Source organism: Streptomyces sp. NPDC048521 (assembly GCF_043199855.1).
Lineage (GTDB): Bacteria > Actinomycetota > Actinomycetes > Streptomycetales > Streptomycetaceae > Streptomyces.
In genome coordinates this window covers 450,021-680,706 of the sequence record NZ_JBICWR010000002.1, presented here as the reverse complement: position 1 = coordinate 680,706, position 230,686 = coordinate 450,021, and the positions used below count along the sequence as shown (strand labels likewise).

184 protein-coding genes and 7 pseudogenes (1 of these 191 running past the window's edge) are annotated in these 230,686 nt (G+C 72.4%); 106 read left to right on the top strand and 85 right to left on the bottom strand.

The genetic code is table 11. The features are described from left to right. From ACGFRF_RS07415 to ACGFRF_RS07405, 3 genes are all read left to right on the top strand, one after another. Positions 1–1,860 carry the 3' portion of a polynucleotide kinase-phosphatase gene (locus ACGFRF_RS07415; protein ID WP_393737635.1) on the top strand. 681 nt of this gene lie to the left of the window's left edge, so only the last 1,860 of its 2,541 coding nucleotides appear in the window; its start codon lies off the left edge, out of view; it ends in the stop codon at positions 1,858–1,860. A gap of 205 nt (positions 1,861–2,065) precedes the next feature. Further along, positions 2,066–3,913, top strand: coding sequence for a RiPP maturation radical SAM C-methyltransferase (locus ACGFRF_RS07410; protein WP_393737634.1), 1,848 nt, complete (start codon positions 2,066–2,068; stop codon positions 3,911–3,913). Next, complete coding sequence (locus ACGFRF_RS07405; RefSeq protein WP_393737633.1) at positions 3,910–4,449, top strand: DUF5825 family protein; 540 nt, start codon at positions 3,910–3,912, stop codon at positions 4,447–4,449. Before ACGFRF_RS07410 ends, ACGFRF_RS07405 begins: the two co-directional genes overlap by 4 nt. Positions 4,450–4,454: 5 nt before the next feature. On the opposite strand, the gene ACGFRF_RS07400 is transcribed toward ACGFRF_RS07405, so the two are convergent. Beyond that, positions 4,455–5,342, bottom strand: a complete 888-nt coding sequence (locus tag ACGFRF_RS07400; RefSeq protein ID WP_393737632.1) for a hypothetical protein — start codon at positions 5,340–5,342, stop codon at positions 4,455–4,457. Continuing rightward, on the bottom strand, positions 5,339–6,502 hold the full coding sequence (locus ACGFRF_RS07395) for an SPFH domain-containing protein (protein ID WP_393737631.1): 1,164 nt from the start codon (positions 6,500–6,502) through the stop codon (positions 5,339–5,341). Before ACGFRF_RS07395 ends, ACGFRF_RS07400 begins: the two co-directional genes overlap by 4 nt. 131 nt (positions 6,503–6,633) lie before the next feature. On the opposite strand from ACGFRF_RS07395, the gene ACGFRF_RS07390 reads away from it, so the two are divergent. The 3 genes from ACGFRF_RS07390 (at position 6,634) to ACGFRF_RS07380 (ending at position 10,488) form a co-directional block, all read left to right on the top strand. Beyond that, on the top strand, positions 6,634–7,857 hold the full coding sequence (locus ACGFRF_RS07390) for an arginine deiminase (protein WP_393737630.1): 1,224 nt from the start codon (positions 6,634–6,636) through the stop codon (positions 7,855–7,857). Between the two features lie 76 nt (positions 7,858–7,933). Next, positions 7,934–8,941 (top strand): ornithine carbamoyltransferase, encoded by a 1,008-nt coding sequence (gene argF / locus ACGFRF_RS07385; RefSeq protein ID WP_393737629.1) that lies wholly within the window; start codon positions 7,934–7,936, stop codon positions 8,939–8,941. Positions 8,942–9,042: 101 nt separating this feature from the next. Continuing rightward, entirely contained in the window at positions 9,043–10,488 is a 1,446-nt protein-coding gene (locus ACGFRF_RS07380; protein ID WP_393737628.1) for an amino acid permease, read from the top strand. Here ACGFRF_RS07380 and ACGFRF_RS07375 read toward each other — a convergent pair. Continuing rightward, positions 10,448–10,900 carry an ATP-binding protein gene (locus ACGFRF_RS07375; protein WP_393737627.1) on the bottom strand — a complete coding sequence of 151 codons (453 nt, stop codon included), beginning with the start codon at positions 10,898–10,900 and terminating at the stop codon, positions 10,448–10,450. The two genes, ACGFRF_RS07380 and ACGFRF_RS07375, sit on opposite strands and share 41 nt — an antisense overlap. Positions 10,901–11,216: 316 nt before the next feature. On the opposite strand from ACGFRF_RS07375, the gene ACGFRF_RS07370 reads away from it, so the two are divergent. Together ACGFRF_RS07370 and ACGFRF_RS07365 are read left to right on the top strand one after the other, a co-directional pair. Then, a complete protein-coding gene (locus ACGFRF_RS07370) occupies positions 11,217–12,044 on the top strand; it encodes an enoyl-CoA hydratase family protein (RefSeq protein ID WP_393737626.1) in 828 nt (275 codons plus the stop codon). Between the two features lie 2 nt (positions 12,045–12,046). After that, positions 12,047–14,494 (top strand): bifunctional salicylyl-CoA 5-hydroxylase/oxidoreductase, encoded by a 2,448-nt coding sequence (locus tag ACGFRF_RS07365; protein WP_393737625.1) that lies wholly within the window; start codon positions 12,047–12,049, stop codon positions 14,492–14,494. 108 nt (positions 14,495–14,602) lie between these two features. Here the strand turns inward: ACGFRF_RS07365 and ACGFRF_RS07360 are convergent, their stop codons facing one another. Together ACGFRF_RS07360 and ACGFRF_RS07355 are read right to left on the bottom strand one after the other, a co-directional pair. Beyond that, a complete protein-coding gene (locus ACGFRF_RS07360) occupies positions 14,603–15,415 on the bottom strand; it encodes a PaaX family transcriptional regulator C-terminal domain-containing protein (RefSeq protein ID WP_393737624.1) in 813 nt (270 codons plus the stop codon). A gap of 15 nt (positions 15,416–15,430) precedes the next feature. Then, on the bottom strand, positions 15,431–17,023 hold the full coding sequence (locus tag ACGFRF_RS07355) for an AMP-binding protein (protein WP_393737623.1): 1,593 nt from the start codon (positions 17,021–17,023) through the stop codon (positions 15,431–15,433). A 317-nt stretch (positions 17,024–17,340) separates the two neighbouring features. On the opposite strand from ACGFRF_RS07355, the gene ACGFRF_RS07350 reads away from it, so the two are divergent. The 3 genes and pseudogenes from ACGFRF_RS07350 to ACGFRF_RS07340 form a co-directional block, all read left to right on the top strand. Continuing rightward, positions 17,341–18,474: an acyl-CoA dehydrogenase family protein gene (locus tag ACGFRF_RS07350; protein ID WP_393737622.1), complete on the top strand. Its 1,134-nt coding sequence runs from the start codon at positions 17,341–17,343 to the stop codon at positions 18,472–18,474. Then, a complete protein-coding gene (locus tag ACGFRF_RS07345; RefSeq protein WP_393737621.1) occupies positions 18,471–18,869 on the top strand; it encodes a RidA family protein in 399 nt (132 codons plus the stop codon). The genes ACGFRF_RS07350 and ACGFRF_RS07345 overlap by 4 nt, the downstream gene beginning before the upstream one ends. Before the next feature lie 133 nt (positions 18,870–19,002). Then, positions 19,003–19,422 (top strand): annotated as a pseudogene (locus ACGFRF_RS07340) (DUF6299 family protein); the annotation flags it as partial. Between the two features lie 224 nt (positions 19,423–19,646). Here ACGFRF_RS07340 and ACGFRF_RS07335 read toward each other — a convergent pair. Beyond that, entirely contained in the window at positions 19,647–20,477 is an 831-nt protein-coding gene (locus ACGFRF_RS07335; protein ID WP_393737620.1) for a GntR family transcriptional regulator, read from the bottom strand. Positions 20,478–20,786: 309 nt separating this feature from the next. On the opposite strand from ACGFRF_RS07335, the gene ACGFRF_RS07330 reads away from it, so the two are divergent. The 9 genes from ACGFRF_RS07330 to ACGFRF_RS07290 all read left to right on the top strand — a co-directional run bounded on the left by ACGFRF_RS07330 (position 20,787) and on the right by ACGFRF_RS07290 (position 31,045). Next, positions 20,787–22,067: an extracellular solute-binding protein gene (locus ACGFRF_RS07330; RefSeq protein ID WP_393737619.1), complete on the top strand. Its 1,281-nt coding sequence runs from the start codon at positions 20,787–20,789 to the stop codon at positions 22,065–22,067. A gap of 142 nt (positions 22,068–22,209) precedes the next feature. Further along, complete coding sequence (locus tag ACGFRF_RS07325; RefSeq protein WP_393737618.1) at positions 22,210–23,205, top strand: carbohydrate ABC transporter permease; 996 nt, start codon at positions 22,210–22,212, stop codon at positions 23,203–23,205. Then, a complete protein-coding gene (locus ACGFRF_RS07320; RefSeq protein WP_393737617.1) occupies positions 23,202–24,032 on the top strand; it encodes a carbohydrate ABC transporter permease in 831 nt (276 codons plus the stop codon). The genes ACGFRF_RS07325 and ACGFRF_RS07320 overlap by 4 nt, the downstream gene beginning before the upstream one ends. An 8-nt stretch (positions 24,033–24,040) precedes the next feature. Further along, a complete protein-coding gene (locus ACGFRF_RS07315) occupies positions 24,041–25,528 on the top strand; it encodes a glycoside hydrolase family 3 protein (RefSeq protein WP_393737616.1) in 1,488 nt (495 codons plus the stop codon). A 160-nt stretch (positions 25,529–25,688) separates the two neighbouring features. Continuing rightward, the gene (locus tag ACGFRF_RS07310) at positions 25,689–26,720 is read left to right on the top strand and encodes a phytanoyl-CoA dioxygenase family protein (RefSeq protein WP_393737615.1); all 1,032 of its coding nucleotides are present in this window, start codon (positions 25,689–25,691) and stop codon (positions 26,718–26,720) included. After that, positions 26,717–28,006, top strand: a complete 1,290-nt coding sequence (locus tag ACGFRF_RS07305; RefSeq protein WP_393737614.1) for a DUF6271 family protein — start codon at positions 26,717–26,719, stop codon at positions 28,004–28,006. Before ACGFRF_RS07310 ends, ACGFRF_RS07305 begins: the two co-directional genes overlap by 4 nt. After that, positions 28,003–29,319 carry a type III PLP-dependent enzyme gene (locus ACGFRF_RS07300; protein WP_393737613.1) on the top strand — a complete coding sequence of 439 codons (1,317 nt, stop codon included), beginning with the start codon at positions 28,003–28,005 and terminating at the stop codon, positions 29,317–29,319. The genes ACGFRF_RS07305 and ACGFRF_RS07300 overlap by 4 nt, the downstream gene beginning before the upstream one ends. Next, the gene (locus tag ACGFRF_RS07295; protein WP_393737612.1) at positions 29,319–29,837 is read left to right on the top strand and encodes a GNAT family N-acetyltransferase; all 519 of its coding nucleotides are present in this window, start codon (positions 29,319–29,321) and stop codon (positions 29,835–29,837) included. Before ACGFRF_RS07300 ends, ACGFRF_RS07295 begins: the two co-directional genes overlap by 1 nt. Further along, positions 29,837–31,045: an MFS transporter gene (locus ACGFRF_RS07290; RefSeq protein ID WP_393737611.1), complete on the top strand. Its 1,209-nt coding sequence runs from the start codon at positions 29,837–29,839 to the stop codon at positions 31,043–31,045. The genes ACGFRF_RS07295 and ACGFRF_RS07290 overlap by 1 nt, the downstream gene beginning before the upstream one ends. A gap of 135 nt (positions 31,046–31,180) precedes the next feature. On the opposite strand, the gene ACGFRF_RS07285 is transcribed toward ACGFRF_RS07290, so the two are convergent. Next, positions 31,181–31,765 (bottom strand): helix-turn-helix domain-containing protein, encoded by a 585-nt coding sequence (locus ACGFRF_RS07285; protein ID WP_393737610.1) that lies wholly within the window; start codon positions 31,763–31,765, stop codon positions 31,181–31,183. Positions 31,766–31,882: 117 nt separating this feature from the next. Between ACGFRF_RS07285 and ACGFRF_RS07280 the strand changes: the two are divergent. The 3 genes and pseudogenes from ACGFRF_RS07280 (at position 31,883) to ACGFRF_RS07270 (ending at position 34,133) form a co-directional block, all read left to right on the top strand. After that, positions 31,883–32,717, top strand: a pseudogene (locus ACGFRF_RS07280) (EamA family transporter). A 30-nt stretch (positions 32,718–32,747) separates the two neighbouring features. Continuing rightward, entirely contained in the window at positions 32,748–33,395 is a 648-nt protein-coding gene (locus ACGFRF_RS07275) for an FMN-binding negative transcriptional regulator (RefSeq protein ID WP_393737609.1), read from the top strand. 30 nt (positions 33,396–33,425) lie between these two features. Further along, positions 33,426–34,133 (top strand): B3/4 domain-containing protein, encoded by a 708-nt coding sequence (locus ACGFRF_RS07270; RefSeq protein ID WP_393737608.1) that lies wholly within the window; start codon positions 33,426–33,428, stop codon positions 34,131–34,133. 68 nt (positions 34,134–34,201) lie between these two features. Here the strand turns inward: ACGFRF_RS07270 and ACGFRF_RS07265 are convergent, their stop codons facing one another. Further along, positions 34,202–34,384, bottom strand: a complete 183-nt coding sequence (locus ACGFRF_RS07265; protein WP_393737607.1) for a hypothetical protein — start codon at positions 34,382–34,384, stop codon at positions 34,202–34,204. Here ACGFRF_RS07265 and ACGFRF_RS07260 point away from each other — a divergent pair. Further along, on the top strand, positions 34,383–35,165 hold the full coding sequence (locus ACGFRF_RS07260; RefSeq protein ID WP_393737606.1) for an SDR family NAD(P)-dependent oxidoreductase: 783 nt from the start codon (positions 34,383–34,385) through the stop codon (positions 35,163–35,165). The genes ACGFRF_RS07265 and ACGFRF_RS07260 overlap by 2 nt on opposite strands. Positions 35,166–36,007: 842 nt before the next feature. On the opposite strand, the gene ACGFRF_RS07255 is transcribed toward ACGFRF_RS07260, so the two are convergent. The 4 genes from ACGFRF_RS07255 to ACGFRF_RS07240 form a co-directional block, all read right to left on the bottom strand. Continuing rightward, positions 36,008–36,148, bottom strand: a complete 141-nt coding sequence (locus ACGFRF_RS07255) for a hypothetical protein (protein ID WP_393737605.1) — start codon at positions 36,146–36,148, stop codon at positions 36,008–36,010. A 277-nt stretch (positions 36,149–36,425) separates the two neighbouring features. Beyond that, the gene (locus tag ACGFRF_RS07250; protein ID WP_393737604.1) at positions 36,426–37,955 is read right to left on the bottom strand and encodes a helix-turn-helix domain-containing protein; all 1,530 of its coding nucleotides are present in this window, start codon (positions 37,953–37,955) and stop codon (positions 36,426–36,428) included. Positions 37,956–38,019: 64 nt separating this feature from the next. Then, positions 38,020–38,217 (bottom strand): DUF4236 domain-containing protein, encoded by a 198-nt coding sequence (locus ACGFRF_RS07245; RefSeq protein ID WP_393737603.1) that lies wholly within the window; start codon positions 38,215–38,217, stop codon positions 38,020–38,022. A gap of 37 nt (positions 38,218–38,254) precedes the next feature. Further along, entirely contained in the window at positions 38,255–38,584 is a 330-nt protein-coding gene (locus ACGFRF_RS07240; protein ID WP_393737602.1) for a hypothetical protein, read from the bottom strand. A gap of 243 nt (positions 38,585–38,827) precedes the next feature. Here ACGFRF_RS07240 and ACGFRF_RS07235 point away from each other — a divergent pair, with 243 nt between their 5' ends. Next, positions 38,828–41,623 carry an aconitate hydratase gene (locus ACGFRF_RS07235; protein WP_393737601.1) on the top strand — a complete coding sequence of 932 codons (2,796 nt, stop codon included), beginning with the start codon at positions 38,828–38,830 and terminating at the stop codon, positions 41,621–41,623. Positions 41,624–41,928: 305 nt separating this feature from the next. Then, positions 41,929–42,660: a hypothetical protein gene (locus ACGFRF_RS07230; RefSeq protein ID WP_393737600.1), complete on the top strand. Its 732-nt coding sequence runs from the start codon at positions 41,929–41,931 to the stop codon at positions 42,658–42,660. Here the strand turns inward: ACGFRF_RS07230 and ACGFRF_RS07225 are convergent. After that, positions 42,638–45,298: a SpoIIE family protein phosphatase gene (locus ACGFRF_RS07225; RefSeq protein ID WP_393737599.1), complete on the bottom strand. Its 2,661-nt coding sequence runs from the start codon at positions 45,296–45,298 to the stop codon at positions 42,638–42,640. The two genes, ACGFRF_RS07230 and ACGFRF_RS07225, sit on opposite strands and share 23 nt — an antisense overlap. A 511-nt stretch (positions 45,299–45,809) precedes the next feature. Here ACGFRF_RS07225 and ACGFRF_RS07220 point away from each other — a divergent pair. After that, on the top strand, positions 45,810–49,079 hold the full coding sequence (locus tag ACGFRF_RS07220) for a GH92 family glycosyl hydrolase (protein ID WP_393737598.1): 3,270 nt from the start codon (positions 45,810–45,812) through the stop codon (positions 49,077–49,079). Between the two features lie 65 nt (positions 49,080–49,144). Here the strand turns inward: ACGFRF_RS07220 and ACGFRF_RS07215 are convergent, their stop codons facing one another. Beyond that, on the bottom strand, positions 49,145–52,948 hold the full coding sequence (locus ACGFRF_RS07215) for a GH92 family glycosyl hydrolase (RefSeq protein ID WP_393737597.1): 3,804 nt from the start codon (positions 52,946–52,948) through the stop codon (positions 49,145–49,147). A 341-nt stretch (positions 52,949–53,289) separates the two neighbouring features. Here ACGFRF_RS07215 and ngcE point away from each other — a divergent pair, with 341 nt between their 5' ends. The 10 genes from ngcE (at position 53,290) to ACGFRF_RS07165 (ending at position 66,861) form a co-directional block, all read left to right on the top strand. After that, positions 53,290–54,735 (top strand): N-acetylglucosamine/diacetylchitobiose ABC transporter substrate-binding protein, encoded by a 1,446-nt coding sequence (ngcE, locus tag ACGFRF_RS07210; protein WP_393737596.1) that lies wholly within the window; start codon positions 53,290–53,292, stop codon positions 54,733–54,735. A 29-nt stretch (positions 54,736–54,764) separates the two neighbouring features. Continuing rightward, positions 54,765–55,691 (top strand): carbohydrate ABC transporter permease, encoded by a 927-nt coding sequence (locus tag ACGFRF_RS07205; RefSeq protein WP_393737595.1) that lies wholly within the window; start codon positions 54,765–54,767, stop codon positions 55,689–55,691. A gap of 4 nt (positions 55,692–55,695) precedes the next feature. Then, positions 55,696–56,622 carry a carbohydrate ABC transporter permease gene (locus ACGFRF_RS07200; RefSeq protein WP_393737594.1) on the top strand — a complete coding sequence of 309 codons (927 nt, stop codon included), beginning with the start codon at positions 55,696–55,698 and terminating at the stop codon, positions 56,620–56,622. Positions 56,623–56,826: 204 nt separating this feature from the next. Beyond that, positions 56,827–58,026, top strand: a complete 1,200-nt coding sequence (locus tag ACGFRF_RS07195; protein ID WP_393737593.1) for an ROK family protein — start codon at positions 56,827–56,829, stop codon at positions 58,024–58,026. A 133-nt stretch (positions 58,027–58,159) separates the two neighbouring features. Beyond that, positions 58,160–59,266 (top strand): sugar ABC transporter substrate-binding protein, encoded by a 1,107-nt coding sequence (locus ACGFRF_RS07190; protein ID WP_393737691.1) that lies wholly within the window; start codon positions 58,160–58,162, stop codon positions 59,264–59,266. Between the two features lie 185 nt (positions 59,267–59,451). Next, positions 59,452–60,243 (top strand): ATP-binding cassette domain-containing protein, encoded by a 792-nt coding sequence (locus ACGFRF_RS07185; protein ID WP_393737592.1) that lies wholly within the window; start codon positions 59,452–59,454, stop codon positions 60,241–60,243. Further along, positions 60,240–61,535, top strand: coding sequence for a sugar ABC transporter permease (locus ACGFRF_RS07180; RefSeq protein ID WP_393737591.1), 1,296 nt, complete (start codon positions 60,240–60,242; stop codon positions 61,533–61,535). The genes ACGFRF_RS07185 and ACGFRF_RS07180 overlap by 4 nt, the downstream gene beginning before the upstream one ends. Positions 61,536–61,738: 203 nt before the next feature. Then, positions 61,739–63,667, top strand: a complete 1,929-nt coding sequence (gene dxs, locus ACGFRF_RS07175) for a 1-deoxy-D-xylulose-5-phosphate synthase (protein ID WP_393737690.1) — start codon at positions 61,739–61,741, stop codon at positions 63,665–63,667. Positions 63,668–63,818: 151 nt separating this feature from the next. Further along, a complete protein-coding gene (locus ACGFRF_RS07170) occupies positions 63,819–65,339 on the top strand; it encodes an amino acid permease (protein WP_393737590.1) in 1,521 nt (506 codons plus the stop codon). A gap of 73 nt (positions 65,340–65,412) precedes the next feature. Continuing rightward, positions 65,413–66,861 carry an ArnT family glycosyltransferase gene (locus ACGFRF_RS07165; RefSeq protein WP_393737589.1) on the top strand — a complete coding sequence of 483 codons (1,449 nt, stop codon included), beginning with the start codon at positions 65,413–65,415 and terminating at the stop codon, positions 66,859–66,861. Between the two features lie 346 nt (positions 66,862–67,207). On the opposite strand, the gene ACGFRF_RS07160 is transcribed toward ACGFRF_RS07165, so the two are convergent. Then, positions 67,208–67,600 carry an NTP pyrophosphohydrolase gene (locus tag ACGFRF_RS07160; RefSeq protein ID WP_393737588.1) on the bottom strand — a complete coding sequence of 131 codons (393 nt, stop codon included), beginning with the start codon at positions 67,598–67,600 and terminating at the stop codon, positions 67,208–67,210. A gap of 71 nt (positions 67,601–67,671) precedes the next feature. Here ACGFRF_RS07160 and ACGFRF_RS07155 point away from each other — a divergent pair, with 71 nt between their 5' ends. Then, positions 67,672–68,688, top strand: coding sequence for a hypothetical protein (locus ACGFRF_RS07155; RefSeq protein ID WP_393737587.1), 1,017 nt, complete (start codon positions 67,672–67,674; stop codon positions 68,686–68,688). A gap of 190 nt (positions 68,689–68,878) precedes the next feature. After that, positions 68,879–70,003, top strand: coding sequence for a hypothetical protein (locus ACGFRF_RS07150; protein ID WP_393737586.1), 1,125 nt, complete (start codon positions 68,879–68,881; stop codon positions 70,001–70,003). 714 nt (positions 70,004–70,717) lie between these two features. On the opposite strand, the gene ACGFRF_RS07145 is transcribed toward ACGFRF_RS07150, so the two are convergent. After that, positions 70,718–71,815 carry an LCP family protein gene (locus ACGFRF_RS07145; RefSeq protein WP_393737585.1) on the bottom strand — a complete coding sequence of 366 codons (1,098 nt, stop codon included), beginning with the start codon at positions 71,813–71,815 and terminating at the stop codon, positions 70,718–70,720. Between the two features lie 344 nt (positions 71,816–72,159). Between ACGFRF_RS07145 and ACGFRF_RS07140 the strand changes: the two genes are divergently transcribed. The 5 genes from ACGFRF_RS07140 to ACGFRF_RS07120 are packed head-to-tail and all read left to right on the top strand — an operon-like array spanning position 72,160 to position 81,299. Further along, entirely contained in the window at positions 72,160–73,788 is a 1,629-nt protein-coding gene (locus ACGFRF_RS07140; RefSeq protein ID WP_393737584.1) for a stealth family protein, read from the top strand. Between the two features lie 15 nt (positions 73,789–73,803). Further along, a complete protein-coding gene (locus ACGFRF_RS07135; protein WP_393737583.1) occupies positions 73,804–75,429 on the top strand; it encodes a sugar phosphotransferase in 1,626 nt (541 codons plus the stop codon). After that, a complete protein-coding gene (locus tag ACGFRF_RS07130) occupies positions 75,426–77,189 on the top strand; it encodes a stealth family protein (RefSeq protein ID WP_393737582.1) in 1,764 nt (587 codons plus the stop codon). Before ACGFRF_RS07135 ends, ACGFRF_RS07130 begins: the two co-directional genes overlap by 4 nt. Next, a complete protein-coding gene (locus tag ACGFRF_RS07125; protein WP_393737581.1) occupies positions 77,186–79,282 on the top strand; it encodes a glycosyltransferase family 4 protein in 2,097 nt (698 codons plus the stop codon). The genes ACGFRF_RS07130 and ACGFRF_RS07125 overlap by 4 nt, the downstream gene beginning before the upstream one ends. Before the next feature lie 49 nt (positions 79,283–79,331). Continuing rightward, positions 79,332–81,299, top strand: coding sequence for a hypothetical protein (locus ACGFRF_RS07120; RefSeq protein WP_393737580.1), 1,968 nt, complete (start codon positions 79,332–79,334; stop codon positions 81,297–81,299). Positions 81,300–81,370: 71 nt separating this feature from the next. Here the strand turns inward: ACGFRF_RS07120 and ACGFRF_RS07115 are convergent, their stop codons facing one another. The 5 genes from ACGFRF_RS07115 to ACGFRF_RS07095 all read right to left on the bottom strand — a co-directional run bounded on the left by ACGFRF_RS07115 (position 81,371) and on the right by ACGFRF_RS07095 (position 88,027). Next, positions 81,371–83,500: a 3-hydroxyacyl-CoA dehydrogenase NAD-binding domain-containing protein gene (locus ACGFRF_RS07115; protein WP_393737579.1), complete on the bottom strand. Its 2,130-nt coding sequence runs from the start codon at positions 83,498–83,500 to the stop codon at positions 81,371–81,373. After that, positions 83,497–84,717: a thiolase family protein gene (locus ACGFRF_RS07110; protein ID WP_393737578.1), complete on the bottom strand. Its 1,221-nt coding sequence runs from the start codon at positions 84,715–84,717 to the stop codon at positions 83,497–83,499. Before ACGFRF_RS07110 ends, ACGFRF_RS07115 begins: the two co-directional genes overlap by 4 nt. Positions 84,718–84,981: 264 nt before the next feature. Beyond that, complete coding sequence (locus ACGFRF_RS07105) at positions 84,982–86,268, bottom strand: ribonuclease D (RefSeq protein WP_393737577.1); 1,287 nt, start codon at positions 86,266–86,268, stop codon at positions 84,982–84,984. A gap of 147 nt (positions 86,269–86,415) precedes the next feature. Further along, complete coding sequence (locus ACGFRF_RS07100) at positions 86,416–87,075, bottom strand: response regulator transcription factor (RefSeq protein WP_014675646.1); 660 nt, start codon at positions 87,073–87,075, stop codon at positions 86,416–86,418. A gap of 280 nt (positions 87,076–87,355) precedes the next feature. Then, positions 87,356–88,027, bottom strand: coding sequence for a DUF3000 domain-containing protein (locus ACGFRF_RS07095; RefSeq protein WP_393737576.1), 672 nt, complete (start codon positions 88,025–88,027; stop codon positions 87,356–87,358). 98 nt (positions 88,028–88,125) lie between these two features. Between ACGFRF_RS07095 and hemE the strand changes: the two genes are divergently transcribed. Then, positions 88,126–89,193, top strand: a complete 1,068-nt coding sequence (gene hemE / locus ACGFRF_RS07090) for a uroporphyrinogen decarboxylase (protein ID WP_393737575.1) — start codon at positions 88,126–88,128, stop codon at positions 89,191–89,193. Positions 89,194–89,206: 13 nt separating this feature from the next. Here the strand turns inward: hemE and ACGFRF_RS07085 are convergent, their stop codons facing one another. Next, positions 89,207–90,031: a rhomboid family intramembrane serine protease gene (locus ACGFRF_RS07085; RefSeq protein WP_393737574.1), complete on the bottom strand. Its 825-nt coding sequence runs from the start codon at positions 90,029–90,031 to the stop codon at positions 89,207–89,209. Between the two features lie 92 nt (positions 90,032–90,123). Here ACGFRF_RS07085 and ACGFRF_RS07080 point away from each other — a divergent pair, with 92 nt between their 5' ends. Next, positions 90,124–90,411 carry a hypothetical protein gene (locus ACGFRF_RS07080; RefSeq protein ID WP_393737573.1) on the top strand — a complete coding sequence of 96 codons (288 nt, stop codon included), beginning with the start codon at positions 90,124–90,126 and terminating at the stop codon, positions 90,409–90,411. Positions 90,412–90,498: 87 nt separating this feature from the next. Here the strand turns inward: ACGFRF_RS07080 and ACGFRF_RS07075 are convergent, their stop codons facing one another. Both ACGFRF_RS07075 and ACGFRF_RS07070 read right to left on the bottom strand, forming a co-directional pair. Continuing rightward, the gene (locus ACGFRF_RS07075) at positions 90,499–91,899 is read right to left on the bottom strand and encodes an FAD-dependent oxidoreductase (RefSeq protein ID WP_393737572.1); all 1,401 of its coding nucleotides are present in this window, start codon (positions 91,897–91,899) and stop codon (positions 90,499–90,501) included. 27 nt (positions 91,900–91,926) lie between these two features. After that, positions 91,927–92,895 carry a DUF4349 domain-containing protein gene (locus ACGFRF_RS07070; RefSeq protein ID WP_393737571.1) on the bottom strand — a complete coding sequence of 323 codons (969 nt, stop codon included), beginning with the start codon at positions 92,893–92,895 and terminating at the stop codon, positions 91,927–91,929. 180 nt (positions 92,896–93,075) lie between these two features. Between ACGFRF_RS07070 and hemG the strand changes: the two genes are divergently transcribed. Beyond that, entirely contained in the window at positions 93,076–94,608 is a 1,533-nt protein-coding gene (hemG, locus tag ACGFRF_RS07065; RefSeq protein WP_393737570.1) for a protoporphyrinogen oxidase, read from the top strand. Between the two features lie 5 nt (positions 94,609–94,613). Then, entirely contained in the window at positions 94,614–95,345 is a 732-nt protein-coding gene (gene hemQ / locus ACGFRF_RS07060) for a hydrogen peroxide-dependent heme synthase (protein ID WP_393737569.1), read from the top strand. A 29-nt stretch (positions 95,346–95,374) separates the two neighbouring features. Here the strand turns inward: hemQ and ACGFRF_RS07055 are convergent, their stop codons facing one another. The 5 genes from ACGFRF_RS07055 to ACGFRF_RS07035 all read right to left on the bottom strand — a co-directional run bounded on the left by ACGFRF_RS07055 (position 95,375) and on the right by ACGFRF_RS07035 (position 101,684). Then, on the bottom strand, positions 95,375–97,033 hold the full coding sequence (locus tag ACGFRF_RS07055) for an alpha/beta hydrolase (protein ID WP_393737568.1): 1,659 nt from the start codon (positions 97,031–97,033) through the stop codon (positions 95,375–95,377). 149 nt (positions 97,034–97,182) lie between these two features. Next, a complete protein-coding gene (locus ACGFRF_RS07050; protein ID WP_393737567.1) occupies positions 97,183–97,974 on the bottom strand; it encodes a TIGR04222 domain-containing membrane protein in 792 nt (263 codons plus the stop codon). A gap of 97 nt (positions 97,975–98,071) precedes the next feature. Continuing rightward, a complete protein-coding gene (locus ACGFRF_RS07045; RefSeq protein ID WP_393737566.1) occupies positions 98,072–98,842 on the bottom strand; it encodes a DUF4142 domain-containing protein in 771 nt (256 codons plus the stop codon). Between the two features lie 503 nt (positions 98,843–99,345). Continuing rightward, positions 99,346–100,743: a DUF692 domain-containing protein gene (locus ACGFRF_RS07040; RefSeq protein WP_393737565.1), complete on the bottom strand. Its 1,398-nt coding sequence runs from the start codon at positions 100,741–100,743 to the stop codon at positions 99,346–99,348. Positions 100,744–100,970: 227 nt separating this feature from the next. Then, on the bottom strand, positions 100,971–101,684 hold the full coding sequence (locus ACGFRF_RS07035) for a peptidyl-tRNA hydrolase (RefSeq protein ID WP_393737564.1): 714 nt from the start codon (positions 101,682–101,684) through the stop codon (positions 100,971–100,973). 96 nt (positions 101,685–101,780) lie between these two features. On the opposite strand from ACGFRF_RS07035, the gene ACGFRF_RS07030 reads away from it, so the two are divergent. Further along, positions 101,781–101,957, top strand: a complete 177-nt coding sequence (locus ACGFRF_RS07030) for a hypothetical protein (RefSeq protein WP_393737563.1) — start codon at positions 101,781–101,783, stop codon at positions 101,955–101,957. Here ACGFRF_RS07030 and ACGFRF_RS07025 read toward each other — a convergent pair. The 9 genes from ACGFRF_RS07025 to zapE form a co-directional block, all read right to left on the bottom strand. Continuing rightward, positions 101,949–102,131 (bottom strand): hypothetical protein, encoded by a 183-nt coding sequence (locus ACGFRF_RS07025; RefSeq protein ID WP_393737562.1) that lies wholly within the window; start codon positions 102,129–102,131, stop codon positions 101,949–101,951. The two genes, ACGFRF_RS07030 and ACGFRF_RS07025, sit on opposite strands and share 9 nt — an antisense overlap. Before the next feature lie 17 nt (positions 102,132–102,148). After that, positions 102,149–102,997, bottom strand: coding sequence for a polysaccharide deacetylase family protein (locus ACGFRF_RS07020; RefSeq protein ID WP_393737561.1), 849 nt, complete (start codon positions 102,995–102,997; stop codon positions 102,149–102,151). 93 nt (positions 102,998–103,090) lie between these two features. Then, complete coding sequence (locus ACGFRF_RS07015; RefSeq protein ID WP_393737560.1) at positions 103,091–104,614, bottom strand: FAD-dependent oxidoreductase; 1,524 nt, start codon at positions 104,612–104,614, stop codon at positions 103,091–103,093. A 28-nt stretch (positions 104,615–104,642) separates the two neighbouring features. Next, positions 104,643–105,500 carry a PPK2 family polyphosphate kinase gene (locus ACGFRF_RS07010; RefSeq protein WP_393737559.1) on the bottom strand — a complete coding sequence of 286 codons (858 nt, stop codon included), beginning with the start codon at positions 105,498–105,500 and terminating at the stop codon, positions 104,643–104,645. A gap of 167 nt (positions 105,501–105,667) precedes the next feature. Further along, positions 105,668–106,534, bottom strand: coding sequence for a slipin family protein (locus ACGFRF_RS07005; protein WP_393737558.1), 867 nt, complete (start codon positions 106,532–106,534; stop codon positions 105,668–105,670). Between the two features lie 154 nt (positions 106,535–106,688). Further along, positions 106,689–108,203, bottom strand: coding sequence for a SulP family inorganic anion transporter (locus ACGFRF_RS07000; RefSeq protein ID WP_393737557.1), 1,515 nt, complete (start codon positions 108,201–108,203; stop codon positions 106,689–106,691). Positions 108,204–108,211: 8 nt separating this feature from the next. Beyond that, entirely contained in the window at positions 108,212–108,790 is a 579-nt protein-coding gene (locus tag ACGFRF_RS06995) for a carbonic anhydrase (RefSeq protein WP_393737556.1), read from the bottom strand. Positions 108,791–108,872: 82 nt separating this feature from the next. Further along, complete coding sequence (locus tag ACGFRF_RS06990) at positions 108,873–109,268, bottom strand: hypothetical protein (protein WP_393737555.1); 396 nt, start codon at positions 109,266–109,268, stop codon at positions 108,873–108,875. A gap of 198 nt (positions 109,269–109,466) precedes the next feature. Then, the gene (gene zapE, locus ACGFRF_RS06985; RefSeq protein ID WP_393737554.1) at positions 109,467–110,570 is read right to left on the bottom strand and encodes a cell division protein ZapE; all 1,104 of its coding nucleotides are present in this window, start codon (positions 110,568–110,570) and stop codon (positions 109,467–109,469) included. Positions 110,571–110,811: 241 nt separating this feature from the next. On the opposite strand from zapE, the gene ACGFRF_RS06980 reads away from it, so the two are divergent. The 7 genes from ACGFRF_RS06980 (at position 110,812) to ACGFRF_RS06950 (ending at position 117,312) form a co-directional block, all read left to right on the top strand. Next, entirely contained in the window at positions 110,812–111,615 is an 804-nt protein-coding gene (locus ACGFRF_RS06980) for a pyrimidine reductase family protein (protein WP_393737553.1), read from the top strand. Positions 111,616–111,744: 129 nt separating this feature from the next. Further along, complete coding sequence (locus tag ACGFRF_RS06975; protein WP_393737552.1) at positions 111,745–112,218, top strand: indole-3-glycerol phosphate synthase; 474 nt, start codon at positions 111,745–111,747, stop codon at positions 112,216–112,218. Between the two features lie 188 nt (positions 112,219–112,406). Next, on the top strand, positions 112,407–113,798 hold the full coding sequence (gene murC, locus ACGFRF_RS06970) for a UDP-N-acetylmuramate--L-alanine ligase (protein WP_393737551.1): 1,392 nt from the start codon (positions 112,407–112,409) through the stop codon (positions 113,796–113,798). A gap of 17 nt (positions 113,799–113,815) precedes the next feature. After that, positions 113,816–114,223, top strand: a complete 408-nt coding sequence (gene msrB, locus ACGFRF_RS06965) for a peptide-methionine (R)-S-oxide reductase MsrB (RefSeq protein WP_393737550.1) — start codon at positions 113,816–113,818, stop codon at positions 114,221–114,223. A 643-nt stretch (positions 114,224–114,866) separates the two neighbouring features. Then, the gene (locus ACGFRF_RS06960) at positions 114,867–115,997 is read left to right on the top strand and encodes an ABC transporter ATP-binding protein (RefSeq protein WP_393737549.1); all 1,131 of its coding nucleotides are present in this window, start codon (positions 114,867–114,869) and stop codon (positions 115,995–115,997) included. After that, a complete protein-coding gene (locus ACGFRF_RS06955; RefSeq protein WP_393737548.1) occupies positions 115,994–116,647 on the top strand; it encodes an ABC transporter permease in 654 nt (217 codons plus the stop codon). The genes ACGFRF_RS06960 and ACGFRF_RS06955 overlap by 4 nt, the downstream gene beginning before the upstream one ends. After that, positions 116,644–117,312, top strand: a complete 669-nt coding sequence (locus tag ACGFRF_RS06950) for an ABC transporter permease (protein ID WP_393737547.1) — start codon at positions 116,644–116,646, stop codon at positions 117,310–117,312. Before ACGFRF_RS06955 ends, ACGFRF_RS06950 begins: the two co-directional genes overlap by 4 nt. A 3-nt stretch (positions 117,313–117,315) precedes the next feature. Here ACGFRF_RS06950 and ACGFRF_RS06945 read toward each other — a convergent pair whose 3' ends face one another. From ACGFRF_RS06945 to ACGFRF_RS06930, 4 genes are read right to left on the bottom strand one after another with little or no spacing between them, the layout of a single operon-like run. Beyond that, positions 117,316–117,915: an ATP/GTP-binding protein gene (locus tag ACGFRF_RS06945; RefSeq protein WP_393737546.1), complete on the bottom strand. Its 600-nt coding sequence runs from the start codon at positions 117,913–117,915 to the stop codon at positions 117,316–117,318. After that, a complete protein-coding gene (locus ACGFRF_RS06940) occupies positions 117,902–118,336 on the bottom strand; it encodes a DUF742 domain-containing protein (protein WP_393737545.1) in 435 nt (144 codons plus the stop codon). The genes ACGFRF_RS06945 and ACGFRF_RS06940 overlap by 14 nt, the downstream gene beginning before the upstream one ends. A gap of 17 nt (positions 118,337–118,353) precedes the next feature. Beyond that, entirely contained in the window at positions 118,354–118,830 is a 477-nt protein-coding gene (locus tag ACGFRF_RS06935; RefSeq protein WP_393737544.1) for a roadblock/LC7 domain-containing protein, read from the bottom strand. Then, positions 118,827–121,679 carry an ATP-binding protein gene (locus ACGFRF_RS06930; RefSeq protein WP_393737543.1) on the bottom strand — a complete coding sequence of 951 codons (2,853 nt, stop codon included), beginning with the start codon at positions 121,677–121,679 and terminating at the stop codon, positions 118,827–118,829. Before ACGFRF_RS06930 ends, ACGFRF_RS06935 begins: the two co-directional genes overlap by 4 nt. A gap of 290 nt (positions 121,680–121,969) precedes the next feature. Between ACGFRF_RS06930 and ACGFRF_RS06925 the strand changes: the two genes are divergently transcribed. The 3 genes from ACGFRF_RS06925 to ACGFRF_RS06915 all read left to right on the top strand — a co-directional run bounded on the left by ACGFRF_RS06925 (position 121,970) and on the right by ACGFRF_RS06915 (position 125,250). After that, positions 121,970–122,932 (top strand): ABC transporter substrate-binding protein, encoded by a 963-nt coding sequence (locus tag ACGFRF_RS06925; RefSeq protein WP_393737542.1) that lies wholly within the window; start codon positions 121,970–121,972, stop codon positions 122,930–122,932. 21 nt (positions 122,933–122,953) lie between these two features. Continuing rightward, on the top strand, positions 122,954–124,612 hold the full coding sequence (locus ACGFRF_RS06920) for an aromatic amino acid ammonia-lyase (protein ID WP_393737541.1): 1,659 nt from the start codon (positions 122,954–122,956) through the stop codon (positions 124,610–124,612). A 269-nt stretch (positions 124,613–124,881) separates the two neighbouring features. Next, positions 124,882–125,250 (top strand): ArsR/SmtB family transcription factor, encoded by a 369-nt coding sequence (locus tag ACGFRF_RS06915; protein ID WP_393737540.1) that lies wholly within the window; start codon positions 124,882–124,884, stop codon positions 125,248–125,250. Between the two features lie 220 nt (positions 125,251–125,470). On the opposite strand, the gene ACGFRF_RS06910 is transcribed toward ACGFRF_RS06915, so the two are convergent. Beyond that, positions 125,471–125,932, bottom strand: a complete 462-nt coding sequence (locus ACGFRF_RS06910) for a DUF6114 domain-containing protein (protein ID WP_393737539.1) — start codon at positions 125,930–125,932, stop codon at positions 125,471–125,473. A gap of 5 nt (positions 125,933–125,937) precedes the next feature. After that, positions 125,938–126,636 (bottom strand): DUF6230 family protein, encoded by a 699-nt coding sequence (locus ACGFRF_RS06905; RefSeq protein ID WP_393737689.1) that lies wholly within the window; start codon positions 126,634–126,636, stop codon positions 125,938–125,940. 564 nt (positions 126,637–127,200) lie between these two features. On the opposite strand from ACGFRF_RS06905, the gene ACGFRF_RS06900 reads away from it, so the two are divergent. Continuing rightward, on the top strand, positions 127,201–127,854 hold the full coding sequence (locus tag ACGFRF_RS06900; RefSeq protein ID WP_393737538.1) for a Tat pathway signal sequence domain protein: 654 nt from the start codon (positions 127,201–127,203) through the stop codon (positions 127,852–127,854). 18 nt (positions 127,855–127,872) lie between these two features. On the opposite strand, the gene ACGFRF_RS06895 is transcribed toward ACGFRF_RS06900, so the two are convergent. After that, positions 127,873–128,817: a lytic polysaccharide monooxygenase gene (locus ACGFRF_RS06895; RefSeq protein WP_393737537.1), complete on the bottom strand. Its 945-nt coding sequence runs from the start codon at positions 128,815–128,817 to the stop codon at positions 127,873–127,875. A gap of 334 nt (positions 128,818–129,151) precedes the next feature. On the opposite strand from ACGFRF_RS06895, the gene ACGFRF_RS06890 reads away from it, so the two are divergent. After that, positions 129,152–129,799 carry a ScbR family autoregulator-binding transcription factor gene (locus tag ACGFRF_RS06890; protein WP_393737536.1) on the top strand — a complete coding sequence of 216 codons (648 nt, stop codon included), beginning with the start codon at positions 129,152–129,154 and terminating at the stop codon, positions 129,797–129,799. Positions 129,800–129,819: 20 nt separating this feature from the next. Then, complete coding sequence (locus ACGFRF_RS06885; protein WP_393737535.1) at positions 129,820–131,019, top strand: damage-control phosphatase ARMT1 family protein; 1,200 nt, start codon at positions 129,820–129,822, stop codon at positions 131,017–131,019. On the opposite strand, the gene ACGFRF_RS06880 is transcribed toward ACGFRF_RS06885, so the two are convergent. Next, positions 130,996–132,258, bottom strand: coding sequence for a cytochrome P450 (locus ACGFRF_RS06880; RefSeq protein WP_393737534.1), 1,263 nt, complete (start codon positions 132,256–132,258; stop codon positions 130,996–130,998). The genes ACGFRF_RS06885 and ACGFRF_RS06880 overlap by 24 nt on opposite strands. Continuing rightward, on the bottom strand, positions 132,255–133,073 hold the full coding sequence (locus ACGFRF_RS06875; protein WP_393737533.1) for an alpha/beta fold hydrolase: 819 nt from the start codon (positions 133,071–133,073) through the stop codon (positions 132,255–132,257). The genes ACGFRF_RS06880 and ACGFRF_RS06875 overlap by 4 nt, the downstream gene beginning before the upstream one ends. Before the next feature lie 261 nt (positions 133,074–133,334). Here ACGFRF_RS06875 and cyc2 point away from each other — a divergent pair, with 261 nt between their 5' ends. From cyc2 to ACGFRF_RS06850, 5 genes and pseudogenes are all read left to right on the top strand, one after another. Next, complete coding sequence (gene cyc2, locus ACGFRF_RS06870) at positions 133,335–135,497, top strand: germacradienol/geosmin synthase Cyc2 (protein WP_393737532.1); 2,163 nt, start codon at positions 133,335–133,337, stop codon at positions 135,495–135,497. 291 nt (positions 135,498–135,788) lie between these two features. Beyond that, positions 135,789–136,388 (top strand): annotated as a pseudogene (locus ACGFRF_RS06865) (LysR substrate-binding domain-containing protein); the annotation flags it as partial. A gap of 157 nt (positions 136,389–136,545) precedes the next feature. After that, the gene (locus tag ACGFRF_RS06860) at positions 136,546–137,109 is read left to right on the top strand and encodes a PDZ domain-containing protein (RefSeq protein WP_393737531.1); all 564 of its coding nucleotides are present in this window, start codon (positions 136,546–136,548) and stop codon (positions 137,107–137,109) included. Between the two features lie 395 nt (positions 137,110–137,504). Beyond that, entirely contained in the window at positions 137,505–138,632 is a 1,128-nt protein-coding gene (locus ACGFRF_RS06855) for an aminopeptidase P family protein (protein WP_393737530.1), read from the top strand. A 53-nt stretch (positions 138,633–138,685) separates the two neighbouring features. Beyond that, positions 138,686–139,621: a phosphotransferase gene (locus ACGFRF_RS06850; RefSeq protein WP_393737529.1), complete on the top strand. Its 936-nt coding sequence runs from the start codon at positions 138,686–138,688 to the stop codon at positions 139,619–139,621. Between the two features lie 126 nt (positions 139,622–139,747). Here ACGFRF_RS06850 and treZ read toward each other — a convergent pair whose 3' ends face one another. After that, positions 139,748–141,493: a malto-oligosyltrehalose trehalohydrolase gene (treZ, locus tag ACGFRF_RS06845; protein ID WP_393737528.1), complete on the bottom strand. Its 1,746-nt coding sequence runs from the start codon at positions 141,491–141,493 to the stop codon at positions 139,748–139,750. A gap of 176 nt (positions 141,494–141,669) precedes the next feature. Here treZ and ACGFRF_RS06840 point away from each other — a divergent pair, with 176 nt between their 5' ends. Both ACGFRF_RS06840 and ACGFRF_RS06835 read left to right on the top strand, forming a co-directional pair. Next, the gene (locus tag ACGFRF_RS06840; protein ID WP_393737527.1) at positions 141,670–142,221 is read left to right on the top strand and encodes an FHA domain-containing protein; all 552 of its coding nucleotides are present in this window, start codon (positions 141,670–141,672) and stop codon (positions 142,219–142,221) included. A 219-nt stretch (positions 142,222–142,440) separates the two neighbouring features. After that, complete coding sequence (locus tag ACGFRF_RS06835; RefSeq protein WP_393737526.1) at positions 142,441–142,854, top strand: SSI family serine proteinase inhibitor; 414 nt, start codon at positions 142,441–142,443, stop codon at positions 142,852–142,854. A 27-nt stretch (positions 142,855–142,881) separates the two neighbouring features. On the opposite strand, the gene ACGFRF_RS06830 is transcribed toward ACGFRF_RS06835, so the two are convergent. Both ACGFRF_RS06830 and lpdA read right to left on the bottom strand, forming a co-directional pair. Then, positions 142,882–144,132 carry a M14 family zinc carboxypeptidase gene (locus tag ACGFRF_RS06830; RefSeq protein ID WP_393737525.1) on the bottom strand — a complete coding sequence of 417 codons (1,251 nt, stop codon included), beginning with the start codon at positions 144,130–144,132 and terminating at the stop codon, positions 142,882–142,884. Positions 144,133–144,270: 138 nt separating this feature from the next. Beyond that, complete coding sequence (gene lpdA / locus ACGFRF_RS06825) at positions 144,271–145,821, bottom strand: dihydrolipoyl dehydrogenase (RefSeq protein WP_393737524.1); 1,551 nt, start codon at positions 145,819–145,821, stop codon at positions 144,271–144,273. 88 nt (positions 145,822–145,909) lie between these two features. On the opposite strand from lpdA, the gene ACGFRF_RS06820 reads away from it, so the two are divergent. Further along, a complete protein-coding gene (locus ACGFRF_RS06820) occupies positions 145,910–146,845 on the top strand; it encodes a LysR substrate-binding domain-containing protein (RefSeq protein WP_393737523.1) in 936 nt (311 codons plus the stop codon). 371 nt (positions 146,846–147,216) lie between these two features. Here ACGFRF_RS06820 and treY read toward each other — a convergent pair whose 3' ends face one another. The 3 genes from treY to glgX form a co-directional block, all read right to left on the bottom strand. Then, positions 147,217–149,586 (bottom strand): malto-oligosyltrehalose synthase, encoded by a 2,370-nt coding sequence (treY, locus tag ACGFRF_RS06815; protein ID WP_393737522.1) that lies wholly within the window; start codon positions 149,584–149,586, stop codon positions 147,217–147,219. Positions 149,587–149,874: 288 nt separating this feature from the next. Then, a complete protein-coding gene (locus tag ACGFRF_RS06810; RefSeq protein ID WP_393737521.1) occupies positions 149,875–150,174 on the bottom strand; it encodes a hypothetical protein in 300 nt (99 codons plus the stop codon). A 39-nt stretch (positions 150,175–150,213) separates the two neighbouring features. Then, a complete protein-coding gene (glgX, locus tag ACGFRF_RS06805) occupies positions 150,214–152,322 on the bottom strand; it encodes a glycogen debranching protein GlgX (RefSeq protein WP_393737520.1) in 2,109 nt (702 codons plus the stop codon). A 195-nt stretch (positions 152,323–152,517) separates the two neighbouring features. Here glgX and ACGFRF_RS06800 point away from each other — a divergent pair, with 195 nt between their 5' ends. From ACGFRF_RS06800 to ACGFRF_RS06785, 4 genes are all read left to right on the top strand, one after another. Then, entirely contained in the window at positions 152,518–153,333 is an 816-nt protein-coding gene (locus ACGFRF_RS06800; RefSeq protein ID WP_393737519.1) for a Tat pathway signal sequence domain protein, read from the top strand. Between the two features lie 54 nt (positions 153,334–153,387). Then, on the top strand, positions 153,388–154,707 hold the full coding sequence (locus tag ACGFRF_RS06795) for a copper amine oxidase (protein WP_393737518.1): 1,320 nt from the start codon (positions 153,388–153,390) through the stop codon (positions 154,705–154,707). A gap of 116 nt (positions 154,708–154,823) precedes the next feature. Further along, positions 154,824–156,062 (top strand): SAV2148 family HEPN domain-containing protein, encoded by a 1,239-nt coding sequence (locus ACGFRF_RS06790; protein ID WP_393737688.1) that lies wholly within the window; start codon positions 154,824–154,826, stop codon positions 156,060–156,062. A gap of 101 nt (positions 156,063–156,163) precedes the next feature. After that, positions 156,164–156,883, top strand: a complete 720-nt coding sequence (locus tag ACGFRF_RS06785; RefSeq protein WP_393737517.1) for a 3'-5' exonuclease — start codon at positions 156,164–156,166, stop codon at positions 156,881–156,883. Positions 156,884–156,899: 16 nt separating this feature from the next. Here ACGFRF_RS06785 and ACGFRF_RS06780 read toward each other — a convergent pair whose 3' ends face one another. Then, complete coding sequence (locus ACGFRF_RS06780; protein ID WP_393737516.1) at positions 156,900–157,763, bottom strand: phosphotransferase enzyme family protein; 864 nt, start codon at positions 157,761–157,763, stop codon at positions 156,900–156,902. Between the two features lie 165 nt (positions 157,764–157,928). Here ACGFRF_RS06780 and ACGFRF_RS06775 point away from each other — a divergent pair, with 165 nt between their 5' ends. The 4 genes and pseudogenes from ACGFRF_RS06775 (at position 157,929) to mgt (ending at position 162,210) form a co-directional block, all read left to right on the top strand. Next, positions 157,929–158,843 carry a carbohydrate ABC transporter permease gene (locus ACGFRF_RS06775; protein ID WP_393737515.1) on the top strand — a complete coding sequence of 305 codons (915 nt, stop codon included), beginning with the start codon at positions 157,929–157,931 and terminating at the stop codon, positions 158,841–158,843. Further along, a complete protein-coding gene (locus tag ACGFRF_RS06770; RefSeq protein ID WP_393737514.1) occupies positions 158,840–159,673 on the top strand; it encodes a carbohydrate ABC transporter permease in 834 nt (277 codons plus the stop codon). The genes ACGFRF_RS06775 and ACGFRF_RS06770 overlap by 4 nt, the downstream gene beginning before the upstream one ends. After that, positions 159,673–160,953, top strand: a complete 1,281-nt coding sequence (locus tag ACGFRF_RS06765) for an ABC transporter substrate-binding protein (protein WP_393737513.1) — start codon at positions 159,673–159,675, stop codon at positions 160,951–160,953. Before ACGFRF_RS06770 ends, ACGFRF_RS06765 begins: the two co-directional genes overlap by 1 nt. A gap of 2 nt (positions 160,954–160,955) precedes the next feature. After that, positions 160,956–162,210 (top strand): annotated as a pseudogene (mgt, locus tag ACGFRF_RS06760) (macrolide-inactivating glycosyltransferase). A 13-nt stretch (positions 162,211–162,223) separates the two neighbouring features. Here the strand turns inward: mgt and ACGFRF_RS06755 are convergent. Beyond that, complete coding sequence (locus ACGFRF_RS06755) at positions 162,224–163,180, bottom strand: hypothetical protein (RefSeq protein WP_393737512.1); 957 nt, start codon at positions 163,178–163,180, stop codon at positions 162,224–162,226. 110 nt (positions 163,181–163,290) lie between these two features. Beyond that, positions 163,291–165,531: an MMPL family transporter gene (locus tag ACGFRF_RS06750; RefSeq protein ID WP_393737511.1), complete on the bottom strand. Its 2,241-nt coding sequence runs from the start codon at positions 165,529–165,531 to the stop codon at positions 163,291–163,293. 383 nt (positions 165,532–165,914) lie between these two features. Between ACGFRF_RS06750 and ACGFRF_RS06745 the strand changes: the two genes are divergently transcribed. Beyond that, positions 165,915–166,466 (top strand): DUF1697 domain-containing protein, encoded by a 552-nt coding sequence (locus ACGFRF_RS06745; protein WP_393737510.1) that lies wholly within the window; start codon positions 165,915–165,917, stop codon positions 166,464–166,466. Here the strand turns inward: ACGFRF_RS06745 and ACGFRF_RS06740 are convergent. Next, positions 166,432–167,307 carry a transglutaminase-like domain-containing protein gene (locus ACGFRF_RS06740; RefSeq protein ID WP_393737509.1) on the bottom strand — a complete coding sequence of 292 codons (876 nt, stop codon included), beginning with the start codon at positions 167,305–167,307 and terminating at the stop codon, positions 166,432–166,434. The genes ACGFRF_RS06745 and ACGFRF_RS06740 overlap by 35 nt on opposite strands. Before the next feature lie 77 nt (positions 167,308–167,384). On the opposite strand from ACGFRF_RS06740, the gene ACGFRF_RS06735 reads away from it, so the two are divergent. The 4 genes from ACGFRF_RS06735 (at position 167,385) to ACGFRF_RS06720 (ending at position 171,089) form a co-directional block, all read left to right on the top strand. Continuing rightward, a complete protein-coding gene (locus ACGFRF_RS06735) occupies positions 167,385–168,401 on the top strand; it encodes a ketopantoate reductase family protein (RefSeq protein ID WP_393737508.1) in 1,017 nt (338 codons plus the stop codon). An 88-nt stretch (positions 168,402–168,489) separates the two neighbouring features. Next, complete coding sequence (locus ACGFRF_RS06730) at positions 168,490–169,440, top strand: sigma-70 family RNA polymerase sigma factor (RefSeq protein WP_393737507.1); 951 nt, start codon at positions 168,490–168,492, stop codon at positions 169,438–169,440. Between the two features lie 85 nt (positions 169,441–169,525). Further along, the gene (locus tag ACGFRF_RS06725) at positions 169,526–170,179 is read left to right on the top strand and encodes a DsbA family protein (protein ID WP_393737506.1); all 654 of its coding nucleotides are present in this window, start codon (positions 169,526–169,528) and stop codon (positions 170,177–170,179) included. Positions 170,180–170,765: 586 nt separating this feature from the next. After that, a complete protein-coding gene (locus tag ACGFRF_RS06720) occupies positions 170,766–171,089 on the top strand; it encodes a hypothetical protein (RefSeq protein WP_393737505.1) in 324 nt (107 codons plus the stop codon). Between the two features lie 34 nt (positions 171,090–171,123). On the opposite strand, the gene ACGFRF_RS06715 is transcribed toward ACGFRF_RS06720, so the two are convergent. The 15 genes from ACGFRF_RS06715 to ACGFRF_RS06645 form a co-directional block, all read right to left on the bottom strand. Then, positions 171,124–171,885, bottom strand: a complete 762-nt coding sequence (locus ACGFRF_RS06715) for a sirohydrochlorin chelatase (protein WP_393737504.1) — start codon at positions 171,883–171,885, stop codon at positions 171,124–171,126. 5 nt (positions 171,886–171,890) lie between these two features. Beyond that, on the bottom strand, positions 171,891–172,769 hold the full coding sequence (locus ACGFRF_RS06710; RefSeq protein ID WP_393737503.1) for an ABC transporter permease: 879 nt from the start codon (positions 172,767–172,769) through the stop codon (positions 171,891–171,893). Then, entirely contained in the window at positions 172,756–173,559 is an 804-nt protein-coding gene (locus ACGFRF_RS06705; RefSeq protein ID WP_393737502.1) for an ABC transporter ATP-binding protein, read from the bottom strand. Before ACGFRF_RS06705 ends, ACGFRF_RS06710 begins: the two co-directional genes overlap by 14 nt. A gap of 11 nt (positions 173,560–173,570) precedes the next feature. Beyond that, positions 173,571–174,683: an aliphatic sulfonate ABC transporter substrate-binding protein gene (locus ACGFRF_RS06700; protein ID WP_393737501.1), complete on the bottom strand. Its 1,113-nt coding sequence runs from the start codon at positions 174,681–174,683 to the stop codon at positions 173,571–173,573. A 235-nt stretch (positions 174,684–174,918) separates the two neighbouring features. After that, entirely contained in the window at positions 174,919–176,253 is a 1,335-nt protein-coding gene (locus tag ACGFRF_RS06695) for a sulfate adenylyltransferase subunit 1 (RefSeq protein WP_393737500.1), read from the bottom strand. Between the two features lie 2 nt (positions 176,254–176,255). Further along, positions 176,256–177,191, bottom strand: coding sequence for a sulfate adenylyltransferase subunit CysD (gene cysD, locus ACGFRF_RS06690; RefSeq protein ID WP_393737499.1), 936 nt, complete (start codon positions 177,189–177,191; stop codon positions 176,256–176,258). A gap of 91 nt (positions 177,192–177,282) precedes the next feature. Beyond that, positions 177,283–177,849: an adenylyl-sulfate kinase gene (gene cysC, locus ACGFRF_RS06685; protein ID WP_393737498.1), complete on the bottom strand. Its 567-nt coding sequence runs from the start codon at positions 177,847–177,849 to the stop codon at positions 177,283–177,285. Continuing rightward, positions 177,846–178,556 (bottom strand): phosphoadenylyl-sulfate reductase, encoded by a 711-nt coding sequence (locus ACGFRF_RS06680; protein ID WP_393737497.1) that lies wholly within the window; start codon positions 178,554–178,556, stop codon positions 177,846–177,848. Before ACGFRF_RS06680 ends, cysC begins: the two co-directional genes overlap by 4 nt. Continuing rightward, on the bottom strand, positions 178,553–178,735 hold the full coding sequence (locus ACGFRF_RS06675) for a hypothetical protein (RefSeq protein WP_393737496.1): 183 nt from the start codon (positions 178,733–178,735) through the stop codon (positions 178,553–178,555). Before ACGFRF_RS06675 ends, ACGFRF_RS06680 begins: the two co-directional genes overlap by 4 nt. Then, entirely contained in the window at positions 178,732–180,429 is a 1,698-nt protein-coding gene (locus ACGFRF_RS06670; protein ID WP_393737495.1) for a nitrite/sulfite reductase, read from the bottom strand. Before ACGFRF_RS06670 ends, ACGFRF_RS06675 begins: the two co-directional genes overlap by 4 nt. A 125-nt stretch (positions 180,430–180,554) precedes the next feature. Then, entirely contained in the window at positions 180,555–180,638 is an 84-nt protein-coding gene (locus tag ACGFRF_RS06665; RefSeq protein ID WP_309486338.1) for a putative leader peptide, read from the bottom strand. 127 nt (positions 180,639–180,765) lie between these two features. Continuing rightward, the gene (locus ACGFRF_RS06660) at positions 180,766–181,338 is read right to left on the bottom strand and encodes a GNAT family N-acetyltransferase (protein ID WP_393737494.1); all 573 of its coding nucleotides are present in this window, start codon (positions 181,336–181,338) and stop codon (positions 180,766–180,768) included. 57 nt (positions 181,339–181,395) lie between these two features. After that, positions 181,396–182,730, bottom strand: a complete 1,335-nt coding sequence (locus tag ACGFRF_RS06655; RefSeq protein ID WP_393737493.1) for a hypothetical protein — start codon at positions 182,728–182,730, stop codon at positions 181,396–181,398. Between the two features lie 158 nt (positions 182,731–182,888). Then, entirely contained in the window at positions 182,889–184,178 is a 1,290-nt protein-coding gene (locus tag ACGFRF_RS06650) for a GAF domain-containing protein (RefSeq protein ID WP_393737492.1), read from the bottom strand. A gap of 557 nt (positions 184,179–184,735) precedes the next feature. Further along, entirely contained in the window at positions 184,736–186,373 is a 1,638-nt protein-coding gene (locus ACGFRF_RS06645; RefSeq protein ID WP_393737491.1) for an acyl-CoA dehydrogenase family protein, read from the bottom strand. A gap of 132 nt (positions 186,374–186,505) precedes the next feature. Between ACGFRF_RS06645 and ACGFRF_RS06640 the strand changes: the two genes are divergently transcribed. From ACGFRF_RS06640 to ACGFRF_RS06620, 5 genes and pseudogenes are all read left to right on the top strand, one after another. Beyond that, entirely contained in the window at positions 186,506–187,672 is a 1,167-nt protein-coding gene (locus ACGFRF_RS06640) for a YihY/virulence factor BrkB family protein (RefSeq protein WP_393737490.1), read from the top strand. Between the two features lie 230 nt (positions 187,673–187,902). Continuing rightward, positions 187,903–188,853 carry a cupin domain-containing protein gene (locus ACGFRF_RS06635; RefSeq protein WP_393737489.1) on the top strand — a complete coding sequence of 317 codons (951 nt, stop codon included), beginning with the start codon at positions 187,903–187,905 and terminating at the stop codon, positions 188,851–188,853. A gap of 347 nt (positions 188,854–189,200) precedes the next feature. After that, positions 189,201–189,626 (top strand): annotated as a pseudogene (locus ACGFRF_RS06630) (VC0807 family protein); the annotation flags it as partial. Between the two features lie 202 nt (positions 189,627–189,828). After that, positions 189,829–190,011, top strand: coding sequence for a hypothetical protein (locus ACGFRF_RS06625; protein ID WP_393737693.1), 183 nt, complete (start codon positions 189,829–189,831; stop codon positions 190,009–190,011). A gap of 38 nt (positions 190,012–190,049) precedes the next feature. After that, positions 190,050–190,739 carry a helix-turn-helix domain-containing protein gene (locus tag ACGFRF_RS06620; protein ID WP_393737687.1) on the top strand — a complete coding sequence of 230 codons (690 nt, stop codon included), beginning with the start codon at positions 190,050–190,052 and terminating at the stop codon, positions 190,737–190,739. Here the strand turns inward: ACGFRF_RS06620 and ACGFRF_RS06615 are convergent. Both ACGFRF_RS06615 and ACGFRF_RS06610 read right to left on the bottom strand, forming a co-directional pair. Then, positions 190,719–191,123, bottom strand: a complete 405-nt coding sequence (locus ACGFRF_RS06615; protein WP_393737488.1) for a VOC family protein — start codon at positions 191,121–191,123, stop codon at positions 190,719–190,721. The genes ACGFRF_RS06620 and ACGFRF_RS06615 overlap by 21 nt on opposite strands. A gap of 24 nt (positions 191,124–191,147) precedes the next feature. Next, the gene (locus ACGFRF_RS06610; RefSeq protein ID WP_393737487.1) at positions 191,148–192,071 is read right to left on the bottom strand and encodes a DUF817 domain-containing protein; all 924 of its coding nucleotides are present in this window, start codon (positions 192,069–192,071) and stop codon (positions 191,148–191,150) included. Positions 192,072–192,544: 473 nt separating this feature from the next. Here ACGFRF_RS06610 and ACGFRF_RS06605 point away from each other — a divergent pair, with 473 nt between their 5' ends. From ACGFRF_RS06605 to ACGFRF_RS06595, 3 genes are all read left to right on the top strand, one after another. Beyond that, entirely contained in the window at positions 192,545–193,201 is a 657-nt protein-coding gene (locus ACGFRF_RS06605; protein ID WP_393737486.1) for a ThuA domain-containing protein, read from the top strand. A gap of 158 nt (positions 193,202–193,359) precedes the next feature. Beyond that, positions 193,360–194,223: an oxaloacetate decarboxylase gene (locus tag ACGFRF_RS06600; protein ID WP_393737485.1), complete on the top strand. Its 864-nt coding sequence runs from the start codon at positions 193,360–193,362 to the stop codon at positions 194,221–194,223. Then, positions 194,220–194,498 (top strand): hypothetical protein, encoded by a 279-nt coding sequence (locus tag ACGFRF_RS06595; RefSeq protein WP_393737484.1) that lies wholly within the window; start codon positions 194,220–194,222, stop codon positions 194,496–194,498. Before ACGFRF_RS06600 ends, ACGFRF_RS06595 begins: the two co-directional genes overlap by 4 nt. 255 nt (positions 194,499–194,753) lie before the next feature. Here the strand turns inward: ACGFRF_RS06595 and ACGFRF_RS06590 are convergent, their stop codons facing one another. Further along, the gene (locus ACGFRF_RS06590) at positions 194,754–195,812 is read right to left on the bottom strand and encodes a LacI family DNA-binding transcriptional regulator (protein WP_393737483.1); all 1,059 of its coding nucleotides are present in this window, start codon (positions 195,810–195,812) and stop codon (positions 194,754–194,756) included. Positions 195,813–196,317: 505 nt separating this feature from the next. Between ACGFRF_RS06590 and ACGFRF_RS06585 the strand changes: the two genes are divergently transcribed. Continuing rightward, the gene (locus tag ACGFRF_RS06585; protein ID WP_393737686.1) at positions 196,318–197,889 is read left to right on the top strand and encodes a carboxylesterase/lipase family protein; all 1,572 of its coding nucleotides are present in this window, start codon (positions 196,318–196,320) and stop codon (positions 197,887–197,889) included. Positions 197,890–198,173: 284 nt separating this feature from the next. Here ACGFRF_RS06585 and mmuM read toward each other — a convergent pair whose 3' ends face one another. After that, positions 198,174–199,097 (bottom strand): homocysteine S-methyltransferase, encoded by a 924-nt coding sequence (gene mmuM / locus ACGFRF_RS06580; protein ID WP_393737482.1) that lies wholly within the window; start codon positions 199,095–199,097, stop codon positions 198,174–198,176. A gap of 258 nt (positions 199,098–199,355) precedes the next feature. Between mmuM and ACGFRF_RS06575 the strand changes: the two are divergent. From ACGFRF_RS06575 to ACGFRF_RS06565, 3 genes and pseudogenes are all read left to right on the top strand, one after another. Next, positions 199,356–199,646, top strand: a pseudogene (locus ACGFRF_RS06575) (carbohydrate esterase); the annotation flags it as partial. Positions 199,647–199,714: 68 nt separating this feature from the next. Continuing rightward, positions 199,715–201,427: a DUF2264 domain-containing protein gene (locus ACGFRF_RS06570; protein WP_393737685.1), complete on the top strand. Its 1,713-nt coding sequence runs from the start codon at positions 199,715–199,717 to the stop codon at positions 201,425–201,427. 175 nt (positions 201,428–201,602) lie between these two features. Further along, positions 201,603–202,412, top strand: a complete 810-nt coding sequence (locus tag ACGFRF_RS06565) for an isocitrate lyase/phosphoenolpyruvate mutase family protein (protein ID WP_393737481.1) — start codon at positions 201,603–201,605, stop codon at positions 202,410–202,412. Here the strand turns inward: ACGFRF_RS06565 and ACGFRF_RS06560 are convergent. The 6 genes and pseudogenes from ACGFRF_RS06560 to ACGFRF_RS06535 form a co-directional block, all read right to left on the bottom strand. Further along, complete coding sequence (locus ACGFRF_RS06560; protein ID WP_393737480.1) at positions 202,346–203,068, bottom strand: alpha/beta fold hydrolase; 723 nt, start codon at positions 203,066–203,068, stop codon at positions 202,346–202,348. The genes ACGFRF_RS06565 and ACGFRF_RS06560 overlap by 67 nt on opposite strands. Beyond that, entirely contained in the window at positions 203,061–203,675 is a 615-nt protein-coding gene (locus ACGFRF_RS06555; RefSeq protein ID WP_393737479.1) for a TetR/AcrR family transcriptional regulator, read from the bottom strand. The genes ACGFRF_RS06560 and ACGFRF_RS06555 overlap by 8 nt, the downstream gene beginning before the upstream one ends. 168 nt (positions 203,676–203,843) lie before the next feature. Next, a pseudogene (locus ACGFRF_RS06550) lies at positions 203,844–206,721 on the bottom strand (glycoside hydrolase family 2 TIM barrel-domain containing protein). 181 nt (positions 206,722–206,902) lie between these two features. Next, positions 206,903–208,744, bottom strand: a complete 1,842-nt coding sequence (locus ACGFRF_RS06545) for a glycoside hydrolase (protein ID WP_393737478.1) — start codon at positions 208,742–208,744, stop codon at positions 206,903–206,905. 11 nt (positions 208,745–208,755) lie between these two features. Continuing rightward, on the bottom strand, positions 208,756–210,006 hold the full coding sequence (locus tag ACGFRF_RS06540; RefSeq protein WP_393737477.1) for an ROK family transcriptional regulator: 1,251 nt from the start codon (positions 210,004–210,006) through the stop codon (positions 208,756–208,758). 129 nt (positions 210,007–210,135) lie between these two features. Further along, positions 210,136–211,380 carry an FAD-binding protein gene (locus ACGFRF_RS06535; protein WP_393737476.1) on the bottom strand — a complete coding sequence of 415 codons (1,245 nt, stop codon included), beginning with the start codon at positions 211,378–211,380 and terminating at the stop codon, positions 210,136–210,138. A 107-nt stretch (positions 211,381–211,487) separates the two neighbouring features. On the opposite strand from ACGFRF_RS06535, the gene ACGFRF_RS06530 reads away from it, so the two are divergent. The 7 genes from ACGFRF_RS06530 (at position 211,488) to ACGFRF_RS06500 (ending at position 220,937) form a co-directional block, all read left to right on the top strand. Continuing rightward, positions 211,488–212,495, top strand: coding sequence for a hydroxyacid dehydrogenase (locus ACGFRF_RS06530; protein WP_393737475.1), 1,008 nt, complete (start codon positions 211,488–211,490; stop codon positions 212,493–212,495). Between the two features lie 368 nt (positions 212,496–212,863). Further along, a complete protein-coding gene (locus tag ACGFRF_RS06525) occupies positions 212,864–214,207 on the top strand; it encodes a radical SAM protein (protein WP_393737474.1) in 1,344 nt (447 codons plus the stop codon). A 236-nt stretch (positions 214,208–214,443) separates the two neighbouring features. Beyond that, positions 214,444–215,934 carry a cellulose binding domain-containing protein gene (locus tag ACGFRF_RS06520; RefSeq protein ID WP_393737473.1) on the top strand — a complete coding sequence of 497 codons (1,491 nt, stop codon included), beginning with the start codon at positions 214,444–214,446 and terminating at the stop codon, positions 215,932–215,934. Positions 215,935–216,185: 251 nt separating this feature from the next. Beyond that, entirely contained in the window at positions 216,186–217,280 is a 1,095-nt protein-coding gene (gene rsgA / locus ACGFRF_RS06515) for a ribosome small subunit-dependent GTPase A (RefSeq protein ID WP_393737472.1), read from the top strand. A gap of 168 nt (positions 217,281–217,448) precedes the next feature. After that, positions 217,449–218,843, top strand: a complete 1,395-nt coding sequence (locus ACGFRF_RS06510) for a DNA-3-methyladenine glycosylase 2 family protein (protein WP_393737684.1) — start codon at positions 217,449–217,451, stop codon at positions 218,841–218,843. Then, the gene (locus ACGFRF_RS06505) at positions 218,840–219,328 is read left to right on the top strand and encodes a methylated-DNA--[protein]-cysteine S-methyltransferase (RefSeq protein WP_393737471.1); all 489 of its coding nucleotides are present in this window, start codon (positions 218,840–218,842) and stop codon (positions 219,326–219,328) included. The genes ACGFRF_RS06510 and ACGFRF_RS06505 overlap by 4 nt, the downstream gene beginning before the upstream one ends. Positions 219,329–219,617: 289 nt before the next feature. Then, positions 219,618–220,937 carry an SGNH/GDSL hydrolase family protein gene (locus ACGFRF_RS06500; protein WP_393737470.1) on the top strand — a complete coding sequence of 440 codons (1,320 nt, stop codon included), beginning with the start codon at positions 219,618–219,620 and terminating at the stop codon, positions 220,935–220,937. Positions 220,938–221,050: 113 nt separating this feature from the next. On the opposite strand, the gene ACGFRF_RS06495 is transcribed toward ACGFRF_RS06500, so the two are convergent. Next, complete coding sequence (locus ACGFRF_RS06495) at positions 221,051–222,040, bottom strand: helix-turn-helix domain-containing protein (RefSeq protein WP_393737469.1); 990 nt, start codon at positions 222,038–222,040, stop codon at positions 221,051–221,053. A gap of 460 nt (positions 222,041–222,500) precedes the next feature. On the opposite strand from ACGFRF_RS06495, the gene ACGFRF_RS06490 reads away from it, so the two are divergent. The 3 genes from ACGFRF_RS06490 (at position 222,501) to ACGFRF_RS06480 (ending at position 226,844) form a co-directional block, all read left to right on the top strand. Then, positions 222,501–224,228 (top strand): protein phosphatase 2C domain-containing protein, encoded by a 1,728-nt coding sequence (locus ACGFRF_RS06490; RefSeq protein ID WP_393737468.1) that lies wholly within the window; start codon positions 222,501–222,503, stop codon positions 224,226–224,228. A 91-nt stretch (positions 224,229–224,319) separates the two neighbouring features. Continuing rightward, entirely contained in the window at positions 224,320–226,062 is a 1,743-nt protein-coding gene (locus ACGFRF_RS06485) for a pyruvate dehydrogenase (RefSeq protein ID WP_393737467.1), read from the top strand. 311 nt (positions 226,063–226,373) lie between these two features. Then, a complete protein-coding gene (locus ACGFRF_RS06480; protein WP_393737466.1) occupies positions 226,374–226,844 on the top strand; it encodes an ATP-binding protein in 471 nt (156 codons plus the stop codon). 151 nt (positions 226,845–226,995) lie between these two features. On the opposite strand, the gene ACGFRF_RS06475 is transcribed toward ACGFRF_RS06480, so the two are convergent. Both ACGFRF_RS06475 and ACGFRF_RS06470 read right to left on the bottom strand, forming a co-directional pair. After that, positions 226,996–228,036: a DUF2637 domain-containing protein gene (locus tag ACGFRF_RS06475; RefSeq protein ID WP_393737465.1), complete on the bottom strand. Its 1,041-nt coding sequence runs from the start codon at positions 228,034–228,036 to the stop codon at positions 226,996–226,998. Positions 228,037–228,350: 314 nt separating this feature from the next. After that, entirely contained in the window at positions 228,351–229,193 is an 843-nt protein-coding gene (locus tag ACGFRF_RS06470) for a (2Fe-2S)-binding protein (protein ID WP_393737464.1), read from the bottom strand. Between the two features lie 167 nt (positions 229,194–229,360). On the opposite strand from ACGFRF_RS06470, the gene ACGFRF_RS06465 reads away from it, so the two are divergent. Next, positions 229,361–230,173, top strand: a complete 813-nt coding sequence (locus ACGFRF_RS06465) for a GntR family transcriptional regulator (protein WP_393737463.1) — start codon at positions 229,361–229,363, stop codon at positions 230,171–230,173. Positions 230,174–230,686 lie beyond the last annotated feature (513 nt).

Here is a 230,686-nt window from a genome sequence, read left to right as displayed (position 1 = left end):
GACCTGGTCGACCGGGGCCCGGACACCCCGGGCGTGCTGCGCCGCGTGATCTCGATGGTCGAGGCGGGCAACGCCCTGTGCGTGCCCGGCAACCACGAGAACAAGTACGGCCGTCACCTCAAGGGCCGCAAGGTCCAGCACCCCCACGGGCTCGCCGAGACCGTCGCGCAGATGGAGGGCGAGAGCGAGGAGTTCAAGGACCGGGTCCGGCGGTTCCTGGACGGACTGGTCAGCCACTACGTCCTGGACGGCGGCCGGCTCGTGGTCTGCCACGCCGGTCTGCCCGAGAAGTACCACGGCCGCACCTCCGGCCGGGTCCGCTCGCACGCCCTGTACGGCGACACCACCGGCGAGACGGACGAGTTCGGGCTGCCGGTGCGCTACCCGTGGGCGGAGGACTACCGGGGCCGGGCGGCCGTGGTCTACGGCCACACGCCCGTTCCGGAGGCCACCTGGCTCAACAACACCATCTGCGTGGACACCGGCGCCGTCTTCGGCGGCAAGCTGACCGCGCTGCGCTGGCCGGAGCGCGAGCTCGTGGACGTACCGGCCGAGCGGGTCTGGTACGAGCCGGCGAAGCCGCTGCGCTCCGAGGCGCCCGGCGGGCAGGACGGACGGCCGCTGGCCCTGGCCGACGTGCACGGCCGCCGGGCCGTGGAGACCCGGCACGCGGGCCGGGTGGCCATCCGCGAGGAGAACGCGGCGGCGGCGCTGGAGGTCATGAGCCGCTTCGCGATCGACCCGCGTCTGCTGCCGTACCTGCCGCCGACCATGGCACCCACGGCGACGTCCCAGGTGGACGGCTACCTGGAGCACCCCGAGGAGGCCTTCGCGCAGTACGCGCGGGACGGGGTCGCGCGGGTCGTGTGCGAGGAGAAGCACATGGGCTCGCGGGCCGTGGCCCTGGTCTGCCGGGACGCGGACGCGGCGCGCGAGCGGTTCGGCGCACAGGGCCCGACGGGGTCGCTGTACACCCGCACCGGGCGGCCGTTCCTCGACGACGAGAAGGTGACCGAGGAGATTCTCGGGCGCCTGCGCTCGGCGATCGACGCGGCCGGCCTGTGGGACGAACTCGACACCGACTGGCTGCTGCTGGACGCCGAGCTGATGCCGTGGTCGCTGAAGGCGTCCGGGCTGCTGCGGTCGCAGTACGCGGCGGTGGGTGCCGCTTCCGGGGCGGTGTTCCCGGGTGCGCTGGCCGCGCTGGAGGGCGCGGCGGCCCGTGGGGTCGAGGTGACCGGCCTGCTGGCCCGCCAGCGTGACCGGGCGTCCGACGCGGCCGCGTTCACGGAGGCGTACCGCCGCTACTGCTGGACCACCGACGGCCTGGAAGGGGTCCGCCTGGCCCCCTTCCAGGTCCTGGCCGCCCGCGGCCGCAACCTCGCCGCGGTGCCGCACGACGAGCAACTGGACCTGATCGACCGGCTGGTGGAGCACGACGGCACCGGACTGCTGCAGACCACCCGGCGGCTGTACGTCGACACCGGCGACCCGGACTCGGTGCGCGCGGGTGTCGAGTGGTGGCTGGAGATGACCGGCCGGGGCGGCGAGGGCATGGTCGTCAAGCCGGTCGGCGCGCTGGTCCGGGGCCCGGACGGGCGGCTGGTGCAGCCCGGCATCAAGTGCCGGGGCCGCGAGTACCTGCGGATCATCTACGGTCCCGAGTACACCCGGCCGGACAACCTCGCCCGGCTGCGGCAGCGGTTCCTGAACCACAAGCGGTCCCTCGCCCTGCGCGAGTACGCCCTCGGCCTGGAGGCCCTGGACCGGCTCGCGGACGGGGAGCCGCTGTGGCGGGTGCACGAGGCGGTGTTCGGTGTGCTGGCCCTGGAGTCGGAGCCGGTCGACCCACGCCTGTAGGCCCACGCCGGTAGGCCCCCGTCACACAGCCCCCTTGTGTCGCACACACACCTGTCCATATGGTGGACAGCCGTGCGGTGCAAGGGGGTTCGCACGCTACGAGGGGAGCGGTGGACGTGGAGATCAAGAAGGTCGTGGTCCGCGAGGACCAGCAGAGCACGAGCCGCCGGCCGGCGATCCTGGAGAAGCGGCCGACCCGCTGACCATGCGCGTCCACCTGGTCACGATGCCGTGGCACCCGATCGACCTGCCCTCGCTCCAGCTGGGCCTGCTGAACCGCATCGTGCGCCAGGCCCGCCCTGGCGACCGTGTGACCGAGTTCCACGCCTCCCTGCGCTGGGCGGAGTTCCTGCTGGAGCGTTCCGGCGGCCGGCTGCGGCCGGGCGACTACGTGTCCGTCGGCAGCGACGCGATCTTCCACGGCCTGGGCGACTGGGTCTTCTCCGGCGCCCTCTACGACGACCCAGGCTGGGGCCTGGCCCGGCTGCGGGACTACGCGGCCGCCCGGGACGTCTTCATCGACACCGCCGTCGCCATGCGCCCGTACGCCGCCGCCTTCATCGCCGAGTGCGCCAGCGAGGTGCTGGCGGCCGAACCGGACGTGGTCGGGTTCACCAGCACGTTCATGCAGAACGTGCCCTCCCTCGCCCTCGCCCGCGAACTCAAGCGCAGGCGACCGCGGTTGACGATCGTCTTCGGCGGCAGCAACTGCGACGGCCCGATGGGCCACGCCCTGCACCGCAATCATCCCTTTGTCGACCACGTGGTGCGCGGCGAGGCCGAGTACGCCTTACCGGCCCTGTTACGCCACCTGGACGCGGGTACCGCGCCCGTGGACGTGCCGGGTCTGTGCTGGTGGGACGGCACCCTGTCCCGGGCCAACACCGAGACGCGGCGGATCGTGGCGCCCGCCGACATCCCCTCACCCGACTACGACCAGTGGCAGACCGCCCTGGACGCCTCGCCCATCCAGAGGTACGTCCACCCGAAGCTGGTCGTGGAGGGGGCCCGGGGCTGCTGGTGGGGCGAGAAGCACCACTGCACCTTCTGCGGGCTGAACGGCTCCGCCATGGCCTTCCGTGCCAAGCCGGGGGAGCGGCTGTGGGCGGAGATCGACCGGCTGGTGCGCCGCCACCGCATCCTCGACGTGGTCACGGTCGACAACATCATCGACATGGCCTACTTCCAGGACTTCCTGCCCCGGGTCGCCGACAGCGGCTGGGACCTGCGGCTGCACTACGAGGTCAAGTCCAACCTCACCCCGGCCCAGCTGAAGCTCCTCGGGGCCTCCGGCACGGTGCACATCCAGCCCGGTATCGAGGGCCTGGGCAGCCGCGTCCTGGACCTGATGGACAAGGGCGTCACCGGGGCACGCAACGTCCGCACCCTGCGCGAGTGCGAGAACCACGCGCTGACCTGCTCCTGGAACCTCCTGTACGGCTTCCCCGGCGAGACCGCCGACGACTACACGCCGGTCGTCGACCAGCTCCCCGCCCTGGTCCACCTCCAGCCGCCGAGCGGCGCCCACCGGATCCAGCTGGAGCGCTTCAGCCCGCACTTCACCGACCCGGCACGCGGCTTTGCCGAACGCCGGCCGGCCGAGATGTACCAGCACGTCTACGACCTGCCCGAGGACGAACTCGCCGACCTCGTCTACCTGTTCGACACCGAGGACGCGGGCATCGCGGGCCCGGTCGAGCAGCGGCTCAAGGACGCCGTCGCCGAGTGGCGGGCCGGGCACGCGCACTCCCGACTGCTGTTCGCGCAGGACGGCGAGGAACTGCTGGTGCACGACCGGCGGCACGGCCGGCCCCCGGCCACCCACCGCTTCACCGGCTGGCGGGCCGAGGCACTGCGCCGCCTGGAGGCCGGCCGGACGGTCACCGCCCTGCACCGGCTGCTGACCGCCGACGGCCACGACGTGACCCCGCAGACCCTGGCGGAGTGGATCCAGCAGGCCTGCTCCCTGGGCCTGTTGTTCCGTGACGGCCCCACCTGTGTGGCCCTGCCGACCTGGGGCGAGCCGGTCCGCCTGACCGAGGGGGCCGGATGAGCGGGCTGCCCTCCGCCGTACCGCACGGGCTCACCGGTCGCCGCGTCGAGGCGACCGAACCGCTGGACATCAGCGGGGACGGCCGGGAGACGGCGGAGGCGGTCCGGTTCCTGCGCGAGTGCCAGAGCCTCGGCCTGACGGTGAGCTGGCGGGCGACGGGCAGACCGTCGTACGACCTGGGCGTGCTGCGCCATCTGCCCCCGCCCACCCGAGCACCGGCGGACCGGGGCGGATGGGATGCCTGGCGGACCGGACACGCCCACGGCATCCTCTACCACCGGCGTGGCCCCGGCTTCGTGACGGTCCTGGACCGGAGGCAGCAGGGCACGGCCGTCCGGCTCACCCTGGACCACCCCGTCCTCCACGCGGCCTTCCTCCGGCTCCTGGAGCCCACGCCCCTCGAGGTGCTCGACGCCACCCAGCGGGAGGCCGCCGAACTGCTCACCGCCGAGCGGCTGGTCCTGGTCTGCGGCGGCTGGGCGGTGGCCCTGCCCCCGCGCATCCGGCAGTGGCCCGTGCCCTGCACCGCGATCTGATCGTCCTAGTCGACAAGCCGTAGCCGCTGCTCGCACACCCCGACCCGGACCGTCTGTCCCCAGGTCAGCTGGAGCGAGTCCGTCTCGATGCCGTCGCCGAAGGCGATGAGCCGGTCGGACTCCACGGTGACCGTCAGTGCCGCCACGGTCCCGAGTTCGCCCGCCACCAGGCTCGTACCGGTGGCCGGTGACGGCCAGGCCTCCCGGACGAACCACACCAGCCGGTCCTCGGTGGGGGAGGGCAGCGCGAGCCGGCCGCCCCGCTCCTGCCACACCGAGCGGAGCCAGCCGGTCGCGCCGGTGCCGGTCCCCACCAGCACCCCGGAGGAGGCCTGGGCCTCGGCGACACCCCCGTCGCCGTCGAGGCCCAGGCGGTACCGGGCGGTCTGGTGACCGGGCGTGCCCAGGTAGATCTCGTTGAGCGCCACCAGCCGCTGGGTGTCGTCGGCCACGGCCTCGACCATGGTGAGCTCGTCGCACCCCGTCCCCGCCGACAGCAGCTTCGCCGTGTCCCGCGGGCGGTGGCGTACCAGCACACCGGGGTTGCGGCCGGGGTCCGTGTCGATGCCGACGACCGGCTGCCCGGTCAGGTACTTGGCGACGTTCGCGACCAGCCCGTCCTGGCCGACCACCACGACCACGTCCTCGGGTGCGAACAGGAACCGGTCCAGGTCGCCCCGCTCGACCTGTGCCCGGCGCCAGGTCAGGGGAACAGCCGACGCCACCTCGGCCAGAGCGTGCCGGGCCCGGCGGTGGCGTTCGGCGACCTCCTCGATGTCCCGGCCTCGCGAGGCGAGGAAGAACGCGGCCTGACCGTGCGTGCCGTGCCGGGCCACCAGCTCCTCGTACTCGGTGGTCCGGTGGACCAGCACGGCACGCGGGGCGAGACTCACGCCCCCGCCCCCGTCCCCGCCTCGGCGGCGCCGCCGAGCTTGGCCAGCAGCCCGGTCAGCACGTCCGGGGACACGGTCACACTGTCGATGCGGGGCAGGTTCTCGGCCAGCCGGGTCGCGGTGAGCGCCCGGAGGGTCGTCGTCCCGTCGACGCCGGCCTCCGCGTGCACCCGCAGCCAGGCCGCCTGGGCCTGCGCGCGTGCCTCGCCGACTTCCCGCGCGCCCTCGGCCTCCGCGCGGGCGACCCGTACCGCACGGGCCGCGTCCGCCTCGGCGAGCTTGAGAGCGCGGGCCGCCTCCGCCTCGGTGAGGGCCGCCGTCCGTGCGGCCTCCGCCTCGGCGAGCTTCACCGACCGTGCGGCCTCCGCCTCGGCGAGCTTCACCGACCGCGCCGCCTCGGCCCCGGCGCGCACCGCGTCCGCGGCCGCCTGCTCCTCCGCCTCGCGGCGCGCGTTGGTGCCGCGCTGCTCGACCAACCGCTCCTCGCGGCGGGCGAGTTCGATCTTGCTGGCCAGTTCGTTCTCGGCGATGGCGCGCTCCCGCTCCACCGCCACGGCCCGTCGCTCGTAGGTGGCGCGGTCGGCGTCCTGCTGGATCTGCTCCCGGGCCGGGGTGCGCAGCGCCCGCTCCACCTCCGGCTCCGGCCGCAATGCCATCACACGCACCGCGACCACCTCGATGCCCGTGGCCGGCAGCCGCGGTTCGGCGCCCAGGCCCGCCGCGACCCGCTCGCGCACCGCGGCCACTCCGTCGACCAGCGCCGCCGAGAGCGGCGTACGGGCGAGGACGTCCAGCGCGTGCTGCTGCGCCGTCTCGGTGAGCAGGGTGCCCAGTTGCTCCAGCGGGGTGCCGCGCCACACCCCGGTGTCCGGGTCGATCGAGAAGTCGAGGCGGGTGGCGGCGAGCGTCGGGTCGCCGATGCGGTAGGTCACCGTCGCCTGCACCGTCACGTCCTGGAAGTCGGCCGTCCGGGCATGGAAGGTCATGGCCAGCTCGCGGTCGTCCACCGGGATCTCGGAGAGCGCGGCGGTCAGCGAGCGGAACCAGAAGCTGAGCCCGGGGCCGTCGTGGACCAGTCGGCCGGAACGGTGGTGGCGGATGTGCGCGGTCGGCGCGCCGCGCAGGTGGCGCCGGCCGAGGCGCCGGGTGATGTCGGCCATGTGCCCCCCTCTTTTTTCGTCATGGCGACGATAACCGTCGGGCGTGATTCTCGTCAAGAGGACGAAAACTGGAGGACGCGGAAACCGCCGAGGGGCGGGTGAACCCGGGGCGCGATGGTCAGGATGGAGGCATGGGATTCCATGTCGACTCCGAGGCCGGGCGGCTGCGCCGCGTCATCCTGCACCGGCCGGATCTCGAGCTCAAGAGGCTCACCCCCAGCAACAAGGACGCCCTCCTCTTCGACGACGTGCTCTGGGTGCGTCGGGCGCGCGCCGAGCACGACGGGTTCGCCGACGTGCTGCGCGACCGGGGTGTCGCCGTCCACCTCTTCGGCGACCTGCTCGCCGAGACCCTGAAGATCGCCGAGGCCCGCGCCCTCGTCCTGGACCGGGTCTTCGACGAGAAGGAGTACGGCCCCCTGGCCACCGACCATCTGCGTGCCTCCTTCGACCGGATGGCCCCGGGCGAGCTGGCAGAGGCCCTCGTCGGCGGGATGACCAAGCGGGAGTTCCTGGACGCGCACGCGGAGCCGACCTCCGTCCGTTTCCACGTCATGGACCTGGACGACTTCCTGCTCCGCCCGCTGCCCAACCACCTCTTCACCCGTGACACCTCGGCGTGGATCTACGACGGCGTCTCCATCAACGCCATGCGCTGGCCCGCCCGGCAGCGGGAGACCGTCCACTTCGAGGCGATCTACCGCCATCACCCCCTCTTCCGCGAGGAAACGTTCCGCATCTGGTCCCGGGGGCAGGCCGACTACCCCTCCACCATCGAGGGCGGCGACGTCCTGGTGATCGGCAACGGCGCCGTGCTGATCGGTATGAGCGAGCGCACCACCCCGCAGGCCGTGGAGATGCTGGCGCACAAACTGTTCGCGGCCGGCTCGGCGCGCACGATCGTCGCGCTCGACATGCCCAAGCGGCGGGCCTTTATGCACCTCGACACGGTGATGACCATGGTCGACGGCGACACCTTCACCCAGTACGCCGGGCTCGGCATGCTGCGCTCGTACACCATCGAGCCGGGCGTCGGCGAACGGGAGCTGAAGGTCACTGACCATCCCCCGGAGCACATGCACCGGGCGATCGCCGCCGCCCTCGGCCTCGGTGAGATCCGGGTGCTGACCGCCACCCAGGACGTGCACGCCGCCGAGCGCGAGCAGTGGGACGACGGCTGCAACGTCCTCGCCGTCGAGCCGGGAGTCGTCGTCGCCTACGAGCGGAACTCGACCACCAACACGCATCTGCGCAAGCAGGGCATCGAGGTGATCGAGATCCCCGGCAGCGAGCTGGGGCGGGGCAGGGGCGGCCCGCGCTGTATGAGCTGTCCGGTGGAGCGGGATGCGGTGTGACCGAGCGAACTGTATAGAAATGCTGACCGTCGTATAGAATTCCAAGGTCCGTGCACCCGTACCCCTGGAGCGCCCCATGGCGACAGTCCCGACCGCCCTCGCCGGCCGCCACTTCCTCAAGGAGCTGGACTTCACCGAGGAGGAGTTCCGCGGTCTGGTCGAGCTGGCCGCCGAGCTGAAGGCCGCCAAGAAGGCCGGGACCGAGACGCGGTACCTGCGGGGGCGGAACATCGCGCTGGTCTTCGAGAAGACCTCGACGCGTACCCGCTGCGCGTTCGAGGTCGCCGCCGCCGACCAGGGCGCCCACACGACCTACCTCGACCCCGCCGGCTCGCAGATCGGGCACAAGGAGTCCGTCAAGGACACCGCGCGCGTCCTCGGCCGGATGTTCGACGGCATCGAGTACCGCGGGGACAGCCAGGCCAAGGTCGAGGAGCTGGCCGCCTACGCCGGCGTGCCCGTCTACAACGGTCTCACCGACGACTGGCACCCCACCCAGATGCTCGCCGACGTGCTCACCATGACCGAGCACAGCACCAAGCCGCTGCGGCAGATCGCCTTCGCCTACCTCGGCGACGCCCGGTTCAACATGGGCAACTCCTATCTGGTCACCGGCGCGCTGCTCGGCATGGACGTACGGATCGTCGCACCCCGGCAGTACTGGCCGGACGACGAGATCGTGGCCCGGGCCCGCAAGCTGGCGGAGCACAGCGGCTCCGTCATCACGCTCACCGAGGACGTCGACGAGGGTGTCAGGGGGGCCGATTTCATCGCCACCGACGTCTGGGTCTCGATGGGCGAGCCCAAGGAGGTCTGGGGCGAGCGGATCAAGGCCCTCGCCCCCTACGCCGTGACCATGGACGTCCTGCGCGCCACCGGGAACCCGGACGTGAAGTTCCTGCACTGCCTGCCGGCCTTCCACGACCTGGGCACCAAGGTGGGCCAGGAGATCCACGAGACCTACGGACTGCGGTCCCTGGAAGTGACGGACGAGGTCTTCGAATCCGCCCACTCGATCGTCTTCGACGAGGCCGAGAACCGGCTGCACACGATCAAGGCGGTGCTGGTAGCCACACTCGCCTGAGCAGCCCTATCCTGACCGGCGGCCCGGAGCCACCCCTTCCGCGGCCGCCGCCGCGACCGTACGACGGTCGCCCGCACCACCAGAAACGAGCACCACCCGCAATGCCCGCTCCCCGCATCAAGTCCCCGCACCTGCTCCTCGCCGAATCCGGCGCCGACCGCGAGGGACACGGCCTCAAGCGCACGATGGGCCTCTTCCAGCTCATCTGCTTCGGCGTCGGCGCCATCGTCGGCACCGGCATCTTCGTCGGCCTCTCCGACTCCGTCGCCCAGGCCGGTCCCGCCGTCGTCGTCTCCTTCGTCCTCGCCGCGCTCACCTGCGTCTTCACCGCCTTCTCCTTCGCGGAGCTGGGCGGCGCGATCCCGGTCTCGGGTTCCTCGTACTCCTTCGCCTACGCGGGCCTCGGCGAGTCCACCGCCTTCCTGGTCGGCTGGTGCCTGCTGCTGGAGTACGGCATCTCCATCTCGGCCGTCGCCGTCGGCTGGAGCCAGTACGTCAACGAGCTGCTGCACAGCCTCACCGGCCGGCAGCTCCCGGCCGTCCTCTCCGCCGGTCCGGGTGACGGCGGGGTCGTGAACCTCCCCGCCGTGATCGTCATCACCATGGCCTGCGTGCTGCTGGTGCGCGGGGTCCGCGAGAGCGCCCGGGCGACCGCCGCCATGGCCGCCGTGAAGCTCGTCGTCCTGCTCGCCTTCTGCGCCATCGGCTACAGCGCCTTCAAGGACGGCAACCTCACCCCGTTCTCCCCGGCCGGCCTCGGCGGCATCGGCGCGGGCACCACCGCCGCGTTCTTCTCCTACATCGGCTTCGACGCGATCACCACCGCCGGCGAGGAGGCCAAGAACCCCCGCCGGGACATCCCCGTGGCGATCATGGTCTGCATGGGCCTGGTCACCCTGCTGTACTGCGCGGTCGCCGTCGCCGCCATCGGCGCCATCGGCGGCGGCCAGGTGGCCGGCCGCCCCGCCGCGCTGTCGTACGTCGTCAACGAGGTCACCGGCTCCGGCATCGGCGGCGGGGTCATCGCCTTCGGCGCGGTCGTCGCGATCGCCTCCGTGGTCCTCGCCGTGATGTACGGCCAGACCCGCATCCTGATGTCGATGTCCCGGGACGGCCTGATCCCGCGCGTCTTCGAGAAGGTGTCCCCGAGGACCTCCACACCGGTCGCCGGCACGCTGATCGTCGCCGTGGTCTTCGCCGTCCCGGCGGCCTTCGCCTCCCTCGACGCCGTCATGAACCTGTGCACCATCGGCACGCTCGCCGTCATGGCCGTCGTCAACATCACGGTCATCGCCCTGCGCCGCCGCGAACCGGGCCTGAGCCGCAGCTTCCGCGTGCCGCTCTACCCCGTGGGCCCGCTGCTCGGCGTCGCCTTCTGCCTGTACCTGGTCTACGAGACCGGCCGGCAGACCTGGCTGCAGTTCGCCGTGTTCCTCGCGGTGGGACTGCTCGTCTACGTCGCCTACGGGCGCCGGCACTCCACGCTGACCCGCACGGCCCCCGAGGTCACACCGGACGCCGCTGAGCGGGAACCGCAGGCAGTCTGAACCACACCGCCTTGCCCGACGGGGTGGGGCGGTGACCGCAGGACGAGCTGAGGGCGCGGATCAGCAGCAGACCGCGCCCGCCCTCCTGCCAGACGTCGGGCTCCTCGATCACGGGCCGGGTCAGATGGCCGGGCGGCGCCGGGTCCGGGTCGTGCACCTCGACCTGGCAGGCGGTCGGCAGCAGCTCCACCACCAGCTCTATCGGGCCGCGCCCGGCGGTGTGCTCCACCGCGTTGGCCACCAGCTCCGCGGTGAGCAGCTCCGCGGTGTCGCAGTCGGCCGCGTGCTCCACGTCGGCGAGAGCCGAGCGCACCAGGGCGCGCGCCACGGGCACCGCCGCGGCGGTGTGCGGCAGCGCGATGCGCCAGGAGGCCGATTCGGTGGAGCGTTCGTGCAAGGCGAGTCCGTTCATGGAGCAGGCTGTCCTGCTTTCGACTGTAGGAATGGTACGGGCCCGGCCACCGGAGACCGCCGACGGGCTTCGCCCGGGACCTCCGGCCCCGGTACCGGGCGGCTTACCCAGGCGAACGGCCCCCCTCGCGCGGCGGTGCCCACTGTTACCGCGCTGTCGCCGAGCAGTGACGCATGTGACCGGACCCGGCCGATCGGCGTACGTCTGTCGCGTGAGCGTGACGACAGTCACAAACAGGTGATAACTTCATGGGGTAGCACCGTGAGGCACCCACCGCTGCAACGTGAGGCACCGCCGCCCTAGGAGGCCACACGTCATGAGTCCCTTCACCGGCTCCTCCGCCCGCACCTCCGACTGGGAGCACCTGCGGGTCCAGCTCGCCGACGGGGTCGCCACCGTCACCCTCACCCGACCCGAGAAACTCAACGCCCTCACCTTCGGCGCCTACGCCGACCTGCGCGATCTGCTCGCCGAACTCTCCCGGGAGCGCTCGGTCCGCGCCCTGGTGCTGTCCGGCGAGGGGCGCGGCTTCTGCTCCGGCGGCGATGTCGAGGAGATCATCGGCGCCACCCTGTCCATGGACACCGCCCAGCTGCTGGACTTCAACCGGATGACCGGCCAGGTCGTGCGGGCGGTCCGCGAATGCCCGTTCCCGGTGATCGCCGCCGTGCACGGTGTGGCGGCCGGCGCGGGCGCCGTCCTGGCCCTCGCCGCCGACTTCCGCGTCGCGGACCCCTCGGCCCGCTTCGCCTTCCTCTTCACCCGCGTCGGCCTCTCCGGCGGCGACATGGGAGCGGCCTACCTGCTGCCCCGGGTCGTCGGCCTCGGCCACGCCACCCGCCTGCTCATGCTCGGCGAACCGGTCCGCGCACCCGAGGCCGAGCGCATCGGCCTGATCAGCCGGCTGACGGAGGAGGGCCGGGCGACCGAGGCGGCCCTCGAGCTGGCCCGCCACCTGGCCGACGGCCCCGCCCTGGCCTACGCCCAGACCAAGGCCCTGCTCACTGCCGAGCTGGACATGCCCCTGGCGGCGTCGATCGAGCTGGACGCCTCCACCCAGGCCCTGCTGATGAACGGCGAGGACTACGCGGAGTTCCACGCGGCGTTCACGCAGAAGCGCCCGCCGAAGTGGCGGGGACGGTGACCATGGCAGCCGACCCGAGGAACGAAGGGGCGCGGGGAACGGCGCGACGAGCGACGACGAAAGGGGCGCGGGGAACGGCGCGGCAAGCCGCGACGAACCCGCAGCCGCAGCCGACGGCCGGCCGCCCCCTGCGCGTCGCGATCACCGGCGGTGGCCCGGGCGGCCTCTACGCGGCCGCGTTGCTGAAACGCCTCGACCCCGCACGAGAGGTGACCCTCTGGGAACGCAACGCCCCCGAGGAGACCTTCGGCTTCGGCGTGGTCCTCTCCGACGAAACCCTGGGCGGCATAGAACACGCCGACCCGGTGGTCTACGCGGCCCTCCAGCAGGACTTCGTCCGCTGGGACGACATCGACATCGTCCACCGAGGCACGCGGCACACCTCCGGGGGACACGGTTTCGCCGCCCTCGGCCGGCACCGCCTGCTGGAGATCCTGCACGACCGCTGCCGTTCCCTCGGCGTGCGGATCCACTTCCGTACCGAGGCCCCGCCCCCGGACCGCCTCGCGGCGGACCACGACCTCGTCATCGCCGCCGACGGAGTCCACAGCACCATCCGCGAGACCTACGCCCGTGTGTTCCGCCCCCAGGTGACCGAACACCGCTGCCGCTACATATGGCTCGCCGCCGACTTCGCCCTCGACGCCTTCCGCTTCGAGATCGCCGAGACCGAGCACGGTGTGATGCAGCTGCACGGCTACCCCTACGCCCGCCCGTCTCCCGGCCACCACTCCTCGACGGGACCCTCCGGACCGCAGCATCGACGCGGCGCCTCCACCGTCATCGTCGAGATGCGCGAGGAGGTGTGGCGGGCGGCGGGATTCGACGAGGTCACCACGGAGGAGTCCGTCGAGCGCTGCGCCAAGCTCTTCGCCGACGCGCTCGGCGGCCGCACCCTGCGTTCCGGCAGGTCCGCCTGGACGACCTTCCGTACGGTCGTCAACGACCGCTGGTCGCACGGCAACGTCGTCCTCCTCGGCGACGCCGCCCACACCGCCCACTTCTCCATCGGCTCCGGCACCAAGCTCGCCGTGGAGGACGCACTGGCCCTGGCCGCGTGCCTCGAGGAAGAACCGGACGTGCCCAGGGCGCTGGCGGCCTACGAGGAGGAGCGCAAGCCCGTCGTCGCCTCCACGCAGCGGGCCGCGCGAGCCAGCCTGGAGTGGTTCGAGAACCTGCCGCTGTACCTCCGTCAGCCGCCCCGCCAGTTCGCCTTCAACCTGCTCACCCGCAGCCGCCGGGTCACCCACGACAACCTCCGGCTCCGCGACGCCCACTTCACCGAGGCCGTGGAGCGCGAGTTCGGCTGCCCGCCCGGCACGCCCCCGATGTTCACCCCGTTCCGGCTGCGCGGCCTGACCCTGCGCAACCGGGTCGTCGTGTCGCCGATGGACATGTACTCCGCCACCGACGGCGTCCCCGGCGACTTCCACCTCGTCCACCTGGGCGCCCGGGCCCTCGGCGGGGCCGGTCTGGTCATGACCGAGATGGTGTGCGTGAGCGCGGAGGGCCGCATCACCCCGGGCTGTGCCGGCCTCTACACCGGCCGGCAGGCCGAGGCCTGGCGGCGCATCACCGACTTCGTCCACACCCGCGCCCCCGGCACCGCGATCGGGGTACAGCTCGGGCACTCCGGCCGCAAGGGCTCCACGAAGCTGATGTGGGAGGGCATGGACGAGCCGCTGCCCGACGGCAACTGGCCGCTCCTTGCCGCCTCGCCGCTGCCGTACAAGCCGGGCAGCCAGACCCCGCGCTCGCTGTCCCGAGCCCAGCTCACCGATATCCGGGAACAGTTCACGGCCGCCGCCTGGCGGGCCGCCCGGGCCGGCTTCGACCTGCTCGAACTGCACTGCGCGCACGGCTACCTGCTCTCCGGCTTCCTCTCCCCGCTCACCAACCACCGCACCGACGCCTACGGCGGCTCGCTGGAGAAGCGGCTGCGCTTCCCGCTGGAGGTCTTCGACGCCGTACGCACGGTGTGGCCGGCGGAACGGCCGATGACCGTGCGCATCTCCGCCACCGACTGGGCCGAGGGCGGTACGACGGCCGAGGACGCGGTCGAGATCGCCCGCGCCTTCGCCGCCCACGGCGCCGACGCGATCGACGTGTCCACCGGGCAGGTGGTGGCCGAGGAGCGGCCGGAGTTCGGGCGGTCGTACCAGACGCCGTTCGCCGACCGCATCCGGCACGAGGCCGGCGTCCCGGTGCTCGCGGTCGGCGCGATCTCCTCCTGGGACGACGTCAACTCCCTGATCCTGGCCGGGCGCGCCGACCTGTGCGCGCTGGCCCGCCCCCACCTGTACGACCCGCACTGGACCCTGCACGCGGCGGCCGAGCAGGGCTACGACGGTCCCGGTGCCGTCTGGCCCGCGCCCTACCGGGCGGGCAGCAGACGCCCGCAGACCGGACGCACGGACGCCCCGAAGCCGCGGTTGTCGCTCGACGGCTGAGGTGTCAGTGCCGGCTGCCCTACTCGATCCACGGGGACGTTGCGCGGGGACGGCGGCAGGGTGCGCAGCTGTACCGCCGGTACCGCGGGTGGGCCGTACCGTGCCGCCTCACGCCCCCGCGAACTCCGCGCCCGCGTCCCGCAGCCGTTCGTGCAGGCCCTGGAAGACCTTCGCCGAGCGCACGCCGGGCCAGTCGGCCGGCAGCAGGTGGGTGGGCAGGCCCGGGTCGGTGTAGGGGAGGTGGCGCCAGGAGTCGAGGGCGAGGAGGTAGTCGCGGTAGGCCTCCTCGGGCGGGGTGCCCGGGCGGTGTTCCCAGGCGTGCAGGACGGGGGCGTGCACGTCCAGGAAGCGCTCGTGCTCCTTGGCGATCGCCGTCAGGTCCCACCAGCGGGCGACCGCTTCGGCCGTCGGCGCGAACCCCAGATGCTCGCCGCGGAAGAAGTCCACGTAGGGGTCCAGGTGCAGCCGGCGCAGCGTGTGCCGCGTCTCCTCGTACAGGCGGGCCGGGGCGATCCACACCCCGGGGGCCGCCGTGCCGAAGCCCAGGGCCGCCAGCCGGGACCGCAGCACGTGCCGCTTCTGCCGCTCCGACTCGGGTACGGAGAACACCGCCAGCACCCAGCCCGCGTCCGCGGGGGGTGCCGTCGCGTAGATGCGGCGGTCGCCGTCGTCCAGCAACTGGCGGGCCTCGGGCGAGAGTTCGTAGCCGGCCGCGCCGGACTCCGTGCGGGCCGGCAGCAGCAGACCGCGCCGTTTGAGCCGGGACACCGAGGAGCGTACGGACGGCGCGTCCACCCCGACCGCGGCCAGGAGCCGGATCAGCTCGGCGACGGGCACCGGGCCGGGCATGAAGCGGCCGTACGCGCCGTAGAGCGTGACGATGAGGGACCTGGGGGCGTGCTGCTCGGACACGTTGATCATTTTAGGTCGTCCGCATCACTGCCGGTCACCAGCGGTGCGCAGCCGGAACCGCTGCAGCTTGCCGGTGGCCGTGCGGGGGAGCGCGTCGAGGAAGACGAACTCGCGCGGACATTTGTAGGGCGCCAGTTCGGACGTGAGGAACGCGCGGAGTGCCTCGGGGTCGCGCCGGGCCCCGTCGCGCAGGACGGTGTACGCCACCGCCACCTGGCCGCGCGTCTCGTCGGACCGCCCCACCACCGCCGTCTCCAGCACGTCCGGATGGCGCAGCAGCGCGTCCTCCACCTCCGGTCCGGCGATGTTGTACCCGGCGGAGATGATCATGTCGTCGGCGCGCGCCACATAGCGGAAGTAACCGCCGGACTCGCGGACGTAGGTGTCGCCGGTGACGTTCCAGCCGTCGCGCACGTACTCGCGCTGGCGCGGGTCGGCGAGGTAGCGGCAGCCGACCGGGCCACGCACGGCCAGCAGGCCGGGCTCGCCGTCGGCCACCGGCGCGCCGTCCCTGCTCTGCACGCGCGCCTGCCAGCCCGGCACCGGGACACCCGTCGTGCCGGGCCTGATGTGCTCGTCCGCGGCGGAGATGAAGATGTGCAGCAGCTCGGTCGCGCCGATGCCGTTGATGATGCGTACGCCCGTGCGCTCGTGCCAGGCCCGCCAGGTGGCCGCGGGCAGGTTCTCGCCGGCCGACACACAGCGCCGCAGCGACGAGACGTCGTGCCCGTCCAGCGTGTCCAGCATGGCGCGGTACGCGGTCGGGGCGGTGAACAGGACCGAGACGCGGTGCTCGGCGATCGCCGGGAGCAGTTGTCTGGGGCCGGCCTGTTCCAGCAGGAGGGCGCTCGCGCCGGCCCGCATCGGGAAGACCACCAGCCCGCCGAGGCCGAAGGTGAAGCCGAGCGGCGGGCTGCCGGCGAAGACGTCGTCACTGTGGGGGCGCAGTACATGCCGGGAGAAGGTGTCGGCCGTCGCGAGCACATCCCGGTGGAAGTGCATGCACCCTTTCGGGCGACCCGTGGTGCCGGAAGTGAACGCGATCAGGGCGACGTCGTCCGCCGCGGTGTCGACGGCCGGGTACGCGGTGGCGGGCGCCGGGCGGTGGAGAAGGTCGTCGGACGCGTCGCCGCCGTACGTCGTGATCCGCAGTCCGGGTATCTCGGCCTTCGCCAGGTCGTCCACCGCCCGGACGTCGCACAGCGCGTGCCGCACCCGGGCGATCTCGCACATCGTCGCCAGTTCGTGCGGGCGCTGCTGGGCCAGCACGGTGACCGCGACCGCGCCGGCCTTCAGCACGGCCAGCCAGCAGGCGGCGAGCCAGGGGGTGGTGGGGCCGCGCAGCAGGACCCGGTTGCCGGGGACCACCCCCAGATCGCCGGTGAGCACGTGCGCGATCCGGTCGACGTGCCCGCGCAGCTCGCCGTACGTCCAGACGGGCCCGGCCGGGGTGCGGAAGACCGGGCGGTCCGGGCCGGCGCCGGCCAGGAGTTCCGCGGCGCAGTTCAGCCGATCGGGGTAGCGCAGCTCCGGCAGGTCGAACCGCAGCTCGGGCCACTCGTCCGGCGGGGGCAGGTGATCGCGCGCGAAGGTGTCGACGTGGGCCGAGAGGTGCATGGCGGTTCGCCCCCTTGCCGTGACAAGCGTCGAGACGGGCGTCGTGGTGCGCACCGGCGTCCTGGTGGCTTCGCCGTTCGAGCGTATCGTGTTGGTGACGGCAGTCAACTGTGCGCGATAACGTCGGAGGAAGACGGGTGAGCCGCGGTGGCCCGCCCGGGAAGCAGACCGGGTGAGCCGCGGTGGCCCGCCCCGGAAAGGCGACGGGGTGAGTCGCGGTGGCTCGCCCACGCAGGCGACCGGGGTGAGCCGGGCCGGCCGTCCCCGGAAGGTGACGGGGGCCGCCGTCCCGGCCGTCCCCGGAGGGAGGACCGGCTGTGCCCGCATTCTCACTCGGACCGGAGCGGACCGCCTGGTGTGCCGAGCTGCGCACGCTGGCCGCCGAACGGCTGCGCCCGCTCGTCGACAAGGGCGAACCCGGCCGCGTCAACCGGCCGCTCCTCGCCGAACTCGGCCGCCTCGGGCTGCTGGGGCGGCTGTTCGGCTCCGGCGCGCTCGACCTGTGCCTGATGCGCGAGTCCCTCGCCCAGGCCTGCACCGAGGCCGAGACCGCCCTCGCCCTCCAGGGCCTGGGCGCCCACCCGGTGCATGCCCACGGCACCCCCGCCCAGCGCGAGCACTGGCTGCCGCGCGTCGCCGACGGCAGCGCGGTCGCCGCCTTCGCGCTGAGCGAGCCCGGAGCCGGTTCCGACGCGGCGGCGCTGTCCCTCGCCGCCGAACCCCACGGTGACGGCTGGCGGCTCACCGGCGCCAAGTGCTGGATCTCCAACGCCCCCGAGGCCGACTTCTACACCGTCTTCGCCCGCACCGCGCCCGGCAAGAAGGCGCGCGGCGTCACCGCCTTCCTCGTCCCCGCCGACCGGCCCGGGCTCACCGGCACCGCCCTGGAGATGCTCTCGCCGCACCCCATCGGCGCCCTCGACTTCGACGCCGTGCCCGTCACCGCCGACGACGTGCTCGGCGAGGCCGACCGCGGCTTCGCCGTCGCCATGGGCACCCTCAACCTCTTCCGGCCCAGCGTCGGCGCCTTCGCGGTGGGCATGGCCCAGGCCGCGCTGGACGCCACGCTCGACCACACGCGGCGGCGCGAGGCGTTCGGCGGCAGGCTGAAGGACCTTCAGTCCGTGTCCCACCAGGTCGCCGAGATGGCGTTGCGCACGGAGGCGGCCCGGCTGATGGTGTACGCGGCGGCGGCGGCGTACGACGAGGGCGCCCCCGGTGTGCCGGGGCGCGCCGCGATGGCCAAGCTGCTCGCCACCGAGACCGCGCAGTACGTCGTCGACACCGCCGTCCAGCTGCACGGCGCCCGCGCCCTGCGCCGCGGCCACCTCCTCGAACACCTCTATCGCGAGGTGCGCGCGCCCCGCATCTACGAGGGTGCCAGCGAGGTGCAACGGGGCATCATCGCCAAGGAGTTGTACGCCACGACCCACGACCGGGAGGTCCGGTGACGACCGAGCGCGTCAACCCGTCCGAGCTGTCCCCGCCCACGGGTTTCTCCCACGCCGTGGTCGCGGCCGGCTCCCGCGTGGTGTTCCTCGCGGGCCAGACCGCCCTCGACACCGACGGCAAGGTCACCGGCGCCACACTGCCCGAGCAGTTCGAGAAGGCGCTCGGCAACCTCCTCACCGCGCTGCGCGCGGCCGGCGGCACCCCCGCCGACCTCGGCCGGGTCACCGTCTACGCCACGGACGTCGCCGACTACCGTGCCCAGGCGGGCCGGCTGGGGCGGATCTGGCGGGAGCTGGCGGGCCGGGACTACCCCGCGATGGCGGTCGTGGAGGTCGTACGGCTGTGGGACGAGCAGGCGCTGGTGGAGCTGGACGGGTTCGCCGTACTGCCGTAGACGACCGGCCGGTGGCGGACGACTGCCGGACGGGTCCGTGACGCGCCACCGATGGAGTGACGGTCACGGCCCCCCGCGCGGCGGCCCGGTACCAGTGGACGCCTGAGACCCCACGGAACCGGGAGGTACCCCCATGCCCGTCCGCCCCGCCCTCGCCGCGGCCCTCGGCGCCGCTGCCCTGCTCTGCGCCACCGCCGGCCCGGCCGGCGCCGATCCCTCCGAGGTCATCACCGTCGACTCCGTCGGCCGGATCGCGTCCGACGGCACGGTCACCCTCTCCGGCAGCTACCGGTGCACCGGCGCCACGGGACCGGTCTTCGTCAGTTCCTCGCTCAGCCAGGGCGACCCGGACGTCAGGCACGGCATCGGCGGCAGCGCCGCCCGGTGCGACGGCGCCGAACACCGCTGGGAGAACTCCGGCAAGGTCTCCCTTGAGATGCTGAAGGAGGGGGCGGCGCAGGCGGAGGCCACCCTCACCGAACTGCGTCCCTCGGGCATCACCGTGCTGCCCGCCTTCCACGCGGTGACGAACCAGGACATCGAACTCACCGAGAACGGCACGCCTTCGTCGTCCCCCGAGACGTCGGCCGAGCCACCCGCGAAGGCGTCGGGGAAGGAATCGGCCAAGCCGTCGGGGAAGAGGTCGGGGAAGGGGTCGGCGAAGGCGTCGGGGAAGGGGTCGGCCAAGCCGTCGGGGAAGAGGTCGGGGAAGGGATCGGCGAAGGCGCCGGCCAAGTCGGCTCGCTGATCGGCGACGGCCGACCGAACACCCCCGGTTCAGCCGCGGCTGAGCCCGTCCCGGTCCGGCGGAGCACCCCTGCGCCGGACCGCGGTCGGAGCCAGGCGCAGGTCCGGGCGGCGCAGTGCGGCCACGAACTTGTAGCGGGAGCCGCGGTACACCGAGCGCACCCACTCCACCGGGGTGCCCTCCGCGTCCCGCGAGTGCCGGGACAGCAGCAGCATCGGCAGCCCGACGTCGGTGCCGAGCAACTGCGCCTCGCGCGGGGTCGACAGCGAGGTCTCGATGGTCTCGTCGGCCTCGGCGAGTTGGACGCCGTACACCTCGGCGAGCGCCGAGTAGAGCGACGGATACGTGGTCAGGGACCGGCGCAGGCCGGGGTAGCGCCGCACGGACAGGTGGGTCGTCTCGATCGCCATCGGGTCGCCGCCGGCGAGCCGCAGCCGCTCGATGCGCAGCACCCGCTCGCCGATCCCGATGCCGAGCAGTCCCGACAGTTTCTCGTCGGCGGGGACCTCCCCGATGTCCAGCATCTGCGAGGCGGGCGTGAGGCCCTGGGCGCGCATGTCCTCGGTGTGCGAGGTGAGCTGGAGCGTGCGGTACAGCTTGGGCTGGGCGACGAAGGTGCCCTTGCCCTGGATCCGGTCGAGGCGGCCCTCGCCCACGAGTTCCTGCAGCGCCTGCCGGACGGTGGTCCGGGAGGTGCTGAACCGGACGGCGAGCAGACGTTCCGCGGGCATGGCCGAACCGGGCTCGAGCGCCTCGGTCATGGCGAGGAGCTGTTGTTTGATCCGGTAGTACTTCGGCACGCGCGCGGAGCGGCCGGGCGCCCCCCTGCGTGGCTGGGCGCTGCTGACGTCGGTGGTCATGCCTGCCTTCCCGGCTGTGTCGGTGGCTCCCGTTATAGCGACCAACTGCCCTATGGTCTAGTCCAACTGAACGCTCCGGGTGAAGTCGGGCGAAGGGGACGGAAGAAGGGGACGGGCGCGCTCCGATGACGTTCTCGTAACGGCCGTACCGGCTTCCAGGGCCACCCTTGACACCCCGAAAGGTCTAGGCCAAGCTCCACGTACTGGTCTACACCATTAGTGGCCAGGCCCGAGCCCTACGTGCAACAGCGTCGTACGCAGGTCACCGCCGAGGGCGTGGGGGTTAGTGGCATCCCTGAGGAGGGTGGCGTGAAGCGCAAGCTTGCGGCCGCGATCGTGATCGCGGGCATGATGGTCTCCGTGTCGGCGTGCGGCGGAGACGACGGGGACGACAGCGGCAAGAACGCGGGGCCGGACAGCTTCAAGGGCCAGACGCTGACGGTCTGGGCGATGGACGGCTCCACGCCGGACCAGTGGGTCAAGGACGTGACGGCCGCCTTCGAGAAGAAGACCGGCGCCAAGCTGAAGTTCGAGACCCAGAAGTGGGACGGGATCCAGCAGAAGATCACCACCGCCCTCTCCGAGTCCAACCCGCCGGACGTCCTCGAGGTCGGCAACACCCAGACCCCGGCCTACGCGGCCACCGGCGGCCTCGCCGACCTCAGCGACCTGAAGCAGGAGATCGGCGCCGACTGGACGCCGTCGGTCTCGCAGTCCTCCGTCTACGAGGGCAAGCAGTACGCCGCCCCCTGGTACTTCGCCAACCGCGTCGTCGTCTACAACAAGAAGGTGTGGGCGAAGGCCGGCATCAAGGACACCCCGAAGACCCGGGACGAGTTCTTCAAGGACCTGGAGGCCATCGGCAAGAAGACCGACGCCGAGCCGCTCTACCTGCCCGGCCAGAACTGGTACTTCTTCGACGGCCTGACCATCGGCCAGGGTGCCGACCTGGTGAAGAAGGACGGTGACAAGTACGTCTCCAACCTCGGTGACCCGAAGGTCGCCAAGGCCATGGAGATCTACAAGAAGTACGCCTCCTACTCCAAGGCCCCCAAGGACAAGGACGAGGCCACGCCGCAGCAGGCCACGGTCTTCGCCAAGGGCAAGACCGGCGCCTTCATCGGCATGGGCTGGGAGGCCGGCACCGCCGTCCAGGCCAACAAGGCCATCGAGAAGGACCTCGGCTACTTCACCATCCCGGGCGAGACGGCCGGCAAGCCCGAGGGCGTCTTCCTCGGCGGCTCCAACCTCGCCGTCGCCCAGAACAGCAAGAAGCAGGCACTCGCCAAGGAGTTCCTGAAGATCGCCCTGTCCGACCAGTACGAGGGCGAACTGGCCAAGCTCAACGGCGTCATCCCGAACAAGGAGTCCCTGGAGAGCAACCTCAAGGGCAACGGCGCCGCCGAGGCCGCCGCTCCCGCCGCGGCGGTCGGTGGCACCACCCCGCTGATCCCCGAGTGGGCCGCGGTGGAGAACACCCCCAACCCGATCAAGTCCTACATGACCGCGGTGCTGAACGGTAAGTCCCCGGCGGACGCCGCCAAGCAGGTCGAGGGCGAGATCAACAAGCGCCTGGCCCAGCAGAACTGATCACCGCGCCGGGGGCGCCCCGCGGGCGCCCCCGGCCCCCCTGTGTCGTGCGTACGGCCGCGTACGGCCGTGCGTACGGCCACGGCTGTCGTTCGCACGGCCGAGGAAGTCGTTCGTACGGCCACGGAAGAGATGGCAACTCATGTCAGTGCAGACCGAAGGCACGGACACGGCCGGGGGGCCCGCTGTCCACAAGGCCCGGGTGCCGGCGCCGCCGCGAGGTGAGGACCGCACCTCCCGGGCGGCGTCCCGCCGCGCCGCCGCCCCCTACCTGCTCCTGCTGCCCGCACTGCTGGCCACAGTGGTCCTGCTCGGCTGGCCCCTGGTCAAGAACGGCATGCTGTCGTTCCAGAACCTCAACCCGCGGCAGTTGATCCAGCACCTCACCGAGTGGAACGGCGTAGACAACTACCGGGACGTCCTGACCGAGCCGGAGTTCTGGCACGTCGTCGAGCGCTCGGTCTTCTTCACCGCCGCCAACGTCGTCCTGATCATGGTGCTCGGCACCCTGATCGGACTGCTGCTGGCCCGGCTCGGCAAGAAGCTGCGGCTGCTGCTCCTGGCGGGGCTCGTCCTCGCCTGGGCCATGCCCGTCGTCGCGGCCACCACCGTCTACCAGTGGCTGTTCGCCCAGCGCTTCGGCGTCGTCAACTGGGTGCTGGACAAGCTCGGTTGGCACTCGATGGCCGACCACAACTGGCTGGAGACCCAGTTCTCCACCTTCGCCGTGGTCATCCTGCTGATCGTGTGGCAGTCGATCCCGTTCGTGGCGATCAACCTCTACGCCGCCACCACCACCATTCCCAAGGAGCTGTACGAGGCCGCCTCCCTGGACGGCGCCGGCGCCTTCAAGAGCTTCACCTCGGTGACCCTGCCCTTCCTGCGGCCCTTCCTGTACGCGACGACCTTCCTCGAGGTCATCTGGGTCTTCAAGTCGTTCGCGCAGATCTTCGCGATGAACGCGGGCGGTCCGGACCACCTCACCGAGACCCTGCCGATCTACGCCTACGTCGAGGGCGTCGGCAACCAGCACTTCGGGGTCGGCGCGGCGATCTCCTTCCTGACCATCCTGGTGCTGCTCGTCATCACCTCGTACTACCTGCGCATGGTGCTCAAGCAAGAGGAGGACGAGCTGTGAAGCGCTCGCTCATCGGCCGCATCTGGCCCAACGCGACCGCCGTCGTCCTCTTCGTCGGCTTCGTGTTCCCCGTCTACTGGATGTTCGCCACGGCCTTCAAGCCGACCGGCGACATCATCACCGACGACCCGGTGTGGTTCCCGACCGACGTCACCCTCAGCCACTTCAAGAAGGCGGTCGACGCCGACCACTTCTGGACGCTGGTCCTGAACTCCGTCACCGTCACGGTCCTGTCGGTGGTGAGCTCCCTCGTCATCGCCCTGTTCGCCGCATTCGCCCTGGCGCGGATGCGGTTCAAGGGCCGGCGGGGTCTCATCGTGACCTTCATGCTGGCGCAGATGGCCCCCTGGGAAGTCATGATCATCGCCATCTACATGATCGTCCGCGACAACGACATGCTCGACAGCCTCGTCCCGCTCACCGTCTTCTACACGATGATGGTGCTCCCGCTGACCATCCTGACGCTGCGCGGCTATGTCGCCGCCGTGCCCAAGGAGCTGGAGGAGTCGGCGATGGTCGACGGCTGCACCCGCACGCAGGCCTTCGTCAAGGTGATCTTCCCGCTGCTCGCGCCGGGCCTGATGGCGACCTCGCTGTTCGGCTTCATCACCGCCTGGAACGAGTTCCCGCTGGTCCTGATCCTCAACAAGGCCAACGAGAAGCAGACCCTGCCGCTGTGGCTGTCCCAGTTCCAGACCGCGTTCGGCGACGACTGGGGCGCCACGATGGCCGCCTCGTCCCTGTTCGCGCTGCCCATCCTGATCCTCTTCATCTTCCTGCAACGCAAGGCTGTCAGCGGTCTGACCGACGGCGCCGTGAAGGGATGACGCTCCCGATGACCACACTCGCCACCGGCCCTGACACCCTCACCCGGGACGCCCTCGCGGTGCTGCAGCCGGGGTTCGACGGCACCACCGCGCCCGACTGGGTGCGCCGCCGCCTCGGCGAAGGCCTCGCCTCCGTCGCCCTGTTCGGCCGCAACGTCGTCAGCGAGGAGCAAGTCACCGCCCTCACGGCCCAGTTGCATGCCGAGCGGGACGATCTCCTCGTCGCCATCGACGAGGAGAGCGGCGACGTCACCCGCCTCGACGTCCGCACCGGCTCCTCCTTCCCCGGCAACCACGCCCTCGGCGCCGTCGACGACCCGGACCTCACCCGGGCCGTCTCCCGCGAACTGGGCAGGCGCCTGGCCGCCTGCGGCGTCAACTTCGACTGGGCGCCGTCCGCCGACGTCAACGCCAACCCCGACAACCCCGTCATCGGCGTCCGCTCCTTCGGCTCGGGCACCGACCTGGTGGCCCGGCACACCGCCGCCTGGGTGGAGGGCCTGCAGTCCACCGGCGTCGCCGCCTGCACCAAGCACTTCCCCGGCCACGGCGACACCAACGTCGACTCCCACCACGCCGTCCCGCGCATCGACGTCGACGCCGACACCCTCTACGAACGCGAACTGCCGCCCTTCCGCGCGGCCATCGCCGCCGGCACCCGGGCCATCATGAGCGCGCACATCCTCGTGCCCGCCCTCGACCCGGACCGCCCCGGCACCCTCTCCCGGCGCGTCCTGACCGACCTGCTGCGCGGCGAACTCGGCTACCAGGGCCTGATCGTCACCGACGGCATGGAGATGCGCGCGATCTCCGGCACCTACGGCCTGGAGCACGGCGTGGTCCTGGCGATCGCGGCCGGCGCCGACGCCATCTGCGTGGGCGGCGGACTGTGCGACGAGGGCACCGTGCTGGGCCTGCGGGACGCGCTCGTGGCCGCCGTACGCTCCGGCGAACTGCCCGAGGAGCGGCTGGCCGACGCAGCCGCCCGGGTGCGCCGGCTGGCCCGCTGGACCGCCGAGGCACGCGGCGGCGCGGAGCGGACCGAGCCCGATCCGCAGATCGGCCTGGTCGCGGCCCGCCGCGCCCTGACCGTGACCCGGGCCCCAGCCGCCGCGCCGGTCGAGGCACCGGTGTACGTCGCCCAGTTCAACCCGGCCCCCAACATCGCCGTCGGCGACCAGACCCCGTGGGGCGTGGCCGCCGAGCTGCAGCGGTTGCTCCCCGGCAGCACGTCCGGCTCCTTCACCGGCACCGACGCGGGCACCGCCGCGCTCGCCGCGGCCGACGGCCGCCGGATCGTCGCCGTGGTCCGCGACGAACACCGGCACCACTGGATGGGCTCCGCCCTCGACACCCTGCTCGCCGCCCGGCCCGACACCGTGGTGGTCGAGATGGGCCTGCCGCAGGCCCCGCCGCGCGGCACCCTGCACATCGCCACCTACGGCGCCGCCCGGGTCTGCGGGGTGGCGGCGGCCGAGGCCGTCGTCGCCGGCTGAACCGCCGGCCCACCGGCCGCCCGCCCCTCCCCGCGGGCGGCCGACCCCATCTCTTCCGCACGGAAACCCGGTGGCCTCGCGCGCCCTGGCGCTTGCCACCGGCACATGTCTCACGTCCGACCCGAAGGTGCTCGCCGACCCACCACCCCGGAGTGATCGCATGCAGACGTCCGCCCCCTACCTCCACCGAGCGGCGACCGACCGCCCCTACTTCAGCGCCGACGGCGAGACCTACCTCGCCCCGACACCCCTGCGCGACATCCAGAAGGCACGGCCCCTCAGGGTGCTGTCCGAACAGGACTACGCCTTCTGGCAGACGTACGGCTATGTCGTCGTCCGCGAGGCCATCACCCCCGGCGAGGCCAAGGGCCTGCTCGACTTCGCCTGGCAGTTCCAGGGCCTCGATCCCGGCCGCCCCGAAACCTGGTACGCACAGCCGGAGTTCCGCTCCGAACTGGACCAGCACCTCTACATCTACGGCTTCGTCGAGGCGTACCACCACCAGCTCATCTGGGACAGCCGTCAGAACCAGCGGGTCTACGACGCCTTCGTGGACGTCTGGGACTGCGAGGAGCTGTGGGTCACCCTGGACCGGCTCAACCTCAACCCGCCCAACACAGGCACCCGTTCGCGCTCCCTGATCGAGCCCACCGAGGAGGGCTTCGACATCGAGCTGCACTGGGACGTCGACACCACCCTCGCCGTACTCCCGCAGCGCGTCCAGGGCATCATCGCACTCACCGACACCCGGCCCGAACTCGGCGGCTTCCAGTGCGCCCCGGAGCTGTTCCGCCGCTTCGAGGAGTGGCGCGTCGCCCGGCCGCCCGGCCGCGACCCGATCCGCCCGGGCACCGACCGCACCGAGGTCCCGGTCGTCCGCCCCGACCTCCAGGCCGGTGACCTGCTGATCTTCAACGGGCTGCTGGCGCACGGCGTCGCCCCGAACCTCTCTGACAACGCTGTCCGAGCCGTCCAGTACCTGTCGATGATGCCCGCACTGGAGGAGCACACGGCCCTGCGCGACTCCCGCGTGCAGTCCTGGCGCACCCTGGCCACCCCCGACTGGAACGCCACCCTGCTCGGCGACGCCCGCCGACCGGAGGCCCTGCGCTACGGCCCCGCCACACTCAACCCGCTCGGCCGCAAGCTGCTCGGTCTGGACTCCTGGGCCGCCGCGGAAGGGGCCCAGTGAACCGCGTCTGCCTCACCCTGCCCACCAACCGGGCCTGCTCCGCCACCCTCACCGCCCTGCACGCCGAAGCCCGCTACGCCGCCCGCCGCTTCGGCGCCGACATCGAGCTGCTGATCCTCGACTCCGCCGACGACCGCACCCGCGCCGACCACACCCGCACGGTCGCCGCCCTGCCCCCGGCGCCGGGCGTGACCGTCCGCCACCTCGGCGAGGAAGCCCAGCGGGACATGCTGCGCCAAATCATCCGGAAGGCCGGCCTGCCCGAACCGGACCGGCTGCTGCGCCTGATGCTCCCGCCCGCCGTCTCCTACGGCGCCTGCACCAACCGCGCGTTCCTGCTGGCCGCGTCCCTCGGCTGCCGGTCGGTGCACCGCAGGGACTCCGACAGCACCTACCAGCTGCACGCCGGGCAGCCGGTGTTCCCCGTCCACCACGAGCTGCCGTGGCTGGGCCGGCCCGCCGCCGAGGCCGCGGCCGCCGTCACCCGCACCGACCTCGACCCGGAGCTGGCCCACCGCCCGGTCTCCCTGGCCGGTGCCTCCTTCATCGGTGAACTCTCCGTCGACATCGGCGAGATACGGCGACTGGACGAGGCCGTCTACCACGACGTGGTCGGCCTCTGGGTACCCGGCGACTGGCCGGAGGAGCGCAAACGGGAGCTGGTCGAGGAGTCCTTCACGGGCGCGGGCACCGCCCCCTTCACCGGCGACCACGCGACACTCACCCTGGTCGACCCGATGCGCGTCGACATGTGCAACGTGGCCTTCGACCACGCGGTGTACGAACGGATCCCGCTGCCGCCCGCCACCGACACCATCGGCAGCGACTACTTCCTGCTCCACCTGGTCCACGACGCCGGGCTGCCCGGCATCCTGCACAACCGGCACATCGAGAACTTCCACACCCCCGAACGCCGTACCGACACCGGATTTCCCGCCTACCAGCGGCGCTTCGTGAAGTTCCTGCTGTCGATGCTCTACTTCCACCACGTTTACGACCGGATGGCGGCCGAGGGCGACCGGCTCCTGGACGACCACCGACGGGTCCGGGCCGACCGGATCGTGGAGTTCCTGCGCGAGAGCACCGCCCTGGACCGTGCCGAGAACATCTGGCGCCTGGACCGGGTCGACACCGCGTACCGCAAGCTCGGCGGCCGTTACGCCACGGTCGCCGACCGACTCGCCGCGGAACGCGAGCGGTTACTGGACGAGGCCGCGACGGACATCGAGGACTACGCTCACCTGATCGAGGCCTGGCCGGCCCTGATCGAAGCGGCCCGAGCATGAGCACCCCGAAGGGACGCGGGGCCCCGTCCGACATGCGGCTACCGCCGCGTGGGCGCGATCTACCACGACACATCCGACGCCCGGCCGCATTCCATGGCACCATCAGCGCGCCGCTGGCCACCGCGCTCGCCGCGGCCGACACCGACCGCATCGTCTACGACCTCACCGGCATCGAGCACCAATACGACACCCTGCTGAGCGAGTTGCCCGGAGCCCGGATCCGGTTCGCGCTCAAGGCATGCCCGGTGGACGAGGTCCTGGACTGCCTGGCCGCCCGCGGCGCGGGCTTCGACGCGGCGAGCCCCGCCGAGATCAGGCAGGCACTGAACGCCGGCGCCCCCACCCACCGCATCCACTACGGCAACACCGTCAAGTCCGACCGGGACATCGCCGAGGCCCACCGGCTCGGCATCCGCACCTTCGCCACCGACAGCGTCGAGGACGTCACCGCGATCGCCGAACACGCCCCCGGCGCCCGCGTCTTCTGCCGCCTCGCCACCAGCGGGGAAGGCGCCCTGTGGGGCCTGAACCGCAAGTTCGGCTGCGCACCGGACGACGCCGTCCGGGTGCTGACCACGGCCCGCGCGGCCGGCCTGACCCCGGCGGGCCTGTCCGTGCACGTCGGCTCCCAGCAGATGACCGGCGAGGCCTGGCAACAGGCCCTCGACACCCTCGCCGACACCCTGACGGCGCTGGCCGGGCGAGGGATCGTACCCGACCACGTCAACCTCGGCGGCGGCCTGCCCGCGCTCGGCTACCGGGACCGCCACGGCAACCCCCTCGAACCGCCCCTGGACAAGATCTTCACCGTGCTCCGCGAGGGCCTCGACCGTCTGCGCGGCCTCACCTGCGCACCCCTCGACCTCGTGATGGAACCGGGCCGCCACCTGGTCGCCGACCACGGCGCCGTCCGCGCCCACGTCTCCCGGCTCACCCGGCGCCGGCAGCCGGACGGGACGGACGCCCACTGGCTCTATCTCAGCTGCGGCAAGTTCAACGGCCTCTACGAGATGGACCAGGTGACGCACCGGCTGGTCTTCCCCGGGGGCCACCCCGACGACCGGGACCACGTCGCCGCCGTCGTCGCGGGCCCCACCTGCGACAGCGACGACGCCTACGGCGGCGGCCGGCACCCTGTGCGCGTGCCCCGGTCCGTCGCCTCCGGCGACCCGGTTTGGATCCTCTCCGCCGGCGCCTACGCCACCAGCTACATGACCCAGGGGTTCAACGGCATCCGCCCGCTGCCGTGCGTCTGCGTACGCGGCAGCGGCGAGCCCCTGGCCCCCATGAACGGCACGGAAGGGAACACCTGATGCGCATACGGGGCATAGCCGAGGCCGACTGGCCGGCGCTGGCCGCCCTGGAGGCCGAGGCGTACGCGGACCTCTCCCTCACGGAGGGCGAGGAGATGCTGCGCTCACGGGCCCGGGCCTCGGCCGGTACCTGCTTCGTCCTCGACCTCGACGGCCGGCTCGCGGGCTATGTCCTCGCCCTGCCCTACCCGAGGTTCCACTGCCCCGACCTGACCCGCGCGGAGCAGGTCGTCCACCACTCGGCCAACCTCCACCTGCACGACCTCGTCATCAGCACGCCCCTGCGCCGCCGCGGACTGGGCACCCGCCTGGTGCGCCATCTCACCGACGTGGCCCGCGCCCGCGGCTTCGAGACCATGTCACTGATCGCGGTCGGCGGCAAGGAGCCGTTCTGGCGGGCCAACGGCTACCAGGCCCACCCCGAGGCCGGCCTACCGCCGGGCTACGGCGGCGACACGGTCTACATGTCGGTACAGCTGGCCGCCGTCCGCCCCCACGAGGGACGGAGAGCAGTCTGATGCCCGGCGTCCTCACCCCCTCCTTCCAGCGCGCCAAGTGGTCGATCGCGGCGCTGTTCAGCTTCCTCGGCTTCCAGTACGGCACCTGGATCTCCCGCCTCCCCGCGCTCAAGACCCGGCTCGACCTGGGGGCCGGGGAGGTGGGCCTGCTGCTGATGGCCTGCGGCGCCGGTGCGGCGGCCTCCTTCCCGCTCGTCGCCGTCCTGACGCGGCGCCTCGGCTCCCGGCGGCTGTCCCTCGCCTCCGCCCTGTGCCTGGTCGCCGTACTGGCCGCCCTGTCCGCCGTGCCGAACTACCCCCTCGCCCTCCTCGCCGTCTGCGCCGACGGGGTCGCGGTCGGTTGCCTCAACGTCGCCATGAACGCGCAGGGCGCCGCACTGGAGAAGGCGTACGACCGCACCGCCATGTCCCAACTGCACGCCACGTTCAGCGCCGGCCTGCTCGCCGCCGCCCTGCTGGCCTCCGGCGTGACCGCGCTGACCGCGTCCGTCCCGGCCCACTTCACCGTGTCCGGTGCCCTGCTGCTGCTCCTGCTCGCCGGCGCCCGCCCGGGCCTGCTGACGGCCACCGACGCCGAGCCCGCCACCCCGGACACCCCGAAACAGCGCGCCCGGCTGACGCTCCCCTCCGCCACGACCCTGCTGCTGGGCTGCGCCATGGCCTTCGGCACGATCACCGAGGGCGCCATGAACGACTGGTCCACGCTCTACATGAAGGACGTCGTCAAGGCGTCCTCGGCGGTGGCCCCGCTGGGCATCGCGGTCGTCTCCGTGATGATGCTGCTGGCCCGGGTGTGCGCCGACCGCTGGCGCACCCGCTGGGGCGACGGACGCGTGGTCCGCACCGGCAGCGCCGTGGCCGCCGTCGGCCTGGCCCTCGCGCTGCTCGCCGGCGGGGTCGTCCCCACGCTCCTCGGCTTCGCCTGCGTCGGCCTCGGCGCCGCCGCCGTCACCCCGTGCGTGTACGTCGCCGCCGCCGAACGCGGCTCGGACGCCCTCGCCCTGGTCGCCGCGATGGGCACCACGGGCCTCCTGGGCGGTCCCGCCCTGATCGGCTTCGTCGCGGGCGCGGCGAGCCTGACCCTGGGCATGGCCACGGTGGCGGCCTCGGCCCTGATCGTCACCCTGACGGCGATCCGGATCCCCTGGGCCCACCATGCCCCGGCACCGGCCACCGAGGCCGCAGTACCGGCGAGTGAGGGCGCGTAGCCTCCTCGCCGGCGGCGGACTCACGGAACCACGCGGCACCCCAGCGCCCCGCGCCGGCATCGCGTCCGCGGTGACCCGGCGCGTTCCGCACGCGCGCGGGCGGCTTCCGCTCCACCAGGGCACCGGGTGCCCCGATCACGCCGTGGCAGGAGGGCCCGGAGGCAGGTGGACCGTCATGATCAGGTGGCAGGGCTCGGTACCGGAACCGCGGTAGGTGTGGGCCGTGTCGCCGTCGAACGTGGCCGTCTGGCCGGCTTCCAGGGCGTGCTCGGTGCCGTCGACGACCAGGGTCATCCGGCCGGAGACGACGCTGATCGTCTCAACGACCCCGGCCTGATGGGGATGGCTCGGATACTCCTCGTCCGGGTCCAGGCGCCAGCGCCAGACCTCGACCGGGGCCGGGCCCGAGGTCGTCAGCATGAGCCGGGCCTCCCCGCCGTGTTCGCCGGTCCACAGCGGGGCCACCGCATCCGCGGCCACGATCCGCACCCGCCCCTCGTGCGGTCCCTGCATCAGCGCGGACACCGAGATGCCCAGGGTGTCGGCCAGCCTGACCAGGGTGGCCAGGTTGGGGTTGCCCTGTGCCTTCTCCAGCGCCACCAGGGCGCCCTTGCTGACCTGGGCGCGCCGGCCGAGCTCCTCCAGGGACAGGCCCGCGCGGACCCGTGCCGACCGGACGTTGTGCGCGACCGTCCGCAGTGCTGTGGCTGTCTCGACCACCTCATCACCGTCCCTTGCAGCAGACCGGCTCGATGCACCGCGCGGTCGTTTGGTTGACATTCGCCGGTCGTTCCGTTGTACCGTGCAGACGTTCCACTGAATGGTAAGGGATGTGCCGTGATCGCTCTGCTGCTGGCCCTGGGCAGCTCGCTCGCCTACGGGTGCGCCGACTTCCTCGGCGGCCTCGGTGCCCGCAAAGCCCATGTGCTGCGGACCGTGCTGGTGGCGGCCCGGCCAGCCTCGCGGTCGAACTGCTGCTGTGGCCGGTGCTCGGCGCCTCGTTCAGCACGTCGGCCGTCGGCTGGGGCGCCGCGTCCGGGGTCGCGTCGGCCGCGGCGTTCGCCCTGCTGTACCACACCCTGGCGATCGGTCCGATGAACGTGCTGTCCCCGCTGACCGCCCTGGTGTCGGCAGCGCTGCCGGTCGGTGTCGGGCTGCTCCAGGGCGAGCGGCTGACCGTCGCCGGCCTGATCGGACTGCCGCTCGTGCTGTTGGCCGTGGTCCTGGTCAGCGCCGGACACGGGACGGCCCGGCCCGCCCGTCCCGTACGGCGCTGCTGCTCGCCTTCGGCGCGGGCGCCGCCATCGCCCTGCAACTGGTCTTCCTGCACCAGGCGCCGTCCGGCAGCGGCGTGTCCCCGCTGATCGTGGGCCGGGCCGTCTCCTCGGCCGTCACCCTGGCCGCGGCCGGGCTGCTGCGCCGCAGGCTGGGCCCGGAGCGCCCGGTGTACGCGATGTCGGCGGCCGCGGGCGTCCTGGATTCGGTGGCGAACCTGCTCTTCCTGCTCGCCGCCCGCAGCGGCGACCTCACCGTCGTCGCCGTGATCACCGCCCTCTACCCGGCCGGCACGGTTCTGCTCGCCCGCACCGTCCTCGCCGAACGCATCCACCGCGGCCAGCTCGTGGGGCTCGGTACCGCGGCCGTCGCGGTCGGTCTCCTCGCCCTCACCTGAACCACCGCCCGCCCCCGCAAGGAGAAGCCCGTGTTCATCCAGCCCTGGGACGCCAGTCTGGACGATGCCGAATGGCAGGCCTGGATCGCCGAAGGTCACGACTTCGGCCTCCTCAGCGTCAACGGCCTGCCCGGCGACGCCCCGATGACGGTTCCCACCCACTTCACCGGCGACGGCAACCACCTCCTGATCCACCTCGCACGCCCCAACCCGGTCTGGCGCACCATCGAGCACGACCCGAACGTCACCTTCACCGTCATCGGCGACTACGCCTTCATCCCCGGCCCCTGGCGCGCCAAGCCGGGCACTCCGCCCACCGACGGCGTGCCCACCAGCTACTACGCGGCGGTGCAGTTCACCTGCCAGGCCCACTTGGTCGACGACCCCGAAGCCAAGGCCGAACTGCTGCGCCGCCAGATGACGCACTTCCAGCCCGACAGCGACCACGCCCCCGTCGCCGTCGACCAGCCGCCCTACGGCCGGATGCTGTCCGGCATCCGCGGCCTGCGCCTGGAGGTCACCGACGTACGCGCCAAGTTCAAGTACGACGACCACAAGCCCGTCGAGCACCGCACCTCGGTCGCCGAGGCCCTCCTCGCACGCGGTCAGGGCCTCGACGTACCCACCGCACGCCGGCAGCTCCACCGCCTGGACCGCGTCGGCCCCTGGAAGTCCTGACCCGCCCACCGCACGAACGGACCCCGCCTCATGACCTCCTTCCGCATCGTCCCCGCCGTCGCCGACGCCTTTGCCGACACTCTCATCGCCCTGGTGACCGTCACCGGACTCCGCGGCCACGAGCCCTGGCCGCACACCGTCACCGCCCAGGAGGAGCTGGAGCAGCAGCTCGCCGACGGCACGTGGCAGCCCGCCGACGAGACCGACCCCCGGATCGAGGCGTGGCACACCGCCTACCGCTCCTTCGGCACCAACCCCCGCCGCATCCGCCCCAGCGTCGACGCCCTCGGCCGCCGCCTCGCCAAGAAGGGCACCCTGCCGCGCATCAACCCGGCCGTCGACTCCTACAACGCCGTCTCCGTCCGCCACGGCCTGCCCGCCGGCGCCTTCGACCTCGACCAGGTCACCGGCGACGTCGACATCCGCCCCGCGGACGGCACCGAGGCGTTCACCCCGCTGGGCGAACCCGGCACCGTCGAGCACCCCAAGCCCGGCGAGATCATCTACGCCGACACCACCGGCGTCCTCACCCGCCACTGGAACCACCGCGACGCCCACCGCACCCGCGTCACCGAGGACTCCACCCACGTCGCCTTCGTCCTGGAGACCCTCCACGCCGCCCGCGACGGCGACCTGCTGAAGGTCGCGGCCGACGAGCTCCTCGGCCTCCTCGCCCCGCACGCCGACCGGACCGCCGTGCGGTACCTCAGCCCGACCCAGCCGCACGCCACCGCCTGACACCCGGCTCCGGCCCTGGCGGACTCGCACGACGCGCAGCCCACGCCCACCAGCGGCCGGGTGGGGGCTCAGGCGTCGCGGACCGTCTTGGCCACCTGGTCGAGCAGCGCCCGCAGTTGCGCGCTCCCGTCCGGGCCGAGGCCCTCGGTGATGTGGCGCTCGATACCGGCGATCATCTCGTCGGCCGCGCTCAGCGCTGCCCGTCCGGCCTCGGTGAGGTGCAGTTGCGCTTGATGGACTCTGTTTCCCATGACCCGCACCATCGCCCTGATCACGGGCGCCTCTTCCGGCATCGGCGCCGCCTACGCACGTCTCCTGGCGGACGAGCACGACCTCGTTCTGGTGGCCCGGCGCGCGGAACGGCTCGGCGACCTCGCCGAGGAGCTCCGAGCCCGCGGAGCCGCCGTCGAGGTGCTGCCCGCCGACCTCGCCACCCACGACGGCATCACCGCCGTCACCGACCGCCTGTCCGCCGGGGACGTGCGCATGCTGATCAGCAACGCCGGCGCCGGCGGCTACGCCCCGCTCACCGACGTCGACCCGGCCGACATCAACGGCCTGCTCACCCTCAACGCCGTCGCCCCCGTCCAGCTGGTCCGCGCCGCGCTGCCGGGGATGCTCGCGGCGGGGGAGGGCACCGTCGCCTCGCTCCTCGCGTTCAGCGCGGGCAGCACGGACCCGCGAGCGCCCCGGCGCACCCTGTACGTCGCCGCCAAGTCCGCCACCCTCGCGTTCACCCGCACGCTCGCCGGCGAACTGGCCGACACCCCGGTGCGCGTCCAGGTGGTCTGCCCCGGTGTCGTGGCCACGGACTGGAACAGCGGTGCCGGTCGCAGCATCCCCTGGGCCATGTCGCCCGAAGACGTGGCCTCGGCCGGCCTGGCCGGGCTCCGCCTCGGCGAAACCGTGTGCGTGCCGGGACTGGAGGACCAGGCCGCCGCCCAGGCCGCCCTGCTCGCCGCGGAGACCGCTCTCCTCACAGGCGGCAACCAGCCCACCCTCGCGTCCCGCTACACGGACCCCCGAGCGTAGGGGCAGGAGCGCGCCCGGACCCTGCGCTGCGCGGCGCCCGGGGTGGAGCACGACACGAAAAGTCCCCGAGCCCCATGAAGCCCCAGCGGAGCCGCCGCACTTCCCTCTGGCTTACAGCTCAGCAGGTCGAAACCGGTGCGGCGGCTCAGTTCTGCGGGAGCTCAGACGTCCCGGAATCAGCAGTGATCGCTGGCCTGGTCAGTACGCGCCGTCTCGGCTGATCGAGACAACACCGCCCCACGTGCGGTCCCAGAACGACTTGTACTGCTTGGTTCCCGACACCCGGCACCACCCCAGCGCGCATCTACCGTGATGGATCGGGGCGCGGGATGACAGGGGGTGTTCAGTCGTCGTAGACAGTGGAGCGATGTCCGACGCGTACGACCCACACCACCAGATCGCTGCCGGAGACGCAGATCGCGAACTCGTCCGACTTGACTCGGTGTCAGTGGCGTTGTCCTTGGCGGCAGCCGTCGCGACGGGAGAGGGCTGCTGGGCGAGCCATGTCTGCCGGCAGGCCGCGCCCATCCGAACTTCGGCGCCGGATCCGATCGAGATCGCGGCAGTGTCTGAACGAGTCGCTCACGAGGAGAAGGGCGGTAGTGGGCCACTGCCCGAGGAGGACCCCACGGTTCCCCTGACGTGCCGTCCACGCCATCCGCGGCAAACGTGCCCTCGCCGCTCCCGTGGCGATGCGAGCAGCCCCGCATCGGCCAGCCCGACTCGCCGCGCACCTTCACAGCGCCTGTGCGCTCTCTCTCCGGGAACTGAAAGCTCACCGTGCCCTTCACCGTCTGCGGACGGGCGGTGAGCGGGCCGCGGATTCGTCGGAGACGGGTGAATCAGAGGCTGGGCGCCAGCACGGTCAGCCGCAGCAGTGCGGCGAGTGCCAGCACCGCGGGGGCGGCGTACCACCACCTGCGTAGCCATTCGGGCTTGACGGACACCCAGGTCAGCAGCGCCAGCACAGCGCAGAAGGCCAAACCGACACTGGCCGCGACACCGGAGTTGGTGACGGCCTGTCGGCCTCAGGAGCCGTCCGGCTCGACCATGTAGGCCGTGAGTACGGTGTAGCCGGCCACCAAGGTTGCCAGGACGAGGACGAGCCGTGGCTCGCTTCCTGTGACTTCTTTCCGATGACACGTCGGCGTGTCACTCGAAAAGCCCCCGTACCCAGCCGGAAGCCCCAGAAAAGCCCAGAAGCGCCGCCACCTCCCTTCCCGCCCCGCAGGGTTGTAGCGGCGCTCTGCCTGAAGGCCGTCAGATGTCCCGGAAGATCTCGATCTGCGCCCCGACGGAGTTCAGGCGCTCGGCGAGGTCCTCGTAGCCCCGGTTGATGACGTACACGTTGCGCAGGACCGACGTGCCCTCGGCCGCCATCATCGCCAGCAGGACGACCACGGCCGGGCGCAGGGCCGGCGGGCACATCATCTCGGCCGCCCGCCAGCGGGTCGGGCCCTCGACCAGGACCCGGTGCGGGTCCAGCAACTGCAGGCGGCCGCCGAGGCGGTTGAGGTCGGTCAGGTAGATCGCGCGGTTGTCGTAGACCCAGTCGTGGATGAGCGTCTGGCCCGAGGCGACCGCCGCGATGGCCGCGAAGAACGGGACGTTGTCGATGTTCAGGCCGGGGAACGGCATCGGGTGGATCTTGTCGATCGGCGCCTCCAGCTTGGAGGGCCGGACCGTGAGGTCCACCAGACGGGTGCGGCCGTTGTCCGCGAAGTACTCCGGTGACCGGTCGTGGTCGAGGCCCATCTCCTCCAGGACCGCGAGCTCGATCTCCAGGAACTCGATCGGCACCCGGCGCACCGTCAGCTCCGACTCGGTCACCACGGCGGCGGCCAGCAGGCTCATCGCCTCGACCGGGTCCTCGGAGGGCGAGTAGTCGACGTCGACGTCGATGTTCGGCACGCCGTGCACGGTCAGCGTGGTGGTGCCGATGCCCTCCACCTTGACGCCGAGCGCCTCCAGGAAGAAGCACAGGTCCTGGACCATGTAGTTGGAGGAGGCGTTGCGGATGACGGTCACGCCGTCGTGCCGCGCGGCGGCCAGCAGCGCGTTCTCGGTCACGGTGTCGCCGCGCTCGGTCAGGACGATCGGGCGGTCGGGACGGACCGTGCGGTCCACCTGCGCGTGGTACTGGCCCTCGGTGGCCGCGATGTCCAGGCCGAACCGGCGCAGCGCGATCATGTGCGGTTCGATGGTCCGCGTACCCAGGTCGCAGCCGCCGGCGTACGGCAGCTTGAAGTGGTCCATGCGGTGCAGCAGCGGGCCCAGGAACATGATGATCGAGCGGGTGCGGACGGCGGCCTCCGCGTCGATCGCCGCCATCTCCAGCTCGGCGGGCGGGACCAGCTCCAGGTCGACGCCGTCGTTGATCCAGCGGGTGCGCACGCCGATGGAGTTCAGTACCTCCAGAAGGCGGTACACCTCCTCGATCCGCGCGACCCGGCGCAGCACCGTGCGGCCCTTGTTCAGCAGCGAGGCGCACAGCAGGGCCACGCAGGCGTTCTTGCTGGTCTTGACGTCGATGGCGCCGGAGAGCCGACGGCCGCCGACCACGCGCAGATGCATCGGACCCGCATAGCCCAGCGACACGATCTCGCTGTCCAGGGCCTCACCGATTCGGGCGATCATCTCAAGGCTGATGTTCTGGTTGCCGCGCTCGATGCGATTGACCGCGCTCTGGCTGGTACCGAGCGCTTCCGCGAGCTGCGCCTGTGTCCAGCCACGGTGTTGCCGGGCGTCACGGATGAGCTTGCCGATGCGTACGAGGTAGTCGTCTGACATGAGGTTGAGGCTATCTCAGATATGAGATGGCGCCTCCTGGGGGGTCCATTCGGGTGATGACCCGTCAATGGTCCCTGGTCGTACGCGAACGACGCCACCCGAAAGGTCCGGGCAAATCCACCGATGTCGTACGACGTCCGGTGCTGCTGTGGGTGTGTCGCGGGCCATGCCTGCCGCCCGTGGTGATGGACCAGGAGTGCCGGTTGATGTTCAGCCGCACCCCGGGCAGGATCCGGAAGCTCTTGCGGAACGTGAGCGGCATGGAGGCCTCCTTCGGGGGTCGCCGGTCTGAGTACCGCTCAGTTCGGATACCCCGTGCGCGCGTACTGATGGGCGTGGAGGAGCGGCGGCTCGAAGGTGACGGCGGGCACAGGCTCCCCGCCGGTGGCCGGTACGGCGGGCGAGAGGGTGTAGCGGACCCGGCTGACGTCGCCGTACTCGTCGCGCAGTTCCAGGACCCCCGTCGCCGGGCAGTGCCAGGTGATGTCCGTGACGTCGTCGCCCGAGGCGTTCGCGAGCGTCGTGCTGCCCGTCCCGTCGCCCCGGAACTCCAGCTCCGACAGCTCCATGATGCCGAGCTCGAAGGGGTGGCTGCTCCAGTGGCCCAGCAGGGCCGTGTCGAGACGCATGCGCTGGTCCTCGTTCGCCGTGTGTGGCTCGCCGCGGTGCGTCGGCATGCCGGAGCCGGTCCGGACATGACCCGGCGGCCCCCATGTACTAGAGTTATCTCGACATCGAGATATCTGCCGAGGCGCACCGCAGCCGCCACCTCAGTAAGGGTTCCCTAACTTAGCCTTACCTCAGCGGATCGGCCAAGCCGGCGTGGCGGCACGATTGACGGTGGTACGCGCACATCAATGAAGGAGACTGTCGTGTCGGCGAACAGCTTCGACGCCCGCAGCACGCTGCAGGTGGGCGACGAGTCGTACGAGATCTTCCGGCTGGACAAGGTGGAGGGCTCGGCCCGCCTGCCGTACAGCCTCAAGGTCCTGCTGGAGAACCTGCTCCGCACGGAGGACGGCGCCAACATCACCGCCGATCACATCCGCGCCCTCGGCGGCTGGGACTCCCAGGCCCAGCCCAGCCAGGAGATCCAGTTCACGCCGGCCCGCGTGATCATGCAGGACTTCACCGGCGTGCCCTGCGTCGTGGACCTCGCGACCATGCGTGAGGCAGTGAAGGAGCTGGGCGGCGACCCGGCCAAGATCAACCCGCTGGCGCCGGCCGAGCTGGTCATCGACCACTCCGTCATCGCCGACAAGTTCGGCACCAACGACGCCTTCAAGCAGAACGTCGAGCTGGAGTACGGCCGCAACAAGGAGCGTTACCAGTTCCTGCGCTGGGGCCAGACCGCGTTCGACGAGTTCAAGGTCGTACCCCCCGGCACCGGCATCGTCCACCAGGTGAACATCGAGCACCTCGCCCGCGTGGTCATGGTCCGCGACGGCAAGGCCTACCCGGACACCCTGGTCGGCACCGACTCGCACACCACCATGGTCAACGGCCTCGGCGTCCTCGGCTGGGGCGTCGGCGGCATCGAGGCCGAGGCCGCCATGCTCGGCCAGCCGGTCTCCATGCTCATCCCGCGCGTCGTCGGCTTCAAGCTCACCGGTGAGCTGCAGCCGGGCACGACGGCCACGGACCTCGTGCTCACCATCACCGAGATGCTCCGCAAGCACGGTGTGGTCGGCAAGTTCGTCGAGTTCTACGGCGAGGGCGTCGCCGCCACCTCCCTGGCCAACCGCGCCACCATCGGCAACATGTCGCCGGAGTTCGGCTCCACCGCCGCGATCTTCCCGATCGACGACGAGACCCTGAAGTACCTGCGCCTGACCGGCCGCTCCGACCAGCAGGTCGCGCTCGTCGAGGCCTACGCCAAGGAGCAGGGCCTCTGGCTGGACCCGAAGGCCGAGCCGGACTTCTCCGAGAAGCTCGAGCTGGACCTGGCCACGGTCGTCCCGTCCATCGCCGGCCCGAAGCGCCCGCAGGACCGCATCGTCCTCGCCGAGGCCGCCCAGCAGTTCGCCAAGGACGTCCTCAACTACGTCGAGGCGCCCGTCGCGCAGTCGCCGGAGGCCGCCGCCTCCCCGGTCGACGAGGCCAGCGCCGAGTCCTTCCCGGCCTCCGACGCCCCGGCCTACGGCCACCAGGAGAACGGTGCCGGCGCCCCGCAGCACGGCCAGGGCACCGGTGCCGTACCGTCCAACCCGGTCCCGGTGACCGCCGCCGACGGCACCACCTACGAGCTGGACCACGGTGCGGTGACCGTCGCGGCCATCACCTCCTGCACCAACACCTCCAACCCGTACGTCATGATCGGCGCCGCCCTCGTCGCCAAGAAGGCCGTCGAGAAGGGCCTCACCCGCAAGCCGTGGGTGAAGAGCACCCTCGCCCCGGGATCGAAGGTCGTCACCGACTACTTCGAGAAGGCCGGCCTGACCCCGTACCTGGACAAGCTGGGCTTCAACCTCGTCGGCTACGGCTGCACCACCTGCATCGGCAACTCCGGCCCGCTGCCGGAGGAGGTCTCCCAGGCCGTCAACGACCACGACCTCGCGGTCACCTCGGTCCTCTCCGGCAACCGGAACTTCGAGGGCCGCATCAACCCCGACGTCAAGATGAACTACCTGGCGTCCCCGCCGCTGGTCGTCGCGTACGCCATCGCGGGCTCCATGAAGGTGGACATCACCCGTGACGCCCTGGGCACCGACCAGGACGGCAACCCGGTCTACCTGAAGGACATCTGGCCCTCCGAGGCCGAGGTCAACGAGGTCGTCGCCGGCGCCATCGGCGAGGACATGTTCGCCAAGTCCTACAGCGACGTCTTCGCGGGCGACGCCCAGTGGCAGTCCCTCCCGGTCCCGACCGGCAACACCTTCGAGTGGGACCCGCAGTCCACCTACGTCCGCAAGCCCCCGTACTTCGAGGGCATGCGGATGGACCCGGAGCCCGTCACCGACATCTCCGGCGCCCGCGTCCTCGCGAAGCTGGGCGACTCGGTCACCACCGACCACATCTCCCCGGCCGGTGCCATCAAGGCCGACACCCCCGCCGGCCAGTACCTCACCGAGCACGGTGTGGAGCGTCGTGACTTCAACAGCTACGGCTCGCGCCGCGGCAACCACGAGGTCATGATCCGCGGTACGTTCGCCAACATCCGCCTGCGCAACCAGATCGCGCCGGGCACCGAGGGCGGCTACACCCGCGACTTCACGCAGGACGGCGGCCCGGTCTCCTTCATCTACGACGCCTCCCGCAACTACATCGAGCAGGGCATCCCGCTGGTCGTCCTGGCCGGCAAGGAGTACGGCTCCGGCTCGTCCCGTGACTGGGCGGCCAAGGGCACCGCGCTGCTCGGCGTCAAGGCCGTCATCGCCGAGTCCTACGAGCGCATCCACCGCTCGAACCTGATCGGCATGGGCGTCCTGCCGCTGCAGTTCCCGGAGGGCCAGTCCGCGTCCTCCCTCGGCCTGACCGGCGAGGAGGCCTTCTCCATCACCGGCGTCACCGAGCTCAACGAGGGCACCACCCCGCGCACGGTGAAGGTCACCACCGACACCGGCGTCGAGTTCGACGCGGTCGTCCGCATCGACACCCCCGGTGAGGCGGACTACTACCGCAACGGCGGCATCATGCAGTACGTGCTGCGCAGCCTGATCCGCAAGTAAGCGGTACGGCACAGCAGTCGAGGGCCGCATCCCCGGTGGCGGGGGTGCGGCCCTCGGCCGTGCGCGTCCCAGGTCATCGCCGACCCTCAGCCGGAGCACAGGCTTCCCCCAGCGGACCGGAACAGAATCGCTACATGTCCGGCGCTCCTGGGTCCCGCGGATGAGCCCCCGACCGCGCGTCCGCTCGCTGCGCGCACGCCTGCTGCTCTTCGTCACCGCCACCCTCGCCTGCGTGTGCGCCGCGCCGGCCCCTCACCACGGTCCTCGCCCAACGCGCCTACCTGACGGGCGCCCTGGACGACCGCGTGAACGAGGCCGCCGCACACGGCCTGGCCGGTGCCGCACTCCACCCCGACGCCCCCGCAGGCCTCGCCTTCGTCGACGAGGGCGGCCACCCGGCCGGACTGCTCGCCGCCCGGCTGGACACCCGGGGCCGTATCGTCTCGGCCGCGGTCCTCGCCCGGAACGCGTCCCCACGCGCCCTCACCGCCGCCCAGCGCACCGCCCTCACCGGCATCCGGGCCGACGGCTCGGCGCACACCCGCACCGTGCCCGGACTCGGCGCCTACCGGCTCACCGCCCTCGACGCGAGAGGCATCCGCGTGCTCACCGGCCTGCCCCTGGGCGAGGTACAGGACACCCTCCGCCGGCTCGCCCGGACCGGGGCCGTCGCCGGGCCGCCGCGCTCGCGGTCGTCGGCGGCCTGTGCGCGGTGGTCGTCCGGCGGCAGCTGCGCCCGCTCGGCCGCCTCGCCGCCACCGCCGGCGAGATCTCCCGCGCGCCGCTCGGCCACGGACAGGTCACCGCGCTGCCCGGGGTGGCGGCACGCGACACCGCTCCCGGCAGCGAGACCGGCCAGGCCCCCCGCCCCGATCCACCGGACCGCCCCCGCCACCCCCGGCCCGGCCCGACACCCACCGCCGAGCGGACACGCCGCCATGCACCGGTCGGGCGCGGGGGTGAGGGCGTGCCGTCCGGACGCGGTGTTCGGCCGTTGTCGGGGCGAGCGGGGCCTCAGTCCGCGAGGAGCGCCGTGAGGTCCGGGAGTGTCAGTTCGGCCCAGATCACCTTGCCGTGCGGTGTGTACCGGGTGCCCCAGCGCTCGGCCAGCTGCGAGACGAGGAACAGGCCCCGGCCTCCCTCGTCGGTCGTCGCGGCATACCGCAGATGCGGCGAGGTGCTGCTGCCGTCGGCCACCTCACAGATCAGTGTGCGGTCATGGATGAGGCGCACATGGATCGGATCGGAGCCGTAGCGGATGGCGTTGGTGATCAGCTCGCTCAGCACGAGTTCCATACCGAAGCCCAGCTCGGCCAGGCCCCACTCCTCGAGCTTGCCGGACACGGCGAGCCGCATCCCCGACACGGCCGCCGGGTCGCGCGGCACGTCCCAGTCGGCGACGTTCTCGGACGGCAGCGCCCGAGTGCGCGCGATGAGCAGCGCGACATCGTCCGTGGGGCGCTCCGGCAGCAGCTCGTCCAGCACCGCCCGGCAGCTGTCCTCGGGGGACCGGCCGGGGTGTCCCGCCAGCGCCCGGCGCAGCAGCTCCATGCTCACGTCCAGGTCGCGCCTGCGGTCCTCGATGAGCCCGTCGGTGTACAGGACGAGCTGGCTGCCGTCGGCCAGCTCCAGCTCGGCCGTCTGGAACGGCATGCCGCCGAGCCCCAGCGGCGGCCCGGCCGGCACGTCGGGGAAGGTGACGCTGCCGTCGGGCGAGACCAGCGCGGGCGCCAGGTGCCCGGCCCGGGCCATGGCGCAGCGGCGCGTCACGGGGTCGTAGATCGCGTACAGGCAGGTGGCACCGACGATCTCCCCGGCCGTCTCCGGACAGGCCTCGTCCTGGTCGATGCGGCCGACCAGCTCGTCCAGATGGCTGAGCAGCTCGTCGGGCGGCAGGTCGAGCGTGGAGAAGTTGTGCACCGCGGTCCGCAGCCGGCCCATCGTCGCCGCGGCGTGCAGGCCGTGCCCGACGACGTCGCCGACGGCCAGCGCCACCCGGCTGCCCGGCAGCGGGATCACATCGAACCAGTCGCCGCTCACGCCCGACTGGGCGGGCAGGTAGCGGTAGCCGACGTCGAGGGCGCTCTGCTCGGGCAGCGCCCGCGGCAGCAGGCTGCGCTGGAGGGTGACCGCCAGGGCGTGCTCGCGGGTGTAGCGGCGGGCGTTGTCGATGCTGACCGCGGCCCGGGCCACCAGCTCCTCCGCCAGGGACAGCTCCTCCTCGTCGAAGGGCTCCCGCTTGGACCGCCAGAAGTTGGCCATGCCGAGCACCACGCCGCGGGCCCGGATCGGGGCGGAGATGAGCGAGTGGATGCCGTAGTCCAGGATCTCCCGGGTCCGTTCCGGGTCCTGCGCCTGCCAGCCCTCCGCGGCCGACAGGTCGGTCACCAGCTCGGAGTCGCCGGAGCCGTAGCTGCGTGCCTGGGGCGTGGACGGCAGGAAGTCGATCAGCCGCCCCTGTTCGTACAGCGGATGGTCGTCCAGGATGCCGCTCACCGCGACGCGCCGCATGTCGGTGGCGGTGGGAGCCGGCTCCTCGCCGTGCAGCACGGCGTCGGCCAGGTCCACGGTGACGAAGTCGGCGAACCGGGGGACGGCGACCTGGGCCAGCTCGTCGGCCGTGCGGACCACGTCGAGGGTGGTGCCGATGCAGAGGCCCGCGTCGTACAACAGCTCCAGCCGCTCCCGTGCGACCTCCGCCCGGCCGGACACCGCCTGCAGCTCGGTGGAGTCCCGGAGCGTCACCACGGTGCCCCGGTGACCTCCCGCGGTGTCGGTGGGCCGCTGGTTGACCGCCAGCAGGCGTCCGCCGGCGAAGTGCACCTCGTCGCTGGCCTCGCGCCCGGACAGCAGCAGCTCCACCGTCGCGGGGTCGAGGCCCGCCAGCTGACCCACATGGCGCCCCTCGGCTTCGGCGGGCAGCGACAGCAGGCGTCTGGCCTCGTCGTTGGCGAGCAGCAGCCGCCCGTCGTCACCGACGATGAGCACGCCCTCGCGCACCGAGTGCAGCACCGTGTCGTGGTGCTCGTACATGCGGGTCATCTCGTCGGGAGCCAGGCTGTGGGTCTGCCGCCGCAGCCTCCTGCCCACCAGAGCGGTACCTCCGGTCGACACCAGGAGCGCCCCGGCACCGGCCGCCAGGATGATCGGCAGCTGCCGGTTCACCTGGCTGGTGACGTTCTTCACCTTCAGCCCGGCGGAGACGAGGGCGACCACGTGGCCGTGGTCGTCGATGGGGACGGTCGCCTGCACCTCGTGGCCGAGCGGGCCGTGGACGCTCTCCGTGTAGACCTTGCCGGCCAGCGACGGTCCGATCGTGCCCACGAACCGCTTGCCTATGTTGGTCGGTATGGGGTGGGTGTAGCGGATGCCGTGGGTGTCCATGACCACGATGAAGTCGACGCCCGCGGACCTGCGTCCCGCTTCGGTGAGCGGCTGGAGCAGCTTCGACGGGTCGGGGGAGTGCAGTGCCTGCACGAGGCCGGGGGAGTGCGCGAAGGTCTGCGCCACGGCTATGGAACGGCGTCTGGCCTCCGTGCTGGTGTCCCGTTCCGACTGCAGGACGAGAGCTATGACGGCGCAGATCACCAGCAGGACCACCAGGACCGCCTGGAGAAGGAAGACCTGCCCGGCGACGCTGCGCGGGCTCCTGCCGACCACGGCACGCCATGACATACGCCTGAATCGGGCGAATCGGTCCGACATGCGGCATTTGTAGCACCGGCGCATGCCCGTGACTACGCCGGTCCACAAGATGGACGCACCTTTTCGCGCCTCATCCGTATCAGAAGTCGCGCCTGGTCACAGCAGTCACAGCTGTGTCGCGTGCGCGCCTCGTTCGCCCCGGGTGTGCTCGGGGCGGACCCGGTGGAGTCGCGCACCGGGTCCGCGAGCCGGGCGGGCGAGGGGGGTGGGCGACCCGCCCGGAGGAGATGGACTGAAACAGGAATTGCGTGGCTTGTGCGCCGGCATGGCGCGAGACAACGTTGTCTATGGTCTGTACATGACTTTACCGCTTCAACGGACAACGATGTCAAGACACTTGAGGTAGCCCGTCCGGGTGATCGGGGCGTGCGCCTGCGCAGGCGCACGCGGTCTTCCGTGGTACGGGTGGCGCACGCTACTGTCCCTGCGGCTTGTGCGACCCGTGGTGCGCGACCCGTCCGTCAGGAGGAAGGGCCGCGTCATGCGTTTCAGACCCATGTCCCTGCTGCTGGCCGCGCTTCTCGCGACCGGCGGCGCCGCCACCCCCGCCCTCGCGGCGACCGCCGCTCCCCCCGACCTCGTCAAGGACCCCACGCCGTACGTCGATCCGCTGATCGGCACCAAGAACGGCGGTGACGTGTTCCCTGGCGCCGTCGTGCCGTTCGGCATGCTCTCCTGGAGCCCGGAGAACACCCGCGGTGACGCCACGAGAACCGCCGCACCCGGCGGCTACCACTACGACGCCACCCGCATCCGCGGCTTCAGCCTCACCCACATGTCCGGCACCGGCTGTGCGGGAGGCGGCGGCGACATCCCCTTCTTCCCGTACGCCGGCGAGGTGACCTCATCCCCGGCGAGCGACACCAAGGACGCCGTCTACGCCTCGGACTTCACCCACGCCGACGAGACCGCCGAGCCGGGCCACTACAAGGTGGGCCTGGCCTCCGGCGTCACCGCCGACCTCACCGCCACCACACGCACCGGCTCGGCCCGCTTCACCTACCCGACCGGCAAGCCCGCCTCCCTGCTGGTGCGCACCGCGGGCTCCGAGGTCGGCTCGGAGGATTCGACGGTCACGATCGACCCGGACACCCGGACGATCTCCGGCTCCGTCACCTCCGGGAACTTCTGCGGCTACCTCGACCCCGAGGGACAACGCGCTTACTACACCCTGTACTTCACCGCCCGCTTCGACCGCGCCTTCCAGGCCACCGGAACCTGGCGCGACGACAAGCTGGATCCGGGCTCCACACAGGCGTCCGGTGGCACCGGCGGCTTCTCGCACGGCGGGCGGCCCGTCGCGGGCAAGGGCGCGGGCGGCTACGTGGAGTTCGCGCCCGGCGCCGGTCCGGTGAACGTCAAGGTCGGCATCTCCTACGTCAGCCGGGAGGCCGCCGAGGCGAACCTCGCCACCGAGAACCCGCCGGGACGCTCCTTCGGCACCGTCGAGCAGGCGGCCCGCCGTGCCTGGCGCGAGCGTCTGGGCGCCGTCCGGGTCGGCGGCGGCACGGACGCGGAGCGCACCACCTTCTACACCGCGCTCTACCACGCGCTGCTGCACCCGAACGTCATCAGCGACGCCGACGGTCGCTACCGGGGCAGCGACGGCGCGGTGCACCGGGTCGGACGCGGCCACCGCGCCCAGTACGGCACCTTCTCCGGCTGGGACGTCTACCGCGACCAGGTGCAGCTGCTGACCCTCCTCGACCCGCGCACCGGCTCCGACATCGCCCAGTCGCTGTACGAACTCGCCCGGCAGAACGGCGGGATCTGGGACCGCTGGCTGCACGGCGCGAGCGGCACCCACGTGATGAACGGCGACCCCTCGCCGGCCGCCCTGGCCGGCATCCGCGCCTTCGGCGGCACCGGCTTCGATCTGAAGGGCGCCCTGGACTCCCTGGTCAGGGCGGCGACCGTACCCACGGAGCAGGACCTGTCGGCGGCGGGCAAGCCGGTGCTCTCGGTGGGGCAGCGCCCCTCGCTCGACAAGTACCTCCGGCTGCACTACATGCCGAGCGTGTCCAACGCCTGGGGAGGCGCGGCCGAGACCTTGGAGATGTCCACGGCGGACTTCGCGATCTCCCAGCTCGCGCGGGCCGCGGGGGAGAAGGACACCGCGGCCGCCTTCGCCCGCCGGGCCCAGTGGTGGCAGAACAACTTCAACATCGCGGCCGCTCCGAGCGGCGGCTACATCGCCAACCGCAAGGCCGACGGCAGCTGGGTCACCGGCTTCACCCCCGACACCGGCAACGGCTTCGTCGAGGGCACGGCCGCCCAGTACACCTGGATGGTCCAGCACAACCCGGCGGGCCTGTTCGCCGCGCTGGGCGGCCGGGAGGCGGCCCTCGCCCGGCTGGACGACTTCTTCCACGACGCCGACGGCGGCTGGGCCTTCACCGGCAACGGCGGCGCCAAGTCCGAGCTGGACAACGAGCCGTCGATCAACGTGCCCTACCTCTACGACTACGCGGGCGCCCCCTACAAGACGCAGGAGACCGTCCGCGCGGCGATGCGGCAGCTGTGGTCCACACAGCCCGGCGGCATCCCCGGCAACGACGACCTCGGCGCGATGTCGTCCTGGTACGTCTTCTCGGCGCTCGGCATGTACCCGCAGGTGCCGTCCCGTGCCGAACTGGTCCTCGCCTCCCCGCTGTTCGAGCGGGTGGAGATCCACCGGCCCCTGGGCAACGACATCTCCATCCGCGCGGCCGGAGCCGCGGCCGACGCGCCCTACGTCCAGTCCCTGAAGGTCGACGGCCGCACCAGTGACCGTCCTTGGCTGCCCGCCTCCTTCGTCCGGGACGGCGGCCGACTCGACTACACCCTGTCCGCCACCCCGAACCACGCCTGGGGCGCGGGCAGCCCGCCGCCGTCCTTCCGGGAGGGCGAGCAGCCGTACCAGATCGGCGTCGGCCCGACCGCCGCCACCCTCGCGCCCGGTGACAGCACGAAGATCGGCGTCCGCGCGCTGTCGCTGAACGGCGGCACCGGCCCCGAGGTGCGCTTCCGGGTGCAGGCCCCGGCCGGCATCACGGCCACGCCCGCCGAGGGCACGGTGGCCGACGGCGCCCAGGAGATCACCCTCACCGCCGCGCGGGACGCCGCGCAGGGCTTCGCCGACGTCAAGGTCACGGTGACGTCGGGCGACACCTCGTACCAGCAGCCGGTCTCGCTGACCGTGGCCGCCCCGGGCTCCCTCCTCGCCGCCTACGACAACACCGGCGTCTCCGACGACGAGGGCGACCACGACGAGGCCGACTACGACGGCGGCGGCTGGAGCTACTCGCGCCAGGCCCTCGCCGCGGCCGGACTGACCCCGGGCGGGCGGGGCACGGTGGACGGCCTCGCCTTCACCTGGCCGAACTCGCCCACCGGCCGTCCGGACAACGCCTCGGCGAACGGCCGGACGATCGAACTGCCGACGCCCGCGGCCAGGTTGTCCTTCATCGGCAGCGCGGTCAACGGCAACCAGCAGACCAAGGCGACCGTCACCTACTCCGACGGCACCACCGATACCGTCGACCTGTCCTTCACCGACTGGACCGTCGGCGGCGGAGGCGGCACCGTCCAGTTCGGCAACGAGGTCGTGGCGGAGGCGGCGTACCGCAATGTCGCCGGTGCGGACAAGGACCCGGTGGCGACGTACGTCTTCGCCACCAAGCCCTTCGCGGCGCCCGCCGGCCGGACGATCAAGAGCGTCCGGCTCCCGGAGAACGCGGACCTGCACGTGTTCACGCTGGCCACCGGCTGAGCACCGCACACGAAGGGGGAAGGGGGCGGACCCGAGCGGGCCCGCCCCCTTCCCCCTTGCCTTGGTCAGGCCAGCAGCTCCACCTCCGCCAGCGTCGACTCGCCGTCCAGGACCAGGCGGTACTTCGTGTAGGTCCCGGGGGCGGCGAGGGTGAAGGCCCGCGTCTGGCGGTCCCACCTGAACGTTTCGCCGGAGCGGTGGTCCAGGGTCTTCCAGGTCGTGCCGTCCGTGGAGCCTTGCAGGGTCCAGCCGGTCGGCGCCTTCGTGTGGTCCGCTGCCGAGGTCAGCGTGTACTGCACCGGCCGCACGGCACCGTCGGCCGGCAGGTCCACCGAGGTGACCGTCGCGCTCGTCGCCGACGTGTCGTCGAACAGGGCGCCGTCACCCTTCAGCACGTCCGCGCGCGGCGTCGGCACCTTGTCGTCCTGGGTGATGGAGACCGGGGCGGCGTCCTTGCCCGTGCCCCACGTGGAGGGCTTGTCACCCATGTAGAACTCCAGCACACCGCCCTTGGACAGCAGCGAGTGGGGGAGCGAGGTGGACTTCCACGGACGGCCGTCGAACGTCACGCCCTGGACATAGACGTTCTTCGCGCTGTTCCTGGGCGCCTTGACCACCAGGTCCCGGCCGTTCTCCAGGTGCACGGTGACCTGCTTGAACAGCGGGGAGCCGATGGAGTACTCACCGCTGCCCATGACCAGCGGGTAGAAGCCGAGCGCGGAGAAGAGGTACCAGCCCGACTGCTCGCCGTTGTCCTCGTCGCCGTGGTAGCCCTGCCCGATCTCGCTGCCGGTGTAGAGGCGGGCGAGCGCCTCGCGGGCGTACGCCTGCGCCTTCCAGGGCTCGCCGGCCGCGTCGTACATGTAGATCACGTGGTGCGCGACCTGGTTGGAGTGGCCGTACATGCCCATCCGGACGTCGCGCGCCTCGGTCATCTCGTGGATGACACCGCCGTAGGAGCCGACGTAGTCCGGGGAGGCCGTCTCCGGCGTGGCGAAGTACTCGTCGAGCTTGTCCGCGAGGGCCTGCCGGCCGCCGTAGAGGTTGGCCAGGCCCCGGCTGTCCTGGGGGGCGGTGAAGGCGTAGCCCCAGCCGTTGGTCTCCGTGTAGTCGTAGCCCCACACGCGCGGGTCGTACGTCGCGGAGTCCACCCGCCAGTCGCCCTTGGCGTTTCGGCCCTGGAAGAAGCCGGCCTCGGAGTCGAACAGCTTCACGTAGTCCTGCGCCCGGTTGAGGAAGTACTGCGACTCCTCCTTGTAGCGCTTCTCACCCGTCTTCTCGTACAGCGCCTGGCCCATCCGGGCGATGCCGTAGTCGTTGACGTAGCCCTCCATCGCCCACGACAGGCCCTCGTGGGTGTCGGTGCCGGTGTAGCCGAGGAAGGGCGAGGTGGCCATGCCCTTGCGGCCCACGCCGGACGCCGGCGGGACGACGGTCGCGTTCTTCACGGCCGCGTCGTAGGCCGCCGCCGCGTCGAACTTCACGCCCTTGACGTACGCGTCGGCGAACGCCACGTCCGAGGAGGTGCCGGTCATCAGGTCCGCGTAGCCGGGGGAGGACCAGCGGGAGGTCCAGCCGCCGTCCTTGTACTGCTGCACGAACCCGTCGACCATCTCGCCCGCCTGGGAGGGCGTCAGGAACGAGTACGCCGGCCAGGTGGTCCGATAGGTGTCCCAGAAGCCGTTGTTGACGTACACCTTGCCGTCGACGATCTTGGCGCCGGTGTGCGTCGGGGTGTCCGGGCCGGGCATGGCGGAGAAGGGCGAGGCGTACTGGTTCTTGCCGCCGACCTTCTCGAAGCCGGAGTTGGGGTACAGGTAGAGCCGGTACAGCCCGGAGTACAGCGTGGTCAGCTGGTCGGGGGTCGCGCCCTTCACCTCGACCTTGCCGAGCAGCTTGTCCCAGACACGCTGGGCACGCGCCTCGACCTTGTCGAAGGACGTGCCGGCCGGGACCTCCTGGCGCAGGTTGTCCTTCGCCTGGTCGATGCCGATGAGCGAGGTCGCGAGCCGCAGGGTGACGGTGCGGTCGGCGCCCGCGTCGAAGCGCAGGAAGCCCTTCACCCCGCTCGATCCGCCGTCGGTCACCGGCTTGTCGAACTCGCCGTACACGAACAACCGGGTGGCGCCCGTGGACAGGCCGGACTTCACGTCCGAGTAGCCGGTGACGATCCCGTGCTCCTTGTCGAGCGTCAGGCCCGCCTGCTCGGTCACGTTGTCGAACAGCACACTCGCGTCCGCGCCCGGATAGGTGAAGCGCAGCACCGCCGCGTGGTCGGTCGGCGTCATCTCCGCCTTGAGGCCGTTCTCGAACCGGACGCCGTAGTAGTACGGCCGCGCGGTCTCGTTCTCGTGCCGGAAGGCCAGTTCCCGTGCCTCGCGGCCGGTGTCCGGGGTGCCCGACGCGGCCGACGGCATGAGCTGGAAGGTCTGCCGGTCACCCATCCACGGACTGGGCTCGTGGCTCGCGCTGAACGCCTGGATCGTGGGCAGATTGTCGTCGTTGTTCGCACGTGCGTACTCGTACAGCCAGCTCAGCGAGGACGCGTTGGTCACCGGGGTCCAGAAGTTGAAGCCGTGCGGGAGCGCTGTCGCCGGGAAGTTGTTGCCGCGCGAGAAACTGCCGCTGGAGTTGGTGCCGCGGGTGGTCAGCGCGTAGTCCGACAGGTGCGCCTTGGGCTTCTCGGGGGCCACCGGCCGCAGCGCCACGTCGTCTATCCAACCGCGGAACTTCGCCGGGCCGTCGGGGGAGTCGTACGCCACCAGGATGCGGTCGACCGTCTTGCCGGCCGCGACCGAACCGATCCGCGAGACCACGTTGTTCCACTGGTTGACGTAGAGCGACTGCGACGCGCCCTGACCGCGCGGCGACAGCACGAAGCCGTGCTCGTCGAGCGCCCCCAGGCCACTGAGGTAGGTCCCGTCGGTGAAGGCCAGGTCGACGGAGACGTTCGTCGCGTCGTAGTCGCGGTCGCCGTCGGCCATGGACGGGAAGACGCGGTACGACAGCTGGGTGTCGCGGCCGACCTTCACGTTCACGTCGAAGACCTTGTTGTCGGAGTACGCCCGGCCGCCCGCCGTGTGCCGTCCGGCGTAGCGCAGGGCACGCTTTCCGGTGAAGCCGGCCCGGGCCTTGGCGGTCGGCGAGCCGCTCGGGCCCTTGTCGACCAGCGTCAGCATGTCCTGCGGCACCGGGCCGCCCCCGCCACCGGTGGAGAACTGCACGTCGGCGAGCTGCAGGATGTCCGAGGCGCCGTTGTTCCTGGTCACCTCCAGCCGGAAGTGCTGGTACTCGGCCGGCTCGGCCAGGTCGTACGACTTCGTCTGGAACCGCTCGGAGAAGTTCTCGCCCGCCCGGGTGTCGACGGTCTTCCAGTCCTTGCCGTCGCTGGAGCCCAGCAGGGTCCAGTCCCGTGGGTCGCGCGCGTCGTAGTCGTTGGCCGAGGTGAGCGCGTACGTCACCAGCTTGACGGGCTTGTCCAGGTCGAACTCCACCCAGCCGGTGGGCGCGAAGGTCAGCCATTTCGTGCCGGGCTCGCCGTCGGCGAGGTTCTCCTTCACCTCGCCGGCGACCGTGTTCTCGCCGCTGGCCCGTACCTCGGTGACATGGTCGGTCACATTGCCCGGAATGCCGGTGCTGTAGCCGCCGTCGACGCCCGAGGCGCGCTTGCCGCCGTCCGCCGAGGTGTCGACGGTGTTCAGCCAGTCCGGCGCCGGATCGTCCGCCTCGAACGAGGATGCGAACGCCTGGTCGGCCGACGGAGCCTCGGCGGGCAGGGCGACCGCCGCTCCCTGCGCGCCGACGGCCATGACAAAGGCGGCCGTGAGGACGACCGCCGGATCCCATCTGTGCCTGGTTCTCCGCTGCATCTACGGATTTCCCCTCCTGCGACCGTGTGGACAACGTTGTCAAAATCGGTGCGCAGCAACCAGTAGGGCGTCAAGTGGCCCGTGATGTCAAGGGTGTTGGGTGTGGCATTCAGGGGCTTGTGTCGCGAATTTTTCCGGCGAAGCGCGTACAGGCCGCTCATATTTCCGAGAGGTCTCAACTCGGAAAAGACCCAACGCGAACCTTGCATTCGATCTTGCTCCGCTGGCGGGAAGTGGACTATACCTGTCGGCGTTTCCTGCACGACCCTGCACTACCCGACAGCGGTGCCGGGGAGGATCCGGTTCACCGCCTGAGTCCTGGAGAAGGCGAGGACTTGAGCATGGGATCCACTGCGCACCACGGTGGCGAAGGCGTCGGCCGTCGCGATCTGATCAAGCGGTCCGCCGCGCTCGGCCTGGTGGCGGCGCCGGGCATGGGTCTGCTGTCCGCCTGCGCGAGCAGCGGCGGCGACGGACAGGACAAGGCCGAGGCGGGCAAGAAGACCGCCAAGAACCCGCTCGGCGTCAACGAGACCGCCGGCATGGAATTCGTCCTCTTCGACGGCGGCTTCGGCAAGGAGTACGCCCAGGACGCGGTGAAGGTCTACGAGAAGGACTTCCCCCAGGCCAAGGTGAAGTTCGCCGCCACCCAGAAGATCCAGTCCACCCTGCAGCCCCGCTTCAACCAGGGCAATCCGCCGGACCTCATCGACAACTCCGGCGCCGAGCAGATGGACATGGGTGTGCTCGTCGGCAAGAACCAGCTGGCGGACCTCACCCCGCTGCTGGACGCGCCGTCGTACGACGACCCGAACAAGAAGGTCCGTGACACGCTGCGCCCCGGCATCGTGGAGATGGGCCAGTTCGACGGCAAGCCGGTCTGGATCCTGTACTACGCCTACACGGTCTACGGCGTCTGGTACTCGCAGAAGGCCCTCGACTCGCTGGACGCCGAGTACCCGCAGACCTGGGACCAGATGCTGGCGGTGTGCGAGAAGGCCAAGAAGAAGGGCATGGCGGGCTGGACGTACGCGGGCAAGTACCCGTACTACGTCCCCTTCTCCCTCTACCCGATGATCGGCAAGGTCGGCGGCCGCGAGGTCCTCGACGCCATCGACAACCTGGAGCCGAACGCCTGGAAGCACCCCGCGGTCAAGGCGTGTTTCGAGGCGTACTACGAGCTGTACAAGAAGGGCTACATCCTCAAGGGCACGCCGGGCCTGGACCACATCCAGTCGCAGACCGCCTGGGCCAAGGGCAAGGCGCTGTTCATCCCGAACGGCTCCTGGGTGGAGAACGAGTCGGCCAACGTCATCCCGGCCGACTTCGACCTCGCCGTCTCCGCGCCCACCGGCCTCGACAGCTCCGACAAGCTGCCGTTCGGCACCATCTGGGCCTCCGGCGGTGAGCCCTTCGTCGTGCCCGCCAAGGCGAAGAACACCGAGGGCGGCATGGAGCAGCTGCGCATCATGCTCTCCGAGGCGTCCTCGAAGAACTTCACCGCCAAGGTGAAGTCCCTGACCGCGTACAACGGCGGCACCACCGGCATCACGCTGACGCCGGGTCTGAAGTCGGGCGTGGCGGCCCTGGACAAGGCAGGATCCAACGTGGTGAATCCGCGGATCCAGGACTGGTACGTGCAGCTGCAGAAGGAGAAGATCGGTGTGGCCGGTCTCGGCGAGATGATGGCCGGCCGGCTCACCCCGGCCGAAGCCATCAAGAAGATCCAGGGCTTTGCCGACGAGGCGGCCAAGGACACTTCGATCAAGCACTACAAGCACCAGTAAACCAGCACCCTGACAGCACCGGAGTGGCGATGCAGCACGGCAAGTACCGGTTCATTGTGGGGTTTCTGGCACTGCCCCTGGGACTGTACGCGCTCTTCGTGGTGTGGCCGTTCATCCAGTCCATCTACTACTCGTTCACGGACTGGACGGGCCTCAGCCCCGAATTCAAGATGGTCGGCTTCGACAACTACAAGAGGATGTTCGACGACGACATCTTCTGGAAGTCGTTGCAGCACAGTCTGCTGTTCGCTCTGGTGCTGCCGGTGGTGACGATCGGTCTGGCGCTGTTCTTCGCCTTCATGATCAATGTGGGCGGACGCCGGAGGAGGGGCGGCCCCGCGATCTCGGGGGTCCGGGGCTCGTCCTTCTACAAGATCGTCTACTTCTTCCCGCAGGTGCTCTCGATCGCGATCGTCTCGCTGTTGTTCGCCTTCGCGTACAACCCCGACAGCGGCGCCATCAACTCGCTCCTGCGGGGCATCGGCCTCGACGGCGTCCAGCCGCTGTGGCTGGGCGACCCGAGCCTCGCGCTGTGGTGCGTGATGGCGGTGCTCGTGTGGTCCACGGTCGGCTTCTTCGTGGTGCTGTTCTCCGCGGGCATGGCCTCGATCCCGGCCGAGCTGTACGAGGCGGCCCTGCTGGACGGCGCCAGCCGCTTCACCACCTTCTTCCGCGTCACCCTGCCGCTGCTGTGGGACACCGTGCAGTCCGGCTGGGTCTACATGGGCATCCTCGCGCTCGGCGCCGAGTCGTTCGCGGTCGTACAGATCATGACGACCGGACCGGGCGGCCCCGACTACTCGACCACCGTGATGGTCCTGTACGTGTACCAGAAGGCGTTCCGGGACGGTCAGGCCGCCTACGCCACCACCATCGGCGTCGCCCTGCTCGTCGTCACGCTCGCGTTCGCGGCGATCGTGATGCGGCTGGGCCGTCGCGAGCGGCTGGAGTACTGAAGCGATGAAGACGACCGAGACCCCCGCCCCGCTGCCGGCCGAGTCCGGCGCGACCGTCTCCAAGGTGGACACGGCCCCGGCCGCACGGCCCTCCGGGCAGAAGAAGGACGGCACCGTCCTCAATGTCTTCTCCCACGGCATCCTGGTCCTTTGGGCGATCATGGTGGTCATGCCGCTGGTGTGGGCGGTGATGACGTCCTTCAAGGACGACAGCTCCATCTTCGGCTCGCCCTGGTCCCTGCCCGACAAGCTGCACTTCGACAACTGGGCCCGGGCGTGGACCGACGCCAACATGAGCGACTACTTCCTGAACACCGTCCTCGTGGTCGGCGGCTCGCTCATCGGCACCCTGGTGCTCGGCTCCATGGCGGCGTACGTGCTGGCCCGTTTCGACTTCCCGGGCAACCGCTTCATCTACTACCTGTTCATCGGCGGCATGAGCTTCCCGGTCATGCTCGCGCTGGTCCCGCTGTTCTACGTCGTGAACAACATGGGTCTGCTGAACTCGATCCACGGCCTGATCCTGGTCTACATCGCGTACTCGCTGCCGTTCACGGTCTTCTTCCTCACGGCGTTCTTCCGCACCCTGCCCACCTCGGTGGCGGAGGCGGCATTCGTGGACGGCGCTTCGCACACGCGTACGTTCTTCCAGATCATGCTGCCGATGGCGAAGCCGGGTCTGATCAGCGTGGGCATCTTCAACTTCCTGGGCCAGTGGAACCAGTACATGCTGCCCACGGTCCTCAACACCGACCCCGACAAGAAGGTCCTCACCCAGGGCCTGGTCCAGCTGGCGGTCAGCCAGGGCTACAAGGGTGACTGGTCCGGGCTGTTCGCGGGCCTGGTCATGGCGATGCTGCCGGTGCTCGCGGCGTACATCGTCTTCCAGCGCCAGGTGGTGCAGGGGCTGACCGCGGGGGCGCTGAAGTAGGGGCGCCGACCCGGCGGGGTGACGCCCCGCGACCGTACGACAGCACACCGTCCCGCTCGCCGGGGCGGTGTGCTTCACACTGTCCAGGTACCCGGATACGGTTCAACCTCTTGACGGAAGTCACCCCGAACGGCTCAGCTTAGAGTTCACTAGTTGGACATACACGGGGCCTCGCCGAAGCGGCCCCGCGCTCAGGAGGTCGTCGTGGAGACTCCAGGGTCGCAGTCATCACTGCACCGAGCCAACCTGGAGCGGGTCGTCCGGGCCGTGCGCCTGGCCGGGTCCCTCACGCAGGCGGAGATCGCGCGGACGACCGGTCTGTCCGCAGCGACCGTCTCCAACATCGTGCGGGAGCTGAAGGACGGCGGAACCGTCGAGGTCACGCCCACGTCGGCGGGCGGACGGCGGGCCCGCAGCGTCAGCCTGAGCGGCGACGCCGGCATCGTGATCGGCGTCGACTTCGGGCACACCCATCTGCGCGTCGCGATCGGGAACCTCGCCCATCAGGTGCTGGCCGAGGAGTCCGAGCCGCTGGACGTCGACGCCTCCTCCGCCCAGGGCTTCGACCGGGCCGAGGGGCTGGTCAGTCGCCTGATCGCAGCAACCGGGGTGGACCGGTCCAAGGTGGCCGGCGTGGGGCTCGGTGTGCCGGGGCCGATCGACGTGGAGTCGGGGACGCTGGGGTCCACCGCGATCCTGCCCGGCTGGGGCGGCACCAAGCCCGCGGAGGAGCTGCGCGAGCGGCTCGGCGTGCCCGTGCACGTGGACAACGACGCCAACCTCGGCGCCCTCGGCGAGCTGGTCTGGGGCAGCGGCAAGGGCGTGCGCGACCTGGCGTACATCAAGGTCGCGAGCGGCGTCGGCGCCGGTCTGGTGATCGACGGGAAGATCTATCGCGGCCCCGGCGGCACTGCAGGAGAAATCGGGCACATTACACTCGATGAATCCGGCCCGGTCTGCCGTTGCGGGAACCGCGGCTGCCTGGAGACGTTCGCGGCCGCACGCTATGTGCTCCCGTTGCTCCAGCCCAGCCACGGCCCCGACCTGACGATGGAAGGTGTCGTACGGCTGGCCAGGGACGGTGACCCGGGCTGTCGTCGGGTGATCGCCGACGTCGGCCGCCACATCGGCAGTGGAGTGGCCAATCTCTGCAATCTGCTGAACCCGAGCAGGGTGGTCCTCGGCGGTGATCTCGCGGAGGCCGGTGAGCTGGTGCTCGGGCCGATCAGGGAGTCCGTCGGCCGCTACGCCATTCCCAGTGCGGCGCGCCAACTGTCCGTTCTCCCGGGGGCACTTGGGGGCCGTGCGGAGGTGCTCGGAGCGCTCGCCCTCGCCCTCAGCGAGATGGGCGATTCGACCCTTTTGGATGGAACGCTGCCTGTCGCGGCCCCTGCCTTCACTTAGAGAACGGATGGCACCGTTGCCATCTCGTTAAGGATTTACTTCTTGACGTCGCACGTGTGGCCGAGTTGACTTCCAGCCACCTCGGCCGCAACGACGCGGCCTCGTCAGGGAGGTTTCTCAAGTGAACGCACGTATGCGTCGTGCCGCAGTTGCTGTTGCCGCGGGTGCCATGGCCGTCTCGCTGGCCGCGTGTGGCAGCGCCAAGGAGTCGAAGGGCAACGACAGCTCTTCCTCCTCGTCGGCCAACAAGGGCGACGACATCAAGGTCGGTCTGCTCCTGCCGGAGAACAAGACCGCGCGGTACGAGAAGTTCGACAGGCCGCTGATCGAGAAGAAGATCAAGGAGCTGACGAACGGCAAGGCCGACGTCCAGTACAACAACGCCCGCCAGGACGCGAACCTGCAGGCCCAGCAGGTCGACACCATGATCACCAACAAGGTGGACGTCCTGATCGTGGACGCGGTGGACGCCAAGGCCATCCAGAACTCGGTCCAGAAGGCCGTGGACGCGGGCATCAAGGTCGTCGCCTACGACCGCCTCGCCGAGGGCCCGATCAGCGCCTACACCTCGTTCGACAACGAGGAGGTCGGCAAGACCCAGGGCCAGGCCCTGCTGACGGCGCTCGGCAGCAAGGCCACCAAGTCCTCCAAGATCGTCATGATCAACGGCTCGGTCACCGACCCCAACGCCGCCCAGTTCAAGAAGGGCGCGCACTCCGTCCTCGACGGCAAGGTCACCATCGCCAAGGAGTACGACACCAAGGAGTGGTCGCCGGACAACGCCAACTCCGAGATGGAGGCGGCGATCTCCTCGGTCGGCAAGGGCAAGATCGCGGGCGTGTACTCCGCCAACGACGGCATGGCCGGCGGTATCATCACCGCCCTCAACGCCGCGGGCGTCAAGGTCCCGGTCACCGGCCAGGACGCCGAGCTGGCCGGTGTGCAGCGCATCGTCGCCGGTGAGCAGTACATGAGCGTCTACAAGCCGTACGCTCCCGAGGCCGACGCCGCCGCCGAGATGGCCGTCGCGCTCGCCCAGGGCAAGTCGCTGGACTCCGTCGCCAAGGACAAGGTCTCCAGCAACTCCCAGAAGGACGTCCCCTCGGTGCTGGTCCCGGTCACCTCGCTGACCAAGGACAACATCAAGGACACCGTCATCAAGGACGGCGTCTACACCGTGGACGAGATCTGCGCCGGCAAGTACAAGGCCGCCTGCGAGAAGATCGGCCTCAACAAGTAAGCAGTCGCACGTCCTTCCCAGGAGCGGGCATTCGTCCTTGACTGCCCGTAGGGAACACGACCGACTGCCCACGGCTCCTCCGGCGCCCCGCGCACAGACAGCCCCGCAAGCTCGACGCGGGGCGCCGGACGGAACTCCCCCCAATCTTTCTGCACAACCTCCCGCCGGGTCAGGCGGCGAAGGAGATGGTTCACGTGTCCGCTACGCCCGTGCTGGCGTTGCGCGGGGTCTCCAAGCGGTTCGGTGCCGTTCAGGCGCTCACCGACGTAGAGCTTGAGGTCCACGCCGGTGAGGTGGTCGCCCTGGTCGGCGACAACGGCGCCGGAAAGTCCACGCTGGTCAAGACGATCGCCGGCGTCCACCCCATCGACGAGGGCGTCATCGAATGGAATGGCGAGCCCGTCTCGATCAGCAGGCCGCACGACGCCCAGGCCCTGGGCATCGCGACGGTCTACCAGGACCTCGCGCTGTGCGACAACATCGACGTCGTCGGCAACCTGTTCCTCGGCCGTGAGCTGAGGAAGTGGGGCGTCCTGGACGAGGTAGAGATGGAGCGCCGCTCCCGCGAGCTGCTCACCACGCTGTCGATCCGCATCCCGAGCGTCCGCATCCCGATCGCCTCGCTCTCCGGCGGTCAGCGCCAGACCGTGGCCATCGCCCGCTCCATGCTCGGCGACCCGAAGCTGGTCATCCTCGACGAGCCCACCGCCGCCCTCGGCGTCGAGCAGACCGCCCAGGTCCTCGACCTGGTGGAGCGACTGCGCGAGCGCGGTCACGCCGTCATCCTCATCAGCCACAACATGGCGGACGTGAAGGCGGTGGCCGACAAGGTCGCCGTCCTGCGCCTCGGCCGCAACAACGGTGTCTTCGAGGTCAAGACGACCTCTCAGGAGGAGATCATCTCCGCCATCACGGGCGCCACCGACAACGCCGTGACCCGCCGTGCGGCGCGCACGAACGGGGAGGTTTCCAAGTGAGCATCGACAAGACCTCCGCGACCCCGCAGGACGAGCACGTGGTCGAGAACCCCGAGGCGGCGGCCGCGGCCGTCACCGCGGTCGACCCGCGTCTCCTCGTGCGCGAGCAGGGCCTGCTCGGCTACTGGAGCGAGTTCAAGCGCAAGATGAAGGCCGGCGAGCTGGGTTCCCTCCCGGTCGTCCTGGGCCTGGCGATCATCTGCATCATCTTCCAGGTCCTGAACTCCGAGTTCCTCTCCGCGCAGAACATCAGCAACATCACGGTCACGATGGTCGGCACGGGCATGATCTCCGTCGGCATCGTCTTCGTGCTGCTGCTCGGCGAGATCGACCTGTCGGTCGGTTCGGTCAGCGGCGCGGCCAGTGCCCTCGCGGCCGTCCTCACGGTCAACCAGGGCTGGCCCGAGTGGGTGGCCGTTCTCGTCGCCATCGCCGCCGGTGCCGCCATCGGCGCGCTGCACGGCTTCTTCTTCGCGGTGCTCGGCGCCCCCGCCTTCGCCGTCACCCTGGCCGGTCTGTTGTTCTGGCTGGGCTTCATGCTGAAGGTGCTGGGCGAGGACGGCACGATCAACCTCGACAGCGACGGCCTGATCGGCAAGCTGACCACGTACACCTTCACGGACGTGGCGGCCGCCTACGGCCTGGCCGTCGTCGTGGTCGCGCTGTTCTTCCTCTCCTCCTTCCTCGGCAACCGGCGCCGGGAGGCCGCGGGCGTCCCGTCCCGGCCGCTCAGCGACACGGTCCTGCGCACGGTTCTGCTGGCCGTGATCTCCTTCGCCGGGGCCTACATGTACAACCAGTACAAGGGCCTGCCCCTGGCCACGGTGATCTTCGTCGCGTTCCTGGTCGGCACGGACTTCGTGCTGCGGCGCACCTCCTACGGCCGCAAGATCTTCGCGCTCGGCGGCAGCGTCGAGGCGTCCCGGCGTGCGGGTATCAACGTCACCGCGGTGCGGATCTCCGTGTTCGCCGTCTCCGGCGGGTTCGCCGCGATCGGCGGTCTGTTCCTGGCCTCGAAGATCGCCTCGGCCAACCAGAGCGCCGGTACGGGTGACCTGCTGATGAACGCGATCGCTGCCGCGGTGATCGGCGGTACCTCGCTGTTCGGTGGCCGTGGCCGCACCTGGAACGCCCTGCTGGGTGTGCTGGTCATCGTGTCCATCCAGTACGGTCTCCAGCTGGAGTCCATCGCGGAGCCGGTGAAGTACATGATCACCGCGGCTGTGCTGTTGACCACGGTGGTCATCGACTCCATCACGCGCAAGACGCAGAAGACGGCGGGGCGTGCCTAGCGTCTAGCCGCCGCGGGAGTGCGGGTGTGACCTGCGGGTGCGGGCCCTCGGTGGCTCGTCCCGCGGTCCCCCGCGCCCCCGCGGATGGGACCAGTGCCCGGTGCCTGAAAGGTGCCGGGCACTGTCGTGTCCCGCACAGCATGAACATTAGACTCGGGCGAGCCCGGCAACAGCTCGATCAGCTCTACTGCAAGGAGGCACGGGTGCCGCTGCTGACCCGCATCAGGGGACCGCGCGATCTGGACCGGCTCAGCCTGGAGGAGCTGGACCAGCTGGCAGAGGAGATCCGGACCTTCCTCGTCGACGCCGTCTCCAAGACCGGCGGCCACCTCGGCCCCAACCTCGGTGTGGTGGAGCTGACCATCGCCCTGCACCGCGTCTTCGAGTCGCCGAAGGACAAGGTCCTGTGGGACACCGGCCACCAGTCCTACGTGCACAAGCTGCTCACCGGCCGGCAGGACTTCTCCCGGCTGAAGATGAAGGGCGGCCTGTCGGGCTACCCCTCGCAGGCCGAGTCCGAGCACGACGTCATCGAGAACAGCCACGCCTCCACGGTCCTCGGCTGGGCCGACGGCATCGCCAAGGCCAACCAGCTGCTCGAGCGGGACAGCCATGTCGTCGCCGTCATCGGTGACGGCGCGCTGACCGGCGGTATGGCCTGGGAGGCGCTGAACAACATCGCCGAGGCCAAGGACCGCCCGCTGGTCATCGTCGTCAACGACAACGAGCGATCGTACGCCCCGACCATCGGCGGCCTCGCCAACCACCTGGCGACCCTGCGCACGACCGACGGGTACGAGCGGTTCCTCGCCCGGACGAAGGACATCCTCGACCGCACCCCGGTCGTCGGCAAGCCGCTGTACGAGACGCTGCACGGCGCCAAGAAGGGGCTGAAGGACTTCATCGCCCCGCAGGGCATGTTCGAGGACCTGGGCCTGAAGTACGTCGGCCCGATCGACGGGCACGACATCGAGGCGCTGGAGTCGGCGCTGGCCCGGGCCAAGCGGTTCGGCGGACCGGTCATCGTGCACTGCCTGACCGAGAAGGGCCGCGGCTACCAGCCCGCCCTGCAGGACGAGGCCGACCGCTTCCACGCCGTCGGCAAGATCCACCCGGACACGGGCCTGCCGATCGCGTCCTCCGGCGCCGACTGGACCTCCGTGTTCGGCGAGGAGATGGTCAGGCTCGGCGAGGAGCGCGAGGACATCGTCGCCATCACGGCGGCCATGCTCCAGCCGGTCGGCCTGGACAAGTTCGCCAAGCGCTTCCCCGAACGCGTGTATGACGTCGGGATCGCGGAGCAGCACGGCGCCGTCTCGGCGGCGGGCCTCGCGCACGCCGGGGTGCACCCCGTCTTCGCCGTGTACGCCACCTTCCTCAACCGCGCCTTCGACCAGGTCCTCATGGACGTCGCCCTGCACAAGTGCGGGGTGACCTTCGTGCTGGACCGGGCCGGCGTCACCGGTACCGACGGTGCCTCCCACAACGGCATGTGGGACATGTCGATCCTTCAGGTCGTGCCGGGGCTGCGGCTCGCCGCCCCGCGCGACGCCGACCAGGTGCGGGCACAGCTGCGCGAGGCCGTCGCCGTCGAGGACGCGCCGACCGTGGTGCGCTTCTCCAAGGGCGCCGTCGGACCCGCCGTGCCGGCCGTGGGCCGCGTCGGCGGCATGGACGTGCTGCGCGAGCCCGGCACCGACAAGCCGGACGTGCTGCTGGTCTCCGTGGGCGCCCTCGCCCCCATGTGCCTGGAGATCGCCGGCCTGCTCGACCAGCAGGGCATCTCCACCACCGTGGTCGACCCGCGCTGGGTCAAGCCCGTCGACGAGGCCATGGCCCCGCTGGCGGAGCGTCACCGGGTCGTCGTCACCGTCGAGGACAACAGCCGTGTCGGCGGCGTCGGCTCCGCCGTCGCCCAGGCGCTCAGGGACGCGGGCGTGGACGTGCCGCTGCGTGACTTCGGCATCCCGCCGCGCTTCCTGGACCACGCCTCCCGCGCGGAGGTGCTCGCCGAGATCGGGCTGACCGCACCGGACATCGCCCGCCAGGTCACCGGGCTGGTCTCCAAGCTCGACGGCCGGTTCGACCGTACGGCGGACGCGGTGGACTCCGTGGAGGTCGCGCGCGACTAGGCGAACCTCTCGTCCGGGCCGGTTACGCCGCTCCTCCCGGTGGCGGAACCGGCCCGGCTGCGTGAACCTGCCAGTGCCGGGGCATACGCACCCCGACCCTCTCGATCATGTTGAGCCATATCGAGGTCTCACGAGCGTGGGAGGCAGGAACGTGAGCAGCGCGCTCTTCCGGACGAAGAACGTCGAGCAGTCCATCCAGGACACCGAGGAACCGGAGCATTCGCTCAAGAAGTCCCTCTCCGCGCTGGATCTGACCGTCTTCGGCGTCGGTGTCATCATCGGCACCGGCATCTTCGTCCTGACCGGACAGGTCGCCAAGAACAACGCCGGTCCGGCGGTGTCCCTGGCCTTCGTGGCGGCCGGCGTGGTCTGCGCGCTCGCCGCCCTGTGCTACGCCGAGTTCGCGTCCACGGTCCCCGTGGCGGGCTCGGCGTACACCTTCAGTTACGCCTCCCTCGGCGAACTGCCCGCCTGGATCATCGGCTGGGACCTGGTCCTGGAGTTCGCGCTCGGTACGGCGGTGGTGGCGGTCGGCTGGTCCGGCTACATCCGCTCGCTGCTGGACAACGCCGGCTGGCACCTGCCGGGCTATCTCGCCGGGCGGGACGGCGCCTCCGGCTTCGGATTCGACATCCTGGCCGCCGCCCTGGTGCTGGTGCTCACCTGCATCCTCGTCCTCGGCATGAAGCTGTCGGCCCGGATCACCTCGCTCGTCGTCGCCATCAAGGTGATCGTCGTCCTCGTCGTGATCATCGCCGGTGCCTTCTTCGTCAAGGGCAGCAACTACGAGCCGTTCGTCCCCAAGGCCCAGTCGGTCGAAGCGGCCGGGAACCTCAAGGCACCGCTCATCCAGCTGATGTTCGGCTGGGCACCGTCCAATTTCGGCGTGATGGGCATCTTCACCGCCGCCTCGGTGGTGTTCTTCGCGTTCATCGGCTTCGACATCGTCGCCACCGCCGCGGAGGAGACCCGCAACCCGCAGCGGGACATGCCGCGCGGCATCCTCGGCTCGCTGCTCATCTGCACGGTGCTCTACGTCGCCGTGTCCATCGTCGTGACCGGCATGCAGAAGTACTCCAGGCTGTCGGTGCAGGCCCCGCTCGCCGACGCGTTCAAGTCCATCGGGCACCCCTGGTACGCGGGCGTGATCAGCTTCGGCGCCGCCGTCGGCCTGACCACCGTGTGCATGATCCTGCTGCTCGGCCAGACCCGGGTGTTCTTCGCGATGAGCCGCGACGGACTGCTGCCGCGGTTCTTCTCCCGCGTGCACCCGCGCTTCAAGACCCCGCACCGGCCGACCATCCTGCTCGGCGTGATCATCGCGATCGTGGCCGGCTTCACCAGCCTGAGCGAGCTGGCCGAACTGGTGAACATCGGCACGCTGTTCGCCTTCGTCGTGGTCGCCATCAGCGTGATCATCCTCCGCCGGAGCCGTCCCGACCTGCCGCGCGCCTTCCGCACCCCGTGGGTGCCGGTCATCCCGATCCTGTCGGTGTGCGCCTCGCTGTGGCTGATGCTCAATCTGCCGGCCGAGACCTGGCTGCGGTTCGCCATCTGGATGGTGATCGGCTTCCTCGTCTACTTCCTCTACGGCCGCACGCACAGCCGGCTGGCCCTGCGCGAGCGGACCGCGACCGAGGTTCCGCGGCCGCCCGCCGGAAACGCCCCGTAACCGTACTGCTCGTCACTCCGGCCCCGTATGTCCCGCTTCGGTGGAGACGTCGGGGCCGGATAGCGTGCTGCCCATGCTCGCCGCGCCCCTCGCCCCCGCATGGACCGTGCCCACCCGGACGGCGTACTGGACGCGGCTGCTGCCCCTCCTGTCCGTCCTGGCCTGCGTCACCCGGATCCCGTCCTTCGCCAGGCCGCTGTGGAACCCGGACGAGGGCTACCTCGCCGTCCAGGCACGGCTCCTCGCCCAGGGCGGACAGCTGTACGAGACCGTCGTGGACCGCAAGCCGCCGCTGCTGCCCTGGCTGTACGAGGCCGCCTTCGCGGTGTGCGGTCCGGGCTCCCTCACCCCGCTCCGGGTGCTGGCGGTCCTCGCCCAGCTGCTCACCGCCGTCCTGCTCGCCTCCCTCGCCCGGCGCCGCTGGGGCGACGGCGCGGGTCGGACCGCCGGGGTGCTGTATCTGCTGGTCTCGGTCGGGCTGAATCCCGAGGACGCGCAGGCGGCCACCTTCGAGGTGTTCATACTGCCCTGCACGGCCGCCGCCGTGTGGTGCGCCGACCGCGGGCGCTGGGGCACGGCCGGGACCGCCGTCGCCGCCGCGTTCCTCACCAAGCAGACCGGTGGCGCGGTGCTGCTGCCGGTGGCGTGGCTGCTGTACCGCCAGGGCACCCCGCGCACGGGCGTGCCGCGGCTCGCCGCCGGGTTCGCCGTACCGGTGCTCGGCGCGGCCCTCGTGACCGACCCGGCCGGATTCCTGTTCTGGACGGTGACCGGCTCGGCCGCCTACGCCTCCGTCACCGGGTCCGAACTGCACGTCGTCGCCCGGGCGTTGACCAACACGGCGATCCTGGCCGGGGCCTCGGCGGGCCTGCTCCCGCCGATGGTACGAGCCCTGCGCATCGCCCGTACCGGCGCCGTGGACCTGTGGCTGTGGCTGGCCTCCTCGGCCGCCGCCGTGGCCCTCGGCTGCCACTTCTTCGGCCACTACTACCTCCAACTCACCGCACCGCTGGCCCTGCTGGCCACCGGAGCGCTGCAGGTCCTGCCCCGGGAACGGCGCGTGGCCGCCGTGCTCACCTCGGCCTGCTGCTGCGCCGTCTTCCTCGCCTGGGGCCTGCTCGCCCCGCGCCCCGAACTCGCCCACGCGCAGCGGCTCGCGGCCGCCCTCGAGCGCCGCACCGCGCCCGCGGACCGCGTCCTGGTCTGGGGCATACACCCGGAGACGTACTGGCTGGCCGGCCGCCTGCCCGCCACCCGCTACCTCACCGCGGGCCTGCTCACCAACTACAGCGGCGGCCGGGACGGCCCGCAGGTCGGCGAGAAGTACGCCGTCGCGGGCGCGTGGCCGGTGTTCCGGCGGGAGATGAGCACGCACCGGCCCGCGCTGGTCGTCGACGACTCCCGCGGCAAGCCGTACGCCCCCGACCGCCTCCCCAGCCTGCGCCGCCTCCTCACGGGGGGCTACGAGGAGGTGGGCACGGTCGACGGCGCGGTGCTGTACGCCCGGGCGCCGCAGGAGTAGCGGGGCGTGTGTGCCGTACGCGGGGGCCGGGTGATCGGCGGTGGGGCTCGGCCCGGACCGTGGCTGCTGTACGCCGGGTGGTGGGCGTGGCTCGGCGGGGGACCGTGTGCGTCGTACGTCGGCGGGTCGGAGGGGTGGGGGCGTGACTCCTCCCGGACCGTGGCTGCTGTACGCCGGGTGGTGAGGGGTGGTGGGCGTGGCTCGGCTGGGGCTGTGGCTGTTGTGCTCCGGGGTGGTGGGGGAGTGGCGGCGCGGCTCGGTCCTGGGTCCGCATGATGTGCTCGAGGCGGTCGGCGGGGCGCCCCCGCGCGCGTGCTCCGCAGCACGCCGAGGTGCCGGAGGGGGTTCAGCCCAGGACCGTGCGCGGGCCGGCCACCTCCGCGCCCAGCTCGGTCACCCGGCGCCGCAGTTCGCGGTCCGCGGTGATCACCAGGCGGTCCCGGCCGGCGTGCGAGGCGGCCAGCTCCACGATCCGGTCGTCGCCATTGCCGGGCGCCGACTCCACCCGTACCCCCGGCACGGACGGCACGCCCCTGGCCGCGCCCTCGACCACGAGCACGATGTCCACGGGGGCCGCGAGGCCGGGCAGTCCCGCCTCGGCCAGCCGGTCCCGCAGCCGCTCGGCGGCCCCCCTGCGGTCCCGCCACCAGCCGTCGGGCCGCGATCCGACGACGTTCGCGCCGTCCACGATCACCAGCAGCGGGCCGCGCGGGAGCGGGGCGTCGAGGGCGTCGTCCATGCGCCCAGGGTCCCATGCCGGTGGCCGGGTGCGGTCCGTTCGGCCGGTGCGGACCGGCTTAGAGTGAACCGGTGAACGGCGACTGGCTCATCCGCGGCCGTGACGGCCGGCTCAGTGTCTACCAGCTGTCGGACGACGCTGTCCTGTGCCGGGCGGAGCGCGGCCCCCACGGCCCCTGGACCGCGCCGCGCACGGTGGGCGGCGACCAGAGACTGCACCCCGTGCTCGCCCTCGGCCAGGGCGCCGACGGCTATGCCCACCTGGTCTCCTGGCGGCCCACCGCCAAGGGCGAGTCCGGCCTGGTGCACTCCACACACTTCCGCCCGCTTCTCGCGGCCCTGGACTGGAACCCGATCGGCCACCCGAACAAGAAGGGCGACCGGACCGGCACGCCCGCCGTCGCGGTGGACGCACAGGGCCGCGCCCATGTCTTCGTCCGCAACAACGGCGGCGGCGTCAGCCTGCTCGCGCAGAAGGAGAAGGGCGGCTGGGAGCCCTGGAGGGACCTCAAAGGCTCGCAGGTCCAGGACGGTCTCGCGGCGGTGACGGCGGAGTCCGGCACGGTCGAGCTGTACGCGGCCGTCCCGTCGGGCCTGGCGTACTGGCGTCAGGAGGAGGCAGGCGCCCAGCCCGTGCTCCGGGAGACCTTGCAGGCCCCGGTCCGCCCGGGCACCCTGTACGCCCTCGCCACGTCCCCCGACAGCACGACCGTCTTCTACACCGACACCGCCGGCGACCTGTGCGCCTGGCGCCCGGGAGGCAAGCCGGTCACGCTGCTGCCCGCGGCCGGCCCCGGCCCGGTCTCGGCGGTCCGCTGCGACCTCGACGGGTACGACTGCACCCTGCTCGCCCAGCGTTCCGTGAGCGGCCGGGTCGCCTTCGCGGCCTATCCGACGGAGCTGGAGTCGGCGGGCGCCTGGTGGGCCGAGTCGGGCCCGCGGCTGCCGGTGGACGCGCGGGTGTCCCTGGCGACGGACGAGCACGGGCGGGTGGTGGCGGCAACGTTGTCCCCGTCGACCGGTCAACTCCTGCTGACCCGGCGGAAGGACGAGCCGGGGCTGGCGCTGGAGGCGTGGCGGGAGACGTGACGGGGGGTTCCGGTCGCACCGCCGGACGGCTCCGGCCGGTCCCCGCGGGAGCGGGCGCGCACACGGCCGCCACACCGTGTTCGCCGAACGTTCGACCTATGATGAGGCGCGCTCGGCTTCCCCGTGCAACAGGTGTTCGGGAATCGGCAGGTCAGCCGGGGCGGGCGGCAGGAAAGGGGCGGGCCACGTCATGCGGACCGGTTCCGGGCGCGGCGTCGCCCGACGCAGAGCGGCCGAGCACACCGTCATATCCACCGGGACCGCGCGGCGACCGGCCGAGACGGCCGTCGGCGGCCACTGGCTGGTGCGCGGCAAGGACGGCAGGCTGACCGCCTACGGCCGCGCGGCCGACGGCCTGCTGCGCTGGACCGAGGTCCGGCCGGGCGGCCCCGACTGGACGGGCCCCGAGTTCTTCCCGGTCGCCGGCCTGACCCACCTGTCGGTGGCCCAGGGGGCGGACACGTATGTCCACTTCGTCGGCCGGCGTGAGGTCGGCAAGGGCGACGGGCCGCCCGCCGTCGACATCGTGCACGCCATCCAGTACCAGACGGGCCGTCCGGTGACCGAGTGGCGGTCGCTGGGCAATCCGCACAAGGACCGGGACAAGGCCGCCCGGTTCGGTGCCCCGGTGGCGGCGGTGAGCGCGTCCGGGCGGGTGCACGTCTTCGCGCGGAACGCGGGCCGCGGGCTGATGCTGCGCCGGGAGGAGCCGACCGGGAAGTGGGAGCCCTGGGTGGACCTCAAGGGCAGCCGGGTGCAGGACGGTCTGGCCGTGGTCGGCCACGCCTCCGGGCGCATCGAGGTGCTGGCGGGCGGCGAGCAGGACGCCATGTGGTGGCGGCAGGCGGAGGCCGACGGCGAGTTCCGGCAGGAGCCGAACCTTCCGCTGCGGGTGACGCCGGGTACGGCCTCGGCGCTGGAGACGGCGCCGGACCGGACGACGTACTACTGGGCCGACCCCGACAGCGGCCAGTTGGTCGCGCACCGCCCCGGTGGCTGGGTCATCCCGCTCGGCGGCGCTTCGAACGGTGAGCCGGTCACGGTGCTGCGTGCGGCGCTGGACGGGTACGACTGCACGGTGCTGGCCCACCGCGATCCCGACGGCCAGGTCATGCTCGCCGCGTGCGGTACGGAGAACGAGCAGGGGGGACTGTGGTGGTCGCCGACCGGCGAACGCTCCGTGGCGGCCCCGGCCCTGGCGTTGGACGCCCACGGCCGTGTCGTCCTCGCCGCGATCGCCCCCGACGGATCCCTGCGCATCGCCCGCCAGACCGGCGCCCCCGGCCTGGCCCTGGCCCCGTCCATCCGCGCCTGAGCACTCCCCGCGGAACGAAGCCCGTCCGGCCGTGACACCGAACTCGGCGGGGACCGCCCGACCAGCCCGCCGAGGACCAAAACCTCCGGCCGACCGGGAAGCCGAGGCCGGGGCGGGCCGTGAAGCAGCGCGGGCCCGGTCTGCAGGAGCGCCGAGGACGGCAGACCGGCGGGGTATGGCCGGTCGTGGCCGGGAGGCGGGCGGGGGCCCAGCCGGTCGGCCGTGGAGGGCTGGGATGCCGGCGGGGGCCTAGTCGGTCAGGCCGCCGAGGGCCGGGAGGTCGGCGGGACGACGGCAGGCGGGGATGCCAGCGGGGCCCCGGTCTGTAGGAGCGCCGAGGGGGGTAGCCGGCGGGATATGGCCGGTCGTGACAGTGAGGCGGGAGGCGGGTCGGGGCCCAGCCGGTCGGCCGCCGAGGGCCGGGATGCCGGCCGGGGCCCAGCCGGTCGGCCGCCGAGGGCCGGGAGGTCGGCGGGACGACGAGGGCAGGACGGGTTGCCAGTGGGGCCCCGGTCTGTAGGAGCGCCGAGGGGGGTAGCCGGCGGAGTATGGCCGGTCGTGACAGTGAAGGCGGGAAGGCCGGCGGTGTCCGGCCGGTCAGCCGTCGAGGGCCGGGAGACGGGCGGGGCCCACTCGGTTGCCGAGGGCCCGGAGGCCGGCGGGGAACGGCCTGTCAGGGGCCGGAGCTCGGGAGGTCGGTGAAGGCTCGGGCGGTCAGGGTGTCCGACCGCCCGTTGCCGGTGACTTCTTCGCCGACTCGGGTATCGCCGTGTCGTTGCGCAGGGCCTGCCACAGCCGGCCGGCCTGGGGCTGGGCGGCGACCACGCGGTTGGGGTCCTGGGTGTCGTACCGGACCGGCAGCATGAGCGTCTCCATGGTGGCGGGGTCGACGCCGTTCATGCTGCGGCCGAACTCCGCGAGCTTGGTCAGGGACGCGAGCCCCGAGTCGGTGGTGAGGGACTGGGTGAGCCGGTCGGCGATCTTGTAGGCCTTGGTGGGGCTGCCGAGCAGGTCCTGCTGCTTGATCTCGCTCAGCAGGGCGATCAGGAACTGCTGCTGCAACCCGATGCGCCCGAGATCGCTGCCGTCACCGATGCCGTGCCGGGTGCGGACGAACTGCAGGGACTGCGTACCGTCCAGCTTGTGGGTGCCCGCCGTCAGGTCGAGGCCGCTGGACTTGTCGTGGATGTCCTGGTCGACGGTGACGGTCACCCCGCCTATCGCGTCCACCAGCCCCTTGAACCCGGCGAAGTCGATCTCCACGAAGTGGTCCATGCGCACCCCGGACATCTGCTCGACGGTCTTGACCACACAGGCGGGCCCGGCGAGCGCGTACACGGAGTTGAACATCACACGCTTCTTCGACGGCAGCCTGGAGCCGTCCTTCGCCATGCACTCGGGCCGGGTCACCAGCGTGTCGCGCGGGATGCTCACCGCGACGGCCTTCGACCGCCCCTCGGGCACGTGGATCACCAGGGCGGTGTCCGAGCGCGCCCCGGAGACGTCGCCCGTGCCCAGCGCCGCGTTGGCGCCGGAGCGCGAGTCGGAGCCGAGGACCAGCAGGTTCTGACCCGACGTGGGCAGCTTGCGGGGCCGGTCGTCGCCGATCGCCCGCTCCAGGTCCACGCCCTTGATGTTGCCGTTCAGGTCGTTGTAGAGCCAGTACCCGACACCGCCCGCGGCCAGTACGAGCAGCACCAGACTCAGGGCGACCCAGCGCCATACGCGACGCCTGCGGGGTGGTCTGGCCCGGCGGTTGGACGGCTCCCGTCGTGATCCCCGGGGGCCCGTCTCCGTCAGGGCGTGCGTCATTGCCTCGGTTCCTCTCTCGTGCCGGCCAGATGCCGTCGTGTTCGGGGGCTCAGGGCACGAGTGGGGGAGGAGACCGGGCCCGTCTGCGTGGCGGACAGTCATCCACCGGTCATCAGACGTTCAGCCTGGCGTAAGGGTTGTATGTGTTTTGCGTCATTCCGGCCGACATTGACAAATGGTTGAAAGTTTGCCGATGATGTGGCCGTCCTGTGAAAGTTAAATTTCTAGTGAGAACCTGGGTCGGCTTTCGGCCACGGCGGCTCACTCCTCGGCATCGGCCGAGTGCGCAATGGGGGAGGGGTGGCCGTGCTGGTGCGTGCGTCCGCCGGTGGGGGGCGAGCGGCGTGACGACCGTATCCGAGCGTGTCACCGGACAGGCGACGGGCGCGGCGGCCACGGCCGCGCCCGGTGGCGCCGTGCGGCGGCTCGCACCCGAGTCCGCACCCACCACCGTCACCGCCGAGCACGGTGACGTCTACGTCGAAGCCGACCTGACCCCGCTGGCCGCCCGCGAGGCCAACCGTTCCGCGCTCACCGCCCTGCTCGACTCGGCCGGCGTCGCCCACTTCGCGGTACGCGGCACCGCCGACCACGGCACGGTCGTCGCCGTCGCCGAGGAGGACCGGGACCGGGTGCTCGGCGCGGTGTTCCGCGGACTCGGCCAGTACCCCGGCCACCTCAGCGTGATCGACCCCGACGCGCCGCGGCCGGCCAAGCCCGTCTCCACGCGCGACCCCCGGGCCTGGCGCGAGGTCGCCGACGCGCGTGTCCTGCAGATCAGCTGGTACCGCACCGACCCGGGCCGCCATCTGCTGCTCGGGCACGAGTACGGCTGCGCGATCGAGTTCTGGCGGCGGCAGGGCACGTACCTCGTCGCGCCCCGCGCCAACCGTGCCACCTGGGCGGTCGCCGCCGACGGCGCGAACGTGCTGGGCTCAGCGCGGCTGTTCAGCCGGTTCGTCTCGGACTGGACCCCGCCCCCCTCGGCGCCGGCCCTGTCCACCCGCCCGGAGTTCCTGGTGAACTGCGCGGACGACATCGCGTTCCCCGTCGACGCCGTCTACACCTGGGTCGACGGCAACGACCCCGCCTGGCAGCAGCGCAAGGCGCAGGCGAAGGGCGAGGTGTACCACGCGGAGTCCGCGAGCGACGCCCGCTTCATCAGCCGCGACGAACTGCGCTACTCGGTGCGCTCGCTGCACCTGTTCGCGCCGTGGATACGCAACGTCTACATCGTCACCGACGACCAGGTCCCGGCCTGGATGCGCGAGGACCTGCCCGGACTGCGCATCGCCACCCATCGCGAGATCTTCCGCGACCCGTCGGTGCTGCCCGTGTTCAACTCGCACGCGATCGAGTCGCAGCTGCACCGCATCGAGGGCCTGGCCGAGCACTTCCTGTACTTCAACGACGACATGTTCATCGGCCGCCCGGTCGCCCCGCACGCCTTCTTCACGCCCAGCGGAACCGCCCGCTACTTCCCTTCGCGCAACCGCATTCCGCAGGGCCCGGTGGCGGAGACCGACACCCCGGTCGACGCGGCGTGCAAGAACAACCGCGCACTGTTGCTTGAACGTTTCGGCAGGGTGATCACCCAGCCGATGGAGCACATCCCGTACGCCCTCAGGCGCTCGGCGATGGAAGAGGCGGAACGCGACTTCCCCGAGGCCTGGGCGCGCACCGCGGCCAGCAGGTTCCGGGCGATGACCGACCTGTCGCCGACCTCGTCCTTCGCGCTGTACTACGCGGCGCTGACCGGCCGGGCGCAACCGGGCTCGATGCCCTTCACCTACCTCCAACTGGCCGTGCCGGACCTCGCGGACCGGCTGCAACGGCTGCTCGACGGCCGCGACCGGGACTCCTTCTGTCTCAACGACGCCTTCTCGACACCGGAGGACATCGAGGCACAGCAAGAGCTGCTGGACGGCTTCCTCACCTCCTACTTCCCCACCCCCAGCCCGTACGAGCGATGAAACGGAGTTCATGACGTGCCGGACCCGACGTCCATGAGCTCCGCGGTCAACGTCTACAAACGACTCGTCCCCCAGCCGGTGCGCACCGCCGCCGCGACCACGGTCCCCGTGGGCGTGCGGCGCAAGGTCAAGCGCCGGCTCGCCCGCACCCTCAGCCGCCGCGAGGCCCGGCTGCACCGCAAGGCCCTGCGCCGGGTGCGCCGGGCCGGCCTCGGCCGGTCCGAGCGCCGCGTCAAGGCGCCCGACGGCCGGATCGGACACGTCCACACCGGCCTGACCGCCGATCTGGCCCGCCGGCTCGACCACGATCTGGTCACCCACGCGCTGGACGCCGCCGACATCCCCTGGTTCGCGGTCCCGGCCCTCGACGACCGGCGGATCAGCCTGGCCGTCGACCACAAGGACAAGGGCGCGGTCCGCCGCGTCCTGCGCGCGCTGCTGGAGGAACACACCGGTTACGTCGTCTCGGTGTCACCGGCCCAGAACGACACCAAGGACATCCCGGGCAGCCATGTGAAGGCGTGGAAGCACTACGCCAAGGCCAAGGTGATCCGCCTGACCTGGCTGCGCACCGAACCCACCGAGAACCTCTGGGTGGGCGAGGACCAGGGCATCGAGATCGAGTTCTGGACCGCCAACACCGACCTGCCCACGGAACGGCTGATCGGCCCGCGTCCCAACCGGGTCCAGCGCGCGGTGCCCAGCGACGCGCCCGGCATCGAGATCGGCCTGGACCGGCTGTCCGGCTACTGCGACATCGACGGCGACCTGGAGCCGACGATCACGCTGGAGAACTTCGACGTCGTACGGCTGGAGGAGATCACCTTCCCGGTGGACGCCGTCCTGCTGTGGCGGCACCGCACACCGTGGGGCGAGGAACTGCTGCGCGCCGCGCTGCGCTCCCTGCACCAGTACGCGCCCTGGGTGGACGTCGTCCATGTCGTCGCCGAGGAGGAACCGCCGGCCTGGCTGCGGGCCGGCGACGGGCTCAGCGTGGTGCGCGCGCGGCCCGGCGCCGAGTGGTACCTGCACCAGCTGCCGGACCTCGCCCAGCAGTTCCTGCTGCTGCGCCCCGGCGCCCTGCTCGGCCGGCCGGTCCGTCCCTTCGACTACTTCACCCCGAACGGCACGACCCGGCCCCGGCGCGGCCCCTGGAACGCCGAGGAGTCCTTCGCCCCCTGGACCCGCAGCGCGTACGCGGCCACCGGCCGGGTCGCCGCCCACGGTTACGCGCACGGCCCCCAGCCGCACCGCGCAGAGGCGTTCGCCCGGCTGGCCGAGTCCGGCGTCGAACCGCTGCCCCTGGAGGACGGGCAGCGGCTGCCCGCCGTACCCGGCACCCACTCGCTGGACGGCGTGGTCCACCACGTCTGGCACACCGCCGGCCTCGCCGACCCCTCCGGCGAGGCGTCCGTGGCCCTGCACGCCGCGCTCCCCGGCATCGGCACCCACCTGGACCGGCTGCTGGTACGCCGCGACATCCAGCAGATCCAGTTCTTCGGACTGGGCACCGCCGAGGCGAGCGCCCGCGGCGGCACCAAGACCGTGGTGCGCTTCCTGCACCGCTACTTCCCGGTTCCCAGCGTCTTCGAGGGCGACCGGCCCTCCGGCCGGCTCGACGGGGCGGGCAGCCAGTCGTGAGCATGGGCAACCCCGAGGCGTCCGCCGCGGTCGGCGCGTACCGGATCCTGGTACCCGCGGGCCTCAGACGCCGTGTCGCACGCCGGGTGCCGCTGCGGCTGCGCATGGCGCTCAAGCAACTGCTGCGCCGGCTGCACACCGTCAACCTGGGTGCCCGCCTGCTGCGCGGCGCACGGGCCCGCCGCCGCTGGCCGCACCTGTTCGGCGCCGGCGAGCGGCTGGCCGCGCTCGCCGGGCACGGCGCCCGGATCGCCCTGGTCCGGCCGACCGTGTCGCCGCTCGGCCTGCGCGAGGCCAACCTCGAACTCGTCGTCACCGCCCTGGAGGAGGCCGGCGTCGACTACTTCGCCGTGCGCGGCGCCTCCGACTTCCGCTCCTGCCTCGCCGTCGCCGAGGCCGACCGCGACCGGGTCGGCCAGGTGCTCGAGCGCTGCGCCGACCGCAGCCCCTTGTATCTGCGGGCCTGCCGAGGCGATGCCGCGCAGGGCCGCACCGTGCTGGCCGGCTCGCGCGGTGGCCGGCAGCTGGCCCACCAGGCGGCCGTGCTGCGGGTCGGCATGGTGTGGAGCGACCCGGCCGGCTCCCTGGTCCTCGGCCTGGAACACGGCTGCGACCTCGAGTTCTGGCGGCCCGAGGACGGCCGTCTGCTCGCCCCGCGGCCCAACCGCGTCACCGAGGACGTCGCCCTCGACGAGCCCCGCGTCACCGTTCCCGTCAGCCGGCTCACCGGCTTCGCCGCCCTGCACACCCGTCGTACCCGCTCGGTGCGCACCATCCGGCCGTGCGCCGACCCCCTGCCCGAGGACGTGCGGTTCCCCGTGGACGTCGTCTACACCTGGGTCGACGGCAGTGACCCGGACTGGCAGCGGCGGCGCGGCGCCTACGGCGTGGCCGGCTACCACTCCGAGTCCGCGAACGCCGCCCGCTACATCAGCCGCGACGAACTGCGCTACTCCCTGCGCGCACTGGAGCAGAACGCCCCCTGGGTGCGCCACGTCTACCTGGTGACGGACCGTCAGCGCCCGGCCTGGCTCAACGAGGGTCATCCGCGCATCACCGTCGTCGACCACTCGGAGATCTTCGACGACCCGGCCGCGCTGCCCACCTTCAACTCGCACGCCATCGAAAGCCGCCTGCACCACATCAAGGGGCTGTCCGAGCACTTCCTCTACTTCAACGACGACATGTTCCTGGGCAGCCCCGTCACCCCGCAGGACTTCTTCCTGTCCAACGGCATGACCCGCACCTTCTTCTCGCCGTCCCAGGTGCCCCGGTGGGACCCGAGCCCCGTGGACCGCCCGGTCGACGCGGCCGGCAAGAACAACCGGCGCCTGCTGCAGGACCACTTCGGCACCGCCATCGTGCAGAAGCTGCGGCACGCCCCGTACGCGCTGCGCCGCAGCGTGCTGGCGGAGATCGAACGCGAGTTCGCCGCCGAGCACCGGCAGACCTCGCACAGCCGGTTCCGCAGCGCCAGCGACATCTCCATCCCGTCCTCGCTGTACCACTACTACGCCTACTTCACCGGCCGCGCCGTGCCCTCCCACATCACCTTCGCCTACCTCGACCTGGCCAAGCCGGAGATCCAGCGCCGGCTCGGCATCCTGCTGGCCCGCCGCGACCGGCAGGCGTTCTGCATCAACGACACCCTCTCCGACGGCCATGACGTCGAGCGCCAGACGGCGATGCTGAGCCGGTTCCTGCGGGCGTACTACCCCGTGCCGTCCCCCTTCGAGCGGAAGGAGAGTGAGGTCCGTTGAAGATCTCCTTCCTGATCAACAACATCTACGGCATCGGCGGCACCAACCGCACGGTCATCAACCTCGCCGAGGCCCTCGCCGTCCACCACGAGGTGGAGATCGTCTCGGTCTTCCGGCGTGCGACGGCCACCAAGTTCGAGATCTCGCCGCGCGTCACCGTCCGCGCCCTGGTCGACCTGCGCCCGGGCTCCGCCGACCGGGGCGCCGCCGGCAGCGCCGAACCCAGCGAAGTGGTGCCGCGCCAGGAGGAGTTCTACGCCCAGTACAGCAGGTTCACCGACGGACGCATCATCCGCGAACTGCAGCGGACCTCCGCCGACGTGGTGGTCGGCACCCGCCCCAGCCTCAACCTCTTCGTCGCCGCCCACACCCGCGACGGCGCCCTGCGCGTGGCCCAGGAGCACATGACCCACCTGGCCATCCCGCCGGCGGTGCGCGCGGAGATGGCCCGGGTCTACCCGCGCCTCGACGCCATCACGACGGTCACCGAGGCCGACGCCCGCTCCTTCATGGAGAACACACCGATCCCCGGCATCCCCGTGGTCGGCATCCCCAACAGCGTGCCCGAGCCGTCCGTCGAGCCCTCCGACTGCTCCCGCAAGGTCGTCGTCAGCGCGGGCCGCATGCACCACATCAAGCGGTACGACCTGCTGATCCGCGCCTTCGGCCGACTGGCCGAGGAGTTCCCCGACTGGCAGCTGCGCATCTACGGCGACGGCGGCGAGGCCGGCAAGCTGCGCGCCCTGGTCACCGAACTCGGCCTGACCGGACAGGCGTTGCTCATGGGCGGCTTCTCGCCCATCGAGTCCGAGTGGGCCAAGGGCTCCATCGCGGCCGTCACCTCCAGCGCCGAGTCGTTCGGCATGACGCTGGTCGAGGCGATGCGCTGCGGCCTGCCCGTGGTCTCCACCGACTGCCCCGTCGGCCCCCGGGAGATCCTGCGCGACGGCGAGGACGGCTTCCTCGTGCCCAACGGCGACGTCGAGTCGATCGCCTGGGGGCTGCGCCGCCTCATGGCCGACGAACCGCTGCGCCGCACCATGGGCGCCGCCGCCCTGCGCAACGCCACCCGCTACGACCCGGCGGCCGTGGCCGGCCGCTACGTCGAGCTGTTCGAGGACGCCGCCCGCCGCCGCGCCGCCGCCGAGCGGGGCTACCGTGCCCCCGCCGCCGTGCGGAAGACCGGCGGCGACCAGCCGACCGTGCCCCCGGCCGCGATCGGCGCGGCCACCGTCGACGTCACCGCCGACGACGCCGGCTGGCTGCGGTTCAGCGCCGACGGCCCCGCCGAGGGCCGCCGCCGCTGGCAGTTCGTGCTGCGCCACAAGCCCGCCGACGGCGACCGCCGCCCCGACGTCCCGCTGCGCACCTCCCGCAAGGACCTGGACAACGGCGGCACCCGCTACACCGCCGTCGTCACCCCGTCGGCCCTCGACGACCTCGGCGACGGACGCTGGCAGGTCACCATGGCCTCCGCCAAGTCCTCGCCCGTGCACATGAAGGCCGGTGTCCGCGACACCCGCGCCCTCATCGACGCCCGCGCCCGCCTGGTCGCCCGCCCCCCGGCCGGCCCGGTCGGCTGGAACCTGCCCTACGCCCAGCCCAACGGCCGGCTGATGCTGCGCACCGTGCTGCGCGAGGAACACGCCGAGTGCACCGGCGTGGAGGTGGGCGACGGCGCCGTCCGCCTGCGCGGCGTGCTGTGCGGCGGGCGGCGGATCGAACCCGGCGCGCTGTTCATCGTCAGCCGGCGCGGCCGGCACGGCCGGACCTTCTCGGTGCCCGTCGAGGTCCTCGGCCGCCAGTCCTTCCGGGCCGAGGCCCCGTTGCGCCGGGTCGTCGACCACCGCCTGGAGCGCTGGGAGGACTGGGACTGGTGGCTCCAGCCCGACCCGTTCGACCGCCGCAAGGTGCGAGTCTGCCACCTGCTGGAGGACTTCCCCGACGTCAAGGGCGCCTACGTCTACCCCTCGGTGCCGCTGGTGGGCGACGAGACCTCCCCGTACGCCGTGGTCCACCCGGCCCGCCCGGTGTGGGTACGGCCCTACTGCTCGGCCTCCGGAGCCATGGCGATGAACGTCGTGGACCGATGAGCCCGCGCACCCCGACGACCCTGGTGAACACGATGCCCGAGGAGGGCCGATGACCACGACCACCCGCTCGATCCTCCACATCGTCGCTCACCAGGACGACGATCTGTACTTCATGAACCCGGACCTGGTGCGCTCGCTGCAGGACGGGGACCGGATCACCACGGTGATCGTCACCGCGGGAGAGGCCGACGGCATCAACGTCGACACCAACGAGCCCCAACGTGCCGCGGTGCCGCCCGACTTCGCCCGCTACAGCACCGAGCGCGGCTGCGGGCTGCGCTCGGCGTACGCCCGTATGGCCACCGGGAACCGTGACCACCCCTGGCGGCGCGAACCCGTGGACCTCGTACCGGGGTTCGCCGCGGAGCGGTTCACCCTCGTCGACCACGACTCCGTGTGCCTGTACTTCCTCCAGCTGCACATGGGCGCCCCCACCGAGCGCGGCACCCGTACCCGGCTGCACGAGCTGTGGGAGGGCGCCCTGCGCACCCAGGCCACGCTGCCGGTGCACGGCTGCACCGTCGGCGAGGTCCAGCACATCAGCCGGGAGCAGGTGATCAACGCCCTGGTCGCGCTGCTCGGGCATGTCCGCCCCACGACGGTGCGCACCATGGACCCCGACCCGGAACACGACGGCGGCCGCACCGAGTACGTCTGCTCCGACCACGTCGACCACACCACCACCACGCAGTTCGCGCTGGCCGCCCTGGCCCGCCACCGGGAGGAGGGCCACAACCCGGTCGTCGAGCACTACCGCGCGTACGCCAACCGGTTCTGGGGCTACAACCTCGACTCCGCCGCCGTCGCGGAGAAGGCCGAGTACCTGGCCACCTACAGCGGGCTCGACGCCCCCACGGTCTGCCCGCACGGCACCTGCCAGACCTGTGGCGACCGGCAACTGGGCCCGAACCCGTACCGCAGCACGCACATGATGAGCGCCGCCTACCGCTACTCGCCCACCACCGACTGGCTGCGCCTCGGGCCGGGCGGACGGCTCAACGCCTTCGCGGTGCTGAGCGGCCGGCTCGCGTTCTGGACGGAGACCGCACCGGCCGGCGGCGAGTGGAAGGGCCCGTACGTCCTCGGCGACGGCTGGATCGGGCCGACCCTCGCCGTGGCCGGACTGCCCGGCGGTCCGGCCGAACTCGTCGGCCTGCGCCGCCAGCACGTGGTCGGCGGCGGGGTGACCGTGGACGTCGTGCACACCGTCCAGGACCCCGGCGGCAACGGGTTCAGCGGCTGGCAGACCCTGGAGAACCCCGACTGGGTGCACGGCGACGGACGCCGGCAGCGTGAGCTGGGCGTGCCGTCCGCCGCGGTCGACGCGGCCGGCCGGCTCTACGTCTTCGTCCGCACCTTCGAGCAGGGCATCAGCCTGCGCCGTCGCGACACCGACGGCACCTGGGGGCCGTGGCAGGACCTCGGCGGCACCTTCGTCCAGGACGCGGGCACCGCCCTGACCACCGAACGCGGCACCGTGGAGCTGTACGTGCCCGGCAAGAACTCGGTGTGGCGCTGGCACCAGGCCGAACCCGGCGGACCGTTCCTCCTCGACGAGACCCTGCAGACGGGCCGGCCGGCCACCGGCGGGATCACCGCCGTCGACTCCGGTGCCGGCCGCACCTGCCTGTACTTCCGGGAGGCCGGCACCCAGCAGGTCATGGCCTACCGCCAGCACGCCGACGGCCGTTGGCCCGGATCCGGTGCCGGGCTCGGCGGTCACGGCGGCACCGGAGCGGTCGCCGCGCTGTGGGCGCCGGAACGCGGCGCCCGCGAGGCCTTCCTGGCCCATCGCGGCAGCCGCGGCCGGCTCGTGGTCTCCCTGCCCGACCGGGACAGGAAGGTCTCCGGCACGCACTGGCACGAGTCGGGCGAGATGTTCGCCCACGCCCCCGCGATGGCGTACGACGCGACGGGCGCGCTGGTCGTCGCCGTCATCGGCACGGACGGCCGGCTGCACGTCCGCCGGCAGCTGTCCCCGGCGGTGGGCAGCCCGCTGGGCCCCTGGCGTTCCTGACCGGCACGGGCGACGAAAGAAGGAGGGCCTCCGCCCGAGTGGCGGAGGCCCTCCTCACATCCCTACGACCGTCACGCCGGGACCGACGCCACGCCCGGAGCCAGGAACCGCTTGCCGTTCACGCGCTCCGAGACACCCTCGCGGTCCAGGTACGGCGTGATGCCGCCCAGGTGGAAGGGCCAGCCGGCGCCCGTGATCAGGCACAGGTCGATGTCCTGGGCCTCGGCGACGACACCCTCGTCGAGCATGAGCCCGATCTCCTGCGCCACCGCGTCGAGCACGCGAGCCCGCACCTGCTCCTCGGTCAGGACGACATCGCCCTGCTTCAGCAGCGCGGCGACCTCCGGGTCCAGCTCCGGCTTGCCGCTGTCGTAGACGTAGAAGCCGCGCTTGCCCGCCTCGACGACCGCCTTGAGGTTGGGGGAGACCGTGAAGCGGTCCGGGAACGCGCCGTGCAGCGTCTCGGAGACGTGCAGGCCGATCGCCGGGCCGACCAGCTCCAGCAGCACCAGCGGGGACATCGGCAGACCGAGCGGCTCGACGGCCTTCTCGGCGACCTCGACGGGGGTGCCCTCGTCGATGACGTTCTGGATCTCGCCCATGAAGCGGGTCAGGATGCGGTTCACGACGAACGCCGGGGCGTCCTTGACCAGCACCGCGGTCTTCTTCAGCTTCTTGGCGACGGCGAACGCGGTCGCCAGGGACGCGTCGTCGGTCTTCTCGCCGCGGACGATCTCCAGCAGCGGGAGGACGGCCACCGGGTTGAAGAAGTGGAAGCCCACGACGCGCTCGGGGTTCTTGAGCTTCGAGGCCATCTCCGTCACCGACAGGGACGAGGTGTTGGTGGCGAGGATCGCGTGCGCCGGGGCGACCGCCTCTACCTCCGCGAACACCTGCTGCTTGACGCCGATCTCCTCGAAGACCGCCTCGATGATGAAGTCGGCGTCCGAGAAGCCCTCGGCCTTGTCCAGGACGCCGGTCACCAGCGCCTTGAGGCGGTTGGCCTTGTCCTGGTTGATGCGGCCCTTGCCGAGCAGCTTCTCGATCTCGGCGTGGACGTAGCCCACACCCTTGTCGACGCGCTCCTGGTCGATGTCGGTCAGCACGACCGGCACCTCGAGGCGGCGCAGGAAGAGCAGGGCGAGCTGCGAGGCCATCAGACCGGCGCCGACGACGCCGACCTTGGTGACCGGGCGGGCCAGGTTCTTGTCCGGGGCGCCGGCGGGACGCTTGCCGCGCTTCTGGACGAGGTTGAACGCGTAGATGCCGGAGCGCAGCTCGCCACCCATGATCAGGTCGGCGAGGGCCTGGTCCTCGGCGTCGTAGCCCTGCTGGAGGTCGCCGTTCTTGGCGGCGGCGATGATGTCCAGGGCGCGGTAGGCGGCCGGGGCCGCCCCGTGCACCTTGGAGTCCGCGATGAACCGGCCCTTGGCGACGGCCTGGTCCCAGGCCTCGCCGCGGTCGATCACCGGGCGCTCGACCTCGATGTCGCCCTTGAGCACCTGGGCGGTCCAGATCAGCGACTGCTCCAGGAAGTCGGCGCCCTCGAACAGGGCGTCGGCGATGCCCAGCTCGAAGACCTGCTTGCCCTTGAGCTGCTTGTTCTGGTTCAGGGAGTTCTCGATGATGACCGAGACGGCCTTGTCGGCGCCGATCAGGTTCGGCAGCAGCGTGCAGCCGCCCCAGCCGGGGACGAGACCGAGGAAGACCTCGGGCAGCGAGAACGCCGGGATCGCCTTGGAGACGGTCCGGTAGGTGCAGTGCAGACCGACCTCGACGCCGCCGCCCATGGCCGCGCCGTTGTAGTAGGCGAAGGTCGGGACCGCGAGGCCGGCGAGGCGCTTGAAGACCTCGTGGCCGCCCTTGCCGATGGCGAGCGCGTCCTCGTGCTTCTTCAGCAGCTCGACGCCCTTGAGGTCGGCGCCGACCGCGAAGATGAACGGCTTGCCGGTGACACCGACGCCGACGATGCCGCCGTCCGCGGCCTCCTTCTCGACCTGGTCGATCGCGGTGTTGAGGTTCGCCAGCGACTGCGGTCCGAAGGTGGTCGGCTTGGTGTGGTCCAGGCCGTTGTCCAGCGTGATCAGCGCGAAGCGCCCGGCACCGAACGGCAGGTCGAAGTGCCGTACGTGCGCCTGCGTGACGACCTCGTCCGGGAACAGCTCGGCCGCGCCCTTCAGGAGTTCAGCGGTGGTGCTCACTTGTCGCCTCCGTCGAAGTGCGGGTTCTCCCAGATGACCGTCGCGCCCATGCCGAAGCCGACGCACATGGTGGTCAGGCCGTAGCGGACCTGCGGCTGCTCCTCGAACTGCCGGGCCAGCTGCGTCATCAGACGGACGCCGGAGGAGGCGAGCGGGTGACCGAAGGCGATCGCGCCGCCGTACTGGTTGACGCGCTCGTCGTCGTCCGCGATGCCGTAGTGGTCGAGGAAGGCCAGGACCTGGACGGCGAAGGCCTCGTTGATCTCGAAGAGACCGATGTCGGAGATGCTCAGCCCGGCCTGCGCGAGGGCCTTCTCCGTGGCCGGGATCGGGCCGTAGCCCATGACCTCCGGCTCCACGCCCGCGAAGGCGTAGGAGACGAGGCGCATCTTGACCGGCAGGTTGTTCTCCCGGGCGAAGTCCTCGGAGGCGATGAGCGAGGCGGTGGCGCCGTCGTTCAGACCGGCCGCGTTACCGGCGGTGACCCGGCCGTGCACGCGGAACGGCGTCTTGAGACCGGAGAGGTTCTCCAGCGTGGTGCCCGGGCGCATCGGCTCGTCGGCGGTGACCAGGCCCCAGCCCGTCTCACCGGCCTCCGCGTTCGTGCGGCGCACCGAGATCGGCACCAGGTCGGCCTGGATCTTGCCGTTGGCGTACGCCTTGGCGGCCTTCTCCTGCGAGCGCACCGCGTACTCGTCGGCGCGCAGCTTGGTGATCCGCGGGTAGCGGTCGTGCAGGTTCTCCGCGGTCATGCCCATGAACAGGGCCGACTCGTCGACCAGCTTCTCGCTGACGAAGCGCGGGTTGGGGTCCACGCCCTCGCCCATCGGGTGGCGGCCCATGTGCTCGACACCGCCGGCGATGGCGACGTCGTAGGCACCGAAGGCGACGGAACCGGCGACCGTGGTGACGGCGGTCAGGGCGCCGGCGCACATGCGGTCGATGGAGTAGCCGGGCACGGACTGCGGCAGACCGGCCAGGATGCCGGCGGTACGGCCGATGGTCAGGCCCTGGTCACCGATCTGCGTGGTCGCGGCGATGGCGACCTCGTCGATCTTCTTCGGGTCCAGACCGGGGTTGCGGCGCAGCAGCTCCCGGATCGCCTTCACGACAAGGTCGTCGGCGCGGGTCTCGTGGTAGATGCCCTTCGGGCCCGCCTTGCCGAACGGGGTGCGGACGCCGTCTACGAAGACGACGTCCCTGACGGTACGAGGCACGATGGCTCTCCTCCAGGGTGCGGGATGGCACTGCTGCGATGCGCTGAGCGCGCGCTCAGAACCCATGCTACTTATGAGTAACGTAGCTGCACAGTCCTGCCGGGGGGAGCGGCGAACGTCACACCGGCGATCAGCCACCGCGACCGCCGCGCGCGACGGTATGGCTTGATCTCGACGCACCGATGGCGCCCTGTCGAGGGCGCGGGGAACCGCGCGACCAGCCGCATCGGGCCCGCCGCCGCCGTTCGAGATGCGCTACGGCGGCTAGGCCGCGGTCCCGGCCAGTGCGGCGACCAGCACAGGCGTGACCAGCTCCACCTGCCAGGCCCGCGCACCGTACCCCGCGAGCGCGGCCCCCACGGCCTCGGCGTCCGCGGACGGCGGCTCCCAGCAGATCCGCCGCACCGTGTCCGGAGAGACCAGATTCTCCTGAGGCATGGTGAGCTGCTCGGCCAACGCCGACACCCCCGCCCGCGCCGCGGACAACCGAGCCGCGGCGGCCGGGTCCTTGTCGGCCCACGCACGCGGCGGCGGCGGCCCGGTCACCGCCTGCCCGGGCTGCGGCAGCGCCGTGTCCGGAAGGGCCTTCGCCCGGTCCACGGCCGCCTGCCACTGCTCCAGCTGCCGCCGGCCCATCCGGTGCCCGAACCCGTTGAGCGCGGCGAGGGCGTGCGCGCTGGACGGCAGGGCGAGCGCCGCCTCGACGATGGCCGCGTCGCTCAGCACCTTGCCCGGCGACACGTCCCGCCGCTGAGCGATGCGGTCCCGGGTCTGCCACAGCTCCCGTACGACGGCCAGCTGCCTGCGCCGCCGCACCTTGTGCATCCCGGACGTCCGGCGCCAGGGATCCTTACGGGGCTCGGCGGGCGGTGCCGCCGCGATCGCCTCGAACTCCTGCAGGGCCCACTCCAGCTTGCCCTGCCGGTCCAGCTCCTTCTCCAGCGCGTCCCGCAGGTCGACGAGGAGTTCCACGTCCAGGGCCGCGTAACGCAGCCACGGTTCGGGCAGTGGCCGGGTGGACCAGTCGACGGCGGAGTGGCCCTTCTCCAGGACGAAGCCGAGGACGCCCTCGACCATGGCGCCGAGGCCGACGCGCGGGAACCCGGCGAGCCGGCCGGCCAGCTCGGTGTCGAAGAGCCGGGCCGGGACCATGCCTATCTCCCGCAGGCAGGGCAGGTCCTGGGTGGCCGCGTGCAGCACCCACTCGACCCCGGACAGCGCCTCGCCGAGACCGGACAGGTCGGGGCAGGCGACGGGGTCGATCAGCGCGGTGCCGGAACCCTCGCGGCGCAGCTGCACCAGGTAGGCGCGCTGGCCGTAGCGGTAGCCGGAGGCGCGCTCGGCGTCCACGGCGACGGGGCCCGAGCCGGCCGCGAAGGCGGCGATCACCTCGGCGAGGGCGGACTCGTCGGCGATCACCGGCGGAACGCCCTCGCGGGGTTCGAGGAGTGGAGTCGGCGCCCCCATCACAGAAGATCCGGCGTCGTCCGGAGGCGTGCCTCCGTGGGTGCGCAGGGCACTGTCTGCTGCGGTGTCTTGGGCGTCGGTCACCTGTCAAGCGTATCGGTGAGTGGACGGCGCCCGTCGCCGGAACGTTCCGTCGACGGGCGCCCGAGGGTCGTAAACCAGTCAGCCCGGTGAAACCGCCGGTTCATGTGACGGAACCGGTGGTTCCCCCGAAGGGGCGATGCGCGGGGCTCAGTGGATGATGCCGGTGCGCAGGGCCACGGCCACCATGCCCGCGCGGTCACCGGTGCCGAGCTTGCGGGCGATGCGGGCCAGGTGGCTCTTGACGGTGAGGGCGGACAGGCCCATGGAGACGCCGATCGCCTTGTTCGACTGGCCTTCCGCGACCAGCCGGAGCACCTCGACCTCCCGCCCGGACAGCTCCCGGTAGCCGCCCGGGTGGCTCGGGGCACCCGGGGGGCGGCGGTGCATCCGGGCGGCGGCACCGAGGGGAGCGGCGCCGGGCCGGGCGGGCAGGCCGATGTTGGTGCGGGTGCCGGTGACGACGTAGCCCTTGACCCCTCCGGCCAGGGCGTTGCGGACCGCGCCGATGTCGTCGGCGGCGGAGAGGGCCAGCCCGTTGGGCCAGCCGGCGGCGCGGGTCTCGGACAGCAGGGTCAGGCCGGAGCCGTCGGGCAGGTGGACGTCGGCGACACAGATGTCGCGCGGGTTGCCGATGCGGGGACGAGCCTCCGCGATGGACGAGGCTTCGATGACATCGCGCACGCCGAGCGCCCACAGATGGCGCGTGACGGTGGAGCGGACGCGCGGGTCGGCCACGACCACCATGGCGGTGGGCTTGTTCGGGCGGTAGGCGACCAGGCTTGCGGGCTGCTCGAGGAGAACGGACACCAGGCCTCCTGGGTGGGGGACGGGGCCGGCTGGTGGGGAGGTAGCCGGGACGAACGTGCTTTCAAGGTCACAGTCGTCTTCGGCAGCAAACTCGTCCGCCTTTAGAGAATGATCACGATCTAGTGAGTAACAATCTGTGCAATTCGGACACGCGATCGATCATCCGAAGATCGAGTCGGTTCGAGCGAGTGCGATTCGAGTGCGGAAAGTGGCCGTATCGACAAAGAGAGGGTCAATGAGGCGTCCGTGCGGATGAACCCGTGGGAAGGCGGTGGTCAGGTCACCGCGACTGCGGGTCCCTGCGCTGCGGCAGGGTGACCACGGAGGCGTCGCCCGGACCGGCCGGCGGCAGCCCCCCGACCTGGGCCAGCAGATCGCACCAGGAGGCCAGGTGGGCGGCCGTGTCCGGCACCCCGCCGAGGCCCTCGCGGGGCGTCCAGGAGGCCCGGATCTCGATCTGCGAGGCGGCCGGCCGCTCCGCCAGCCCGCCGAAGTAGTGCGAACTCGCGCGCGTGATCGTGCCGCTCGGCTCGCCGTAGCCGAGCCCGCGCGCCTGCAGCGCTCCCGTCAGCCACGACCAGCACACCTCGGGCAGCAGCGGATCGGCCGCCATCTCCGGCTCCAGCTCCGCGCGCACCAGCGTCACCAGCCGGAACGTACCCCGCCAGGCCTCATGACCGGCCGGGTCGTGCAGCAGCACCAGCCGCCCGTCGGCCAGCTCCTGCTCGCCGTCGACCACCACGGCCTCCAGCGCGTACGCGTACGGGGCGAGCCGCTGAGGCGCGGGTGTCGGCTCCACCTCGACCTGCGGCCGCACCCGCGCGGTCCGCAGTGCGTCGACCGCGGCCCGGAACACGGGCGGCAGCCCACCGCCCGCCCGCCCCTGCGCGGTGTCCTCCGCGTCGTCCATTCCGTCAGCGCCGTCCGACAGTCGTCCCTGAGCCGCAGCCATGCGGGGAAGAGTAAGGGGAACGGGGCCCGCACGCAGGGAGGGACACCCCCGAAGGCCGGCAGCACTTCTGCGCGCGCGACCGTGCGAGACTTGCCGTCGTGAGTGCCAACGGAAGCCCCTCGGGCCAGCAGCCGACAGCAACGTACGACAGCGCCTTCCTCAAGGCGTGCAGGCGCGAAGCCGTGCCGCACACCCCCGTGTGGTTCATGCGCCAGGCCGGCCGCTCCCTTCCCGAGTACCGCAAGGTACGCGAGGGCGTCCCGATGCTCGAGTCCTGCATGCGGCCCGAGCTGGTCACCGAGATCACCCTGCAGCCGGTGCGCCGGCACAACGTGGACGCGGCGATCTACTTCAGCGACATCGTCGTCCCGCTCAAGGCCATCGGCCTCGACCTCGACATCAAGCCCGGCGTCGGCCCGGTCGTCGAGCAGCCGATCCGCACCCGCGCCGACCTGGCCCGGCTGCGCGACCTCACCCCCGAGGACGTCTCCTACGTCACCGAGGCCATCGGCCTGCTCGTCCAGGAGCTGGGCGCCACCCCGCTGATCGGTTTCGCCGGCGCGCCCTTCACCCTCGCGAGCTACCTGGTCGAGGGCGGCCCCTCCCGCACGTACGAGAACGCCAAGGCGATGATGTACGGCGACCCCGAGCTGTGGGCCGACCTGCTCGACCGCCTCGCCGACATCACGGCCGCCTTCCTGAAGGTGCAGATCGAGGCCGGCGCGAGCGCGGTCCAGCTGTTCGACTCCTGGGCGGGCGCCCTGGCCCCCGCCGACTACCGGAACTCGGTCATGCCCGCCTCGGCGAAGGTCTTCCAGGCCGTCGCCGGGTACGGCGTCCCGCGCATCCACTTCGGCGTCGGCACCGGTGAGCTGCTGGGCCTCATGGGCGAGGCCGGCGCGGACGTCGTCGGCGTCGACTGGCGCGTCCCGCTCGACGAGGCCGCGCGCCGTGTCGGTCCCGGCAAGGCGCTCCAGGGCAACCTCGACCCCACGGTCCTGTTCACCGACAAGGACACCGTCGAGACCAAGGCCCGCGAGGTGCTGGACGCGGCCGCCGGTCTGGAGGGCCACGTCTTCAACCTCGGCCATGGCGTCATGCCGAACACCGACCCGGACGCGCTGACCCGGCTCGTGGAGTACGTCCACACCGCCACCGCGCGCTGACTCGGCAGCCGACTCACCAGGTGTAGTGGGGCCGCGCCCGCCTGCCGAACAGCAGGCCGGGCGGCTCCGGCGGCGGAGGCGTGCCGGGCTTGAGCGGCCAGGCCAGCAGCATGCCCGCCACGAACCCGGCCACATGGGCCGCGTACGCCACGGTTCCGGCGCCGGAGACGCCGTGCCCGGAGGAGTACACCGCCTGGAGCCCGAACCAGAAGCCGAGCACCACCCAGGCGGGCAGCCTCAGCGGCAGGAAGACCAGGAACGGGACGAGGACCCAGACCCTCGCCTTCGGGTACAGCACCAGATAGGCGCCGAGGACCCCGGCGATCGCGCCGGACGCGCCGATCAGCGGATCGCCGGAGGAGGCGTTGAGCAGCGCGAAGCCGTAGCCGGCCGCGTAGCCGCAGACGATGTAGAAGAGGAAGTAGCGGATGTGGCCCATCCGGTCCTCGACGTTGTTGCCGAAGATCAGCAGGAAGAGCATGTTGCCCAGCAGGTGCAGCCAGCCGCCGTGCAGGAACATCGCCGTGAAGACCGACAGCGCGGGTGACTTGTCGTAGGCCGGCGGGCTCACGACACAGCCCGGGCCGTGCGGACCCAGGCCCACCTCGCCCGTGGGCACCACCCGAGGCAACTGATGGTGGATCAGCTCCTTGGGGACGGCCGCGTAGCGGTCCATGAAGGCGTGCAGATGACACAGCTGCGCCAGGTCGCTGGAGCCGGCCACGGAACCGGCTATGCCGGGCGTGGTGATGAACACGAGGACGTTGACGGCGATGAGCGCGTACGTCACCCAGGGGGTGCGGCGCACCGGGTTCACGTCATGGACGGGGATGACCACACAGAAGTAGTGCCCGCGATGCGGCGCGCGAATCGGTGAACGCCGCCGGGCGGCCGTGCGTATGTGTGGTCAACCGACGTGAGGATCAGGCGATGACGAACGCTCCGCAGGTCTCGGCGATGCATGCTCTGCCCGACGGTGAGGCCGAGCTGTCCTTGGTGGTACGGCTTCCCTGGGAGGATGTCGCGCGGCTCGGTCAGGAGGCGGGGCGGCTCGCTTCGCAGATGCAGCGGCCGGTGACGCTGGACGAGGCGGTGAGTTACCGGCTGCGCTCCGCGCGGCCGTCGGCCTCCCACGCGAAGCCCTCCGGGGAGCAGCCGCCGGCGGTGTCGTCCGGCGCAGGGGTCACCTCCCTGCCGCGGATCAGTGGGACGGCCTAGGCACGTCGCGGGCCGCTGCGGCTGGTCGCGCCACGCGGCGCAGCCGCTACCGCCCCGCGCCCCGCAGGGAGTTGCGCCGTGCCCCTCTCAGGCGGCGCTCGCGCGTACCTTCGCCGCCGCCTTTCTCGCCGCCACCAGGACCGGGTCCCACACCGGCGAGAACGGCGGCGCGTAGCCCAGGTCCAGGGCCGTCATCTGTTCCGCCGTCATCTGGGCCGTCAGGGCCACCGCCGCGATGTCGACGCGCTTGCCCGCGCCCTCCCTGCCGACGATCTGGACGCCGAGCAGCCGGCCCGTGCGGCGTTCGGCGAGCATCTTGACCGTCATGGGGGAGGCGCCGGGGTAGTAGCCGGCGCGGCTGGTCGACTCGATGGTGACCGTCTCGAACCGGAGGCCCACCCGGTGGGCGTCCTTCTCGCGCAGGCCGGTGCGGGCGATCTCCAGATCGCACACCTTGCTGACGGCCGTGCCGACGACACCGGGGAAGGTGGCGTAGCCGCCGCCCGCGTTGGTGCCGATGACCTGGCCGTGCTTGTTGGCGTGGGTGCCGAGCGGGACGTACTGCTCCTGGCCGGAGACCAGGTTCAGCACCTCCACGCAGTCGCCGCCCGCCCAGATGTTCTCGTGGCCGCGCACCCGCATCGCGAGGTCGGTGAGCAGGCCGCCGTGGGCGCCGACGGGAAGGCCGGCCGACCGGGCGAGGGCGGTCTCGGGACGCACACCGATGCCGAGGATCACCAGGTCCGCGGGGTACTCGGCGTCCTCCGTGGCCACCGCGCGGACCCGGCCGTCCTCCCCGGTGAGGAGCTTGGTGACCTCGGCGTCGTTCACCATGGTGATGCCGAGGCCCTCCATGGCCCGGTGCACCAGGCGGCCCATGTCCGGGTCGAGCGTCGACATGGGTTCCTTGCCGCGGTTGACGACCGTCACCTCGAAGCCGCGGTTGATCAGCGCTTCCGCCATCTCCACGCCGATGTAGCCGGCGCCCACGACCACCGCCTTGCGGCCACGCGTGCGTGCCAGGGTGTCGAGCAGGGCCTGGCCGTCGTCGAGGGTCTGCACGCCGTGCACACCGGGGGCGTCCGCGCCGGGCAGGTCCGGGCGGACCGGACGGGCCCCGGTGGCGATGACGAGCTTGTCGTACGACGTCCAGGACTCGGCACCGGAATCGACGTCACGCGCGCGTACCCGCTGCCCGGCCACGTCGACCTCGACGACCTCCGTGCGCAGCCGCAGGTCGATGCCGCGTTCCCGGTGCTCCTCGGGCGTACGGGCGATCAGCTGGTCCCGCTCGGGGACCTCGCCGCCCACCCAGTACGGGATGCCGCACGCCGAGAAGGAGGTGAAGTGCCCGCGTTCGAAGGCCACGATCGCCAGCTCCTCGGGTCCCTTCAGCCGGCGTGCCTGCGACGCCGCGGACATGCCCGCGGCGTCACCGCCGATCACGACCAGCCGTTGCTTCCCGCCCCGCCCATCGCTCATGCTCATGGGAACACGCTACGGTGCGCGGGCATTTCAGTCGCGCTCCGCCTCCGCGGACGACTTGGGCGCCGGGCGGGCCGACGGCAGTGGGCCCGGCGCGGTCATCGCCGGCGTGGGCCGCGGACGGCGCGGCAGCCGGGGGCGTACGCCCCGCAGCCACAGCAGCGCCAGCAGGGCCGCGAACGCGGCGAACGGCAGGGCGGCGCCGAGCGCGAGGACGATCCAGCGCAGCATCGTGACGAAGACGTGCCAGCCGCCCGCCAGCGCGTCCACGACGCCCGGTGTGTCGTCGTCGGCCGCCTTCTTCACGGGTGCCTCGGACAGCGACAGGGTGATGGTGGCCAGGCCGGTGCGGTCCTTCAGCGAGGCCTGCCGGGCCAGCAGCGCCTCCAGATCCGCCTGGCGGTCGCTCAACTCGCCCTCCAGCGCGACGACATCGCTCAGCTTGGTCGCCTGGTCCATCAGCGCGCGGATCCGGTTCACGCTGGCCCGCTGCGACCTGATCCGGCTGTCCACGTCCACGACCTGGTCGGTGACGTCCACCGCCTCGGCCGTGCGGTCGACCAACCTGCCCGTGCCCTGGAGGCCGGTGAGGACCTCGTCGTACTTCTCGGTGGGCACGCGCAGCACCACCTGGGTGTTCTCGTGGCCGTCGGCGTCCCGGCCCGTGTTCTCCTTGCCGACGTAGCCGCCCGCGTTCTCGGCGGTCGTCCGGGCCGCGGCCAGGGCCTTGGACACGTCCTCGACCTCGACGACGAGGGACGCGGTGCGGATGATCGCGTTCGGGGTGAGATCGGGTGTCCGGGGCGCGGACTTCCCCTTGTCCGCCGTGGCGCCGGACGCGCCGGCCTGCCGGGCCTCGGCGCCCACCGCGGACTTCGAGTCGCCGCCGTCGGAGTCGTTCGCGCCGCCGCACCCGGCGAGCGCGAGGGAAGCGGCGAGCAGGACCCCGGCCAGGGCCCGGACGGGCGGTGCGGAGCGTGCGGAACGTGCTGGGCGCATGGGCGGTACCCCCGATGGCTGTGACCGATGACGCTCCTTCGACGGCGGAGGCCGCCGGAACGTTGGCGACGGCCGATTCCGAAGCGGTCACGGTCCGGACTCGCGGCGGACACCGGGCCGGTGGACCGGGGGTCTCGGGCCCTGGCGGGCGTGTCGGCGGGGTCTGAGAGAGTGGGAGGCATGAGCGCAACGGGTACGAGCACGGGGCACGTCGTCGTCATCGGAGCCGGTATCGCCGGGCTGGCCGCCGCCCACCGGCTGCTGGGGCGCGGCGCGCGCGTGACCGTGCTGGAGGCCTCCGAGCGGGTCGGCGGCAAGCTGCTGCCCGGTGAGATCGCGGGCGTGCGGGTCGACCTGGGCGCCGAGTCGATGCTCGCCCGCCGCCCCGAGGCCGTGAGCCTCGCACGCGAGGCGGGCCTCGCCGAGCGGCTCCGGCCGCCGGCCACCGCCACCGCCTCGATCTGGACCCGCGGCGCCCTGCGGCCCATGCCCAAGGGCCATGTGATGGGCGTGCCCGGCACCGCCGCCGCGCTCTCCGGAGTCCTGTCCGACGAGGGCCTGGCCCGCATCGAGCGCGACGCGGCCCTGCCCCGCACGGAGGTCGGCGACGACGTGGCCGTGGGGGAGTACGTGGCGGCCCGGCTCGGCCGCGAGGTCGTCGATCGCCTGGTCGAGCCCCTGCTCGGTGGGGTGTACGCGGGCGACGCGTACCGCATCTCGATGCGCTCGGCGGTCCCGCAGCTCTTCCAGGCGGCGCGGACCCACGACTCCCTCACGGCAGCCGTCCGCGACATCCAGTCCACGGCCGCCGCCGGCCGGCAGACCGGCCCGGTCTTCATGGGCATCGAGGGCGGCGTGGGCACGCTTCCGCTCGCGGTCGCCGAGTCGGTGCGGGCGCGGGGCGGTGAGATCCTGACCGGTGCCCCGGTGACGGAACTGAGAAGGACGGGGCTGCCGGAGGCGGACGGCACGGGTGGTCCGGGCGGTGCCGGCGGCTCGCCGCTCGCGGAGCCCGCCGCGGGCCAGCCGCACCCGGTCTGGCGTGTGATCGCCGGTGACCGTGTGCTGTACGCCGACGCGGTGATCGTCGCCGTCCCCGCGCCCGCGGCCGCCGGTCTGCTGCGCGCCGAGGCCCCCGCCGCCGCGGCCGAGCTGGCCGCCGTCGAGTACGCCTCCATGGCCCTGGTCACCCTCGCCTACCGGCGAGCCGGCCTGCGGCTCCCGGAGGGCAGCGGCTTCCTGGTGCCGCCCGTCGACGGCCGCAGCATCAAGGCGTCCACCTTCGCCTCCCGGAAGTGGGGCTGGATCGCCGAGGAGGACCCCGGCGTGGTCGTGCTGCGCACCTCCGTGGGCCGCTACGGCGAGACGGCGATCCTGCAGCGGGACGACGCCGAACTCGTCGAGGTCTCCCGGCACGACCTGCGTGAGGCCACCGGCCTGGACGCCGTACCCCTGCAGGCCCGCGTCACCCGCTGGACCGACGGCCTGCCGCAGTACCCGGTCGGCCACCACGCGCGCGTGGCCCGCATCCGCGAGCACGTCGCCAAGCTGCCGGGGCTCGCGGTGTGCGGCGCGCAGTACGACGGCGTCGGCATCCCGGCGTGCGTCGCGAGCGCCTACGCGGCGGTCGACCAGCTGGCCGGCGACCCGACGGGGGTCGAGGAGCTGACGGCCAACCCGGTGCAGAGCCTGCACGGCGGAGCGGGAGAATAGGGACCATGAGTGACGACGCCCCCACCACCGAGTCCGGCAGGATCCCGAACAAGGGCAAGCTGGCCAAGGACCTCAACGAGGTCATCCGCTACACCCTCTGGTCGGTCTTCAAGCTGAAGGACGTCCTGCCCGAGGACCGCGCGGGATACGCCGACGAGGTCCAGGAGCTGTTCGACCAGCTCGCCGCCAAGGACGTGACGGTCCGCGGCACCTACGACGTCTCCGGCCTGCGCGCCGACGCCGACCTCATGATCTGGTGGCACGCCGAGACCAGCGACCAGCTGCAGGAGGCGTACAACCTCTTCCGCCGCACCAAGCTGGGCCGCGCCCTGGAGCCGGTGTGGTCGAACATGGCGCTGCACCGCCCCGCCGAGTTCAACCGCTCGCACATCCCGGCGTTCCTCGCCGACGAGACGCCGCGCAACTACGTGAGCGTCTACCCCTTCGTGCGCTCCTACGACTGGTACCTGCTGCCCGACGAGGACCGCCGCCGCATGCTCGCCGACCACGGCAAGATGGCCCGCGGCTACCCGGACGTGCGCGCCAACACGGTCGCCTCGTTCTCCCTCGGCGACTACGAGTGGGTGCTGGCCTTCGAGGCCGACGAGCTGTACCGGATCGTCGACCTCATGCGCCACCTGCGGGGCTCCGAGGCCCGCATGCACGTCCGTGAGGAGGTCCCGTTCTACACGGGCCGCCGCAAGGACATCGCGGAACTGGTGGCGGGCCTGGCCTGACGCGCCCGGTGAGCTGGTGATCGATACACCTAGCGCCCGTCGGCCTTCCCCTTGAGGGCGTCCCGCCGGGACGACCCGGCGTCCCGTCCGCCGGCGGCGACCGGCTCCGGGCGCGGCGCGCAGGACGTGTGCCGCGCCGGGAGCCGGCCCTCCAGCAGATAGGCCTCGAAGTGCGCGTTGACGCACCGGTTGGGGCCGCCGCCGATGCCGTGCGTGCCCGCGTCCCGCTCGGTCACCAGCGCCGAGCCGGCCAGCCGCCGGTTCATCTCCACCGAGCCCGCGTACGGCGCGGCCGCGTCCCGCTCGGCCGCCAGGATCAGCACCGGCGGCAGCTCACCCGGCCCGGTCCGCACGTCCATCGGCTGCTGCCGGGGCGCCGGCCAGTAGGCGCACGGCAGGTTCATCCACGCGTTGTCCCAGGTCTCGAAGGGCGCCACCCGCGCCAGCCGCGTGTTGTCGCGGTCCCACACCTTCCAGTCCGTCGGCCAGGCCGCGTCGTTGCACTCCACGGCCGTGTACACCGCCTTGCCGTTCTCCGCCTCGGCGGCCGTCCCGGCGCTCGGGGCCGCCAGCCGGATCAGCGGCTTCGGGTCACCGTGCAGGTAGGCCGACAGGGCCTCGGCGCGGCTCGGCCAGAAGTCGTCGTAGTACCCGGCCGTCAGGAACGTGTTCTGCAGCTGTCCCGGGCCGACCTTCCCGCCCGCCGCCTTCCCGGCCAGCCGCTCCCGGGCGGTGTCGTAACTGCGCTGCACCTGCTGCGGCGTGGCACCGAGCCGGTAGACGTCGTCGTGGCGGGCGATCCAGTCACGGAAGTCCGCCCAGCGCTCCTCGAACGCGGCCGACTGGTCGAGGTTGGTGCGGTACCAGATCTTCTCCGGGTCCGGGTTCACGGCGGAGTCCAGCACCATGCGCCGCACGTGCGAGGGGAACATCGCCGCGTACAGCGCGCCGAAGTAGGTGCCGTACGACGCGCCCATGAACGTCAGCCGGTCCTCGCCCAGCGCGGCCCGCAGGACGTCCAGGTCACGGGCGTTGTTGAGCGAGGTGTAGTGGCGCAGTCCGCTGCCCGAGCGCTGGGCGCAGCCACGCGCGTACGCCTTCGCCTGGGCGATGCGCTGCCGCTTGTACGCCTCCGACGGGTGCGTCGGGGACGCGGTGGGCGCCTTGAAGAACCGCTTGGGGTCCTCGCAGGACACCGGCGCCGAACGGCCCACCCCGCGCGGGGCGTAGCCGACCAGGTCGTAGGCGGCGGCGATCCGCTGCCACTCCGGGACCACGCCGATCAGCGGGAAGTACATGCTGGAGGCGCCGGGACCGCCCGGGTTGTAGACCAGGGCGCCCTGCCGGGGGACCTTCCGCTTGCTGTTGTGCGGGTCCTTGTGCGTGGCCTGGGTCCGGCTCACGGTCAGCCGGATCTGCTTTCCGTTCGGGTGGGCGTAGTCCAGCGGGACGGTCACCGTGCCGCACCGCAGACCGCTCGGCGCCTCCGGGACGTCGGCGGCGGAGCACGCACCGAAGTGGATACCGGCCGCCCGGGCGCGGGCCACGGCCACCGCGGTGCCGCGCAGCTCGGCCGCGCCGGGCACACCGGGCGCTCCGGGAACGGCGGGCGTGCCGCCGGCCGGGGCCGCGGCCAGCGTGGTCAGGAGCAAGGACCCGGCGGCCGAGTACAGGGCGGCAGCTCTCATCGCGTATCCCTTCGTTGCGCGGCGGCGATGGCACGGCTGCCACGGCCCGGCGACAACAAAAGGGATATTTCGTTCGGCCGCCGGGTAAGGCAAGCACCACCCGGCCGGTGTCGGCGCCTTTGCCCCCTATGCGCCCCCCGAAGGTGTCCTCACTCCCGCCACGGCTGATCGCGGTGGGCGAAGGCCGCGCGCAGCTCCGGCTCGCCGATCGCGCGGATCCCGCGTACGGCGACGGAGGTGAGGGACGACCGCTCGTCGCCGGCCGGGCCGGGGGTGAGCGTGCCCAGCAGCCGCTGCCCGGCCGGGGATGCCCAGCGCGAGTACGGGTGCGCCTCGAACCGGGCGAGGGCGAGACAGCTCAGGGACAGCGTGAGGGGCAGGGCGAACCACAGCCCGACCAGGAGTCGTGGCGTCCCCGTCTGGACGGGCAGCAGCAGCGCGGTCGTGCCCAGCACCGTCACGGCCAGTGCGGCGGCGCGCACCTGGCGCACGGCGGTGCCGACGGTCGTAGCGGCGCCGTCGGGGACCGCGAGCCCCGCGCGCACCAGCCCGTCGGCCAGCCGGCGCACCGCCTCCGCACCGGCCGCCCGTGCCCGCACCGGAGCGATCCGGGACTGGCCCTCCGGGCCGATCGCCCCTATGACGGACTGCTCGATCTCGTCGCGCCCCCGCGGGTCCACGACCGTGGCCCAGCCGGTGTGCGCGAGCAGCAGCCGCCGCTGCCGGGCCATGGCGACCAGCGTCACCTCGGCGACCCGAGCCGGGCCGCCGGACAGGAACGCCGCCTCGTACAGCGTCAGATCGCGGTCGGCCGCCGTGACGTCCGGGGCGCCGGTGGCGCTCGTGTCGAGGGTTGCCGCACGGACGGCCGCCAGGCACAGCCGGGTGCAGGTGATGCCGGCGAAAGCCCAGGCCAGGAGGAGGAGTAGGACCCAGAACATGACGTGTTTCTACGCCAGTGGCGCGCGAAAAAGCCATGCCCTGTTCAAGATCCGGACGGCGCGTCGCCGGTATGTGACGTTCCGTCTCCCGTGCAGGTCAGGGGCTGCTCGGCTGCGGCGGCGGGCTGGTGGTCGCGGGCGGCAGGGTGTACGTCGCACCCGGTGACGGCGCCACCGGGACCGCGGCGCTCGGGGCGACCGCCGGCGGGGGCGGGACGGGCGTGGCCGAGGCGGCCAGGTCACGGGACAGGGCGGCGAAGTCGACGTATCCCGTCGCCTCCAGGACCCTGATGTGGTCCAGGACGGTCGCGTTGGCGTCGTCGGCGAGGTCACGCACCAGGGAGTTCTGGGTGCCGGCCCGGATCTGGGCGACCAGGGAGAACACCCGGCCGTGCGCCAGGCGCAGGATGCCGGCGAACCGGCGGTCGAAGTCCTGCCCCTGCGCCGACTCCAGAGTGGCCAGCCACTCCTTCTGCTGGTCGTTGGGTTCGTTGGGCAGGGAGACGCCGAGCTGGGTGGCGACGGTCCGGACATGCGCGTCGAGGGACGTGTGCCCGTCGACGAGGTGCTGTCCCGCCGTGCGCACGGCGGGCGTGGTCCCCTTCCGCTGCGCCAGCTGACCGGCGGGCAGCTCCCACAGTCCAGCCAGCCGGACCTTGGTGACGAAGTCCCGGTCCTGTGCGGACAGGGGGCCGTACGGGGTGGTGACCGTGTGCACGCTCAGCACGTTCGCGCCGGTCGCGTCCTGGCGGTCGGCGTACGACCAGAGCGGGAAGAGCAGCGCCGCGATCGTCGCCGCCAGGCCGGTGATGACGAGCCCGGTGCCGCTGAATATGCCTCGGCCCTTGATCGGGGGTCGCGGTCGCATGGCGCCTCCTGTACGGCACCGCACACCAGGGGTGCTTGAGGGTGAGTGGGTGCGGCTTGGCATATTACTGCGGGCCCGGAGAGGGCCGGCACGGCGCCGTCGAGCCGACGGCCGCCCGTCGGCTGGGGGTGCGAGGTGGCTGGGCGCGCAGTCCCCCGTGCCCGCGGGGGGTGCGTGGCGTCGGTCTTGTGGCTCGGTAGCTGGCGGTCGTCGTGCGGGTGCGGGTGCGGGTGCGTGGTCGCTGGTTGCGGCGTCCCCGTGCCCGCGTGGGCGCGTGCCGTCGGTCTCGTGGCTCGGTAGCCGGCGGCCGTCCGTCGGCTGCGGGTGCGGGGTGGCTGGGCGCGCAGTTCGCCGCGCCCCTCGAGGGTCGCGTGGATTCTCGCGCGCTCGGGAGTTGCCGTGCCGGCGTGGTTGCGGACAGGCGTGCCGCTGGGGCGGCACGGGTGGGTGCGGCGCCCGGCCGGCGTGGGCGAGTGCCCCCGAGCCGTCGCCCCCCGGCGCCCTCAGCCCCTCCGCAGCAGTACCCTGCGCGCCGCCCGAGCCACCCGCGTCGCCGGCCTGTGCGACCTCGGCGCCGGACCGGCACGGTCCAGCCACCACTCCCGCAGGGCCCTGCGTGCCTCCGCCTCCTCCGGCCGCCCCGCCCTCAGCAGGTGGCCGGCGAAGTCCAGCGCGTCCCGCCGGTATCCGCCGGTCATCGGCCGTTCCCGCGCGTACTCCAGGAACGCCGCCCGGTACCCCGCCCCCAGAATCGCCGGCACCTCGGGCGCCACCTTCGCCACCACATCCGCCCGCTTCGCCGCGAGCGCCCGCGCCTGCACCCCCATCCGCACGCGGTCGAAGCCCTCCGGCACCGGCGTCCCGGCCACCAGCGCCGACAGCACCGCGGCCTGGGCGACCCCCAGCCGCTCCCGGGCCGCCTCCCGGGCACCGACGCCGACCGCCGGGCGCGACAGGACGGCAACACCCGTGGGCCCCACGCCACCGGCACCGGCAGCCGCGCCTCGGCCCCCTCCACCACCGCCACCCGCGGCCGCGGTCGCCGTGCCCCCAGCCCCGACAGCTGCCGCTCGCCCACGTCCCTCCCGCACCGCCTCCCGGATCGCGGTCAACTCCCCCTCGAGTTCCGCCGGTGCCGGGAAGTTCTCGTCTCGTTCCAGCAGGACGCCGGGTGGCGTGGTGCGGGAGGCGAGGTCGGTCAGGAGGGTGAGGACCGCGGGCGGGACGGGGTGTGCGTGGCTGTCGTGCCAGACGCCGTCGCGCTCGAAGCCGCCCGCGACATGGACGTAGGCGATCGCCTCCAGCGGCAGCGCGGCCAGCGCCTGTGCCGGGTCCTCGCCCCGGTTGACGCGGTTGGTGTGCAGGTTGGCCACGTCGATGAGCAGTCGTACCCCGGTCCGTTCGACCAGCTCGGACAGGAACTCCCCCTCGGTCAGCTCCTCACCCGGCCACGAGAACAGCGCGGCGATGTTCTCCAGGGCCAACGGCACCGGTAGCGCGTCCTGGGCGATACGGACGTTCTCGCACAGCACGTCCAGCGCGTCCCGGGTGCGCGGCACCGGCAGCAGGTGTCCGGCCTCCAGCGACGGGGAGGCGGTGAGCGCGCCGCCCGCCCGGACGAACGCGATGTGCTCGGTGACCAGCGGAGCGCCGAGCGCCTCCACCCGCTCGGCGAGCGCCGTCAGCCGTCCCTCGTCGGGGCGGTCCGCGCCGCCGAGGCCGAGGGAGACGCCGTGCGGGATCACCGTCACCCCGCGCTCACGCAGCCGCAGCAGCGACTCGGGGAGGTGACCCGGGCAGACGTTCTCCGCCACGACCTCCACCCAGTCGATGCCCGGCATGCGCTCCACGGCGTCCGCGATCTCCGGCCGCCAGCCGATCCCCGTGCCCAGTCGCCGCATGGCGCTTCCCCCTCCTCGTCGACCCGGTGCTCGTGCGTCGAGTGACGGGGGTATGGCCCCGGCGGGCGGCCCCGAATCCCCCCGGCGCCGCCTTCAGAGCAACATTTGAGGTTCCGGCCCGGGTGGTCCCGAGCCGCGACCTCACCGGTTCCGAGCCGCAACCGCTCGCGCGGGCGTGCGGTCCGGCCGTCGGCGCGGTACGGGCCGCCCACGTCAGGGCCGCCCTCCTAGCGCAGCGCGGGGTGATCGGCGACGACCGTGCAGGAACCCGGCGCGATCTCCGTGAAGCCGGCGTCCCGGACCAGCGGCAGCCCGCTGCCGGTCAGCCGGCTCCAGTCGGCGGGGTCGGCGGTGCGGACCGAGAGCGGGAAGCCGGCCTCGCGCCATTCGGTCCGCTCGGCGTCGGACAGCGCCCACCAGGCCAGCTGCGCGCCGTGCCCGGCCTGGGCCATCGCCTTGCCGGCCGACATCTCCAGCTCCGGGTTCAGCCACAGCACGGGTTCCGCGGTGTCGGCCGCGGTGGGCGGCTCGGGGTCGTCCAGTTCGGTGCCCGACACCTGGAGCTTCGCCAGGTCCTTGGGCCAGCCGTCCAGCGGGACCGGCGGGAAGACCCGGACCTCCGCGGACTTGCCGGTGACCGTGATCCCGGGCAGTGCCTCGGCGCGCCGCCACTCGGCACCCCGGGCCCGGCGGACGACCTTCCGGATCCGCGCGTCCTCCCAGTTCCGCACGGACTCGGCCCACTCGCCGTCCCCGCGTGCCCGTTCGTCGCCGAGCAGGCGGAGTACGGCGCGGGCGGCCGTCTCCAGTGCGTCGGTACGGGCGGGCGGCGCACTCCGCTCGATCCGAACGACGAGGGGCAGCACGAACTGCGGGGCCTCGTCGCGGGGGTTGCGCTCGGCCTGGAAGGGACTGTCACCGGAGGCTGGAACTTGGCTCACGACAGCCCACCCTACGAAGCCGGGGACGAGCGGATCAACGCGCGTGCCCCGCGGAGCGGATTTCCGGCGACCGCGAGGAACCGGCCAGGCGAGGCCGTGCTTCTGTCGGTGGTGCCGGCGGGCTCCCCGGCGCAGGCCGCGATCAGCGGCCTGGTCACGGGTGCGCGGACCGGCCGTGCCCCGGTGCCGCTGCTGCCGCCGGCCGGGGCGGCCGTGCTCGCGGCCGGGGCCTTCGCCCTGGCCGGCCGGCTCAGCGCCCGTCGGTCAACCTGAGCAGGCGGTGCGCTGCGCCTCCTGCCACTCGCACACCGGGCAGAGCGTGATGCCCTTGTACGACTCGGGGTACTCCGTCGGCTTCCGGCACAGCACGCACTCCGCGTACGGCGGGCCGTCGGCCTTCGGGGGCTTGGTGGCGTCGATGATCGTGCAGTAATCCGCGTCGCTCATGCTCCCAGCGTAGGCGTTCAGCGGCGGCCGCCTGCCTGGCCGATCAGCTGGGAGACCTTCACGAACCGGTATCCGCGCTCGCGCAGCTCCGGTACGACCGTGCGGACGACCCGTTCGGTCGTCGGGGCGGCGCTGCGGGTGCAGTGCATGACGACCACCGAGCCGGGCTTCACCCCGTCCAGTACCTGCCGGGCCACCGGGTCGGCGTCCGTGGCGAACGCGTCACCGCTGATCACGTCCCACTGCACGGCGGTCACCCCGAGCCCGCTCAGCGCGCGCAGCGCCTGCTGGTCGTAGCAGCCGCCCGGGAAACGGAAGTACGGCAGCGGGTTCGGCACGCCGGCCTTGCGCAGGGAGGCGTACGCCCGCTCGACGTCCGCCCGCATCCGGTCCGCGCCGACGGTCGGCAGGCCGTAACAGTCTTCGGTGAACGCGTAGTGGCTCCAGGAGTGGTTGGCGACCTCGAACTGCGGGTCATGGCCGAGGCTGCGGGCCTCGGTCGGGTACTGGTCGGCCCAGCGGCCGGTCATGAAGATGGTCGCCGGGACCTTCAGCGCGCGCAGGGTGCCGATGAGGTCCGGGTTGTCGAAGTGCTCCCCGGAGGCCGCGCGGGGCCCCTGGTCGGCGGTCATGTCGGCGTCGAAGGTCAGTGCGACGGTCTTGCCCAGGGTGCGCGGGCCGTGCTCGAAGACCGGGGTCAGACCGCCCGGTCCCGGGGCGAGCACGGGCGGACGGGTGGCGGACGGGGAGGCGGAGGCGGTGGACCCGGCCGGGCGCGGGGTGTCCGTGGGGTCGGTCGTACCGCAGGCGGCGAGGGCCGCGCCCAGGGCGCAGACGGCGGTGATACGGCGTACTGATGGGATCACCGTACGACCGTAGGGCTGCATGTCCGTTTGTATGGTGATATGGCTCGTGGCGTCGCGGTACGGTCACCCGCGCGGCGGGCGGGCTCTCCTCGGTCAGTCGAGGTCGCGCTGCTCCAGCGGCTTGACCGCCGGGCCCTGGATCACCTTGCCGTCGACGTCGAAGCGCGAGCCGTGGCAGGGGCACTCCCAGGCGCGCTCCGCCCGGTTGAACGAGACCAGGCAGCCGAGGTGGGTGCAGCGGGCCGACACGGCGTGCAGGGCACCCGCGTCGTCACGGTGCACGGCGATCCGCTCGCCGCCGGCCCGGACCAGCGCGCCGTCGCCGGGCGCCAGGTCGTCCACCGAGGTGGCCGGCTTCAGCCGGTCGCCGACGAAGTGCCGGGCCACCTCCGCCTGCGTCTTGAGCAGCGACGGCGCCTCGCGCACCACCGACTTCAGCCGGCGCGGGTCGTACAGCTCGTGCCACGGGCAGTCACGGCCGGTGATCAGGGCGGTCAGCAGCAGCCCGGCCATGATGCCGCCGCTCAGGCCCCAGCCGCCGAAGCCCGTGGCCACATAGGTGTGCCGGGCCCCAGGGTGGAACCGGCCGACCAGCGGGACGGTGTCGGTGGACTCGTTGTCCTGCGTGGCCCAGGCGTGGTCCAGGGCCACCCCGGGAAAGTGCTCCTCGGCCCAGGCGGCGAGCCGGTCGAAGCCGGCCCCGGGATCGCCGGTGCCGGGCGTGAAGTGCTCCCCGGTGACGACCAGCAGCCGCTGCCCGTCCGCGCCGTACGGCGCGGTGCGCACCGAGCGGGTGTTCTCCTCCGGGGTGATGTACATGCCCTCCGGGTCCGGGCCGTCGCGCAGCACCCCCGCGACGACCAGTTCCCGGCGCGGGGACAGCCGGGCGAACAGCAGGGCCCGGTCGAACACCGGATAGTGGGTGGCGATCACGACGTCCCGGGCGGTCACCGTCGCGCCCGCCTCGGTCGTCAGCCGGCACGGCTCGCCCTCCGCCAGGCCGACGACCCGCGTCTCCTCGTACACCTGGCCACCGCGCGCGATCAGGTCGGCGGTGAGCGCCCGCAGGTACTTGATCGGGTGGAACTGCGCCTGCCCGGTGACCCGGACCGCGCCCGCCACCGGGAACGGCAGCCCGGTCTCCGTCGTGAACGCGGCCGGCAGCCCCGCCTCCCGCGCGGCCTCCGCCTCCGCCCGCACCTCCTGCGCCCGCTGCTGGTCCCGCACGTAGGTGTACGCGTCCCGCGTCTCCCACTCGCACTCGATGCCCAGCTCGGCCACGAGCGCCGCCGCGTGCTCGATCGCCTCCGACTGCGAACGCGCGTACAGCCGGGCCCCTTCGGGCCCGCGGGTGCGCCGGAGCCGGTCGTAGACGAGCGTGTGCTGGGCGGTCAGCTTGGCGGTGGTGTAGCCGGTGACCCCGGCCGCCACCCGCCCGGCCTCCAGCACCGCCACCCGCAGCCCGGCCCGGGCCAGCTCGTGGGCGGTGCTGAGGCCGGCCATCCCCGCGCCGACGACCGCCACGTCGACGTCGAGTTCCCCCGCCAGGGCGGGGTGGGACGGCCCTGGGGCGGTCCGCAGCCAGTACGAATCGGTGACCTTCCGCTGCTCGCGCATGCCCGACGGGTACCCCGCCGGGCACGGCTCACGTCTGCTTCAGCAGCCGCTCCCGGCTCTCGGCCACGTCGAGGTCACCCCTCGGATAGTGCGGGTCGAGGGCCCTCAGATGCTCCAGCAGGAGCCGGCTGATCGCCCAGTTCCGGTACCACTTGCGGTCCGCCGGGACCAGGTACCAGGGCGCGTGCGGGGCGGCGCAGTGTTCCAGCGCCAGCTCGTAGGCCTCCTGGTAGGCGGGCCACAGGGCGCGTTCGTCGATGTCGCCGGGGTCGAACTTCCAGCGCTTGTCGGGGCGGTCGAGGCGGCGCAGCAGACGGCGCTTCTGCTCCGCGTAGGAGATGTGCAGGAAGCACTTGACGAGGGTCACGCCGTCCTCGGCCAGCTCCCGCTCGAAGTCGTTGATCAGGCCGTAGCGGCTGCCGATCTCGGCGGGCCGGGCCAGATGCCGGACGCGGGCGATGAGGACGTCCTCGTAGTGCGAGCGGTCGAAGATGCCGATCTCGCCGGGCTCGGGCAGCGCGCGCCGCACCCGCCACAGGAAGTCGTGCGCGCGCTCCTCCTCGGTGGGCGCCTTGAAGGCCTTGATACGGCAGCCGGAGGGGTTGAACTGGCCGATGACGTGCTTGACCGTGCCGCCCTTGCCGCTGGTGTCCATGCCCTGCAGCACCAGCAGCACCCGGCGCCGGTCGCCCGCGGTGCCCGCCGCCCACAGCCGCTCCTGCAGCCGGGCCAGGCGCCTGCCCATGCGGGCGGTGTCCGCCAGAGCGGCGTTCTTGCCGTCCGGGGCGCCGGGCGTGGCCCGGGCGTCGTACCCGGCCAGACCGATCCGTTCGCCGATCGGGAGACGCAGCGTCCCCCGGAGGTCCTTGTCGCTCTTCTTCGCCACGGGCGCCCCCTTTTCGTCCGGCCGTCCCTCGATGGTGCGCCGCGGGCCCGTGCGGGCGCCAGCCGACGAGGGCGGGGGAGTGCGGCGGTGTCCGCGGGGGCGGGCAGGGACCGCCCCCGCGGACACCGGTCTTCCCGAGCCGTACGCGGGGCTTGCGCAGACAGGTCCTAGCCGGAGCGCGCTCCTGCGTCGCCGTCGGGCGTGGGCTGCTCGGCGCGCGTCTCCGTGAGCGCGGCGGTGTCGCGCTGCCCGCCGTCACCGCTCCGCGCGGGCGGCTGGTTGCCCCTTTCCAGGAAGTGCAGCAGTTCCACCGGGATGGGCAGGACCAGCGTGGAGTTCTTCTCGGCCGACACCGCCATCACCGTCTGCAGCAGCCGCAGTTGGAGCGCGGCCGGCTGGTCGGACATCTGCTGGGCGGCCTCGGCGAGCTTCCTGGACGCCTGCAGCTCGGCGTCGGCGTTGATGATCCGGGCCCGGCGCTCCCGGTCCGCCTCGGCCTGGCGGGCCATCGACCGCTTCATCGTGTCCGGCAGGGAGACGTCCTTGATCTCCACCCGGTCCACCTGGATGCCCCAGCCGACGGCCGGGCTGTCGATCATCAGCTCCAGGCCCTGGTTGAGCTTCTCTCGGTTGGAGAGCAGGTCGTCCAGGTCGCTCTTGCCGATGATCGAGCGCAGGGACGTCTGGGCCATCTGCGAGACCGCGAACTTGTAGTCCTCGACCTTCACCAGGGCGCTCGCCGCGTCGACCACCCGGAAGTAGACGACCGCGTCCACCCGGACGGTGACGTTGTCGCGGGTGATGCCCTCCTGCGCGGGGATCGGCATGGTGACGATCTGCATGTTGACCTTGTGCAGGCGGTCCACGAACGGGATCACCAGGGTCAGGCCCGGGGTTCGTACGTCCCCCGCGAGCCGGCCGAGCCGGAACAGGACGCCTCGTTCGTACTGCTTGACCACCCGGGCCGCCATCGCCAGGTATACGACCCCGATGGAGCCCGCCGCGGCGAGGGCGCCCAGCAGATCCGGGAGCATGATGACCTCCTCGCTCAGAGGTCGGTTCTGTCCGTTGCTGTAACGATATGCCTGGGTTGGGGCGGAAGCCATGGGCCGGCCGACTCGGCTGACAGGCGGCCGTGCGGGCCCGGCGTCCGCTCCCGGCCGGTGCCGAGGGGACGCCGGGCCGGGGTCATGCCGCCGGCGCGTTCGCCGGCTCCGTCCTCCTCGGGGCCGGGACCGTGAGCTGCACCGGCTCGGTGCCCGCCGCGCTGTGGCGTTCGGCCCAGTTCTCCAGGGCCGTGCGGCAGGCGTGGTCGAGGTGGTGGAGGCCGCAGAGGTCGAGGCGGACCGGGCGGTCCTGCGGGAGGGCCTCCAGACTGTCCAGGATCTTCGGCAGCCGCAGGAAGGTCGCGTTGCCCGAGAGATGCGCCTGGACCGGGCCCGCCCCCTTGTCGACGACCTCCAGCCGGACGTGCGAGGCCTCCCAGGCCGTCTTGACCACCGCCAGCGCCAGGCCGATCAGCACGCCCTCGAACATGCTGACCGCCACGATGGAGACGGCGGTGACCGACAGGACCAGCGCCTCGCCCCGGTTCTCCCGCCACAGCACGGTCAGCGCCCGGACCGGGACCAGCTTGGCGCCCGAGTAGATCAGGATGCCGGCGAGCGCCGGGATCGGGATGTAGGCGAGCGCGTCGGGCAGCAGCGCGGCGAACAGCAGCAGCCACACGCCGTGCAGCACGCGGGAGGCCTTCGTCCGGGCCCCCGCCTGGACATTGGCCGCGCTGCGCACGATCACCGCGGTCATCGGCAGCGCCCCCAGCAGCCCGCACACCGTGTTGCCGGCGCCCTGGGCGACGAGTTCCCGGTCGTACTCGGTGCGCGGCCCGGAGTGCAGCCGGTCCACGGCCGCCGCGCTGAACAGCGACTCGGCGGACGCGATGAGCGTGAAGGCGACGACCGTGCCGAGGGCACCGACGCCGGCCAGCTCCCCGAAGGCGCCCAGCGGCGGCGGCTGGATGGAGCCCAGCAGGCCCTGCACCTCGACGGTGGCCACCGGCAGGTCGAGCACGAACGCGGCCAGGGTGGCGAGACCGACCGCGGCCAGCGGACCGGGCACCGTGCGCAGCTTCGCCGGGGCGTGCTTCCAGAGGAGCAGCACGGATATCGTGCCGGCGCAGATCGCGAGCGAGGCCGGCGCCTTCCCGGTGCCGAGGGCGTCCAGGAAGGCGCCGGGCAGCTCGGCGATCTTGTCCAGGCCGGAGTCGGGGGCCTTCGCCGCCAGCGCCGGGTAGAGCTGGCCGGCGATGAGGACCAGACCGATTCCGGCCAGCATGCCCTCGACGACGGAGACCGAGATGGCGCGGAAGTAGCGGCCCAGTTTCAGGGCGCCCATGGTCACCTGGAGCAGGCCGGTGGCGAGCACGATGACGCCGAGCACCGGCAGGCCGAACTCCTTGACCGCCTCGAAGACGAGCACGGTCATCCCGGCCGCAGGCCCGGACACCTGCAGGCTGCTGCCACGCATCGTCCCGGTGACGAGGCCGCCCACGATTCCGGTGACCAGGCCGAGTTCGGCCGGGACACCGGAGGCGACGGCCACGCCCACGCACAGCGGGAGCGCGACCAGGAAGACGACGAGCGAGGCGGCGAAGTCCTGCTTGAGATGGGGGAAACGGTTGATGAGGGTGCGGTTGCTGGTCATCGGCGCGCTCACAGGGACTCGAAGGTGTCGGTCTGCGGGCGGTGCGTCCGTACGGCGCCGGTATGCACCTCGTAGTACCAGGCGTGCAGGCCCAGCCGGCCCTCCGCCAGCTTCCGCTCGACGCACGGGTACGAGCGCAGCCGCAGCAGCTGGGTGAGGACGTGGCTCTGGACGCCCTCGGCGACCTCGGGGTCCTCGGCCGCGCCGGCCGGGCGGGGGGTGGCGTGCGCCAGCCAGTCGCGCACGGCGGGTACGGCGGTCAGGTCGTCGCCGCGCACCAGCGCGCCGACGGCTCCGCAGTGCGAATGGCCGCAGACGACGACGTCGCGGACGCCGAGGACCTCCACGGCGTACTCGATGGTGGCGGCCTCGCTGGTGGGGTGCTGCGACGCGTAGGGCGGGACGATGTTGCCCGCGGTGCGCAGCTCGAACAGCTCGCCGGGGCGGGCGCCCGTGATCAGGGCCGGAACGACCCGGGAGTCGGAGCAGGTGATGAAGAGAACCTGCGGGGACTGGCCTTCGGCCAGCTTGGCGAACTCCTCAGGGCGCTGTCCGAAGGTACGGGCGTTGTCGATGAGGGGCTGCATATGTGTGGGTTCCTCCTGGCGCGCCGCACCGGCGCGTCGGACTTGAACGACTTGTTGTGGGGGGGAGTGAGCGGCCCGGAACTCAGCAGCGAAAGACCTGGAGCGCTGCCGCGGTGTGGGCTCTGGAGGCTCTTGAGGAGCGGTGCCGCGGGGTGCCGGAGGTGTCCGGCGAGCCCGCCTCGGCCGTCCGGCCGGTTATGAGCGGGTGTTCCTGCGCCCAGCCGGAGGCCGAGCCGCGCTGCCGGTCGCGTACGTGTGGGATGCCCACGGGTTCACCCGAACGGCCCGGGGCGCGGACCGTGTCCGCGCCGTCCCGTGCCGGCGTCGCGGAAGAGAGGGTTCCGGGCTCGGCCTTGGCCAGCGCCTGACCGAATGTGTGCGCGGGTGCGAAGGTTGCCGTGGGCGTGCGGAGCTGGAGCGCGAACAGTGCCGCGGCGAGCAGGGTGAGCAGGGCGCGGGTCGTCCTACCTCGGAACATGCGCCCCCCTTCACCGCGTTCGCATCTCTTGTGCGCACCAAGCATTGGTCAATGGATGGTCAAGAAACACGTTAGCGCCGCGCAGCCCTTTGCAGGGTTAACTGCGCGTTAAGTGCGCAAGAGAGCGTGAAAAATGCGGGTCGCGTGGCGTGAACTCACCCTTGACCCGCTGGGGTTTGATCGACTATCAGGCGGCGGTCAGGAACCGACGAGCCCCTTCGCGTCGCGGGCCAGCGCGGTGAGCCGGGATATCGCGCGGAAGTACTTCTTGCGGTAGCCGCCGTTCAGCATCTCCTCGCTGAACAGCCTGTCGAACGGCAGTCCCGAGGCCAGCACCGGGACCTCACGGTCGTAGAGCCGGTCCGCGAGCACCACCAGCCGGAGCGCCGTCGACTGGTCCGGCACCGGCCGCACACCGATGAGGCACACCGCCTTCAGCCCGTCGGTCAGCGCGCCGTACCGGCTCGGGTGCACGTTGGCCAGGTGCTCCAGCAGGTGCGGGAAGTCGTCCAGCGAGGCGCCCTCCGTGGCGTACGCCGCCTTGGCCACCTCCTCGTCGGTGAACGGGGCCGGTGCCTCGGGCAGGCCGCGGTGGCGGTAGTCCTCGCCGTCGATGCGCAGGGTGCGGAAGTGGGCCGACAGACCCTGGATCTCGCGCAGGAAGTCCGCGGCGGCGAACCGGCCCTCGCCCAGCTTGCCCGGCAGCGTGTTGGAGGTGGCGGCGAGCGCCACGCCCGCCTCGACCAGCTTGCCGAGGAGCGTCGACACCAGGACCGTGTCGCCGGGGTCGTCCAGTTCGAACTCGTCGATGCACAGCAGACGGTGGCCGCTGAGCGTCTGCACGGCCTGCTGGAAGCCGAGGGCGCCGACCAGATTGGTCAGCTCCACGAAGGTGCCGAACGCCTTGAGGGCGGGCTCGGCCGGGGTCGCGTGCCAGAGGGAGGCGAGCAGATGGGTCTTGCCGACGCCGTATCCGCCGTCCAGGTACACCCCGCGCGGGCCGGCCGCGGCCTTCGGTGCCCTGCCCTTGCCGAACCCGAAGAAGCCGCGCCTGCCCGCGCCGGGCGCGGGCGCCCCGCCGAGCCCGGCCGCGAAGCCCTCCAGCACCCCTACGGCCTCGGTCTGGCTGGGCTGGTTCGGGTCCGGGATGTAGGTGGCGAAGCGGACCGAGTCGAAGCGCGGCGGCGGCACCATCTCCGCGACCAGCCGGTCGGCGGGGACGTGCGGCTCACGGGCGCACAGGGAGAGGGGGCCCGCGTCGCTCAGTGGGCTGGATCCGGGGGCGGAGGTGGAGGACGACACGATTACCCATGCTAAGCGCCGTGTCAGACTGCACGACATGCGACGCCTGTTCCCTGTGACCGACGAAACAGCAGCCCAGCCCTCCGACGGGGGCATCGAGGCCTCCGGCGGGGGGCCGCGCGCCTCCGGTGGGCGTGCGGGGGGAGCGGGGACGAGCGGGGCCGGGCGGGATGCCGGTGCCGGCGGAGCTGCTGAGGCTCGTGGCGTCCGCGGGCTCGATGGAGCCGCGGGGGCCGGAGGGGTGGAAGCTGCCGGTGGTGCCGGCGGTGTCGGCGGCGAGGCCGGTAGTGCCCGTGGAGGCGGGGGCGGTCAGGGCCGGGAGTGGAGTTTCGCCGAGCTGGCCGCCGCCTATGCCTATCCCGAGCCCGCGCCGGGCGCCCCGCGGACGTGGCTGCGGGCCAACATGGTCTCGTCCCTCGACGGCGCCGCCCAGCACGAGGGACGCTCCCAGCCCATCTCCAGCGCCGCCGACATGCGCATCTTCGGCACGCTGCGAGCGCTCGCGGACGTCGTCGTGGTGGGCGCGGAAACGGTACGGCAGGAGGGGTACCGCCCCGCGAAGGCGCGAGCCGAGTTCGCCGGTGCCCGGAAGGCGGCGGGGCAGGGCCCGGTCCCCGCGATCGCCGTCGTCACCGCGAGTCTGGAGCTGGACTTCTCCCTGCCGCTGTTCACCTCGCCCCTGGTCCCCACGCTGGTCCTCACGGGTGCCGCCGCGGCACCCGACCGCGTCGCCGCCGCCGAACGGGCCGGCGCCCGCGTGGTGATCGCCGGTGAGGGGATGGGTGTGGAGCCGGCGCGCGCGGTACGCGCCCTCGCCGACCTCGGCCACACCCGGCTGCTCACCGAGGGCGGCCCCCGGCTGCTCGGCCAGCTGATCGCCGCGGAGGTGCTGGACGAGCTGTGCCTGACGATCTCGCCGATGCTCACCGCGGGGGACGCGCAGCGCATCGCGGGGGGTCCGTCGGTCGCCGTTCCGCGCCGGTTCGACCTCGTGTCCCTCCTGGAGGAGGACGGATTTCTGTTCGGTCGTTACCGTCGGTCCTGAAGCCGACGGAATCTCCCGTTCCGGTTGGCTTCGGGCGGGCAGACTTAGTCCGCAGTACCCGTGCGATCACGGGGAAGGATGGTTTCCGCAGGGGCCTTGTCCGGGCCCACGGAGGAGAAGAGGCGCCTGGTGTTCACAAGCGTGCTGATGATCGAGAAGGCCTTGACGTCCGCCGACGTGGAGTTCGTCACCACGTTGCACGGGGACGAGCCGGTCTCTTTCCACGTGCTGCTCCAGCCGCGCGGTGACCAGGCGGACCGTCTGCTGCGGGCCATCGACGACATCGCGCTCGGCGAACTCGACGATGCCGTCCGGGAACGGGACGTCCCCGAGGGCGACGAGGCGAGAGGCATGGGGCAGCAGGCCCTGGACGTGTCGTTGCAGGCGCTGCGCTCCTCGGGGAGCCAGGCGGAGGGGCGGCTGGTCGAGGACCACCCCCTGGACGCGCTGAAGGCGCTGGTCGCCGAGGTGGACGCCGACGAGGTGATCGTGCTGACCGATCCGCACTATGTGGAGGAGTTCTTCCATCGGGACTGGGCCTCTCGGGCCCGGCACAAGGTGGGGGTGCCGGTGCTCAAGCTGTTCTCGCACAGCAAGGCGTAGGGCTCGGCCGCGGGGCCGGGGAGGGCCGTTCGGGGTCCCGGTACGTCGTCGGATGCGGTCCGTCGTGGCTGCCCGCGCAGTTCCCCGCGTCCCTGGGAAGGCCCGGCTCGCCGTCCTTGCGGGGAGCCCGGTACGGCAGCGCATAGGCTAGGTCCGCTCTGACTCGTACCGTCTCTGGGGAGAAACGCATGGCACCCGGCCTTCCTACCGCCATGGACCGACCGCACTTCATCGGCATCGGCGGCGCCGGGATGTCGGGCATCGCCAAGATCCTCGCGCAGCGTGGGGCCGCGGTGGCCGGGAGCGACGCCAAGGACTCGGCGACCGCTCAGGCGCTGCGCGCGCTCGGCGCGACCGTGCACATCGGGCATGCGGCCGAGCACCTCGCCGACGACGCGAGCTGTGTCGTCGTGTCGTCGGCGATCCGCAAGGACAACCCGGAGCTGGCCCGCGCCGCCGAGCTGGGCATCCCCGTGGTGCACCGCTCCGACGCGCTCGCCGCGCTGATGGAGGGGCTGCGCCCGATCGCCGTGGCCGGTACCCATGGCAAGACCACCACCACCTCGATGCTGGCGGTCTCGCTCGGCGAGCTGGGCCTGAAGCCGTCGTACGCGATCGGTGGCGACCTGGACGCGCCCGGCTCCAACGCGCTCCACGGCGAGGGCGACATCTTCGTGGCCGAGGCCGACGAGTCGGACCGCAGCTTCCACAAGTACGCGCCCGAGGTCGCCATCGTCCTCAACGTCGAACTGGACCATCACGCCAACTACGCCTCGATGGACGAGATCCACGAGTCCTTCGAGACCTTCGTCGGCCGCATCACCGAGGGCGGCACGCTGGTCGTCTCCGCGGACCAGGAGGGCGCGCGCGAACTCACCCGGCGCGTCGCGGACCGCGAGGTGCGGGTGGTGACGTACGGGGAGGCGCAGGACGCCGACGTGCGGGTTCTCTCCGTGGTGGCCCAGGGCCTCAAGAGCGAGGTGACGGTCCTGCTGGAGGGACGGGAACTCACCTTCACGGTCTCCGTCCCCGGCCGCCACTACGCCCTGAACGCCGTCGCCGCGCTCGCCGCCGGTGCCGCCCTCGGCATCCCGGCCGCCGAGCTGGCCCCGGCGCTGGCCTCCTACACCGGCGTGAAGCGCCGGCTGCAGCCGAAGGGTGAGGCGGCGGGCGTCCAGGTGATCGACTCCTACGCCCACCACCCGACCGAGATGACCGCCGACCTCGAGGCCATGCGCGCGGCCGCCGATGACGCCCGCATCCTCGTCGTCTTCCAGCCGCACCTCTTCTCCCGCACCCAGGAGCTGGGCAAGGAGATGGGTCAGTCGCTGGCGCTCGCGGACGCCTCGGTCGTGCTCGACATCTACCCGGCCCGCGAGGACCCGATCCCCGGTGTGACCAGCGAGCTGATCATCGAGGCCGCCCGTGCGGCGGGGGCCGACGTGACCGCCGTGCACGACAAGGCGGAGATCCCCGCGGTGATCGCGGGAATGGCGAAGCCCGGTGATCTCGTTCTCACCATGGGCGCGGGCGACGTGACAGACCTGGGCCCGCAGATCCTGGACCGCCTGTCGCAGTAGTAAAGGGGCTGAGGCTCATGTCGTACGACGTCGAGAAGCCGGACGAGCAGTGGCGGGCGGAGCTGAATCCGGCCGAATACGCCGTGCTGCGCCAGGCCGCCACCGAGCCGGCCTTCACCGGTGAGTACACCGACACCAAGACCAAGGGCGTCTACTCCTGTCGTGCCTGCGGCGCCGAGCTGTTCACCTCCGACACCAAGTTCGAGTCGCACTGCGGCTGGCCGTCCTTCTACGACCCGAAGGACACCGACGCGGTGGAGCTGGTCGAGGACCGTTCCCACGGCATGGTCCGGACCGAGGTGCGGTGTGCCCGCTGCGGCTCCCACCTCGGGCATGTGTTCGAGGGTGAGGGCTATTCGACCCCCACCGACCAGCGGTACTGCATCAACTCGATCTCGCTGCGGCTGGCCCCCGCCGAGGGCTGACCGGGCCCCGGGCGACCGCCCGGGACCGTGGGACCACCGGATACGAGGCGATCACCGGGACGTCGACGCGCTGCCCGACGCCCGGGGGGCCGCCGCCGTGCCGCGCGAGACGGGCCTGCGCCCGGTCGGCGCGGGACCCGAGCCCTGGCTGGAGCACCCGGCCGGGGCAGGGGGCCGGCGGCGCCCTGCGCATGCCGCCGGCCGGCGAGGAGGACGTGCACGGCGTCCCGGTGCGGGCGGGCCTAAGAGTCGCCGCGCCGTCCCGAGGCCGAGTTGCTCGCCCTGCTCGCCGAGCGCGGCGCCTCCCACATGCGGCACGCCCGCCTCCACGAACGCGTCAGCCGTACCGCCGGCGACCGGTGCGGGACCGTCAGACAACGAGGGAACGGCACCTGGAACAGGAAAGGGCGGTAGGCGTTCCTGCCGACGGCCACTTCCAGCCAGTGGCCCATCATGTCGCCGACGACCAGCGGGGTCCGTGCGAAGTGCAGCGGCCGCTAGCCGTACTGGTGCTCCGGCCTCCCGGCTCCCGCCAAAGCGCTGCAACATTCGCGGTCTAGACTCTCCCCGCAACGGCCTGCGCATCGACGACCGTGGCCGATAGTGGGCGGAACTCTGCCAAACCCGAAGGGTATCCGGCGTTTTGATACGGATAGATTCAGTCACGAAGCGGTATCCGGACGGCACGGTCGCGGTCGACCGGCTGTCGCTGGAGATACCGGACCGCGCGATCACCGTCCTCGTCGGCCCCTCGGGGTGCGGCAAGACGACGACCCTGCGGATGATCAACCGGATGGTGGAGCCCAGCGAGGGCAGCATCCTCCTCGACGGCCAGGACATCCGGCAGCAGCCGGTCAACACCCTGCGCCGCTCGATGGGTTACGTCATCCAGAACGCCGGACTCTTCCAGCACCGCACCATCCTCGACAACATCGCCACCGTTCCCCGCCTGCTCGGCTCGAGCAAGCAGAAGGCGCGGGCCCGGGCCGCGGAGCTCATGGAGCGGGTGGGGCTCGACACCTCGCTGGCCAAGCGGTACCCGTACCAGCTCTCCGGCGGACAGCAGCAGCGCGTCGGCGTGGCCCGGGCGCTCGCCGCCGACCCGCCGGTGCTGCTGATGGACGAGCCGTTCTCCGCCGTCGACCCCGTGGTCCGCAAGGGGCTGCAGGACGAACTCCTTCGCATCCAGGAAGAGTTGGGCAAGACCATCGTCTTCGTCACGCACGACATCGACGAGGCGATCAAGCTGGGCACGATGGTCGCCGTACTGCGCACCGGTGGCCGGCTCGCGCAGTTCGCGCCGCCTGCCGAACTGCTCAGCTCGCCCGCCGACTCCTTCGTGGAGGACTTCCTCGGCGCCGACCGGGGCATTCGCCGGCTGTCCTTCTTCTCCGCCGAGGGGCTGGAGTTGCAGACCGCGCCCGTCGTGGGGATCGACGCGGACGCCGCGAAGCTCGCCTCCCGTGCCACGGCCCCCTATCTCCTCGTCACCGACCTCGACGGCAGGCCGCTCGGCTGGAGCGAGCCGGACCGGCTCACCGCCGGCGCCATCGACCCGGCCCGACTCCTCGACCACGGGCGGCCGTTCGTGCCCGGCACCGACTCGCTGCGCACCGCGCTCGACGGGGCCGTGCTCTCGCCGACCGGATGGGCCGTCGCGGTGGACGGCGAGGGGCGCGCCGTCGGTGTCGTCTCCCAGCAGGTCATCGCCGAGGCGATCCGCTCCGCCCACAGCAGGGTGGCGGAGGACTCCGGGGTGAAGGCCACCCGATGAACGGCTTCTTCGACCTCCCGAGCGACCTCCAGCACAGCTACGCCGGTCTCATCGGCCTGCACCTGCGCGAAGCCCTGCTGCCGGTGCTGGCCGGACTGATCGTCTCCCTGCCCGTCGCCCAGCTGTGCGTCCGTTACCGCTGGATCTACCCGCCCGTCCTCGGCATCACCACCGTGCTCTACGCCATCCCGTCGCTGGCCTTCTTCGTGGTGCTCATCGACTACTTCGGGCAGAGCGAGACCACGGTGATGATCCCGCTCGCGCTCTACAGCCTGGTGGTGCTCGTCCCGGCGATCGTCGACGGCGTCCGCTCGGTGCCCCCGGAGACCCTGGCAGCCGCCCAGGCCATGGGCTTCGGAGCCGTACGCCGGTACTTCCAGGTCCAGTTGCCCATCGCCGTGCCCGCGATCATCGCCGGCCTCAGGGTGGCGACCGTGTCCAGCATCTCCCTGGTCAGCGTCGGCATGCTCATCGGCAACCAGGGCGCCCTCGGCAACATGCTCTACGACGCCCAGACCTACCACCGTCCCGCCCTGGCCGTGAACTCGGTCCTGACCATCGGGGTGCTGGGGATCCTCGCCGACGGCGTGCTGGTCCTCGTCCGTCTCCTCCTCACCCCCTGGATGCCGCGGAAGGGTGCCACCCGGTGAACGTCCTGAACTACGCGCACGCCTTCTTCAGCGACAGCGCCCACTGGCACGGCTACGACGGCATCCCCACCCGGTTCGCCGAGCACATCAGGTACTCGCTCGAGGCACTTCTCCTCGCCGCCGTGATCGGACTGCCCGTCGGCCTGCTCACCGGTCACTACGGCCGTGGCGGCAACGCGCTGGCGCTGATCGCCACCGCCGGCCGGGCCCTGCCCAGCTTCGGCCTGCTGGTACTGATGTTCATCTGGCTCGGGTTCGGCCTGACACCGGTGATGATCCCGCTGGTCGTGCTCGCCGTACCACCCATCCTGGTCACCACCTACGAGGCGATCCGCTCCGTCGACCCGTCGCCGGTGGACGCCGCGCGCGGCATGGGGATGCCCGAGGCGCGCGTGCTGCTCCAGGTGGAGGTGCCGGTCGCGCTCCCGCTCATCCTGAGCGGCCTGCGCACGGCGGCCATCCAGATCGTCTCCACCGCCACCATCGCCGCCTACGTCAGCCTCGGCGGCCTCGGGCGGTACATCATCGACGGCCTCTACCAGAAGAACTACGAGAAGGTCGTCGGCGGCGCCACCCTGGTCGCCGGACTCGCCCTCGCCACCCTCGTGCTGTTCTGGGCGGCGTCCCGGCTCACGGTGTCGCCGGGAGTGCGCCGGAGCGGCTGACGGTCACGGTTCGGTGCGGGCCAGCGCCAGTTCGAGTACGACGAGCAGCGCGTCCCGCACCGAGCCCCGCTCGCGGGCGTCGAACACCACGACCGGCACGCCGTCGGAGACGTCCAGCGCCCAGCGGACCTCCTCCAGGGAGTGCTCCACCTTACCGTCGAAGGCGTTGACCGCGACGGCGAACGGGATGCCCTTGTGCTCGAAGTAGTCGACGGCCGCGTAGCAGTCGTCCAGCCGGCGGGTGTCGACGATGACGAGCCCGCCGACCGCGCCCTCCACGATGTCGTCCCACATGAACCCGAACCGCTCCTGCCCGGGCGTGCCGAACAGATACAGCTTCAGCGTCGGGTCGATGGTGAGGCAGCCGAAGTCCATCGCCACGGTCGTCGTGGTCTTGCGGGGGGTGTGCGTGAGGTCGTCCACGCCGGCCGCGACCTCGGTGATCGACGCCTCGGTGGTCAGCGGCTCGATCTCCGAGATCGAGCCGACGGCGGTGGTCTTGCCCACGCCGAAGCCGCCCGCTATCACCATCTTCACCGGCAGCGGCGGCCGGACGGCTCCGGGGGCGGCCGTGCCCCGGACGAGCGGTTCAGTCGGTGTCAATCGGTACCCCTCGGGAATCGGGGATGGCCCTGAGGCCATCGATGAGCCTGCGCAGGACGGACGCGTCGTGGACGGCGTCGGCGTCCGGCACGTACACCGCCAACTGGCCTGCCTCGCGCAGGTCTTCGGCGAGGACGCGGACCACGTTGAGGTGCAGCCGCAACCGGGCCGCGAGTTCCGCGAGGGACTGCGGCAGCCGGCACGCGGCAACGATGTCGTACTGCTCGAAGGAGAGCCTGCCGAGCGCGTCGAGACCGGCGGCGGTGGCCACCACCTGGGTCTCCACGGGCATCGCCCGGCCGGAGGAGGCGTCCGCCACCCGGCCGGCGGTGACCAGGAACGGCCGTACGGCGGGGGCGGGGCCGACCGGGTCCGGGCCGAACGGGTCCGGGTCGCCCGGGGGCGGGGTGCCGTCCGCCATGGAAAAGCTTCTCCTCCTCAGCGTGCCGACGCGGCGCCGACGCTGTTCTTCAGCTCCAGCACGAGCTGTGGGCTGAGCGCGGCGCCGGCGCGGTTGGCGAACAGCGTCATCTCGTAGGCGACGTTGCCGAGCTTGGCCTCCTTGTCGGTGACGACGCCGAGCACGGCGCCGCTGCCGATCGCGGAGACGATCACATGGCCGCCCTCCAGATCGATGATGACCTTGTTCAGGCCGCCCAGACCGTAGTTGCCGGAGGCGCCGGCGGCCAGGCTGGTGATGCCGGAAACGATCGCCGCGAGCCGCTCGGAGTCGGCGTGCTCGCGCAGCTGCGACACCGCGATCAGCAGGCCGTCGGAGGACACGGCGATCGCGTCGACGACGCCCGCGGTCTCGGTAGCGAATCGGTTCAGCAGCCAGGTGAAGTCGGCCGCGGCTGCCTGCAGGTCGGTCGGCGTGGTGCCGCCCGTCGCGGTGTCACCTGTCGACGTGCTCACTGCTCGGCTCCTTCCGGAAGGTGGTTCTGATCGTGCGGCGGGGTGGGTGCGGTGCCCCCGGCGGTGGTGCCGTGGGCGGAGGTGGGGGTTTCGGGGCGTGTGAAGCTCACGGTGTCGCTGTCCCGCTGGGCGCGGGCCACGGCCGCCTCGAACTCCTCCAGCGCGCTGCGCTCGGCCTCCGCGTCCCGGGTGCGGGCGGCGACCGGCACGGCGTGCGCCGCGCCGACGGTGGTGCGCAGGGTGGCTCCCCGGACACGGCGGCGCAGGGGGCGTGCGGTGTTGCCACCTGGTCCGTCGGAGGCGCCAGGACGCGACCCCGCGGTTCCGGCGCCCGCGGCGGACGCCGCCGCACCGCGGATGGCGGGGGCGGCCGGGGCCTGCTCGGGGTCGGGTGCGGGGGAGTGCCCGTCGGCGCTCTTCGGACCGGGTGCCGAGGCGGTGGGTCCGGGCGGCGCCGTTCCGGCGTGCGGGGTGGGTGCGGGCGTCGCGTGGGTGGTGGGGGCGGCCGGGGCCTGCTCGGGGTCGGGCGTGGCGGAGTGCCCGTCGGCGGCGGGCACCTCCGCATCGGACGCCGGCGCGCGGCGGGGGACCCGGCGGGGCAGCGGACCGGCTTGCCCGGGGACTCCGGCCGACTCCGGGGCGATGCCGCCGGTCCCGGCCCGGCCCGGCGCCGCGCCTGGGACGCCCGTCCGGTCCGTGGCGGAGCCCGCGGCATGGCGGTCGGGGGCGGTGGCCGTGGTGCTGGTCCGCTCCGTGGCGGAGCCCGCGGCGCTGGTCCGCTCCGAGGTGGAACCCGCGGCTCTGGTCCCGTCCGAGACGGAGCCCCTTGCGGCGGCCGGTGTCGGTGTGGTGTTCGTGGCGCCGGACTGTGGGGCAGGGGTGGCTGCCGGGCTCTGGGGCAGCAGCAGCGAGGGCGGCAGGCTCACCTCCGCCGTCACACCGCCACCCGGCGTGCGGGTCAGTTCGACCCCGGTCTCCCAGCGGCGGGCCAGCGCGCCCACCACGAACAGGCCCAGTACCTTCGTCGGCACCAGGTCCAGGCGTTCGCGGCGGATCAGCCGGGCGTTCTCCTCGGCGAGCCGCTCGGCGCTCATGCCCAGGCCGTGGTCGGTGATCACGACGTGGGCGCCCTCGGCACCGGAACCGACGGTGACCTCGACGGGGCTGCCCTCCGGCGAGAACGACACGGCGTTCTCCAGGAGTTCGGCGATCATCAGCGTGAGGTCGCCGATGATGTCCGGCTCGATCAGGGCGTCCGACGCGGCGTACAGCCGTACCCGCTGATAGCCCTCGATCTGCCCGAGCGCGGCCCGGACGACGTTGGACAACGCTGTCGGACCCGCGTCCAGCACGGTCTCGCGGATCCCGGCCAGCAGCATCAGGCTGTCGGCGTTGCGGCGCAGACGTACGGCGATGTGGTCGATGGAGTACAGGCGCTCCAGCAGCGCCGGGTCCGTCTCGCCCCGCTCCACCGCGTCGATCAACGCGAGCTGACGTGTGGTCAGGTTGCTCACCCGGCGGCCCACGTTGCCGAACATCTCGGCGGTGTTGCGCCGGCTGAGCACCTGGCGTTCCAGCAGCGCGGCGGCGGTGGTCTGCACCTGGTTGAACGCCTCCGCCAGGTCGCCGATCTCGTCGCGTGCGGTCACCGGCATGTCCTGCAGCCGGGGCGGACCGTCGTCCTCGGCGTCGTCGTCGGCCACCCGGGCCAGCTCACGCCCGGCCACCTCGGCGACCTCCTGCGCGGCGCCGGTGAGCGCCTGCACGGGCCGGATCACCGAGCGGCGCACCAGCACCGCGAAGGCGATCCACAGCACGAAGGCGATCAGCGCGCCGCTCAGCAGCAGGGCCGCCCGCCACCGGGCGGAGACGGCGGCGGAGTCCGCACGGTCGGCGATCCCGCCGATCAGCGACGTGGTGATCTTCAGCCGGCTGGCGGCCTGTTCGGGGTAGGCGGGATAGTCGGTCAGCGCGTTCTGGACCGCCCGCCGGATCTCGTCCTGGCCGTCCGCCTGCAAGCGCCCCGCGTCCACCTGGAGTTCGGCGTACGACTCGGCGATCCGGCGCTGCGCCGGCGCGTGCTCGATGCCGGCGAGCCGCTCGGCCTGCTCCGAGGAGGCGAACCGGCCGAACCGCTCGGCCTGGTGGCTGTAGAGGTCGTAGGCGCCGACCGCGTTGGTGAACTCGATCAGCGCGTTGGTGTCCCCGGTGGTGGCGGCGAACACGTTGGTCTCGAAGGCACCGTGCGCGGCGTCCGCGCGGAGCAGGGAGTCGAGTAGATTGCCGGTGAAGGTGGCGGCCAGGTCGGCGTTGCGGTCGAGACCGAGGCCGTCGATCAGCCCCTGCGCCGCGTTGGTGTAGGCCGGGTCGATGTTGTCGGCCGGCAGGTACGACTGCTGCACCGAGGTGCGCAGGCTGGTGAGGCCCTCGATCTCCCGCAGGGCGTCCGCCTCGCTCTCCGGCAGCCGGTCGCCGAAGGCCTCGCGTACCGTCGCCACCTGGGAGTCGACCGCCTCCTGCGCCGCGCGGTAGGCGGACATCGAGGGCTTGGCGTACCCGGACTCGTAGCGCGCGGAGAGCAGGATCGCCTGCTGGTGCTCGGCCTCCACCCGGTCGACCAACCGGGCCACCTGCGCGCTGTCCCGCACCAGCCGGGCCGCCGACGCCGCGCTGTTCGACTGCTGCACCAGGTCGGTGAACAGGTACGACAGCAGGCCGGCGATGACCGCTAGGGGGATACCGACCAGGAGGTTCAGCTTGCGCCTGAAGGGCCAGCGGTCGGCGAAACCCCGTACTCCGCCCCGTGTCGGGGCGTGCCGGGCGGGCGCGTCCACCTGGTTCGTGGACACCGGGCCTCCTTCGTGGGTGTCTTGTCCTGGGGTGTCGTCACCCTCGAATGTGAAGGGCGTCGTCGCCCTCGAAACGCCTGCGTCACGACACCGAAGCGGGCCCCGCACACCGCTGTGGCCGATCTCAACTGCGCCGAGACTACAGGTCTCCCGGGGTGTCGATCAGCGTGCTCTTCATCAAGAATCCGTTACAAAGGGACCGCTCTGCGTGCACAACTGACCACAGATCGAGGCCAATCGGTGATCTGTGGCCCTTGACTGACCAAGAACCGGACGGATTGGATCAGCGCGTGACTTTTACGACCCACATCAGCAGGTCCATCCGGAGGAACCGAGGCGCGGCGGCGGTCGCCCTCGCGGCGGCGACGGCTCTGCTGGCGGGCTGTTCCTCCAGCGACGACAAGGCCGACAACCCCCTGTCGGACGACAGCAAGGCGAGCGGCGACAGCGTTGTCGTCGGATCCAACAACTTCCCCGAGAGCACCCTGCTCGCCGACATCTACGGCGAGGCGCTCAAGGCCAAGGGAATCAAGGTCACTTACAAGCCGAACATCGGCAGCCGCGAGACCACCTACGGTCTGCTCAAGAACGGCTCCATCTCCGTCCTGCCCGAGTACAACGGCGCGCTGCTCGCCTACCTCGACCCGAAGGCAGCGCCGAAGACGGCGGAAGCCACCACGGCGGCCATCGAGGCCAAGCTGGACTCCAAGCTGACGCTGCTGGAGCCCTCGTCGGCGCAGGACAAGGACTCGGTCACGGTCAACGCGGCCACCGCGAAGAAGTACGACCTCACCGAGAAGTCGTCCATCGCCGACCTGAAGGACATCGCGAAGGACCTGGTCATCGGCGCCTCGCCGGAGTTCCAGACCCGGCAGCAGGGCCTGGTGGGCCTCAAGTCCGTCTACGGCCTGGAGTTCAAGTCCTTCAAGGCGCTGGACGCGGGCGGCCCGCTCACCCAGGCGGCGCTGAAGAAGAACGCCGTGCAGGTCGCGGACATCTTCACCACGGACCCGACCATCTCCAAGGAGAAGTTCGTCGTCCTGCAGGACCCGAAGAACCTCTTCGGCTTCGAGAACGTCCAGCCGCTCGTCTACAAGAGCGCGCTGAACCAGAACGGCGTCGACGCGCTCAACGCGGTCTCGGCCAAGCTGGACACGGCGACGCTGCTGGAGCTGGACACCCAGGTCCAGGCGCAGAACAAGGACCCGCTGGACGTCGCCAAGGCCTGGCTGAAGTCCGCCGGTCTCGCCTGACCCCTGCCCCCTGGAACGACCGTGGACAGAACGACGTGGGTGCACCCGAAGGCCGGGGACACCCACGTCGTGCTGGACGGTGCGGGCCTCTCGCTGCCCGCGCTGATCCGGCTGGCCGACGGCACGGCCCGGCCCGCCGTCGACCCCGGCGCGCTGGACCGCGTCCACCGTGCCCGGGAGACGGCCGACCGGCTCGCCGCCACGGGCCGCTGGTACGGGCGTGGCACCGGCGTCGGCGCACACCGCTCGGTCCCCGTGGACCCCTCCGACGAGGCCGCGCACGGCCTGCGCCTCCTGCGCAGCCACGCGGGCGGCGCCGGCCGCCTGCTGCCGGCCCGCACGGTCCGCGCGATGCTCGCGGTCCGCGCCAACCAGCTCCTCGCCGCCGGCTCCGGCATCCACCCCTCCCTCGTCACCGCCCTCACCGACGCCCTCCGCCTCGGCGTGCACCCGGCGGTCAACGAGTACGGCGGCGTGGGCACCGGCGACCTGACGGCCCTGGCCCAGACGGGCCTGACGCTGATCGGAGAACGACCGTGGCTGACACCGGGGGAGGGGCCGGATCCCGCGGGGGAGCGCCGGGCCGGTGGCGCTCTCGGAGGCCCGGCTGTCGCGTCCGGAGCACGCCGGGATCATGGCGCGGGGGCGGACGGGAGCGCGGTCGTACCCGCTGAGGGTGTGGACGGTGGCCGTCATGGTCAGGCCCGCGCCCGAGGTGCGCGTCCCCTCGCCGGTGCGTTGCCCGCCCCCGTGACCCTCCGCTCCGGAGACGCCCTGGCGCTGCTCAGCAGCAACGCCCTCGCGCTCGCGCAGGCCGCGCTCGCCGGGCACGAGGCGGAGCTGCTGCTGCGGGCCACGCACGCGGTCGCGGCGCTCTCCCTCGCCGCAGTCTCCGGCTCGCCGGAGGCGTACGCGGCCCCGGTGCACGCCCTGCGGCCCTACCCCGGCCCGGCCCGTGCCGCCGCCGAGGTACGGCGGCTCCTCGGTCCGTCCGAACCCCCGGCCGACGCGGGGAGCCGCATCCAGGACCCGTACGGCTTCCGGGCGTTCCCGCAGGTGCACGGCGCCGCCCTGGAGGCCTCGGACGCGCTGCTGCGCATTCTCGAGACCGAGATCAACTGTCCCTCGGAGAACCCCGTCCTGATGCCCGACGGGCGGCTCTACCACCACGGCGGCTTCTTCGCCGCGCACCTCGCCCTGGCGCTGGACGGCCTGAATCTGGCCCTGCTCAAGACCGCGCAACTGTCCGCCGCCCGCCTGGCCGCGCTGAGCCGCAGCGACCTCACCGGCCTGCCCGCCTTCCTCGCCACCGGCCCCGCCGGCAGCTCCGGCGCCATGATCCTGGAGTACACCGCCAACTCCGCGCTCGCCGAACTGCGGTCGAGCGCCGCCGCACCGGCCTCGGCCGGCCACGCCGTCCTCTCCCACGGCCTGGAGGAGGCCGCCGGTTTCGCCGGCCAGGCGGCCCGCCAGACGGAACGCGCCACCGCCGCCTACGCCACCGTCGTCGCCTGCGAACTCGTGGCCGCGGTGCGGGCGTCGCGTCTCCGCCCGGTACCACCCCGGGTCCCCGCCTTCACCCTCGCGGCCGACGTGCTCCCCTCGGGCACCGAGGACCGTCCGCTCACCGGGGACATCGGCGCGGCGACCGAACTGCTCCACCACCTCGCGGAACTGTGACCCGCACGGTCCACGCCCGGACCGGTCGATCACCCTCGCTGCTTCGCCACGTCGCGGGATGGTGATCCGCACGGTCCACCCCTGGACCGTCCGACCGCCCTCGCCGCTCCGTATCCACCGAAGACACGCGCCCCCGCATCCGGACGACGGCCCACGCCTCGGCGGGCTTTCCCGGCGGGCCGGCTTCGGGCGGCCGAGAAGCTCCGGAGACCTAGACTGACCCCTCCGGACCAGACGGCACAGCGACGAGCAGCGGAAGGAACGCGACCGTGGGGACAGCGCCCGGCACCGGCCATCAGGACCCCTCCGCCGAGGTGCTCGCCGAGGCCGCCGCCGCCTTCGGACTGCTCGCGTCGCCCGCCCGGCTGCACATCGTGTGGGCGCTGACCCAGGGCGAGAGCGACGTCACCGGGCTTGCCGAACGCGTCGGCGGCGCGCTGCCCGCCGTCAGCCAGCACCTGACCAAGCTCAAGCTCGCCGGGCTCGTCCGCTCCCGCCGCGAGGGCCGCCGGCAGGTGTACTTCGTCGACGCCGCCGAACAGGGCGCCGTCGTCGACGTCGTACGTCTCCTCATCGGCCGGCTCGCCGAGCGGGACGCGCCCGGCGCGGTACCGGCGCCCCGCCTCCGTGGCCTGTGAGCCCGTGACCGACACCGCGCCCCAGATGCGGCGGCGCCCGGAGCCCAGTCCGCGGCGGGCTCACCGAGAGTGAGCCCGCCCGCCCGTACGGCACGCAGGCAGGGGCGGCACAGGAACCGCCGTGACCACGGGCTGAGCGGTCCCGGCAGCCCGGTGGCCGGAGACGAATCGTCGCGGGTCCGGGCGCGCGGGAGCCGCCTGGGCCGCCCCTGCCGCGTCCTCACGCCGTCCCTTCCACCCCGTCCGCCATGGCCGGACGCGCCGCCGCACGCTCGGCCCTCGCCTGCTTCCGACGTCTGCGGCGGCTGATGCGGGGCTCCTGGTCGGGGAGCCAGCCGAAGGCGAGGCAGCTCCCGGTGGCTCCGAGGAGGAGGCCGAGGAAGAACCCGCCCAGGTTGGAGGTGAGCCAGGTCCCCAGGGAGAGCAGGATCCCGGTGACGGAGTAGAAGAGACGCTGCGAGGGGTTGAACAGGATCAGCAGGCCCAGCAGCAGCATCAGCGTCGGCAGCAGGTAGCCGGCCAGGCCCTGCATGCCGATGTGCAGCACGACCTTCAGCGAGGCCTTCTCGGTGAGCAGGATCTCGCCGCCGCCCAGGGCGAGCAGCAGCCCGCCCCAGAACGGCCGGCGGGCCCGCCACCTGCGAAAGGCGAGCCTCGGTCCCTGACGTGGACGGTCCGGCACCGCGATCAGCAACCCGAGCTGCTGAAGCGGAGCTTGAGACCCGGCAGCTTGAACACACCGGCCGTGGTGGCGTAGTTGGTCTGCCGCAGATTGGCGATGCGCACGGTGTCGGCCTGCTGGCTGAAGACGCCGATCGGACCCTTCACGCCCGCCTTGGTCAGCGTGCTGGCGTCGTTGCCGATCTCGATGTTGTCGAACGCCGCGTCACCCGACAGCTCGGTGGAGTCGGTGGTCAGGTCGCGCGCGGTGACCTTCTCCGATCCGCTGCCCGCGGTGATCAGCAGGTTGGTGCCGCCGAGGTCGACGCTCTGGCACAGCTTGGTGAGCGTGGCGTTCTTGATCGCGGAGGTGACCACGAGCACCTGACCGCCGGTGTCCCCGGCGTTCGGGCTGCCCTCCGCCATGTTGTCGAGGGCGCCGAACTGCTCGAAGCCGGTGCCGTTGAGTTCGGTCGCCGTGACGGTGAACGGCATGCCGGAGATCGCGAACTGCACACCCAGCGCTCCCTGCGCGGTGAGGACCGCGAGGCCGGCGGCGACGAGGGTGGCGGGCACCGCCATCACGGCGGCCCGGCGTGCCCGGACCCGCCCCCGTCTCTCGCCGCCGGTGCTGGTACCGGCGGTGTTCGGTGTTTCGGACGGTGAACCGTTACCCGGGTTCTCGGGGGTGGTGCCGGCGGACGGGACGTCCGGGGACGAGGCCATGTCTGCTCCCATGGGCATGGATCAATGCGGGTTGGGCTTCAGCGGCGCGGTGTCCTGGCGCGGACAGTGGCCGCCGCGTACGACTCCTGGCACTCCCGGCGGATGCAAGGGCTTTCTCGTTACGCGGCGGTAGGTTCCGATGAAGTTACCGCCGGTTACATTGAAGGGTCAAGGGAGTTGTGTAAAAAGGGTGTCGGATGTGCGCGGCCCGCGCCGGCGAGCGACAACTGGCGCCCAGTGCCTTGACGTTGACGGCTCATCAGGTCTACAAAATCCCCTGTTTCCCGGATCCGTGGCGCCGGATCCGCCGAGCGGCACCGGCCGCGTTCCCGGCCCTGTGACGGCAACCGCTCACGTGGCTCACCGCAATCACGCAGGCTCACGGCAACCGCTCACGTCGGTTGCGCGATTCCCCCCAGGCCCTCGGCCGGTGTCCACCTGCCGCCGTCGCGGGTTTGTCGCGTACGGAGAAGGCGCGACGGCCCGCGCCGGCGGCAGCACCCGCACAGCCCGCCACCCCCCACTTCACCTCATCCGAACCCCACTCAGGAAAGAGGCACCCTCATGCGTACGCGATCCCTCCTCGCCCTCGCCGGCACCGCCGCCGCGCTCGCCCTCACGGCGGCCGGGCCCGCCTCCGCCGACGGCAGCGCCGTCCTCACCACCGGCAGCGTCGGCGGCACCGCCGCCGCGGTCGGCGACACCCTGACCGCGCCCCTGGCCTCCGGCACGTCCGCCACCTTCTACTCCAGCGCGACCGGCACCAGCGGCGTGAAGTGCACGGCCTCCCAGTTCACCGCCAAGGTCACCGGCAACCCGGCCGCGCCCGGTACGGCCACCGAGTCCGTCACCGCGCACACCTTCGACAGCAGCACCTGCAGCAGCAACGTCACCGGCGTCCTCGGTGTCAACGGCATCACCATCAACAACCTGCCCTACTCGGCGACGATCACCTCGGACGGCACCCTCACCGTCTCGCCCCCGAGCGGCTCGGCCATCCAGGCCACCGTCCAGCTGCGCACCCTGCTGGGCAGCGTCACCTGCATCTACCAGGCGCCCGGCCTGACCGGGAAGGCCGACAACGCCGACAGCAGCATCACCTTCACCAACCAGCAGTTCACCAAGACCTCCGGCTCGTCGCTGTGCTTCGCCAACGGCTACTTCACGGCCAAGTACGCACCCGTCACCGACGGAGGTGCCCGGGTCTACGTCAACTGACCGCTCGTACCGAAGAGGTCAGCGTCGTCGTAGACGCAGCGCGAAGGCGGCGCCCCCGGTGAGCACCAGCACCGCGGCGGCGCCGCCCGCCAGCAGTGGAGCCGAGGGGCCCGAGCCGCCGTGTGTCGCCTCCGCCACCGGAGTGCTGTCCCCGGCGGCGCCCCTCGGCCGCGAACGCCCCTTGTCCGGAACGGCACTTGACTGCCGGGCCGGGGCACTTTCCGCCGACGGGCTCTGCGTCCGGGGCGAGCGCCCACCCGCCGGAGTCGGCGTGGCCTCCGCCGTCCTCGGGGTCCTCGCCGCCCCCGCGGCCGTCCCGCCCGCCGGGAAGACCACGTCGGAACACGAGTAGTACGTGTCCGGCGTGCTGCTGTTCTGCCAGATCGTGTACAGCAGCTGACGCCCCGTCCGGTCCTTCGGCAGGGTCGCTCGGACGTGGTACGCCCCGTCCTCCAGCGGCGGGTCCGTGACCTGCGCGAAGGGCCGCTCGGGCAGGTCGGACCACTTCAACGGCTTCGCGGGGTCGTAACCGGGCTTGGTCAGGTACAGCTTGAACGTGCCTGCGTGCGCGATCGTCGAGGCGTACGTCATGGTCAGCCGGCCGCCGGGCGCCAGCCGTGTCGCCGGCCAGTCCCGCCGGGGCAGGTCGAGGCCGCGGTACGCCGGGAGATTGCCGCTGCACAGCCGGCCGTCCGGAATCACCTGCCGGTCACGGCCCGCCACCCCGGCCACGCGCAGGTTGTCCCACGCGGTGAACGGGGCGCCGTTCGCGGCGACGGCCGCCCCGCAGGCCGCCGAGCGGGCGGCACCACCGCCCTCGGGGGAGCAGGCGTAGACCCGGCTGACCGGGTCCGTGGGGGCTCCGTGCGCCTGGGCCGACCCCGCCGCCCATGACAGGAGCAGGAGCGGGGCCGCCGCAGCGGCTGCCGCCGTGGCACTCAGGCGGGCGGTCGTCCGAGTCATCCGGGACGTCTCCTCGGCGTGCGCGGGGAACAGGGTCTGCGGTGTCCAGTACGGCGCACGCGTCCCTCGCGTTCAGTCGATCGTGCATGCGTGCCTCCGGGGGCGCGAAAGCACCGACCGGTTCGGCTGTTCGCGCCTGCTACGACATCCCGTTGAGGAGTCGGCCCGACCGCTCGTATGGTGGCGCACACAGGCGGGGACGCGCCGCTGACACGTGCCGGAACGAGGCCTCGTCCGCCGGACTCCCGTTGCCACTCGGTGAGTTATCTTGGACGGCGGGCCAAAAAACAAACCGCATGTCCCGTTCGTTCACGGCGCAAGAAAGGGTCACACGATGGCGAGGCAGTTACGTGCTGAGCAGACCCGGGCAACGATCATCACGGCCGCCGCCGATCTGATCGACCGACACGGATACGAATCCACCAGCCTGAGCGACATCGTGGCGCACGCGAAGGTCACCAAGGGCGCGCTGTACTTCCACTTCGCCGCCAAGGAGGACCTGGCCCACGCCATCCTGGAACTCCAGGCGGAGGCCGCGCGGCAGCTCGTGGCCGATGTCGACAGCCGCGGGTACTCCTCGCTGGAGTCCCTGATGCGCACCACCTTCGGGATCGCCCGGCTCGCCGTGGAGGACCCGGTGCCGCGCGCCGGACTGCGCCTGGCCGCCGCGGACGTCGCCGTACGGCCGCCGCTGCGGCATCCGTTCACCGAGTGGCTGGAGTTCGCCACCCGGAAGTTCACCGGAGCCGTCAGGGAGGCCGACGTCCACGGTGACCTCGACGTCGGTGCCGTCGCACACTCCCTCGTCTGTTTCTTCGTCGGCACCCGGGTCGCCGGCCGCTCGATCGAACCGGTCGGACGGCTTCCGCGCCGGGTCGCCGAGATGTGGCACCTGATGATCCGGGGCCTGGTCCCGGTGCACCGCCGCCCCCGCTACGTCACCCTCGCCACGCAGCTGGAGCGGGAGATCAGAACCGCCTGACGCGCGCTACGGTGACCGACATGCCCGACACCCCGTTCGCACCCGTGATCCTCGGCAACGAACCCGGCTCGTTCCCGCACAGTGTGCTGGCCGAGCGGCACCCCGCGATCATCCGGCAGGTCCGGGACGCCTTCCCGTACGGTCCCGGGCAGCACCGGGCGCTGGAGGAGCTCCTGCAGAGCTGCGCCGAAGGGACGATCGAGCCGCTGCCCGCCGACGCCCCGGACCGCGACCGCTGGCACGGCTGGGGCCTGCCCGACCATGCCGGGCGGTCCTGGTACGACGTGCCGTGGCTGTGGTCCGAGAGCTACTTCTACCGCCGGCTGCTCGGCGCCGTCGGCTGGTTCGGCCCCGGCCCCTGGCAGGGCATCGACCCCTTCCGCCCGTTCAAACGCGCCGAACTCGACGCGCCGGAGACCGATGAGGAACTGGCCGCCCTGGACGCGCTGAGGGACCTTCCGGAGGAGGAGCGGGCGCACGCCCTGCTGCACGGCTCGCTGTGGGGCAACCGTGCCGACCTCGGGTTCCGGCTCTCCGCCGCGGGCGCCGAGGCCCGGGAGCCGGCCCCCGCCCTGGTCGCCGACGACAGCGAGGCTCTGTGGGCGCTGCTGCCGCCCGGCGGGACGGGCACGCTCGTGCTGGTCGCGGACAACGCCGGCCGCGAACTCGTCCCCGATCTGCTCTTGATCGCCCATCTGCTCGCCGAGGGGCGGGCCGCGCGGGCGGTGCTGCACGTCAAGCCGTACCCCTATTACGTCTCCGACGCCACCACCGCCGACGTGGTCGACGCCCTGCACCGGTTGCGGGCGGCGCCGGGCGCGGCCGCCGAGTACGGGCGTGTGCTCTGGGCGGCCATGGCCGACGGCCGGCTCGAGGTGCGTGCCCACCCCTTCTCCTGCGCCCCGCTGCCGTACGCGCAGATGCCGGACGATCTGCGCGGGCAGTTCGCCGCGGCCACGCTGACCGTCGTCAAGGGCGATCTCAACTACCGCCGCCTCGTGGGCGACCGGCTGTGGCCGCCGACCACGCCGTTCCGGCAGGTGACCGCGCGCTTCCCCGGTCCCGTCGCCGCGCTGCGCACCCTCAAGTCCGAGGTGATCACCGGTCTGTCGGCGCCGGCCGAGGCCGCGCTGGTGGCGGCGGAGGACCAGCGCTGGCGCACCAGCGGCACCCACGCGCTGATCCAGGTCGCTGGGTCACGTGAGGTGGACGGGCAATGACTTGATGCCGTTGATGAAGTTGGACACCAGCCGCCCGGCGGGCCGGGCGAGGTGCGGGACCGGCAGGACGCGCAGCACCTCCTCGTGGAGCACTCGCAGTTGCAGCCGCGCGAGATGAGCGCCCAGGCACACGTGCGGACCGCCCCCGAAGGAGACGTGCGGGTTGGGGGAGCGGGCGAGGTCGAGCCGGTCGGGTCCGGAACAGACCCGCTCGTCCCGGTTGGCCGACGCGTGGAACACCACGACCTTGTCGCCCGCCCGGATCCGCCGCCCCGCCAGCTCGGTGTCCCGCACCGCCGTACGGCGGAAGGTCAGCACCGGTGGATGCCAACGCAGCAACTCCTCCACGGCCGAAGGGACTTCCACCTTGCCGGCGCGCAGCAGCTCGTACGCCTCCGGATGCTCCATGAGGGCCAGCAGCCCGCCCGGAGCGGCGCTGCGCACCGTGTCGTTGCCCGCCACCGTGAGCAGGAAGAAGAACATCTCCAGTTCGGCGGCCGCCAGTTCCCCGTCGTGGGCGAGTGTCGTCAGGATGTCGTCGGCGGGATGCCGTCGTTTGTGCGCGGCCGCCTGCCGGGCGTAGGCGAACATGTCCCGCAGCATGGCCGGTGAGCGCGGATTCACCGGCTTGCCCGCCTCGTCCAGCACCGGGGGACCGGCCTCGTCCGGGTCCTGGTAGCCGATGACACGCTGCGTCCAGTGCAGCAGCAGCCCCCGATCGCTCTCCGCGACGCCCAGCAGATCCGCCAGATTGAGCAGCGCGTACTCGTCGGTGACGGCGGCCACCAGATCGACCGTGCCGTCCCCCTCACGGGCCGCCTCCGCCGCGCCGGCGAGCAGAGCGCGCGCCCGCTTCCGGGCGACCGCGGTGAACCGGTCGACGCGCCCCGGCGTGAACGCCCGGCTCACCAGCCGCCGCAGCCGCCCGTGTCCGGGCGGATCCTGGTTGAGCATCATCCGGCGGATGAACGGCAGGTCCTCCGGGTCGGGGTCGCGGATCTGGGTCGCGCCGAGGTACGAGGAGAACGTCGCCGCGTCCTTCAGTACGCGCACGACGTCCGCGTGCCGGGTCACCGCCCAGAACCCGGGCCCGGCCGGCCAGCCCAGCACCTCAGGCTCCTCCTGCCAGGCCACCGGATGGTGGTCGCGCAGGACGCGGTAGTCGTCGTAGGGCACGCCGGCGGCGTACCGGCGCGGGTCGAACACGTCCGGCACCGGCGGGACGTCGCGCACGTTCACACCGGCTCGCCCGCGACGGCCGTGTCCCGGGAGTCCGCGGGGGCCGCGGTGTCCGCCCGCAGGAAGTCCTCCACCACCCGGACCAGTTCCAGCGGTGTCTCGTCCATCGGGTAGTGACCGGCGGACGGCAGCGCGACCAGTTCGGCACGCGGATACCAGGACAGCCAGGTCTCGCGCAGCAGCGCCGGAGACAGGGCCGGGTCGAGTTCGCCGGCCACGGCCAGGGCGGGCACCTCGCTGCCCGCGACGTCGGCGTGGAAGTCCTCGCCCGCCCACGAGTCGAGCCAGGCCCGGAACGCCTTGGCGTCACTGCGCTCCAGCGAGCGGGCGACCATCCGGTCCAGCCAGGCGGCGGGGCGGCGGCCGCCGGTGGTGAAGTCGATGATCGCGCGCCGGTTCTCCGGCCTGTGCGCCGCGTCCGTGAACAGTGCGCCCTGTCCGTCGGGCAGGGGCATGCCCCAGGCGGGCACGGGAGAGACACCCGCGATCCGGCGCAGCCGCTCCGGGGCGACGGCCAGCAGCCGTTGCGCCACGGCGCCGCCCATGGAGTGCCCGATCACCGAGAACCGCTCCCAGCCGAGCCGGTCGGCCAGCGCCACCAGGTCCACGGCCGCCTCGGTCGTCGTGAAGGAGCCCGCGGCGTCCCGGGCCGCGCCGTAACCGCGCAGGTCGACCAGCGCGTAGGTGAAGGCGGTGCGGTCCAGATCCGGCAGGACGGCCGCGTAGGCGGACCGGTCGGCGAACCAGCCGTGCACGGCGAACACCTTGTGGGCGCCGTCGCCGTGCACCTCGTGGGGCAGCACGAAGGAGGTCATGGGCCTACCGTGACGCCCGCGCGCGGACACGGCAAGGGCGCGGACCGGCATACCGGCGAGCCCGCCGGTGTCACCGCGCCCCACCGGCTGAAGGCGGGGCATGCGCAACGGGACGCCTGCCCCTGAACTTCCTGCCACACCGTGGGCGTTCGGCTCACGGCAGGAGTACTCCGGCGGCCCGTTTCCATGGCGGTTCACGCGATGGTGTGGTCCTGTCCGGCACGGCGGATGGCGCTCCGGACCCGCGGGTAGGGCCCGGCCATGACGCAGCCGTTCGAACTCCCGCACTTCTACATGCCGTATCCCGCGCGGCTCAACCCCCACCTCGACGAGGCGCGTGTTCACTCGACGCAGTGGGCCCGCGAGATGGGCATGCTGGAAGACTCCGGGATCTGGGAGCAGGCCGACCTGGAGGCGCACGACTACGGACTCCTGTGCGCCTACACCCACCCCGACTGCGACGGACCCGCTCTCTCGCTCATCACCGACTGGTACGTGTGGGTCTTCTTCTTCGACGACCACTTCCTGGACATGTACAAGCGCACCCAGGACCGCGCCGCAGGAAAGGCCCACCTGGACCGTCTGCCGCTGTTCATGCCGCTCGACCTGTCGACCCCCGTCCCCGAGCCGGGCAATCCCGTCGAGGCGGGGCTGAAGGACCTGTGGGCACGTACGGTGCCGTCGATGTCCGTGGACTGGCGCCGCCGCTTCTCCGTGGCCACCGAGCACCTGCTCAACGAGTCGATGTGGGAGCTGTCCAACATCAACGAGGGGCGCATCGCCAACCCCGTCGAGTACATCGAGATGCGCCGCAAGGTGGGCGGCGCCCCCTGGTCGGCGGGGCTCGTGGAGTACGCGACCGCCGAGGTGCCCGCCGCCGTCGCCGGCACCCGCCCGCTGCGCGTGCTGATGGAGACGTTCTCCGACGCCGTCCACCTGCGCAACGACCTGTTCTCGTACCAGCGCGAGGTCGAGGACGAGGGCGAGAACAGCAACGGCGTGCTCGTCCTGGAGACGTTCTTCGGCTGCACCACCCAGCAGGCCGCCGACACCGTCAACGACATCCTCACCTCACGCCTGCACCAGTTCGAGCACACCGCCCTCACCGAAGTCCCCGCCGTCGCCCTGGAGAACGGCCTCAGGCCGGACGAGGTCGCCGCGGTCGCCGCCTACACCAAGGGACTGCAGGACTGGCAGTCCGGCGGCCACGAGTGGCACATGCGCTCCAGCCGCTACATGAACAAGGGCGCCCGCACCGACTCGCCCTGGCAGATCCCGACCGGCCCCGGCACCTCGGCCGCGGACGTCGGCGCACTGCTCGCCTCGGCGGCCCAGGAACGCCTGCGCGCCTACTCCCACGTGCCCTACCAGAAGGTCGGCCCCTCCCTGCTGCCCGAGTTCCACATGCCGTTCCGGCTGGAGCTGAGCCCCCATCTCGACGACGCCCGCCGCAACCTCCTCGCCTGGACGCACCGGATCGGCATGCTCCAGGAAGGCGTCTGGGACGAGGACAAGCTCGCCGCGTACGACCTCGCCCTGTGCTCCGCCGGCCTGGACCCCGACGCCACCCCCGAGGCCCTCGACCTCAGCGCCCAGTGGCTCGCCTTCGGCACCTACGGCGACGACTACTACCCGCTCGTCTACGGCCACCGCCGGGACCTGGCCGCCGCCCGGCTCACCACGGCCCGGCTGTCGGCCTGCATGCCCGTCGAGGGCGAGCCGGCCATCGTCCCCGGCAACGCCATGGAACGCTCGCTGATCGACCTGTGGGCGCGCACCACGGCCGGCATGACGGCCGACCAGCGGCGCACCCTCAAGGCGGCCGTGGACACGATGACCGAGAGCTGGGTGTGGGAGCTGTCCAACCAGCTGCAGAACCGCGTCCCCGACCCCATCGACTATCTGGAGATGCGGCGCTCCACCTTCGGCAGCGACCTCACCCTGAGCCTGTGCCGGACGGGCCACGGCCCCGCGGTCCCGCCGGAGGTGTACCGCAGTGGCCCGGTGCGCTCCCTGGAGAACGCCGCCATCGACTACGCCTGCCTCCTCAACGACATCTTCTCGTACCAGAAGGAGATCGAGTACGAGGGCGAGATCCACAACGCGATCCTGGTCGTGCAGAACTTCTTCGGCGTGGACTATCCGACCGCGCTCGGCATCGTGCACGACCTGACGACCCAGCGCATGCGGCAGTTCGAGCATGTGGTCGCGCACGAACTGCCCGTGCTCTACGAGGACTTCGAGCTGTCCGAGGAGGGCCGGGCGGCCATGGACGGCTATGTGCTCGACCTGCAGAACTGGCTGGCCGGCATCCTGAACTGGCACCGCGAGGTCGACCGCTACAAGGCCGAGTGGCTGGGCCGCCGGGCCCACGGGTTCCTGCCCGACCGTGCCCCGGCGCTGCCCGTCCAGCTCGTCAGCTGACCCCGCCGACCCGCTGAGCGGCCTCCGCGGCGAGCTCGTCCAGCCCCTTCCGGGCCGCCCCGCGCAGCTCGCCGCGCGGCGCCTCCCCACCGGCCAGGACCGCGCGGGCCTCCTCAGGGAGGCCCCCGTCGGCCAGGGCACCGGCCAGCGCGTAGTGCTCCTCCGACCGTGGACCGGCCGAGGTTCACCTCCCGCCAGTGGGCGAGGGAGCCGTCACCGGGGGCGGTGAGCGGCTCACGGACCACGGACAGCGTGCGCGCGACCGGGACGAGCCGCCCCGTCCCCCGCTCCGGCCGGGGCATGGCCTCGGAGCCGACCGCGTTCGGCCCGGGCGTCCTCGCCGCCCTTCCGCCGTCCGGTGTCACCCTGCGCGTCCTCACCCGCGAGGAGATCCCGGCCGCCGTCGCCACCGGCACCGCCGACCTCGGTCTCGTCGACGGGCTCGCCGCGCCCAGCGATCCGCTGCGGCTGCCCGACGTGGCGCCGCTGACCACGCACGGCGTCGCGGAGGAACCCGTGAGCGTCCTGGTGCCCGGCGGGCACCCCCTGGCCGGCCGCACCGGCCTGCGTCTCGGCGACCTCGGCGACGCCCGCCGGCTCGACGCGCCCGACGCCGCCCTCCCGCTCGCGCAGCTGCGCACCGCCGCCGGCGGGGGCGCCTTCCGCCCCGCCCTGCGCCACGAAGGCACCGACCTGCGCACCCTCACCGCCCTCGCGGCCGCCGGACACGGCCTCACCCTGCTGCCCCGCTCGACCGCCACGGGCCTGCCCGGCACGGTCGCCGTCCCGCTCACCGCCCCACGGGTCGTCCACCGCGCGGAACTCCTTCACGGCGGCAGCCCCCGGGGAGCGGCGGCGGAGACGATCCGCAGGCTGACGGAGGGCGCCTGACCGAGCCGCCGGCTCTCCGCCGCGTCAGGTGGCCGTGGTGGTGGCGGTGCCGCGACGGCCATGACTACCCTCCGCGACCCTTCGGCCAGTCTCACTCGTTCGTGTCTCGTCGCGGCCCAGTGCCCCGGGTAGAGCACCAGCCGGAGGCGAGCGAACCATGGAACAAACTGCGTTGCGTCCCAAACCGATGCCCGGCCAGGACCGGCGGGAGGGCGGCACCCCCGGCCCGGCCCGCCGCCCGCACGCCGCGCCCCGGCGCGGACGACGGCTACGGACCCTGGTGTTCGGCGTGTGCGCCGGCACCGTGCTGATGCTCACCGGCGTCGGCGTCGGCACCGTCGGCGCCACGGTGATCGGCATGAGCCGACTCGCCGAACTGCAACGCCAGGCCCCGCTGCACGCCCCCTCGACCACGGCCGCCCCCGCCGCCACCCCGAACCCCGCTCCGGCCCGGACCGGGGCGACCCTGGGCATCGAGGCCGTCGACGCCGCGAAGGCGGGCGCGCTGGTGGTCGGCGTACACGTGCCGGGACCGGGCTACACGGCCGGCCTGGTCCGCGGCGACGTCCTGCTCCAGTTCGGCACCGCCCGCGTCGACACCGCCGCCGACCTCGCCCGAGCGGTCGCCCACGCCCAGCCCGGAAAGAGAGTCCTGCTCACCGTGCGTCACAGCACCGGGGGCTACCAGCAGTTGACGGTGGTCCCGGGGGTGGTGACCTGAGAGCGGCCGGCACGCCCTGCCGCTCGTGCGGCCACGTCCCCGTGCGTCGCCCGCGAGGGCGCCGGGCGCGCAGGGGCGCCGGGCGTGCAGGGGCGCCGGGCGTGCGGGGGCCCGATCGTGGGCGCGGCCGCTGCTGGGCGAGCGGGTCGTGGAACCGGCCGTGTGTGCGACAGCCGCCACCCTGGGAAACCCGCTGGTGACCGTTCGCCTCGCACGCCATGATGGCCCCATGCCGAGCGCCATCCCCGCGGGCCCCGGGTCACCGACCCCGCGACTGCCTCGCGGCCGCCGGGCGCACCGGCCCCCGCGACCGGCTCGCGTGGACGTGTCCGGGCGGGCAGGATGCTGCCCGAGACGCCATCGCCCCGTTTCCTCACCCGCGCCCGGAGGCCCGGATGACCGGTAGTACGCCCGCGCCCTTCACCGCCGCCGACTACAGGGCCCGCATGGAGCGTGCCGCCCGCTCGGCGGCCGACGCCGGCCTCGCGGGGCTGCTCGTGGCGCCGGGACCGGACATGGTCTGGCTGACCGGGTACCAACCCACCGCCGTCACCGAACGGCTCACGGTGCTCGTCCTCGCCCCCGGCCACGACCCCGTGCTCGTCGTGCCCACCCTGGAGGCCCCGGACGCCGAGAAGGCGGTCGGCGCCGCCGCGCTGACCCTGCGGGACTGGACCGACGGCAAGGACCCCTACGCCGTCACCGCCGCCCTCCTCGACGCCCGCGGCCGCTTCGGCGTCAGCGACAACACCTGGGCGATGCACCTGCTGGGCCTCCAGCGGGCCCTGCCCGACACCTCCTACGCCGCCCTCACCGACGCCCTGCCCATGCTGCGCGCGGTGAAGGACCCGGCGGAGCTGGAACTCCTGGCAGCCGCGGGCGCGGCTGCCGACGCGACGTTCGAGGAGATCCGGAAGGTCCCGTTCGCCGGCCGCCGCGAGTCCGACGTCGGCCACGACCTCGCCGGCCTGCTGCGCCGCTTCGGCCACTCCCAGGTCGACTTCACCATCGTCGGCTCCGGACCCAACGGCGCCGATCCGCACCACGAGGTCGGCGACCGCGTCATCCGGCACGGCGACATGGTCGTCCTCGACTTCGGCGGCCTGAAGGACGGCTACGGCTCCGACACCACCCGCACCGTCCACGTCGGCGAGCCCACCGACGAGGAGCGCCGGGTGCACGACATCGTGCGCGCCGCCCAGGAGGCGGGCTTCCAGGCCGTACGGCCGGGCGCCGCCTGCCAGGAGGTCGACCGCGCCGCGCGCGCGGTGATCACCGACGCCGGCTACGGCGAGTACTTCATCCACCGCACCGGGCACGGCATCGGCGTCACCACGCACGAGCCGCCGTACATGATCGAGGGCGAGGAACAGCCCCTCGTACCCGGCATGTGCTTCTCCGTGGAGCCCGGCGTCTACCTGCCCGGCCGGTTCGGGGTGCGCATCGAGGACATCGTCACGGTCACCGAGGACGGCGGCCGCCGTTTCAACGACACCACCCGTGAGATGGTCATAGTGGACTGAGAGGCCCAGGAGACACACCCTCGACGACACCCGGAACGGCACACGCGCGACCCATGACCCAGGCACCGACACCCACGGCGGACACCATCCGCAGACTGGTCCGCTCGCTGCTCAAGGAGGGCACCGACGGCACCGGCGGGCCCGCCGTGCGGCCCGTGCGGGAAGGCCGCGAGCACACCTGGTGGGTCGGCACCCGCCATGTGCTGCGCCTCGCACCCGACCGCGAGGCCGCCGTCCGCCGCCGCCGGGAACTGCGGCTGCGCGACCTGGTGCGCCCCCACGTGCCCGTCGCCGTCCCCACCAGCATCGCGCACGGCGACTGGGCGCCCGGCCTCGCCTACACCCTCGACGCCCTGGTGCCCGGCGGCACGGCCGAGGAGCACGACGTCTCCGCCGTCGGCGAGGCCGACCTGGCCGGGCTGCTCACCGGCATGCGCGCGGTGCCCGCACGCCAGGCCGAGGCGATCGGTGTGCCGCGCACCGCCCCGCGCTCCCTGGAGGCGCTGCGCCGGATGGCCGTGCACGCGGCCGAACGGCTCGCCGCGGCCGACGAGTTCGACGCCGCCCGGCTGCATCAGCTCACCCCGCCCGGCGCGGCCCAGCTCGCCGCGCAGCCCGGCACCGCCGTCCTCACCCACCACGGGCTGACCGGCGAGCATGTGGTGGTCAGCGCCGACGGGCGGGTGCGCGGCATCCTGGACTGGACCGAGGCGGCCCTCGGCGACCCCGCCGAGGACATCGCCGGGCTCGCCGTCGCCGTCGGCTCCCCGGCGGCCGTCCGCGCCGCCACCCTGGCCGGCTACGGCCCCCGCCCCTGCCTGCGCGGGCTGTGGCTCGCCCGCTGCGACACCGTCATCCGCCTCACCGACCACCTCGAAGGCCGCGCGGCCGGCTCGGGGGGCCTGTTGCGGACCCAGCTGCGGCGGGCCTGGGAGCCGATCCTGCTGGAGCGGGTGACGGACTTCAAGGAGGACGAAACGGAGCCGTAGCGGCCCGGCAAGGCCGAGCAGGCCGCATCCCAGGTCCTCATGGCCGGTCCGGCCGTACCCAGGGCCTCAGGGCCGGGTAGGCCGGACTCGAGTGACTCAGGGCGGGTCCGGTCGAGCCGGAGGGTCTCAGGGCTGGGTCAATACCACGCAGGACTCCCCGGGGACCAGGAGCAGGCCGTCCGGGCCCGGTGCCTCGACCGGTTCCCAGGCGGCGAGGACCTCCGTGCGGCCGGTGCCCAGCGGGATCGCCGCCGGCTCCTTGCCCAGGTTCACCGCCACCCGCACGTCCCCGCGCCGGAAGGCCAGCCAGCGGGCCTCCTCGTCGTACGCCACCTTCGTGCCGGCGAGATCGGGGTCGGTGAGGTCGGGCTGTTCGTGGCGCAGCGCGATCAGTCGCCGGTACCAGGCCAGCACGCGCGCGTGCGGCTCGCGTTCCGGCTCCGACCAGTCCAGGCAGGACCGCTCCCGGGTCACCGGGTCCTGCGGGTCCGGTACGTCCTCCTCGGCCCAGCCGTGCGCCGCGAACTCCCGCCGCCTGCCCCGCCGTACCGCTTCGGCCAGCTCGGGATCGGTGTGGTCGGTGAAGAACTGCCAGGGCGTGCCCGCGGCCCACTCCTCGCCCATGAACAGCATCGGTGTGAACGGCGCCGTCAGCGTGAGCGTCGCCGCGCAGGCCAGCAGGCCGGGGGAGAGGTGGGCGGCGAGCCGGTCGCCCTGCGCCCGGTTGCCGATCTGGTCGTGGGTCTGGCTGTAGCCGAGCAGCCGGTGCCCGCCCACGCGCGCGCGGTCCAGCGGACGGCCGTGGTGCCGGTTCCGGAAGCTGGAGTACGTGCCGTCGTGGAAATAGCCGCCGGTGAGCGTCTTGGCGAGCGCGGCGAAGGGCGCGCGCGCGAAGTCCGCGTAGTAGCCCTGGGACTCACCGGTCAGCGCGGTGTGCAGGGCGTGGTGGAAGTCGTCGTTCCACTGTGCGTGCAGCCCGAGGCCGTTCTCCGCGCGCGGGGTGATGAACCGCGGGTTGTTCAGGTCGGACTCGGCGATCAGGAACAGCGGCTGCCCCAGTTCCTCGGCGAGGCCGTCCACGGCCGCCGACAGCTCCTCCAGGAAGTGGCACGCGCGCGTGTCGTACAGCGCGTGCACCGCGTCCAGGCGCAGCCCGTCGATGCGGTAGTCCCGCAACCACGCGAGCGCGCTGCCGACGAGGAACGCGCGCACCTCGTCCGAGCCGGGCGCGTCCAGGTTCACGGCCGAGCCCCACGGCGTGTGGTGCGTGTCCGTGAAGTACGGCCCGAACAGCGGAAGGTAGTTGCCGGAGGGCCCCAAGTGGTTGTGCACGACGTCCAGCACGACGCCCAGGCCGAGCGCGTGTGCGCGGTCGACGAACCATTTCAGTGCCTCGGGACCGCCGTACGGCTCGTGCACCGCCCACAGCGATACGCCCTCGTACCCCCAGCCGTGCCGCCCCGGGAACGGGCACAGCGGCATCAACTCCACGTGCGTGACGCCCAGTTCCACCAGATGCTCCAGCCGGGCGGCGGCCGCGTCCAGGGTGCCCTCCCGCGTGTAGGTGCCCACGTGCAGCTCGTAGAGCACCGCGCCCGGCAGCCCGCGCCCCGTCCACCGCGTCCGCCACGCGTACCGCCCGTGGTCCACGACCGCGCTCAGGCCGTCGGGGCCGTCCGGCTGGCGGCGCGAGCGCGGGTCGGGCAGCACCGGACCGTCGTCCAGCGCGAACCCGTACCGGGCCCCGTCCTCCGCCTCCGCCGCGCCCGTCCACCAGCCCTCGCGGTCGGGATCGCGCCTCAACGCGCGTGTGGCGCCCTCGCACTGGAGCGTCACTCGGTCTGCCTGCGGTGCCCACACCTCGAACTGCACGGACGGTTCCCCTTCGTCTGCTCACCGTGATGTCCCGCGTCCCCATCGTGCCGCCCACGCGATCAATCCGCTTTCGAATTCGTCCTTTCCGGGCAGGTGTCGCGGAAGTACGCGCGCCCGGGCACCGGTTCCGCGTCTTCTGGACACCCGGGGTTCACTGCCCGACAATCACCTGCGTGACGTCGTCCTTCGAGTTCTCCACGTACCCCGCGCGGCTGTCCGACGCGGAGCGCGACAAGGCGCTGCAGGTGCTGCGTGACGGCGTCGCCATGGGCCGGCTGTCGCACGACACGTTCGTGCGCCGCATGGAGCTGGCGCTCGCCGCTCGCCGCTCCGACGAGCTGGCCGTCCTCGTCGCCGACCTGCCCCGGGAGAACCGCTTCTCCCGCGCGGTCCTCGGCACCGTCGAGGCCGTCTCCGGTTTCACCGTACGGCTGCGCCGGGCCTGGCAGGCCGAGCGGCTGCCCAAGCTGCTGCTGCCGCATCCGGCGCACGACCAGCCGCTGCGCATCGGCCGCGACCCCGCGAGCGGGCTGCGGCTGAACCACGAGACGGTCTCCCGGGCGCACGCCGAACTCAGCCGCCAGGGCGGCATGTGGGTGCTCAAGGACCTCGGGTCCACCAACGGCACCACCGTCAACGGCCGCCGCGTGATCGGCTCGGTCGTCGTGCGTGAGGGCGACCAGGTCGCCTTCGGCAGGATGGTGTTCCGGCTCGCCACGAGCTGAGACCCGCTGCCGGTCGCGGGATCGGTGGCCGGTCCTGGCATGGGTGACCGGTCGTGGGATCGGTGGCCGGTCGTGGCATCGAGACCCGTCGTGACACCGATCGCCCGTCGTGTCACCGATCGTCCGCCGTTTTCGAACTGGTGCTCGTCACGCGCGGGTACCGTTCCGATCGGGTGAGCCGGACTCCGGAACCCGGACCACCGTGCCGATGCAACGGGCATGACGTACATCACCAGAGCGACAGCGGCGGCCGGCGCCCTGCTGGCGGCAGCCGGCCTCCTCACCGCGGGCCCGGCCCAGGCGGCGATCCGTGACAGCCACCCGGGCAACTGGCTCTACCTGACGGTCACCAAGGGTGACGCCCGGGCCGATGACATCCGCGGCACCCTGCTGCTGTGCGACCCGCCGCGGGGTCACGCGCGCGCGGCCGAGGCCTGCGGCGAACTCGACGGCGTGGACGGCGACATCGGCCGCATCACGGCCAGGAACGGCTTCTGCCCGATGATCTGGGCACCGGTCACCGCCCGCGCGCGCGGGCAGTGGAACGGACGGCCGGTCACGTTCCAGGAGACGTACGCCAGCCGGTGCGTCATGAACGCGCGGACCGGCTCGGTCTTCAGCCTCGACGGCTGAGCGCGCAGGCCGCTGCGCCCCGCGGTCTCACTCCACCTGCTCCCGGGCCTGCTGCGCCGCCACCAGCACGGTCCGGGACTGGTGCTCCACCTGGTGCTCCAACGGCACCCAGCGGGCCCGGAAACGCGCCGCGAAGGCATCGCACCAGGAAGCGACGAGCTGCTCCAGCCGCGGCGCCGCGCGGTCGTCCGCCTCCCGCAGCACCCGCAGCAGCATCGCCGCCGCCCGCAGCGGCAGCCGCCGCCCGAAGGCGTCCACACTGCCGACGTACGCCATCGTCGTGCCGGCCGGTGGCGTGTGGATCCAGTCCTCGGCGAGGCCCGGTATCAGCTCCAGCGCCCATCGCGCGGCCCGCAGCAGCGGCCCGTCGACGCCGTCCAGCCGGGGTAGCGCCTCGGCCAGGATCCGCTCCACCTCCAGCGAGTCCCGCAGCAGCCGCTGGGCCAGCCGCCGCATCGCCGCGGCCGGTGCCGGGTGCGGCGCCGGATCGTCCACCAGGTCGCTCGCCCACATCGGCACCTCCACCACGGCCGTCAGACCGCCGTAGCGGTGCGCGTGGTACCAGGTGCTGTGCCGCGCGTCGTCCGGCATGCTCGGGTAGGCGACCCCCGACTCCGGGCCCGGCATCACATGCACCCCGGGACCGGAGGCCGGCCAGCCCGCGGCGTCCGAGGCGCCCGCCTCCACCGGGATGTGCAGCTCGGCCGCCGACTTGGCGAACGGTTCGGCGAGGCCCGGCACGTCCCGTGTCAACTGCACCCAGCTGCCGCCCAGATCGGTGCCGTGCAGTGTCGCCTGGAGGTACGGGCGGACCTCGTCGATCACCCCGGTCAGGGCCCGGGTCTCGGGCGGCAGCCGGTCCGGCGGCAGCACCGACGGCGACCACTCCGGCTGCTCAGCGCCCGTCGGCCGGTAGAAGCCGAGGTGGTAGTCGAGCAGACTGCGCGGCGCCGGCGTCACGTGCAGACTCGCCCCGTCCGGGTCCGCGCACAGCAGGAAGTGCCAGGACGCCTCGGCCCGCAGCTCCCGTTCGGACAGCACTCGCTCCGCCAGCACCCGCAGGGTGGAGCCGCCCGTCGGCTCGTTGGCGTGCGCACCCGCCACCACCAGCACCGACCGCTCGGCATGCCCCACCGACAGCAGGTGCAAGGGTCTTCCCGCGCGCGAGCGGCCCACCTGGCGCAGCGCACACAGCCCGGGCTCCTGAGCGGCCAACGCCTCTGCGAAGGCGACCAGTTCCGGAACGCTGGGGTAGCGCAGCTCCGGCAGGAGACTCACCCCCGACTCGTTTCCGCCCGGCTTCGCACTCCAAGTCCCGCACGGCAAGGGTGAACTGTCAAGCATGCGGCGGGGCAGTGCCCGGGGCGCCCGGACGCAGTCGCCCGGCGGCCTTCCAGGCCCCTGCGATCCGTGGGCTCACTGCTGGTGCAGACCGCGTCCCGCGAGCGTCAGGAACACCTCGCCCACCGCCTCCGACAGCGTCGGGTGCGCGTGCACGTGCCGGGCCACGTCCGCCGGCTCGGCGTCCCAGCCGACGATCAGCTGGCTCTCGGCGATCATCTCCGACACGTTCGGGCCCACCAGGTGCACGCCCAGCACCTGCCCGCCGCCGGCCTCGGCGACGACCTTCACCAGACCGCCCTGGCCGTGCACCATCCCCTTGGCGACCGCGGTCAGCGGCATCGTGTTGACGTCGACCTCGTGCCCACGCGCGCGTGCCTCCGCCTCGCCCAGCCCTACGGAGGCCGTCTGCGGCGAGGAGTACGTCACCCGGGGCACGGCCGCGTAGTCGACCGGCGCCGACTCCCGTCCGGCCAGCGTCTCGGCCACCAGCAGACCCTCCGCGAACGAGGCGTGCGCCAGGCCCAGCGAGGGCGGCGGCAGCAGATCGCCGACGACATGGATTCCCGGCACGGCCGTCTCCAGCCGCGTCCAGTGCGCCGGTACGACGAAGCCCCGCTCGTCCGTCGCCAGACCGGCCGCCTCCAGGCCCAGGCCCTCGGTGACCGGAGCCCGGCCGACGGCCACCAGCAGCCGTTCCGCCTCCACCGTCCGGGGCTCACCCCGCGCGGTGCGCACACGCGCGCGTACGCCGTCCTCCAGCACCTCCGCGTCCAGCAGCCGCGCCCCCGCCTGCACGTCGATCCCGCGCTTCTTCAGGCCGCGCGTCAGGTGCCGGCTCACCTCGGCGTCCTCCAGCGGCACGATCCGGTCGGCGGCCTCCACCAGGGCGACCTCCGCGCCCATGGACCGGTGGAAGGAGGCGTACTCCACGCCGATCGCACCCCCGCCCAGCACCAGGACGGACCCCGGCAGCCCCGGCGCGAACAGCGCGTCGTCACTGGTCACCACGCGCCGCCCGTCGGGGGCGAGCCCGGGGAGCGTGCGCGGGCGCGAGCCGGTCGCGAGCACGATCCCACGGCGCGCGGTCAGGTCGCGCATCGCGGGCGTGGGACCACCGTGCGCGCCGGGTGCCAGATCGCTGTGCGCGCCGGGTGTGAGATTGCGGTGCGTGCCCGGCGCGGGATCCGTACGCACACCCTCCACGCGCACCGTGCGCGGTCCCGTCAGCCGTGCACTGCCCCGCACCACCCGTACGCCCGCGTGGGCCAGATGCGCTTCCACCCCTTTGTGGTTGCGCGCCACGATGTCGTCCCGCGTGGCCACCAGCGCCGTCCAGTCGACGGACTCCAGCGTGGCCTTCACACCCCAGCGCTCACGGGCCTCCGCGATGCCGTCGACGAGTTCGGCGGCGTGCAGCATCGCCTTGCTCGGAATGCAGCCCCGGTGCAGACAGGTTCCGCCGACCTTGTCGCGTTCGACGAGCACGACGTCGAGGCCGAGGGCGGCGGCGCGCAGGGCGGTGCTGTAGCCGCCCGTGCCCCCGCCGATGACGATGATGTCTGCTGTGTTGACGCTCACTGTGTGGACGCCCGATGGGTTGACGGCTGATGTGTCGATGGTCATGGCATCCACCCTCCGTCCACCCCTTGTCATGAGTCCAAGGCAATGTTCTTGTGGAAGTCATGCAGGACCTTCATGGGAGGGCGGGGAGTTGAGTCTGCGACAGATGGAGTACTTCGTGACGGTCGTCCACGAGGCGTCCTTCACGCGCGCGGCGGACGCCCTGCACGTCACCCAGCCGGCGCTCTCGCACCAGATCAAGGCGCTGGAGAAGTCGGTCGGCGGCGCACTCCTGGAGCGCCTGCCGCGCGGCGTGCGTCTCACCCCCATGGGCCGCGCCTTCCTGCCGCACGCGGAACTCGCCGTCCGCAGTGCCGCACAGGCGCGCCGCGCGGCCCGTGCCACCGCCGGCGCCGAGGGCGGCGAACTGCATGTCGCGGCCCTGCACTCCATCGCCGTCGGCGCCCTGCCCGATGTCTTCGCCCGCTGGCGTACCGCTCACCCCCGGGTCCTGCTCCGCCTGCACGAGTACGCCACCGCCGAGGCCCTGGAGGAGGCCGTGCAGCGTGGCACCGCCGACCTCGCCGTAGGCCCCGAGCCCGCCGGCCGGCCCGGCACCGTCGTACCCATCGGCGAGGAGGAACTCGTCCTCGTGGTGCCGTTCGACGACCGGCTCGCGGGGCGTACGACGGTGACGCTGCCCGAACTCGCCGACCGCCCCTGGATCCGCTGCGCCATGGAACCCGTCGTCCACGGCGCGCGCTTCCTCGACTGGGCCTGCGGCAAGGCCGGGTTCACGCCCCGGACCGCGGCGTGGACCGAGCACACCTCGACGGCCGTGCGGATGGCTGCCGCCGGAGTGGGGGTGTGCGCCGCCCCCGCCCACATCGTGCGCGGCGCCGTGGGCGAGGACTGTGTCGTGCTCAGCCCCGACCCGGCCTGGAAGCGACCCCTGGCCGTCTACGCGCGCGTGCCGCCCACCGGGGCCGCCGAGGCCTTCGTGGACCTCCTGCGCGCCACCTGGCCGACGCTGGGGGCCTCAGGACCGTACGAGGACTGCGAGCCGACCGCCCCACCGGCCAAATGAGCCACCACAGCCCTCCGTAGCCCCCACAGCCCTCCGCGGCCCGCGCACCACAGCCGTGCGCGGCCCCCGCAGCCCTCAGCCTCCTCAGCCCTGCGCGGCCCGCGCATCACAGCCGTGCGTGGCTCCCGTAGCTCTCAGCCTCCTCAGCTCTCCGCGGCCCGCGCATCACAGCCGTGCGCGGCCCCCCGGCAGCCCTCAGCCTCCTCAGCCCGGCGCAGCCCGCGCATCACAGCCCTGCGCAGCCCGCCCACCACAGCCGTGCGCGGCCCCCCGGCAGCCCTCAGCCTCCTCAGCCCGGCGCAGCCCGCGCACCACAGCCCTGCGCAGCGTGCCCACCGCAGCCGTGCGCGGCCCCCGCAGCCTCAGCCTCCTCAGCTCTCCGCGGCCCGCTCCAGGAGCACCACCGGAAGCCGGTCGAAAAGGTCCGCCACGCGTGCGTGGCCGGTGAACTCCCGGCCCGGAGCGAGGACGTCCACCCACCGCCCGGGCGGCAGCGGCAGCCGCGTCTCCCGCCAGCCGCCCGCCTCCGCGAGTCGCAGCGACAGCCGGGTGACCGCGGTGACCACCTCGCCCGAGCGTGCGAACGCCACACAGTGCTCCGCCGCCGGCCCCTCGGCGGACAGCGGCGTGTACGCGGCCGTCGCGCCGAAGGCGCCGGGCCGACGGGCGCGCAGCCGCAGCGCCGCCGCCGTCAGCGCGCCCTTCTCGCCGGGCGCCTCGGGCGGGAACGACACCGGCCGCCGGTTGTCCGGGTCCACCAGCGCCCGGTACTCGCCCTCCGTGCCCTGGTACACGTCCGGCACCCCCGGCATCGTCAGATGGATCAGCGCGGTGCCGAGGACGTTGGCCCGGACATGCGGGTCCAGCACCTTGCGGAACGAGGCCACGCGCTCGCCGGGCGGCCCGCAGGGTCCGGCGGTGACGAAGGCCGCCACCGCCTCCTCGTACGGCGGCTCCTGCTCCGTCCAGCTGGTGTACATGCCCGCCTCGCGCACATGCTTCAGCAGCGCCTCCTGGACCCGCTCCTCCTCGGCCGGACCGAGCCCGAACACCGTCTGCCAGGCGGCCCAGGCCAGCTGCCCGTCCGGTACACCCTCCTCGGGCCGGGTCACCTCGGCGAGCAACTGGGCCCACCGGCCGGGGCATTCGGTGAGCACGGCCAGTGCCGCGCGGACGTCGGCGCTGCGCTTGGTGTCGTGCGTGGAGACGACCGTGCCGGTGCCCGGCCAGTCGCCCTGCACGCGCGCGCAGTACGCGTGGAACTCCTCCAAGGACACGCCTGGCCGGCCCGGCTCGCCGCCCACCTCGGTCGCCGAGAGCAGCGGCACGTAGCGGTAGAACGCCGTGTCCTCCACCGACTTGGCGCGCAACGCCGAGGCGGTCTGCGCGAAACGCGCGCGGAACTCCACCCGGCCGGCGCGGTCCTCGGCGGTCTCGGCGCCGGGCGTCTCGATCAGCAACCGGCGCACGACGTCCACCGCCGCGGCCTCCTCGGGCACCACGAAGGCCAGCCGGGCCTCCGCGGCGGCCTCCTCCGTGACGACGGCGGCCACGTCGCTGGACGCGTACGGCCGGTACACCCGCATCCGGACGAGCAGCTCCTCCAGGGCCGTGCGCAGCGCCCACGGGGCGCGGTCGCGCAGCGAGAGGTCCGGCGAGGAAGCGCACAGCCGGGCGGCGAGCCGGGTGAGCCGGTCGGTCTCGGTGGCCAGCTCGTGGGTGAGCACCTTGTAGGCGGCCCGCCGCACCGTGGCCTCCCAGTTGCCGCCCCGGTCGGTCTGCGGGGCCGCGAACCGCCGGTACGCGCCCAGCAGTTCACGGGCGCCCTCCTGGTCGGTGAACAGGCCGTCGACATGGCGCAGGGCGTCGTAGCCGGTGGTGCCCGCGACCGGCCAGGAGGCCGGCAGGTGCTCGCCGTCGGCGAGGATCTTCTCCACGACCGTCCAGCGCCCGCCGGTCGCCTCGTGCAGCCGAGCGAGGTAGCCGTCGGGGTCGGCGAGCCCGTCGGGATGGTCGATCCGCAGTCCGTCGACCACGCCCTCCGCCAGCAGCTGAAGGATCTTGGCGTGGGTGGCGTCGAACACCTCCGGGTCCTCCACGCGCAACCCGATCAGCTCGGAGATGCTGAAGAACCGCCGGTAGTTCAGCTCGGTGCGGGCCAGCCGCCACCACACCGGGCGGTACCACTGCGCGTCCAGCAGCTCGGGCAGCGGCAGGTGCTCGGTGCCGGCCCGGAGCGGGAAGACGTGCTCGTGGTAGCGGAGCACGTCCCCGGCGACCACGAGGTGCTCCAGCTCCGATCCGATCGGGCCGCCGAGCACCGGCAGCAGCACCCGCCCGCCCTGCGCCGTCCAGTCGATGTCGAACCAGCGCGCGTACGGCGACCCGGGCCCCTCGCGCAGCACTTCCCACAGGGCGCGGTTGTGCCGGGGCGCCATCGCCATGTGGTTCGGCACGATGTCCAGCACCAGGCCGAGGCCGTGCTCCCGCGCGGTCCGTGCCAGCGCGCGCAGCCCCTCCTCCCCGCCGAGTTCCTCGCGCACGCGCGCGTGGTCCACCACGTCGTAACCGTGCGCGGAGCCGGGGACGGCCTCCAGGACGGGGGAGAGGTGCAGGTGTGAGACGCCGAGCGACGCCAGGTACGGTACGGCCGCCGCGGCGGCTGCGAACGGGAACGCGGGCTGCAGCTGCAGCCGGTAGGTGGCCGTGGGCACCTCAGGTCCGGATCGGGCAGAAGTCATGGAAACGTACGTACCCAGACTGCCGTCTTTCGTGTCATCCACCCCCTTACGGACCCACGCACGCGTGCCTGGCGTCGAGTGACGGGGCCACGGGGACGGAGAAGACGGGGCAGGCGTGACCGGCGCGACGGGCGCGGACATGGCGGACGGCGGGGGAGCAGGGGTCGGCCACACGGCGGGCACGGCGGCCACCGCGGCCTGCGCCATCGCCCTGGCGGGTCCGCCCGCTGACGCACCCGCGGCAGCCGAAAACGCCCTCCACGCGCGCGTACGGGCCCGCAGGCCACGTCAGGGCACCGCCGTCAGGGCCGCCAGCCGGCGCAGGCGCAGCAGATACCGCCGTTCCTCCGCGTCGCTGATGCCCGGCAGGACCCGGTCCAGGTCCGCGGCACAGGCGAGCAGGATCCGGTGCCGCTCGGCGTCCAGGCGGCCGCCGTTGTTCCGCCAGACGGACACGCACCCGGCGAGGTACGCGTCCAGCAGCACCAGATCGACGCCCTCCGGTTCCGCACCCCGCAACCCCGCAGGGAAGGCGGCGTCCACGTGGTCCCGCCACAGCACGGCCACGGCGGCCCGCCGGTCACTCATCTGCCCTGCGCCTGTCTCCCGTCCATCCGCCCCACCTCGCTAAGCCGGCCGTTGCAGCACCGTCAGGCTGCGGTCCGGCAGGGTGAGGCGGTCGCCCGCGCCGACCTTGGCCCCGGCTCCGGGCGGTACGCCCTCCGGGCGGGCCGTGTCGACAACGACCTGCCACTGCCGGCCGTGGTCGACCGGCACCAGGAAGTCCAGCGGACCGGGCGAGGCGTTGAACATCAGCAGGAAGGAGTCGTCGGTGATGCGCTCCCCGCGCGGGCCCGGCTCGGAGATGGCGTTGCCGTTGAGGAACACCGTCAGCGCGGACGCCTGCGCCGAATCCCAGTCCCGTTGCGTCATCTCGCTGCCCTCGGGGGTGAACCAGGCGATGTCGGACAGCTCGTCGTGGGTGCCCTCCACCGGACGGCCGTGGAAGAAGCGGCGGCGGCGGAAGACCGGGTGGTCCCGGCGCAGCCACACCATCGCGCGCGTGAACTCCAGCAGGTCCCGGTCGTCCTCGGGCCACTGCACCCAGGACAGCTCGTTGTCCTGGCAGTAGGCGTTGTTGTTGCCGCGCTGGGTGCGGGCGAACTCGTCACCGTGACTGATCATCGGCACGCCCTGGGACAGCATCAGCGTGGCGATGAAGTTCCGCATCTGGCGGGCGCGCAGCCGGAGCACGTCCGGGTCGTCCGTCTCGCCCTCGGCTCCGCAGTTCCAGGACCGGTTGTGGCTCTCGCCGTCCCGGTTGTCCTCGCCGTTGGCCTTGTTGTGCTTGTCGTTGTACGAGACGAGGTCGTGCAGGGTGAACCCGTCGTGGCAGGTGACGAAGTTGATCGAGGCCAGCGGGCGGCGGCCGTCGTCCTGGTAGAGGTCGGAGGAGCCGGTCAGCCGGGAGGCGAACTCCGCGAGCGTCCGCGGCTCGCCCCGCCACAGGTCCCGTACCGTGTCGCGGTACTTGCCGTTCCACTCGGTCCACAGCGGCGGGAAGTTGCCCACCTGGTAGCCGCCCTCGCCCACGTCCCACGGCTCGGCGATCAGCTTCACCTGGGAGACCACGGGATCCTGCTGCACCAGGTCGAAGAACGACGACAGCCGGTCCACCTCGTGGAACTGCCGGGCCAGGGTGGCGGCGAGGTCGAAGCGGAAGCCGTCGACGTGCATCTCGGTGACCCAGTACCGCAGCGAGTCCATGATCAGCTGGAGCACGTGCGGGGACCGCATGAGCAGCGAGTTCCCGGTGCCCGTGGTGTCCATGTAGTAGCGCGGATCGTCCGCGAGCCGGTAGTACGACGGGTTGTCGAGGCCCTTGAAGGACAGCGTCGGGCCCAGATGATTGCCCTCGGCCGTGTGGTTGTAGACGACGTCCAGGATGACCTCGATCCCGGCCTCGTGCAGTGCCCGGACCGCTGACTTGAACTCCAGGACCTGCTGGCCGCGGTCGCCCCAGGAGGCGTACGCGTTGTGCGGGGCGAAGAAGCCGATCGTGTTGTAGCCCCAGTAGTTGTTCAGGCCCATGTCGACGAGCCGGTGGTCGTTCACGAACTGGTGTACGGGCATCAACTCCAGGGCCGTCACCCCGAGCTTGGTCAGGTGTTCGATGATCGCCGGGTGGGCGAGCGCCGCGTACGTGCCGCGCAGCTCCTCCGGAAGTCCCGGGTGCCGCATGGTCAGGCCCTTGACGTGGGCCTCGTAGATCACCGTGTGGTGGTACTCGGTGCGCGGCGGCCGGTCGTCGCCCCAGTCGAAGTACGGGTTGATCACCACCGAGGTCATGGTGTGCGGCGCGGAGTCCAGATCGTTGCGCCGATCGGGTGCGCCGAAGTGGTAGCCGTACACCTCCTCGCCCCACCGGACGGCCCCGCTGATCGCCTTCGCGTACGGGTCGAGCAGCAGCTTCGCCGAGTTGCAGCGCAGGCCGCGCCCGGGGTCGTACGGGCCGTGCACCCGGAACCCGTACCGCTGTCCCGGCATCACGCCCGGCACGTACGCGTGCCGCACGAACGCGTCGCTCTCGCGCAGTTCCACCGCCGTCTCGGAGCCGTCGTCGTGCAGCAGACACAGCTCTACTCGGTTCGCGGCCTCCGTGAAGACCGCGAAGTTGGTCCCGGCACCGTCATAGGTGGCGCCGAGCGGATACGCCTCTCCAGGCCAGACCTGCATGAATACGACTCTCCCAGGTGTGCCGCCCCCCTGGGGCCGCGTTGGCTTCCGAGTCTCCCCGAAAGTGAGGGAACCTCCTCCGACTTACGTCCCTCTTACCCACCGACCAGTGCATGCGGCGGTTCTTGTACCCGCCGTGTGCCGAACCAGTGGGGCACACATACTCCCAACGACCACGGGGAGTAGGGGGAAGACGTGCGCGAGACAGTGCACCGCCATCTGGGAAAAGTGATGGCCGGCGCGGCCGTCGCGGCGGTGGGGACCGCCGCGATGGTCGCGATCACCCTGCCGGGCACGGCGGGGGCGGACGCGTCGGGAGGAACGAGGGGCGGCGGTACCGGGGCCGTGCAGCAGGCCGGGCAGGGCCGGGACACCGTCCCGCCGGGCGTCGTCGAGCAGGCGCCCGCCGAGGGAGCGAAGGGCACCGGCCGGGACCCGCTGACCGACGACGAGGTCCGGCGGGTCGAGAAGCTCGCCCTGAACCGGCAACTGCTGACCACGGGCGAGGACGTCGACGGTGACCGCGGGCCGCAGCGCCTCGGCGTCGACCTCGCCGAACCCGAGGCCGACGAGGCGGACGACCCGGGCGCGCCCCGGCGGGCCGATGTGACCTTCTACGACTACAAGGACGACACGCTCGTCACCAAGACCGTCAACCTGGACACCGGGAAGGTCGAGGAGACCGGCACCCAGCGGGGCGTGCAGCCGCCGCCGAGCCATGCCGAGAACGCCGAGGCGGCCAGGATCCTGCTCGCCGACCCGCTGGGCGCGGGCCTGAGGGCGGACTACAAGGACGCCGTCGGCAAGGAGCTGACCTCGCCGGACCAGCTGCTGCTGAGCGGTGGCGTCTACCGCGCGGTTCCGGGCGCCCAGCCCGCGGTCCTCGACCGGTGCGGGGCGCACCGCTGCGTGCGGCTGTTCACCAAGGTCAGGAACGGGCCGTGGATCGACACCAGGTCCCTGGTGATCGACCTGAGCGCCCGCAAGGTCGCGGCTCTCGACCGCAGCTGACCGGGCTCCGCCCGCCCTTCCCACCCGTACCTCCTGCAAGGGAGTCACCTCCTCATGCCCGAGTACCCGATCAGCCGTGCCCGTAAGGGAGCGGCCGGCGCCCTGGCCCTGGCCGCGCTGGCCGCCGGCGCGACGACCGCCGCGGGGCCGGCCGCCGCCCAGCCGAGCAGGGCCGGCGCGGCCGCCGCCGACTGCAGCGCCGCCTACCGGATCGAACAGAAGCTCTCCACCGGCACGACCTGGCGCATGTGCTGGCGCTACGACAGCAAGGCCGGTCTCGTCCTGGAGAAGATCTCCTACCAGCCCAAGGGCGAGTCCAAGCCGATCAAGGTCCTCAACAGCGCCAGACTCGGCCAGATCCACGTGCCCTACGACGACGGGAAACACGAGTACGACGATCTGACGGGCGAGGACTTCGCCCAGGGGCTGATGAACCTCGCGCCCGGCGAATGCCCCGGCGGCACCGTCAGGACCGTCAAGGTCCCCGATGCCCCCGACCCGGCGCACCCGAACGTCAAGGGCCTGTGCACCACCACCCGCTCGCGCGGCCACGCCTACCGCATGCAGGACACCTTCGACACGGACAAGCTCTACCAGGCCCAGGGCAAGGACTTCCTCGTCTACACGGTCAACCAGGTCGGCTGGTACGAGTACATCACCGAGTGGCGCTTCCAGGACGACGGCACGGTCGGCATGAACGTCGGCGCGACCGGCAGCCTGTCCTGGGACGACTACAACGCCCGCGACGGACGCGGCTGGCCCATCGGCAAGGGGGCCAAGGACTATTCCACCAGCCACAGCCACAACGTCTTCTGGCGGCTCGACTTCGGCCTCGACGGCTCCTCGAACGCGAAGATCGAGCAGTACGACTCGGCCGTCAGCCCGCCCGCCGGCCGGCAGGAGGGCCCGACCACCAGGACCACCCGCACCAAGATCGGCAAGGAACTCGCCGGCGACCACAGGACCTACCGCTGGTGGCGGGTGGTCAGCGCGACCGGCAAGAACAAGGACGGGCACGCCCGTTCGTACGAGATCGTGCCCGGGCCCACGACCAAGTACCTCGGCCGCGGCTTCACCCAGCACGACGTGTACGTCACCGAGTACGACAGGTGCGAGCTGTTCGCCAGCAACAATCCGAAGTGCGCGGACGGTCACCCCAAGTCCGTCGACAAGTGGGTCGACGGCCACACCCTCACCCACCCGGTGGTCTGGATGAACGTCGGCTTCCACCACATCGCCCGGGACGAGGACCAGCAGCCCATGCCCGTGCACTGGCAGGGCCTCGCCATCGCCCCGCGGGACGTCACGGCTATGAATCCGCTCACTCCGCGTGACCTGGCATGGCAGAACGGCCACTGGGAATGGCGTAGTTGAGGGAACCGGCGGAGAAACCGACCTGTCCATCCGGCTGCACCGCCGACCGCTCGCGGAGTACCCTTCCTTGATCGTTGAGACGGGAGAGGCCCGGGGTGGCGGAAGGCGGTGCGCGGGTGGGCTCGGGAGGGCTGGAGCTGCCCCCTGGTGACGAGGGTCACGAGGGGAACTCCACAGACGTCCCGCCCGGCGCGGTGTCCCTGGCCCGGCCGATGGACGCGGGGTCCATCGGGCCGGAGCTGGACTGGGACGCCGACGCCTGGCGCGAGGTGCGTACCCGCGCCCAGCGGGCCGGCCGGGCCTACATCTGGCTGAACCTCGTCGAGCAGCGGCTGCGCGCGGTCGTGGCCGCCGTGCTGCGGCCCATCTACGAACCCGTCCACGGCGACGAATGGGTGGTGGCCGCGGCCGGCCCGGCCGGGCAGGAGTGGGTGCAGCGCGCGGTCGCCGTCCGCGAAGTCAGCCGGCGCAAGGGCTACTTGCTCGACCCCGCCGACGACAACGTGCTCAGCTTCCTCACGCTGCCCCAGCTGCGCGAGCTGGTGGTGCAGCACTGGCCGTGCTTCGAGCCGTACTTCGACGAGCGCCGGGACCTCGAACTCGCTCTGGACGAGCTGGAGGTGACCCGTAACGTCGTCTCCCGCAACCGCGCCCTGTCCGAGGCGGTGCTGAGCCAGGCCGAGCGGGCCTCGGCGCGGCTGCTGGAGATGCTCGGCGCGGGCGGTGACGTGCCCTCGGCGCGCCGGCTGCCCGTGGACGCGGTCGAGGACCTGGTCGGTGACCGGTACGCCGACGTCGTCGCCGTCCACTCCGACCGGGTGCGGCTCATGCGCCAGTTCCCGGCCGAGGACATCTTCGGCGGCGCCCGCCGCCTCGACGCCATCGGCATCGGCCTCAACCTGCTGGTGCAGAACTTCTCCGGGCGCCGGCTGGTCCGGCTCGCCGAGTCCGGCTGCCGGGTGCGGCTGCTCTTCCTCAACCCGGCCTCCAGCTCGGTCAAGCGCCGCGAGCGCGAACTCGGGATGAAACGGGGCGAACTCAGCCGCTCCGTCGAGATGAACATCCTGCACATGCGCCGGGTGCGGTCCCGGCTGCGCGACCCGGGCGCCTTCGAGATCCAGGTGTACGACGAGACGCCCCGCTTCACCGCCTACCTGGTGGACGGCGACGGCGCCGACGGCATCGCCGTGGTGCAGTCCTATCTGCGCGGAGCGCGGGGGATGGAGTCGCCGGTACTGGTGCTGCGCAACGGCAGTCGGCTGGTCAAGTCGGACGACGTGACCGAAGCCGGACTCTTCCCTACATACCGCGAGGAATTCGAGCTGGCCTGGGCGGATTCGCGCCCGGTGTCCTGAACTGTCCCTGAGGGCAAGCGGAACGCGGTCCTCGGATTGTCAGTGCCGCGTGCGATGGTGGAGGCCACTGGGGGAAAGCACCACGAAGAAGGGGGGCCGCCATGGGCTGGCACCGGGAGCTGCTGATCGGCTTCGACCTGGAGACGACCGGGACCGATCCGCGCGAGGCGCGCATCGTCACGGGCGCGGTGATCGAGGTCAGGGCCGGTGAGCCCATGGGACGCCGGGAATGGCTGGCCGATCCGGGCGTGGAGATCCCGGCCGACGCGGTCGCGGTGCACGGCATCAGCAATGAACGCGCGGCGGCCGAGGGCCACCCCGCCGACCAGGTCGCCGACGCCATCGCGGACGTCCTGGTCGCCTACTGGAAGACGGGCGTCCCGGTCGTCGCCTACAACGCGGCCTTCGACCTCACCCTGCTCTCCGCGGAACTGCGACGGTACGCCCTGCCGTCCCTCTCCGACCGGCTCGGCGGCGCCCCCGCCCCGGTCGTCGACCCCTACACCATCGACCGCTGGGTCGACCGCTACCGCCGCGGCAAGCGGAACCTGGAAGCGGTCTGTGCCGAGTACGGCATAGTCCTCGACGCGGCCCACAACGCCTCGGCGGACGCCCTCGCCGCGGCCCGCCTGGCCTCGGCGATAGCCGACCGCCACCCGAAGATCGCCGCACTCGGCGCCGCGGAACTGCACCAGCGCCAGATCCAGTGGTACGCGGAGTGGGCGGCGGACTTCCAGAGTTTCCTGCGCCGGAAGGGAGACGCGGGGGCCGTGGTGGACGGGACGTGGCCACTGCGGCAGCCGGCAGACGAGCGGGTCTGAGCCGGGCGGTACCGGCTCAGAACGGATACCAGCGCACCGTCTCGTCCCCGTCCCGCAGCGACGCCACCCGTCGCCGGAACTCGGCCAGCGCCTTGGGGTTGGACGGCGCGTGCTGGGCCACCCACGCACAGCTGGCCGTCTCCCGGGCGCCCCGCAGTACCGAACAGCCCTCCCACTCCCGCACGTCCCACCCGTACGCCTCGGTGAACGAGTCGTAGGCCTCGGCCGGCAACCCGTACCGGTCGCGGGAGAGGGCCATGACCACCAGGTCGTGCTCGCGCAGGTCGGCGGAGAAGGTCTCCAGGTCGACCAGGACCGGCCCGTCCGGACCGATGTGCACATTGCGGGGCAGCGCGTCGCCATGGATCGGCCCCGGCGCCAGACGCGGCGTCAGCGCGGCCGCGGCCGCCGCGAAGCCGTCCCGGCGCTCCCGCAGGAAGACCGCGTCCGCCGGGTCGATCGCGTCGCCCGCGAGTCGCAGCCAGCGCTCCACACCGCCCAGCAACCGGCGGCGCGGCAACACGAAAGGGGGAGAGGGCAGTGCGTGCACGATCCGCAGCAACCGCGCCAGATCCCGCGGTTCGGCCGGCCGCACCGGATCGGGCAGCCGGTGCCACACGGTCACCGGATGCCCCTCCACCAGCCGCGGCTTCGGCTCCGCCGCCCGCACCGCCGGCACGCCCGCCTCGGCCAGCCAGCCGGCGATGTCCAGCTCACGCCGGGCCCGCTCCAGCAGCTCGGCGTCACGGCCCACCTTCACCACCAGGTCACCGGCGGCGAACACCGCGTTCTCGCCGAGGGCGAGGAGCCGCGCGTCCGCGGCCGGGCCCGGCAGCACCGCCGCCGCGGTCAGTACGTCCCGCGCCCGTGCCTCGTCCATCGTCCGCCTCCGTGCCGTTGTGACCGTCGTGCCGTGCCGTGCGTGTGCAGTCTTCGGCCAGTCTCGCATTCGCACAGGTCGGACGATGTGCGCGGTCCCTTGACGAGGCTGCATGCCTTCACGACCATGAACACGCCAACCGGAGCAGGCAAAGGGGCTGATTCCATGACATCAGTGGCCGAAGCGCGGCGGACGGCCACTCGCGCCACCGGTCGCGAGCGCGGCGTCTGGTTCCTGGTCCTGCCCGCCCTGATCCCCATCCTCGTGCTGAGCGTGGGCCCGCTGCTGTACGGCATCCTGCTGGCGTTCACCGATGCCCAGTCCGGCCGTACCGCGGCCACCCGGTGGATCGGCGCCCTCAACTTCCGGGACCTGCTGCAGGACACCCTCTTCTGGGAGTCGTTCCGGATCGGACTCGTCTGGGCGGTCGGCGTCACCGTGCCCCAGTTCCTGCTGGCGCTCGGCCTCGCCCTCCTGCTCAACCAGGACCTACGCCTGCGTTGGCCGGCCCGCGCCCTCGCGATCGTCCCGTGGGCCATGCCCGAGGTCGTCGTCGGCATCATGTGGCGCCTCGTCTACAACCCGGACGCGGGGGTGCTCAACGAGACCCTGCGCGACCTCGGTCTCGGGGACGGCCGGGACTGGCTGAGCGGCCTGGCCACCGCGCTGCCCGCCGTGATCGTCGTCGGCGTCTGGGCGGGCATGCCGCAGACGACGGTCGCCCTGCTCGCCGGACTGCAGAACACTCCACGGGAACTGCACGAGGCGGCTGCCGTGGACGGCGCGGGCGCCTGGCGCCGCTTCCGCACGGTCACCTGGCCCGCCCTCAGACCGGTCGCCCTCGCCATCACCGCGCTCAACCTGATCTGGAACGTCAACTCCTTCGCTCTGGTGTACGTGCTCACGAGCGGCGGGCCCGGCGGCAAGACCCGGCTGCCCATGCTGTTCGCCTACGAAGAGGCCTTCCGCTACGGCCAGTTCGGCTACGCGGCGGCGATGGGATGCGTGATGGTCGCGGTGATCTCGATCCTGCTCGCGGTGTTCCTGGCCGGGCGGCTGCGGGGAGGCGAGAACGCATGAGGACCCGCCCCGCGGCACGCGCCGGCCAGTACGCCGCCCTGCTCGCCTACCTCGTCTTCCTGGCCTTCCCGTTCCTGTGGCTGCTGTCCACCGCCCTCAAATCCCCACGCGAGCTGGGCAGTCTCCACCCCACCTGGATCCCCCGTCACCCCACCCTGGCCAACGTCCGGCAGGCCTTCGCCGAACAGCCGCTGGCGCACGCCGCCCTCAACTCCCTGCTGGTGGCGCTCGGCACCGCCGTGGTCGCCGTACTCGTCGCGACCCCGATGGCGTACGTCATGGGCCGCCATCGCACCCGGTCGGCCCGGGCCGCCACGGGGTGGGTGGTGGTCAGCCAGGCGTTCCCCTTCGTGCTCGTGATCATCCCGCTGTTCCTGGTGCTGAAGAACCTGCGGCTGATCGACTCCCTGACCGGACTGGTGCTGGTCTACGTGGTGTGGGCGCTGCCGTTCGCGCTGTGGATGCTCGCCGGCCACGTCCGGGCGGTGCCCGCCGAACTGGAGGAGGCGGCGGCCGTCGACGGGGCGGGGCGCCTGCGGACCCTGGTGTCGGTGACGGCGCCGCTCCTCGCGCCGGGGATCGCGGCGACGGCGCTGTTCGCGTTCGTCAGCGCGTGGAACGAGTTCTTCTTCGCGCTGGTGCTGCTCAAGAGCCCCGGGAAACAGACCCTCCCGGTGGTCCTCACCCACTTCATCGGCGCGGAGGGCGTGGCCGACCTCGGTCCGCTGGCCGCGGCCGCGTTCCTGGCCACACTGCCCTCCGTGGCCGTCTTCGCGCTCGTCCAGCGGCGGATCACGAGCGGCCTGCTCGCCGGGGCGGTGAAGAGCTGATGCGGACCAGAACCGCCACGGCACTCGTCGTGCTCCTGCTCCTCCTCGCGGGCTGCTCCTCGGGAGGTCGCACGGACGGCGGCCCGATCACCCTGCGCTTCCAGTCCCTGGCCTGGCAGCAGGAATCCGTCACCGCCAACAAGGACCTGGTGAAGGAGTGGAACGCGACCCACCCCGACATCAGGGTCGAGTACGTCCAGGGCAGTTGGGACAGCGTGCACGACCAGCTGCTCACCTCCTTCGAGGGCGGCGAGGCCCCGGACGTCATCCACGACGCCTCCGACGACCTCGCCGACTTCGCCTACGGCGGCTACCTCGCCGACCTGAGGGGCCTGCTGCCCGCCCGGCTCAGGTCCGACATCCCGCAGAGCAGCTGGGACACGGCCACCTTCGGGCACGGCATCTACGGCGTGCCGTTCCTCCAGGAACCCCGGGTGCTGATCGCCGACGCCACCCGGCTGCGCGCGGCGAAGGTGCGCATACCGACGCCCGGAGCGCCCTGGAGCTGGGCGGAGTTCCGGCAGGTCACCAAGAGGCTCAGCGGGCCCGGGAAGTACGGCGTGGCCTGGCCGCTCAAGGAGCCGGTCTCCGCCACGCTCAACCTGTCCCTGTCGGCGGGCGGCCGGCTCTTCCAGCGGGGCGCGGACGGCAAGGTCTCGGTGCGCTTCACCGCCGGGGACGCGGTCGTGCCCCGCACCGTCCACGACCAGGTCGCCGTCGACCACAGCGCCCCCGCCTCGACGCTCGGCAGCGGCGGCTCGGACACGCTGCCCGGCTTCTTCGGCGGCCGGTACGCGATGGTCCCGCTGGGCTTCTCCTACCGCCAGCAGATCGTCCAGCAGGCCCCCAAGGGCTTCCGCTGGGAGGTGCTGCCCGCCCCGGCGGGTGTCGACGGGCTCACCCAGGGCGTCAGCCCGCAGACCCTCTCCGTCTCCGCCGACTGTCCGCACAAGAAGGAGGCCGCCGCGTTCATCGACTTCCTGCTGCGGCCGAAGAAAATGGTCCGCCTCGCGCTCGGCGACTGGATGCTACCCACCGGCACGCAGGCGCTGAAGGACCCCGCCCTGCACACCACGGAGAACGGCTGGGCCACCGGCACCGCCCTCGCGGCCCGGCTCCGCCCCGCGCCCGCGCAGTCCGTCCGCGGCTACCCGGAATGGAAGGACAAGGTGGCCACCCCGGCCTACCAGGCGTACTACAGCGGCGCGATCGGCCTGGACGAGCTGCGCGAGCGCCTGGAGAAGGCCGGCAACCTGGTGCTGGCCCGCTACCAGCGCTGATCCTGCGCACCGCAAAAGAATTAGACGAGACGTATCGTCTCGTCTAGTCTCGGCTGCATGACCACTCCCGCGCACATCGCCATGTTCTCCATCGCCGCCCACGGCCATGTGAACCCCGGTCTCGAGGTGATCCGCGAACTCGTCGCCCGGGGACACCGGGTCAGCTACGCCATCCCACCCACGTTCGCCGACACGGTGGCCGCCACCGGGGCCCGGCCGGTGCCCTACATCTCCACGCTGCCCGGTCCCGACGCCGATCCCGAGGCCTGGGGGAGCACCTTGCTCGACAACGTGGAACCGTTCCTGGACGACGCGATCCAGGCGCTCCCACAGCTGATCGAGGCCTACGCCGGTGACGAGCCCGACCTCGTCCTGCACGACATCGCCTCCTACCCGGCCCGCGTCCTCGCCCACCGCTGGGGCGTCCCGGCGATCTCCCTGTCCCCGAACCTCGTCGCCTGGGAGGGCTACGAGGAGGAGGTCGCCGAGCCGATGTGGGCCGAGCCCAGGAAGACCGCGCGCGGGCAGGCCTACTACGCCCGGTTCGAGGCGTGGCTGGCGGAGAACGGGATCACCGAGCACCCGGACCCGTTCGTCGGCCGCCCGGCGCGCTCGCTGGTGCTCATCCCCAGGGCACTCCAGCCGCACGCCGACCGGGTCGACGAGCGGGTCCACACCTTCGTCGGCGCCTGCCAGGGCGACCGGGCCGAGCAGGGCGAGTGGCAGCGGCCCCCCGGCGCGGAGAAGGTCGTCCTGGTGTCCCTCGGCTCGGCCTACACCAAGCAGCCCGCCTTCTACCGCGCGTGCGTGCGCGCCTTCGGGGGCCTGCCCGGCTGGCACCTGGTCCTCCAGATCGGCAGGCATGTGGACCCCGCCGAACTGGGGAACGTGCCGGCCAACGTCGAAGTACGCGACTGGGTACCGCAGTTGGCGGTCCTGCGGCAGGCCGACCTGTTCGTCACGCACGCGGGTGCCGGCGGCAGCCAGGAGGGGCTGGCCACCGCCACGCCGATGATCGCCGTACCGCAGGCCGTCGACCAGTTCGGCAACGCCGGCATGCTCCAGGCGCACGGCGTCGCCCGGCAGCTGACCACCGAGGAGGCCACCGCCGACCGCCTCCGTGAGGCCGCCCTCGCCCTGGTGGACGACCCCGAGGTCGCCCGCCGCCTGAAGGACGTCCAGGCGGAGATGGCCCGGGAGGGCGGCACCCGGCGGGCGGCGGACCTCATCGAGGCCGAACTGCCCGGAGCCCGCTGAGGACCGGCGGCGGTCAGAGGTACGCCGTCGTGTCGAGCCGCGCCTTGTAGATGACCGCGCCCGCCCGGGCCCTGGCCACGCCGCTCACGTCGAAGTGGACGTACTTGGTCCCGAAGGCATTGCCGCCCGGCACCGCGCCGGTCCACATCTGCTCGCCGGAGGAGTGCCGCACGTACGACTTCACCAGCTTGCGGGAGTGCAGGGTGGTCCGCTTCATGGTCGACTTGTCGACGGCGTACACGCCGTTGGTGTCGGTGACCAGCAGCCGGCCGGGGCGCTGGTGGTCCGGCTGCAGATCGTGCGGGTGGTGGAACCCGGTGAGCCGGCGTCCGGTGTCCTCCACCAGCTTGGCCGAGTTCCGGGTGGTCACGATCCGGTACGCCGTCAGCACCGAGCCGCCCGCTGCCCACATCCGCTCCAGCTGCGGGTCCCACAGCAGCCCGTGCGCCTGGAAGAACGGGACCGGCGCACCGGCCCGTACCAGCGAGCCGCCGGCACCGCCGGTGGGCCGGAACACGTGCAGGCTGCCGCCCTTGGCGGTGCCGCCGCCCGATCCCTTGCTGCGGCCCGCGACCACGACCACACCGGTGCCCTGGGCACGCTCGATGGCGTGCGGGTAGTTGGGGACGTTCGCGGACCACAGCAGCTTCTTGTCCCGGCGCCGGTAGATGCTCGCCGTCCCGCTGCTCGGGGTGCCGGTGACCGCGAGCAGGATCTGCCCGTCACTGTCGGTGTCGCGGAACCTGTGCTCCATCGGATGGCCCGAACCCACCGGGTTCAGCTGCCACTTGATGTGGGCGTCGGTGAAGGGCCTGTTGCGGTCGAAGAGGTAGATCCTCCCTGAGGTGACGTCCCCGATGAGCACGTTGAACGGCGCGGGCCCCGCCGCGCTCGCCGACGCGGGCGCCGCGGTCAGCAGCCCGGCCGCCGGCACGGCCAGCGCGCCCTTCAGCAGACTCCGCCTGTCCATGTGATGTCCTCCCCCGTGACGACTGACGTACCCGGTCCGCATGGTCAGAGCACGGAACGGGGTCCGTCGGTTCCCGGGAGAACCGACGGACCCCGTGTCGACGGGCGGAATCAGACCGTCACCCGCTCGCCCTCCTCCCGCACGGGGCGAGCGATCGCCTCGGGCGCCTCGTCGTGGGTGAGGTCCGGCAGCCGGTGCAGCCACCTGGGCAGGTACCAGTTGCGCTCGCCGAGCAGCGCCATCACCGCCGGCAGCAGCACCCCGCGGATGACCGTCGCGTCGATGAGGACGGCCGCTGCCAGGCCCACACCCATCTGCTTCATGGACTGCATGGACAGCGTGCCGAAGATCGCGAACACGGCGACCATGATGACCGCGGCACTGGTCACGACACCGGCCGTGGTGACCACGCCGTGCCGGATCGCGTCCTTGGTGTCACGGCCGCGCACCCGGGCCTCGCGGATCCGGGAGACCACGAACACGTGGTAGTCCATGGACAGTCCGAACAGGATCACGAACAGGAACAGCGGCAGCCAGGTCACGATCGCGCCGACGCCCTCCGCGCCCACCAGCGAGGCACCCCAGCCGTGCTGGAAGACGGCGACGAGGATGCCGTAGGCGGCGGCCACCGACAGCAGGTTGAGCACGATCGACGTGATCGCGATGGTCAGCGAGCGGAACGACAGCAGCATCAGCAGGAAGGCGAAGACGACCACGAACGCGAAGACCGGCACGACCGAGCCCATCAGCTGGTCGTTGAAGTCGTGGTTGCCCGCGACCTGTCCGGTGACCGGCGCCTGCACACCGGCGACCTTGCCCAGCGTGGCGGGCCGCACCTCGTCGCGCAGCTTCTCGAGGCTCTCCGTCGCCTTGTCCATGTCGCTGCCGCCGACCAGCGGCACGGACACCAGCGCCACGTTCTGCGCGTCGTGCAGCTTGATGTCGACCGGGCCCCGGGAGGCGCCCGAGGCGATCGCCTCCTGCTTGAAGTCGGCCAGCGCCCGGCGCACCTCGGCAGCGTTGATGTCCTTGGCCTTGACGACGACCTGGGCCGGCTCGCTGCCGCCCGGGAAGGCGTCGTTGACGCGGTTGTAGGTCTGCACCATCGGCAGCGAGTCGCCGAACTCCTGGTCCAGGGTGAGCTGCTGGGTCTTCATGCCGAGCGCGGGCGCGGCGACCGCCAGCAGCGCGCCGGCCGCGACGACGACCGAGACCAGCGGCTTGGCCAGCACGCCGCGCAGCACGGCCGTCCAGAACCGGCTCCCGTCGTCGGTGCCGTGCTGCCGGCGCCGTCGCAGGAACGGGATCCGGCCCTTGTCGACCCGCTCGCCGAGCAGCGACAGCAGCGCGGGCAGCACCGTCACCGACCCGACCATGGCGACCGCCACCACCATCAGCGAGGCCAGGCCCATCGCCTCGAACTCGGCGAGCCCGGTGAACAGCATGCCCGCCATCGCCACGCACACGGTGACGCCGGAGACGACGATCGCCCGGCCACTGGTGGCGGCGGCGATCCTGAGCGCGGTGCCCGCGTCCCGTCCGGCGGCCCGCTCCTCACGCTCGCGGCGCAGGTAGAACAGGCAGTAGTCGACGCCGACGGCCATACCGACCAGCAGCATCACCGAGTTGGCGGTGTCGCTCATCGGCTGCAGATGGCTGACGAGGCCCATCAGGCCCATCGTCGCCATGATCGCGGTGATCGCGAGGGCCACCGGCAGCAGCGCGGCCACCAGCGCCCCGAAGGCGATCAGCAGGATGCCGAGGGCCACCGGCACGGCCGAGTACTCGGCCTTCTGGAAGTCGTCGCCGAAGGCGTCCTTGTACTGCTTCTGCATGCTGGCGCCGCCGATCTCCTCGATCCGCAGCGAGCCGTGCTCCTTCTGTACACCGGCGACCGCGTTCAGCACCGGCTCGATCCGGTCGGCGGCCGTCTCGGCGTCGCCGCGCAGGTCGAACTGCACCAACGCGCTGCGGCCGTCCCGGGAGATGGTGTGCGTGTCGTACGGGGAGGTCACGTCGGTGACCTTCCCGGTGCCGTCGACGGCCCGGACGACATCGGCGACGGCGGCCCGGAACGCGCCGCTCGTGGCCTTGACGGCGCCGTCCTTCGACTGGATCAGGACGGTCTCCCCGGCCGGCTCCTCGATCCCCGCGTCGTCGATGATCCGTGCCGCGGTGTGGGTCTCGCCCTTGAGCTGGTCGCTCTCGGCCACGTCGACCCGGCCCGCCGCCGAGCCCAGCCCCATCGCCAGGACGACGAACAGCACCCATATGCCGACGGCCGCCCAGCGGTGCCGGGCGCTCCAGCCGCCGGCGCGGGCGGCCAGCCCCCGCACCTGTGTGTTCCCCATGATCGGGTATGCCCCCTCGTAGTGCGGTGACGGCCCCCTGCCGCCACGACTGCGCTTGCTCCGCTTCGACGGTATGGGCCGGCCGAACGCGTCTCGTCGTGCCGGCCGATGAACCGGGGTGGTCACGGCTCACCGCTGGGGAGGACGGCGGGCCCTTACATCTATCGGTGCTTCTCGGGGACGGGCCCTCAGGGATGCCCGTGTCCGATCCGCCGACAGAGCTCCACTTCGTGATGGCGAAACCGCGTCGAAGAAGTCAAAGCTGCGTGGAGGAGTTGATCCGCACCCCGCTGATCGGCCAGAGTTTCGCGCAAGGCGGCGTCGCCGGGACCGGCCGCCGTGCCCGCCCCCATGGGGCACGACGGCCGCTCTATGGTGGCCGGATGACGACCTATGCGGCGCTGCTGCGCGGAATCAACGTCGGCGGCAGCAAGAAGCTCCCCATGGCCGAACTGCGCACACTCGTCACCGGACTCGGCCACACCGGCGTCCGCACCCATCTGCAGAGCGGCCAGGCCGTCTTCACCGCCGACCGCGGCGACGAGGAGTCCCTGGCCGCCGAGCTGGCCCGCGCGATCGAGGAGCGCTTCGGCTTCCCGGTCGACGTGCTCGTGCGCGACCACGCCTATCTGAAGGCGGTCGCCGAGGCCTGTCCCTTCCCGGCCGCCGACCTGCAGCCCAAGCAGTTGCACGTCACCTACTTCTCCGCGCCCGTCAGTCAGGACCGGTACGCGGAGATCGACCCGGCCGCCTATCTCCCCGAGGAGTTCCGGCTCGGCGACCGCTGCCTCTACCTGTACGCCCCGGACGGCCTCGGCCGCTCCAAGCTCGCCGAGGCGTTGGCCCGTCCGCGGACCACCGCAGGCCTGATCGCCACGAGCCGGAACTGGAACACCGTGCTCAAGCTGGTCGAGTTGACGGCTCCGGGAGCGTGACGGTGCGCAGGCCGAAGCCGGCGGTGTGCGAGAGGATCTCGCGGGGCGGGGCCAGGCGCGGGTGGGCGGCCAGCCGCCGCACGTCCGCCGGGGCCTGAGCGGCGGCGACCTCGTCGAGCAGCGCGAGGTCGGCCGCGCCGAGCGCCGCGTTGTCCTCGAACCCGGCCAGCGGCGCCCAGCCGTCCCAGGGCAGTGTCTCGACGCCGTTGCGGCAGGCCAGATCGAGGACCAGGCTGCCCCGTACGAACCACGCGCCCCGCAGCCTCTCGTCCCACGAGAGCCCGAAGGCAAGCGGGTCGGCCGCACCCGCGCGCACCGCCCGCCACGCCTCGCCCGCCACGACGAACCGGTCCCGCGGCACGTCCAGCGGATCGAAGTCCAGCGCGTACGACGGGTCCAGGACCTGGGGATCGACAAGCCGCCAACTCCCGTCCGGCAGACGGTACTCGGTGATCCAGTGGTCCTCGTGGAAGCCGGCGACGAAGTAGTCGGCGAAGCCGCCGCGGACCCGGGCCGGCGTGCCGGTCGCGCGCAGCAAGGACACGTGCAGCAGCGCGAAGTCCCGGCACGTCCCCACGAACCGCTCGTCGTAGGGCCGTGGTTCGGTGAGCGGTCTGCCCGAGCGCTCGCGCAGGATCCGCAGGATCCGGGAGGCGTAGCGCGCCTCGGGGTCGTGCCGGAGCCGCTCCTCGGGCACCTCGTGGCCCAGCCGCGTCCCCTCCCCCCGATGGAAGATCAACCCCCTGACCACCTGGGCGAGTTCCGCCGGATCCCGGGGCAGGCCGCCGGCATCCAGGTCTCCCGGGTCGCTGTACGGCGTGTGCGTCGCGTAGAAGTCCATGGGGCCGACCGTCGGCCTTGCCCCAGGGGCAGGGTCAACCCGCGGGCGCCGAGGTGCGGTGTGCGAGGCTCTGTCCCATGCGCTACATCATCATCGGGGCGGGAGCGGTCGGCGGGACCGTCGGCGGGCGCCTGGCCCAGGCCGGCCGAGAGGTCGTCCTCGTGGCACGCGGCCGGCACCTGGCGGCACTGGCCGAGCACGGGCTGCGACTGCGGGTGCCGGAGGGCGAGTCGAGGTACCGGCTGCCCGCCGTCGACGGACCCGGCCCGCTCGGCGAGCTGCGCGCCGACGACGTCCTCGTCCTGGCGGTCAAGACCCAGGACACCGTGGCCGCCCTGGACACCTGGGCCGGCCTGCCCGTCGCGGGCGGCGGCACGGCGGCCGAGCGCCTGCCGCTGGTGTGCCTGCAGAACGGCGTCGAGAGCGGACGGCTCGCACTGCGCCGCTTCCGGCACGTGTACGGCGTCTGCGTCTGGCTGCCGTCGACCTTCGTGGAGCCCGGCGTCGTCTCCGCCGCCGGCGCCCCGCTCACCGGCATCCTGCACCTGGGCCGCATCCCGCACGGCACCGACGACACCGCCCACCGGATCGCCGCCGACCTGGCCGACGCCCACTTCGAGGCGCCGGTCGTGCCGGACGTGGCCCGCTGGCAGTACGCCAAACTGCTCGGGAACCTCGGCAACGCCCTCGAAGCGGTGAGCGGGCCCATGACCGGCGAGGAGGCCCAGGCGCTGTACGCGCGGGTGCGCGCCGAAGGGGAGGCCGTGCTCGACGCCGCCGGCATCGCCTACGCGGGCGCGGAGGAACAGCGCGCGGCACGCGGCGACAAGGTCACCCTCGTCCCGCTGCCCGGGGCCCCGCGCGGCGGCGGTTCCTCCTGGCAGTCCCTCGTCCGGGGCACCGGCACCATCGAGGCGGACTACCTCAACGGGGAGATCGTCCTCCTCGGTCGGCAGCACGGCATCCCCACCCCGCTGAACGAGCTGCTGCAGCACCTCGCCAACGCGTTCGCGCGCGAGCGCCGTGTGGCCGGATCCCTGCCGGTCGCCGAGCTGGTCGCCCTGGCCGACAAGGCCGCCGCGCACGGCGGTTGATCTTCCGGCCGGTTTGGCGTTTCGTGTCCCACGGCCGGGTGCGGGACGCGCGCGGCCGATGCGGGTACGAACGGGACACGGGGGAACGGTGGACGACTTCACGGGGGATGCCGGGCAGCGGCTGGCCGCGCGGTTCGAGACGGACCGGCCGCACCTCGCGGCCGTGGCGTACCGGCTGCTCGGCTCCGCCGCCGAGGCCGACGACGCCCTGCAGGAGGCCTGGCTGCGGGCTCGGCAGGCCGACATCGAGGCGGTCGAGAACCTCACCGGCTGGCTGACCACCGTGGTCACCCGGGTCTGCCTGAACCTGCTGCGGGCCCGCCGCAACCGGCGCGAGGAGTTCCTCGACGCCCGCGACAGCGCCTACGACACCGCGTACGACAGCGCCTACCGCGGCGCGTACGAGCCCGGGTCCGCGGCCCTGGGGGCCGGCGACCCCGCACGCGAGGCCCTGCTGGCCGACGAGGTCGGTGTCGCGCTGCTGGTCGTCCTCGACACCCTGGGCCCGGCCGAGCGGGTCGCCTTCGTGCTGCACGACATGTTCGCGGTGCCCTTCGACGAGATCGCCCCGCTGCTCGGGAAGACCCCGGCCGCCACCCGGCAACTGGCCAGCCGTGCCCGGCGCCGGGTCCAGGGCCGCCCGCCCGCGCCCGCCGCCGACGCCGGGCGCCGCCGCGAGGCCGTCGAGGCGTTCCTGGCCGCGACCCGCGGCGGCGACTTCACGGCCCTGGTCGCCCTGCTCGACCCGGACGTGGTGCTGCACGCCGACGCGCGGGTCGTGCCCACGCCCGAACCGATCACCATCCAGGGGGCCGAGCCCGTCGCCCGCGGGGCCATGGCCGCCATGGCCCGCGCCCGGTTCACCGGGCCCGCCCTGCTCGACGGCCGGATCGGCCTGGTCATGGCGCCGTACGGACGCCCGCGACTGGTCCTGGCCTTCACCTTCGGCGCGGACGGCCGGATCACCCGGATCGACGTGGTGGCGGAGCCGGACCGCCTGCGCGAGACGGAGATCGGGGCCGCGCACACCGGTCGATGAGCGCAAGCGGCACCCCCGATGGGCCAAGAAGAGGTGCGGAAAATGGGCCGGGACTCTGGGCCGTCCGCGCCCTAGCGTCGCCACCATGACGCACCCCACCACTCACAGCCCCACCCACACCTCCACCCGTCCCGCCCCGATCCGGGTCGACTTCGCCTTCGACCCGGCCTGCCCCTTCGCCTGGATCACCTCCCGGTGGCTGCTGGAGGTCGAGCGGCTGCGCCCGCTGGACCTGCGGTTCCACGCGATGAGCCTGTACCTGCACAACATCGGCAACGAACTCCCGGACTGGTACCGGGATCTGGTGGACCGCTCGATCGGGCCGGTGCGGGTCGCCGTGGCCGCCGCGGAACGGCACGGCGAAAAGGTGCTGCGCGACCTGTACACCGCGTTCGGGACCCGGATCCACGCGGACGGGATCGAGGACTTCGACCTGGTGGTCACCGAGGCACTGGCCGAGCTGGGCCTGTCCGCGGACCTGGCGGGCGCCGCCCAGGACCCCGCCCACGACGAGGCGGTGCGCCGCAGCCACGCGGCCTGGGCCGAGCCGGAGACGGGCGGCTACGTGGGCACACCCACCCTCCACATCGACGGCACGGTGTGGTTCGGACCGGTGTTGCGTGCCGTTCCGCGCGGCGCCGAGGCGGCAAAACTCTTCGACCATGTACGGGTGCTGGCCAGGCACCCCGACTTCTTCGAACTCAAGCGCACCCGCACCGGCGGCCTCCGCTTCGACTGATCCGAAGGGCGCAGTGGCCGATAACCGTCCCTCGGGCGCGGAGGCCTCACCGCACGTGTGACACGTGGGCCAGCACCGGCGCAGAACGAAGAGCCACCGCGATCCGACGTCACAGGGGAACGCCGGACCGCGGTGGCCGTTACCACGTACCGGCCCTCTGATGGCCCGGCTCGCCGAACTCCGCGAAAAATCCCGCACCCTGTTCCTAGGCTGAAGCGCGGAACGGCCGCAGGCGGACGGATGAGGGAGACGGGCAGGCCATGGCCTCATACGGGCGCACCGCCCACCTCCTCGGCGGCATCCGACGCCCGGTCAACGCGCACCGATCACCCGGATGGGTGGCTATTTTCGGCCCACTTGGCGCCGACCCGGCCGCCCATGGCGCGGCGGCACCACGAAAGAGCGCCGACCAGGGTCCGTCCCACCGTCACCCCTGCGACAAGGCCGTACCGGGCGTCCGTACGGGCACCGCCGACATCGGTAACGTCAGCGGTCCCGGCCCCGCCCGCACCGAAGCCGCACCCACCCGACCCCGAAGGCTGCTCAGGGCCCCCAGCGCCCCGAGGACCAGAAGCGAGGACAGCACATGAGCACGTACCACTACGGCAACGTCAACGGACCGGCCGGCTACGGCGATCACGGCCGGGCCGGCCTGGGCAACGGCGAACTGGACCTGGAGACCCTGATGGACGTCGCCGACCGGCTCACCGAGACGCTGAACGCCGAGTACCCGGAACTCGTCGGCCAGGGCGAGATCATCCAGCGCGAGCTGGCGCTGTCCGCCGAGGACGGCCTGCCGCCCAACCGCGGCCGGATCCGTTCCGCCCTGGAGAACGTCGCCATCAGGGCGGCGGCCGGCACCGGCAGCCTCACCTTCACCCAGCAGCTCACCTACGCCCTCGGCCTGTGACCGGCCCGAGCCTGACCGGGCGGGACAGCCGTCGTCAGGCGCCGAGTGCCGCGAGGGCCGGCTGGCCGGCGGCGTCGTAGCGTTCCAGCAGCACCCGCGCCACCTCCGGTGCCGGGCCCAGCACGTCCGCCAGCAGGTCCGCCTCGGCCGCGCCCCGGGCGATGCGGTCCGGCAGGAAGCCGGGGGCCAGGACGTAGGGCGCGACGGCGACCCGCTCGCAGCCGAGGGCACGCAGCTCGCGTACGGCGTCCTCGGTGCGGGGGAACCCCGCGGGAGAGCCGGCGGAGGCGAACGCAGGCCGCACGGCGCACCAACCGGTGTGCCACCACTCCCGCGCGATGTCCGCGATCACTGCGATCGCCTCCGGGTCGGTGGACCCCGCCGAGGCCAGGACGACCCCGGTCGAGGACTTGTCGGCGGGTGCCAGCCCCGCCTCGTACAGGCGCCGCTCGAGCGCCGCCACCAGCAGCGGGGACGGGCCGAGGACGTCCGCCTGCCGGATCCGCAGCCGCGCCGGGGCCTCCCGCAGCACGGCCGGGATGTCGGCCTTGGCGTGGAACGCGCGCGTCAGCAGCAGCGGCAGCGCGACGACGTCCCGCACGCCCTCCGCCGCCAGCGACTCCAGCACCCCGTGCACCGACGGGACGTTGAAGTCCAGGAAGCCGGTCTCCACGCGCAGCCCCGGCCGCAGCGACCGTACCCGCTCCACGAGGGCGTGCACGGTCGCGGCGTGCCGCGGGTCGCGGCTGCCGTGGGCGATGACCACGAGGACGGGGCGGACCGGCTTGCTCTGCATGGAGGTCAGCTCTTCACCATCAGGCCGCGGCTGCGCAGCACCCACCGCTCCAGCGGGCTGAAGATCAGCAGGTCGATGGCGATACCCACGAACAGGATGAGCAGGATGGCCTCGAACACCATGGCCATGTCGCTGGCGGTGCGGGCGTTCTCCAGCAGCTGGCCGAGGCCCACGCCCAGGTCGGGGAACTGGGCGATGATCTCCGCGGCCATCAGTGAGCGCCACGAGAACGCCCAGCCCTGCTTGAGCCCCGCCACGTAACCGGGCAGCGCAGCGGGCAGGGTGACGTGCCAGACGCCCTTGACGCCCGTCGCGCCCATCGTGCGGCCGGCGCGCAGGAACAGCGGCGGCACCTGGTCGACACCGGACACCAGGCCGTTGGCGATGGAGGGGACCGCGCCGAGCAGGATCACCGCGTACATCATCGAGTTGTCCAGGCCCAGCCAGATCACGGCGGGCGGCACCCACGCCACCGACGGCAGCGACTGGAGGCCGGACAGGATCGGGCCGATGGCCGCGCGCACGAACTTCACGCGGGCCACCAGCAGACCCAGCGGGGTGCCGATGACCAGCGCGAAGAAGAAGCCCAGCAGGCCGCGCGAGACGCTGGTCCAGATGTAGCCGACCAGATTGCCCTGCAGCCAGGCGTCCTGGAACGCGTTGCCCACCGCCGCCGGCGAGGGCAGTTTGGTCGGATCGTCGACGACCGGGTAGAGGAGGGACCAGATCACCAGGACCACCGCGATCGCGATGATCGGCGGCAGGATCTTGTTGACGAAGGTCTGCCGGAGGGTCGGCCGGCCGGTGGCCGTGGTCTCCAGTGCGTCCAGGCCCGCCTCGACGCTCCCGGCGTCCAGGACCGGTGTCCTCTCAGTGCTGGCCATGACGGCGGATCTCCCCACGCAGTACCTCGGTGATCTCAAGGGACAGTTCGGCCACGGGCGCGTCCTCGATGCGGCGCGGCTGCGGGATGTCGACCGTCCACTCGCGCGCGATCCGGCCAGGACGGGAGGACAGCAGGACGACCCGCTGCGCGAGCCGTACCGCCTCGCGCACGTTGTGCGTGACGAACAGCACCGACACGCCCGTCTCCGCCCAGATGCGGGTCAGTTCGTCGTGCAGCACGTCCCGCGTGATGGCGTCCAGGGCCGCGAACGGCTCGTCCATCAGCAGGATCTGGCTCTCCTGCGCCAGCGCGCGGGCCATCGCCACGCGCTGCCGCATACCGCCCGACAGCTCGTGGACCCGCTTGCCGTACGCGCCCTTCAGCCGGACGAGTTCGAGCAGCTCCTCGGCCTTACTGCGCCGCACGGGCTTGGGAACTCCCCTGAGCTTCAGGGCGAGTTCGATGTTCTTGCCCGCGGTCAGCCACGGGAAGAGGGCGTGCTCCTGGAACATCAGCGCCGGGCGGCCGTCCGTGGCGATGGAGCCGGCGGTCGGCCGGTCGAGGCCCGCCACCAGGTTCAGCAGCGTGGACTTGCCGCACCCCGAGGCTCCCAGGAGGGTGACGAACTCACCCGGTGCGACATCGATGCTGATGTCGTCCAGGACGAGCTGCTGCCCGCCCGGCGTCGCGAAGGACTTCGAGACATGCTCGAGGCGTGCCGCGTACTCGACCGCCTCGGCGGCCTTGGCGAGAGTCGTGGCCATGGTCGTCACCTCCTGGGAAGTCATCGGAACGTGTGTCAGCTGCTGCCGAGTCCGGCGTCGCCGACCGTGCTCTCGCCCTCGGCCTTGAGGACCTTGTTGAGGATCGTGAGGTCGTAGATCCCCTTCAGGTTCGGCTTGTCCAGCAGGCCGGCCTTGACCGCGTGCTCCGCCTCGGTGCTGAGGGTGGACGCCAGCGGGTCGTCGGTGAACTGGACCGACTTCCACGCCGGGTCCAGGACGCCGGCCGGCAGTGCCTTCCCGGAGTCCGACTCCAACTGCTTGTTCGCGGCGGCCTTCGCCTCGTCCGGGTGGGCGTTGATCCACTTGTTGGTCTCGACCGAGGCCTTCAGCACGGCCTCGACCGCCTTCGGGTGCTCCCTGAGGAAGTCCTGCCGCACGATGATGTTCGTGATCACGAACTTCTTGTCCGGCCACAGCGTCGACTCGTCCAGCAGCACCTTGCCGCCCTCGGCGACCAGCTTGGACGCGGTCGGCTCCGGCAACCAGGCACCGTCGATGGAACCGGACTTGTAGGCGTCCGGGGTGATCTTGTTGTCGGTGCGGACGACCGTCACGTCACCCTTGCCGCTCTGCGCGTCGACCTTCCAGCCCTGGTCGGCGATCCAGTTGAGGAACGCCACGTCCTGCGTGTTGCCCAGCTGGGGGGTGGCGATCTTCTTGCCCTTGACGTCCTTCAGGGACTTGATCTTGTCCGGGTTCACCACGAGCTTCACCCCGCCCGACGCCGAACCACCGATGATCTTCAGGCTCTTGCCGTCGGACTTGGTGTAGCCGTTGATCGCGGGGGAGGGGCCGATCCAGCCGATGTCGATGGAGCCGGAGTTGATCGCCTCGATCTCGGACGGGCCGGCGTTGAAGGTCGCGTACGAGGCCTTGGTGGCGCCCAGCTCCTTCTGGAAGAAGCCCTTCTGGTTGCCGACCAGCGCGGTGGCGTGGGTCAGGTTGCCGAAGTACCCGATCTTGACGGAGTCGAGCCCGTCGATCTTCTTGGCCCCGGCGGCGACCTTGGTGGTGTTGTCGTCCTTGGACTCGGACCCGTAACCGCAGGCGGCCAGAGTGAGCAGAGGGAGAGCGGCGATCGCGGCTATGCCGCGGCGAAGTCGAGAAGGAGGCAGCTTGGCAGGCACGGGAGGTGTTCCTCTCGTTGGCCCGGCGGTCACGGTCTCTCAGGTCGTGGCCGGGAGTTCGGCAAGGGGTCTTCGTCGCTTCCGGGACGTCGGGTGGGGGGACAGGGCGCGCAAGCGGTGCGCGTACGTCAGCGCACACATCGCGCCACTCCGCCCTGCCCGCTGCCGAGGGCGCCGCTGCCGACGCGGCCGCCCTCCTTCGCGAACGTGGAGTAGTAGTCGGTGGAGTGCATGTTCAGAAGTCCCACCCGTCGTCCTCGGCCTCGTCCTTGACGGGCTCGGGGGACGCGAACGACTCGCCGACCATGCCCGCGGTGAGCGTGGTGCCGTCGTTCGGGTCGATCAGGATGAACGAGCCCGTGCGCCGCGAGTCTGCGTAGGCGTCGACCGGCAGCGGCTCGGCGGTACGGATCTTCACCCGGCCGATGTCGTTGGCGACGAGCTGACCCGGGTGCGGGTGCAGGGACAGGTCGTCGAGCGTGAGCCGGGACGGGATGTCCTTGACGATCGCCTTGACCGTGCGGGTGCCGTGCTTGAGCAGCACCCGGTGGTCGACGGTGAGCGGGGCGTCGGCGACGTGGCAGACGGTCGCCTCCACGTCCTGCGTGGTGGCCGGGGCGTCCTTCGTCGGCACGATCAGGTCGCCGCGGGAGACGTCGATGTCGTCCTCCAGCAGGACCGTCACCGACTGCGTCGTCCACGCCACGTCGACCGGCTCGCCGAGCAGGTCGATACCGGAGATCCGCGTCGTCCGGCCGGAGGGCAGGACCGTGACATCCTCGCCGACCCGGAAGGTACCGGCCGCGATCTGGCCCGCGTACCCCCGGTAGTCCGGGTGCTCGGCGGTCTGGGGCCGGATCACGTACTGCACGGGCAACCGGGCGTGGCAGTGCGCCAGGTCGTGGCTGACCGGCACGGTCTCCAGGTGCTCCAGCACGGTCGGGCCGCCGTACCAGTCCATGTTCGCGGACGGCTCCACCACGTTGTCACCGGCCAGCGCCGAGATCGGGATCGCGGTGACCTCGGGGACGCCCAGGTCGGTCGCGTACGCCGTGAACTCCTCGGCGATCGCGGCGAACACCTGCTCCTCGTACCCGACGAGGTCCATCTTGTTGACGGCGAGGACGACGTGGGGCACGCGCAGCAGGGCGGCGATGGCCGCGTGCCGGCGGGTCTGCTCGACCACGCCGTTGCGGGCGTCGACCAGGACCACCGTCAGCTCGGCCGTGGACGCGCCCGTCACCATGTTCCGGGTGTACTGCACGTGACCCGGTGTGTCGGCCAGGATGAACCGGCGCCGGGGCGTCGCGAAGTAGCGGTAGGCCACGTCGATGGTGATGCCCTGCTCGCGCTCGGCACGCAGGCCGTCGGTGAGCAGCGCGAGGTCCGGGGCGTCCTGACCCCGGCTCGCCGACGCCCGCTCCACGGCCTCCAGCTGGTCGACGAGGACCGACTTGGAGTCGTGCAGCAACCGCCCGACGAGGGTGGACTTGCCGTCGTCGACGGAGCCCGCGGTGGCGAACCGCAGCAGGGTGGTGGCCGAGAGTGCCTCGGTCGTGGTCGTGCTCATGCTTAGAAGTACCCCTCGCGCTTGCGGTCTTCCATCGCGGCCTCGGAGAGCTTGTCGTCGGCCCGGGTCGCGCCGCGCTCGGTCAGCCGGGAGGCGGCGATCTCGGCGATCACGGCGTCCAGCGTGGTGGCGTCGGAGTCGACCGCGCCCGTGCAGGACATGTCACCGACGGTCCGGTACCGGACCAGCCGCTTCTCGACGGTCTCGCCGTCCTTCGGCCCGCCCCACTCGCCCGCCGTCAGCCACATGCCGCCGCGCTGGAACACCTCACGCTCGTGCGCGAAGTAGATCTCCGGCAGCTCGATGTCCTCGCGGGCGATGTACTGCCAGACGTCCAGCTCGGTCCAGTTGGACAGCGGGAAGACGCGGACGTGCTCGCCGGGGGCGTGGCGGCCGTTGTACAGGTTCCACAGCTCGGGGCGCTGGCGGCGCGGGTCCCACTGGGAGAACTCGTCGCGCAGGGAGAAGACGCGTTCCTTGGCGCGGGCCTTCTCCTCGTCGCGGCGCCCGCCGCCGAAGACGGCGTCGAACTTCTCGCTCTGGATCTTCTCCGTCAGCGGGAGCGTCTGCAGCGGATTGCGGGTGCCGTCGGGACGTTCCTTCAGCACACCGCGGTCGATGTAGTCCTGGACGGAGGCCACATGGAGGCGCAGCCCATGTGCGGCCACCACACGGTCCCGGTACTCCAGAACCTCGGGGAAGTTGTGTCCCGTGTCCACATGGAGCAGGGAGAAGGGGATCGCGGCCGGCGCGAACGCCTTCAGCGCGAGGTGCAGCATGACGATGGAGTCCTTGCCACCGGAGAACAGGATCACCGGGTTCTCGAACTCGCCCGCCACCTCGCGGAAGATGTGCACCGCCTCGGACTCCAGCGCGTCCAGGTGCGAGAGCGCGTACGGGCTCTCGGTGCCTTCCTCGACCTTGGCGATCGTGGTCATGCTGCGCCCCTTTCGCTCGCTTCTCCGCCCGCACGGCGCAGATGCGCGGCCATCGTCGTCGTCTGCGGCCGAGCGGCCGCGCGTGCGTCGCTCACAGCAGTCCCTTCTCGCTCAGCAGTGCGTGCACGGACGAGGCGGACTCCCGCACGGTCTGGTGCTGCGACTCGATCCGCAGGTCGGGCGTCTCCGGCTCCTCGTACGGGTCGTCGACCCCGGTGAGCCCGGACAGCTCGCCCGCGGCCTGCTTGGCGTACAGGCCCTTCACATCGCGTTCGCTGCACACCTCGACCGGGGTCGCCACATGGATCTCCAGGTACGGCGTCCCGTTCTCCTCGTGCCGCTTGCGCACCGCGTCCCGGCTGTCCGTGTACGGCGCGATCACAGGCACCAGCGCCTTCACGCCGTTGCGGGCGAGCAGTTCGGCGACGAAGCCGATGCGCTGCACGTTGGTGTGCCGGTCCTCGCGGGAAAAGCCGAGGCCCGCCGAGATGAACTCGCGGATCTCGTCGCCGTCGAGCACCTCGACACGGTGGCCCTCGGCGCGCAGCCGGCCGGCCAGCTCGTACGCGATCGTGGTCTTGCCGGCGCTCGGCAGACCCGTGAGCCAGACGGTGGCTCCGGTCGTCACGTGGTTCTCCTGAATCGAGTCGTTCGTCATCCGTGCAGCCCGCACTCGGTCTTGGCGCGGCCCGCCCAGCGGCCGGCGCGCGCGTCCTCGCCCTCCAGGACCCTCCGGGTGCACGGGGCGCAGCCGATGGAGGCGTACCCGTCCATCAGCAACGGGTTGGTGAGCACGCCGTGTTCGGCGACGTACGCGTCCACGTCGTCCTGGGTCCAGCGGGCGATCGGGGAGACCTTGACCTTCTGCCGCTTCTCGTCCCAGCCGACGACCGGGGTGTTCGCCCGGGTCGGGGACTCGTCGCGGCGCAGGCCCGTCGCCCACGCCCGGTAGCCCTTCAGGCCCTCTTCCAGGGGCTGGACCTTGCGCAGCTTGCAGCACAGGTCGGGGTCGCGGTCGTGCAGCTTCGGCCCGTACTCGGCGTCCTGCTCGGCGACCGTCTGCTTCGGCGTCAGGGTGATGACGTTGACGTCCATCACGGCCTCGACCGCGTCCCGGGTGCCGATGGTCTCCGGGAAGTGGTAGCCGGTGTCCAGGAAGACCACGTCGACGCCCTTGAGCACGCGGGAGGCGAGATGGGCGACCACGGCGTCCTCCATGGAGGAGGTGACACAGAACTTCTCGCCGAAGGTGTCCACCGCCCATTGGAGGATCTCCAGCGCGGAGGCGTCCTCCAGATCGCGGCCCGCCTGCTCGGCGAGTGCCTTCAACTCCTCGGTCGTACGCTGTTCCTGAGCCGTCGTCATATCCGGTCGTCCCCTCCGTTGTCGGCCCGCTGAAGGCCCCGGGCCAGCAGCCCGAGGAACTTCAGCCGGAATGCGCGGTTGCACGCCCCGCATTCCCAGGCGCCGTGGCCCTCCTCGTTCGGACGCAGGTCCTCGTCCCCGCAGTAGGGGCAGTAGAAGGGCGCGGCACGCTCACTCACGAGAGCGCCTCCTCGCTGGCGCGCGCGGCCCAGGTGGCGAACCGCTCGCCGTCCTCGCGCTCCGCCCGGAACCGCTTCAGTACCCGCTCGACGTAGTCGGGCAGCTCCTCCGAGGTGACCTTCAGACCGCGCACCTTGCGGCCGAAGCCCGCCTCCAGGCCGAGCGCGCCGCCCAGGTGCACCTGGTAGCCCTCGACCTGGTTGCCGTCCTTGTCCAGGACCAGCTGGCCCTTGAGACCGATGTCCGCGACCTGGATACGGGCACAGGCGTTCGGGCAGCCGTTGAGGTTGATGGTGATCGGCTCGTCGAAGTCCGGCAGCCGGCGCTCGAGTTCGTCGATCAGCTGCGAACCGCGCTGCTTGGTCTCCACGATGGCGAGCTTGCAGAACTCGATGCCGGTGCAGGCCATGGTGCCGCGCCGGAAGGAGGACGGGCGGGCGGTGAGGTCCAGCGCCTCCAGGCCCTCGACCAGCGAGTCGACCTGCCCCTCCTCGACATCGAGGACGATCATCTTCTGTTCGACGGTGGTGCGGACGCGGCCCGAGCCGTGCGCCTCCGCGAGGTCGGCGATCTTCGTCAGCGTGGCGCCGTCGACCCGGCCGACCCGCGGGGCGAACCCGACGTAGAACCGGCCGTCCTTCTGCCGGTGCACACCGATGTGGTCGCGCCACTGCTGGACCGGCTGCTCGGGGGCCGGCCCGTCGACCAGCTTGCGCTTCAGGTACTCGTCCTCGAGCACCTGACGGAACTTCTCCGCGCCCCAGTCGGCGACGAGGAACTTCAGCCGGGCCCGGTTGCGCAGCCGGCGGTAGCCGTAGTCACGGAAGATCGAGATGACGCCCTCGTAGACGTCCGGGACCTCGTCGATCGGCACCCAGGTGCCGAGCCGGACGCCCAGCTTGGGGTTGGTGGACAGGCCGCCACCCACCCACACGTCGAAGCCGGGACCGTGCTCCGGGTGCCGGACGCCGACGAACGCGACGTCGTTGATCTCGTGCACGACGTCCAGCAGCGGCGAACCCGAGATGGCCGTCTTGAACTTGCGGGGGAGGTTCGAGTACGCCTTGTTGTTCAGGACGCGGCGCTTCATCTCCTCCAGCGCCGGCGTGGCGTCGATGATCTCGTCCTCGGCGATGCCCGCCACCGGGGAGCCGATCATCACACGCGGGGTGTCACCGCACGCGGTGACCGTGGACAGGCCCACGCTCTCCAGCCGGTCCCAGATCTCGGGCACGTCCTCGATCCGGATCCAGTGGTACTGGACGTTCTGCCGGTCGGTGATGTCCGCGGTGCCGCGCGCGAACTCCTGCGAGATCTCGCCGATCACCCGCAGCTGCCGCGTCGTGAGCGCACCGCCGTCGATCCGCACGCGCAGCATGAAGTACGTGTCGTCCAGCTCCTCCGGCTCCAGGATCGCGGTCTTGCCGCCGTCGATCCCGGGCTTGCGCTGGGTGTACAGCCCCCACCAGCGCATCCGGCCGCGCAGGTCGTTCGGGTCGATCGAGTCGAAGCCGCGCTTGGAGTAGATCGTCTCAATGCGTGTCCGCACATTGAGACCGTCATCGTCCTTCTTGAACTGCTCGTTGCCGTTGAGCGGGGTGAAGTGGCCCGCCGCCCACTGACCCTCACCGCGGTGACGACTCACCTTGCGGCGGGGCGCGGAGGCGGCGGGGTTCTGTGGGGTGGCGGCCATGGTTCTACGTCCTTCGGGACAGGCGGAAAGCGGCTCTGACCTGCGCATGCGTGCGCGCGTGGGCATGGAGGCGCGTCATTGCGCAAGAAGAATCAGGTAACGGGGAGGTCGGCGGTGCTGGAGCGTCAGCTCGCCGGACAGATGGCGCTGGACATGCGGCCGAGGTCGACGTGCCGCCGACTCACCAAGGCAATCCCAGTTCCAGACATGACGGAAGCCTGTCACGGCGATCTGGACACAGTCCAGCTTCGTCCATCATGCGGACACCCCTGTCCCGCTATGTGGAACAAGGGTGTCGTCGCTCACATGCGTCGCCGGGAGGCTTGTCCTGGCAGGTCAGGCGGAGTATGCGCCGGGCCACGGCCCCGGCGCCGCCACGTCCGGCTCCAGCTCCACCTTGGTGTCGAACAGCTTGAAGCCGCGCCGTTGGTAGTTGTCCATCGCGAACTCGCCGTCCTTGCTGCACGTGTGCAGCCACACCCGCTTGGTCGGCGTACGCCCCGGCCACCGCTCGGCCAGGTCCCAGGCGCGGGCCGTACCGTACGACAGCAGATGGCCGCCGATGCGCCGGCCGCGGAAGGCGGGGATCAGGCCGAAGTAGACGATCTCGACCACGCCCTCGTCCTGCGGCTCCAGCTCGACGTAGCCCGCCGGGGTGCCCCGGTCGTAGGCCACCCACGTCTCCACGCCGGGCCGGTCCACATGCTCCTGCCACCGGGCGTAGGTCCAGCCCAGCCGGTCGGTCCACCGGATGTCGCCGCCGACCGAGGCGTACAGGAAGCGGCTGAACTCGGGGGAGGGGACCTCGGCGCGGACGATCCGGACGTCGCCCTCCGGTGCGGCGGCGGGCAGGAGGTCGGCCGGTGACGTCTGCTCCAGGGACCAGGTGGTGACAGGGACGCTGCTCATGCGGGCCAGGGAATCATCCCGCCGACCGCCGTGTCGATCGAGCAGGTCACACGGAGCTCACTCCAGCGACCGGTCGAGTGCGGCCAGGGGCAGGGCGAAGAGCATCCGGTCCGACAGCGACCACACCTCGCCGGTCTCCCGCCAGTAGGAAAGGGAGCCCGCCGACTGCGCCCAGCAGCGGTGCGAGGCGTCCGCTCCACAGTGGGCGGCCCGCGCTCCCTTGCCGTCCTGCCGCCACAGACCGCCGTGTCCGTCCCGCGAGCCGGGCAGCTGTCCCACATACCAGGACGGTTCCTCCGTGCCGGCCTGCCGGTACGACAGGACGCCCCGGATCCCGGCCGCCCGGGTCCGGTGGGCCTCCACCGCGTCCACCCGCCCCGCGGGGTCCGTGGCGAGCAGTCCGGCGCGCGCCGGGTCCGTGCTGAACGCGTACCGCCACAGCCGGGCCTTTTGGTCGCTGCCGGGCTCGGTCCACTCCGCTGCGGCCAGGCTGTCGGGTGCCGTGCCGCGGTCGAGGGCGAGCGCGCCGGGACAGGGCGGCCCGGAGGCCGTGCACCGGCCGGAGGCGAAGCGGTACGAGCCGACCGCGGGCAGCACGTACCGGTAGCCGTCGGCGGACCAGCCGCCGGGCACCCGGCCGATCGCGGGCCCGTCGACCGTGGTGCGCTGGATGCGGTCGAGGTCGTAGACGTAGAGCGCGTCCGCGCTGCCGGTGGAGGCGGTGACCAGCAGTTTGTTCTGGTACCACACCATGCCGGAGATGCCGGAGGTCAGGCCCCGGTAGTCCCGGCCGTCCTGGACCGGTACCACCAGCAGCACCCAGCGGTAGGCCAAGTGGTCGGGGTCGTCGGCGTCGACGAAGGCGACCCGGGCGAGGCCGCGCTCGGCGGCGCGGCCGGTGGTGGTGCTGTGGGTCCAGCCGCTGAGGACGACCCGGTGCCTGCCCCAGACGCCGTCGTCGTCGGCGTCACCGGAGGTCGTCACCGAAGCCGGCTGCCAGTCCGTGGACGCGGCGTCGGCCGGGTCCCAGCAGTAGGCGCGAGTGGCGGCGGGGGTGACGGGCAGGGACGCGCGGTCGTCGGCGGAGCAGTCGGAGCCCTCGCGCATGCCGCGGTCGGTGCTCTCGAGTACGTTGCCCACGCCGACCGGGCGGCCCATCGCGGCGGAGAGCCGATTCAGGGAGCGGGCCGGCACCAGGTGCTCCTGCAGCCGGAGCCGACCGGTGTCCGCCGGGGAGGAGAGCGGCCTGAGCGCGCCCGGGCCCCCGCTGACGTCGGCCTGCGACGCGCTGATCAGGGTGGCGGCCGCGGTGAGCGCCAGCGCGGTTCCGGCCAGGACCGCGCGCAGCGCCGCGCCCCGTCTGCGTCGGCGGTGTCTGCCGCGATGCTTCATGTCTCCTCCCGAGCGGGCCAACTGCGCCTGGTGGTCCGTACGTTCACCGAGGAGCAGGTGGGGCGGCCCGTAGGGGATGCTACGGCAGCAACGGGCCGCGTAGGGCGAAGACCCCGCAAATACGCGGAAGACACGCCCATGGAACCGTGGTCCGGCCCTCACGGACGCGTCGGTCGATCGCTCCTGGGGGTCGTCCGCTTCCGTGCCACCGCCGGTGCCGTCGACCCGGGCAGCAGGTCATGAGGGTCGTCGGGAAGCAGCACCTCGACCTCGGCGTCCTCGCGGAAACGATAAGGCCGGTGTTGCAGAAGTTCCCCGAGATACCGCCTGATACGAGACATCTCCGCCCGTACGGTCACTGTCCTGGACGGGTCGCCGAACAGATCCTGGGCGAGGCCCGCCGCACCGCGCCCGGGCCGGTGTTCGGCGAGCAGGAACAGCAACTCGGCGTGCCGCGGGCTCAGTTCCCGGGACCACGAACCCGCCGAGGTCTCGACCGTCAGCGCACAGCGGCCCGGCCGGGTGAGGTCCAGCACGATCCGGGTCGCGGCGGTGGCGAGCGGTCCGTCCTCGGCCCGCAGCAGCCAGCCCCCGGCCAGCGGCTCCACCGCGCACGAGCCGAGCGACGGCAGCCACCGGCGGCCCGGCGAGAGCGACTTGGGCAGCCCGACCCGCCGTACGTACGGCATCCCGCTCACCGCCGCCGCCCAGCCGTCCCGGTCCACCACCAGCGCCCGCCCGTCCAGCCGGGCCAGCACGGGCGCCGCCACCGTACGCAGCCGCTCCAGCGAGGCCAGATGCAGTTCCCGCAGCCGCGCCTCCGCCAGCTTGGCCACCGAGTCCACCCAGGCCAGGGTCGCCGGATGCATCGTCTCCAGCGGGCCGCTGACATCCACGACACCGATCAGCTTCCCGTCCCTGGGGTCGGTGATCGGGGCGCCGGTGCAGGTCCAGGAGGTGTGCGAGCGCACGAAGTGCTCGCCGGCGAAGACCTGCACCGGCCGCCGTACGACCGCCGGGGTGCCGACCCCGTTGGTGCCGACGACGTCTTCCCGCCAGTCCGCGCCGAGTTGGAAACCGAGACCGTCGGCCTTGCGCAGCACCGGCCTCGATCCCTCCCGCCACAGCACGCGCCCCTCGGCGTCCGCGACGACCATGATGTGCTGGGCGACGTCCGCGACCGAAAGCAGACCGTCGCGCAGCACCGGCAGGACGTGCCGCAGTGGCGACTCCTCACGCCGGCGCCGTACTTCGTCGCAGGACAGCAGGCCCGATCTGAAGTCGTGGTCGGGGTCGACCCCGCTGCGCAGCATCCGTCCCCACGACTGCTCGATCACCGGCCGGGGCGCGATCGGCGCACGTCCTCCGGCAAGTGTGGCCTCGCGGACCTCGCTCAGCACCCGCGCCGCCTGTGCCGCGTCCACGGCGGCCAGACGCGCCACGTTCATCGGCGGGTTCACCACTGGGGTCCTCCCGGAAGGGCCTCGAACACATTTGTCAAGCCGTCCGGGCGGCGGTTTCCGGTCCGACTGTGCCTCTCATACTGCCGTTCCGGGCAGGCCGGAGGCACACACTCCGCGCATGTGCGCCAACAAGTTGCAACCCCCTGCAACCCTGGTGGACCGCCGAGGGGTGGCTGAGACTTGACCGTGACGCCGCCTGCGGGCGGCGTCCGCGGCCTTCAACGGGCCCAAGAGGTGGGGGTGGTGCCGTGTCGGCGCAGCACCACCCCCGCCGGGGGCTTCCGCCGCCTTCCGCGAGTGCGGCTCGGGGTGCGTGGGCCTGTGCGGGCCCGAACGTGGCCGGTCGCGCGGTCGTCCGCGCCCCTCCAGGCAGGACTCGGCAGCCCGCGGTCAGGACGTCGGGCCCGTGTTCCGGGTGTCGCAGCCTGCGTTTCCGAACGTCCCGGCCCGTGTTCCGGATCCGCGGCCCGTGTTCTGAATGTCCCCCGGCCCGTGTTCCGAAGGTGATCCGCGGCCCGTGTTCCGGTCGTCGCGGCCCGCGTTCAGAACGTGGGGCGGGCCCGTTCCACCACCGCTTCCAGGTCCAGGCCCGTCGGCAGGGTGCCGAAGGACGCGCCGTGGTCGCCGCCCAGGCGGGAGGCGCAGAAGGCGTCGGCGACCTCCGGCGGCGCGTGCCGCACCAGGAGCGAGCCCTGCAGCACCAGGGCCAGCCGCTCCGCCAGCCGCCGCGCCCGGCCCTCGATGCCGTCCAGGTCGGCGAGTTCGGTGAACAGGTCCTTCACCGCCCGGTCCAGGCGGTGGTCGGCGCCGTGCGCCCGCCCGATCTCGGTGAGGCAGGCGTCCAGCGCCCCCGGCTCGCGCTGCAGCGCCCTGAGCACGTCCAGTGCCTGAACGTTCCCGGCGCCCTCCCAGATGGAGTTCAGCGGTGACTCGCGCACCAGCCGGGGCAGGCCCGACTCCTCGACGTACCCGTTGCCGCCCAGGCACTCGGCCGCCTCCACGGCCACCGGCGCGCACCGCTTGGTGATCCAGTACTTGGCGGCCGGCACCGCGAGCCGCAGGAACGCGCGCTCCCGCTCGCCGCCGTCGTCGTAGGCGGCGGCGAGCCGCAGCGCGAGCGCGGTCGCGGCCTCGGACTCCAGGGCGAGATCGGCGAGCACATTGCGCATCAGCGGCTTGTCGATCAGCTTGCCGCCGAACGCCTCGCGGTAGTTGCTGTGGTGGATCGCCTGCGTCACCGCCTGCCGCATCAGGCCCGCCGAACCGAGCGCGCAGTCCAGCCGGGTCGCGGCGACCATCCCGATGATGGTCGGCACCCCCCGCCCCTCCTCGCCGACCCGGCGCGCCCAGGTGCCGTCGAACTCGACCTCGGCGGAGGCGTTGGACCGGTTGCCCAGTTTGTCCTTCAGCCGCTGGATGCGGAAGACGTTGCGGGTGCCGTCCGCCAGTACCCGTGGCACCAGGAAGCAGGTGAGCCCGTCCGGAGCCTGCGCCAGCACCAGGAAGGCGTCCGACATCGGCGCCGAGCAGAACCACTTGTGCCCGGTCAGCACGTACGTCCCCGCCTCGGCGAGCGGCCGTGCCTCGGTGGTGTTCGCGCGTACGTCGCTGCCGCCCTGCTTCTCGGTCATGCCCATACCGAAGATCGCGCCGGGCTTCTGCCCGGCGGGCCGCAGCTCCCGGTCGTAGACCGTGGACGTCAGCCGCGGCTCCCACTCGGCCGCCAGCTCCGGGTCGGCGCGCAGCGCGGGCACGGCCGCGTGGGTCATCGACAGCGGGCAGCAGTTGCCCGCCTCGACCTGGGTCCAGACCAGGAACCCGGCCGCCCGGCGCACATGCCCGGCCGGCCGGGTCCAGGCGCCGGTCAGGCCCGCCGAGACGCCCTTGCCGAGCAGCCGGTGCCAGGCCGGGTGGAAGTCGACCTCGTCGATCCGGTGGCCGTACCGGTCGTGGGTGCGCAGCCGGGGCGGGTGCTCGTTCGCCTGGACCGCCCACTCCTGCAGCTGAGCGGAGCCGGCGGCCCGGCCGAGCGCGGACAGCTCGGCGCGTACCTCGTCCAGCACGTCCGGGTCGGTGTACCGCTCGACCGCCTCGACGAGTCCCCGGTCGGCCGTGTAGACGTCGTGTCCGACCAGCGGGGGCGGCTGGTTCGTCACGGTGTGGGTGGAGGTGCCTGCCATGGTTGCGAACCTACCCGGGACGGCGGCGGTGATGGGTTCCAGAGTGGCACAGCTCCGGAATCCCGATGGGTCGAACCGGTGATCGCCCCCGGGAAGGTGAGGGCGGCCCGGTACGGCGGATACCGTTAGGACGTGCAGCCAGCAAGTGAAACCCCCGAGCGGCCCGCAGGCCGGCTCCACCGGGCCAGAGCCCTCTACCGGAACGTCTCCAAGCGCAGGACCGCCTGGCTGTTGCTCAAGGACACCGTCAACTCCTGCATGGAGTACCGCATCCTGGGCCTGGCGGCCGAGGCGGCGTTCTTCACGCTGCTGTCCGTGCCGCCCCTGCTCCTGAGCCTCATCGGCCTCCTCGGCTACGTCGACGACTGGACCGGCGCGGACACCATCCACAGCCTGGAGAACAACATCCTCGAGGCGTCCCGCACGGTGCTCTCCGACAAGGGCGTGAAGGAGATCGCCGAGCCGATCCTGCACGACGTGCTGAAGGGCGGCCGGCCCGACGTCATCTCGATCGGCTTCCTGTTCGCCCTGTGGTCGGGCTCGCGCGCGGTGAACGTCTTCATCGACACCATCACCGTCATGTACGGCCTCGACGGCGTCCGGGGCATCGTCAAGACCCGCATCATGGCCTTCCTGCTGTTCATCGTGGCGCTGCTGATCGGCTCGGTCGCGCTGCCGCTGATGGTGGCGGGGCCGGACGCGGTGGTACGGATCGTGCCCTGGTCGGAGACGGTCGTCCAAGTCCTGTACTGGCCGGTCGTGATCGTCCTGTCCATCGCCTTCCTGACGACCCTGTACCACGTGTCGGTGCCGGTCCGATCCCCGTGGATCGAGGACGTCCCCGGCGCCCTGGTGGCCCTCGCCATGTGGGTGCTCGGCAGCTTCCTGCTGCGCATCTACCTCACGAACACCATCGAGGGCGCCACCATCTACGGCTCCCTCGCCGCCGCCGTCGCCGTGCTGCTGTGGATCGGCGTGTCCGCCTTCGCCGTCCTCGTCGGCGCGGCCGTGAACGCGGCGATCGACCGGGTCTGGCCCGCCGCCGCCACGGCCGCCGCCCGCGAGGCGAACGAGCGGATCCGCGAGGCGCAGGTCGCCGAGTACGTCGCCCGTGCCGCGGCCGCCCGCGACGTCGACCCCGACGACCCCGACATGCCCTCCGAGTTCCCCGAGCGCTGGTCCCGCTTCCTGCCCCCGGAGGACGTCACGGCCCGCCTCCGCACCCACGCGAAGAACCCACACCACACCCATCGATCCAACGGCACCGACACAGGCGATACAGCACATCCGGAGAAGTGACGGGGGTGCTCGGTGAGGTGCCTGGGGCCTTGGGGAGTGACCTGGGTCCTGGGACGAGTCGCCGGGCAGGGGGAGGGGTGGCCGGTGCCCGGGGGAGTGGGGGGTCGCCTGGGGAGGTGACCGGGTGCTCGGAGGAGTGGCCGGGCAGGGGAGGGGTGGCCTCTGCCCTGCGGCGCACGGGCACATCGCCGAGCGACTCACCCCCATAAGCGTGTGTCTACGCTGCCCCCATGGACGCACTCGCAGGCCTGCTGGACGGTCCACGCGCGCGTGGCGCCTTCATGATCCGGGCGTGTTTCGACCCGCCGTGGGGCGTGCGCGTGCAGGACGAGGCTCCGCTCACGGTGATGGTCATGGCACGAGGCGGCTGCTGGATCACCCCGGACACCGGCGACGAACCGGTGCGGCTGGGGCCGGGCGACCTGGCGATCGCGCGCGGCCCGGAGCCGTACACCTGCGCCGACACCCCGGGCACCGCCCCGCAGGCGCTGATCCTGCCCGGCGGCGAGTGCCGCTACCCCGACGGCAGTTCCCTGAACGGCTCCATGGACCTCGGCGTGCGCACCTGGGGCGACCGTCCCGACGCGGGCACGGTGATGCTGATCGGCACCTACCTGATGCGGGGCGAGATCAGCGGCCGTCTGCTCGACGCCCTGCCGCCCCTGCTGGCCCTCCCCGCCGGGGTGTGGTCCTGCCCGCTCACCCCGCTGCTGACGGAGGAGATCGTCCGCGACGAGCCCGGCCAGGAGGTGGTCCTGGACCGCCTTCTGGACCTTCTCCTGATCAGTGCCCTGCGGGCGTGGTTCTCCCGCCCGGGGGCGGCGGCACCCGCGTGGTACCGGGCCCTGGCCGACCCGGTCGTGGGCCGCGCGCTGCGCCTGCTGCAGGACGACCCGGCGCACCCGTGGACGGTCGCCGCGCTCGCCGCCGAGGCAGGCGTGTCCCGCGCGGCCCTCGCCCGCCGCTTCACCGGCCTCGTGGGCGAGCCCCCGATGACGTACCTGACCGGCTGGCGGCTCGCCCTCGCCGCCGACCGCCTGCGCGACACCGATCTCACCCTCGACACCCTCGCCCGCCAGGTCGGCTACGGCAGCGCGTTCGCGCTCTCCACGGCCTTCAAACGCGTCTACGGCGTGAGCCCACAGGAACACCGAGCCGGCGGCGGCGCGCGGCACACCTGACCACCGGACGCCACCGGCTGCGCCTGCCTCTGCTCGGGATCTCCGGCACGAAGGAGGCACCTCGCGCGACCCCTCCGGCGCGGGGAGAGGGGGGGAAGGGACGGGACCCGGGGCCCTTCCCGTGGCTGCTCCACCCCAGGGTGCGGCTCGCCGGTGGAGATTCCGGCGTGGTGATTCCACCCGCTTTCCACCCTGCTCTCCACCCGTGCTCCGATCCGCCGGACATCACCCCGCGCCTAGCGTTTTTCCGCAGGGCCGGCGCCGTCCGGTCACGGCAGGACAGCCGGGAGCAGCGGTTCGAGGCGCCGACCGGTTCGGCTCCGGCACCGAGGGAGGATGCGGAGGGCATGGCGGGCACCACGGACGCGGCGGGATACGGACAACGGCCGGAGCCGACCGCGAGGCCGGACGGCACCGGCGGCAAGGAGGGCACGGGCGGCGGGGAGAGCATGGAGGGCCTGGGCGGCAAGGAGGGCACCGGCGGCACGATGTATGGCCCACTGCTCTCGCTCGCCGTCGCTATCGTCCTGCCCCTCGTCGTCTACTACGCGGCCAGAGGACTCGGTGCCGGCCAGGGACCGGCCCTGCTGCTGAGCAGCGCGCCACCGGCCCTGCGTCTGCTCTCGGGTGCGGTGCGGCATCGCAGGATCGACGGCGTCGACCTCTTCTTCACGGTGCTGCCGGCCGTCGCGGCACTGGCGTCCCTGCTCGGCGGCGGCCCCCGCCTGCTGCTGTTCAAGGACGCGGCGCTGCCTCTCGCGGTCGGCGGCTGGGTGCTCGGCACCGGCTTCGCCTCCAGACCGCCGGCCTTCCGGCTGGGACAGCGCCTGCACCGCGGCGCGGGCGCGAGCCAGGACCTGGCAGGACCGCGCCGAGTACCGCCGGGGACTGCGTCTACTCACCCTGGCCTGGGGCGCCGAGCAACTGCTCGACGGCGGTCTGGGCACGCTCGCCGCCACGCTGCCCACCGACACGGTGCCCCTGCTCGCCCGCCTCCAGTCCCTCCTCCTGCTCGCCCTGGCCGCCGCGGCCACCGCCGCCTACGCCCGCCGCTTCCGCACCCACCACGGCCTGCCCCTGTTCGGCGCGCCCGCACCGGCGGCCGGAGGGATCGGCGATCCCGCCCGGGCAACTCTCCGCGCGGGACCCGCCGGGTGACGGCACACCGGCCCCGGAGGCGACGTAGGGTGGCAGATGTGTACGCGGAGCGGGCGTCGCGGTTGACCGGCGCGGTCGTGTGGACGAACACCCCGACCGGGGCCGGCGCCGGGCCCGTCCTGCCCGACGGCTGCATGGACCTGCTGTGGAGCGAGGGCCGGTTGCTGGTCGCCGGTCCGGACACCCGCCCCTACGTCCCCCAGGGCCCGGCACGTTCCTGGGCGGGTATCCGTTTCTTCCCCGGCACGGCGCCCGCCCTGCTCGGCGTACCGGCGCACGAACTGCGCGACCGCCGGGTGGAGTTGGCGGACCTGTGGCCCGCCAACCGGGCCCGGCGCCTGCGCGACCACGTCGAGGCGGCGCCCGACGCGGCCACGGCCCTGGAGGACATCGCCCTGGACCGGGCCACATGGGCGGCAGCCCCCGACCCGCTGCTGCATCGGCTGGTGGAGTGCCTGGACGAGGGCCGCCCGGTGGCCGCGACGGCCGACGAACTCGGCATCGGCGCCCGCCAGTTGCACCGCCGCTGCCTTGGCGCCTTCGGCTACGGGCCCAAGACCCTCGCCCGGATCCTGCGCCTGCGACGGGCGCTGGCGCTGGCCCGCTCCGGGGTGCCGTACGCCGAGACGGCGATCCGTGCCGGGTACGCGGACCAGCCGCATCTGGCGCGTGAGGTGCGACAGCTGGCGGGCCGTCCGCTCCGGGAGCTACTCGGCGGCAGCGGGTAGCGGGGCGTACAGGCTGACGTCGTTGCCGTCGGGGTCGTGCACGGTGGCGTACCGCTGCCCCCAGAAGGCGTCCCACGGCTTGAGCTCTCCGTGGTGTCCGGCGCCCACCAGGTCCTCGTAGAGGGCGTCGACGTCGGCCGGGGAGTCGCACCGGAAGGCGAGCGAGACCCGGCCTGTGCCGACGGGCGGCCGCCACCCGGGGTGGAAGGAGCGCATGGTCTCCTCGGTGTCCAGCGCGAGGGTCAGCCCGCCGGGCAACTCGGCCTCGACGTGCGGTTGTTCCTCGGCCCCGGCGGGGAAGACCAGGCCGAGGCGACGGTAGAAGGCGAGCGAGGCGGCGAGATCCGAGGCCACCACGCCGATCACGGTGAATCGTGCGGTCATGCGGCCACCGTAGGCAGCGGCCGGTCAGCCGGTCTTGAAGGAATCGGACACCACAGTCCTCCCCGCCCGGTCGGCGCCCACCGGCCCGGTTCCGGGCGGCGACGGCACCCACCGCGCAGCGTCTGGACGCCGTCGTGGTCCCGAGGGAAGGGGCCGCGCCTCGGCGCCGTGGCCCGGACGGGCCGCGGCGAGGTGCTCGACGAGCACGAACGTCACACTGATCAGCAGCGACCAGGCGCCGAACTTGGTCAGCGGCACCGGTTGCCAGCCGGTGAGCTGCTGCGGGTAGCTCCAGGCGCCGGCGTAGGTGGCGGCGTTCTCGGCGACCCACAGGAAGAACCCGATCAGCACGAAGGAGACGGCCAGCGGCATGCGGTAACGGTGGGTGCCGACGCTGAAGCCGACCCAGGTGCCGGCGGTCGCGGCGGCCATCGCCAGCGCGAGCGGCCAGCGCAGGTCCGGCATCCAGTGGTGGGTGAAGAAGTTGACGTAGACGGCGGCGGCCACCAGCGTCGTGGCGGCGGCGCGGTAACGGGTGAAGCGCAGCCGCATCAGCCGCCTGGCCCGGCAGACGTAACTGGCGACCGCCGCGTACATGAACCCCCCGTACAGCGGCACCCCGGCGATCTTGGTGAGCGCGTCCTCCGGGTAACTCCAGGAGCCCATGCGCACCTTGACCAGTTCGAACAGCAGCCCCACCACATGGCACACGGCGATCACGGCGGTGTCCCGCCGGGTCTCCCAGCCCGCCTTGCGGGCGACGAGAGTGAGCAGCACGCCGTAGGCCAGCACCAGGTCGTAACGCGCCACCGGCAGATCGGGCAGCAGCCGGGAGCCGGCGATGCCCGCGAGCAGCGCGACCGCGAAGGCGCAGCACCGGGCCTGGACCACCCCGAACAGCACCAACTGCCCCATGCCGTGCCGGAGACCTCTCCCCCTGCGACGCATGCCCCCTCCTTCGCACGCCGACGAGGGCCCCGATCCTAGAGGCACAGTTGAACGTGTTCAAATACAACGCGGTCGAAGGTGACCGGTCCGGTCGGTGTGTCCGCGGTGAAGGAAAGCGCGGTGGGTCCTGCCGTGAGCGGCAGCGCCGTGCCCAGGGCCGCCGGCGGGCCGCGCACCTCCTCCGGGTCCGGCGGCGTGGCCGTCACCTCCAGCAGCGGGGCGACCGGGCAGGCCGTTGGTGGCCGGTGCGGGGACTCGCCCCGGTCGATGAGGAACGGGACAAGGCCTAAGGGGTGTGCGCCGCCGTGCGCACACCCAGCCGGTCCGGCACCGTCCTCCGTTTCGCGCGGCAGGCCGGTCCGGCACGGTCCTGCGTCTCACATGGCAAGCCGACCCGGCACTGTCACCCGGCGTGCGGGGCAGGCCACTTCGGCGCATCCCCAGGCACGCGGCCGCCCGGATAGGGTCGCCGCATGGCCGGGCGACTCCTCCTCTACACCCGCACCACCGACTACCGCCACGACTCCATCCCGCACGCCGTCGCCGCCGTTCGCGCGTTCGGCCGGTTCGCCGTCGAGCACACCGAGGACCCCGCGGACCTCGAACGGCCGCTGGACGGCTACGCGGCCGTCGTCTTCCTCTCCACCAGCGGAGACGTGCTGACCCCGGTCGGCCGCAGGCGGCTCGCCGAGTACGTCGACGCGGGCGGCGGCTTCGCCGGGGTGCACGCGGCCGCCTGCACCGAGTACGGCTGGCCGTACTACGGCGAACTCCTCGGCGCCCGCTTCGTACGGCATCCTCCGTACCAGCCGGGCCGGGCCGTCGTCGAGGACCCCGGCCATCCCGCAACCCGTCGGCTGCCGGCCGTCTGGGACGTCACGGACGAGTGGTACGACTTCGACGCCGGCCCCCGCGGCGGGGCCCGCGTGCTGCTGCGCGCCGACGAGGCGTCGTACGAGGGCGGCGGGATGGGCGCCGACCATCCGCTGGCCTGGTGCCGGGAGCAAGGCACCAGGGGCGGACGCATGTTCTACACAGCCCTCGGGCACGCTGCCGAGGCCTACCGCGACCCGGACTTCCTGGCCCACCTCGACGGCGGCCTCGCCTGGGCGGCAAGGCTCGCCGCGTGACGTTTCTGCGGTGAACCGGTTCGGCCATTGGGGTGAGTAAAGCTCGCCCTCGTGAAAGGTCACGCGCATATCTAGAGATGCTCTTGTCTTGGCAAAGGGCGTCGAGACGCGGCGGCCCATCCCGCACCGCGTCACCCACCCACAGGAGGAGCCGGACCTTGACTTACGGTAAGAAGCTGCGCGAGCGCATCGCCGGGCCCGGGACCACACCGCTGATCGGCGTGTACGACATGTACTCGGCATCGATCGCGGCCAAGCACTACGACGGGATGTTCGTCTCGGGCTTCGGATTCGCGGCCTCGTACTACGGGCTGCCGGACATCGGATTCATCGCCTGGCCCGACATGGTGGCCTTCGTCCAGCGGCTGCGCGGCGCGTTCCCGCACCACCATCTGCTGGTCGACATCGACGACGGCTACGTCGACCCCGAGGTCGCCTGTCACGTCGTCGAGGGACTCGAACGCATCGGGGCCTCCGGCGTGATCCTGGAGGACCAGAAGCGGCCCCGCCGCTGCGGACACGCCGACGGCAAGCAGGTGCTGCCGCTGGAGGAGTACCTGGAGAAGCTGCACAAGGTCCTGCAGACCCGCAAGGACCTGGTCGTCGTCGCCCGCACGGACGCCACCGACGAGCACGACATCCTGCACCGCGCCGAGCAGCTGGCCGCGACCGACGCCGACGTGGTGCTGGTCGACGGTGTGCGCAGCGTCGAGTGGATCCGGCGCATCCGGGAGGTCGTCGGCGACAAGCCGCTGCTGTTCAACCAGATCGCCGGCGGCAAGTCGCCCCGACTGTCCCTCGGCGAACTGTCCGACCTCGGTGTCGACGTGGCGATCTACAGCACCCCGTGCCTGTTCGCCGCGCACGAGGCGATGGACTCCGCGCTCTCCGACCTGAAGGCCGCCGACGGCCGGCTGCCGGAGGTGGACCCCGCGAGCGGGGTCGGCGTGAAGGCGTCCACCACCCTGCTGGAGCGCAACATCGCCCCCGAGCGGCTCACCCCCGAGGGCGTGGGCGTGTGACGGGTGCTCTGCCCCGGCTGGCGAGGGCGACGGTGGTCGCCGCCGCACTCCTCGGCGCCGGTGCCGTACCCGCGGTCGCGTCCGGGAGCGTCATCACCGTGATCGACAACTCGCGCACCGGCACCGACAACTCGGAGACGGACTCGGTCCTCGAAGTGGACCGCACGGCCAACGTGCAGAACGGCAGCGGCACCGCCGGCAGCGACCACGACGGCAGCGCCGTGGACGTGGTCGAGGCCCTCGTCGGAGCCGACGGCCACGGCGGGGAGGCCTGACCGGGACCGCCCCGTACGCCGACCCGTGGGAAAGCCGTGCGGGGACCGGCGATCGAGGAGCCGGAGACAACCGTACGACCGTGGGACAACCGCATACGACGACGGCCGGGCACCCCGTGCGCGAGGTGTCCGGCCGTCTGTGTGCTCAGTCCTCGTCGAGGTCGGGTCGGCCGTGCTCGTCGGCCTCGACGTCCTCCTTCGGGTCGTGCTACAGGGGCCCGGGTCACCGCATCGCGCCCGAACGGGCAACCGCCGTCAGGCAGTTGGCCGGAGCGCCGGCGGAGCGGCCGTGCTCGCCCTGTGCACGAGCCGGGTCGACAACTCCGTCCGCGTGCCCTCCGGGCGCTCCCCCTGCATCATCCGCACCAGCAACCGCAGCGCCGTTCCCGCCATCTCCGCGAGCGGCTGGCGTACGGTGGTCAGCGCCGGAGCGACCCAGCGGGCCTCGGGCAGATCGTCGAAACCGACCACGCTCATGTCGTCCGGTACCCTCAACCCCCGTTCGGCCAGCGCCGCGTACGCCCCGAGCGCCATCCGGTCCGAGCACACGAACACCGCGGTCGGCGGCTCGGGCAGGTCCAGCAGTTCGTGCATGCGCAGCCGGGCGATCGTCTCGTCGAAGCCCGCGTGCCGCACATACTCGGGGCGGTGCCGCACCCCGGCCGAGGCGAGCGCCGAGCGGTAGCCGGCCACCCGTGCGCCTGCGTACAGCGTGCGCCGGCGCCCGGCGACCACCGCGATCCGCTCATGACCGAGCCCCAGCAGATGCTCGGTCGCGCTCATTCCGCCCTGCCAGTTGGCCGCCCCGACCGACACCACCCCGGCGGGCGGCTCCTGTGCGGGGTCGATGAGCACGTACGGGATGCGGTGGTGGTCCAGCCAGGCGTACTGCGACGCCGACAGCTCCGCCGGATCGAGCAGCACCCCCGAGGAGCCGCGTGCGGCGAGCCTGTCCAGCCAGCCGCGCTCCCGCCGGCCGTCGCGGGTGCGGGTCACCCCGGCCGAGACGACCACCTCCAGGCCCGCCTCGTACGCCGCCGCCTCCACTCCCCGCAGCACCGCACCCGACCAGGAACTCTCCGGGGAGTGCACCACCAGGTCGACCAGGCCCGGCGTCCTCGCCGGGTCGAAACGCGGACGGCGGACGTAACCGAGCCGGTCCAGTGCCTCGGTGACCCGGCGGCGGGTCTCCGGTGCCACGTCCTCGCGGCCGTTGACCACCTTCGACGCGGTGGGCACCGACACTCCCGCCTCCCGGGCCACCACCGCCAGCGTCGGCCCGGCCGCCGCGCTCGCACTCCCCGCACGGACCATAGGGAACCACCTCTCCGGCCCGCCCCTGGGCCATCGGAAGTTGCGGCCAACGCTGCTTCCGCGGCCTGCTGACCGACCGTGCAGAAAGCGCTTCCTACGATAGGTGCGCGTCAACACGGCGTGAAGACTGGGGAAAACCCGGGATGCCGGGGTCAACGCTTTCGAAAGCCCGAGCAGGGGACAGAACGGGGCCTGCCCAGACGCCGCCGAACTCTGCCGAGGCACGCGGAGTCGGACCTCGTCGGCGTGCACGCCTTCCCGCCGACGCCGCCCCGTACGACCGGGCCGTCACCTTCTTCAACGTCCTTCAGGTCCGGCACCGGGCACCGTCGGCGCGACGGCCGCAAGAACTGCGCGCAGCGGCCCGGACACGCGATCGCCTGGGGTTTCGGCACCCTCATGTACGCCGAACGGCCCAGCACCGGGTCCGTGCACGGGAATACATGCGGGTGATGTGGTGCTCTGATACGAGCGGTGCATGAGCGCGGCGAAGGGCTGGTGGGCGATGACGGCAGACCCGACGGGCCCCGTGGTCAGAACGCCCCACGGGGCCGTACGCGGCCGGTACGAGCAGGGCATCGCGGTGTTCCGGGGCATCCCGTACGCCGCCCCGCCCTTCGGCCCCCGGCGGTTCCGGCCGCCCGAGCCGCCCGAGCCCTGGGACGGCGTGCGCGACGCGGTCGCGTTCGGGCCGACGGCGCCGAAACCGCCGTACTCCGAGGCGTTCGCCCAGTACCTGTCCGACCCCGAGATCCCCGGCGACGACTGCCTCAACCTCAACGTATGGACTCCTGAGCCGGGCCCCGGTACCAGGCTCTCCGTCCTGGTCTGGCTGCACGGCGGCGCGCTGACCAGGGGATCCTCGGCCGTGCCCGTGTACGACGGCAGGACCTTCGCCCGGGACGGCGTCGTCTTCGTCTCGGTCAACTACCGGCTGGGGGTGGAAGGCTACGGACTGTTCCCGGACGCGCCCCCCAACCCCGGCCTGCGCGACCAGCTCGCCGCACTGCGCTGGGTCCACGAGGCGATCGGCGCCTTCGGCGGCGACCCGGAGCGGATCACCCTGTGCGGCCAGTCGGCCGGCGCGATCAGCGCCGGCGCCCTGCTCGCCGCACCCCAGACCCGGGGCCTGATCCGGCGGGCGGTCCTGCAGAGCGGCCCACCGGAGGCCGCGGAACGTGACAAGGTCCGCCGTGTGGTCCGCCGCATGGCGACCCGGCTGAAGATCCCCGCCACCGCCGAGGCCTTCGCCGCCGTCGACCGCGACCTGCTGCTGCGCACCCAGGCCGAGGCCGGCCGGCTCAGCAGCCCCGTGCTGGGCGGGCCCGCGTTCGGCATCGTCGTCGACGGCGACCTGGTACCCCGCGACCCGCTCGAGGCGCTCCTCGACGGCGACGCCGCGCCGGGCGTCGACCTGCTCATGGGCTGGACCCGGGACGAATACCGGCTGTGGCTGGTGCCCGGCGGACTGCTCGAGCGCATCGACCGGCTCGGTCCCGTCGCCCTCGCCGGGGCGATGGCCCGCTGCCACGCCGGCCATGACGTACCGCGCGGCTACCGTGCCCTCCACCCCGACGCCGGCGCCGCCGAGATCGTCGGCCAGATGGTCACCGACCACCTGCTGCGCGTCCCGCTGCGCCGCCTCGCCGACGCCCGGCCCGGCACGTCCTACCTCTACGAGTTCGCCTGGCCCTCCGCCCTTCCCGGCCTCGGCGCCTGTCACGCCCTGGACCTGGGATTCGTGTTCGACAGCGGCGACGTGCCCGAGTCGAAGAAGCTGGCCGGCGAGGGTGCCCCGCAGGAGCTGGGCGACGCGATGCACGGGGCCTGGGTGCGGTTCGCGGCGACCGGGAACCCCGGCTGGCAGGCCTGGGACGCCTCGCACCCCGTGCGGATCTTCGGCGACGGCGTGCCGCATGTCGCCTACGGTCCGCGGGACGCGCAGATGGCCCTCTGGTCGGCCCCCGCCGCCGCGGTCCCGGAACCGGCGACCGCCGGCGACATCCGCGCCCCCGGAGCCGAACTCGCGGGGGCGGTCCGGCGCCTGCGGTGGTCGGTCGGGGTCCGGCGCCGCTGATCACCGCCGCCCGCCCGCGGTCGCCCGGCCACCGCCCGCGGTCCCGATGCGGCAGCGACACGTCCCCGGTACGTCCGGAAGGGGACAGGGGGAGTGCGGTGCCAGGCCGCACGGGCGGGCACCGTACGGACCGGCCGCCCGGCGGGGAGGCTCGAGCGGCCGGCGGTGTCGGTGGACGGGCAGGTCACCGGAGGGCCGCGTGAAGAGCAGGGGCCCGGGGCAACTCGCCTCCACCGCAGCCTGTTTGAGCGCGGGCGGGGTGGTGCGGACGCCGGGCGACGGGGTCAGTCCGCCAGCGCACGCGCGAGCGACGCGATCGCCTCCGGCCCCACCCGGCAGCACCCTCCGATCAGCCGTGCTCCCGCGTCCCGCCAGGCCTTCACCTGCTCGGCGCCGAACGTGGTGCGCCCCGTCCAGGTCCGGGCTCCCGCGTCCCAGGCCTCACCGCTGTTGGGGTAGGCGACCACCGGCTTTCCGGTGATCCGGGCCGCGGTCGCGACGGCGTGTTCCACGTCCTCGGGGGCGCAGCAGTTCACGCCCACCGCGATGACCTCGTCGGCTTCGGCGGCGAGCGCGAAGGCTTCCTCCAGCGGCTGACCGGCGCGCGTGGACCGCCCGTCGATCGTGTACGAGAGCCAGGCCGGCACCGCCAGCCCCCGCACGGCCCGCAACAGCGCGGCCGCCTCATCGGCATCCGGCACGGTCTCCAGAGCCAGCACATCGGGGCCGGCGGCGGCCAGCACCTCCAGCCGCGGCCGGTGGAACCGCTCCAGCTCCCCGACGCTCAGCCCGTACCGCCCCCGGTACTCGGACCCGTCCGCGAGCATCGCCCCGTACGGACCGGCCGACGCCGCCACCCACAGCGGTCGCCCGGCCCCGGCGTCCCGCGCCTGCCGGGCCGCCGCACGGGCCAGATCCACACTCGACGCCAGCAGCCGCGCAGCGTCCTCGTGGCCGAGTCCGCGCCTGCCGAAGCCTTCGAAGGTGGCCTGGTAGCTGGCGGTGATCGCCACGTCCGCGCCCGCCGTGAAGTAGGCGAGGTGCGCCTCGGTGACCGCCTCGGGCCGCTCGGCGAGCAACCGCGCCGACCACAGCTCGTCGCTCAGGTCGTGACCGGCCGACTCGAGCTGGTTGGACATGCCGCCGTCGAGCACGACCGTTCCGGCGGCGAGGGCTTCGGCGAGGCTGGGGGAGGCGTAGCTGGTCATGTCCCCGACGCTAGTCGAGCGCGCGGACGACGGGCGGCGTGCGTCCACCTCATGAGCAGACCCGGTCACCGCCCGTTGGAGACGCTTGTCCCGTCCCCTCGGACCCGTTGACCCCCAAGGCCCGCCCGTGCCTTTTCGGCGTCCGGAACGGCAGACGGCGTCCGTGAAGACGAGGCTCGCGTCGGTGTCGACGGCGTAGGGGAGCCGTCGTCGCTCCAGCCGAGGCCCGCGGCGGACGCCGAGCCGGCGAGCGGACCGGAGAGGAGCACCGACGAGGCGACGTACCGGGCGGACCTGGAGACGCTCGTGGCGGGTGTGCGGGAGAAGGGCGGCGAGCCGGTCCTGGTCACGGCTCATCGACCTCACGGCGAAGCCGAGGCACCGGGGGAGCGGCTCGGCGTCGAGGGCTCCAAGGCGCTCCACCTCTCCTACGGGAAACGCGACAACAGGCACACCTCCGTGCACGGCGCCACCGTCCACGCGGGCCCGGTCCGCGACGAACTGCTCGCCCGGCATCTGGTGCGCGAGGGCAAGGTCCGGGTGGGATGAACCCCTGGGGTGTCCCGACCGGAACCGGGGCGCCCCAGGTCCCGCCAGGAAGGAACGCCACCACCGTGATCGAACTGCCCGCCGAGGACCGCGAGTCGAGCCCGTGCACCGGCTACACCCGCGCCCACTGGGAGGCCGCCGCGGACGCCCTGCTCGCCGCCGTGGCGCCGTACGCCACCCCCGACCGCGCCCTCTACCACCTCCCCGGCGACCATGTGAGCCGTGCCGGGCACCTCTCCGACGGCCTGGAGGGATACGCCCGCACACTGCTGCTGGCCGCCTTCCGCGGGGACGAGACCACGCTCGGCCGGTACGCCGAAGGTCTCGCGGCCGGCCCCGGCGGGGTCTGGCCGGCCGTCGTGGACCGCAGCCAGCCGCTCGTCGAGGCGGCCTCGATCGCGCTCGCCCTGCGGCTGACCCGGCCGCTGCTGTGGGACCGCCTGGACGACTCCGTGCGCGAACGGACGGCCGACTGGCTGGCGGACGCGCTCACCGCCGAGGCGTGGCCGTGCAACTGGGAGTTGTTCCCGGTCACCGTAGGCGGCTTCCTCCAGGAGACCGGCCACCGGACCGAGGCGGCGCGCAAGGCGATCGACCGGGGCCTGGAACGGATCGAGGGCTGGTACCTCGGCGACGGCTGGTACACCGACGGCGACGGCCGCAAGTTCGACTACTACAACGGCTGGGCCATGCACCTGTACACCGTCCTGCACGCATGGCTGGCCGACGACGGCGAACTGCTCTCGCTGTACGGACGCCGGTTGTCACGGCACCTGGAGGACTACGCCCACCTGTTCGGCGGCGACGGCGCCCCCCTGCACCAGGGCCGTTCCCTGACCTACCGCTTCGCGACGACGGCCCCGCTCTGGCTCGGCGCGCTGACCGGGCACACCCCACTGCCGCCGGGCGTGACACGGCGCCTGGCCTCCGGCGCGCTGCGGTACTTCCTCGACGGCGGCGCGGTCGACGAGCGGGGCCTGCTGCCGCTCGGCTGGCTCGGCCCCGACGAGTCGCTCGTGCAGGACTACTCGGGCCCGGCCTCCCCGTACTGGGCGAGCAAGGGTTTCCTCGGCCTGCTGCTGCCGCCGGACCACGAGGTGTGGACGGCACCGGAGGAGCCGGGCCCGGTCGAGCGCGCCGACGAGGTGCGGTCCCTGCCCGCCCCCAACTGGCTGGTGCAGTCGACCCGTTCGGACGGCCTGGTCCGGCTGCACAACCACGGCAGCGAGGACACCCGTTACGACCCCTACTACACCCGGCTCGCCTATTCGACCGCGACCGTGCCGGCGCCGTCGTACGACAACAGTGTGATCGTCGACGGGGATCCGAGCCGTACCGGGATCGAGCCGCTCGGCACGGGTGAGGGGTGGATCGCCTCCCGGCACACGGTGCGCGACGGGGTCACCGTGACCAGCGTCGTGCTCGCCGAGGGGGCGGCGGAGGTGCGGGCCCATCTGGTGGCGGGGGCCGCCCCCGGAACACCGGTGCGGATCACGGGATGGGCGGCACGGGAGGGCGTCAGGGCCGACCTCCTCCCGGTTCGCGGCCTGTCGGACGAGCTGGCCGGAGAGACCGGTAACGGTGAGGCCACGCTGTTCGTGGCGCTCGCGCGGCTCACCGGCGAGCCCGACCCGGCGCCCCTGCCGGACCTGGTGTCCGTCCAGGTGCGGGAGGGCCATGAGGTGAGCGTCCGCTGGGCCTCCGGCACGGCGACCGCGTTCCGGTTCACACCGTCGGACGGGCGGCCCTCGCGACCGGCATGGACGGTGACGCACCTGTGAGCCCGGTGGCGCAGGACGGACCGACGGGCGCGTGGGCCCGTCGGAGGGCCGTAACGTCCGTCGCTCACCGGCCCACCGCGCGGTCGGCAGGTCGAGATGCCACCGCTTGCTTGCGCATCGGCGAGCGGCCCGTCTTTCGGTCGGCGCCGAAACGTTCGCCGTCTAGCGTGGCCGTATGACCGCAGAGCGCACCCCGGCGTCCTTCGCCGGCCTCCATCACCGTCCGGGCGAGCCGCTGCTGCTGCCCAACGCCTGGGACCACGCCTCGGCCGCCGCTCTCGCCGCCCGGGGCTTCCGCGCGATCGCCACGACCAGCCTCGCCGTGGCGGCGGCCGTCGGCCTGCCCGACGGGGCGGCGGCGACCCGTGAGCACACCCTGGCGCTCGCCCTGACCCTGGGCTCGGAGCCGTACCTCCTGTCGGTCGACGCCGAGGACGGCTTCAGTGACGATCCGGACGAAGTGGCCGAGCTGGCCGTCGAGTTGTGGGCCGTCGGCGTGGTCGGCATCAATCTGGAGGACGGTCTCGGGCCGAGCGGCCGGCACGCGGCGAAGATCACCGCCGTGAAGGCGGCGGTACCCGGCCTGTTCGTCAATGCCCGCACCGACACGTACTGGTCGGGCGACGGTGACGAGCGGGACACCCTGCGGCGGCTCGACGCGTATCAGGAGGCCGGTGCCGACGGGGTGTTCGTGCCGGGTCTGAGTGATCCGCGGCGGATCGCGTCCCTGGTCCGGTACCTCGGTGTCCCCCTCAACGTCCTCTACGCGCCCGCCGGACCCGCCGTCCCCCACCTCGCCGACCTCGGTGTCCGCCGGGTGAGCCTCGGCTCCCTGCTCTACCGGCGGGCGCTCGGCGCGGCGCTGGACGCGGTGGCCGACATCGCCGCCGGACGCGCCCCGGCCGGTACGACCCCCTCCTACGCCGAGGTCCGCGCGCTGGAGAGGAGCGTGTCGGCGAGCAGGTCGGCGAACTCCAGCGGGTGATCCAGCGTGCCGAGATGCCCGCCCGGGAACTCGGCGAACGTGCCGCCCAGCCGCTCGGCCAGGAACTCCGCGGTGCGGTACAGGAGTTGGCCGCGCGAGTCGGTGCCGGCGGCGAGCGTGAGCCGGCCGGAGGGAGCGGTGAAGGCGGGCGCGTGGGCGGTGAAGGGACGCAGCACGCGGGCCAGGAAGACACCCATCGCCGTCGCCGATCCGCCCTCGGCGGGCGGCTGTCCGGGACCGTCCAGCTGCCCGATCAGCTCCGCCCGCCGCTCCTCGCCGTCCGGCAGCAGCGTCACGCACGGCGGTTCGTGCGCGACCACGTGCGCCAGCCGCCGCGGGTGCCGGGCCAGCAGGTCCAGGACCGCGATACCGCCGGAGCTGGTCCCGAACACGTACGCGGACTCGCCTGTGGGCACTACCGTCTCCAGCACCCGGTGCGCGCCCTCGCTCCAGTCCGCCACCCGCTGGTCGTGAACCGGCAGGCCCAGGCGGCCGTGGGCGAGCCCGAGCGGGTCGTACGTCACCACGGTGAAGCGCGCGGCCAGCCGTTCGGTCAGCGGGCCGAGCCCCATCGGGTGCCCGGCGCCGCCCGGCACGAGCAGCAGTACGGGCCCGCTGCCCGTGACGTCGTAGGCGTACGGGAGTGGATCAGTCATCGCTCTTGCGTCCGCTTTCGGTCTCGCGTCCTCTTCCGGTCTCACGCGGCCAGTGCTCGAGGGCCAGGTGAAGGGCGTCGACGGCCTTGTCCCAGGACGCCTGGACGTCCCGGTCCGCGCCGAAACCACCGGTGGACTCCAGTGCGCAGTAGCCGTGGAAGGTGCTGCGCAGCAGGCGTACGGCGTCCGTGAGGTCGGGTTCGTCGAGGCCGTAGCCGCGCAGCATGCCGTAGGTGATCTCGGCGGTGCGGCGCAGGGCCGGGGTGCCGGCGATCAGGGACTGGTCCATGCGGATCTGCGTGGCCGCGTACCGTCCGGGGTGCTCCAGGGCGTAGGCGCGGTAGGCACCGGCGAAGGCGGCCAGCGCCTCCTTGCCCGCGCGGCCGGCCACGGCGACCGCGATCCGGTCGATCAGCTCGCCGCCGGCGTACAGCGCGAGCCGGGTGCGCAGGTCCTCCAGACCCCGGACGTGCGAGTACAGGCTCGCGTCCTTCACCCCGAAGCGGCGGGCCAGCGCGGACAGCGTGACGTGCTCGAAGCCCACCTCGTCGGCGAGTTCGGCCGCTGCCGCGACGACACGGTCGGCGCTCAGGCCGGCTCGGGCCATGGGAACGTCCTTCCGGAACCTTTCCTAGGACTCCTAGGCTAGCAGCTAGGTCTCTCAGGAAAAGCTCGTGCGTATCGCTGTCATGGGTGTTCGAACCCACACAGGACGCGACCGCGGCCGGCCGGGAGAAGAGCCGGCCGGCCGCGGGAGGCGTCAGGACCGTGTCGGTCACCTTGTCTCCGGGGAAGCGGTGGTGGAGAAGACGAAGGAGAACTCGGCCGGCTCCGCCCGCAGGTGGTAGCGGGGCAGCGGGCCGGGGCCGCAGGACTGGGAGCCGATGCCGTGCTGGCCGTGGTCGAGGTTGACCCAGACCGTGTCGCCGGGCACCAGGTCGGTGCGGTGAGCGGCGGCGTCCAGTTGCTCGGTGGTCCAGCGGCGGGCGGTGAGGAAGAACGCGGGGTCTCCCTCGATGCGCAGGCCGCCCAGCTCCGCCCAGCGGACGTCGATGCGGGCGCCGTTCTCCTGGGGCCGGACATAGGGGGTCTGCAGACGGTCCACGGTCGACTGCCAACGGCCGATCGCGGATGCCGTCCTGGTGTCCGGATACGCCTCGCCCGGGCCGCCGCCGAACCACTGCACACGGTCGGCCGCGGACAACCCGAAGCGAATGCCGAGCCGCGGCAGCGGCACCTTCCAGTCGCCCTGCGGGCCGACGGAGACGGTCAGCCGCAGACGCTCTCCGTCCGACGTCCAGCGGTACACCGTCGCCAGCCCCACCTCCCGGGCGGCGGGCGCCACCCGGGTGCGGACCGTCAACGCGTCCTCGCCGGCCTCCACCGCGTCCAGGCGGTGCCGCATGCGGTGCAGGCCGATCGTGCGCCACAACAGGCCGTAGCGCACGTCGGTCTGCCAGGCGGCGCCGTCGTCGTTGTCGGTGGTGGCCCGCCACACGTCCAGACGCAGACCGGAGACGGGCACGTCACCGACCGCCTTCAGGGCGCCGGTGCGGGCGTCGAAGGTGCCGGGGCCCAGCGTGATCACCCCGTCGCCGGGCACGGGCCGGGCGGTCGCGGCGACGTACGGCACCCGGGGTGCCGACACCGGGATCCTGGCCCCAGGCCACGACGTGGTCCCTGGGCGCCCACGGGGTGTCGGCCGCGAGCACCGCCCGGACCGTCCAGCGGGCCTCCCCGGCCGGCCCGCCGGGCGGCGGTTCGGGCAGCTTGACGTCGGCCGACTCGCCGGGTGCCAGCGCGGGCACCGACAGGGCGCCGGACTCCAGCGTCTCCCCGTCGACCTGGTACGACCACGAGAACGCCAGCGCCGACAGGTCGGTGAAGTCGTACTTGCTGGTGACCCGGACCGTGCCGTCCGTGCCGTCACCGGTGAGGGCGACCGGCTCGATCACCTTCTTGTACTCGACGAGGCCGGGGGAGGGCTGCCGGTCCGGGAAGAGCAGGCCGTCGCAGACGAAGTTGCCGTCGTGCAGTTCCTCGCCGAAGTCGCCGCCGTAGGCGTAGCCCAGTTCCGGATGGGCGATGCCGTGGTCGATCCACTCCCAGACGAAGCCGCCCTGCAGCCGGTCGTGCGCCTCGAACAGCCGCTGGTAGTCGGCGAGGCCACCGGGGCCGTTGCCCATGGCGTGCCCGTACTCGCAAAGGATGAAGGGGAGTTCACGGCGCTTGTGCGTCCCGCCGTCCAGGCCCCGGCCGATCCGCTCGACCTCGGCGTGAGCGGCGTACATCCGCGAGTAGACGTCGGTGTCCCGGCAGGTGAGGTCACCCTCGTAGTGGACCAGCCGGGAGGCGTCGCGGCCGTGGATCCAGTCGGCCATGGCGGTCAGGCCACGGCCGGTGCCCGCCTCGTTGCCGAGGGACCAGATGACGACCGAGGGATGGTTCTTGTCCCGCTCGACCATGCGGGCCGCACGGTCGAGCAGGGCCGGGGTCCAGCGGTCGTCGTCGACGGGGTTGTCCCGCCAGCCCTGCTCGGTGAAGCCGTGCGTCTCCAGGTCGCACTCGTCGATCACCCAGAGGCCGTACTCGTCACACAGGTCGAGGAAGGCCGGGTGCGGCGGGTAGTGGGAGGTGCGGACGGCGTTGATGTTGTGCCGCTTCATCAGCAGCACGTCCTCGCGCATGGTCTCGAGGTCCAGCGCACGGCCCCGCTCCGGGTGCCACTCGTGCCGGTTGACGCCCTTGAACAGGACCGCCGTGCCGTTGACCTTGATCAGGCCGTCCGACAGTTCCACCGTACGGAAGCCGATGCGCAGCGGGATGCGCTCGCCCTCGGTGGCCAGCACGCCGTCGTACAGCCTCGGTGTCTCCGCCGACCACGGCTCGACCGGCACCGTCACCGGCTCGCCGGTGGCCACGTCGATGCCGAGGTCCGGGACGGTGACCCGGCCGTCGACGTCGGAGTCGACGCGCAGGGTGCCGCTGCCGTCGCGGTGGTCGTAGGAGGCGTGCACGAAGAAGTCCAGGGCGCTGCCGGCCGGGCGGTGCAGCAGGGTGACGTCACGGAAGATGCCCGGCAGCCACCACTGGTCCTGGTCCTCCAGGTAGGAGCCGGCCGACCACTGGTGCACACGGACCGCCAGCACATTGCCCGTGGTCTTCAGCAGATGGCCGACCGCGAACTCGTGCGGCAGTCGTGAGCCCTTGAAATCACCGAGGTCGGTGCCGTTCAGCCAGATCCGGGCGCAGGACTCCACCCCGTCGAAGCGCAGCACGGCGCCGCCGCCGGACAGGTCCGGCCAGTCCTCGGGCAGGTCGAAGACGTGCAGGTGGTCGCCGGTCGGGTTCTCGGTCGGGACGCGCGGCGGGTCGACCGGGAACGGGTAGAGGTGGTTGGTGTAGACGGGGGAGCCGTGCCCCTGGAGGACCCAGTGGCCGGGGACCGCGATCTCCGCCCAGTCACTCGCTTCGTACCCCTCCTGCGCGAAGGAGTCGTCCTGGGCGTCGGCCGTGTCCGACAGTCTGAAGCGCCAGTTGCCGTTCAGGGACAGGGACTTGGCGTCCGATGACGCGTACCAGGCGCGGGGCGGCAGTGCCCCGTTGCCGGGCGAGACGTCCTCGACGTACTCCGTGGTGGTGCGGAAGGACATCGGTCTCCTAACTCAGCCCTTGATGCCGGTCTGTGCGATCCCCCGCACCTCGACCGGACTTCGTCCAACCCCTTGCTGAAGCATCAGCCGAAGGGGAGCGTCCAGCACCGCATCCCCTTTCGACCCCATGCGGTTCGTGTTCCTGTTCCTCCGGCACCGGCTGGGCCGCAGGGAGGTGCGTCTACCGCAGGGACCAGGCCTCGTTGGGGCCGCCGTTGCAGCTGTAGAGGATCACCTTGCTGCCGTCGGCCGTCGCCCGTCCGCTGACGTCCAGGCACCGGCCCGACGCCTCGTCGACGATCTGCCCGTTGGAGTTCAGCAGCCAGCGCTGGGTGCCGTCACCGGTCGCGGCTGCCGCCGTCAGGGCGGAACCGCTCGCCGTCAGATAGCCGTGGGCACCCTTCAGCCTGCCCTGCGCGTCGTACGACCACGACTGCCCGGCCGTCCCCGTGCAACCGGCGATCGTCGCGCCCGAGACGTCGGCGGTCAGGCACTTGCCCGACTGCTCACCCACCAGGGCGCCGGTCAGAGTCGAACCGCCGTGCCCTTTGCGGTCGACGACGTACGTCGTGATGGAGCGGGCGGCGAGGGTCGCGGCGAGCGTGCCACCGCTGACCGACGGCTTCGCGACCCTGGCCCAGTTCTCGTCGGCGGAGGTCCGCACCGCCCGCGTCGCCCGCACCGGGGTCTCGCTGTTGAAGTGCAGGTTCAGCGCGGTGTCCGTGGTGTTGTGGTTGTTCACCACGACCACCCACTCGCCGCCCCGGTCGTACGCCGACACCTCCACGCCGGCCGGCGCCCCGGTCACGTTGTGGGCGACCGCGCCGGGCCTGACGAACTTGCTGTACTGGCCCAGCGCGTAGTAGCGCTTGGTGAAGTACAGCGTCTGGTTGCCGTCGGTGGCGTAGTTCGGGTCGTAGTAGATCAGGCCGTCGTTCCAGCCGTCGTCGTTGCGGGCGTTCGGATCGCTGCCGATCATCTCCGACAGCGCCACCCACCACTGGAACGCCGAGTCGTGGGCGGTCGCGAAGTCCTTGTAGATGATCCGGGACAGGTTCAGGCCGCCGTCGATCGTGGGGTCGTACTCCTGCGCCCAGCCGGTGCCGCCCTGGCCGAAGCAGCAGATCTCCGTCGACCAGGACTGCTTGCCGGCCGCCCTGGACGTCTCGTAGACCTTCGCCCGGTCGGCGTCGCCGGGATTGTCGTACGTGTGGTGGGCGAGCTTGGCGACGTACTGGGCCGTGTCCGGCTGCGAGATCCACCGGGGGACCTCTTCGGCGAACTTCACGGTGCTGGTCGACTCGTCGGCGATGATCGTCGTCCTCTGGTGCCGGGCCCGCTGCTCGGCACCGAGCGCCCGGACGATGTCGTCGCGCTGGGAGGGGTCGACGAGCATGCCCTCCTGGCCGCAGGAGTCGAAGCTGTTCGTCGGCTCGTTGAACGGGCTGATGTAGTCGAACCGCACGCCCTGCCGGGCGAAGTGGTCGGTGACGTCGGCCACGTACCTGGCGAAGTCCTGCTCGTTGTCCGCCTTCAGATAGCCGCCGCAGCTCTTGCCGTTGGTCTTCCACCGGGCCGGCGCGCTGTTGACGAAGCCGATCAGGTCCCGCACCCCGTACGCGGCGGCGGCGTGGAGGAAGTACCGGCCCGCCTTGTCCCTGCTCCAGTCGTAACCGCCGTCGGCGTTCAGGAAGTCCTCGGGGGCGCGCGGCGCGTAGGTCACGCCGGTGCCGCCCGCGCCGATGTTGTAGCGGTACGCGCTCAGCTCCAGGCCCTGCGGGGAGAAGAGCAGCTCCGCGACCCGGGCCTGGACCTCGGGGTCGAAGTTCTTCAGGTCGTTGACCCACCAGGCCCCCGACGCGCCGATGTCGTCGATGGTCTGGGCGGCGTGCGGGGAGACCTCGGCCGGCGTGGTCTCGGCGGCGCTCGCGGCCGGGGAGGTGAGCAGCGGTCCGGTGACAGCCAGTGCGGCCGCGACTGTCAGCAGGACGGATCTCCTGGTGCGGGAGTGAGACACGTGCATCCCTTCCGTCGTCATGAAGGCGGTGCGGTACGGCTCCTTGCGGGGATCGTGCGCTTGGTGGATCCCGGCCTCTGCCCGACGGACTGCAGCGCCCCCTCCAGCACGAACGTGGCCGCGCCCAGGGACACCGGGTCGGTGGGGATCGGGGAGAGGACGATCTCGGTGGCGGCCAGCGGCCGGCGCAGGGCGTGCCGGGCGACGGCCCGCCGGACCTCGTCGAGCAGCGGCTCGCCCAGCCGGGAGGCGACCCAGCTGCTGAGGACGACCACTTCGGGGTTGAGGAGATTGATCAGGTCGGAGACACCGGCGCCGAGGTAACGGGCGGTGTCCCGGACGACCTTGACCGCGACCGGATCGCCCGCGGCCACTGCGCGGGCCAGCGCGTCGATGGTGGCCGTCTGGTCCTCGGGGTGCAACAGGGGCGACTCCGGGCTCAGTTCGCGCAGGTTCTGCATGATGCCGGGCGCGCCGACGTACGTCTCCACGCAGCCGTGGTTGCCGCAGTGGCACAGCCGCCCGTCCAGCACGAGCGTGGTGTGCCCCCACTCGCCGGCGCTGTTGCTCACACCCCGGTGCAGTCCGCCGCCGAGGGCCAGCCCGGCGCCGACCCCGGTGCCGAGGTTGACGACCACGGCGTCCCCGCGGCCCCGCGCGGCCCCGAACCACAACTCGGCCACCGTGCAGGCGCGCAGCGGATTGTCCAGGTACAGCGGGTAGGCGATGTGTTCGGCGAGCAGGTCGAGCAACGGAACGTCGTGCCAGTCCCAGTTGGGCGCGTACTCGGCGACCCCGGTGTCCCGGTCCACCTGGCCCGGCACGCTCACGCCGACACCGAGCACCCGGGCCGCCTCGACCCCCGCCTGGGCGACCACCGAGCCGACGGCCGCGGCGACCTGGCCGACCACCTGCTCCGGGCGGCTCTCGCCGGGCCGCATGTCCGCGTCGGCGCGGGCCAGCACGTTCAGCGCCAGGTCGAACAGCTCGACGTGGACGTACGTCTCCGCGATGTCGACACCGATCAACGCGCCCCCCGACGCGTTGACGGCGACCAGGCCCCGGGGTCTGCCCCCGGCGGAGTCCTCGAAGCCGACCTCGGTGATCATGCGGAGGTCCAGCAGCTCGCCGACGAGCGTGGCGACCGTGGCCAGGCTCAGCCCGGTGGCGGCCGCCAGCTCCTGACGGGAGGTGGGGGACTCGGCGATGATCTGGCGCAGCACCTCGTAGCGGTTCGCGGTGCGGATGTCACGTGACGTGCGCTTCACGCGGCTGCCCCTCCCCTCCGGGCCGGGGCGAGCTCGGCACCGGCGCGGGCGTCAGGCTACGGGCTGGGAGGACTTCCGACAAGGGGTTAGGAAAGGGGCTGAATGAAGTCCGCGGCGGACGGGCGGGCGTCAGCCGTCGAGGAGGTCCCGCACGAAGGCGTTGGTGAACGTGCCGGCCGGGTCCAGGGAGCGGGCCAGGGACCGGAAGTCCGCGAGGCGGGTGTACCGCCGGCGCACCGCCGTCGACGGGATCTCGTAGACCTTCCCCCAGTGCGGACGCGGGTCGAAGGGGTCCAGCGCCTCCTCGAGCCGGCGCACCACCGGCAGGACCGCCGCCTCGTCCCGCACCCAGGTGAAGTGCAGCGCGACCGAGTCACGTCCATGGGCCGGGCTGAGCCACTGCGCGTCGGCGGCGACGGTACGCACCTCGCAGGTCTGCAGGACGGCGGCGACCGGCTGCCGGATGCCGTCGATCGCGGCCAGCGCGGCGACGGCCGCGGAGCGCGGCAGCAGGTACTCCGACTGGATCTCCTCCCCGCTGCTCGGCGTGAACTCCGCCCGGAAATGCGGCAGCCGCTCATGCCACGGCCCCGGCACCCCCAGCTGTTCGGTGCAGTTGACCGCGGGCATGCCCGGCACCGGATGCACCGGCTCCGTCGCCGGCGCCGCCCACGGGAAGTCCACCGCCGGCCGGTCGGTGCGCCGCTTGACCCACACCTGCCGGAACCCCGGCCGCCGCCAGTCCGTGAACAGGCTGACGCTGTAGCCGGCCGCCGCGACGGCGCCGAAATCGAGGCCGTTCAGCGGCAGTTCGGTGAACACATGCTGCTCCACCTCGTAGGCGGGCTCGAGGTCGAGGGTGAGCGCGGTGACGACGCCCAGCGCGCCCAGTGAGGTCACCGCACCGTCGAAACGCGCGTCGTCCCGGGCGATCGTCACCGTCGAACCGTCCGCGACGACCAGCTCCACCTCCCGGACGGCCGACGCCAGCGGCCCGTTGCCGACGCCCGAGCCGTGCGTGCCGGTCGCCACCGAACCGGCCACCGAGATGTGCGGCAGGGAGGCCATGTTGGGCAGGGCGAGGCCGTGCGCGTGCACCGCCCGGGCCAGTTCCGCGTAACGGACGCCGCCCGCCACCCGGACCGTACGCGCGGCCGCGTCGACCTCGATCACCGGGGGCAGGCCGGCGGTCGACAGAAGGAGGCCGTCCGGGCCGGGATCGGCGATGTCGTTGAAGGAGTGGCCGCTGCCCAGGACCCGCACCTTCGCACTGCCGGCCACCAGCGTCCGCAGCGCGTCGAGGGTGCGCGGACGCTGGTGCTCCTTCGCGGTGTACGTGATGGTGCGCGCCCAATTGGTCACCGTGTCCGTCATCCTGCCGTCCCTCCCGGAGAGTGCGTGTCCGTTGACCCTCTCATCCGCCGCGACCTACCGTAGAGAGTGGTTGCTGTCCGTGCGTCACCGAGCCGAAGGTCACGTCCTTGCCCGAGCGTCCTCAGGCAATGTTCGCCATGACGGCCCAGAACGTGCCGCACGTCTTCCCGCCGGAACTGCTCGCCCGTCTGCGCGCGTGCGTGGACATCGATCCCGCTGTGGTCGCCCACGACCTCACCGAGCCGCGGGTGCGGGAGGCCCTGGCCCGCACCGAGGTCCTGATCACCGGCTGGGGCTGCCCCCGCCTGGACGCGGCCGCCCTGGACGCGGCACCCAAGCTGCGCGCCGTGCTGCACGCGGCCGGCTCGGTCAAGGGATTCACCACCCCCGAGGTGTGGCGGCGCGGCATCGTCGTCTCCTCGGCCGCCGCCGCCAACGCCCTGCCCGTGGCCGAGTACACGCTCGCCATGATCCTGCTCGCCGGCAAGGACGTCTTCGCCTTCCGCGACCGGCTGCGCACCCGGCGCACCTTCCCCTACGGCGACATCGTCCCCGGCATCGGCAACCACGGCCGCCGCGTGGGCGTCGTCGGCGCCTCCCGCATCGGCCGCCGCCTGATCGAACTGCTCCGCCCGTACGACCTCACGGTCACGCTCGCCGACCCGTACGTCGATGCCCCGGAGGCCGCCCGGCTCGGCGTGCCGCTGCTGGAGCTGGACGAGCTGCTGCGCACCTCCGACATCGTCACGCTGCACGCCCCGCAGACCCCCGAGACCCGACACCTCGTCGGCGCCCGCGAACTGGCCCTGATGCCCGGCGGCTCGGTGCTCATCAACACCGCGCGCGGCGCCCTCGTCGACCACGAGGCGCTGATCGAGGAACTGCGCGCCGGACGCCTCAGTGCCGTCCTGGACGTCACCGACCCCGAACCGCTGCCCGCCGACTCCCCGCTGTTCGACCTGCCCAACGCGTTCGTCACCCCGCACCTGGCCGGCTCCCAGGGCAACGAGGTGGCGCGCCTGGGCCGTACGGTGGTCGAGGAGGCCGAGCGGCTGTCGTCCGGCGCCGCCCTTCTGCATACCGTCGACCAGGCAGGCCTCGACCGGACGGCGTGACCCACCGGGAACCGTCGACCGCACACAGCCGACAGCGGAGCGGCCCGGGACGTCCACCCCGCCCCCACCACGGTCCACGTGCCGCAGGAGGAGGTGGGGCGCGCCGCCGTCCGGCCGGCCCCGTACCGCGCCGAGCTGCCCGGCGCCCGGCATCCGGGCCTGGGCAGGCACGGGGTCCTGCGGGACTCCACCCGCCGAGGAGACCGACCTGCCGTGCGTGCATCGTCCGTACCCGATCGGCCCGGAACCGGCACCCGTCACCGTCGCAGGGGAACACGTCGCGCGTCGTGCGGGGACCCGGCACGGTCGAGCGGGAGGCCAGGGCATACGGTGAGAGGCGAACGCCTGAGCCGGGAGGAGACATACGGATGGGCAGTCGCACCGCGCTGGTCGAGGATCTGATGGAGCGCTTCCCGCATGTGCCGCGGGAGGCGGTCTTCAAGGAGGACCTGCTCCGGGGTGGTGTCGCCTTCGACCCATCCGCCCTCAGCGACAACGAGAGCGGCGAGGTCAAGCCGAAGTCGTACTTCATCTTCTCCTTCGACCACGGCACCCTGCCCGAGCTGGGCGAGGCCGCGCTGCGCCGGCCCCCGGAGGAGATCATCCTCACGGGCGGCCCCTACGATCTGCGCCGTACGGTGGTCTCCGTGCGGGTGAACCCCGCCTCGCCGTACCGGGTCGCCGCCGACGAGGAAGGGATGCTCGGGCTCTACCTCGACGGCAGCCGCATCGCCGACGTCGGCGTGCCGCCGATGCCCGAGTACTACCGGCACACCCTCTCCAACGGGAAGTCCGTGATGGAGGTCGCCCCCACCATCCAGTGGGGCTATCTGATCTACCTGACCGTCTTCCGGGTCTGCCAGTACTTCGGCGCCAAGGAGGAGTGCCAGTACTGCGACATCAACCACAACTGGCGCCAGCACAAGGCGGCCGGGCGGCCGTACACGGGGGTGAAGGACGTCGAGGAGGTCCTCGAAGCCCTCGAGATCATCGACCGGTACGACACCCAGAAGGCGTCCACCGCCTACACCCTCACCGGCGGCGCGATCACCAAGACGGTCGCGGGCCGGGACGAGGCCGACTTCTACGGCCACTACGCCAAGGCCATCGAGGAGCGCTTCCCGGGCCGCTGGATCGGCAAGGTGGTGGCGCAGGCGCTGCCGAAGGCGGACGTGCAGCGGTTCAAGGACTACGGCGTGCAGATCTACCACCCCAACTTCGAGGTCTGGGACCGCCGGCTGTTCGAGCTGTACTGCCCGGGCAAGGAGCGGTACGTCGGCCGGGACGAGTGGCACCGGCGCATCCTCGACTCCGCCGAGGTGTTCGGGGCGCGCAATGTGATCCCGAACTTCGTGGCCGGTGTGGAGATGGCCGAGCCGTTCGGCTTCACCACCGTGGACGAGGCCATCGCCTCCACCACCGAGGGCCTGCGCTTCTTCATGTCGCACGGCATCACGCCCCGCTTCACCACCTGGTGCCCGGAGCCCACCACCCCGCTCGGCAAGGCCAACCCGCAGGGCGCGCCGCTGGAGTACCACATCCGGCTGCTGGAGGCGTACCGGTCCACGATGGACGACTTCGGGCTGTCCTCGCCTCCCGGCTACGGCCCGCCCGGACCCGGCCGCGCGGTCTTCTCCGTCAGCTCCTTCATGGACAGCCTGCCCGCGGACGAACCGGTGGGCGAACCGGAGGCGGCACCGGCCGAGGTGTGATCCCGCACCAGGGGCCGGCGGGGCGGTGAGCCGAACGGCGCCGGCATCCGTACCACAGACCGGAGGTGCGGGCTCACCGTGAGGCGCACCCGTCGGACACGGTCGGTGACCGGATGTGAACAGGCCGCTTGTCAGTTGTGTCGAGGACGTGAAAGGCTCTGTGCCCTGCCGCGGGGTTCCGTACAACTCCCTTCTCCCTATGGTGAGTTGCCCTCGCTCGTGGATGCAGGAGTCCCATGCCCGACCTGCCGACCCCCCAGGACGCCACCGAGGCCGCGCTGTTCTCGGAGGGCTGGGACGCGGTGCTCTCGTACGCGGACCTGTGCACCAGCGGGTCCCTGACGGCCCAGCAGCTGGCGACGCAGGCGTTCACGCTCGGCATGCGCGAGGTCCGCGCCGCCGCGAGCACCCATGTGCGCGGCGCCGGCCGCCGGACCGCACGGCTGCCGACGATACCGGCGCTGCTCACCGCCGTACGCGACACCGCGGCCGCCTGGGAGGCCGACGGCCAGGGCCACAAGCTCGACCCCGACCTGCGGCTGTGGCTCAACTCCGGCAAGGCGGCCCGCTTCGCGGGCCCCCCGCTGCAGCGTCCGGTCGCGCTGCGCGGCCTGCGGGACATGCAGGAGGCCGACGCCTCGCTGCTGTGGCTGGCCGAGGTGGAGGCGCTGCCCCTGCCCACCGTCGCCCGCCGGCTGGGCCTTGACCCGGCCACCGTCGCCGACGAGCTCGACCAGGTCCGCACCCTGTTCCGGGAACGCTGCCACCGCGCCCACCTGGACACCCCGATGGACGCGCAGTGCCGCAGCTACGCCCGGCTGCTGGACGCGGTCACCCGCTCGTCCGCCGCCGACACCCCGGGCGACCTCTCCCGGCACCTCGCGACCTGTGTGAGGTGCGCCGAGGCCGCGGCCTGCCTGCGCCTGCACGGCGGCGGCCTGCCCGCCGCGCTGGCCGGCCAAGTCATCGGCTGGGGCGGCCTCGCCTACCTGGAGCGCCGCCGGCGCGCCGCCGAGGTCCGCCTCGGCGCGGGCCGTCCCGGTGCCGCCCCGGAGCCCGGTGACCCCGAGGAGGACGCGGGCCGCGCCAAGGTGCTGCGCCGCGGACTGCTCGCCGCGGCCGTGCTGCTGTCCGGGCTGGCGCTCGGCGTGTCGCTGATGCCGTTCGGCGGGTCCGGCGACGACACCGCCGTCGCCCACGAGGACCGCCGGCCCGTCGCCGACCCCGGCGTCTCCCGCACCACCCGCGCCCCGTCCCCGTCCCCGTCCCGCACGCCCCCCGCCACCGCCACCGCCTCCCCGACCGGCAGGCGAGCCGCGCCCGAGCGGAAGAAACCCGACCCCGAACCCCAGGGCACGTCCTCCTCCACGCACCACCCCGGCCGCACCGGTGCCCCCGCCACCACCGAGGCGGCCGCCTGCCGGGTCGCCTACGACTTGGTCGGTCAGTGGTCCGAAGGCTTCCAGGCCACCGTCACCGTCACCACCGACCAGGCCCTCACCGGCTGGCGGGTCGCCTGGAGCTTCCGTGACGGCCAGCAGGTCGGCCAGATGTGGGACGCCACCGCCGACCAGAACGGCTCCCGCGTCACCGCCACCGCCGCCGACTACGACAAGTCCGTCGCCGCGCACGGCACCCTCACCTTCGGCTTCCTCGGCACCTGGCAGGACCGGAACCGCACGCCGTACGGCTTCACGCTCAACGGGGCGCCCTGCACGACGGGGTGAGCGGCACAACGGCACCACACGGCCGGCGGAAAACCCTTTGACGCAAACCGCCGCCGCAGGGCTACAGTTGGCGAGCACGCCGACGTGGTGTGCGCACACACGAGTGAGAACGAGGAGGTGTCGACCGATGGCTGTCACTGTGCTGGGCGCTGCCCTCATCCAGGAACTCATCAAGTCCACCTCCGTGGCCACCGGCTGATCCGACCGCGCCGACCGCGCCTGCCCGGGGCCACCCCTGTGAAGGGTCTCCCTTGACTTCCACCTCTGCCGTGTCCTCCGCGCTGACCCCCTACGGCTGGGACGACGCCTGGGCCGACACGTTCACCCCCTACGCGGCCGAAGGGCTGCTGCCCGGCCGGGTCGTCCGGGTCGACCGCGGCCAGTGCGACGTCGTCACCGCGGCCGGAGTCCTCCGCGCCGACACCGCCTTCGTCACCCCGCACGACCCGATGCGGGTCGTGTGCACCGGCGACTGGGTCGCCGTCGAACCCGGCGGCAACCCCCGCTATGTGCGCGCGTACCTGCCGCGCCGCACCGCCTTCGTGCGCTCCACCTCCTCCAAGCGGTCCGAGGGGCAGATCCTCGCCGCCAACGTCGACCACGCCGTCGTCGCCGTGTCCCTCGCGGTGGAACTCGACCTCGGCCGCGTCGAACGCTTCCTCGCCCTCGCCTGGGAGTCCGGCGCCCAGCCCGTGGTCGTCCTCACCAAGGCCGACCTCGTGCCGGACCCCGCCACCCTCGCCCACCTGGTGCAGGACGTGGAGACGAGCGCGCCCGGCGTGCCCGTGCTCACCGTCAGCGCCCTGCACGGCGACGGGCTCGACACCCTCGTCGCAGTCGTCGGCTCCGGTACGACCGTGCTGCTCGGCCAGTCCGGCGCGGGCAAGTCGACCCTGGCCAACGCCCTCGTCGGCGACGACGTCATGGACGTCCGGGCGGCGCGGGACGTCGACGGCAAGGGCCGGCACACCACGACCACCCGCAACCTGCTCGCCCTGCCCTCCGGCGGCGTCCTCATCGACACCCCCGGGCTGCGGGGCGTCGGCCTCTTCGACGCCGAGACCGGTGTCGGGGCGGTCTTCGCCGAGATCGAGGAACTGGCCGCACGGTGCCGCTTCCACGACTGCGCCCACGAGACCGAGCCGGGCTGCGCGGTGCGCTCCGCCGTCGAGAGCGGGGAGCTACCGGTACGGCGGCTGGAGAGCTACCGCAAGCTGATGCGGGAGAACCAGTGGATCGTGGCCAAGACGGACGCCAGGGTCCGTGCGGAGCTGCGGCGGGACTGGAAGCGGAAGGGGGCGGAGGGCAGGGCGGCGATGGAGGCGAAGCGGGGGCGCCGGAAGTAGGTGGCCCTGTGCCGGTGCGGGCGTTCCGGGGCGCCGCCCCCGGGCCCCCGGCTCCGGCCCGCCTCGTCCTCGAACGCCGGGGGCCGATCGTTGCGACCGGCCCCCGGCAGCTCCACGTCCGATTCCCGCTGGCCGGCTCCTCCTCCCGCGTCCGACACTGGAACCGTGATGGACGAAGACAGCAGGTACGAGGCGGTGCGCAGCCGGGACGGGCGGTTCGACGGTGCGTTCTTCTTCGCCGTCGAGACCACCGGCATCTACTGCCGGCCGAGCTGCCCGGCGGTGACGCCCAAGCGGCACAACGTGCGGTTCTTCCCGACGGCCGCCGCCGCACAGGGCTCCGGCTTCCGGGCCTGCCGCCGGTGCCGGCCGGACGCCGTGCCGGGCTCGGCGGAGTGGAACGTCCGCGCGGACGTCGTCGGCCGGGCCATGCGCCTGATCGCCGACGGCGTCGTGGACCGCGAAGGCGTCGCCGGGCTCGCCGCGCGCCTCGGCTACAGCGCCCGGCAGGTGCAGCGGCAGCTCACCGCCGAGCTGGGCGCCGGGCCCGTGGCGCTCGCCCGGGCCCAGCGCGCGCACACCGCGCGGGTACTGCTGCAGACCACCGACCTGCCGGTCACCGAGATCGCCTTCGCGTCCGGGTTCGCCAGCGTGCGGCAGTTCAACGACACCGTCCGCGACGTGTACGACGCGACGCCGACCGAGGTGCGCGCCGCCGCCCCCCGGGGCCGGGAGACCCGCCGGGCCACCCCGGGCGCGGGCATCCCGCTGCGGCTGGCGTACCGGGGCCCGTACCAGGCGGCCGCCGTCTTCGACCAGCTGGGGCGGGAGGCGGTGCCGGGGATCGAGGAGGTGTCCGGCACCCCGGGCGGCCGCACCTACCGGCGCACCCTGCGGCTGCCGTACGGCACCGCGCTCGTCGCCGTCGCCGAGCACACCCGGGCGCCGAAGGCGGGCGGCGGCACCCATCCGGGCGGCTGGCTGGACGCACGGCTGCACCTCACCGACCCCAGGGACCTCACCACCGCGGTGCAGCGGCTGCGGCGCCTGTTCGACCTGGACGCCGACCCGTACGCCGTCGACGAGCGGCTCGGCACCGACCCACGGCTCGCCCCGCTGGTCGCCGCCCGGCCCGGGCTGCGCTCGCCCGGCGCCGTCGACCCGCTGGAACCCGCCGTCCGCGCCCTGATCGGCACCAGGGGCGCCGAGGAGCTGGTACGCCGCTACGGCAAGGCGCTCGACGCTCCCTGCGGCAGCCTCACCCACCTCTTCCCGGAGCCGGCCGTGCTCGCCGAGGCCGAGCCCGACGGCCCGCTGGGCGCGCTCGCCGCCGCCCTCGCCGACGGCACCGTACGGCTGGATCCGGGCGCCGACCGGGACGACGCCCAGCAGGCGCTGCTCGCCCTGCCCGGCATGGACCCGGCCACCGCCGCCACCATCCGCGTGCGCGCGCTCGGCGATCCGGACGTGGCCCCGCCCGGCAAGGCGCTCCCCGACGCGTGGCGGCCGTGGCGGTCGTACGCCGTCCAGCATCTGCGCGTGGCGGGGGAGTCGAGCCGATGACGAGCGTGTACTTCACCCACCTGGACGCCCCGGTCGGGCCGCTGCTGCTCACCGCCGACGCGGACGGGGCGATCACCTCGCTGTCCGTGCCCGGACAGAAGGGCGGGCGGGTCGTCCAGCCCGACTGGCGGCACGATCCGGGCCCGTTCCGTGCGGCCGGCGAGCAGCTCGCCGCCTACTTCGCCGGTGAACTCAGGGAATTCCGGTTGCCGTTGCGTGCCGAGGGCACCGACTTCCGGCAGCGGGTGTGGGCCGCGCTGGACGAGGTGCCGTACGGTGCCACCGCCACCTACGGAGAGATCGCCGCGCGAATCGGCGCAACCCGCGCGGCCGTTCGCGCCGTCGGCGGGGCGATCGGCGCCAACCCCCTGCTGATCGTGCGCCCTTGCCATCGGGTCATCGGCGCGAACGGGGCGATGACAGGTTACGCGGGCGGACTCGAGCGCAAGGTCCGGCTGCTGACCCTGGAAGGCGTGCTCACCTAGGCCTGTCCCCGGCGGGGCGTCCGGCGTGTACGCGCGCCCCGCACCCGCCGGGGGCCGCACGCGCGCCGTGCCGTTCCCGACCGGGGCGGCGGCCTTCGCGTTCCACCGGAGATCGCGCCACTTCTTTCCGGCCCAGGGCGCAGCCGCCGGCCACCATCGTGCCGTCGTCCCGGAGGACGAAGCCGACGGGTTGCGCCGAGCGGGTGGACCGGTGTCGATGTTCCGTCGGCGCGGCCCGCCCGTGTGGCACGGTCGCCTCCGACGAACCACGGGGAAGGGCGGCGCACACATGGCCAAGGTCGGACGGGTCCTCGTGGTCCTGCTGCTGGGGATGCTGCCGGGTACGACGACCGCCGTGGCCGAGCCGGCGTCCGCGCGCTGGACGGGCAGTTGGGAGACCGCGCCGTCGGGAACCGCGCCCGCACTGCCCGGCGCCGCCGTCCGCAACGTCGTCCACCTCAGCGTCGGCGGCACCGCCGTGCGCGTCCGGCTCGGCAACCGGCTCGGCACCGCGTCCCTGTCCCTCGGCGCGGTCACCGTCGCCCTGCGCCGGGCGGCCGGCCCGGACGCCGTGCCCGGCACCCTGCGCACCGTCACCTTCCACGGCGCCCCCACCGTCACCGTGCCACCCGGCCAGGACACGGTCTCCGACCCGGTGCCGCTGCCCGTCCCGGCCGCCGCCGACCTCCTCGTCACCGTGTACACGCCGGGCGACAGCGGGCCCGCCACCTACCACCACACCGCCCTGCAGACCAGCTATGTGGCCCTCGCCGGCGAGGGCCGGGCCGCCGACGAGGACGGCGCCGCGTACACGAAGCGGATCAGCCGCTGGTACTACGTCACCGGCGTCGATGTCCGGGGGCACGCCCGCGGCAGCGTCGTGGCGTTCGGCGACTCCCTCACCGACGGCAACGGTTCCACCCCCGACGCCAACCACCGCTGGCCCGACCGGCTCGCCGAGCACCTGAGCGCCCACCGGCTCGGCGTGCTCAACGCCGGGATCGCCGGAAACCGCCTGCTGCGCGACGGCAGCGGGCCCAGCGCCCTCGTCCGCCTGGACGCCGACGCCCTGGACCGGGCCGGGGTGCGCGCCCTGGTCGTCCTCGAGGGCATCAACGACATCAAGGGCACCCCGGAGGCGAACGATGCCGCCGCGTACGCCGACGCCTACCGCACCCTCGTCGCCCGCGCCCACGCCCGCGGCATCCGGGTCGTCGGCGTCACCCTCACCCCCTACCGGGGCTATCCCGCCTACACGGACGTCGGCGAGGCCGTGCGGCAGCGGGTGAACGCCTTCATCCGCGGCGGCGGCACCTTCGACGCGGTGGCCGACGCCGACGCCGCCGTACGCGACCCGGCCGACCCCACCCGCATCCTGCCGGGATACGACCCCGGTGACCACCTGCACTTCAACGACGCGGGCATGACGGCCGTCGCCGAGACCGTGCGCCTGGCCCTGGCACGGGCACCGTGGGCGGACTTCGCCCGGTCCGGGCACGCGGACCACGGGCGTCCTTCGTCTGCCCCGGGCCCGAGGACCGCCGGCATCCCTCGTCCGGGCCCGGGCAGGGTGGCGCCGGCCGCCGTCCCCCGGTCCTGGCGCCGGTGAGCCTCGCCGGTCACGCCCACAGCACCACCCCCAGCCAGGCCCCGCGATCGGCAGGCAGGCGACCGCTGGGAGAAATCGCAGGTCAAGGCGGGACGGGCGGCCGGTTGCGACGGTCAGCGGGGTTCGTCCCGGGTCACCCAGCCCTGCTCGTAGGCGTGCCAGCCCAGTTGCAGCCGGGTCGTCACCCCGGCCAGCTCCATCAGCCGCTTCACCCGGCGCTGCACGGTCCTCAGGCCCAGGTCGAGCTGTTTGGCCACGCTCGCGTCGGTCAGCCCGGCGAGCAGCAGCGACAGCACCTGTAGATCGGTGGCGTCGGGGCCGTCCGGCCGCTCCTCGGCCACCCCGGAGGCGTCCAGGCGCAGCGGCAGCGCGTCGCGCCACACCGACTCGAACAGCCCGGACAGCAGCTCCAGCAGCCCGCTGGCGTGCACCACGAGCGCGGCAGGCTCCGTCGTCCGCGAGGTCAGCGGCACCATCGCGAGCGAGCGGTCGGCCACCACCAGCTTCGTCGGCACCCGGTCCACCACCCGTACCCGCTCGTCCCGGCCGAGCGCCGCCGTCAGCTCGGTCAGCCCGTGCGGCAGGTCCAGCACCGCCCGCTCGACCACCACCCGGTAGCGCACCCCGCGCCCGGCGGCCTGCTCCTCCGCGTCGTTGTCCGTCCCGGAGACGACCACCGGATTGCCGGTGACCAGCGCGCACACCTCCTCGGCGGCCCCCAGCTGCAACTGCAGGAAGCGCTGGGCCACCGCCGGGGCGCCGGTCACCACCTCCACCAGGTCGTGCACCGCCGGCTCGGCCGCCGCCGCCCGGTACTCCTCGGCGAGCAGCGCCGCCGCCAGCTCCGCCTTCTCCAGCTCGTGCCGCTGCTGGGTGAGCAGCGCGCCCAGCGCCACCCCGGGCGGGGCCGCCACCCAGCGGCCCGGCCGCGCCGAGGACTGGGCCGCGAGCCCCTGCCGCTCCAGCCGGCGCAGCGCCCGCTCGGTGTCCCGCTCGGCCAGCGTCAGACGCCGGGCCAGGTCGGCCACCTCGGCGGCGCCCACGGACACCAGTGCCCGGTACGCCGCCTCGTGCGTCTCGTCCAGCCCTATCGCCGTCAGCATCGGCCCGCGCCCCTCCCTGTGCACCGGTCCACGAAAGCGGCGCACCGTGGCGGAAACCGGCCACGACGCAAACCCGCCGCAGGACATCATCGCCGTACCGGTGGTGACTCTGCCAAGGTGGCAGCACCGCAGGACGCGCGGCCGTGCCCACGGCTCACCGCGGCGTCCCAGGAAACCAAGCCATGTTCCGGCCGTTCGACCGGCGCCGTCGCGGCCCGGTCGCCCGGGACCATGGTCCGGGCCCGGACGCGTGCGAGCACGCGGACGGGGTGCGGGGCCGGGCCACTTCAGACGTCGCCGGGCGGTCCTCCCGTGGGGGGTGGGGCCGCCCGGCGGCCATCAACCGCTTCTCGTACGGCTGTTCACTCCCTCACTCGACACGCCGTTCGAGGTGCCCGGGCGCGCCGCATTTTCCCGATGCCCCGTTTTCGGACGGCCCGTGCGGTGGACAATCAGGGGCATGAGCCAGCAGGGGGGAAAGCCAGCCCGGCATGAGGACGACTGGTGGCGGCAGCTGTACGACGACTCCACCGCGGACACGGGTCCCACGGCCGCGCCGGATTCCCTGGACGACCGCTACGCCTCGGCGAAGAGCACGGTGACGGGCGGACCGGGCGAGGCGCCGGGACGCCACGACACGGGGCCGACCGGCCAGGACGGCGACGGCTACGACGACTACGACGGCGACGGCAGCGGTGGTTACGACGGCGCGGACAGCGGCGGCCATGACGACGGCGGCGGCTACGACGACTACGACGGCTTCGGCGGCGGCGATGGCGACGGTGGTGAGGACAGACCGGGCCCCCGGGGACCGGCAGTCCCCGCGCAACGCGGCGCGCCGGCTCCGAGTCCCGCTCCGTCAGCCGGACCACCGGCGCCCGAAGCCCCCGCCGATCCGCCGCGCACCACGGGCCTCGCACAGCCGCCCCAGGCCGCGGCCCCCGAGCCGCCCCAGGCAACGGCTCCCGCACAGCCGCCTGAGGGAGCGGCTCCCGTACAGCCGTCTCAGGGAGCGGACGTCGAGCCGCCGCAGGCTCCCGTACCGCCGCCCCAGGTGACGGCCCCCCAGCCGCCGCGAGCCCCGGTTCCCGATGAGCCGCCGTACGTCGCCGAGCGGCACGCGCGCACGGAGACCGTCGCGCCCGGGGAGCCTTCGGCGTCGGAGCCCTCCGCACCGGTGCCCTCCACCCCGCCCCGCTCCCCGGAGCCGTCCGTCGCCTCCGTCGACTACGTGGGCTCCGGACCCCCGACCTACGACCCCGAGCCGACCGCGCTCCCCGCCGCCGATCCGGACGGGCTCGGGGAGCAGGTCGCCGACACCGTGCTGGACGGCGCCCGGTACGGGGCCTGCACCCTGCGGGCGGTGTCGCTGCGCGGTGACTCCGCCCGGTACCGGGGCGAGCCGCGCCGGGACTCGCTGCTCACCGCCCGGTTCGGCAGCGGGGAGCAGGCGCTCGTCCTCGTCGCGATGGCGACCGGCGCGCGGGCCACACCGGGCGCGCACCTGGCGGCGGCCGAGGCGTGCCGGTGGATCGGGCGGGCCGTGGGCCGCAGCCATCAGCGGCTGGTGGAGGACATCCGGGCGGCCCGGCGCGGCGACCTGAAGTCCGGTCTGCACCGGCTGACCGACCGCAGCCTCGGCCGGCTGCGGGCGAGCGCCCTCGAGCAGGGCGTCGACCCGGAGGAGTACACGGCGAGCCTGCGCTGTCTGCTGCTGCCCGCCGACCCGGACTGCCGTACGCGCGTGTTCTTCGGCGTCGGTGACGGCGGCCTGTTCCGGCTGCGGGACGGCGCGTGGCAGGACATAGAGCCGCGCGTGTCACCCGCCGAGGCCACCGGCGCGCCGGTCGCCGGGTTCGGCTCGCCGCCGGCGGAGACCTCCGAGGGCGACCGGCTCACCCTGGACCTCGGCATCCCGACACCGCCGAGTCCCTACGAGCCGGCGCCGCAGCCGCCCCGCGAACCGTTCCGCTTCCGCGCCTCGGTAGCCCGCCCGGGTGATGCGCTGGTGATGTGCACCGCGGGCCTGGCCGACCCGCTGCGCGGGGAACCCGCCCTCTGCGCCTACCTGGCCCGCCGCTGGTCCGGTCGGGCCGCGCCCGGCCTCGCCGCGTTCCTCGCCGACGCCCAGGTGCGGGTGAAGGGCTATGCCGACGACCGTTCGGCGGCGGCCGTTTGGGAGGCGTAACCGCTGCCCCTGTGGATTCATGGAAGGTGAATTCCCGGAGCCCGGGCCCGCCGGAGGGATTCGGGCAGACCTGAGGGGCAGACGAGAGACCATGGCCAGACAGAACGTAGCCGAGCAGTTCGTGGACATCCTCGTCCGCGCCGGGGTGCGCCGGCTGTACGGCGTCGTCGGCGACAGCCTCAACCCGGTCGTGGACGCCGTCCGCCGCAACTCCGCCATCGACTGGATCCACGTACGCCACGAGGAGACCGCCGCCTTCGCGGCCGGCGCCGAGGCGCAGATCACCGGGAAACTGGCGGCCTGCGCGGGCTCCTGCGGCCCGGGCAACCTGCACCTGATCAACGGCCTGTACGACGCCCACCGCTCCATGGCCCCGGTGCTCGCCCTCGCCTCCCAGATCCCCTCCGGCGAGATCGGCCTCGGCTACTTCCAGGAGACCCACCCCGACCGGCTCTTCCAGGAGTGCAGCCACTACAGCGAGCTGATCTCCAGTCCCCAGCAGATGCCCCGGCTGCTGCAGACCGCCATCCAGCACGCGGTCGGCCGGAGGGGCGTCAGCGTGGTCTCCCTGCCGGGCGACATCGCCGCCGAACCCGCCCCGGAGAAGGCCGCCCGGAGCGCCCTCGTCACCTCCCGGCCCACTGTCCGCCCAGGCGACACCGAGATCGACAAGCTCGTGGAGATGATCGACGAGGCCGGCAAGGTCACCCTGTTCTGCGGCAGCGGCACGGCCGGCGCCCACGCCGAGGTCATGGAGTTCGCCGGGAGGATCAAGGCCCCGGTGGGACACGCGCTGCGCGGCAAGGAGTGGATCCAGTACGACAACCCGTACGACGTCGGGATGAGCGGCCTGCTCGGCTACGGCGCCGCCTACGAGGCCACCCACGAGTGCGACCTGCTGATCCTGCTCGGCACCGACTTCCCGTACAACGCCTTCCTGCCGGACGACGTGAAGATCGCCCAGGTCGACGTACGGCCCGAGGTGCTGGGCCGCCGCTCCCGACTCGACCTCGCGGTGTGGGGGGACGTCCGCGAGACCCTGCGCTGTCTGATCCCGCGGGTGCGGGAGAAGACCAGCCGGCGGTTCCTCGACAAGATGCTGAAGAAGCACGCCGACGCGCTGGAGGGCGTGGTCAAGGCGTACACGCGGAAGGTCGACAAGCACGTCCCGATCCACCCGGAGTACGTGGCCGCCGTCCTCGACGAGGTCGCGGCCGACGACGCGGTGTTCACGGTCGACACCGGCATGTGCAATGTGTGGGCCGCCCGGTACGTCTCGCCCAACGGCCGCCGCCGGATCATCGGTTCGTTCTCCCACGGTTCGATGGCGAACGCGCTGCCCATGGCGATCGGGGCGCAGTTCACCGACCGGCGCCGGCAGGTGGTGTCCATGTCCGGGGACGGCGGATTCGCCATGCTGATGGGCGACTTCCTGACGCTCGTGCAGTACGACCTGCCCGTCAAGGTCGTGCTGTTCAACAACTCCTCACTCGGCATGGTCGAGTTGGAGATGCTGGTGGCGGGCCTGCCCTCGTACGGCACGACGAACGCCAACCCCGACTTCGCCGCCGTCGCCCGGGCCTGCGGTGCCTACGGGGTGCGGGTGGAGAAGCCCAAGCAACTCGCGGGGGCGCTCAAGGACGCCTTCAAGCACAAGGGACCGGCCCTGGTGGACATCGTCACCGATCCGAACGCGCTGTCCATCCCGCCACGGATCAGCGCCGACATGGTCACCGGGTTCGCCCTGTCGGCGTCCAAGATCGTGCTGGACGGCGGGGTCGGCCGCATGCTCCAGATGGCCCGCTCCAACCTCCGCAACGTACCGCGCCCCTAGGTCCCGTCCCGCACACCGCCGTCAGGGAGCTGATTTCGGCCAGTTTCACGACGCGTGACGGTATGCCGACCGCCCGTGCCGGGCGCAGCTGCGTTGCCTTCTCGGGGCGTCAGTGGCGCCCAGCGGTGGTCACAGAGCCCGCGGTACGGGGGGCCACCGGCACCCGGACCGGGGACGGCGCCCTGTCCGCGTGGCCGAACCGCCGGTCATCGGGCATGAGTCATGACTGCCTGTGAGCCTGCTGGGCAAGCATCCCCCGTGAACGTGTTCGACCAGGAGGGCCAGGGACCGGCGGCGTGCGGGCGGGGGTCATGAAGAGGCAGGCGCGAGGGGGCGGTCCCGGGGTCATCGGGGCCTCCTCGGCGAAGGCGGGGGAACAGACCGACACCATCACGGAACACGCGCACCGGCTCCGGCGCAGGCTGGGCCGGGCGGACCTCAAGGCGGTGCCGCAGGCCCGCCGGGAGTTGCGCGAACTGCTGCGGCACTGGGGCAAGCCGGGCCGCTCGGAGATCGCCGAACTGCTCACCAGCGAACTGGTCACCAACGCGCTCGTCCACACCGACGACGACGCCGTCCTGACGGCCGTCGTGGAACCGGACGGACTGCGGGTGGAGGTACGGGACTTCGTACCCCGCAGACCCGAGCCGCGGGGCCCGGAGACCGACGACACCCACGGCCGGGGCCTGATGCTGGTCCAGTCCCTCGCGGACGCCTGGGGCGTACGGCCGCACGGCGTGGGCAAGTCGGTGTGGTTCGAACTCGGCGCCGAGGCGGCCTGAGCACGGCGGGGCGGGCAGCAGCGGCACATTCGGCCGGTAGCGGGACGAGCGGTGGGGACGGGAACGGGACGGGGGCGTGACCCGCGTGGTCACGCCCCCGTCCCGTGGTGTTCGGTCCTCGCCCCGTGCGTGCTCTCGGGTCACCGGACAGTCAGCCGAACTGCTGCTCCAGGTCCTTCAGCTTGCGCTCCAGGGAGTCCAGGCGCGGCAGGGCCATGGTGTCGTCCTCCGCGGTGAGGTCGACGGTCACCGGTTCAGATCCGCTGCGGACCGGCTGCAGGGAGGGCCGAGGGCGTACGGGCAGCTGCTCCGCGGTCGATATGGCAGGCTCCGCGGTTGCGGGGGCGGGCCCGCGCTCGACCGCCTGCACCTCGACCTGCCGGTCGGCCCGGCCGATGAAGCCGCGGTGGCCCCGGCTGATGGCCTTCAGCTGGGCGCGCTCCACGCGCTGCTGGTCGCGCCGGCGCTGGCGGGTCTCCTCCTTCTGCCGCTTGTCCTCGCGGACCTCCTCGACCGCCTCGTCGAGGCTGCGCACACCCTCCAGGAGCATCAGCGACCAGGCGCGGTAGGTCTCGCGGGGCGCCCGCAGCCAGCGCACGATGCGGATCTGCGGCAGCGGACGCGGCACCAGGCCCTGCTCGCGCAGCGCGGCCCGGCGGGTCTGCTTCAGCGCCCGGTCGAACAGGACGGCCGCCGACAGCGACATGCCGGAGAAGAACTGGGGGGCGCCGTCGTGGCCCGCGCCCCGGGGTGCGTGCACCCAGTTGAACCAGGCCGCCGCAGCGGCGAACATCCATACGAGCAGCCGGGAGCCGAGGGCCGCGTCACCGTGGCTGGCCTCGCGCACCGCGAGCACGGAGCAGAACATCGCCGCACCGTCCAGACCGAACGGCACCAGGTACTGCCAGCCGTCGGTCAGCCCGAGGTTCTGCTCGCCGAAGCCGACCAGGCCGTGGAAGGACAGGGCTGCCGCCACCGCCGCACAGCAGAAAAGAAGCACATAGGAGGCGGTGCCGTAGATGGCCTCCTTGCGCCTGCGGCGCTCCTCGCTGCGCTCCCAGGAGTCGTCCGCGCTCGCGTTCTCCCCGGAGGAGCGCTTGCCGCGCGCGAGCACCGCCACCGCCGCCAGCATCCCCAGGAGCAGTACGGCGCCCGGAAGCAGCCAGTTCAGCGATATGTCGGTCAGTCTCATCAGGGGTCCCTTGCATTGGGATAGGGCGTAACGCCCGCCATAGTGGCCCACTCCCCACGGCCCTCAGGGGGTTTCGGGGCAAGAGGCCGCCAATAAGGTGCAAGGGAATGCCCAGGACGGCGTTCTGCTCGAACTGCCGCTTGAGGGGCGGGAGTTGAGTTCGAATAAGACTACCCGTACGGGTGGTTCCTCGGAAAGTTCCCGTGACAGGTGAGGAAGTTGTGAATCCCTGTCCGAGGCCCTGTCCGCGGGCGGGCGGTCCGATCGCGATGATCTTAATGGACGCCGGGCGGTGCTCCGTACCTGACAGCCCCTCAAGCGGCGGCGGCCGACGTGAGTTTGGTGATCCGGTCGCTGTCGCAGGTGCGCGGGCAGGTGGCGCAGGTGTCCTCGGGGCGCACGGTGTAGAACATGCAGCAGCTGGCCCGGTCCCGGGTGGGCAGCGGCCGGCCGTCCGGCCCGGTCAGCACCCGGAACGCGGCGGAGCCGACGTACGGCCCGGTGGCGCCGGGCAGCAGCAGCTCCAGTTCCCGCACGGCCCGCCGCTCCTCGTCCGCCCCGAGCAGCTGTGCGACGTACCACAGCCCCTCCACGACCTCGTCGGTCGCCATGCCCCACAGGGCCCGGCCGCGCCGCCGCATCCGCGGCCCGAAGGCGGCGAGCACCGGCTCCAGGTGCTCGGCGACGGCCGCCCGCACCTCAGCCCGCAGCGCCTCCTCGTCCCGCACGACGACGGCACCGGACAGCACGGCCGCGGGGTCGCCGGGCAGGCAGGCGAACGAGACGGGGCGGCGTACGGCCATGCGCCCGGCGCTGCGGTCGTACGAGACGTGCGTCACGGGCAGCCGGGGCACCCGGCGGTGCAGGAACCACGGGACGGTGATCAGCAGGCAGGCGGGCCAGGCGTAGCGGTGCAGGCCGAAGCTCGCGACGACGTCCGGGCGGGCCCGCCGTCCGTAGTCCCGCAGCACCTGGGCCTCGTCCCAGGCCAGGAAGGCGTCCAGCTCCGCACCGCCCGCCGCGAGCCCCGCGCCGCCGACCCAGCCGCCGCCGCGGGGCGCCGGGTCGTCCGGGCCCCGTTCGGTCACGGTGAGGCCGGGACAGACCGCGCCGAGGCGGTCGTAGGCGGCGGTGAGCGGCGAGGCCGCAGCGGGCATGGCGGAACCACCGATCCTTGATCACGGGCCGGGCACCCTAGGTAAGGCTCACCTTACCCACACTCGGTGGAGTTTGAACTACCGCCTGGTAGGCCTAAGGTGCTTGACGGACAAGTGACAAGCCGTCGTTAATGACCCCAAGTACCGACATGCCGCCAGGAGGACCCGTGAAGCAGGGCGTGCAGGGCTCCGCCGGGCCGGGGAGACCGGAGGGCGGCGCGCCGGGCGCGGCCCGGGTGCCGGCGCAGCAGCGCGCGGCGGACGCCCTGGACGGATTCCGTGAGCGGGACACCGCGACGCACGGGGTGCGGGGCGAGCACACGCACGCCGAGCGGCCCCTGCCCGGGCCCCGGCTCGCGGTGCAGCGGTCCTCGGTGCGCGGGCAGATCCTCGACGCGTTGCGCACGGCGCTGGTGGCCGGCGAGCTGAAGCCGGGCGAGGTGTACTCGGCGCCGGTCCTCGGCGAGCGCTTCGGCGTCTCGGCCACGCCGGTCCGGGAGGCCATGCAGCAGCTCGCGCTGGAGGGCGCCGTCGAGGTGGTCCCCAACCGCGGCTTCCGGGTGATCGAGCGGGGGACGCGGGAGCTGGCCGAGCTGGCGGAGGTGCGGGCGCTCATCGAGGTGCCGGTGATGCTGCGGCTCGCCCGGACCGTGCCGGCCGAGCGGTGGGCCGGGCTGCGTCCGCTCGCCGAGGACACGGTGCGCGCGGCTGCCTCCGGCTGTCCGGCCACCTACGCGGAGTCCGATCGCGCCTTCCACGGGGCGCTGCTGTCCCTGTCGGGCAACGAGCAGCTGGTCCGCATCGCCGAGGACCTGCACCGGCGCTCGCAGTGGCCGCTGGTCGGCGGCCCCGTACGGCACGGCCGGGGCGACCTGGTCGCGGACGCCGCGGAGCACCTGACCCTGCTGGAGGCACTGATCGCTCGCGACGTGGACGTGGTCCGGGGACTGGTCGGCGAGCACTTCGCGGGCACAAGCTGAGGGACGGCCCCGGAACGATGCGGCCGACGGCGCTGCAACCTCCCCTGGGGGCGCGGGGAGCTGCGCGACGAGCCCCCGCAGGCCCGCAGGCGGCGAACGACCTCCGACACCGGGTACCAAGCCGTCCCGCTGAAACTCGCAGCTGCGGAGCTGTGCAGCCGACGGCGCTGCACCCCCTGGGGGCGCGGGGAGCTGCGCGACCAGCCCCCACCGGTCCGCAGGCGGCGAACGATCTGCCACACCGCGTGCCAAGCCGTCGCCGGACGCGATCCCGCTGAAGCTCGCGGCTGCGGAGCGGTGCAGCCGACGGTGCTGCAACCCCTGGGGGCGCGGGGAACTGCGCGACCAGCCCCCGCCGGCCCGCAGGCGGCGAACGACCTCCGACACCGGGTACCAAGCCGTCGCCGGACGCGATCCGGCTGAAGCTCGCGGCTGCGGAGCGGTGCAGCCGACGGTGCTGCAACCCCTGGGGGCGCGGGGAACTGCGCGACCAGCCCCCGCCGGCCCGCAGGC

Excerpts from the sequence above, each read along its gene's own strand:
- ACGFRF_RS07410 (WP_393737634.1), top strand. The coding sequence starts at position 2,066 with ATGCGCGTCCACCTGGTCACGATGCCGTGGCACCCGATCGACCTGCCC.
- ACGFRF_RS07405 (WP_393737633.1), top strand. The coding sequence starts at position 3,910 with ATGAGCGGGCTGCCCTCCGCCGTACCGCACGGGCTCACCGGTCGCCGC.
- ACGFRF_RS07395 (WP_393737631.1), bottom strand. The coding sequence starts at position 6,502 with ATGGCCGACATCACCCGGCGCCTCGGCCGGCGCCACCTGCGCGGCGCG.
- ACGFRF_RS07390 (WP_393737630.1), top strand. The coding sequence starts at position 6,634 with ATGGGATTCCATGTCGACTCCGAGGCCGGGCGGCTGCGCCGCGTCATC.
- argF (WP_393737629.1), top strand. The coding sequence starts at position 7,934 with ATGGCGACAGTCCCGACCGCCCTCGCCGGCCGCCACTTCCTCAAGGAG.
- ACGFRF_RS07380 (WP_393737628.1), top strand. The coding sequence starts at position 9,043 with ATGCCCGCTCCCCGCATCAAGTCCCCGCACCTGCTCCTCGCCGAATCC.
- ACGFRF_RS07375 (WP_393737627.1), bottom strand. The coding sequence starts at position 10,900 with ATGAACGGACTCGCCTTGCACGAACGCTCCACCGAATCGGCCTCCTGG.
- ACGFRF_RS07370 (WP_393737626.1), top strand. The coding sequence starts at position 11,217 with ATGAGTCCCTTCACCGGCTCCTCCGCCCGCACCTCCGACTGGGAGCAC.
- ACGFRF_RS07365 (WP_393737625.1), top strand. The coding sequence starts at position 12,047 with ATGGCAGCCGACCCGAGGAACGAAGGGGCGCGGGGAACGGCGCGACGA.
- ACGFRF_RS07360 (WP_393737624.1), bottom strand. The coding sequence starts at position 15,415 with ATGATCAACGTGTCCGAGCAGCACGCCCCCAGGTCCCTCATCGTCACG.
- ACGFRF_RS07355 (WP_393737623.1), bottom strand. The coding sequence starts at position 17,023 with ATGCACCTCTCGGCCCACGTCGACACCTTCGCGCGCGATCACCTGCCC.
- ACGFRF_RS07335 (WP_393737620.1), bottom strand. The coding sequence starts at position 20,477 with ATGACCACCGACGTCAGCAGCGCCCAGCCACGCAGGGGGGCGCCCGGC.
- ACGFRF_RS07325 (WP_393737618.1), top strand. The coding sequence starts at position 22,210 with ATGTCAGTGCAGACCGAAGGCACGGACACGGCCGGGGGGCCCGCTGTC.
- ACGFRF_RS07315 (WP_393737616.1), top strand. The coding sequence starts at position 24,041 with ATGACCACACTCGCCACCGGCCCTGACACCCTCACCCGGGACGCCCTC.
- ACGFRF_RS07310 (WP_393737615.1), top strand. The coding sequence starts at position 25,689 with ATGCAGACGTCCGCCCCCTACCTCCACCGAGCGGCGACCGACCGCCCC.
- ACGFRF_RS07300 (WP_393737613.1), top strand. The coding sequence starts at position 28,003 with ATGAGCACCCCGAAGGGACGCGGGGCCCCGTCCGACATGCGGCTACCG.
- ACGFRF_RS07295 (WP_393737612.1), top strand. The coding sequence starts at position 29,319 with ATGCGCATACGGGGCATAGCCGAGGCCGACTGGCCGGCGCTGGCCGCC.
- ACGFRF_RS07290 (WP_393737611.1), top strand. The coding sequence starts at position 29,837 with ATGCCCGGCGTCCTCACCCCCTCCTTCCAGCGCGCCAAGTGGTCGATC.
- ACGFRF_RS07270 (WP_393737608.1), top strand. The coding sequence starts at position 33,426 with ATGACCTCCTTCCGCATCGTCCCCGCCGTCGCCGACGCCTTTGCCGAC.
- ACGFRF_RS07260 (WP_393737606.1), top strand. The coding sequence starts at position 34,383 with ATGACCCGCACCATCGCCCTGATCACGGGCGCCTCTTCCGGCATCGGC.
- ACGFRF_RS07265 (WP_393737607.1), bottom strand. The coding sequence starts at position 34,384 with ATGGGAAACAGAGTCCATCAAGCGCAACTGCACCTCACCGAGGCCGGA.
- ACGFRF_RS07250 (WP_393737604.1), bottom strand. The coding sequence starts at position 37,955 with ATGTCAGACGACTACCTCGTACGCATCGGCAAGCTCATCCGTGACGCC.
- ACGFRF_RS07245 (WP_393737603.1), bottom strand. The coding sequence starts at position 38,217 with ATGCCGCTCACGTTCCGCAAGAGCTTCCGGATCCTGCCCGGGGTGCGG.
- ACGFRF_RS07240 (WP_393737602.1), bottom strand. The coding sequence starts at position 38,584 with ATGCGTCTCGACACGGCCCTGCTGGGCCACTGGAGCAGCCACCCCTTC.
- ACGFRF_RS07225 (WP_393737599.1), bottom strand. The coding sequence starts at position 45,298 with ATGTCATGGCGTGCCGTGGTCGGCAGGAGCCCGCGCAGCGTCGCCGGG.
- ACGFRF_RS07220 (WP_393737598.1), top strand. The coding sequence starts at position 45,810 with ATGCGTTTCAGACCCATGTCCCTGCTGCTGGCCGCGCTTCTCGCGACC.
- ACGFRF_RS07215 (WP_393737597.1), bottom strand. The coding sequence starts at position 52,948 with ATGCAGCGGAGAACCAGGCACAGATGGGATCCGGCGGTCGTCCTCACG.
- ngcE (WP_393737596.1), top strand. The coding sequence starts at position 53,290 with ATGGGATCCACTGCGCACCACGGTGGCGAAGGCGTCGGCCGTCGCGAT.
- ACGFRF_RS07205 (WP_393737595.1), top strand. The coding sequence starts at position 54,765 with ATGCAGCACGGCAAGTACCGGTTCATTGTGGGGTTTCTGGCACTGCCC.
- ACGFRF_RS07200 (WP_393737594.1), top strand. The coding sequence starts at position 55,696 with ATGAAGACGACCGAGACCCCCGCCCCGCTGCCGGCCGAGTCCGGCGCG.
- ACGFRF_RS07190 (WP_393737691.1), top strand. The coding sequence starts at position 58,160 with ATGCGTCGTGCCGCAGTTGCTGTTGCCGCGGGTGCCATGGCCGTCTCG.
- ACGFRF_RS07185 (WP_393737592.1), top strand. The coding sequence starts at position 59,452 with ATGGTTCACGTGTCCGCTACGCCCGTGCTGGCGTTGCGCGGGGTCTCC.
- ACGFRF_RS07165 (WP_393737589.1), top strand. The coding sequence starts at position 65,413 with ATGCTCGCCGCGCCCCTCGCCCCCGCATGGACCGTGCCCACCCGGACG.
- ACGFRF_RS07160 (WP_393737588.1), bottom strand. The coding sequence starts at position 67,600 with ATGGACGACGCCCTCGACGCCCCGCTCCCGCGCGGCCCGCTGCTGGTG.
- ACGFRF_RS07150 (WP_393737586.1), top strand. The coding sequence starts at position 68,879 with ATGCGGACCGGTTCCGGGCGCGGCGTCGCCCGACGCAGAGCGGCCGAG.
- ACGFRF_RS07145 (WP_393737585.1), bottom strand. The coding sequence starts at position 71,815 with ATGACGCACGCCCTGACGGAGACGGGCCCCCGGGGATCACGACGGGAG.
- ACGFRF_RS07120 (WP_393737580.1), top strand. The coding sequence starts at position 79,332 with ATGACCACGACCACCCGCTCGATCCTCCACATCGTCGCTCACCAGGAC.
- ACGFRF_RS07095 (WP_393737576.1), bottom strand. The coding sequence starts at position 88,027 with ATGGCTGCGGCTCAGGGACGACTGTCGGACGGCGCTGACGGAATGGAC.
- ACGFRF_RS07080 (WP_393737573.1), top strand. The coding sequence starts at position 90,124 with ATGACGAACGCTCCGCAGGTCTCGGCGATGCATGCTCTGCCCGACGGT.
- ACGFRF_RS07075 (WP_393737572.1), bottom strand. The coding sequence starts at position 91,899 with ATGAGCATGAGCGATGGGCGGGGCGGGAAGCAACGGCTGGTCGTGATC.
- ACGFRF_RS07070 (WP_393737571.1), bottom strand. The coding sequence starts at position 92,895 with ATGCGCCCAGCACGTTCCGCACGCTCCGCACCGCCCGTCCGGGCCCTG.
- hemG (WP_393737570.1), top strand. The coding sequence starts at position 93,076 with ATGAGCGCAACGGGTACGAGCACGGGGCACGTCGTCGTCATCGGAGCC.
- hemQ (WP_393737569.1), top strand. The coding sequence starts at position 94,614 with ATGAGTGACGACGCCCCCACCACCGAGTCCGGCAGGATCCCGAACAAG.
- ACGFRF_RS07055 (WP_393737568.1), bottom strand. The coding sequence starts at position 97,033 with ATGAGAGCTGCCGCCCTGTACTCGGCCGCCGGGTCCTTGCTCCTGACC.
- ACGFRF_RS07050 (WP_393737567.1), bottom strand. The coding sequence starts at position 97,974 with ATGTTCTGGGTCCTACTCCTCCTCCTGGCCTGGGCTTTCGCCGGCATC.
- ACGFRF_RS07045 (WP_393737566.1), bottom strand. The coding sequence starts at position 98,842 with ATGCGACCGCGACCCCCGATCAAGGGCCGAGGCATATTCAGCGGCACC.
- ACGFRF_RS07040 (WP_393737565.1), bottom strand. The coding sequence starts at position 100,743 with ATGCGGCGACTGGGCACGGGGATCGGCTGGCGGCCGGAGATCGCGGAC.
- ACGFRF_RS07025 (WP_393737562.1), bottom strand. The coding sequence starts at position 102,131 with ATGAGCGACGCGGATTACTGCACGATCATCGACGCCACCAAGCCCCCG.
- ACGFRF_RS07015 (WP_393737560.1), bottom strand. The coding sequence starts at position 104,614 with ATGCGCGAGCAGCGGAAGGTCACCGATTCGTACTGGCTGCGGACCGCC.
- ACGFRF_RS07005 (WP_393737558.1), bottom strand. The coding sequence starts at position 106,534 with ATGCTCCCGGATCTGCTGGGCGCCCTCGCCGCGGCGGGCTCCATCGGG.
- ACGFRF_RS07000 (WP_393737557.1), bottom strand. The coding sequence starts at position 108,203 with ATGACCAGCAACCGCACCCTCATCAACCGTTTCCCCCATCTCAAGCAG.
- ACGFRF_RS06995 (WP_393737556.1), bottom strand. The coding sequence starts at position 108,790 with ATGCAGCCCCTCATCGACAACGCCCGTACCTTCGGACAGCGCCCTGAG.
- ACGFRF_RS06990 (WP_393737555.1), bottom strand. The coding sequence starts at position 109,268 with ATGTTCCGAGGTAGGACGACCCGCGCCCTGCTCACCCTGCTCGCCGCG.
- murC (WP_393737551.1), top strand. The coding sequence starts at position 112,407 with ATGGCACCCGGCCTTCCTACCGCCATGGACCGACCGCACTTCATCGGC.
- msrB (WP_393737550.1), top strand. The coding sequence starts at position 113,816 with ATGTCGTACGACGTCGAGAAGCCGGACGAGCAGTGGCGGGCGGAGCTG.
- ACGFRF_RS06955 (WP_393737548.1), top strand. The coding sequence starts at position 115,994 with ATGAACGGCTTCTTCGACCTCCCGAGCGACCTCCAGCACAGCTACGCC.
- ACGFRF_RS06940 (WP_393737545.1), bottom strand. The coding sequence starts at position 118,336 with ATGGCGGACGGCACCCCGCCCCCGGGCGACCCGGACCCGTTCGGCCCG.
- ACGFRF_RS06905 (WP_393737689.1), bottom strand. The coding sequence starts at position 126,636 with ATGGCCTCGTCCCCGGACGTCCCGTCCGCCGGCACCACCCCCGAGAAC.
- ACGFRF_RS06900 (WP_393737538.1), top strand. The coding sequence starts at position 127,201 with ATGCGTACGCGATCCCTCCTCGCCCTCGCCGGCACCGCCGCCGCGCTC.
- ACGFRF_RS06895 (WP_393737537.1), bottom strand. The coding sequence starts at position 128,817 with ATGACTCGGACGACCGCCCGCCTGAGTGCCACGGCGGCAGCCGCTGCG.
- ACGFRF_RS06890 (WP_393737536.1), top strand. The coding sequence starts at position 129,152 with ATGGCGAGGCAGTTACGTGCTGAGCAGACCCGGGCAACGATCATCACG.
- ACGFRF_RS06885 (WP_393737535.1), top strand. The coding sequence starts at position 129,820 with ATGCCCGACACCCCGTTCGCACCCGTGATCCTCGGCAACGAACCCGGC.
- ACGFRF_RS06875 (WP_393737533.1), bottom strand. The coding sequence starts at position 133,073 with ATGACCTCCTTCGTGCTGCCCCACGAGGTGCACGGCGACGGCGCCCAC.
- cyc2 (WP_393737532.1), top strand. The coding sequence starts at position 133,335 with ATGACGCAGCCGTTCGAACTCCCGCACTTCTACATGCCGTATCCCGCG.
- ACGFRF_RS06860 (WP_393737531.1), top strand. The coding sequence starts at position 136,546 with ATGGAACAAACTGCGTTGCGTCCCAAACCGATGCCCGGCCAGGACCGG.
- ACGFRF_RS06855 (WP_393737530.1), top strand. The coding sequence starts at position 137,505 with ATGACCGGTAGTACGCCCGCGCCCTTCACCGCCGCCGACTACAGGGCC.
- ACGFRF_RS06850 (WP_393737529.1), top strand. The coding sequence starts at position 138,686 with ATGACCCAGGCACCGACACCCACGGCGGACACCATCCGCAGACTGGTC.
- ACGFRF_RS06835 (WP_393737526.1), top strand. The coding sequence starts at position 142,441 with ATGACGTACATCACCAGAGCGACAGCGGCGGCCGGCGCCCTGCTGGCG.
- lpdA (WP_393737524.1), bottom strand. The coding sequence starts at position 145,821 with ATGACCATCGACACATCAGCCGTCAACCCATCGGGCGTCCACACAGTG.
- treY (WP_393737522.1), bottom strand. The coding sequence starts at position 149,586 with ATGACTTCTGCCCGATCCGGACCTGAGGTGCCCACGGCCACCTACCGG.
- ACGFRF_RS06810 (WP_393737521.1), bottom strand. The coding sequence starts at position 150,174 with ATGAGTGACCGGCGGGCCGCCGTGGCCGTGCTGTGGCGGGACCACGTG.
- glgX (WP_393737520.1), bottom strand. The coding sequence starts at position 152,322 with ATGCAGGTCTGGCCTGGAGAGGCGTATCCGCTCGGCGCCACCTATGAC.
- ACGFRF_RS06795 (WP_393737518.1), top strand. The coding sequence starts at position 153,388 with ATGCCCGAGTACCCGATCAGCCGTGCCCGTAAGGGAGCGGCCGGCGCC.
- ACGFRF_RS06785 (WP_393737517.1), top strand. The coding sequence starts at position 156,164 with ATGGGCTGGCACCGGGAGCTGCTGATCGGCTTCGACCTGGAGACGACC.
- ACGFRF_RS06780 (WP_393737516.1), bottom strand. The coding sequence starts at position 157,763 with ATGGACGAGGCACGGGCGCGGGACGTACTGACCGCGGCGGCGGTGCTG.
- ACGFRF_RS06775 (WP_393737515.1), top strand. The coding sequence starts at position 157,929 with ATGACATCAGTGGCCGAAGCGCGGCGGACGGCCACTCGCGCCACCGGT.
- ACGFRF_RS06770 (WP_393737514.1), top strand. The coding sequence starts at position 158,840 with ATGAGGACCCGCCCCGCGGCACGCGCCGGCCAGTACGCCGCCCTGCTC.
- ACGFRF_RS06765 (WP_393737513.1), top strand. The coding sequence starts at position 159,673 with ATGCGGACCAGAACCGCCACGGCACTCGTCGTGCTCCTGCTCCTCCTC.
- ACGFRF_RS06755 (WP_393737512.1), bottom strand. The coding sequence starts at position 163,180 with ATGGACAGGCGGAGTCTGCTGAAGGGCGCGCTGGCCGTGCCGGCGGCC.
- ACGFRF_RS06750 (WP_393737511.1), bottom strand. The coding sequence starts at position 165,531 with ATGGGGAACACACAGGTGCGGGGGCTGGCCGCCCGCGCCGGCGGCTGG.
- ACGFRF_RS06745 (WP_393737510.1), top strand. The coding sequence starts at position 165,915 with ATGACGACCTATGCGGCGCTGCTGCGCGGAATCAACGTCGGCGGCAGC.
- ACGFRF_RS06740 (WP_393737509.1), bottom strand. The coding sequence starts at position 167,307 with ATGGACTTCTACGCGACGCACACGCCGTACAGCGACCCGGGAGACCTG.
- ACGFRF_RS06735 (WP_393737508.1), top strand. The coding sequence starts at position 167,385 with ATGCGCTACATCATCATCGGGGCGGGAGCGGTCGGCGGGACCGTCGGC.
- ACGFRF_RS06725 (WP_393737506.1), top strand. The coding sequence starts at position 169,526 with ATGACGCACCCCACCACTCACAGCCCCACCCACACCTCCACCCGTCCC.
- ACGFRF_RS06720 (WP_393737505.1), top strand. The coding sequence starts at position 170,766 with ATGAGCACGTACCACTACGGCAACGTCAACGGACCGGCCGGCTACGGC.
- ACGFRF_RS06715 (WP_393737504.1), bottom strand. The coding sequence starts at position 171,885 with ATGCAGAGCAAGCCGGTCCGCCCCGTCCTCGTGGTCATCGCCCACGGC.
- ACGFRF_RS06710 (WP_393737503.1), bottom strand. The coding sequence starts at position 172,769 with ATGGCCAGCACTGAGAGGACACCGGTCCTGGACGCCGGGAGCGTCGAG.
- ACGFRF_RS06705 (WP_393737502.1), bottom strand. The coding sequence starts at position 173,559 with ATGACTTCCCAGGAGGTGACGACCATGGCCACGACTCTCGCCAAGGCC.
- ACGFRF_RS06695 (WP_393737500.1), bottom strand. The coding sequence starts at position 176,253 with ATGAGCACGACCACGACCGAGGCACTCTCGGCCACCACCCTGCTGCGG.
- cysD (WP_393737499.1), bottom strand. The coding sequence starts at position 177,191 with ATGACCACGATCGCCAAGGTCGAGGAAGGCACCGAGAGCCCGTACGCG.
- cysC (WP_393737498.1), bottom strand. The coding sequence starts at position 177,849 with ATGACGAACGACTCGATTCAGGAGAACCACGTGACGACCGGAGCCACC.
- ACGFRF_RS06680 (WP_393737497.1), bottom strand. The coding sequence starts at position 178,556 with ATGACGACGGCTCAGGAACAGCGTACGACCGAGGAGTTGAAGGCACTC.
- ACGFRF_RS06670 (WP_393737495.1), bottom strand. The coding sequence starts at position 180,429 with ATGGCCGCCACCCCACAGAACCCCGCCGCCTCCGCGCCCCGCCGCAAG.
- ACGFRF_RS06665 (WP_309486338.1), bottom strand. The coding sequence starts at position 180,638 with ATGTCTGGAACTGGGATTGCCTTGGTGAGTCGGCGGCACGTCGACCTC.
- ACGFRF_RS06660 (WP_393737494.1), bottom strand. The coding sequence starts at position 181,338 with ATGAGCAGCGTCCCTGTCACCACCTGGTCCCTGGAGCAGACGTCACCG.
- ACGFRF_RS06655 (WP_393737493.1), bottom strand. The coding sequence starts at position 182,730 with ATGAAGCATCGCGGCAGACACCGCCGACGCAGACGGGGCGCGGCGCTG.
- ACGFRF_RS06650 (WP_393737492.1), bottom strand. The coding sequence starts at position 184,178 with ATGAACGTGGCGCGTCTGGCCGCCGTGGACGCGGCACAGGCGGCGCGG.
- ACGFRF_RS06645 (WP_393737491.1), bottom strand. The coding sequence starts at position 186,373 with ATGGCAGGCACCTCCACCCACACCGTGACGAACCAGCCGCCCCCGCTG.
- ACGFRF_RS06635 (WP_393737489.1), top strand. The coding sequence starts at position 187,903 with ATGGACGCACTCGCAGGCCTGCTGGACGGTCCACGCGCGCGTGGCGCC.
- ACGFRF_RS06615 (WP_393737488.1), bottom strand. The coding sequence starts at position 191,123 with ATGACCGCACGATTCACCGTGATCGGCGTGGTGGCCTCGGATCTCGCC.
- ACGFRF_RS06610 (WP_393737487.1), bottom strand. The coding sequence starts at position 192,071 with ATGCGTCGCAGGGGGAGAGGTCTCCGGCACGGCATGGGGCAGTTGGTG.
- ACGFRF_RS06605 (WP_393737486.1), top strand. The coding sequence starts at position 192,545 with ATGGCCGGGCGACTCCTCCTCTACACCCGCACCACCGACTACCGCCAC.
- ACGFRF_RS06590 (WP_393737483.1), bottom strand. The coding sequence starts at position 195,812 with ATGGTCCGTGCGGGGAGTGCGAGCGCGGCGGCCGGGCCGACGCTGGCG.
- ACGFRF_RS06585 (WP_393737686.1), top strand. The coding sequence starts at position 196,318 with ATGACGGCAGACCCGACGGGCCCCGTGGTCAGAACGCCCCACGGGGCC.
- mmuM (WP_393737482.1), bottom strand. The coding sequence starts at position 199,097 with ATGACCAGCTACGCCTCCCCCAGCCTCGCCGAAGCCCTCGCCGCCGGA.
- ACGFRF_RS06565 (WP_393737481.1), top strand. The coding sequence starts at position 201,603 with ATGACCGCAGAGCGCACCCCGGCGTCCTTCGCCGGCCTCCATCACCGT.
- ACGFRF_RS06560 (WP_393737480.1), bottom strand. The coding sequence starts at position 203,068 with ATGACTGATCCACTCCCGTACGCCTACGACGTCACGGGCAGCGGGCCC.
- ACGFRF_RS06555 (WP_393737479.1), bottom strand. The coding sequence starts at position 203,675 with ATGGCCCGAGCCGGCCTGAGCGCCGACCGTGTCGTCGCGGCAGCGGCC.
- ACGFRF_RS06545 (WP_393737478.1), bottom strand. The coding sequence starts at position 208,744 with ATGCACGTGTCTCACTCCCGCACCAGGAGATCCGTCCTGCTGACAGTC.
- ACGFRF_RS06535 (WP_393737476.1), bottom strand. The coding sequence starts at position 211,380 with ATGACGGACACGGTGACCAATTGGGCGCGCACCATCACGTACACCGCG.
- ACGFRF_RS06525 (WP_393737474.1), top strand. The coding sequence starts at position 212,864 with ATGGGCAGTCGCACCGCGCTGGTCGAGGATCTGATGGAGCGCTTCCCG.
- ACGFRF_RS06520 (WP_393737473.1), top strand. The coding sequence starts at position 214,444 with ATGCCCGACCTGCCGACCCCCCAGGACGCCACCGAGGCCGCGCTGTTC.
- ACGFRF_RS06510 (WP_393737684.1), top strand. The coding sequence starts at position 217,449 with ATGGACGAAGACAGCAGGTACGAGGCGGTGCGCAGCCGGGACGGGCGG.
- ACGFRF_RS06505 (WP_393737471.1), top strand. The coding sequence starts at position 218,840 with ATGACGAGCGTGTACTTCACCCACCTGGACGCCCCGGTCGGGCCGCTG.
- ACGFRF_RS06500 (WP_393737470.1), top strand. The coding sequence starts at position 219,618 with ATGGCCAAGGTCGGACGGGTCCTCGTGGTCCTGCTGCTGGGGATGCTG.
- ACGFRF_RS06495 (WP_393737469.1), bottom strand. The coding sequence starts at position 222,040 with ATGCTGACGGCGATAGGGCTGGACGAGACGCACGAGGCGGCGTACCGG.
- ACGFRF_RS06490 (WP_393737468.1), top strand. The coding sequence starts at position 222,501 with ATGAGCCAGCAGGGGGGAAAGCCAGCCCGGCATGAGGACGACTGGTGG.
- ACGFRF_RS06485 (WP_393737467.1), top strand. The coding sequence starts at position 224,320 with ATGGCCAGACAGAACGTAGCCGAGCAGTTCGTGGACATCCTCGTCCGC.
- ACGFRF_RS06480 (WP_393737466.1), top strand. The coding sequence starts at position 226,374 with ATGAAGAGGCAGGCGCGAGGGGGCGGTCCCGGGGTCATCGGGGCCTCC.
- ACGFRF_RS06475 (WP_393737465.1), bottom strand. The coding sequence starts at position 228,036 with ATGAGACTGACCGACATATCGCTGAACTGGCTGCTTCCGGGCGCCGTA.
- ACGFRF_RS06470 (WP_393737464.1), bottom strand. The coding sequence starts at position 229,193 with ATGCCCGCTGCGGCCTCGCCGCTCACCGCCGCCTACGACCGCCTCGGC.